Origin of the sequence: Ciceribacter azotifigens (assembly GCF_048159625.1) — a bacterium.
GTDB lineage: Bacteria > Pseudomonadota > Alphaproteobacteria > Rhizobiales > Rhizobiaceae > Allorhizobium > Allorhizobium azotifigens.
In genome coordinates, this window is the sequence record NZ_JBLQTA010000001.1 from 385,698 (window position 1) to 592,564 (window position 206,867).

A 206,867-nucleotide genomic window follows, 5' to 3' on the forward strand; every position below is an offset into this window, starting at 1 on the left:
AATTTGTACGCCGTGCCCTTCTCAGACCCCGCCTGCGGGGAAGTGTCGGCAGGCGGATGAGGGGCGGCACGGACGTCATGAGCAAACAATGAAAAAGGCCCGGCTGCGCGAGCAACCGGGCCTCTTTTATGCCGTGACTTGACGATCAGGCCGAGAGCTTGGCCATGACCTCGTCGGAGACTTCGAAGTTCGAGTAGACGTTCTGTACGTCGTCGTCGTCTTCCAGCGTGTCGATGAGCTTCATCAGCGACTGCGCCTTTTCCTCGTCGACTTCGATCGTGTTCTGCGGCTTCCAGATCGCCTTGACGGATTCGGCTTCACCGAGGGCGGATTCCAGCGCCTTCGAGACTTCGTTGATGTCCTCGAAGCCGCAATAGATCGTGTGGCCGTCCTCGTCGGTGACGACGTCTTCGGCACCGGCCTCGATCGCCGCGTCCATCACCTTGTCGGCATTGCCGACGGAAAGCTTGTAGGTGATTTCGCCGACGCGGTCGAAGGAGAAGGAAACCGATCCGGTTTCACCGAGCGCGCCACCGGCCTTCGAGAAGGTCGAGCGGACGGAGGATGCGGTGCGGTTGCGGTTGTCGGTCAGCGCCTCGACGATGACGGCGACGCCGCCCGGGCCATAGCCTTCGTAGCGGACTTCTTCGTAGTTCTCGCTGTCGGCTCCGGATGCCTTCTTGATGGCGCGCTCGATGTTGTCCTTCGGCATCGACTGCGCCTTGGCGTTCTGCACGGCGAGGCGAAGACGCGCATTCATCGTCACGTCCGGCAGGCCGGTCTTGGCCGCGACGGTGATTTCACGCGCAAGCTTGGAGAACATTTTCGACCGCACGGCATCCTGACGGCCCTTGCGGTGCATGATGTTTTTAAACTGTGAATGGCCAGCCATGGCACCCCTGATCACACTTATTGTTGGGAATGGCGCCTTATAAGAGCGAAAACCGCCCTGTTCAAGAGCAGCGGGGGTATTTCCGCCGCCGCGGCTCCCCACGGCGGACGGCAATGACGGAGCCGCCCGGCGGCGGCCCCGAAGGATCAGGCGGCAGACGACAACGCCTCTCCCTGCACGATGCCGCGGATCGCCTGCTCCTCCGCCGTAAAGGCGGGGTCGGTGACGGCGCCGAACGCCGCGGCGGCACCTTGCACTCGTGCGACCGCGTCGGGGAGCGCATCCGCGCCGTCGAGGCGGAAGGAGACGGCCGAAAGCGGGCCGAAGAGCAGCGCCCGTTCCAGATCCGGCCGTGCTGAGAGATCCGGATCGACCCCGGCATTGCGCGCGAAGCCGAGGGCGGCGACATGCATCGGCACCGCCGGCGGCCCGGCGCGCATGGCCTTCGCCCGCGCGACGCCTTCTACCATCTCCGCCTGCGCCGGGATCGGCGCGACCCCGGCGAAGCAATAGCTGATCCAGCGGGCCTGCAGCTCCAGCACCGGCAGGTAGGGACCGACGAGATCGTAGAGGCCGAGGAAGGCCAGTCCCGGCAGGTCAGGGTGGAAGGTGTGGTCATGGAGGTCCATGTGGACATCGTCGAGGCCGAGCGTCGCCGTCGTCGCCGCATCGAGGAAGGGCAGCGACAGGCGGTAGCCGGTCCCGAGGATGATGCCGTCGAACTCGCCGCGGCGGCCGCCGCGGAAGAGGACACGGTTTCCGTCGATCTCCTCGATCCACGGCATGACCGCGATGCGCCCCTCCGCCACCGCCGGCAGGAACTGCTGCGACTGGGTGACACCGGCGGCGAAGATATCGTCGTCGGGTGCGGGTGCGCCGAACTGCGCCGGATTGCCGGCGACGGCGAGCACCTTGGCCCGCAGCCCCGCGGCAAGTTCCGGCGGCGGCAACACGCCGCCGAGAAGCGCTGCGGCACGGTTGAACATCACGTGCTCGGTGGGTACGCCGGAGATCAGTTTCGGCAAGACGTAGCGCTGGCGGCGATTGGCGACCGTGACCCGCGCGCCGCCATAGGCGAGCTCCGAGGCGATTTCGAGCGCGCTGATCGAGCAGCCGGCGACGAGCACATGGCGGCCGCGATAGCGCTCGACGCCGTTGTACTGGGCGGCGTGGATGGCGCCGAGCGATCCGGAAAAGCCCGAGAGGCCCGATATTTCCGGGACCGACGGCGTACCGCAGCGGCCGGTCGCCACGACGACCCGCCGGAAGACTTCCGAGCGCTCGCGCCCGCCACTCGCCGAGCGGATGCGCCAGCCGCCGCCGGCCGCGGGTTCGAGGCTCTCGACCCGCGTCGACAGCCGCAGCTTCGGCAACAGTCCCGAGACGAAGGCGTAACGCTCGAGATAGTCGAGCATCTCGTCCTGGGTGAGATAGGTCGCGCTGCCGGGTGCGTGGTCGAGATCGGAAAAGGCCGTCATGATCCGGCTCGTGTTCGTGCGCATGCCCGGCCAGACGGTGCTCGTCGCGCAGGCCGAGTTCCACTGGCCGCCCAACCGGGCAGACGCCTCGAAGACGACCGGATCGAGCCCGTGGGCCGCGAGCCATTTCGCCGCGGCGAGTCCGCCCGGCCCGGCGCCGATCACGGCGACACAATTGTCGGGCATTACTGTCGCTTGCTGTTGCACTTTGCTCTCCTTCATTCGCTGGGAGCCTTGCTCATAGGCGCTTCGACAGCGGTCGTTTCCTTAAAGCTTGCTAAGCCGGGCGGCGGGAATCCTAAAACTTCGCGGGCTGCGCTATGCATGTCGAAAGAGGAGAGATTCCATGCTGGATCACGAACTGGCGGCCTTCATAGAAAGCCCGGTGATGCAGATCATCGGGACGGCTGATGCCGACAACCGTCCGGAGGTCGGCCGCGGTGTCGGCGCATGGCCGCTCGACGGCCGCCGGATCGCGATCGTCGTCTCCGCCTGGCAGTGGCCGGGCACGATCGCCAACCTGCGGGACAACGGCATGATCACCGCGACCTTCTCGCGCCCCTCCGACTACGTGACCTACCAGATCAAGGGCAAGGCGGAGGTAGGTGATGCCGCAGCAGGCGAGATCGAGCGTTCGGAACGCTATATGGTCGCCATGGTTTCCGCGCTGATGCGCCTCGGAATTGCGCCGGAGATCATCGCCCCCTGGCTCAGCCACCGCGACGCGCGGCTGGTGACGATCGACGTCGCCTCGGTCTTCGTGCAGACGCCGGGTGCGAAGGCCGGCTCGAAGCTCTGGAGTGCGACGACATGACGATTGCCCTCCGTGACCTCGAGGCGTGTTTCGAGGGTGTCATTCCCTCGATCATCGCCACCGCCGACGCCGAAGGCGTGCCGAACATTTCCTATCTCTCCCACGTGTCGATGGTGGATGACCAGCACGTGGCGCTCTCCAACCAGTTCTTCGCCAAGACCGCCGCCAATATCCGCCTCAACCCGAAGGCCACCCTCGTCGTGGTCGACGGCCTGACGGGGGCGCAGTTCCGCCTGCAGCTCGCCTTTGCCTACACGCTGGAGGAAGGATCCCTCTTCGACCGGCTCGCGCAGGAGGTCGCCGCCGGCGGCGCACAGGTGGGCTTAAGCGACGTCATGCGGCTGCGCTGCGTCGACGTCTTCCGTGTCATCACCATTGAAGCCGTCCCCTCGCCGGTCGAGGCGGCAGCCGCTTCCACGCGTCCGCGGCCGGACCAGCTCGTCGCAGCCGAAAGAATTGTCGCGGCCATCGCCGCAGCGACGGATGCGGGTGGCATCGTCGACGCCCTGCTCGGCGGGATTGCCGGGCATCTCGGCTTCGGCCATGCGCTCCTTTTCCAAAGCTATGGCGAGAAGGCGCAGATCACCGCGATCGGCAGCACTGGTTATGTCCCCTCGGGCATCGGCGCCGAGGTGCCGTTCGGCGAGGGCCTGATCGGATCGGCGGCGGCAAGCGGCAGGACCGTCAAGGTGAGCGACATGAGCCGCATCCGCCGCTTCGGATCGGCGGTGCGCCACTCCTCGCCGGACGAGAACCGGACCCGGGAGATCGTGCTGCCGGGCATGGCCGACGCCATGAGCCAGATCGCCGTGCCGCTCGTCGTCCAGGGACATGTCGAGGGCGTCCTCTTCGTCGAGAGCGAGAGGCGTCTCGCCTTCACCCATGAGGACGAGGCAGCGCTCTCGATCGTTGCCCGGCAGGCGGCGGTCTCGCTCGCGCTTTGCGAACGCATGTCCTTCGATCCGGAAGCCGCCTCCCCGGACCATACGACACCCGCCGGCGGCAACAGCCGGATCGATGTGGCTCATCACCTCTTCGACGACAGCGTCTTCATCGACGGCGACTATGTGATCAAGGGCGTGGCCGGGCGGCTGCTGGCGCACATGCTCAGCCACTATCTGGACAGCGGTCGGCGGGAATTCACCAACCGCGAGATCCGGCTCGATACGAGCCTCCGCCTGCCCGACTACAAGGACAACCTCGAGACCCGCCTCCTGCTGCTGCGGCGACGGCTCGACGAGAAGCACCTGCCGATCCGGCTCCTGCAGCTCGGCCGCGGCAAGATCGGGCTCGCCGTCGAGGGCGAAGTCCGCCTCACCCGCCGGTAGGCGGATCTCAGACGCCCCTCAGCACGAGGATCAGCGGCTTTTGCGGCAGCGTGGCGATGGAGACGGTGACGGCGGCGCTGTCGGACATCTTCCAGTCGAAGCCCTGGTCGAACATCGCGAGGAAATCGGAGATCGGCGGACCGCGGCGATGCATCGGCAGGATCAGCGCCGAGCGGAGCCGCTTCACCGTGCGGCTCATGCTGTCGGCACCCATGGTCAGCCCGCCGTCGACGGGAACCATGACGACGTCGAGCCGCCCGATCTCGGCGAAGTGCGCGTCCGTCAGTTCATGGTGCAGGTGCCCGAGATGGCCGATGCAGAGCCCCGCAACCTCGAAGATGAAGATCGAATTGCCGTTCGCCTCGAAGCCGCCGAAGCTGCGGATATCGGTCGTGACATTGCGGATATAGGCATCGCCGACGACGACCCGATGCACGACCTTCTCGCCGGGCGTGTCGCTCCACCCGTGCAGGACATTGGCGATCGCCGGGTCCGGCGCGAGCGTGTAATGGCTCGAATGCGCCTTGTTCATCGTCACCACGTCCGGCATGCGCGGCGAGCGCAGCCATCCGTTATAGTCCGTCGCAATCGAGATGCCGCCGGGGGTCTCGATCAGGAAGGTCGAATGGCCGAGATAGGTGATCGTTACCGTGCGGTCGGCGGCGGCGAGCCGAAGCGGCTGAACGGAGGGGGAATCGTCGAAGCGTACGAATTTCGCCTTCGGCAGGGTCTCGGCGACGAGCTGGCATTCGCTGACCGGCGGGCGCTCTTCCTGGGCGCCGGCGGCGCCCGCGGCAAGGATCAGGGAAATGAACGCTATGGCAAGTCGCAGCATCATGCCCGCCCCGCACCATTCATCCGATGGCGCAGGATGGGACAGGACGGCGGCGAGGTAAAGCCGCAGAGGCTCACATTTGCGTTAGACTGGCCGCCGCGGGCTTAGCGCCAGAAGTCCGGAAGCGTCTCGGTGAGCCGCGGCCCGATCCGGAGCGGCGCAATCTTCTCGGCGAGACCCGTGCGGTCGGAAATCTCGACGCCGACGCCGCAGATCGTCGCCGGCCCGTGCGCCGCCTCGAACCGCCCCTTCGGCATCTTCGAGATAAAACGGTTGAGCGGCTCTTCCTTGTCCATGCCGAGGGAGGAGTCGTAATCGCCGCACATGCCGGCATCCGACATGTATGCCGTGCCGCCGTTCAGGATCTGGTGGTCGGCAGTCGGCACATGCGTATGGGTGCCGACGACGAAGCTCGCGCGACCGTCGACGAAATGGCCGAAGCATTGCTTCTCGCTGGTCGCCTCGGCGTGGAAATCGAAGACGATGGCGTCGGCCTGCTCCTTGAGCGGGCAGGCCGAAAGGATCGCCTCCGCGGAAGTAAAGGGATCGTCGAGTTCCGGGTGCATGAAGACCCGGCCCATGATGTTGGCGACGAGCACGCGCGCGCCATTACGGGCATAGAAGACGCCGGAGCCCTTGCCCGGCGTTCCCGACGGATAGTTGGCCGGCCGCAGGAACTGGTCGTGGCGCTCGCAGAAGGAGACGGCCTCCTTCTGGTCCCAGACATGGTTGCCGGTGGTCACGACATCGGCGCCGGCATTGATGGTTTCGAGATAGATGTCCTCGGTGATGCCGAAGCCGCCGGCGGCGTTCTCGCCGTTGACGACGACGAAATCGAGTTGGAGGTCGGAAATCAGGCCGGGAAGCCGCTCCCACACCGCCGTCCGTCCGGTCTTGCCGACCATGTCACCGAGAAAAAGCAACCGCATTCGCGTATCCAGTCATCATCATCCAAAAGTCCGCATGCCATTCTCCGTCACCACGGCTTCCAGCCGGACGTCGTGCGGTTCGAAGGGGACATGTGCCACTTCCTGGCAGGCGAATGCAATGCCGATCAGCCGGGGATCACGCCCTTTTTGCCGCAATCGGGCGATCGCACGATCGTAATGGCCGGCGCCGTAGCCGATGCGGTGGCCGCGGCCGTCAAAGGCTGCGAGCGGCACCAGCAGGATGTCCGGATCGAGCTCCGCCGCCTCCGGCCCCGGCCCGCGGGTGCCGAAACCGGTGGAGACGAACTCGGCGCCGGGGAGGAGTTCACGGAAGACGATGGTCTCGCGGTCGAGCACCACCGGCAGGCAGAGGCGTGCACCGCGCTCGCGCAGCCGCGCCATCAGCGGACGGATGTCGGCCTCCGAGCGGATCGGCAGGAAACCGGAGACGACCGCTCCGGGTTCGAACGCCAATCCCTCGCCGAAGGCGGCGATCGCCAGGCTGTATTCGATCCGCGTATCGGCAGGGATCGCGTCCCGCCGCTCGAGCCGTTCCTTGCGCAACTGCGCCTTCATCGCTGCTTGTCCCGTCATTGCGTCCCCTGCCTTGCCGTGGCGGCGCATTAAACCAAAATCGTCCGGCGTAATCGGTTCATATCATCGAGACTTGGTATTAGCCGGCGCGCGTGCCTTTGCAAGCCGTCGCGGCGCCACTAACGGTCTCGACAATTGCCGCTCGCAACGGTTGAGGAATACGCTAACATGCAGTCCGTTTCGGCCAGCGCGCGAGGTCTGCATGTTCCTGCTTTCCCATATGCTGAAGTCATTCATCAAGAAGGGCCGCCTGACGGTCATCGATGCCGAGGGCAAACGGCACGTCTTCGGCGGATCGCAGGACGGCCCGCAGGTGACGATGCGGCTTACCGATCCGAAGCTCTACCGCAGCCTCGTCTTCAAGGCCGAGCTCGTCGCCGGCGAAGCCTATATGGACGGCACCATGCGCTTCGAGGAAGGCTCGAGCCTGCGCGACTTCCTGATGCTGTTTTCGATCAACCGGCTGTCGCTCGGCTCCTACCCGATCCAGAAGGCCATCCGCGCCGTGCGGATGCGGTTCCGCAAGCGCGAACAGTCGAACCGCAAGGGCCAGGCACAACAGAACGTCGCCCACCACTACGATCTCGGCAACGATTTCTACAAACTTTTCCTCGACGAGAACATGCTCTATTCCTGTGCCTACTTCCGCGAACCGGAGGAGACGCTGGAACAGGCGCAACGCAACAAGCTGAGGCTGCTTGCGGCCAAGCTCGACCTGAAGCCCGGCATGAAGGTGCTCGACATCGGCTGCGGCTGGGGCGATCTGGCGCTCTATCTTGCCCGGCTGGAAGACGTCTCGGTCGTCGGCGTAACGCTGTCGAAGGAGCAGCATGCGCTCGCGACGAAGCGGGCGGCCGATGCCGGCCTTGCGGGCCGCGTCCGCTTCGAACTCAAAGACTACCGCGACGTGGAGGAAAAGTTCGACCGCATCGTCTCGGTCGGCATGTTCGAGCATGTCGGCGTGCAGCACTACGACGAGTTCTTCAAGAAGCTGAACGCGCTGATGCCGGACGACGGCGTCGCCCTCATCCACTCGATCGGCCACATGAGCCCGCCCGGCACGACGAGCCCGTGGCTGCGCAAATACATCTTCCCCGGCGGCTATTCGCCGGCCCTGTCGGAAGTGGTCTCCGTCACCGAGAGGAACAGCCTGTGGGTGACCGACATCGAGGTGCTGCGCGTGCATTACGCGACCACGCTCGCCCACTGGTGCCGGCGCTTCGAGGCCAATCGCGACAAGGTCGTCGCCATGTATGACGAGCGCTTCGCCCGCATGTGGGAATTCTATCTGATCAGTTGCGAGATGATGTTCCGCGCCGGCAGCCAGATGGTCTTCCACTTGCAGCTGTCGCGGACTCGCGACGCGGTCCCGATCGTCCGCGATTACGTCACCGATCTGCAGCGCAGCTACATCGAGCGGGAGAAGCAATTACATCTTCAGGTGTGAGCGCTCAGAGGCCGCCCCACTCGCGCACCATGGCGGCCATTGCCCCGGCCGCGTCACTTGCCTCCGCGCCGAGACCTTCGGCAACGCCGCGGCGGTCGGCCTCGTTGCGGTTCTGGCTGACCTTCCACTTGCCTTCGATGGCGGTGATCGGCACCTCGATGCCGACGATGCCCCTGAGCTGCGCGGTGATGAAGTCGTCCGGCGCATCGTCGACGGCCCACGGGATCATCCGCCTGCTCTCGTGGCTGTCGGTCAGCCGGTTCACCTGCGCGCGGAGCCACTGGCTGTCCTCGATCACCCGGACCGTCCCCCGCACCTGGACGATCGCGTAGTTCCAGGTGGGCACGACCTTGCCGGTCTCGCGCTTCGTCTCGTACCAGGCCGGGGTGACGTAGTGATCGGCGCCCTGGAAGACGACGAGAACCTCCGCACCGGCGGCAAGCGCCCGCCATTGCGGATTGGCTCTCGCCATATGCGCCTGAAGCGTCCCCATCCCCAGATCCGTGTTCACCAGCCGGAAGGGGATCGGATTGGCGAGAAGCCCGCCTTCGCCGGACGAAATCAAGAGCCCGAGCGGATGGCTCCGGATAAGGGCATGCTGGACCTCGCGACGGTCCTCACGATGATGCGGCGGCTGGTACATGGGCACTCTCCGGGGGCAGACGGAACGGCCCAATTAGGCAGCCGGGTCATCGCGGGTCAATACCACTTTCTGTTGCGAAGCCACGGCGCGCAACAGGGGATCGAAGACCTCTCCGCCCTCTTGCGCCCCCTTGATCGAGAAGGAACTCGCGCACGTCGCTTTTTTTGCATCCGTCAAATTCCATCCTCGATTTGCCCGGAGAACCAAGGGTTAACCCCAAGGCCTTAGACTGACGTGAAAGCCAATGTCCAAGGGGCACGCCTACATGAATATCTTTTCGCGCTTCGGCATCACCAAAACGATTACCGTGACTACGGTGATCATCCTAGTCGCGGCGCTCGGCGCGGTCTCCTGGGTTATCTCCAACAGCATCGAGACCCGCATCCAGAAACAGGCCATTGCCAGCCAGAACGCCAGCCTACGGACGGCGGCCACCTTCATCGAACGCGATCTCCCCGGAACCAAGGTGACCTGGGGGACGGATGGCAATGTCGCGCGGATCGAGATGGAATCGATCCCGACGGAATTCACGGATCACACCATGATCGACACGATCGGCCGCATGACCGGCCAGACCGCGACGATCTTCGCCTGGGATCCGCAGAGCAAGGACTTCTGGCGCCGTACCACCAACATCATCAAGCCGGACGGAAACCGTGCCGTCGGCACGGCACTCGGCCAGAAGGGCGCCGTCTATCCCTTCGTGACAAAGGGGCAGGTCTATCGCGGCGAGGCCGTGATCCTGGAAACGTCCTACTACACCATCTACCAGCCGATCTTCTCGCCGACCGGCGACGTTCTCGGCATCCTCTATGCCGGTGTCCGCAAGGCTGAGATCAACAGCATCGCGGCCGAGATGACCTATGCAATCGGGATCACTGCACTGATGGTGCTGGTGTTCGCAGCTAGTATCGTCGCCCTGCTGGTCCGCCGTATCGTCGGTGCCCTGCCTCGCCTCACCGCGGTTGCCGACAGCCTGGCCTCAGGGCATCTCGACACCGCAGTGCCGGATCAGGATCTCAAGAACGAGATCGGCGCCCTTGCGCGTGCGATCGACGTCTTCCGCGAAAGCGCGATCCACAAGATCGAGATCGAACACCAGGCTGCCGATGCGGCAGCCCGCGGCGAGCGCGAACGCCAGGAACGCGAACTGGCCAAGGCCGAAGACGCCCGCGCCGTTCAGGACGCCGTCGAAGTTCTCGCCGATTCTCTTCAGAAACTGAGTGACGGCGATTTGACGGTCCGCATCGAACGCTCCTTCGCCGGCAACCTTGACAAGCTTCGCGTCGATTTCAACAACTCGGTCGCAAAGCTCGCCGGTACCATGGCGGAACTGCGGACCGAGACCGCTGGCATCGAGGCGAGCTCCGCGGAGATGCACTCCGCGACCGATGACCTGTCAAAGCGAACCGAACAGCAGGCGGCATCGCTCGAAGAAACTTCGGCCGCGCTGGAGGAGATCACCTCGACCGTCCGCGGCTCTTCGGCCAAGGCCGACGACGCGGCAAACATGGCGATCAAGGCGCGCCAGAGCACCGAAAGCTCCAGCAAGGTCGTCTCCGATGCAATCGATGCCATGGGCCGCATCGAGCAGGCGTCGAGCGAAATCTCCAAGATCATCAACGTCATCGACGAGATCGCTTTCCAGACGAACCTGCTGGCGCTCAACGCCGGTGTCGAGGCGGCCCGTGCAGGTGAAGCCGGCAAGGGGTTTGCCGTCGTCGCGCAGGAGGTCCGCGAACTGGCTCAGCGTTCCGCCAACGCCGCGAAGGACATCAAGGTCCTGATCAACAAATCCGGCGAAGCAGTCGCCGGTGGCGTGTCGCTCGTGCAGCAGACGGGTGCGGCGCTCGGCGAGATATCGAACCAGGTGGCGGTGATCAACGAGCATATCTCCGCGATCGCCTCCGCGTCCCGCGAGCAATCGACCGCGCTCAACGAGATCAACAGCTCCGTCAACCATATGGACCAGTTCACACAGAAGAATGCGGCAATGGTCGAGGAGGCTACGGCAGTCACGCACCGTCTCGCCGACAGCGCACGCAGTCTCGCCGGCCTCGTCTCGCAGTTCCGCATGAGCGATCGCGGCGTGAGCGCTCCCGCCTATCAGTCCGCGGGGCAGGTGCCGCGCGCCGCGACCCCACGTCCGGCGTCGGCCCAGGCGCGACCGGTCGCCTCTCCGGCGCGCAAGATGGTCGGAAGCCTCGCCAACGCTTTCGGTGGCGGCAACACCGCGCCGGCGACATCGCAGGACAGCTGGGAAGAATTCTGACCGGCTCGGGCATCCACAAGCACAAAGCCGTCGCGAGCGATCGCGGCGGCTTTTTTCATCGAGAACCAACATTTTCGAAGAAAGTGCGATCCACGGCAACCGATGGAGTTTTTACGATCCTGGGCGCCTACAAAAGTAGGTGGGCGCCGTGTGTCCAAGCCCACGGGCCTGGCCAGGGACAGCTCCCTCTGGATCGAGTATGGCCCCAGGGATTGTGGTTTCCTGTCGTGAGGCGCAGACCGCGATCCCTGATATAGGGCCAAATGCCCCGCCGCGCCAGAGGCCACCTCGTCAAAAAGGGTCCGAAGATCAGCTTTCCTGCGCGGCAGCGCCCGCAGGGCGAGCCGTGAGCTTGCGGGTGATCGCATTCAGCCGCTCGGCGAGCTCGGCGATCGTCGCGGCGAGCAGCTCTTCCTTGCGCTGGTTTCCGGCGGCCGCTGTGTCGCGGCCCTCGCGGAGCCCGGCAAGCTCGCGCTCCATCTCGGCGATCTTGCGGTTCATCTCGGAAAGCTCGTCCATCACCATGATGCCGGCCATGACGGTGATCCGCAGATCGCCGATCTCGCCGAACTGCGACTTCAGATGCGAGACGTAGTTGTCGAACCGGGTCGCAAGATCGACGAGATGCGCCTCCTGGCCCTCCTCGCAGGCCATGCGGTAGGCTTTCCCGTCGATCGTCACCGTTACCTGTGCCATACGCCCTTCCGCATATCGAGACCACGCACCCGCCGACGTCAGCGGTCGAGCACCGCCCGTATCGTTTCCATCGCCGTCACCAGCCGCCGCGAGACCTCGCGATTGACCTCCTCGAGCCGGTTGGCGCGAAACTCCGACTGGTCGAGTTCCTGGGCGAGCCGCGCGCGGTCGGCGTGGACGCGCTTGACCTCGCTTTCAACCTCGGCGTTCTCGCGCTGGGCCTCGAAGCGCATGTCGACGGCGTTCTCCAGGCCCGAAATCGCCTGCCGCAGGGCGCCGAGCGCCGCCTCAACCGTGTTGTCCGTCGACATTGCTTGTCCCGGCCTTCCGAAAAAAGTCCACCGAATCGGACACCGAAGCCCGCCATCGTGTTTCTTCGACAGTATTCGCTTGTGTTGCCACCCGTCAATAAAACCGGAGAGGCGCGGATTTGCCTATCCTGTGGACGACGGCCGAACCCGCATGTCGAGGCGCTCCGGCGAGGCGAAATCTCGGCGGATCGGAACCGCAAACCCAGCGGATTTGTTGACTCGCGCGTCTCACCTGCTATGGATCAGCCGCCTTCAGGCGGTCCGCGGCAGGTGCGGACATCCCCAGTGACTCGGAACAAGCGGAAAAATGATGATTTCTCCCGAAAAACACAACCGGATGGCAAATGCGATCCGATTTCTCGCCATGGACGCCGTCGAGAAGGCCAATTCCGGCCATCCCGGCATGCCGATGGGAACCGCCGATGTCGCGACCGTACTCTTTAGCCGTTTCCTGAAGTTCGATCCGAAGAACCCGCTCTGGCCGGACCGCGACCGCTTCGTGCTCTCCGCCGGCCACGGCTCCATGCTCCTTTATAGCCTCCTCTATCTCACCGGCTACGAGGACATGACGATCGAGGACATCAAGCAGTTCCGCCAACTGGGCGCAAAGACCGCCGGCCACCCGGAATACGGCCACGCTTCCGGCATCGAGACGACGACCGGGCCTCTCGGCCAGGGGATCGCCAACGCCGTCGGCATGGCGATCGCCGAAAAGAAGCTCACCAACGAGTTCGGCGCCGAGCTGATGGATCACTACACCTATGTGATCGCCGGCGACGGCTGCCTCATGGAAGGCATCAGCCAGGAAGCGATCTCGCTCGCCGGTCACCTGAAGCTCAACAAGCTCATCGTTCTCTGGGACGACAACGGCATCTCGATCGACGGCGCGATTTCGCTGTCCGACTCGACCGACCAGCACGCGCGCTTCCGCGCCTCGGGCTGGAACACGCTCTCCGTCGACGGCCATGATCCGGAAGCGATCGCCGCCGCGATCGAGGAAGCCCGCAAGTCCGACAAGCCGACGATGATCGCCTGCAAGACCGTGATCGGCTTCGGCGCACCGACCAAGGCCGGCACCCACAAGGTTCACGGCTCGCCGCTCGGCGCCGACGAGATCGCCGCCACCCGCAAGGCGCTCGGCTGGGGCGAGGATGCCTTCACCGTTCCCGCCGACGTGCTCGACGCCTGGCGTCTCGCCGGCCTGCGCTCCACCAAGGCCCGCAAGGACTGGGAAGGACGTCTCGCAGCCGCCGACGCCGACAAGCGCGCGGAATTCACCCGGCGCTTCGCCGGCGACCTGCCGGGCAATTTCGACGCCACGATCGACGCCTACAAGAAGAAGCTCGCCGAAACGAAGCCGACGGTCGCAACCCGCAAGGCCTCCGAGGATGCGCTCGAAGTCATCAACGGCGTGCTCTCCGAAACGCTCGGCGGCTCCGCCGACCTGACCGGCTCGAACAACACCAAGACCAGCCAAACGAAGTCGATCACCCCGACCGACTTCTCCGGCCGCTACATCCACTACGGCATCCGCGAGCACGGCATGGCCGCCGCCATGAACGGCATCGCGCTGCACGGCGGCCTGATCCCCTATTCCGGCGGCTTCCTGATCTTCTCGGACTACTGCCGTCCGTCGATCCGTCTTGCCGCCCTCATGGGCATCCGGGTGATCCACGTGCTGACCCACGACTCGATCGGCCTCGGCGAAGACGGCCCGACCCACCAGCCGGTCGAACACATGGCCGCGCTGCGCGCCATTCCGAACCTTTTGATGTTCCGTCCGGCGGACGCGACCGAAACGGCGGAATGCTGGCAGATCGCGCTCGAGCAGAAGCACCGCCCCTCGGGTCTCGCGCTGACGCGCCAGAACCTCGTCGCGGCGCGCACCGAATATGAAGAGAAGAACCTCTGCGCCAGCGGCGCCTACGAACTCGTCTCGGCAAGCGACGCGAAGGTCTCGATCTTCGCTTCCGGCTCGGAAGTCGAGATCGCGCTGAAGGCCCAGGCCGAACTGACCGGCAAGGGCATTCCCGCCCGCGTCGTCTCGGTTCCCTGCTTCGAGCTCTTCGCCGAACAGCCGGAAGACTATCGCCAGGCGATCATCGGCAGCGCGCCGGTGAAGATCGGCGTCGAAGCCGGCATCCGCCAGGGCTGGGACAGCATCATCGGCTCTGACGGCATTTTCATCGGCATGTCCTCCTTCGGCGCCTCCGGCCCCTACAAGGAGCTCTACAAGCACTTCGGCATCACCGCCGAGGCCGTGGTTGCCGCCGCCGAAGCAAAGCTTGGCTAACGTCAAATTGTCGCAGGGCGATTGCCAACGCCCTGCGATCCATTAGTTTCGAATTCTTTTCTACACGGGAGTGAACGCCATGACTCTTAAAGTTGCCATCAACGGCTTCGGCCGCATCGGCCGCAACGTGCTGCGCGCCATCGTCGAGTCCGGTCGCACGGACATCGAAGTGGTCGCGATCAACGACCTCGGCCCGGTCGAAACCAACGCCCACCTGCTGCGCTACGACTCGATCCACGGCAAGTTCCCGGCCGATGTGAAGGTCGAAGGCGACACGATCATCGTCGGCGGCGGCAAGCCGATCAAGGTCACGGCGATCAAGGATCCGGCAACGCTCCCGCACAAGGAACTCGGCGTCGACATCGCGATGGAATGCACCGGCATCTTCACCTCGCGCGACAAGGCCGCCCTGCATCTCCAGGCCGGCGCAAAGCGCGTCATCGTCTCGGCTCCGGCCGATGGTGCCGACCTGACCGTCGTCTTCGGCGTCAACCACGACAAGCTGACCAAGGATCACCTGGTCATCTCCAACGCGTCCTGCACCACCAACTGCCTGGTGCCGGTCGTCAAGACGCTGGACGACGCCGTCGGCATCGACCACGGCTTCATGACCACGATCCACTCCTACACCGGTGACCAGCCGACGCTCGACACCATGCACAAGGACCTGTACCGCGCCCGCGCGGCAGCGCTCTCCATGATCCCGACCTCGACGGGCGCCGCAAAGGCTGTCGGCCTGGTCCTGCCGCACCTCAAGGGCAAGCTGGACGGCACCTCGATCCGCGTGCCGACCCCGAACGTCTCGGTCGTCGACTTCAAGTTCGTCGCCAAGAAGAACACCACCGCCCAGGAAATCAACGAGGCCATCAAGGCCGCATCGAACGGCGCCCTGAAGGGCATTCTCGGCTACACCGAGGAGCCGCTGGTCTCGCGCGACTTCAACCACGACAGCCACTCGTCGATCTTCGCGATCGACCAGACCAAGGTGCTCGAAGGCAACTTCGTCCGCATCCTGACCTGGTACGACAACGAGTGGGGCTTCTCCAACCGCATGTCCGACACGGCGGTCGCGCTCGGCAAGCTCATCTGAGCGATCGACCCAATTTTTGTCCTCGAAGAGGCGGGCCGGGATACCGGTCCGCCTTTCATTTTTCCCGCTCGCGCCCTACTCTGATCACGATTGCGGGCGACAAGTACGACTCTCGTCTTTCGGCAGTCCTGCCAGATCGTTCCCGACCCTGTACCGACCCCTTCATCGGGGCGGAGCGCGTTGCCGTCGCCTTCGTGCTGCGGGTCCGGTATGATCGGTAGCTGCGGGACGACACGGTGGGCGCGGTAACGAAGGGGATGAGCGGGTGGACGAATTCTATGCGATGACGCTGGTGGGTACGGCGCTGGTCCTCCTGGCGGCGTTTTCGAGCCTGCTCGCCTTCCGCTTCGGCGCTCCGCTCCTCCTGCTCTTCCTGCTGATCGGGCTCGTGACCGGTGTCGACGGCCTCGGCATCGACTTTTCCAACAATTCGCTCGCCTATGCGCTCGGTTCCGTGGCGCTCGCGATCATCCTGTTCGATTCGGGCTACGGCACCTCGCTGCAGTCATTCCGGTTGTCGGCGATCCCGGCATTGATGCTGTCGACGGTCGGCGTGCTGCTCACCGCCTGCCTCTTCGGCGCACTCGCCCATCTGCTGCTCGACTTCTCCTTCCTGGAAGGGGCACTGCTCGGCTCGATCGTCGCCTCCACCGATGCGGCGGCGGTGTTCTTCCTCCTGCGCATCGGGGGGATCAACATCCGCGACCGCGTCCGCTCGACGCTCGAGGTCGAGTCCGGCACCAACGACCCGATGGCGATCTTCCTCACCATGGCGCTGGTTCAGCTCCTGTCCACCGGCAAGGGCTATGCCGGCATCGACATGGCGCTGCTGCGCCTCTTCGTCGAGCAGATGGGGCTCGGCCTCGGCCTCGGGCTGATCGGGGGCGCGGCCATCGTCTTCGTCCTGAAGCGGATATCGGTGGAGCGGGGGCTCGCCCCGATCTTCATGCTGGCGATGGCCATGCTCGTATTCTCCTATACCGGCGCGGTCGGCGGCAGCGGCTTCCTCGCGGTCTACGTGGCCGGCATCTATGCCGGCAGCCAGAAAATTCCGGCCCGCGGCTCGATCACCCGCTTCCAGGACGGCATGACCTGGCTCGCGCAGATCGTCATGTTCCTCGTGCTCGGCCTACTGGCTACCCCTTCACAGTTTCCGCAGATCCTCCTGCCGGCGGTCATCCTCGGCCTGTTCCTGGTGTTCATCGCCCGTCCGCTCGCCGTCTGGCTCTGCCTGCTGCCGTTCGACTATACCCAGCGCGAGACCGCTTTCATCGCCTGGGTCGGCCTGCGCGGCGCGGTATCGATCCTGCTTGCCATCCTGCCGATCCTCGGCGACCTGAAAGACGGGCAGGTGTATTTCAACACCGCCTTCATCGTCGTGATGATCTCGCTTCTCCTGCAGGGCTGGACGATCAAGCCGGTGGCGCGCAGGCTCGGGCTCATCATTCCCCCGCGCATCGGCGCCATCGACAAGCTGGAACTCGACCTGCCCGGCGTCGCCCGCCACGAACTGCTCGCCTACCGTGTCGTTGCCGACAGCCCCGTGCTGCGCGGCGAACGCATTCCCCGTTGGGCGATGCCCTCGCTCGTCATCCGCGACGGCAAGTCGATGCGCTACCAGTATGCCGGCCGGCTCAGGGAGAACGACCAGGTCTATCTCTTCATAGCGCCCGGCTATTCGCGCCTCCTCGACCGCTTGTTCGCCAGCAAGGCGCCGGTGGACGAGAACGACAGCGAGTTCTTCGGCATGTTCGCGATCGCCCCGTCGACCCGTGTCGACAATCTCGACCAAGCCTACGGACCGCTCTCGGTAAACGAGGCAGAGCGCGCGATGTCCGTCGCCGAGCTGATTGAGCAGCGCCTCGGCGGGAGGGCGGACTATGCCGATCGCGTCCGCCTCGGCACGATCGTCCTCATCGTCCGTGACATCGACGAGACGGGACATATGGCCTCGGTCGGCGTGTCGCTCGAACCGGTGGCACCAGCCACCAAGCTGCCGATCTTCCTCAATCTGCGGGAAATTGCCCACGCGCTGCGCGACTATCTCCGCAAGGTCCGCAAGGCGTCCGAGTGAAATTTGCCCCGTCCTCGCCTTGCGTCACGAGGCAGGCGTAGTAATGTCCGGCCCTCACGTTTTAGAACCCCAAAGAGACTGGAGGGACGAGTATCACCATGGCGGCTTTCAAGACACTCGACGATCTGACCGACATCGCCGGCAAGCGCGTACTGGTCCGCGTGGACCTCAACGTTCCGGTGACGGACGGCAAGGTCAGCGACACCACCCGCATCGAGCGCGTGACGCCCACCATTCGCGAACTTTCGCAGAAGGGTGCGAAGGTCATCCTGCTCGCCCATTTCGGCCGGCCGAAGGGTGAACCGGTCGCCGACATGTCGCTCTCGCTGATCGCGCCGGCGGTCGAGGAAGTGCTGGACCAGAGCGTTGCCTTCGCCTCCGACTGCATCGGCGCACCGGCCGCCGACGCCATCGCGAAGATGAACAACGGCGACATCCTGCTCCTCGAAAACACCCGCTTCCACAAGGGCGAGGAAAAGAACACGCCGGAATTCGTGGCCGAGCTCGCAAAGAACGGCGACATCTACGTCAACGACGCCTTCTCCGCCGCCCATCGCGCCCATGCCTCGACGGAGGGCCTCGCCCACCACCTGCCCGCCTATGCCGGCCGCACCATGCAGGCCGAACTCGAAGCGCTCGAAAAGGGCCTCGGCAACCCTGCCCGTCCGGTGGTGGCAATCGTCGGCGGCGCCAAGGTCTCGACCAAGATCGACCTCCTGATGAATCTCGTGAAGAAGGTCGACGCGCTCGTCATCGGCGGCGGCATGGCCAATACCTTCCTCGCCGCGAACGGCACCAATGTCGGCAAGTCGCTCTGCGAGCACGATCTCGCCGAAACCGCAAAGCAGATCATGCTCGAAGCCGCGACCGCCGGCTGCGCCATCGTCCTTCCTTCGGACGGCGTGGTCGCCCGCGAATTCAAGGCCGGCGCCGACAACGAGACGGTCGACATCAATGCGATCCCCGCCGACGCCATGGTCCTCGACGTCGGGCCGAAGTCGGTCGAAGCGGTCAATGCCTGGATCGGCCGTGCAGCGACGCTTGTCTGGAACGGCCCGCTCGGCGCCTTCGAGATCGCGCCCTTCGACAAGGCGACCGTCGCGGCCGCCCGTCATGCGGCCGACTGCACCCGCGAGGGCAAGCTGGTCTCCGTCGCCGGCGGCGGCGACACCGTCTCGGCGCTGAACCATGCCGGCGTCGCCGACGACTTCACCTATGTCTCGACGGCCGGCGGCGCCTTCCTCGAATGGATGGAAGGCAAGGAACTGCCGGGCGTCGCCGTCCTGTCCAGGACGGCCTGACCGCCTTATATGCCACGAGGCGGCGCGGACTTTCCGCATTCCGCGCCGCCGTCGCACCCGGTCCAAAGATTTCAGCCATTTTAAACGATTGAAATAATTTCAATCGTTTCAATCAATTAGACCGGGATTTGCCTTTGGGAAAACTTCTGTTATCGGCCAGTTGCAACCCCGGAAGGAAGGCGAAATAGCCGAACATCCAAGCGATATCGATCCGGGCAATGATCAATTCGGCGTCGCCGATTGGTCGTAACATCAACGAACTACGTGCGCGCGTATCGCGCCATCGTAGGGATAGGAGTGAGATATGGTAGACGCGAAGATGTTGAACAAGATCACCTCTGCACCCGGCTTCATTGCGGCGCTGGATCAAAGCGGTGGTTCAACACCCAAAGCGTTGAGCCTCTACGGCATTTCCGAGTCCGACTATCAGGGTGACGAGGAAATGTTCCGCCTGATGCATGCCATGCGCGTCCGCATCATGACCGCCCCCGCCTTCACCGGCGACAAGGTCATCGGCGCCATCCTGTTCGAGCGGACCATGGACGGCGACGTCGACGGTCAGCCTGTTCCGTCCTATCTGTGGGAAAAGCGCGGCGTCGTGCCCTTCCTCAAGGTCGACAAGGGCCTCGAAGCCGAGCAGAACGGCGTTCAGATGATGAAGGCCATGCCCGATCTCGACGCCCTCCTCATCCGCGGTCGCGACAAGGGCATGTTCGGCACCAAGATGCGCTCGGTGATCGCCCAGGCCGACAAGGCCGGGATTGCCGCCGTCGTCAAGCAGCAGTTCGAGGTCGCACGCCAGATCATCGGCCAGGGCCTCGTCCCGATCGTCGAGCCCGAAGTCTCCATCAAGAGCCCGACCAAGGTCGAGGCTGAGGCCATTCTTCGCGACGAGATCGCCGCACAGCTCGACAAGCTTCCGGCAGGTGAAGCCGTCATGCTGAAGCTGACGATCCCGACGGTCGCCGATTTCTACGCGCCCCTGGTCGCCCACAAGTCGGTCGTCCGCGTCGTCGCCCTTTCCGGCGGCTACACCACGGCGGACGCCTGCGAAAAGCTCAGCCACAACCACGGCATGATCGCGAGCTTCTCGCGCGCGCTGACGGAAAAGCTGCGTGTCACGATGAGCGACGCAGAATTCAACGCGAGCGTGGCCGAAACGATCGATCAGATCTACAACGCAAGCGTCAACAAGGCCTGATACGGCCCGCCTCTTTGTCACGATGACACAAAAGCCCGGCCCGCGCCGGGCTTTTTCGTTATAGGTACGGATGTGGATCGCTGCCAGGGAGTATCAGCCATGCGGGAATGTCCGTTCGTCACCGTCGACGTCTTCACCGAGCACCGCTTTCGCGGCAATCCGCTTGCCGTCGTTCTCTGCGGCAGCAGGCTGACGGCGGAGGAGATGCAGGGCATCGCCGCCGAGTTCGGTTATTCCGAGACGACCTTCCTGCTGCCGGCAGACGACATCGGCAATACCGCGCGGGTGCGGATCTTCACGCCGACCACCGAGGTTCCCTTCGCCGGCCATCCGAATGTCGGCACCGCCTTCGTCGTCGGGCGGCTGGGCCGGATCTTCGGCCAGTCCGTCGGAGAAGCGCTGCGCTTCGAGGAAGAGGCGGGCCTCGTCACCGTCACGCTCCGCAAGGCGGGCGATACCGTGCGCGGGGCGACGATCCGGGCACCGCAGCCGCTTTCGCTCGGCGCGCAGGTTCCGGTGCCGCTTCTCGCCCGCGCCGCAAGCCTCTCCCCGCACGACGTCGTTGCAGACCGCCACGTGCCCCTGTTCGCCTCGGTCGGCCTCAAGTTCGTCGTCGCTGGACTTTCCGATCTCGATGCACTCGGCCGTGCCAAGCCGAACGTCGAGACGCTGGAAGAGATGTGCGCCACCTTTGCCGCGGAGGAGAGCGATTGCCCGCTCTTCCTCTACACCCGTCTCGACGGCGGACATATCCGCGCACGCATGTTCGCGCCGCTCGACAACGTTCCCGAAGACCCGGCGACAGGCAGCGCGTCGGCCGCCCTCGCCGCGCTCCTGACCTCGCTGGAGCCGGCGCCGCACGGTCATTTCAGTTATCTGGTGGAGCAGGGCGTGGAGATGGGACGCACAAGCCACATCCATGTCGCGGCGGAAAAACGCGACGGCCACGTCCACACCGTCGACATCTCCGGCGACTGCGTCGAGGTGATGCGCGGCACGATCTCGGTCTGAGCCGTTACGGGCGGATCAGAAGCACGACGGACCAGATCGCGAAGGCGACGACGGCCAGCTTCCAGAAATCGCTTCGTCTGCGCAGCCCGGGAACCCCGAGCGGCTTGATGAGTTGCACGACCATGGCGAGGATCAGGAACGCGGCGATCGCTTTGGTCATTGCAGGTCCTTGCGGAAGAATCGGAGAAGCGTCATACGGCGGACACTTTTGCTTCTCAAGGACGCCGCGGCAAGACTGATCTTTGACAGGCTGATCTTGCAATCTGTGACGTTTCAGTCGACCACTAGGGCCGACCGACCCTCATGAGCTTCGAACAGAAGGCCGCGAATCGCACCCATGCGCCGTAACTTGCTGCCCGTCCTCGCCCTCCTCCTGGGCACCCTGTTCCTCTTTCTCGGCAATGGTCTGCACGGGCTGCTTCTGCCCGTGCGCGGGTCCGCGGAGGGCTATTCGAACGAGATCCTCGGCCTGCTCGGCACCTCCTGGGCGACCGGCTTCGTGCTCGGCTGCTTCTTCGCGCCGAAGCTGGTCATGCGCGTCGGCCACGTGCGCGCCTTCTCGAGCTTCATCTCGCTGATCGCCATCATCGCGCTTTTGACCGGCATCCAGGTCGACCAGTACTGGTGGGTGCTGCTGAGGGCCGTGACCGGCTTCTGTACGGCCGGCACCTCGATGATCATCGAGAGCTGGCTGAACGAACGGGCGACCAACGAGAGCCGCGGCATGATCTTCTCCTTCTACATCTCGATCACGCTGATCGGGGTGGTCGGAGGGCAGATGCTGATACCGCTCGGCGATCCGTCGACCACCATCCTCTTCATGTTCTGCGGCATCTTCTACTGCCTCGCAATGCTGCCGACGACGCTGTCGACGGCGGCGACGCCGCAGCCGCTGAAATCGGTCAGCCTTGATCTCCGCAGCCTCTACCGCAATTCGCCGATCTCCTTCGTCGGCATTCTGCTGATCGGCATCGCCAACGGCGCCTACGGCACGCTCGGTGCCGTCTTCGGTGCGCGCGCCGGTCTTTCGCCGACAACGATCGCGGTGATGATGAGTCTCACCATCTTCGTCGGCGCGGTGATGCAGTTTCCGGCGGGCAAGCTCTCCGACAGCACCGACCGCCGCTACGTGCTGGCGGCGCTGTCGGGTGTCGCCGCCCTCGCCGCCGTGATCCTGGCGGTCGTCCAGCCGCATGATGCCTATGTGCTGATCGGCTTCGTCGCGCTGTACGGTGCCGCCGCCAACGCGCTCTACCCGATCGCCGTCGCGCATGCGAACGACTTCGCCCGCGCCGATGACTTCGTGAAGGTCTCCGGCGGCCTTCTGCTGCTCTTCGGCATCGGCACGATCATCGGCCCGACGCTCGGCGGACCCGTGATGACGCAACTCGGCCCCTACGCGCTCTTTGCCGTCACCGCGGTGTCGCACGGGCTGCTGACCGCCTACGCCCTATACCGGAGCCGCCTGCGTCCGGCCGTGCCGGCGGAAGAGCGCGATTACGTGCCGAAGATCCCGGTGGGGGCCGCACCGACCAGCACGCCGGAAAGTCTCAATCTCGATCCCCGTGCGGCTCCGCTCGCCGATATCGCGGAGACCGAACCCGCCAGCCAGGAGAGTTAAGCCATGAGCATCAGCGACGACGAGCGTCCGAAGAAGAAGACGGTTCACGAGATCGGTTCCGATCTCTCGATGCTTTCCGCAGACGAGCTGACGGCGCGGATCGCCCTCCTCAAAGAGGAGATCGCCCGGCTCGATGCCGAACGGCAGCGCAAGGAGGCCGGCAAGCTTGCCGCCGAAAGCCTGTTTCGCCCGAAGGTATAGAGGCCGCCTCCCCGGCGTATCGCCGACTGTCGCAAGGAACAACACTTCCGGGAGAAGCGGTTAACTGTTCATTAACTCTTTTTGGTTAATGTAATTACCATCCAGAGCTTCTGGATTCAGGCAGTTTCTCCTCATGGCGAATAGGTCTGATTTTCTCCCTGTTTTACCTTGAGAGCCGCTTTCGCGGCTCTTTTTTTGACCTTATGTCGGGCAATCCGCAAAACTGTGGGAATTAACCTTTTCTTAATATTTGACTTGCGCGTTTAAGCTATTGATAGCATCGTGACGTCATAAGAGCCGGCGGGCATTCTTCGGGAATGCAACAAGATGCGGCCACAAGAGTTATGCGTAAAACAGGGGTGATGACCATGTCGGAAGTCGGTTTGAATACGATCAGCTTTGCCGGTCGCGCTGCCTCTTCGAGCCAGTTCAAGGCGATCTATTCGGAAGGCATGGGGCTGGTCGAGGAGACCGCCGCCTATCTCGACGGTCCCGGACGCTCCGCCGCCAAGGTTCTGCCCCGCATGGCCTCCGTTCTCTACGCAGCCGAATCGATGCGACTGACCACCCGGCTGATGCAGATGGCCTCGTGGTTGCTGCTGCAGCGCGCCGTCAACAACGGCGAGATGAGCCGCGACCAGGTCCTGTCGGAAAAGAGCAAGGTCCGCCTGGACGGCTTCAACGTCGACAAGTCGGCGCCCGGCTGGAACGACCTGCCGGAAGCCTTCCGCGATCTCGTGGAGCGCTCGCTGCGCCTGCAGAACCGCATCGCCCTCCTCGACCGCGAAATCTACCGCCCGGCGGAAGCAGCGGTCGTCCCGGACAACGAGAACAGCGTCAAGGCGCAGCTCGACCTCCTGCGGACTGTCTTCACCACCAACTGAGCGAAGGCAACCGGCACTCCAGACCGTCCCGGCAGGCATCGCCTCGCCGGGATTTTTCGTTTTAGGCGGATAGCCGAGAAGCGCCCCTGCTGCACCAAACCAAACGCAAAAAGCCCGGCGCGAGGCCGGGCTTTGGAAACTGAAGCGGAAGCTTCGAAGCGATCAGAGGCCGAGGCCGCCGAAACGCTTGTTGAACTTCGAAAGGCGGCCGCCGCGGTCCATGAGCTGCTGGTTGCCGCCCGTCCAGGCCGGATGCGACTTCGGGTCGATTTCGAGGTTCATGACAGCGCCTTCCGAACCCCAGGTCGAACGGGTTTCGTATTCGGTGCCGTCGGTCATGACCACCTTGATCATGTGGTATTCGGGATGGATGTCAGCCTTCATAACGATCTTCCTGCTTGTGGCGGAGGAACCGAAAAGCCGCGTTTGCATCTTCGGAACCTATTTAATAAATGAAGCCGTAGTCCCGATCAGGCCACGGCTTCCCAATTCGATGCCGTGCCTATACATGAAGGGCGCAAGGATAACAAGAGCCCCAAGCGCAGGAGCGCGAACGGCGAACGGGAGAAATGCCAAGGTGTCCGACGTGACCGAGCCCGAGTCGAAAAGAAGACGTTCGCTGAAGCCGCTCGGCGGGCTCCTGCCCTACCTGATGCGCTATCGGAGCATGGTCGCCGCCGCCCTTTTCTTCCTGGCGCTCGCCGCGGGAACGACGCTCGCGCTGCCGCTCGCCGTCCGGCGGATGATCGACCACGGCTTCAGCGGTGCCGATCGCGGCTTCATCAACAGCTATTTCGGCATGCTGGTGGTCATGGCGGTGCTGCTCGCCCTCGCCAGCGCCATGCGCTACTATTACGTCATCTCGATCGGCGAACGGGTCGTCTCCGACCTCCGGCGCGCCGTCTTCGAGCACGTGACGCGGCTTTCGCCCTCCTTCTTCGACGTCAACCAGTCCGGCGAGATCGTCTCGCGGCTGACCGCCGACACCACGCAGATCAAGTCGGCGGTCGGTGCAAGCGCGTCTCTGGCGCTTCGAAACTCCATCCTCTGTCTCGGCGCCGTGGGCATGATGATCTACACCAGCCCGCGGCTTTCGGTTCTCGTCCTCATCGCCATACCGGTGATCGTCTTCCCGCTGGTCGGTTTCGGCCGGTCGGTGCGCAAACGCTCCCGCGCGGCACAGGACACGCTTGCCGCGGCGACCGCCTATGCAAGCGAGACGATCGGCGCGACGCGCACGCTGCAGGCCTTCAACGGCGAGGCGATCGCGACCGCCCGCTACGGCGATGCGGTGGAAAGCGCCTACGATGCCGCCCGCACCGCGATTCGCTCCCGCGCCTTCCTGACCGGCTTTGCGATCACCCTCGTCTTCGGCAGTGTCGTCGCGGTCCTCTGGTACGGGGCGCAGAGCGTGCTCGCCGGAACGCTGAGCGCGGGCACGCTCGGCCAGTTTCTGCTCTATTCGGTGATTGCCGCCGGCGCGCTCGGATCTCTCTCGGAAGTCTGGGGCGAACTCGCCCAGGCCGGCGGTGCCGCCGAACGGCTGATGGAACTGCTGCACGAGGAACCGGCGATCGCCGCCCCTGCCTCGCCCAAGACGCTTCCCGAACCGGCGATCGGCCGGGTAGAATTCGACAACATCCATTTCTCCTATCCGAGCCATCCGGACCGTTCGGCGCTGAAAGGCCTGAGCTTCAAGGTCGAGCCGGGGGAGACCGTGGCGATCGTCGGCCCGTCCGGCGCCGGCAAGAGCACCGTCTTCTCGCTGATGCTGCGCTTCTACGATCCGGTGAGCGGCGCAGTCAGGCTCGACGGGCTCGATGTTCGCGAGGTCGCGCCCGACGCGCTGCGCGCCCGTATCGCCATCGTCCCGCAGGACGTCACGATCTTCGCCTCCACGATCCACGACAACATCGCCTTCGGATCACCGAACGCAAGCCGCGCCGAGGTGATCGCCGCGACGGAGGCCGCGCAGGCGCGGGAGTTCATCGACCGCCTGGAGAAGGGTTTCGATACCCAGGTCGGCGAACGCGGCATCACGCTTTCCGGCGGCCAGCGGCAGCGGATCGCGATCGCCCGTGCCCTGCTGAAGAACGCGCCGCTGCTGCTGCTCGACGAAGCGACCTCGGCGCTCGACGCCGAAAGCGAGACGCTGGTCCAGAAGGCGCTCGACGGGCTGATGCAGAACCGGACGACGATCGTCATCGCCCACCGGCTCGCGACCGTGCTCAAGGCCGACCGCATCCTCGTGCTCGACGACGGCCGCATCGCCGAGGAAGGCACGCACCAGAGCCTCATCCGCGAGGGCGGGCTCTATGCAAAGCTCGCCCGCCTGCAGTTCGAGACCGGGGCGCAGGACCTCGGCGCCGCCGCCAAGTAGCGACGCCTCGTCTTCTCGCGTCAGGCCCCGACCGAGCGGCCGGCGACGCGCCCGGAAAACAGGCAGCCGCCGAGGAAAGTGCCCTCGAGCGCATTGTAGCCGTGCATGCCGCCGCCACCGAAACCGGAAACCTCACCGGCGGCATAGAGGCCGGGGATCGCCTCGTCGTTTGCGCCGAGCACCCGCGCATGGAGATCCGTGTGCAGGCCGCCGAGCGTCTTGCGCGTCAGCACGTGCAGCCGAACGCCGATCAGCGGTCCGGCTTTCGGGTCGAGGAGCCGGTGCGGCTTCGCGGTGCGCATGAACCTGTCACCGAGATATTTGCGGGCGCCGTGGATCGCGGTGATCTGGGCATCCTTGTTGAAGGGATTGTCGAGTTCCCGGTCGCGGGCCTCGATCTGCGCGCGGACGTGCTGCACGCCGAGGCGGTGTTCGCCGGTCAGCTCGTTCATGCCGGCGACGAGGTCCTCGAGGTTGTCGCGGACGACGAAATCCTCGCCCTTGTCCATGAAGGCCTGCACCGGCCCCGGCGGATTGCGACCAAGGCGCGAGAGAAGAAGACGGATGTCCTTGCCGGTCAAATCCGGGTTCTGCTCCGAGCCGGAGAGCGCGAACTCACGCTTGATGATCGCCTTGGTGAGGATGAACCAGCTGTATTCGTGACCGCGCGCACGGATCGCCCTCAGCGTCGCCAGTGTATCGAAGCCCGGCATCGCCGGCGCCTGGAAGCGATTGCCGTCGGCATCGCACCAGAAGGAGGACGGCCCCGGCAGGATGCGGATGCCGTGGTTCGGCCAGATCGGATCGTAGTTCCGGAGGCCTTCGGTGTAGTGCCACATGCGGTCGCCGTTGACGATCCGTCCGCCGGCGCTCTGGGCGATCGCCAGCATGCGGCCGTCGACATAGGCCGGCACGCCGGCGACCATGGATTTCGGCGCCGGGCCGAGCCGGTCGACCGGCCAGCTCTTGCGCACGAGGTCGTGATTACCGCCGATGCCGCCTGAGGCGACGATCACCGCACCTGCGCTGATCTCGAACTCGCCGACGGGATGGCGTGAACTCGCGCCGCCGCGCTGAATGGTATCCGCCTTGAGGATCGTACCCTGCGCGCCCGTGACGGCGCCGTTGGTGACGATCAGGCGGTCGACCTGATGACGGAAACGGAAGACGATGCGGCCGGCAGCCTCGGCGGCGCGGGCGCGGCGGATGAAGGGCTCGATGACCGCCGGCCCGGTTCCCCAGGTGACGTGGAAGCGCGGCACAGAATTGCCGTGGCCAGCGGCAAGCGAGCCCCCGCGCTCTGCCCATCCGACAACCGGAAACCAGCGCATCCCTTGCCTGTGCAGCCATTCGCGCTTTTCGCCGGCAGCAAATTGCAGGTAGGCCTCCGCCCACAGCCGCGGCCAGTGGTCCTCCGGACGGTCGAAGCCGGCCGAGCCGAGCCAATCCTGCCGTGCGAGCTCATAGCTGTCGCGGATGCGCATCCGGCGCTGTTCGGGACTGTCGACGAAGAAGAGGCCCCCGAGCGACCAGAAGGCCTGGCCTCCGAGGTTCTGCTCGCCCTCCTGGTCGAGGATGCAGGTCCTGAGCCCGCGATCCGCCGCCTCCGTCGCGGCGACGAGCCCGGCAAGTCCGCCCCCGATCACCAATACGTCGAAATCCATCGTCTGCCCCTCCCCGCGCACGTTCTTACTTTTACGAACACGTAAAGGTTTGACAACCCCGCCCCCGTGGAGGCAAGCGGCTTATCGCTCGGTGAGCTTCAGCTCGATGCGCCGGTTCTGGGAGCGTGCGTCGGGGCTGTCGCCCTCGGCGATCGGCTGGAATTCGCCGAAGCCGGCAGCGACCAGCCGGTTGGCCGGCACGCCGCGGGAGATCAGGAATTTGACGACGGCGATGGCGCGCGCCGAAGAAAGCTCCCAGTTGTCGGCATAGCGGCCGGTGCCGAGCAGCGGCACGTTGTCGGTATGGCCGTCGACGCGCAGCACCCAATTGATCTCCGCCGGGATTTCCTTGGCGAGATCGATGAGCGCGGCCGCGAGCTTCGCCATCTCGACTTCGCCTTCGGGGTTGAGGTTGCTGCTGCCGGACGGGAAGAGCACCTCCGACTGGAAGACGAAGCGGTCGCCGACGATGCGGATGTTCTCGCGGTCGGAGAGAATTTCGCGCAGCCGGCCGAAAAAGTCGGACCGATAGCGATTGAGCTCCTGCACGCGCTGGGCGAGAGCGACGTTGAGGCGGCGCCCGAGATCGGCAATCTTCGCCTGCGACGTCTGGTCCTTGGCCTCGGAGGCCTGCAGCGCCTGTTCGACGGCGGCGATCTGCGCCCGAAGCGCGGCGATCTGCTGGTTCAGCAGTTCCACCTGGCTCAGCGCCCGGGCGCTGACTTCCTTCTCCTGATCGAGTTGCTGGTTGAGCGTGCCGATGCGGCTGTTGGCGGCCTCCGCCGAACCGGCGCCGCTCGCGAGAAGCTGCTGCAGGCGGCTGCGCTCGCTCTCGGACGTGGCGAGCGACGACTGGAGGGTCGCGAGCGTGTCTTCGAGATCCTGCTTGCCGCTCTTTTCGAGCGCCAGCAGTTCGGTGAGCTCGGCAATCTGGCTGTTCAGCCGGTTGAGCACCTCGTCCTTGCCGGAAATCTCACGACTCAGGATGAACTGCGCCAGCACGAAGACGGTAAGCAGGAACATGATGGCGAGAAGCAGCGTCGAGAGCGCATCGACGAAGCCCGGCCAGTAGTCGACGCCGCGTTCCCGGCGGCGGTTGCGCGCAAGGGCCATCGGTTACTCGTCCCCGCCCATCTTGTCGTTCAAGCGCTCGAGGACCTTGCGCATGGCGCGGGCGTCTTCCTGCTGCTGTTCGATCCAATCGCGCAGCATCTGCTGCTCGTTGCGCATGTTCTTCACGAGGCCCTGGATGCCCTCGGCGAGGTTTGCGACGGCGGCGACGGACCGCTCGTTGCTGGCGCCGGCCTGCTGGGTCATCAGCTTGTGCATCTGACCGATCAGCCGTTTCATGTCGTCGGAGGAGACGGCCGGCGTTTCGGCGATCATGAGGTCGGAGCCGACATCCGTCACCGAGGAGAGCCAGTTCTCGAGCTCGGTGTAGAAACGGTTCTGCGCGCGCCCCGCCTGCAGGTCGAGGAAGCCGAGGATGAGCGAACCGGAAAGCCCGAGCAGCGAGGACGAAAACGCCGTGCCCATGCCGCTCAGCGGCCCGGTGAGCCCGTTCTTCAGCGCTTGCAGGACGTCGGCGCTGTCGCCGGACGTCGGGTCGAGAGACTGGATGACCGCGGTGATCGAGCTGATGGTGCCGAGCAGGCCCCAGAAGGTGCCGAGCAGGCCGAGGAAGACGAGGAGCCCGATCAGGTAGCGGGACGTGTCCCGCGACTCGTCGAGCCGCGTGGCGATCGAATCGAGGATGGAGCGCAGCGAGGCCGTCGAGATCGCAAGGTCGCGCCGGCTGCCGATCAGCGAACGCACCGGCGCAAGCAGGCGCGGCTCACGCCCGACCTTGTCGGCGCTGCCGGCGGCGAGGAAGGAATTGAACCAGCGCACTTCCGGCCGCAGCGCCAGGACATGATTGAAGACGAGGATGACCCCCACGGCGAGAACGCCGAGGATGAGCCCGTTCAGCCCAGGATTGGTGACGAAGGCCGCATGGGCCTGCCGGTAGAGAATAGCGGTGATGAAGCCCACGATGATCAGGAAGATCAGCATGGTGGTGAAGAAGGGCATCGGGCTCGAGAGCTTGTGCTCGTAGTTCCCAGTCCCCGTCTCGGCCACTTCCAGGTCCGCCAGCTTCACTTTCACCATATTGTCCTCAGCCTCCCGGGATCGTGCTGCGGGAGGCTAGTGGAAAATTGAGACGAATTGAAGGGGAAAGCGCCCGCCGACCACAGCCGGCGACACGGTGTCAGGCTTTCGGCACCGGACGGCCGATGACCTCGAGGAGCGCCTTCTGGATGTACTCGTTGCCGGCGACGACGGTGCCGGTCGTCAGCATGTCGGTGCCGCCGTCGGTATCGCTGCTGAAACCGCCCGCCTCGCGGATGAGGATGAGGCCGGCCGCGATGTCCCAGGCGTTGAGGTGGGTTTCCCAGAAACCGTCGAAGCGGCCCGCCGCGACATAGGCAAGGTCGAGGGCGGCCGCTCCGATGCGGCGCACGCCCGAGACTTCGCCCATCACGTGGCGCAGCTCCAGCAGGAACTTGCCGTGATTCGACTTGCCGAGGTGCGGGATGCCGCAGCCGATGACGCAGTCGGAGAGCGTCTTGCGGGCCGCGACCCGGATGCGGCGGTCGTTGAGGAAAGCGCCGCCGCCGCGCTCGGCGGTGAAGAGCTCGTCAGTCGCCGGATTGAAGACGACGCCGGCGACGACCTCGCCATTGCGTTCGAGCGCGATCGAGACGGCGAACTGCGGAATGCCGTGGAGGAAGTTGGTGGTGCCGTCCAGCGGATCGACGAGCCAGCGGTGGGAGCCGTCGGTGCCGATGATCTCCTCGCCTTCCTCGCCGAGGAAGCCGTAGGTCGGACGCGCCTTCATGAGCTCTTCCTTGACGATCTTCTCCGCACGGAAATCGGCCTGAGAGACGAAGTCACCGGGCCCCTTGACGGAGACCTGCAGGTTCTGGACCTCGCCGAAATCGCGCGCCAGCGACTTGCCGGCCTTGAGCGCGGCCTGAACCATGACATTGAGAAGAGCTGAACGGGCCATTTCGGTGTTTTTCCTTGAAATTTGCGGCGAGGCGCGCGGCTTCGGTGAGCGGCAGCGCCTGAAGGATCGCGGAGCCGGTTCAAGACCACAAAAATCGCCGGAATTCAAGGGGCTTTGGGCCACCATCGCGGTCAAGCGGCGGCCTTCAGGATGCCAATGGCGCGAGGAGGACGGCCGAAGCGGCGAGCGAGGCGAGGATCGAGGCTGTCCAGAGATGGCGGCTGAAGGCGCCGCCGGCAAGCGCCGAGGCATAGACCGCCTTGGCTGCGATGTTGGCGAGCACGGCGACGCCGATCGCCTCGACGGCTGTTTCCCGGTCGAGCGTCGGAAGCATCCCGGCGACGGCAACCGTCGTGGCGTCGATATCGGCGAGCCCCGTCAGACCCGCCGCGAGGATGAGGCCGGTCGCACCGAAATAAGTGGCGGCGGCGCGCGCGAGGAAGGCGACGGCGACGAGGAGGACTGCCATCTTGGCGACCGCCGAGAGTTCGAAAGGGTTCTGTGGCATCCGTGCGCCGTCCCCTGACGGAACGCGCGCGGCAAGCACGAGCGCGTAAACCGTCATCACGGCGCCGCCGACGCCGAGCGGCGGCAGGAGCGAAGGCAGCAGCGACGGTGCGAGCGTTCCGACGAGAAAGGCGGTGCGGGCGAGCGACACCGCACCCGCCGCGATCACCCCGGCGGCAAGCGTGCGGCTCGTCTCTCCCTCCGCCGCCCGCCGGGCGAAGGCGATGGTGGTGCCGGTCGAGGAGACGAGCCCGCCGACCGCACCGGCGAGCAGGTCGCCCCGCGACGGCCCGAGGATGCGGACGGCGACATAGCCGGCGAAGGAGATGGAGGCGAGCGTGATGGCGACCAGCACGAGGCTCGCCGGAGAGACGCCGCCGAAGGGGCCGACCGGCTCTTTGGGGATGACCGGCAGAAGCACGAAGGTCATGGCGAGCAGGATGACGGCGGAGCGCAATTCCACCCATTGCAGGCGCTGGATCGCCTCGTGGAGAAACTGCCTGGCCGCGAGGATCGCAAGCAGCGCGACGCCACCGGCCGAGGCGAGCGTCATGTCGCCGAGCACGGCCACGACGCCGAGGCCGAAGGTGAGCATGGCGGCGACAACGGAGGTCACACTGAAGGTTTTGGAGGCGATCGCCTCGCGCAACTCGAAAACGGCGACCACCAGCGTCATGGCGACGAGGAAGCCGATGACGGCGAGCCCCGATCCCGCGCCCCCGGAAGGAAGGTACTTTTCCACGAGGCCGGCGACGCCGCCGGTCATACCGATCATCGTGAAGGTGCGGATGCCGGCGGACCGGGCGCCTTCGGGCTCGTCCTTCGCGCGCCAGTGGCGCTCGACGCCGACGGCCGCCCCGATCGCGATCGCCAGTCCAAGCCGCTGATAGAGTTCGATCTCGTCCATCCCGCCCCCTGGCACCGGCGACCTGCCCGTTCGATTCGGAACATGGCATTCCGCCGCCGCGGCCGCCAGCTGAAATATCGGGTTTCCGAGTCGGCCGGACGGGGCGTTCAGCCGCGGCGGAAGTTGTTCGCGGCTTCGATCGCCTTCTTCTGCTGTTCGTCGGTCAGTCCGAGATAGAAGTCCTCGAGCGCCGGGTCCTTGAGCCCCGCGCGGCGCGAAAGGACGTACCACTTCGCCGCCTCGACGGGATCGGGGCGCGTGCCGAGCGCATTGACGTAGAGATGTGCAAGACGGTTCTGCGCGACGACGTTGCCGTGTCTGGCGGCGATGCCCAGCCAAGTGAAGCCTTCGTCGTAGTTCCGCTCGCCGCCGATGCCGTTCACCAGCCAGATTCCCATGTCGAGCTGGGCGGTGTCGAAGCCGGCGCGCGCGGCCCTTTGCAGCCAGTAGCGGGCCTTCGACTTCTTCTCCTCTGGAAGATCCTTGAGCGCGTTATAGACCTGCGCGACAGCGTACTGCGCGTCGGCGATCCCCTGCTCGGCAGATTTCTCGTAGAAGGGCAGCGCAAGCTTCAGGCCCTTGTCACCCGGATTGTCGGAGACGAGCGTCTGTGCCCAGTTGAACTGCGCGGAGGCGTTGCCGGCCTCCGCGGCCTTGCGCATGTATTCGTCGGCCTTGGCTTTGTCGCGCGGGACATCGCGTCCCTCCATGAGGAGAAGCGCATACTTGAACATCGCCGCCGGATCGCCGCCCGCCGCCGCCTGCCCATACCAGAAGGCTGCGGCCTTCTCGTCGCGCTTCACCCCGAAGCCGCGCGAGGTCATCTCGGCGATCAGCGTCTGCGCCGCCGGATCGCCGAGCTGCGCGCGCGGCAGCGCCTTGTCGATCGCAGTGAGATAGAGCCCGCGCTGGAAGGCGCCGTAGGCCTCGTCGACAGGTCCCTTGTATTCGGGCTCGGGCGGCAGATCGGGAAGCGGCGCTCCCATGCGTTCGAAAAGGGTGAGCCCCTTCGATGACGATTCGGTTTCGCCCTGGGCTGTCCCTTTGCCGGAGGTCGGACGGTCGCCACGCTCCAGCTTGCCCGCGTCCGCCGGCAGCGGGCGGGTGAGCGCCTCATCCTTGCCCTGCGCCCGGACGGGCGCGGCATAACCGCTCCAGAGCGCAATGGAGACCGACGAGATCAGGATGCCGAGAGAATGTCGAATGAACCGCATGACGAGGTTCAATCTTCAAACCGTGGCGCTTTTTCGTCAAGAACGGCGTTGACCGATGCAACCACGCTCGCGGCCTGCACCGGGTCGGCAAAGACCGCCTTGCCGAGCGCCACGAATTCGACGCCGGTTTCGGCGACCGCGAGCGCCGAGGCGGGATCGTTGCCGCCCATCACCAGGGCCGGGATTTCCACCATGGCCGCCCACCACTCGCCGAGCGCAAGGTTCTTGGAATGCGCCTCCGGCTTGATGTCGCCGTCGAGCCGGCCGAAGAAGATGTAGTCCGGCTGGACCTCGCCGATTTCGAGCGCATGATGGCGGTCCATCGCGTTGCCGCCGCCGACGATCAGCTTCGGCGCATGTTTCTCCACCGCCTCGGCGAGCGCGGCCGCATTGCCGGTGATATGCAGGCCGTCGGCCTTCACGCGTCCGGCGACGCGGCTGTTGTCGACGATGAGTGCTGCAGCACCCGCCGCCTGGATGACGGGCACCAGCTTCTCCGCGTGCTTCTGGAAGGCGGTGTCGTCGAGATCGTATTGCGGCACGATGACCGAGGCGACGTCTCCGCCCCTCAGCGCGTCACCGACGATGCGGGCCTTTTCCTCCGCATCGGCAATGTCGGGCACGATCAGCACAAGGCGGCAGCGGTCTTCAGGTCCGGTCATCGGTCAATCCATTTTTGGCGAAATCTGCGGGGCCGCAGGATTCCAACCTCGTTTTGTTCAAGTGAATCCGATAGACCGGTCTCGTCCAAGGATCAATGGAAACAAATGCTGCCCGACATACAGTTCTTCGCCGCCGCGATACCGGCCGTCGCTCTCGTCGGCCTTTCGAAGGGAGGTCTCGGCGGCGCGCTCGCCCTGATCGGCGTCCCGTTGATGGCGCTGGTCGTGCCGCCGCTGCAGGCGGCGGCGATCTTCCTGCCTATCCTGCTCGTCATGGATGCCGTGGCGCTCTGGGCCTGGCGCAAGCACAACAATCGTACGACGCTCCTCGCCATGCTGCCGGGCGCGATCCTCGGCATCGCTGTCGCCTGGGCGACGTCCGCCTATGTCTCGGCAAACGCCATGCGGCTCATCCTCGGAGGCATCGCACTTCTCTTCGCCGTCCGCTACTTCGTCGAGACCTTCGGTCCGAGACGGCACGAGGAGCGGCCGGCCGCCCCCGAACGCCCCGTCGCCGGCACCGTCTGGGGCAGTCTTTCCGGCTATGCGAGCTTCGTCGCCCATGCCGGAGGTCCGCCCTTCCAGATCTATGTGCTGCCCCTGAAACTCGACCCGCTGACCTATACCGGCACCAGCACGCGCTTCTTTGCCATCGTCAACGCGATCAAGGTCATCCCCTATTTCGCGCTCGGCAGCCTCGACAGCGCCAATCTCACCATCTCGGCCAGCCTGCTGCCGGTCGCGCTCGTCTCGACCCTGGTCGGCGCGCGCCTCGTCCGCTACCTGAAACCCGCGGTCTTCTATCCGCTGATGTACGGGATGGTGCTCGTCGCCGCGGCGAAACTCATCTGGGACGGCCTCCAGTTCTAGGCCGGCGGCGCACCGGAGGGCTTGCTGCACTGCACATCGCGTCTTGCCGGACGGCTCCGCTTGCCGTAGGCTGAGGCGATGTCGAACTCGGATCCCTTTGCAGCGATTGCCGACCCGAACCGGCGCCATCTCCTGGAGGAGCTTCGCCGGGCCCCCAGGACCGTCAACGATCTTGCCAAGGGCCTGCCGATCAGCCGGCCGGCCGTTTCCCAGCACCTCAAGGCGCTCCTCGACTGCAACCTCGTGACCGTCACCACCTCCGGCACGAAGCGCATCTACTCGGTGAACACGCCGGGCTTCAACCGGATGAACCTCTGGCTTGACCAGTTCTGGATCTGAGATCCCGGTCCCTGTCCTTCGCAGACGCTTGCCCTCCCCCCGCGTGTGTCGCCTCCCGGCAATACCTCTGGCAACGAAAAGCCCCGAAAACCGCTTTGGTTTCCGGGGCCTATAAGGATGATCGGAAGATTGTCTCTCAGCCGGGGCGGGTCCGACGGCCCGCCCGGCGGGAACGAGAAGATGTCAGTGTCGGGTGGACGACCTCAGACGTTCGATCTGGTCCTTGATGCGCAGCTTGTGGCGCTTGATTTCTGCGATTTCCTTGTCATCGACGGAGGGAGATGTAAGAGCAGTGTGAAGCCTTTCTTCAAGGGCTACGTGCTTCTTCTCGAGCGATTCAAGATGAGCCTGAATGGTCATTTGATGCGTCCTTCCTTTCGCCTGCCTCCAGCCATCCACCGCTGGGGCCTCAGGCATTACGACAGTAGTGTGACATGAAGAATGTGTTTTGTCGAAGGCCAAAGCAGCGACTTCTCGCCGCAAATTCGGGATCAAGGATAACTTCCCGTTACCCGCATTTGGTGATAGGAGCTTGCGCGAATCTTCGGCGCATTCGACAAAGATGCGAAGACGACATGGGGACACGAACATGCCCGATCAGGAACAGGCGGACATCAGGCTTCAGCTGGCAAGACTCCGCCAGGAGCACGAGGATTACGACGTCGCGATCAACGCGATGACGACGACCGGATGCGACGTCCTGCGCATCCAGCGCATGAAGAAGAAGAAGCTTGTGATCAAGGACCGGATGAGCAAGCTCGAAGACCAGATCATTCCCGATATCATCGCCTGAGAGAAAGGGCCACGACGATGACCGAGGAGCGCCCTCCCGTCGCCATCATCATGGGAAGCCAGTCCGACTGGGAAACCATGAAGAATGCCGCTGACACGCTGGACGCGCTCGGCGTCAGCTACGAGGCCCGCATCATCTCCGCCCATCGAACGCCGGACCGGCTGGTCGCCTTCTCGAAGGGCGCGCGTGACGAAGGCTTCAAGGTGATCATCGCCGGTGCCGGCGGCGCCGCCCATCTGCCCGGCATGACCGCGGCGATGACGCCGCTGCCCGTCTTCGGCGTTCCGGTGCAGTCGCGGGCGCTTTCCGGTCAGGACAGCCTCTTGTCGATCGTCCAGATGCCAGCGGGCATTCCGGTCGGCACGCTCGCGATCGGCAAGGCCGGCGCGGTGAATGCCGCGCTGCTCGCCGCCGCCGTTCTGGCACTCTCCGACGAGGACCTCGCAGACCGGCTCGACGAGTGGCGGGAACGCCAGACCGCCACCGTCGCCGAATACCCCATGGACGAAGCATGAGCGCCCGCACCATCGGCATCATCGGCGGCGGCCAGCTCGGCCGCATGCTCGCGATCGCCGCCTCCCGCCTGAATTTCCGCACGATCATTCTCGAACCGCAGGCCGATTGTCCGGCCGCGCAGCTGGCGAACCGCCAGATCACGGCCGCCTATGCCGATCCGGTGGCGCTTGCCGAGCTTGCCGCCGATTGCGACATCGTCACCTACGAATTCGAGAACGTTCCGGTCGAGGCAGCCGAGATGCTCGCCCGCAACGTTCCGGTCTATCCGCCGCCGAAGGCGCTCGAAGTGGCGCAGGACCGGTTGGCGGAAAAGCGGTTCCTCAACGGCTGCGGCATTCCGACCGCGCGTTTCCATGCCGTCGACGACCAGGCGCAACTCGAGGCGGCGCTTGCCGATTTCGGCGGATGCGGTGTCCTGAAGACTCGCCGCCTCGGCTATGACGGCAAGGGCCAGCGTGTCTTCCGCTCGGCGGACGAAAGCCCGGCCGGCGCCTTCGAGGCGCTGGGCGGCGTGCCGCTGATCCTCGAGAGCTTCGTTCCTTTCGAGCGTGAAATCTCGATCATCGCCGCCCGCGGGACCGACGGTGCCGTCGCCTGCCACGATCCGGCGGAGAACGTCCACCGCGACGGCATTCTCGACACATCGACGCTGCCTGCCCGCATCACGGACGCGACGGCAGAGGCCGCCCGCGACGCGGCGAAGAAGCTCCTCGACGCGCTGAACTATGTCGGCGTGGTCGGGATCGAATTCTTCGTCCTGCCGGACGGCAGCCTCGTCGCCAACGAGATCGCGCCCCGGGTGCACAATTCCGGCCACTGGACCGAGGCGGCCTGCGTCGTCTCGCAGTTCGAGCAGCATATCCGGGCGATCGCCTCGTTGCCGCTCGGCGATCCCCGCCGCCATTCCGACTGCGTGATGACCAACCTCATCGGCGACGACATCGGCAAGGTGCCCGACTGGCTTTCGCGCCCCAACGTCCTCGTCCATCTCTACGGCAAGACCGAGTCGCGTCCCGGCCGGAAGATGGGACACGTCACCGAGCTCACGGCAGGACGCCGCTGATAAGGCAGGAAAATCCGGCGCAGAGCGCTGGAAAACCGGTCCAACCGGTTGACACGAAGGGCTTTGTCGGGCTATTGGCGACCAACCCTAAAGGAGCGCGCCCCGCGGCGCGCTTTTGATTGTTGAAGACAACGGGCGAATCGAAAGTTCCCCGGCAACCGTTGCGGATCAGGAAAATGAAGATCAAGAATTCGCTGAAAGCGCTCAAGGCCCGTCATCGCGATAACCGTCTGGTTCGCCGCAAGGGTCGCGTTTACATCATCAACAAGCAGAACCCGCGCTTCAAGGCCCGCCAGGGCTGATCTGCGGGACGCGCCGCCGTCGCACGCCATCGGCCGGATTTTTCCGGAGCGAATGGAGAGAAGCGACAGCCGCGCCCTCTCTTGATTTTGAGTTTGAAACATAGCGCAGGCGGTCTATCATAACCGCATGCGCTATTTTCGTTGCACGCTCATGATCGCGGGCCTCCTTGTAACCTGCGATCCCGCCCTCTCCCAGGACGCCGGCCCCACCTCCACGGAGAACGCGGCGACCGAGGCGCAGACGCTCGGCGACGAATCGGTCAAGGACGTCCAGGCCCTTCTGACGGACCTGAAGAGAGAACGCGACCCGGAAGCGGCAAGCGAAATCGCCGCAGAGATCACCACCCACTGGAACACCTCCGGCAGCCCGACCGTCGACCTCCTGATGCAGTGGGCGGCCGAGGCGATCAAGGAGAGGCGCAATCCTGCCGCGCTCGACTTCCTCGACCAGGCGATCACGCTGAGACCGGATTTCGCCGGCGCATGGAACCAGCGCGCCACGCTACATTACACGATGAACGACTACGGCAAGGCGATGTCCGACATCGAACATGTGCTGGCGATCGAGCCACGTCACTTCGGTGCGCTCGCCGGCATGGCGGCGATCCTCGCGGAGCGCGGCCGGGAGGAAATGTCGCTGAAGGCGTGGGAACGTTACCTCGAGATCTACCCTGCCGACCGCGAGGCACAGGACCTGGTGACGAAGCTCTCGGAGAAGCTCGCCGGCAGCCGCACCTGACCGGTCCGCGCCCCCTCCGGACATAAAAAAATCGCCGCAGAAGCGGCGATTTCATTTTGAAGACGAGAGTAAGGCTCAGACGCCGCTCAGGCCATCCGAGCCGATATAGGCGATCCGCAGCATGTTCGTGGAGCCCGGCGTGCCGAGCGGAACACCGGCGGAGATGATGACCCGGTCGCCGGGCTTGCCGAAGCCTTCCTGCACGACGATGCGGCAGGCGCGGTTGACCATGTCGTCGAGGTCGGTCGGCTCTTCCGAAACGACGCAATGCAGGCCCCACACCACCGAGAGACGGCGTGCCGTCTGGATGACCGGCGACAGCGCAATGATCGGCACTTCCGGGCGCTCGCGCGAGGCGCGCAGGCCGGTCGTGCCGGAGGAGGTGTAGCAGACGATGGTCGAGAGCTTCAGCGTCTCGGCGATCTGCCGGGCGGCAAGCGAGATGGCATCCGCCCCGGTCGCTTCCGGCTGGGCGCGCTGTGCATAAATGATGCCCGGATAGTGCGGCTCGCGCTCCACGGTGAAGGCGATCGACGCCATGGTCGAGACCGCTTCCACCGGATACTGGCCGGACGCCGATTCGGCCGAAAGCATGATCGCGTCCGCACCTTCGAAGACGGCAGTGGCGACGTCGGAGACTTCCGCGCGGGTCGGCACCGGCGCGGAGATCATCGATTCCAGCATCTGGGTCGCGACGACGACCGGCTTGCCGGCCTTGCGGCAGGCGCGGATCAGCTGCTTCTGCAGGCCCGGAACCGCTTCGAGCGGCATCTCGACGCCGAGGTCGCCACGCGCCACCATCAGCGCGTCGGAGAGCTCGATGATCTCGTCGATGCGCTCGATCGCCTGGGGCTTCTCGATCTTGGACATCAGGCCGACGCGGCCGCGCGCCACCTTGCGGACGTCCGCGAGGTCTTCCGGACGCTGGATGAAGGAAAGCGCGACCCAGTCCACTTCGCCGGTCGCAAGCACCGCGTCGAGGTCGGCACGGTCCTTGTCGGTGAGCGCGCCGACGCCGAGCAACGTGTCGGGCAGGCTCACGCCCTTGCGGTCGGAAATCTTGGTGCCGGAGACGACCGTCGTGACGATGCTCTTGCCGTCACATTTTTCCGCACGCAGATGCAGCTTGCCGTCGTCGATCAAGAGCCGGTGGCCGGGCTTTACGGCCTCGAGGATTTCCGGATGCGGCAGGTAGACACGGGTGTTGTCGCCGGGCTCGTCGTGATTGTCGAGCGTGAAGGTCTGGCCCGGAACGAGCTCGACCGTGGTCGCCGCGAACTTGCCGACGCGGAGCTTCGGCCCCTGCAGGTCGGCGAGAATGCCGATCGGCCGCCCGCAGGCCGCCTCGACGCTGCGGATGCGCGCGATCAGCGTGCGCATCACGTCATGGCTGGCATGGCTCATGTTGATGCGGAAGAGATCTGCACCCGCCTCGTGCAGCTTTCGGATCATGGATTCTTCGGAGGATGCGGGGCCGAGGGTGGCGAGGATCTTGACCTTGCGGTTACGCTTCATCAATTCTGGCTTTCTTGCGTGCCGGGCGTATCGGAAAGCTGGACCATCCAGCTGCCCTGGCGGCCGGTGTCATATTCCTTGAAGCCCATCTGCTGATAGCCGCGCGCGTAGCAATCCTGTACACCGACGATCTTGAACTCGTTCTCGGCGACGCACATCTTGATGTCGCCGGCCCAGCGGCCGCCGCGTGCGGCGTCTTCAGCATAGAGATAATAATAACGTGACTGCAGCTCGCCCTCGATCAGGGTCGCACACGTCGTGGCCGGCACTTGCCACCAGCCCTCCGTGATCCACCCCTCCGCGGCGCGGTATCCGATGGCGACACCGACCAGGTTCTGCGTACCGTTGCAGACCCTGAATTCGGCATGTGCTGCACCAGCCGTCACCAGGGGAGCAAGCAAGGCTCCGGCAATGATCAGGCACTTCATATTACGCACGTTTCCGCGCGCGCTCTTGGTCGAATTTCGGTTCGGCACGATTTCCGATCGAACTCCATTCTGGTGCATCGGTTGCTTTCTTGCGATGACGAGGCGGGAATGTCAACTTAAGTCTAATCGATTAAATTTCAGACCTGAAGCATCGACCGCGATCTTGGCACAAACGTGACGCATGGGAAAGCTTGCGCTCCGCTTTCCCCCATGTCATCAAACCGCAAAGCCAAACGGGCACCCCCTCACCCATGCAAGACTTCTCTGCATTCGAAATCATACCCGGCCACTATGACAGCGGCATGGTGCTGCTTGCCGACCACGCGATGAACCGGCTGCCCGAAGAGTACGGCCGGCTCGGCCTGCCCGAGGAAGCCTTCTGCCGCCACATCGCCTACGACATCGGGATCGAAGGCTTGACCCGCCGCCTTGCGGAGCGACTCGGCGTGCCCGCCGTGCTCAGTTGCTTCTCTCGTCTGCTGATCGATCCCAACCGCGGCGAGGAGGACCCGACGCTCGTCATGAAGATCTCCGACGGCGCGATCATTCCGGGCAACCATCCGATCACCGCCGATGAATGGCAGGGCCGCATCGAGCGGTTTCACCGGCCGTATCACCGCGCCGTCTCCGAGACGATCTCCGCGGTTGCCGAAAGCTCCGGCAGGGCGCCGCTGGTGCTCTCGCTGCATTCTTTCACGCCGGCCTGGAAGGGCGTTCCCCGCCCCTGGCATGCCGCCGTCCTGTGGGACACCGACGACCGTGCGGTACGCCCGCTTCTTGCCGGTCTACGGGCCGACGGCGATCTTGTGATTGGCGACAACGAGCCCTACGACGGCGCGCTGAAGGGCGATACGATGTACCGCCACTGCATGACGAAGGGCATACCCCATGCGCTGCTCGAGGTGCGCCAGGACCTGATCGCGGGAGACGCCGGCATCGACGCCTGGGCCGACCGGCTGGCGCCGATCTTCGCCGCCCTCAACGCCGATCCGGCGTTGCATGCCTACCGGCGCTTCGCCTCGCGCACCGGTGCCTACGAAACCTGAGGAGGAGGCAAACCATGACGGATCTCACACCCGAACAGCAGAGGGATTTCGAGGCCGCAGCCTTCCGCCGGCTCGTCGCCCACCTGCGCAAGCGCACCGATGTCCAGAACATCGACCTCATGAACTTTGCCGGCTTCTGCCGCAACTGCCTCGCCAACTGGTATCACGACGCGGCGCGCGAGGCGGGCGCCGACCTTTCCAAGGACGAGGCCCGCGAACACGTCTACGGCATGCCCTACGAGGAATGGAAAGCGCTTCACCAGAGCGAGGCGAGCGAGGAACAGAAGGCCGCGTTCGAGCGCAACAGACCGAAGGAATGAGGGCACAGGCGTCGAACCGGTCTTGACGCGGGCCGCACTTCGCGGCAGGTCAGCACCCATCCGAATTCGTTTCCAGAGATACAGGAGAACTTCATGTCTGATGCCCACGGCGTCGCCCGCGACCAGCTTCGCGCCTTTGTCGAAAGGATCGAGCGGCTGGAAGAAGAAAAGAAGACCATCGCCGACGACATCAAGGATGTCTACGGCGAAGCCAAGGGCATGGGCTTCGATACCAAGATCCTGAAGAAGGTCATCGCGCTGCGCAAGAAGGACGAGCAGGAGCGGATGGAAGAGGATCTGATCCTCGACACCTACCTGCACGCGCTCGGCATGATCGAAAGCCCGCCGGACGCGCAGTAAACGCAAGTCTCACGGACCATCAACGAGAAAACCCGCCGGCGATACCGGCGGGTTTTTCGTTGGTTCACATCGCTGCCAAACCTTTTGGGTCCGTCAGGGCGTCACCGGACCGAAGCGGCCGGAATCAACCGGCTGGGCATCGCCCTTGAAGCCGACCGGGTAGATCTTCGCCGGCTCGGCGCTCAGCGCGCGGCTGACGACCCGCGGCGCCTTGACCGGCTTCGCCACGGTTTCGAACTTGTTCTGGCTGATCGCCCATTGCGACAGCATGGTCTGGGTGAGTGCCGTGCCGCCGGTCATCGCGACGCGCGCGGCCTCGGCATCGGCGCGGCTCGGACGCCCGCCCTTGGCCGGCAGGCCGGCCTCGATGCCCGACGTCGCCGGCTTCTTCGCCGCCGGAGCGTCGAAGACGTCGCCGAAATCGACGGCCTGGGACGACGGCTCGGCCTGCGGATGAAGGGCGGCGACCTCGACCGGCGCTTCCTTCGTCTCCGCGGCAGCCGCATCGGCCCGACGGCTTTCCTCGAGCGCCGCGGCAGCTTCAGGCGACAGGATCGCCTGTTCGACCTCGTCGGCTTCCGCCTCCTCCTGGCCGTCGGCCTGTGCGAGCAGAGCCTCGGCGACGGCCGGACGGCCGATCGGAACGGGAACGGCAAAGTCTGCCGCCTGTTCGCCGGCTTGGGCGGGATCGACCGACGCGGTCATGATCTCGCCCTCGGCGTCGCCCTTCATGCCGCGCTGGCCGAGAAGGGTCGGAACCGGGATCTTGTAAGTCTCGAGATCGGCGAAGTTTTCGCTGCCCTGCGGCGTGGCGGAAGCCACCTGTGACAGCGCCTCTTCAGCCGGATTGCGGGCAGGAGAATAGAGCGCGACGGCAAGGCTGGTATCGCCGGTCTGCGGCCGGAGCGAGGGACGCGACAGCGGCACCGGAGCGTTGTCGACCGACGTCGTCGGTGCTGCCTCGGCGGGCGCGGCCTCGACGACGGGCGCAGCGGCGGTTTCCACGCCCGGAGGCGGTGCGGCCGAGGCCATCATCACCGGCTCGGAATTCGTCAGGACGGGCTGCTGCCGGGTGGCCGGGCGCTCGCTCGGGACGACGACGTCTTCTTCCTCGTCCTCGTCGCCGGTTCCGAACAGGAAGGCGAGAAGGTTCTTGCGCTTGCCCGGCGTCTTGTTGTCGGCAACGATGATATCATTGGAACCGAGCCGCTGCTTGTACTCGGCCATCGCCTGCTGGTAGCCGGGCAGCGGCCGGCCGTCGCTCGGAATGTGCAGCGTCTTGCCGTTCGGGAAGAGCCGGACGAGCTCGTTGCGCGACATGCGCGGCCATGAGCGGACCCCCGCGACGTCCATGTGGACGAAGGGAGAGCCGGAATTCGGATAATAGCCGACACCGCCTGCCTGCATTTTCATGCCGACCTCGCGCAGCGTCTTCAGCGAAACGCCCGGGATATAGAAGTCCATCGCCGTGCCGCGCATGTGCTGGCTTTCCTTGGCGACACCCTTGGAGCGCTTGCGCAGCATCGAGTTCGTCTCGGGCGAGCGATAGCCGGACACGACGTTGATGTAGCCGCTGGCGCCCGCCTGCCGATAGACCTGCCAGACGAGGTCGAAGAGACGCGGGTTCATCTTCGTCGGCTCGTTGCGGCGCCAGTCGCGGAGAATGTAATTGAGCTGCTTCAGGCCGCTCGCATCGTAGCGGCCGTTGCGCTTGAAGGTGATGGACGCCTTCTCGCCGGTATGGACGAAATGAATCTTCAACGTGCGGGTCTCCGCCGCGGCCTCGGAGGCCGAACCGACGAAGGCGGCAAGCGAAAGAGCGACGAACACGAAGGTCAGGATGAGATGCCTGACAGCAGAAATCGCGTTTGCAGCTTTTCCGTTGCGCCCGGCACAGCCGCAAGGCGCGATCGTTGCATCCGTAATCTGCAATTCAATCCCCGTCCGAAAGACTGCGTCCCACGCTAATCAGATGAATGCCAAATGCGGTAACACCATGGCAAAACTGCCACAGATTTGCACTCAATCCATATATAGTGAACGCTTGCCTAACAAGTGATTTACTGCTGGTAACGGAATATATTTACCCGAGCGTTAACGGACCTGCATTGACCTTGCTCAAGCTGCATCCTTCTGCGGATTGTCCGGATCGATTCCATAATCCTTGAGCTTGCGGTAGAGCGTCGAGCGCCCGATTCCGAGCTTTCGCGCCACCTGGCTCATCTGTCCGCGGTAGAATTTGAGCGCGAAACGAATCAGTTCCTCCTCGACCTCGGCGAGCTTTCGCACATTGCCGCTCTCGTCCGTACTGACGATCACGTTCGCGCTCGCCGCCACATTTGCGAACGGGGCAGGCGCCGCCACGGTCGAGGAATGCCCTGATTCGGCCACCAACGGGGTGCCTGCGGTCTTGCTCGCGAGTTCGTCCACCGCGCCGGCGGGGGTGCGGGACGCAACGGTCGTAAGCGGCCCGCCGCGGCCCGGAAGCTGCGCGGCGACCTGCGGGAAATCCCGCTCGGTCAGTTCATCGCCCTCGGCGAGAACCACTGCGCGGAACACGGCGTTTTCGAGCTGCCGGACATTGCCCGGCCAGTCATAGGCGGTCAGCAGCGCGAGCGCCCCCGAGCCGATGCCGAGCGGCCGCTGGAGACGCTGCTCGGCGGAAAACCGTTCGGCAAACGCGCGTGCCAGGTGGACGATGTCCTCCTTCCGGCGGCGCAGCGCCGGGACGGTGATCGGAAAGACGCTGAGGCGGTAGTAGAGATCCTCGCGGAAGCGGTTCGCCTTGACCTCCTCGATGAGGTCCTTGCTGGTCGAGGCGATGATCCGGACGTCGACCTTATGGGGATTGTGGCTGCCGGCGGCGATGATCTCGCCTTTCTGAACGGCTTCCAGAAGCTTTGCCTGGGTGTGCAGCGGAAGGTCGCCGATCTCCTCGATGAACAGGGTGCCGCCGTCGGCTTCCTTGAACTTTCCGATGAGACCCTCGTCGACGCCGTCCTGCTCGGGACGCCCGAACAGCACGGCTTCGATGGTCGCGTGCGGGATCGCCGCACAGTTGACGGCGACGAACGGCCGGCCGGACCTTTCGCTGGCGGAATGGATGGCGCGAGCGAGCATCTCCTTGCCGACGCCTGCCTCGCCCTCGACCATGATCGGGAGGTGCGACTGGACCGCACGACGCCCGAGTTCGAGCACGCGGGCCATGCCGGCGCTCGCTGCGATGATGTCGCTGAAGGAGACCGAGGCAGAACGTCCGCGCTTGAGCGGACGCCCGGAGCCATCGCTCTCATGCAGTTTCAGGGCGTTGGATACGGCGGTCGCGATTCGTTCGAGCGAGGTCGGCTTGACGACGAAGTCGAACGCACCGGCACGCATCGCCTCCACCGCCAGATCGGTGCCGCTTTCGGCCGTCTGGACGATGACCGGTACGTCGGCCCGCAGGCGGTCGAGGAAGGAGAGCACCGAAAGGCGGTTTCCCTCTCCCGACTTGAGGTCGAGCAGGACGGCATCGATCTCGCCGCGCATCTTCCTGAACACTTCGAGCCCCGCCTGATCGCTTTCGGCCACGTGCACGGCATGGCCGCGGCTTTCGATTACGGCCTTCAGCGAGCGACGCTCTTGCGGGTCGTCGTCAATAACGAGAATGTGTGCAGTCACTTTTCGAGCTCCCCGGAATCATTCCGACGCATCATGCGTGAGTGAACCTTCGAGCCCCGAGGCTGCCGGAGAGGCTTGAAAATCCGGTTTTCGAAAACATTCGCATTTTAGCGAATCGCGTTTTTGCACAGTCCTCCCCGCGAAATCAGGTCCGGCGCGTGCCTTATGCGGGAAAATTTCCGTCGCGATGTACGGTTTTCATCGGACGCCGACTGCTCTAAACCTGACCGCCAATCGCCTTTGAAACGGAAGGACTGCCCCATGCGCCCACACCGGAACCCCGCCATCGTGCTCGCCGCCGAACCTGCCGTGGCCGCCGAGAGCGCGCCCGCACTCGGAGCGCTGCCGGTCTGGAAGCTCGAAGACCTCTATCCGTCGCCGACATCCGCTGAATTCACGCGCGACCTCGAAAAGGCGGAGAAGGACACGCTCGCCTTCGAGGCGAAATGGAAGGGCAAGCTCGCAGACGCAGCCGGCGCCACCGGCGAACAGGGGATCGGTGCGGCGCTCGGCGAGTACGAGGCGCTCGACGACCTGTTGGGCCGCCTCGCCTCCTATGCCGGCCTCACCTACTATTCGGACATGACGAACACCGCGAACGGCAAGTTCTTCGGCGACGTTCAGGCAAAGCTGACCGACCTTTCCGCGCATCTCCTCTTCTTCACGCTCGAACTCAACCGTATCGACGATGCAGTCATGAACGCCTGCATGGACCGTGACCCGGCCGCCGGACACTACCGGCCGTGGATCGTCGACCTTCGCAAGGACAAGCCTTTCCAGCTCGAGGACCGGATCGAACAGCTCTTCCTCGAAAAGTCGATGACAGGCGCCGGCGCCTTCAACCGGCTCTTCGACGAGACACTGGCAAGCCTCCGCTTCACCATCGACGGCGAGGCGCTGCCGCTCGAAGCGACGCTGAACCTTCTGCAGGATGCCGATCCGGAACGCCGCAGGGTAGCGGCGCTCGCGCTTTCGGCGACCTTCAAGGAGAACATCCGCATCTTCGTTCTGGTGACGAACACGCTCGCCAAGGACAAGGATATCTCCGACCGCTGGCGCGGGTTCGAGGACATCGCCGACAGCCGCCATCTTTCCAACCGCGTCGAGCGGGAGGTGGTCGATGCGCTCGCAAGCGCGGTCAAGGCCGCCTACCCGCGGCTCTCGCACCGCTACTACGCGATGAAGGCGAAGTGGCTCGGCATGGACAAGCTCAACTTCTGGGACCGCAACGCCCCGCTTCCGGAAAGCTCCGACCGCGTCATCCCCTGGGACGAGGCGAAGGAGACCGTGCTTTCCGCCTATGGCCGGTTCGCGCCGGAAATGGCGGCGATCGCCGGACGTTTCTTCGACGGCGGCTGGATCGATGCGCCGGCGCGTCCCGGCAAGGCGCCGGGCGCCTTCGCCCATCCGACGGTGCCCTCGGCCCACCCCTACGTTCTGGTCAACTATCTCGGCAAGCCGCGGGACGTCATGACGCTCGCCCACGAGCTCGGCCACGGCGTCCACCAGGTGCTGGCCGGGGCGCAGGGCGCGCTGATGTGCCAGACGCCGCTGACGCTCGCCGAGACGGCTTCCGTCTTCGGGGAAATGCTGACATTCCGCGCCCTTCTCGATCAGACGAAGGACCGGCGCGAGCGCAAGGCGATGCTGGCCCAGAAGGTCGAGGACATGATCAACACGGTCGTCCGCCAGATCGCCTTCTACGAGTTCGAACGCAAGGTGCACACCGCCCGCAAGGAGGGCGAGCTGACGGCCGAGACCATCGGCGAACTCTGGCTGTCGGTGCAGGCGGAAAGCCTCGGACCTGCGATCGGCATCTCGGAAGGCTACGAGACCTGGTGGGCCTATATCCCGCACTTCATCCATTCGCCCTTCTACGTCTACGCCTACGCCTTCGGCGACTGTCTGGTGAATTCGCTCTACGCCGTCTACCGGCAGGCGGAGGCGGGCTTCCAGGACAAGTATTTCGAGCTCCTGAAGGCCGGCGGCACCCAGCACCATTCCGAACTCCTGAAGCCGTTCGGTCTTGACGCCACCGATCCGTCCTTCTGGGCCAAGGGCCTGTCGATGATCGAAAGCCTCATCGACGAACTGGAAGCGCTCGACGACACTCCATGACGACGCCCGCCGCATCGCCGGCCGATGCCGGCCGTTATGTTCTCTTTCGCGACGATACGCGCGGCGAATGCACGGTCTTTGCCGCGCCATCGGAAGTTATCGTCGCCCATGACGCCGACCACTTCTTCCCCGCACTTACGCGCCTCGACGAAGCGCATCGCTCGGGAAAGTGGCTCGCCGGCTTTTTCTCCTACGAGGCGGGATACCTCTTCGAGAAGAAGCTCGCGCCGCTCGCCGCCGAGAATCGCGAGACGCCGCTCGTCTGCTTCGGCGTCTTCGATGCGCCGGCCGGTAACGATCACCCTCTCGCGGCACCCCGGCAGCGGAAGGAGAATGCGCCCTTCATCACCGAGCCGCACGCGGCCTGGGATTTTCCGTCCTATCAGCGCCGCTTCGACCGGCTGCACCGGCACCTGCGTGAGGGCGACTGCTACCAGGCGAACCTGACGATGCCGATCCGCGCCCGCTGGGACGGCGATCCGCTCGCAGCCTTCTGGTCGCTGATCGAGCGCCAGCCGGTACGCTACGGCGCGCTCGTCGATCTCGAGGGGCCGGTCATCCTCTCGCGCTCGCCGGAACTCTTCTTCGCCGTCGACGAGGACGGCTTCATCGAGACCCATCCGATGAAGGGCACAGCCGCCCGCGGGAAGACGCCGGCCGAGGACCACGAGATCATCGCCGCCATGCTGGCCGACGAGAAGACCCAGGCCGAGAACCGGATGATCGTCGATCTGCTGCGCAACGACATTTCCCGCATCAGCGAGGTCGGAACGCTCTCGGTGCCGAAGCTCTTCGAGATCGAGACCTATCCGACGCTGCACCAGATGGTGAGCCATGTTCGCGCGAAGCTCTCGCCCGGCATCACCATTGCCGACATCTTCGCCGCGCTCTTTCCGTGCGGCTCGATCACCGGCGCGCCGAAGATGCGCGCCATGGAAATCCTGCACGACCTGGAAGTCGGGCCGCGCGACGTCTATTGCGGCGCCATCGGCTATATCGACCCGGCGGGGCCGATGCGTTTTTCGGTTGCCATCCGCACGCTTTCGCTTTTCAAGAACGGAGAGGCCGTCTTCAATGTCGGCGGCGGCATCGTCTTTGATTCGAACGCCGCGGCGGAATACGAGGAGTGCCTGCTGAAGGCGCGATTCGCGGTAGGGGACCAATGGATTTCTCGCTGATCGAAACCATGCGGTGGCAGCCGGGCGAAGGCTTTCGGCGGCTCGACCAGCACCTGCGGCGGCTGGCGCGCTCCGCCGACGCGCTGGGATTTCGCCAGCCGCAGAATGCCGAAGCCAAGCTCAAGGCCCTGAAGACGGGAGACGCGCCGCTGCGCGTCCGGCTCACCATGAACTTCCGCGGACAGGTCGAAGTGACGGCAACGCCGTTCGAGCCGCAGGCGCCCGACACTGTGTGGAAGGTGCGTATCGCCAGGACCAGAATGGATTCCGAGGATGCCCTTTTCCGCCACAAAACGACGCGCCGGGAACCCTACGAGGCCGCGAGAGCAGAATTCACGCCCGAAGAAGCAGACGAGGTACTTCTGCTCAACGAGCGTGGCGAGGTCTGCGAAGGCACGATCGCCAATGTCTTCGTCGAGGATATCGGCGGGCAATTCATCACGCCGCCGCTGTCGAGCGGGCTGCTGCCGGGCATCCTCCGGGCGGAACTGATCCGCGAGCGCAAGGCCCGCAGCTCGGTATTGCGGCCGCAAGATCTCAAGGACCAGCCGTTCTTCGTCGGCAATTCCCTGCGCGGCCTGATCCGGGCCGAACTGATCGAAAGCGACATCTGAATGCTGATACTCTCCCTCACCTACAAGAAAAGCCTCGAAGAAGCAGACCGCTTCATGGACCAGCATCTCGCCTGGCTCCAGCAAGGCTACGAGCGCGGCTGGTTTCTCGCCTCCGGGCGCAAGGTGCCGCGGACCGGCGGCGTCATTCTTGCCAACGGCAACCGCGCCGAAATCGAGGCCTTTGCCGCGACCGATCCCTTCGTGGTCAACGGCATCGCCGATTGCGAGGTCACCGAAACGCTGCTGACGACGGCGGCGCCCGGTTTCGAAATCCTGAAATCCTGAGGGAGCGGCGGCCATGGAGGTAACCACCACGACATCCGCCAGGCCGCCCCGCACTCCCTATGACGGCTCGTCGGCGCCCTTCACTATCGGCCTGCGCCCGCTCGAACTCCGCCGCTGGATCGAGCCGGACGAGCAGCTCGCAGGCGAGCTTGCCGAGAAACGGCGCCTCTTCGGGCTCTACGCCGATGACATCTTCATGGACGCGCCAGACACCCGCGCCGGCCAGCAGGAATGTCTCAACCTTCTCTCCGACTACCTGCCGCGGGAACATGGAGAGATTTATCGCCGTTCCGGCAATGTGATGCACGTCGCAGGCCATACGGTCGACCTTTCCGACGCGGCGATGCCGCCACTCCTGCGGGCGGGATTCCTGGTCCAGGACGATCTGGTCCTGATGCGCCGGCGCGAGGACGGCTGGCAGATCGCCGCCGCCCATCTCTCCTTCCCTTCCTCATGGTCGCTGAAGGAGAAGTTCGGCCGGCCGATGGAGGAGGTCCACGCGGCCGTTCCCGGCTTTGCGGCCGGAACGCGCAATGCCACGCTCGTCAACCGCATCTTCGACAGTCTCCATCCCGACCAGCCGGCCGAGAGGTTCAACTGGTCGATCAACTGGCGTCACGCCCTTTTCCATCCGCAAACGGCGAAGCTTCCCGTCGAACCTTCGTCGACGGCGGTGGCGGCGGACAGGGCGATCGTCAGGGTCGAGCGGCAGACGCTGCGCAAGCTCCCGGTCTCCGGCGACATCGTCTTCACGATCCGCATCTATCTCGATCCCATCCGCGCCTTCGCCACCCACCCGGCCGGCGCCGAGCTTGCCGAAAGGCTGGCCGGGCAGCTGGAGACGCTCACCGAGGCACAGGTGAACTACAAGGGGCTCGCCGAAAAGCGCGACCAACTCGTCTCCTGCCTGCGGGACGGTCTGTTCGCCGGAAATCCGGGCGAGAACGGCGCCGCCTGAGGCCCCTTTATTGTGTCAGGAATTTATGATCTAGAGCGTTCCGAGAACCGGAAAGGCCGTTGCAGCGACGTTGTATACAGGCCCGCGCGGTGGACTGCGCATCTGAAGGAGAGTGGAATGAGCAAGCAAGATTATCCGGTTCACGCAGAGATCACAGGCCCGATCGTCATGATCGGCTTCGGCTCCATCGGCCGCGGCACGTTGCCTCTGATCGAGCGCCACTTCAAGTTCGACAAGAGCCGGATGGTCGTCATCGACCCGCGCAACGACGAAGCTCCTCTGCTCGCCGAGCACGGCGTCCGCCACATCCAGGCGCACGTTACCAAGGAAAACTACAAGACGTTGCTGACGCCGCTGCTCACCGACGGCTCCGGCCAGGGCTTCTGCGTCAACCTTTCCGTCGACACCGGCTCGCTGGACCTGATGAAGCTCTGCCGCAAGCTTGACGTTCTCTATGTCGACACCGTCATCGAGCCGTGGCTCGGCTTCTACTTCGACAAGAGCATGAAGAATGCCGATCGGACCAACTATGCGCTGCGCGAGACCCTGCGCGCCGAGAAGAACAAGAACCCGGGCGGCGCCACCGCCGTTTCCACCTGTGGCGCAAACCCCGGCATGGTCTCCTGGTTCGTCAAGCAGGCGCTCGTCAATCTCGCCAACGAGACGGGGCTGAAGTACGACGAGCCGGCAGCCGACGACCGCGAAGGCTGGGCCAAGCTGATGAAGAAGCTGGGCGTCAAGGGTGTCCACATCGCCGAGCGCGACACCCAGCGCACCAAGAACCCGAAGCCGCTCAACGTGTTCTGGAACACCTGGTCGGTCGAAGGCTTCATCTCGGAAGGCCTGCAGCCCGCCGAACTCGGTTGGGGCACTCATGAAAAGTGGATGCCGAAGAACGCCAAGAAGCACAAGAAGGGCTGCAAGGCCGGGATCTACCTCGAGCAGCCGGGCGCCAACACCCGCGTGCGCACCTGGTGCCCGACGCCCGGTCCGCAGTACGGCTTCCTCGTCACCCATAACGAGTCGATCTCGATCGCCGACTATTACACGGTCCGCGACAAGGACGGCGAAGTGACCTACCGCCCGACCTGCCACTATGCCTACCACCCGGCCAACGACGCGGTTCTTTCGCTGCACGAGATGTTCGGCAACGGCGGCAACGCACAGCCGGTGCTGCACGTGCTCAACGAGGACGAACTTGTCGACGGCATCGACGAACTCGGCGTGCTGCTCTACGGCCACGAGAAGAACGCCTACTGGTACGGCTCGCGCCTGTCGGTCGAAGAAACGCGCCGCATCGCGCCCTACCAGAACGCCACCGGCCTGCAGGTCAGTTCGGCCGTTCTGGCCGGCATGGTCTGGGCGCTGGAAAACCCCAAGGCCGGCATCGTTGAAGCTGACGAAGTCGACTACAAGCGCTGCCTGGAAGTCCAGTCGCCCTATCTCGGACCGGTCGAGGGCCACTTCACCGACTGGACGCCGCTCGACGGTCGCCCCGGCCTCTTCCCGGAAGACATCGACACCAAGGATCCGTGGCAGTTCAAGAACGTCCTCGTTCGCTGAACCGGGAACGCCGGACAGCCGCTCCTTAGCCCGCCGCCCCGTGCGGCGGGTTTTCTCTTGCCAATGGTCGAGCGCCGCCGCTCGACATTGGAAAACCGCGCAAAGGCGGATACTTGGCCTTGCTTTCACCATTTGTTGGCGGCATGGTTCCGGGTCACAGGCTGGCCCGGACTATGTGGGGAATGAGGAATGAAAATCAGGAATCTCGGTGTTCTGCTGGTATGCGCATCGGCGCTGTCGGCATGTTACTCCAGTGGCCCGCGCCCGATGCCGCCGGTTCGTCAGGCGACGAGCGTCGAAGGCACGTGGGTCGATCCGAACGGAATCATCTCCACCTTCTCCGGCGGCACGTTCAACACACGCACGACCGATACGAACCAACTCCTTGCCTCCGGCACCTACACCAATGTTTCGGATCGTCTGGTCGAGATCAACATGACCTCGCTCGTCCGCAACACGCAGTCTAAGGTCAATTGCGCACTGGTGACGCCAAACCAGCTGAACTGCACCTCCGACAGCGGTGGACAGTTCTCGCTCGCCCGCCGGTCCTGATCGCGTTCCATTCCCGCAGATGACACGCCCGGGCCGCCGGCCCGGCGGCGTTGTCATGCGCCGTCAACCGCGCCGCGGACCTGAAGACGGACCTCCTTCGCGCAACTGTAGTCTTGTCGGTTTACCACGTCTGTGCTGAGCGGCGGGGACTAAGCTTATTTGCTCTTGCGGTCGCAGGCACTTGGTGGAAACATCGCCGCACAATTCTTTGAATACCGAGCAGAAATACGAACGTCGGCCAAAGAAAACGGCCGTAGATATCAGGAGAAAGCCGATGTTGAAACAATTTCGATTGGGCCTGTTGAGTGTCTCCGCGCTTACCCTCTCGGCGGGCGCAGCCTTTGCGGATTTCGAGCTGAACATCCTGCACATCAACGACTTCCACTCGCGCATCGAGGCGATCAACAAGTATGATTCGACCTGCTCGGAGGAAGAGGCCGGCAAGAACGAGTGCTTCGGCGGCATCGCCCGCATGAAGACGGCGATCGACACGCGCCGCAACGAGCTTCCGGGCGGAAACGTGCTCGTCCTCGACGCCGGCGACGAGTTCCAGGGCTCGCTCTTCTACACGACCTACAAGAGCGCCCCGATCGCCGACTTCATGAACGGCATCGGCTTCGACGCCATGGCGATCGGCAACCACGAATTCGACGACGGCCCGGAAGAGCTCGCCCGCTTCATCGCGGCGCTCAAGTTCCCGATGATTTCCGGCAACACGCTCGCCGGCCTCAACACGCCGATCGCCGACAAGTACAAGCCCTATATCATCAAGGAATTCGGCGGTGAGAAGGTTGCGATCGTCTCCGTGCTTGCAAGCGACACCGACGAGACCTCCTCGCCCGGCAAGGACGTGCTCTTCGCCGACGAGATCGGCTACCTGAAGGATGCGGTGAAGGAAATCCAGGCCGCAGGCGTCAACAAGATCGTGCTGCTCTCGCATGTCGGCTACGTCAAGGACCAGGAGATCGCCAAAGTCGTCGACGGCATCGACGTGATCGTCGGCGGGCACAGCCACACCCTCTTGTCGAGCACCGACGAGAAGGCGGCCGGCCCCTACCCGACGCTGGTCAAGTCGCCGTCGGGCGTCGACGTGCCGATCGTGACCGCCTACGCCTATTCGAAGTATCTCGGCGACCTGAAGGTCGTCTTCGACGATGCCGGCGTGGTCAAGTCGGCCGAAGGCGCGCCGAAGCTCCTCGACGCCTCGGTCAAGCCGGACGAAGGCTATACCGCAAAGGTCGCGGAACTGGCAGGCCCGATCGACGAACTGAAGAAGAAGGAAATCGGCCAGTCGGCCGATGTCATCGACGGCTCGCGTGAGGTCTGCCGCGTCCAGGAATGCTCGATGGGCAATCTCGTCGCCGACGCCATGGTCGACCGCGTCAAGGATCAGGGCGTGACGATCGCCATCCAGAACGGCGGGGGCCTGCGCGCCTCGATCGACGGCGGCGTCGTCACCATGGGTGAAGTGCTGAGCGTGCTGCCGTTCCAGAACACGCTCGCCACCTTCCACCTGAAAGGCGCCGACATCGTCGCGGCGCTCGAGAACGGCCTCGGCCAGATCGAGGAAGGCGCAGGCCGCTTCCCGCAGGTCTCCGGCCTGAAATACACTTTCGACAAGTCGAAGCCGGCCGGCAGCCGCGTGATCTCCGTCGAGGTCAAGGAGGGTGATGCTTTCGTCCCGCTCGACCCGGCAAAGACCTATGGTGTCGCGACCAACAACTACATGCGTGCGGGCGGCGACGGCTACAACATCTTCGCGACCGCCGGGACGAACGCTTACGACTACGGTCCGGGTCTCGAAACGGTGGTGGCCGAGTACATCGCCAAGAACAGCCCGTACAAGCCATATACCGACGGCCGCGTTGCGGAAGTCGCCGGCGCCGCCCAGACCCCGGCAGCCGCCGCCCCAGCGACGGAAACCCCGGCACCGGCAGCCGCCGATGCTGCCGTTGCGACCGTCAAGACCTATTCGGTGACAGCCGGCGACAGCCTCTGGAAGATCGCCAAGGAACTCTTCGGCGACGGCATGATGTGGTCGAAGATCGCCGAAGCCAACAAGCTGAAGAACCCCGACTTCCTGATGGTCGGCCAGAAACTCGAGGTTCCCGCGAAATAGGCTTGCTTTCCTGCGGACATCTGGCCGGCCCGGGCTTCCCCGGACCGGCTTTTCTTTTTAGAAAAGGCTCACGCGCGCCGCGCTCACCCATCTGCCAGACGGCGATACAGGATCAGGACGAGCATAGACAATGACAGCCGATCTCACCCACCTGCCAACCAACCACCCGCCCGTTCGCTTCGGAAAGGTCGGCGTTCTCCTGGTCAATCTCGGCACGCCGGACGGCACCGACTACACCTCGATGCGGCGCTACCTGAAGGAATTCCTGACCGACAAACGCGTCATCGAATGGTCGCCGTGGAAATGGTACCCGATCCTCTTCGGCATCGTACTCAACACCCGCCCCCAGAAGGTCGGCAAGGCCTATGCTGAAATCTGGAACAAGGAGAGGGACGAGAGCTATCTGCGCACCTATACCCGCAGCCAGTCGGACCTGCTGACCGAGGCACTCCGGGACCTTCCGGACGTCGTCGTCGACTGGGCGATGCGCTACGGCCAGCCGTCGATCGCAACGAAGATCGACGCACTGCAGGCGGCGGGCTGCGACAGGATCCTGCTCTTCCCCCTCTACCCACAATATGCCGCCTCGACGACCGCGACCGTCAACGACAAGGCCTTCGAGAAGCTGATGGCGATGCGCTGGCAGCCGGCGCTGCGCACCGTGCCGCAATACCATGACGACCCGGAATACATCGATGCGCTGGCGGTCTCGGTGGAAAAGACGCTCGCCGGCCTCGACTGGCAGCCGGAAATGCTGCTCGCCTCCTTCCACGGTATCCCGCAATCCTACTTCAAGCAGGGCGATCCCTATCACTGCTTCTGCCAGAAGACCGGACGGCTGCTGCGCGAGCGTCTCGGCCTGCCGAAGGACAGGTTCATGGTGACCTTCCAGTCGCGGTTCGGGCCCGAGGAATGGCTGCAGCCCTACACCGACAAGACCGTCGAGAAACTTGCTGCGGAAGGCGTGAAGCGGATCGCCGTCATCAATCCGGGCTTCGTTTCCGACTGTCTGGAGACGCTGGAGGAAATCGCCGGCGAGGCCGCCGAGAGCTTCCACGAGCATGGCGGCGAAAAGTTCGTCCACATCCCCTGCCTCAACGACAGCCCCGAAGGCATGCGCGTCCTCGAAAAGGTTGTCCGCAGGGAACTGCAGGGCTGGGTCTGACAACCCGGCCTCGACGAAATCCCGCTGTTGTTTCTTGCGCTTAATGTGCCGAAGTGATCAATTGACCCTGCACCGTATAGAGGAGGGCAGAGATGGGTTTCGCCGGCTCGGATATCGTCGTCATTGCGCTCGTGGCGCTCGTCATCCTGGTCCTGTTCGCCGGGATCAAGACGGTGCCGCAGGGCTTCCGCTACACCATCGAGCGTTTCGGCCGCTACACCCGCACGCTGGAACCCGGCCTCAACCTCATCGTCCCGTTCATCGAGCGGATCGGCGCCAAGCTGAACGTCATGGAACAGGTGCTGGACGTTCCGACGCAGGAGGTCATCACCAAGGACAATGCCAGCGTCTCCGCCGACGCGGTGGCCTTCTACCAGGTGCTGAACGCCGCCCAGGCGGCCTATCAGGTCGCCAATCTCGAAAATGCGATCCTCAACCTCACCATGACCAACATCCGTTCGGTCATGGGTTCGATGGATCTCGACGAACTGCTCTCGAACCGCGAGGCGATCAACGACCGCCTGCTCAGGGTCGTCGACGAGGCGGTCGGCCCGTGGGGCATCAAGGTCACCCGCGTCGAGATCAAGGATATCCGTCCGCCGGCCGATCTCGTCGACGCGATGGCGCGGCAGATGAAGGCCGAACGCGAGAAGCGTGCGCAGGTGCTCGAAGCCGAAGGCTACCGCAACGCGCAGATCCTGCGCGCCGAGGGCGCCAAGCAATCCGCCATCCTCGAAGCGGAAGGCCAGCGCGAGGCCGCCTATCGCGAGGCCGAAGCCCGCGAACGTCTGGCCGAGGCGGAAGCCAAGGCGACGCAGATGGTGTCGCAGGCGATCGCCGCCGGAGACATCAATGCGATCAACTACTTCGTGGCGCAGAAATATACCGAGGCGATGACCTCGATCGGCACGGCCTCCAATTCGAAAGTGGTGCTGATGCCAATGGAAGCCTCGAGCCTCATCGGCACGCTCGGCGGCATCGGCGCCATCGCCCGCGAGGTCTTCGGCGACGCCGGCCCCCAACCCTCTCGCCCGCGCACGCCCCCTGCCCGCTCGACACCGGTGGTGAACCCCTTCGCGGCAGACCGGCCGAGCGAGGAGAACTGAGCCATGCTGATGCGATTGATCAGCGAACTCGGCCCCTGGAGCTGGTGGCTCCTCGGCTTTGTTTTGCTGGCAGCCGAGCTGGCCCTGCCCGGCGTCTTCCTCGTCTGGATCGGGATTGCCGCACTCCTGACGGGCCTCCTGTCCATCCTGTTCTGGACGATGGGCTTCTGGGTCTGGCAGCTGCAGTTTCTGGTCTTTGCCGCGCTTGCCGTGGTCGCGACCTTTGCCGGTCGGCGCTTCCTGTCCTCAAGCGAGCAGGCGACCGACGAACCGCTGCTCAACCAGCGGGGCGCAAGCCTCGTCGGACGGACGGCGACCCTCCCCGAACCGATCGTCAACGGGCGCGGACGCATCCGTCTCGACGACACCTACTGGCCGGTCATGGGGCCGGACCTGCCGGCAGGCACCAGGGTTAAAGTGGTTTCCGGTACGGGACGGGACTTGGTCGTGGAGGCAGCCTGATCGGCGATCAGGCGACGCCGATCCGCAGCAGGTCGTGGAAATGCACGATGCCGAGCGGCATGCGGTCCTCGTCGGCGACGAAGAGCGCCGAAATGTTGTGCTGGTTGAGCAGACCCATCGCGCTCGTCGCAAGCGTCGAGGGTGCGACGATCTTCGGATTGCGAGTCATGACCTCATCCACGGTCAGCTCCGCGAGGTTACGGTCGAGACGACGGGCGATGTCGCCGTCGGTGACGATGCCGCAGAGTGTACCCTGCCCGTCAACGACGCCGACACAACCGAAACGCTTCATCGACAGCATGGTGATCGCATCCGGCATCGAGGTGCCGAGCGGAACCAGCGGGATGCTGTCGCCGGTATGCATGATGTCGGTCACGTGCGTCAGCATCGCACCGAGCTTGCCGCCCGGATGGAAGGTGCGGAAATCGAGCGCCGTGAAGCCGCGTGCTTCGAGCAGTGCGACAGCGAGCGCGTCGCCCATGGCGAGCTGCATCATCGTCGAGGTCGTCGGGGCGAGACCATGCGGGCAGGCTTCCTGCTCCTTCGGCAGCAGGAGCACGATGTCTGCCTCGCGCGCGAGTGTCGAGGTCTCGCCGGCCGTCATGGCGATCAGCGGAATGGAGAAGCGCCGCGAATAGGAGAGGATGCCGTGCAGCTCGGTGCTCTCGCCGCTCCACGACATCGCCAGGATCACGTCGTCGCGAGCGATCATGCCGAGGTCGCCGTGATTGGCTTCCACCGGATGGACGAAGAAGGACGGCGTGCCCGTCGACGCAAACGTCGCGGCGATCTTGGAGCCGATATGGCCGCTCTTGCCGACGCCGCTGACGACGACGCGGCCGGAAATGCTGCCGATCACCTTGATCGCGTTGCAGAAGGGACCTGCGAGATAACCGGTCAGGGCATCCTGCAGGGCGTCCAGACCACTCTTTTCGGTTGCAACGGTGCGCAGGGCGGATTCGATAGCCCCGGCTTCGACGAGTTTGACAGCGCGCTTGATCATGGGCGACCCATACTGCTTTTGCCTTTTCTTGTCCACTTTTCCGTGCCCGCTGCGGCTTTCGGTCCACATATCTTGCACAACCTGGTGGCGTTGCAGTCACAGCGGCCGGTTCGGCACCTTTGCGCGGCAGGAGCACACGCAACCAAACGTTAACCACATGGCTTTACGTTTGGGTAAGCATTTTCAAGCGATCGCCGAGCCTGGACCCCATGAATTCAATCGCAAGAAGCGGAGCCGGAGGAAGACGCCCGCAGGCGCCACGCCTGCTGGCCGCCTGCCTGACCGCCGGCAGCCTCGTCGGCGCCGTCTCGCCGGCGTCCGCGCAGGCCGCCTGGCAACCGCTGCCGGCACCGGCCGCCGGTCAGGGTCAGGGCACGCTTGCGACAGGCGCAGCCACCGACGGAACGGCGACGGGGACAACCGCGCCTGCCGCCACCGCCAGCAAGGCCGCCCAGCCGACGGAGCCTGATGCGCCTGCCAACACCGTAACCGGCTCGGTCCCGGCCGAGGATCCGGAAGCGGCCGACATGGGACGGCTGAACCTCCGCGAGGGCCCCGTCCAGTACGCCCCGGAACGCGCAACGGCGGACGACGCCGAGGCGCCCGGCATCCGGGTCGGCACCATGACGTTGCGTCCCGCCTTCATCCAGAGACTCGGCGTCGAATCGAACCGGACCGGCGATGACAAGCAGCAGCGGACCTTCTGGGAGTCCGGCCTCAAGGGGTCGCTCACATCCGACTGGTCCCGCCATCAGTTGACGATCACCGGCGAAGGCTACTGGCAGCGCAATCTTTCCGGCGACGGCGCGACCGATCCGCGCGCCAATGTCGACGCCGACCTGCGCCTCGACCTTTCCGACAGCACGACCGCCCATCTGCGCGCCGGCTACGGCTTCAGCCGCGAGGACACCAGCGACCCGAACGCAATCGCGGGTGCCTCCGTCCAGTCCGGCATCCACCATTTCACCGGCGGCACCTCCGTCGAGCACGATTTCGGACGGCTGCGGGGAACGCTCGGCGCGGACGTCGAACGCTGGCTCTATTCGGATGCCGAGCTCTCCGACGGCACCAAGGTCTCGCTCTCCGAACGAGACCGGACAGCCGGCACCCTTCGTGCACGCCTCGGCTACGAGATCTCGCCGGCGCTCATTCCCTTCGTGGAAGCGTCGATCGGGCGCGTCCTCTACGACGAGAAAACGGATTCGAACGGATATGCCCGATCGGCGGACGTCTATGCGGCAAAGGCCGGCATCACTTCGGATTTCGGCGAGAAACTGAGAGGCGAACTCTCGCTCGGCTACCGCATCCAGGATTTCGACGACAGCCGCCTCGACGACATCGCAGCCGTGACGATCGACGGCAACATCGCATGGTCGCCGCATCGGGGCACTGATGTCGATCTCGGGCTTTCCACAACGATCGACCCGTCGACGACGGCGGGCGTCAGCGGCGCCGTCATCTATGCGCTCGACGCCACGGTCACCCATCAGTTGCGCAGCAATCTGGTCGCCCGCCTCACCGGCGGCACGGCCTGGACCGACTACCCGTCGGATGCCGGCGCTTCCGACAGCGTCAAGTACACCGCCGGTGCCGGCTTGAGCTATAGCCTCAACCGCTACGTCGACCTGACGGCCGATGTCGGTTACGAATACACCGACCGGCGATCCGCAACCGACTCCGAAACGTGGAATGCGATGGTCGGCCTGACGACCAAGCGCTGAACCGCCCTACTTGAGCGCGGCGAGAAGAGCCTTGAGCGGCTCCTCGATCATCGGCCGGATATCGGACCGCTCGATGGCGAAGCTGACATTGGCGAGAATGAAGCCGTCCTTGGCGCCGCAGTCGAAGGTCTGGCCCTTGAAGTGGTAGCCGGCGAACTGCTGGGTCTTTGCGAGCTTCAGCATACCGTCGGTGAGCTGGATCTCGTTGCCGGCGCCGCGCTCCTGGGTCTCGAGGATCGCGAAGATTTCCGGCTGCAGGATATAGCGGCCGTTGATGAAAAAGTTCGACGGCGCGGTGCCTTTGGCCGGCTTCTCGACCATCTCGGTGATGCGGAAGCCGCCTTCGAGCTGGTCGCCAACGCCGACAATGCCGTATTTGTGCGCCTGGTCGGGCGCACATTCCTCAACGGCGATGACGTTGCCGCCGGTCTTCTCGTAAAGCTCGACCATGCCCTTGAGGCAGCCCTTTTCGGCCCGCATGATCATGTCAGGCAGCAGCAGCGCGAAGGGCTCGTCACCGACGATGTCGCGGGCGCACCAGACGGCATGTCCCAGTCCGAGCGGCTCCTGCTGGCGGGTGAAACTCGCCGAGCCCGCCTTCGGCAGCAGGCCCGAGAGCAAGGTCAGTTCGGCATTCTTGTTTCTGGCCTTCAGCGTCTGTTCCAGCTCGAACTGGATGTCGAAATAGTCCTCGATGACACCCTTGCCGCGCCCCGTAACGAAAACGAAATGCTCGATCCCGGCTTCCGCCGCCTCGTCGACCACGTACTGGATGACGGGCTTGTCGACGACCGTCAGCATCTCCTTCGGAACCGCCTTGGTGGCGGGAAGGAAGCGCGTGCCGAGGCCCGCGACGGGGAAGACAGCTTTACGGAGCTTGTTATGTTGAACCACTCGTCCCTCCTTGAGGACATGCCGGCAGACGCCTCGTTCTCACGCCTGCGAACTCTTATATATTTGCCGCCATTTCGCAAAGGCCTGTGCTGGCCCGACGCACCATGGTAAAGAATTTGTTGACGCAATTGCCTTAACCTGAGGTGAACAGCCCTCACAATGGCTGGAAAATGAACCGTCCGATAACGGGGAAGTTCCAATGACCAGACAGAACCGCAAGCTTCTCGGAGCCCTTGGCATTTCGCTGGCCACCCTCATGCCGCCGAGCGTCGCGATGGCGGACGCCGGCTTCAAGAAATGGGTCAACGGCTTTTACGCCACCGCAGCCCAAAGCGGCATCAGCGAGCGTACCTACAATGCCGCCTTCGGAGGCGTCTCCTCACCTGATCCGGATGTCCTGGAGAAGGCTCGCTATCAACCGGAATTCAAGTCGCAGATCTGGGACTATCTCGATTCGCGCGTCAATCCGTACACCGTCAAGATCGGTCGCGAGATGGCTGCGAAGTACGGCTCGACGCTCGCCGCGCTGGAACGGCATTTCGGCGTCGACCGGAACATCCTGCTCGCCATCTGGTCGATGGAATCGAACTACGGCGCAGCCCTCGAGACGCCGGAACGCCTGCACCACGTGCCGACCGCGCTGGCGACGCTCGCCTACGCCGACCCCAAGCGTTCGAAATACGCCAAAAAGCAGCTGATCGCCGCACTCCGGATGCTGCAGAACGGCGACGTCGCCTCGAAGAACCTGATGGGCTCCTGGGCCGGTGCCATGGGCCACACGCAGTTCATCCCGTCGAGTTACCTGCTCTATGCGGTCGACGCCGACGGCAACGGCCGCAAGGACATCTGGCATTCGGTGAGCGACGCGCTCGCGACCTCGGCGAACCTGCTCGACAAGAACGGCTGGCAACCGGGCAAGACCTGGGGCTACGAGATCGCCGTGCCGAAGGGTGGCGCTGCCTACGAGGGCAAGACCAAGACGCTCGCCGAGTGGGTGAAGCTCGGCTTCGTCCGGCCGAACGGCAAGAGCTTTAAGAACGGAAGCGACCGCGCGGTGCTGAAGATGCCGGGCGGACCGGCCGGACCGGGCTTCCTGATGACCAAGAACTTCTTCGTCATCAAGCGCTACAATGCGGCCGACAGCTACGCGCTGGCGGTCGGCCTGCTCGCCGACGAAATCGCCGGTTACGGCGGAATGCGGCAGACATGGCCGCGGCCGAACGGAACACTCGACATCAAGGAAAAGTTCGAGTTGCAGACGCGTCTGCAGGCACTCGGCTATTATGAGGGCGAGATCGACGGCAATTTCGGCTCCGGATCGAAGGCTGCCATCACCGCGCTGCAATCGCGGCTCGGGATGGAGGTCGACGGCGAGCCTTCCCGCCGCCTTCTCGACGCCCTGCGCAACTGACGTTGTCCGAGCCCCGGCGTCCGGAATAGTGTGACCCGCGGGTGCGGGACGGAAACTGACCAGACGGTGGAACGTGATGCGGCAGAAGAGTGGACATAGGCATTGGCGCGGCGGACTCTGGCTCGCCGTGCTCGCGCTTGTTCTCCCGCTGTTTGCGTCGCCGGACACCGCGCACGCACAATACCGCGAACGGAGAACGCTGCTCGACCTGCTTTTCGGTGGCCCGCGCTACATCGAACCGGTCGAGCCGGTCCCCACCCGGCGCAAGATCACCACACCGCGCGCGCCGAAAAAGACACCGAAAGCCGCGGCGAGTCCGGCCGCTCCGCCGCCACCGCCGCCGATCGTCAAGCTGGAGAATGCACGCAAGGTGCTCGTCGTCGGCGACTTCATCGCCGGCGGCCTTGCGGAGGGACTCGACGAAGCCTTCGCGAACTCGGCGGGCGTCGTCGTCATCGAGAAGAGCAACGGCTCGTCGGGCCTGGTCCGCGAAGACTACTACAACTGGCAAACGGAACTTCCGACGATCCTGGAAGAAGTGAAGCCCGATCTGGTCGTCGTGGAGATCGGCGCCAATGACCGCCAGCAGATGGTGACGGCAGCCGGCAGGCAAGATTTCCGAACCGAGAACTGGCTCAAGGAATACGAGGGCAGGATCATCACGCTGGCGAAGACCGTCACCGACCGCAAGCTTCCGCTGCTCTGGGTCGGCATGCCGCCGTTCCGGCCGCAGAACATGACCTCCGACGCCCTGATGCTGAACGGCATCTACCAAAAGACGGTGGAGGCGCACGGCGGCGAATTCATCGATGTCTGGGAAGGCTTCGTCGATGCGGACGGACGCTTCATTCTCACCGGCTCGGACATCAACGGCCAGCAGGTCCGGCTGCGCGGGTCGGACGGCATCAATCTCACAGCGGCCGGCAAGCGCAAGATGGCCTTCTATGTCGAGAAGCCCGCACGACGGCATCTCGGCGACATGGCGAGCCCCGACCTCGTGACGCCCGGCGGCGACAATCTGCCGGAGTCGAAGAGCGTGACGCCGTCGCAGATGCAGAACATCGTTTCCACCCAGCCGATCAATCTGACCGATCCGGACCTCGACGGCGCGGCAAAGCTGCTCGGCGATGAACAGCCGCCAGCCGCGGCATTCCCCTCCCCGCGCGAGAGCCTCGTGCAGAAAGGGCAGCTTCCGCCGCCGCCCCGCGGCCGCGTCGACGATTACGCGCTGCCGCAGGCAAGCACCACCCTGCAATGAAAAACGGGCCGCGTCGCCGCGGCCCGTCGATCCTTCTGCGGTCCTTGCCGATCAGCGCGGCAGGACGCTTTCACCCATCAGGGCCTCGTCGATGGCGCGGGCCGCCTGCCGGCCTTCGCGGATCGCCCAGACTACCAGCGACTGGCCGCGACGCACGTCGCCGGCCGCCCAGAGCTTCGGCAGCGAGGTCCTGTAGTCCTTGTCATTGGCGACGACGTTGGTCGAGCCGCGACGGTCGGTGTTGAGCGTCAGCTTGCCCTCGAGCTCCTTCACCACGCCTTCGGCGAAGGGACCGCGGAAGCCGATCGCGATGAAGGCGAGATCGGCCTTGATGATGAATTCCGAACCGGCGATCGGCTTGCGCTTTTCGTCGACCTGGCAGCACTTGACGCCCGTCAGCACCCCGTCCTCTCCGACGAAGGCGAGCGTGCCGACCTGGAACTCCCGCACGGCACCTTCCGCCTGGCTGGATGAGGTGCGCATCTTCGTTGCCCAGAAGGGCCAGACCGCCAGCTTGTCCTCGGTTTCCGGCGGACGCGGACGGATGTCGAGCTGGGTCACCTTCACGGCGCCCTGGCGAAAAGCCGTTCCGACGCAGTCCGACGCAGTGTCGCCACCGCCGACGACGACGACGTGCTTGCCGCCGGCGAGGATCGGATCCGACGGCCAGCCGACGCTGTCGATGTTCTCACGGCCGACGCGGCGGTTCTGCTGGACGAGATAGGGCATCGCGTCGTGGACGCCGTGCAGGTCCGCGCCTGGAATGCCGGCCTCGCGCGGCGTTTCCGAGCCGCCGCAATAGAGAACCGCGTCATAGTCGGCGAGAAGCTTCTCGACGGCCACGTCGACGCCGACGTTGACGCCGCAGTGGAAGGTGACGTTCTCGCCCTTCATCTGCTCGACGCGGCGGTCGATGAAGTTCTTCTCCATCTTGAAGTCCGGAATGCCGTATCGCAGGAGCCCGCCGGGCTTGGTCTCGCGCTCGTAGACATGCACCTCGTGACCGGCGCGGCCGAGCTGCTGGGCGGCGGCGAGGCCGGACGGGCCCGAGCCGATGATCGCGACCTTCTTGCCGGTATGGACGGTCGCGGGCTGCGGCACGATGAAGCCGAGCTCGTAGGCCTTGTCGGCCAGCGCCTGCTCGACGGTCTTGATGGCGACCGGCGTGTCCTCGAGGTTGAGCGTGCAGGCCTCCTCGCACGGTGCCGGGCAGACACGGCCGGTGAATTCCGGGAAGTTGTTGGTCGAATGCAGGTTGCGGATCGCCTCTTCCCACTTGCCGTTGTAGACGAGGTCGTTCCAGTCCGGGATCTGGTTGTGCACCGGACACCCCGTCGGGCCGTGGCAATAGGGAATGCCGCAATCCATGCAGCGCGCCGCCTGCTTGGTGACTTCAGCGTCCGACATGGGGATCGTGAATTCGCGGAAGTGGCGGATACGGTCGGAGGCCGGCTGATACTTCGCCACCTGCCGGTCGATCTCCATGAAGCCTGTTACCTTGCCCATCTTGCTATCCTGCTCAGTAAATCCTGTGACTGCACGTCTGTCGTGCGCGAAGTGCGTCCCGCCGGTCTTCCGCCGGGACACCTGCTTCGATGCCGAGACATCACTCGGCGGCGACGCCCATCCGCATCCGTTCCATCTCTTCCAGCGCGCGGCGGTACTCGACCGGCATCACCTTGCGGAACTTCGGACGGAATTCGGCCCAGCGGTCGAGGACGTCCTTTGCCCGCGTCGAACCCGTGTAGTGCAGGTGGTTCGAGATCAGCTGGTAGAGGCGTTCCTCGTCGTGGCGCGTCATGTCGCCGGAGACGTCGACGCGCCCCTTGTGCATGAGGTCACCGCCGTGGTGGTGCAGCTTCTCCAGCATGTCGTCCTCTTCCGGCACCGGCTCCAGCTCGACCATCGCCATGTTGCAGCGGGAGGCGAAGTCGCCCTCCTCGTCGAGAACATAGGCGACGCCGCCGGACATGCCGGCCGCGAAGTTGCGGCCCGTCTGGCCGAGGACGACGACGACACCGCCGGTCATGTACTCGCAACCGTGGTCGCCCACGCCTTCGACGACAGCGACCGCACCGGAGTTACGCACGGCAAAGCGTTCGCCGGCAACCCCGCGGAAGTAGCACTCGCCCTCGATGGCCCCGTAAAGCACGGTGTTGCCGACGATGATCGAGTTCTCGGCGACGATGCGCGCGTTTTCCGGCGGACGGACGATGATGCGTCCACCCGAGAGACCCTTGCCGACATAGTCGTTGCCGTCACCAACGAGATCGAAGGTAATGCCGCGCGCGAGGAAGGCACCGAAGGACTGCCCCGCCGTGCCCCGAAGGGTGACGTGGATGGTGTCGTCCTTGAGGCCCTTGTAGCCGTGGCGCTTGGCAACTTCGCCCGAAAGCATGGCGCCCGCCGAACGGTCAACGTTCTTGATGTCGACGTCGAAGACCACCGGCTGCTTGCTTTCGAGAGCCGGCATCGCCTTCTCGATCAGCTTGCGGTCGAGCACATCGTCGATCGGGTGCTTCTGCCGCTCGGTCCAGTAGGTCGCTTCCTTCGGCGCTTCCACCTTGTGGAAGATCCTGGTGAAGTCGAGCCCCTTCGCCTTCCAGTGAGCGAGCATCTCTTCCTTCTCGAGATATTCCGAGGCGCCGATGATCTCGTCGAGCCTGCGCACGCCGAGCGAGGCCAGGATTTCGCGAACCTCCTCCGCGACGAAGAAGAAGAAGTTGACGACGTGTTCCGGCGTACCCTTGAAGCGCTTGCGGAGAACCGGATCCTGGGTGGCGACGCCGACCGGGCAGGTATTCAGGTGGCACTTGCGCATCATCACACAGCCCGCCGCGATCAGCGGAGCGGTGGCGAAGCCGAACTCGTCGGCGCCGAGCATCGCCCCGATGATGACGTCACGGCCGGTCTTCAGGCCGCCGTCCACCTGTAGCGCGACACGCGAGCGCAGGCCGTTGAGCACGAGCGTCTGCTGGGTCTCGGCAAGGCCGATCTCCCACGGAGAGCCGGCATGCTTCAACGAGGTGAGCGGCGAAGCGCCGGTCCCGCCGTCGAAGCCGGAGATGGTGATGTGGTCGGCGCGCGCCTTGGCGACACCAGCGGCAACCGTGCCGACGCCCACTTCCGACACCAGCTTCACCGAGATATCGGCGACCGGGTTGACGTTCTTCAGGTCGAAGATCAGCTGCGCCAGATCCTCGATCGAATAGATGTCGTGGTGCGGCGGCGGCGAGATGAGGCCGACGCCCGGGGTCGAATGGCGGGTCTTGGCGATCGTCGCATCGACCTTGTGGCCGGGCAGCTGGCCGCCTTCGCCGGGCTTTGCGCCCTGCGCCACCTTGATCTGCAGCACGTCGGCATTGACGAGGTATTCGGTCGTCACGCCGAAGCGGCCGGACGCGATCTGTTTGATCGCCGAGCGTTCGGGATTGGCCGATCCGTCGAGCAGCGGCATGTAGCGGTCGGCTTCCTCGCCGCCCTCGCCGGTGTTCGACTTTCCGCCGATACGGTTCATCGCGATCGCGAGCGTCGTGTGCGCCTCACGGCTGATCGAGCCGAAGGACATCGCACCGGTCGAGAAACGCTTGACGATCTCGACGGCCGGTTCGACCTCGTCGAGCGACACCGGCTTGCGCCCGAGCGCCTCCGCCGACTTGATGGTGAAGAGGCCGCGGATCGAGTTCAGCCGGAGCGAGGTCTCGTTGACCATCTGGGCGAACTCGCGGTAGCGGTCGCGCGAATTGCCGCGCACCGCATGCTGGAGCGCGGCAATCGAATCCGGGCTCCAGGCGTGGTTTTCACCGCGCATGCGGAAGGCGTATTCCCCGCCGATGTCGAGCGTGTTGGCAAGAACCGGGTCCTTGCCGAAGGCGGCGCGGTGGCGGTTCACGGTCTCTTCGGCGATTTCCTTGAGGCCGATGCCCTCGATGGTCGTGGCGGTGCCGAAGAAATACTGGTTGACCAGCTCCGACGACAGTCCGACGGCGTCGAAGATCTGCGCACCGCAATAGGACTGGTAGGTCGAGATGCCCATCTTGGACATGACCTTGAGGATGCCCTTACCGACGGCCTTGATGTAGCGATAGACGACCTCGCTGGCGTCGACTTCCTTCGGGAACTCGCCGTGCTTGTGCATGTCGTTGAGCGTGTCGAAGGCGAGATAGGGGTTGATCGCCTCCGCGCCGTAGCCGGCAAGACAGCAGAAGTGATGCACTTCGCGCGGTTCGCCGGACTCGACGACGAGACCGACGGATGTCCTGAGCCCCTTGCGGATCAGGTGGTGATGCACCGCCGCGGTCGCAAGCAGCGCCGGGATCGCAACGCGGTCCGGTCCAATCTGGCGGTCGGAAAGAACGATGATGTTGTAGCCACCGCGAACGGCGGCCTCGGCTCGCTCGCAGAGACGGTCGAGCATTTCCGGCATGCCTTCGGCACCACGGTCTGCGTCATAGGTGAAGTCGAGCGTCTTGGTGTCGAAACGGTCTTCGGTGTGGCCGATCGAGCGGATCTTCTCCAGATCGCCGTTGGTGAGGATCGGCTGGCGCACTTCCAGGCGCTTGGCATGGGCCATGCCGGCATGGTCGAGAATGTTCGGCCGCGGGCCGATGAACGACACGAGGCTCATGACCAGCTCCTCGCGGATCGGGTCGATCGGCGGATTGGTGACCTGCGCGAAGTTCTGCTTGAAATAGGTATAGAGCAGCTTCGACTTCTGCGACATCGCCGAGATCGGCGTGTCGGTGCCCATCGAGCCGATCGCTTCCTGGCCGGTGGTGGCCATCGGCGACATCAGGAGCTTGGTATCCTCGGTCGTGTAGCCGAAGGCCTGCTGGCGGTCGAGCAGCGACACGTCGCGACGCAGCGCCCGCGGTTCGACCGGCTTCAGCTCTTCGAGGATCAACTGCGTGCGGTCGAGCCACTCGCGATAGGGATGGGTCTTGGCGAGTTCGGATTTCACCTCCTCGTCGGAAATGATCCGCCCCTTCTCCATGTCGATGAGCAGCATCTTGCCCGGCTGCAGGCGCCACTTCTTGACGATCAGCTCTTCCGGAACCGGCAGCGTGCCCGCTTCCGAGGCCATGATGACCCGGTCGTCGCTGGTAACGATATAGCGGGCCGGACGCAGGCCGTTACGATCGAGCGTCGCGCCGATCTGCTTGCCGTCGGTGAAGGCGACCGCCGCCGGGCCGTCCCACGGCTCCATCAGCGCGGCGTGGTATTCGTAGAAAGCCTTGCGCTCGGGCGACATCAGCTGATTGCCGGCCCAGGCTTCCGGGATCAGCATCATCACCGCCTGCGCCATCGGATAACCGCCGCGCATCAGGAATTCGAGCGCGTTGTCGAAGCAGGCAGTGTCCGACTGCCCCTCGTAGGAGATCGGCCAGAGCTTGGAGATGTCGGCGCCGAAGAGCGGCGAGGAGACCGAGGCCTGGCGTGCGGCCATCCAGTTGACGTTGCCGCGCAGCGTGTTGATCTCGCCGTTGTGGGCAACCATGCGATAGGGGTGCGCGAGCTTCCACGACGGGAAGGTGTTGGTCGAGAAGCGCTGGTGGACGAGCGCCACGGCCGAGACGAAGCGCGGGTCGCGCAGGTCCTGGTAGTAGGCGCCGACCTGATAGGCGAGGAACATGCCCTTGTAGACGATCGTCGAGGACGACAGCGAAACCGGGTAGAAGCCGGTCTCCTCTCCGCCGTACTGGTCGTAGATGCGGTTGGAGATGACCTTGCGCAGCAGGAAAAGCCGACGCTCGAAGGTGTCCTGGGTCGCAGCGTCCCGGCCGGCGCCAATGAAGACCTGGATGTGGCGGGGCTCGGTCGCGGCAATCTCCGGCGCCTTGGAAAGCGAGGAATTGTCGACCGGAACATCGCGGTAGCCGATCAGGTGCTGCCCCTCGTCGTGGCAGACCTCGGCGATGACCTTCTTGAAGTGGGCGATCTGCTCTTCATCCGGAGGGAAGAAGAAATGTCCGACGGCATATTCCCCCGCCTTCGGCAGGGTGATGCCCTGCTTGGCCATTTCCTCACGGAAGAAGCGGTCCGGGATCTGTACGAGAATGCCCGCGCCGTCACCCATCAGCGGATCGGCACCGACGGCGCCGCGGTGGGTCATGTTCTCGAGGATGAACAGGCCATCCTTGATGATCTGGTGCGACTTCTCTCCCTTCATGTGGGCGATGAAGCCGACGCCGCAGGCATCATGCTCGTTGGACGGGTCATAGAGTCCCTGCCTGGCGGGAAGGCCGGCGCGCTTGATCGCCGCCCCGGCACGCGCCTCGTCCGCGCGCGCATGAGCCATCATCGATCCTTCAGACGGAGCCATCTTCGTCATCGCCTTCCCTCCTGTTGGGCCACGCAAGATCCGCTCCGGCAAATCCCGAAACCGACCCGCGTGACAGGTCCGCCTGCCCCGCAAGCGGCCAATCTATCGCAAATCTAGCCCGAGGTCATGACAGACGCATTGCGCAACGGCTGCCTAAAACCTCAAATTAGGTCAACTCATCTGACCTAATTCTCGCGCTTCTATGACAGAAAGCCCGCCCCACTTCAAGAGTGAACCCGAAAATTTCGGCAGGAGGTCGACCGATGATTGCCAAATTTGCGTTACGACAGAAATTTTCTTTCGCCGAACCAAAGGGAGCGTTGCATTTCTTGCAAGTCGCCGTCCGGTCGATCGGTCCGACTTGGAAGACGTTGATCCGGGGCCGGAAATCCCTAATCTCCGGGAAACGGCACTCCACGCAAACACAGGACTGATCCATGTTCTTTGCCTCCGACAACTGGGCCGGCGCCCATCCGCTCATCGCTGAAAGCCTGGTCAGGGAGGCCTCCGGCGCTGCCGCTGCCTACGGCACCAGCGACCTCGACAGGCGGATCGAGGAACGCTTCAACCAGATCTTTCAGCGCGAGGTGGCGGTCTTCTTCGTCGGCACCGGGACGGCTGCGAACTCGCTGGCGCTTGCAAGCGTCGCCCGCCCCGGCGGCGTGACCTTCTGCCATTCCGAGGCCCACGTGACGGCGGACGAATGCGGGGCGCCCGAATTCCTGACCGGCGGCTGCCGGCTCGTGCCGGTCGAGGGACCGGGCGGCAAGCTCGATCCCGCAGCCCTCGCCGCGGCGATCAACCGCTATCCGCCGGGCGCCGTGCATCAGGGCCGCCCGATGGCCGTCACCCTCACCCAGGCGACCGAGAGCGGCACCGTCTATTCGCTCGCTGAGATCGAGGCGATCGGCGAGGTCGCGCGCGCCAACGGCCTGCCGCTTCACATGGACGGCGCCCGCTTCGCCAATGCGCTGGTGGCGCTCGACGCGACCCCCGCCGACATGACGTGGAAGCGCGGCGTCGACATTCTCTCCTTCGGCGGAACCAAGAACGGCTGCTGGTGCGCTGAGGCCGTCGTCTTCATGAAGCCGGACATGGCCGTAGACATGCCATTCATCCGCAAGCGCTCGGCGCAGCTCTTTTCCAAGACGCGGTTCATCTCCGCACAGCTCGAAGCCTATTTCGAAGGGGGGCTGTGGCTCGACCTCGCCCGCCACTCCAACGCCATGGCGACACGGCTCAGGACCGGCATCGCCGCGTCGAACCGCGGGCGGCTGGCCTGGAGCACCGAGACCAACGAAGTCTTCGCGGTCCTCTCAAAGGATGCGGCCGCGCTCGCCGAAGGCCGTGGCGCGCGGTTCTATGACTGGCCGGTGCCGCAGGAACTACCGAACCTGCTCGGTGAAAACGACAAGCTGATCCGGCTGGTGACGAGCTTCGCCACGACCGAAGACGAGGTCGATCGCTTCGTCGAGGCGCTGGGCTGAGCCGAGGTTTCGGCAGACACCGGACACGAAAAAGGCGGCGTCCGCACGGAAGCCGCCTTTTCTGCAAAGAGATTGCAGGATTAGTTGACGTGGGCCTCGATCGCCTTAGGCGCGTTCACGGCTTCGGCCGCGATCGCGATCTTGCGCGGCTTCATGGCTTCCGGAATGTTGCGGAGAAGGTCGATGTGCAGCAGGCCGTTCTTCAGGGAAGCGCTCGTCACTTCCACATGGTCGGCGAGCTGGAAGCGGCGCTCGAAGGCGCGCTTGGCAATGCCGCGATAGAGATATTCGGTCTGCTGGGTCTTTTCGTCTTCGGACTTCTCGCCCTTGACGGTCAGGACATGGGCATGGGCTTCGATCGTCAGCTCGGTTTCATCGAAACCGGCGACGGCCATGGTGATCCGGTAGGTGTTCTCGCCCGTGCGTTCGATATTATAGGGCGGATAGGTCTGGGCCTGCTCGGGCTGGCCGAGGCCGTCGAGCATGGTGAACAGCCGGTCGAAGCCGACCGTCGAACGGTAGAGCGGGGAAAAATCAACGTGACGCATGGTGTCCTCCTGGTGAAGCGACGGGTTGCGATAGCCGGTTCCAGAGCCCCTTCCAGGCGGCGCCGGAACCACTCGACGGCCCCTTCTGGCGACCGCATCAACAACATGGGAAGGCGATCAGACGAATTCAAGGGAGCCCGCAGGACCGGATGAACACCCGATGAATGACCGGTTCAAACCCCGTTCAGTGGGCGTTCAATACAACGAAATCATCGGGGCCACCCCCGACGGCCGAAGCAGTCGTCCCTTCGCCTTCGGTCCAGATTGGCCGGAACCTCCAACCTCTTCCCGTGCGCGGTGGTTCCGGCTTTTTTCTTTGACCTCTCCCGGGCTTCATCCTATCTCGAAAGCGTTCGGGCAATCCCGCTCGGGGGCATGATTCGGGGCGCGGCGGAATGGACGTTGTCCTTCACGAGACAGACGGAAATCCGGTTCCGGGAAATCACATCGCCGGCTTTTTCCAGGGACACCGCGGCGTAAAGCTGCGTTACGCGATATTTCGCGCACCGGACCCCGTGGCCAAGGGCACCGTCGTCCTGCTGCACGGGCGCAACGAGTCGATCGAGAAATATTACGAGACGATCAACGACCTGACTGCCCGTGGCTTGTGGGTCGCAACCTTCGACTTTCGCGGACAGGGCGGCTCGCAACGATTGCTCAAGAACCCGCGCCTCGGACACGTCGCACGGTTCTCCGATTACGTGCGCGATCTCGAGCTCTTTCTCGAGCACATCGTGCTTCCGGATACCCGCCTTCCCTTCTATCTCGTCGCCCATTCGACCGGCGGGCTGATCGCGCTTGCCGCGGCGCCGAGACTTGCCAACCGCATCGACCGGATGGTGCTGCTTTCGCCCTTCATCGACCTCGGCGGCCAGAAGCTTTCCGCCGGCAAGATCTATCTCCTGTCGGCACTCTTGCGCTGGACCGGGCTCGGCCGGCTGCGGCTTACCTCCGACTCGCCGCTCGCCCCCTTCGAAGGCAATCCGGTCACCTCGGATCCCGAACGCTACCGCCGCAACCAGGACATCCTGCGCGCCTATCCGGAACTGGCGCTCGGCCCGCCGACGGCGCGCTGGCTGTACGAGGCACAGACAGCAATGCGGAAGGTCTCGAACCCGGCCCACCTCGCATCAATCATGGTGCCGACGGTGATGATTTCCCCGGGAAATGACGAGCTGGTACCCTTCGCCAGCCAGGGGCGGCTTTCACACTATTTCCGGGCGGCCCAGTTCGTGCCCGTTCCGGGCGCCCGCCACGAACTGCTGCAGGAGCGCGACCGCTACCGCGCCCAGGCGCTCGCGGCGATCGAGGCCTTTATTCCGGGAAGCGACGAGGGTCCGGCCGTTCCCTGAGGACCGGCCGGGGGCTCACTTGCCGGAAAGGATGGCGAGTGCCTGCGCGTGCAGCGCCTCGCTGCCGGCAGCGACGATCGCTCCGCCCGCCTCCGGCCGGCCGCCGGTCCAGGTGGTGATCTTTCCGCCCGCCTGCTCGATGATCGGGATCAGGGCGCCGACGTCATAGGGTTTCAGCACCGTCTCGATGACGAGATCGATATGGCCGGCGGCAAGGAGCACATAGGCGTAGCAGTCAATGCCGTAGCGGAAGAGACGGACTTTCTCCTGCACTGCCTCGAAGCGCTTGGCTTCAGTTCCCTTGAAGAGATGCGGGGATGTGGTGAAGAGGATGGCGTCCTCCAGACGTTCGCAATCGCGGGTGTTGATCCGCTGTTCGCCGTCCGGTCCGCTGTACCAGGCGTGCTCGCCGTCGGCGAAGTAGCGTTCGCCGGTAAAGGGCTGGTCCATCATCCCCATGACGGCCCGCCCCTTCTCCTGAAAACCGATCAGCGTGCCCCAGACCGGCACGCCGGAGATGAAGGCGCGCGTTCCGTCGATCGGATCGATGACCCAGACCTGCTCCCGGTCGATGCCGACATTGTCGTGCTCCTCCCCGAGAATGCCGTGCTCAGGATATTCCGACGCGATGATGGCGCGGATGGCCGCTTCCGCGGCGCGGTCTCCTTCCGTCACCGGGTCAAAGCCCAGCACCTCCTTGTTCACCACGTTGAGGGGCGAGCGGAAACGCGGCAGGGTTTCCGCCCTGGCTGCCTCGGCGAGGCGGTCGAAGAAAGCGCGGTCGGGACGCATGAGGACTTTCCGTTTCTGGAATGTGACAGACGGACTGTCTTATCCGACCTGTCTCATTTTGCAATGTTCATACATCGACCGGAGAATGCCGAAAAAGACGCCACGCACAACAATATGCCAAACTCTGCTTGACTCTTGTGCGGTGCAATATTAGCATAACAACACAGTCTTCGGACTGTAAATACCCTCCTTGGGTGTTTCCTCCCTAGATTTGGCCGCGCCCATGGCGCGGTTTTTTTTGGCTTTTTGTATCGGAATTACTCGGCGGCGAGCGCGCTATCGCCCGTGTAGCCGGCGACGAATTCGGCCATCCCTTCCATGAAGACGGAGAGCGACCCGGCGAGGGCGGCGAAGTCCGGCCGCTTCGCAAGGCTCGTCTCGTCGACGTAGAGCGCCCGGTTCACCTCGATCTGCAGGGCGTGCAGCCCCTTCACCGGGCGGCCGTAATGCTCGGTGATGAAGCCGCCGGCATAGGGCTTGTTGCGCACCGCATTGAAACCGAGGTCTTCGAGAAGCGCGATGGCGGCATTGGAAAGGTCCGCCGAGGCGCTGGTGCCGTAGCGGTCGCCGACGATGAAGTCCGGACGGACGCCGGTGCCGGCAACCCGGATATTGCCCGGCATGGAATGGCAGTCGATCAGCACGCCGAAGCCGAAGCGCGCATGGGTGCGGGCGATCAGCTTGCGGAGGCATGCGTGATACGGCTTGTAGATCGTCTCGATCCGGGAGAGCGCTTCGGCGACCGGAAAGCGGCGTTGGTAGATCTCGACATTCTCCGCCACGATTCGCGGAATGGTTCCGAGCCCGCCCGCCACGCGAACCGAATTGCTGTTGGCATAGGGCGGCAGCGCGTCGAGGAACATGCGCGGGTCGAGCTCGTAGGGCTCGCGGTTCACGTCGACATAGGCGCGGGGGAAGTGGGCGAGCAGCAGGGGCGCCCCGAGAGCGGGCGCGGCGGAAAACAGCTCGTCGACGAAGTGATCTTCCGAGCGGCGGATGCCGAGTGCATCCAGTCGCGAGCTCTCGAGAAAAGCCCGATTGTAGCGACGACCGCTGTGGGGCGAATTATAGACGAAGGGGATTGTTTGCGTCGCGGGCTCGCGCACCTCGAACAGCTCCGGATCCCAGTACGTCTCGTCCATCGCGCCCCTTCTTTACCAAATCAACAACTTGCAACAATCGATATGTTGCCAGCTAGCCCTGGTGAAGTCCATAGTATAGCAAGCGGCAGGACGGCCCGAATGCGTGAGTTCACCGGATGTTTACCCCGGCGGCAGTAGCGTTGCAGGCTGAAATCCATCCTTCTATCAGTACGAGTAGCGGTCCATAAATGACTCAGAAAATCCTTCTCGCCGAAGACGACAACGACATGCGCCGGTTCCTGGTGAAGGCCCTGGAAAAGGCCGGATACAGGGTCGCCTCCTACGACAACGGCGCCAGCGCCTACGATCATCTTCGCGAGGAGCCCTTCTCCCTGCTGTTGACCGATATCGTCATGCCGGAGATGGACGGCATCGAACTGGCGCGCCGTGCGACCGAGCTCGATCCGGACCTCAAGGTCATGTTCATCACCGGCTTTGCCGCCGTCGCGCTGAACGCCGATTCGAAGGCTCCGAAGGACGCGAAGGTGCTCTCCAAGCCCTTCCACCTGCGTGACCTCGTCAACGAGGTCAACAAACTCCTTGCGGCGTAAGGGGTTTGAAAAACTCGTCACAAAACCGAAAAAACCCTATTGACGGGACAGAGGGTTTTGTGGTCTTAAGCCGCCATCGGATGGGCGTGTAGCTCAGCGGGAGAGCACTACGTTGACATCGTAGGGGTCACAAGTTCGATCCTTGTCACGCCCACCATCCCTATTCAGATCAAGGGCTTGCCGAAATACCGGCGAGCCCTTTTTCGTTTCTCCGGGCGCCGCGGAAGAGGCGCGAATCACTCGGTCTTCCCCGCCTCACTCCACCTGCGGAAGCAGCTCCAGGAACTTGAGGAGGGCAGCACCGCCGGCACCGTCGGAGGACTTCGCCGGCGAGGCGACGACCAGCTCCCAGCAAATTTCCGCATCCGCGATCTCCGCGACGTGGATATCCCCCTGCCACGCGGCGGCGACGGTGTCCGGCACCAGCGCGATACCGAGCCCGTGGCCGACCAGTTCCATGAGACTGTCGAGGTCGCTGACCTCGAAGGCGGTGCGCCGTTCGAGGCGGCGGGCGGAAAAGGCCTCGTCGATCAGCCGTCGCGTGCCGCGGTCGGCCTCGAAATCGACGAAGGCATGGCCGGCGATGTCGGCGAGCTCGATCGAATTCAGCCGGGCGAGCGGATGGCCCGGCGCGCAGACGACGACGAGATCCTCACACGCGATCATGCGGGTGACGATGTCGGGCGGGGTATCGACGACCGGCAGGAAGGCGAGATCGATGAGGCCGTTCCTCAGCTTGTCGATCAGGTGCGCCAGCCCGCCCTGACAGAGCCGGACCTCGACCTCGGGATAGCGCCGGTGGAAATCGGCGAGCAACGCGGGGAGGTCGAGGAAAGGCGGCAGCCCCTGCACGGTGCCGATGCCGATCTTGCCGTAGCGGGCGTCCAGCACCGCCTTGACGCTGTCGCGTGCTTCCTGCGCCGCATCGAGAACGATCTGCGCCTTTTCGAGCAGCGTGCGGCCCGCCGGCGTCAGCCGGACCTGGCGGGTGCTGCGTACGAAGAGCTTGGCGTCGAGTTCCTCTTCGAGCGCCTTGATCGCGCTCGACAGCGCCGATTGCACGATATTGAGCTGGCGCGCCGCCACCGTGAAATGCTCGACCTTCGCCGCCGTGACGAAATAGTGCAACTGCCGAAGTTCCATGGCGACGCCCTCGATTATGCAATTCTGGAGAATAATCGCATCTATATCTTCTATTGGACGGATCAAACACGAATCTGCATGGTCGGCGCTGGACCGCTCACGGAGGCCCTCGGCGAGCGGCATGGACAATTGCGGGCAGTGCGGAGGCTTTCCGTCCCGCTTGGCAACGGAGACAAGCATCATGACTGCGCCAGCCCTCGTCATCCCCGATCTCGCCGGCAAGGCGGTCCTCATCACCGGAGCATCGACCGGCATCGGCGCGGCACTCGCGCGGGCCTTTGCCGCCCAGGGCGCCATGGTCGGGCTCCACTATCACGCGAGCGTCGATGCGGCCGAGAAGCTCGCCGAGGAGATCGGCGCGTCCGGTGGCAAGGTGAAGCTGCTGCAGGCCGACGCCACTCGTTCGGGCGAGATGGCGCGTATCGTCGATGAGGCCGCCGAAGCCTTCGGGCGGCTGGACGGTCTCGTCAACAATGCCGGCGGCATGGTCGCGCGCCTCAGCTACGAAGAGATGACGGACGACCACTACGACGCGGTGATGGACCTCAACGCCCGCTCCGTGCTCGCCGCGTCCACGGCCGCAATTCCGCACCTGAAGAAGCAGGGCGGCGGCTTCATCATCAACACGACCTCGATTGCCGCCCGCAACGGCGCGAGCGGCGGCGCCGGAATCTACGGCTCGGCCAAGGCCTTCGTCGCCAACGTCACCCGGGGTATGGCGAAGGAACTGATCGCCTACGACATCCGTGTGAATGCCGTCGCGCCGGGTGTCATCCTGACGCCCTTCCACGAGCGTTACTCGACCGCGCAGCAGCTGGAAGCCCAGCTCGCAACCGTCCCGCAGAAGCGCTTCGGCACGCCTGAGGATTGCGTCGGCGCCTACCTGTTCCTCGCCTCGAAGACCCTGTCCGGCTACATGATCGGCCAGACGCTCGAGGTGAACGGCGGACAACTGATGCCCTGAGGGGCCCCTTTCACACTTCGAACTCATCCCGGGAGGAAAACCCATGACGAAACGCATCGTCTTCACCGGCGGCAGCGGCAAGGCCGGCCGACACGTCGTCCCCTATCTCGTCGACAAGGGCCATGAGGTGCTGAACCTCGACCTGGTGCCGCTCGACCATCTGGGCGTGAACACCCTGATCACCGACGTCAACGACGGCAGCCAGGTGTTCAACGCGCTCACCATGCATTTCGGCTTCGAAGGCCTTGAGACCGGCAACGGGCCGGCGCCCGTCGACGCGGTGGTACACTTCGCAGCGGTGCCGCGCATCCTCATGCGACCCGACAACACGACCTTCCTGGTCAACGTCGCCTCCACCTACAACGTCATCGAGGCGGCGGTGAAACTCGGCATCCGCAAGGTCATCATCGCCTCCAGCGAAACCACCTACGGCGTCTGCTTCGCCGAGGGCGACAAGGATTTCCACCAGTTTCCGCTGGAGGAAGACTACGACGTCGATCCGATGGACAGCTACGGCCTCTCCAAGGTGGTCAACGAGAAGACCGCCCGCGCGTTTGCGATGCGTTCCGGCGCCGACATCTACGCGCTGCGGATCGGCAACGTCATCGAGCCGCACGAATACGACCGCTTCCCGGCCTTCATCGCCGATCCGCCGTCACGCAAGCGCAATGCCTGGAGCTATATCGACGCCCGCGACCTCGGCCAGATCGTGCATCTGTGCGTGGAAAAGGACGGACTCGGCTACCAGGTCTTCAACGCCGTCAACGACACGATCACGGCCAACGAGCCGACCGCCGAGTTCCTGAAGCGCTGGGCGCCCGGCACACCCCATTCCCGCAAGATCGAAGGCTTCGAAGCGCCGATCTCCAATCGCAAGATCCGCGAGGTGCTCGGGTTCAGGGAAGAGCACGACTGGCGGAAATACGTCTCCGCCTGACGATATGGCCGGCCGGTTCCGCCGTCGTGCGCAGAACCGGCCGTTGCCTCACTCCGCCGGCCCGATCGACAGTTCGATCGGTTCGAGCCCGTCGATGCCGCCGGTGATCCTGTCGCCGGCGACGACCGGACCGACGCCCGCGGGCGTGCCCGTATAGAGAAGGTCGCCCTGTCTCAGGTGGTAGTACCGCGACAGGTGGCTGATCAGCTCCGGAACGGACCAGGCGAGCTCAGAAAGCCGCGCGTCCTGTCGCATCTCCTCGCCGACCTTGAGCCAGATGCGCTGGTCGCCGATGCCGGCGAACGTGGCCGCCTTGGTGATGGTGCCTATCACCGCCGAATTCTCGAAGGCCTTGCCGATATCCCACGGACGCTGCTTGACGCGGGCCGCCTGCTGCAGGTCACGCCGTGTCATGTCGAGGCCACAGGCATAGCCGTAGATCGCCTTCGCCGCTTCGTCGGTGTTCGCCTTGAACAGCGGCGCGCCGATCGCGACCACCAGTTCCATTTCGTGATGCAGGTTGCTCGTCCCGGGCGGGTAAGGAATGTCAGCACCGGAAAGCACGATCGCGCTCGCCGGCTTGGTGAAGTAGAACGGTTCTTCCCGGTCGACCTCGGCGCCCATCTCTGCGGCATGCGCCGCATAGTTGCGGCCGACACAGAATATCCGGTGGACGGGGTAACCGGCCTCTTCCCCCTCGACCGGCACCAGTGGCGCCGCCGGAATCTCGAACAATGCCTTCATCTGTCTTCGCTCGCTCCTCGAACATAAATCCGCAAACCGGCGGATGCGCGTTTAGGTATGCACCAGCGGCGCCTTCGGCGCAAAAGCAAACTCGAGACAGACCATAGGAGAGAGCGGCAGATCGTCTTCCGACCGGCAAAAACAACTAAAGATGCGCGCACACAAATTTCATTACCTTGCGTGCTACAGAACTGTCAAAAAAGCAATTCCCCGGAAACGTTGCATACGACCTACCGTCAACTCTCACGAGTAGGTCTTTTTTGTTCGCGCAAATGACGCTAGACGAAAGGAATCGAACTGTGGGGGGCACATTTTCGAGATGCTGGAAATCTATGAAATGCCGGGGCACCTGATTCGCCGCTTGAATCAGGTTACTGTGTCGTTGTTTGTCGAAGAAACATCCAAAGAAGGCTTTGATCTGACGCCCGTGCAGTATGCCGCGCTGATCGCCATCAATTCCGCGCCGGGCCTCGACCAGGCATCGGTCGCAAGCCACATCGCCTATGATCGGGTGACGATCGGCGGCGTGATCGACCGTCTGGTGCAGAAAGAGCTGGTTCGTCGCGAAACGAATCCGAACGATCGGCGTGCGCGCAGGCTCTACCTGACAGAAAGTGGCACGGAAACGTTGCAGAAGATCCGCCCGATCGTCTGGCGCCTTCAGGAGGAACTGCTGGGGGCGCTCGAACATGCCGAACGCGAGCAGTTCGTCTCCCTGCTGCGCAAGGTGGCCGATCATACCAACAAAAAAAGCCGAGCGCCGCTGCGGGTCGACTCGCCGCAATAGGCCCGTTGCCTCGCATCTACGGTACGAGCACGGCGGCACCCTGGAACCGGCCGGCACGCAGATCGTCGAGCGCCTCGTTTGCGCGCTCGAGAGGATAGACCGTGGTCGTGGTCCTGACGCCCGCCCGCGGTGCAAGTTCCAGGAACTCGACGGCGTCGCTGCGCGTCAGATTGGCGACCGAGAGGATCTGCCGCTCGCCCCAGAGGATCTCGTAGGGAAATTGCGGGATGTCGCTCATGTGGATACCACCGCAGACGACCCGTCCGCCCTTTGCCACCACCCGGAGCGCCGCCGGCACGAGATCGCCGACCGGGGCGAAGATGATGGCCGCGTCGAGAGGACAGGGCGGAGCCTCGTCCGACCCGCCGGCCCAGACGGCACCGAGCGACAGCGCCATCTGCTGGGCCGCAGTGTCGCCGCTGCGCGTAAACGCATAGACCTCGCGCCCCTGATGGCGGCAGACCTGCGCGATGATGTGTGCGGCGGCGCCGAAACCATAGATGCCGATGCGCCCTCCCTCCCCCGCCATCTTCAGCGAGCGCCAGCCGATCAGGCCGGCGCACATCAGGGGCGCGGCGGCGACGGGATCGTCGAACCCGGCAAGCGGAAAACAGTAGTCCGCGTCGGCCCTGATCTCGGTCGCAAAGCCGCCGTCGCGGGTGTAGCCGGTGAAGCCGGGGCTGTCGCAGAGGTTTTCGCGGCCATCCCGGCAATAGGAGCAGCAGCCGCACGTGTGTCCGAGCCAGGGGATGCCGATCCGCATGCCGACCGAGAGGTTTCGGACGCCCGGGCCGACCTTCGAAACGATGCCGACCACTTCATGGCCCGGAACCAGGGGGAGCTTCGGCTGCTTCAGATCACCGTCGACGACGTGCAGGTCGGTCCGGCAGACGGCACAGGCCTCGACGCTTGCGACGATCTCGCCCTCGCCCGGCTCGAGATCCGGCCGCTCTTCGAGCCGGAGCCGTTCACCCGGCGCATGAAGCACCATCGCTCTCATCCTGCCTACTCCTCTGCCTAGGGCGCGCGGTCGGTCACCGCGGAACGGAACAAACCCGATCCCGAAGACCTTTCCCCACCCGTCGGCGAGGATCAAGTCGGCTCCGAAGGAAAGTGCAAAAGAACCGTTCACCTTTTGGATGTATAGCTCTCCCGCCTCCCCCGGACTTGGACAGGCCGGGAAAAAATGCAACAAACCGGAGGTCGCCGGATCGGCTCGTATGGTCCCGCCAGCCGGCGAGTTCATGCCGGCGCCGGCCGATCAAGAGCCTGTCCGGCAAAAACGTTCGACGTCCGCTCAACCGAAAGGCAATGCAGCAATGACCCACAAGATCGTTCCCGTCGTGATGGCCGGTGGCAAGGGAACCCGCCTCTGGCCGTTGTCCCGGGCGACCGCCGCAAAGCAGTTCATACGGCTGATCGGCGACAAGACCTTGTTCCAAGGGACTCTGGACCGCGTCGCCGGCACGCAGACCTACGAACCGGCCTTGGTCATCACCAATGACGAATTCCGCTTCCTTGTCGCCGAACAGGCCCGCGAGCTCGGCGTGCCGCTCTCCAGCATCGTCCTCGAACCGGAAGCGCGCAACACGGCGGCGGCCATCGCGGTTGCGGCCGTCATCATCGGTCGCGACTTCGGCAACCACGCGGTGATGCAAATCCTGCCGTCCGACCATGAAATCATTGCCGACGAGACCTATACGCGCTGCGTCGAGACCGCGGCGGAAGCAGCGCGCCAGGGCAAGATCGTCACCTTTGGCATCACGCCCACCGAACCCGCAACCGGCTACGGCTATATCGAAATGGGCAAGGCGTTGGCTGGAGGCGCACACACGGTGAAGCGCTTCGTCGAAAAGCCGAAACTCGAAAACGCGAAAGCGATGCTGGAGGCAGGCAGCCATTTTTGGAACTCCGGCATGTTCATGTGCACGGCCGGCCAGATGCTCGCCGAACTGCGTGAGCACGCGCCGGAGGTTCTCGCGGCGGCCGAGGAAGCGGTCGCCGAGGCGGCCACCGACCTCGACTTCGTCCGCCTCGGCTCGGCTGGCTTCGCCAAGAGCCCCAGCATCTCGATCGACTACGCGGTCATGGAGAAGACGCCGAACGTCGCGGTCGTGCCGGCACCGATCACCTGGTCCGACCTCGGCAGCTGGGATGCGATCTGGAAGCTCGGCAATCCCGATGCCGACGGCAACGTCGTCGCCGGCAACGCCACCCTCGTCAACACCCGCAATTCGCTGGTGATGTCGCGCCATGCCCATCTGGCGGTCCAGGGGATGGACGGCGTCGCCGTCATCGCCAGCGAAGACGCCGTCTATGTCGGACGCCTCGACGAAAGCCAGGAGGTCGGCAATCTGGTCAAGATGCTCGCCGCGAAGAAGCAGACGGCGCACCTGACGGAAAACCACCCGACCTCGCTGCGCCCCTGGGGCGGCTACACCTCCGTCCTCAACGGTGAGCGCTTCCAGGTCAAACGGCTCTTCGTGCATCCCGGCAAGAAACTCTCGCTGCAGAAGCATTATCACCGCTCCGAGCACTGGATCTGCGTCAAGGGTACGGCCGAGGTGACGATCGACGACAAGGTGACGATCCTGCATGAGAACGAGTCGATCTACATTCCGCAGGGCGCCGTTCACCGGCTCGGCAATCCGGGCAAGATCCTGCTCGAGATGATCGAAATCCAGACCGGCTCCTATCTCGGCGAAGACGACATCATTCGCATCGTCGACGAATTCGGCCGCAGCTGAGACTGCATACCCGAGACCGCCGCCGTCTACCTTTCCGGCGGCGGCGATCACCCGCCACGAGTTCACGTCTCGCGAAGACTGCGTCGGGCTTTTCCGGCAGGCACTCTCTCCTGCTCGCCTTCATTCCCGGCATCTGCCGCCGGCTTCTGGGCGAGGATCTCACCCTTTCCTCGATCGCGACGTGGTGGTGCGGCCAGACGACGGAGCGCGCGGGCAGCGCCCGGCGTAATCTCGCTTCTGAAAACGCTTTGCGGATCATCGGCTTGTCGTCAACCACTGACGCGGGCGCCCGCGTCTGGGCGTTCCGCGAACGTGAGAGAGCCCCGGAACCCAACCGTCTGAACAGTCGCCTAAAGGAGCTTTCGCTCAAATTTTACCGTTTCGTTTAATTCGAAGGGAATATCTTCCATCTATTAGCTTTCCATCACTCTTCGACGATGGAAGAACATGATGATCGGCCCCGGTGAGAATGCGCGTACCTCCCTGCGTTTCCTGAAGGATCGCAGTGGCAATTTTGGCGTGATGACTGCGCTGCTTCTGCCAGTTTCCCTTGCCGCGGCAGGTGTGGCGATGGACCTGACCAAGATCGTGCAGGTCAAGAGCGCCCTGCAGGATGCGGCGGATTCCGCGGCCCTCGCCGCGGCAGCGGCGATGTCGGGCAAGGGCGTCACGGACGCAGAGGCGATCGCACTCGCCAAACAGTTCATGGCCGCGCAGACGGCCAACAGCATCGCACCGAGTGCAGACGAACTCGGCCTGACGGAAGAGGAGATGCAGGCGAAGCTCGAGGAGGCTGCCGTCGGCACTGTCGAGCGCACGCCGAACGGCTCGGGCGAAATCTACGACGTGACGGTGAACAGCTATTACGATGTGCCGATGACGCCGTTCACCGGTCTCCTCGGTTACAAGACGGTTCGCGTAAGCGTTACCAGTTCGGCGCAGAGCGCCACGGCCGAGACGAAGAACCCGCTTTCGATGTACATGGTCCTCGACCGCTCCGGTTCGATGGGCGAGAACACGAACGAAACCTATACGGGCACGTGCTACTCACGATATGGCTCGGCCTATTCTTGCACCAAATACTACACCAAGATCGAGGCCCTGAAGCTGGCAGTACGGGATCTGGCGACCCAGCTCGACACAGCCGACCCGGACGCCAAATACGTTCGTACGGCCGCCGTCTCCTATAACAGTTCGATGCAGACGCCGATCTCGTTCGCCTGGGGCACGACAAGCGTGGTCAAATATGTCGACGCGCTGACGGCCACCGGGGGTACCGATTCCTCGGCCGCCATGGCGACCGCCAACAAGGCGCTCGCCGGCAGCACCGAGAATACGGCCCATCAGAAGATGAACGGCGAGACGAACCCGAGCAAGTTCATCGTCTTCATGACGGACGGCGACAACAACTATACGAGCGCAGACACCGCGACGAAGAAGACCTGCGACTCGGCGAAGACCGCTGGCATCGAGATCTACACCATTGCCTTCATGGCACCCGATCGGGGACAGGCCCTTCTGCAGTACTGTGCCACCGATACCTCGCACTATTTCGACGCCCAGAACGCGGCCGACCTCGTCGCCGCCTTCAAGGAGATCGGCGAAAAGGCGACCGAGACCATGACGCGGCTCACCAACTAGGCCGCGAACTGACGGAAGCTTCGGGAAACCGCGTCGGAGACGACGCGGTTTTTCGTCTTTTCAGCCATCGCGGAAATGCCTCCGTGAGCCCTCCGGAACAGGATGGTCTTTTACGCGCTTGCGAAATTCGTCTGTTGCACGTGCTTGAGAACGATGCGTAAACTGGCATCGGCAACCTGTTTGGATGCTGTCCCGCGCAACGTTCCAATGCAACGAGAGAAGTGCTGGCGAAGACATGACGAAGCCCAACGGCAATGCCGATCTGCTGCAACCGAAGCCCCGCATATCCAGCCCCGACGTTCTTGCCGCGGAAATTATCGAGCACCTGACCTACGGGATCGGCAAGGATGCCAAGGTTGCCACGCCGCACGACTGGCTGACCGCGACCATTCTGGCTATCCGCGGACGCATCATCGACAAGTGGATGGAATCGACGCGCGAGACCTACAGGACGAACAGAAAGCGGGTCTATTATCTCTCGCTGGAGTTCCTGATCGGCCGCCTGATGCGGGACGCGGTTTCCAATCTCGGACTGATGGACGAAGTCCGCCAGGCGCTCACCTCGCTCGGCGTCGATCTCGACGTCATCGCCGAGCTGGAGCCGGATGCGGCGCTCGGCAATGGCGGCCTCGGGCGGCTCGCCGCCTGCTTCATGGAATCCATGGCGACCGTCGGCATTCCGGCCTACGGCTACGGCATCCGCTACGTTCACGGGCTCTTCCGCCAGCAGATGGCGGACGGCTGGCAGGTCGAGCTTCCCGAGACCTGGCTCGCGCACGGCAACCCGTGGGAATTCGAACGTCGCGAAAGCTCCTATGAAATCGGATTCGGCGGCGCCGTCGAAACGAATGGCGGCCCAGACGAGCCGCGCCGCTATGTCTGGAAACCGGCCGAGCGGGTCATCGCGACCGGCTACGACACGCCTGTCGTCGGCTGGCGCGGCGCCCGCGTCAACACGCTGCGCCTCTGGTCCGCCCAGCCGATCGACCCGATCCTTCTCGACGCCTTCAACGCCGGCGACCACATCGGCGCCCTGCGCGAGAGCAACAAGGCCGAGACGCTGACGCGCGTGCTTTATCCGGCCGACGCGACGCCGGCCGGGCAGGAACTGCGCCTGCGCCAGGAGTATTTCTTCTGCTCCGCTTCGCTGCAGGACATCCTGCGGCGGCATCTACAGCAGGGCAATTCGCTCGCCTCGCTGCCCGACAAGGTGGCGATCCAGCTGAACGACACGCATCCGGCCGTCTCCGTCGCCGAACTGATGCGCCTTCTCTGCGACATGCACGGACTGGACTTCGACCAGGCCTGGGACATTACCTGGCGGACCTTCTCCTATACCAACCACACGCTCCTGCCGGAGGCGCTGGAAAGCTGGCCGGTGCCGCTCTTCGAGCGCCTGCTGCCGCGCCACATGCAACTCGTCTACGAGATCAACGCCAAGGTGCTGCTCGATGCCCGCCGCAGCCGACATTTCGGCGATCAGGAGATTGCCCACATCTCGTTGATCGAAGAGAGCGGCAGCCGCCGGGTGCGCATGGGCAATCTCGCCTTCATGGGCTCGCACAGCGTCAACGGCGTCTCCTCCCTCCATACCGAGCTGATGAAGCAGACGGTATTCGCCGACCTGCACAAGCTCTATCCGGATCGCATCAACAACAAGACGAACGGCATCACGCCGCGCCGCTGGCTGATGCAGTGCAATCCCGGCCTGACCGGCCTCATCACCGAGGCGATCGGTCCCGATTTCAAGGACGACGTCGAGAAGCTCCGCCCGCTCGACGCTTTCGCCGACGACACCGCCTTCCGGGAAAAGTTCGCGGCGATCAAGCGCGCCAACAAGGAGCGGCTTTCCAATCTGGTGCTGAGCCGCATGGGCGTGCGCATCGATCCCTCGGCGCTCTTCGACATCCAGATCAAGCGCATCCACGAATACAAGCGGCAGCTCCTCAACATCATCGAGGCGATCTCGCTGTACGACCAGATCCGCTCCCATCCGGAACGGGACTGGGTGCCACGGGTGAAGCTGCTCGCCGGCAAGGCGGCGCCGAGCTACCACAACGCCAAGCTCATCATCAAACTCGCAAACGACGTCGCCCGCGTGATCAACAACGACCCGTCCGTGCGCGGCCTGCTGAAGGTGGTCTTCATCCCCAACTACAACGTCTCGCTGGCGGAAATCATGGTGCCGGCGGCAGACCTCTCCGAGCAGATCTCGACCGCCGGCATGGAGGCCTCGGGAACCGGAAACATGAAGTTCGCGTTGAACGGCGCGCTCACCATCGGCACGCTCGACGGGGCGAACGTCGAGATGCGCGAACATGTCGGAGAGGAGAACATCGTGATCTTCGGAATGACCGCCGACGAGGTCGCGGCCGCCCGCTCCGACGGGCACAATCCGCGGGCGATCATCGAATCCTCGCCGGAGCTCGCCCAGGCCCTTTCGGCAATCTCGGCCGGGGTCTTTTCCCCCGACGACCGCGACCGTTTCTCCGGGCTCGTGGACGGCCTCCATCAGCATGACTGGTTCATGGTGGCCGCCGACTTCGACGCCTATGCGAAGGCGCAGCGCCAGGTCGACGCGATCTGGACCGATCCTTCCGCCTGGTACGCCAAGACGATCCGCAACACCGCCCGCATGGGCTGGTTCTCCTCAGACCGCACAATCAGAGAATACACCGCGGACATCTGGAGAGCCTGATGACGAAAGCGCCCAAGAAGGTCAGCGAGCCCGACAAGGCGGATCAGATCTCCGCCTCCGAAGTCGAGGCCATCGTCATGGGCCGGCACAGGGACCCCTTCGCCTTCCTCGGCGTACAAGAAACCAAATCCGGCTTCCGGGCGCGCTGCTTCGTTCCGGGGGCGGAGACGATCGAGGCTTTTGCGCTCGACGGTACGCCGATCGGAACCCTGGCCTGCCTGCATCCGGCGGGCTTTTTTGACGGCCCTGTTTCCATCACCACGTTCCAGCCCATCCGCTATCGCGCCGCACGTGGCGACGCCGAATGGATGGTCACCGATCCCTACAGCTTCTGGCCGGTGCTCGGGCCCATGGACGACTACCTGCTGAAGGAAGGCTCGCATCTGCGCCTGTTCGACAAGATGGGCGCCCATCCGATGCGCCATCAGGGCGTCGACGGCTTCCATTTCGCCGTCTGGGCGCCGAATGCGCAACGCGTTTCGGTGGTGGGGGACTTCAACGACTGGGACGGACGCCGGCACGTGATGCGGCTGCGCCGCGACACCGGCATCTGGGAAATCTTCGCGCCCGACGTCCGGCCGGGATCGGCCTACAAGTTCGAGATCATCGGCAAGAAGGGCGAGCTTCTGCCGTTGAAGGCCGACCCTTACGCGCGAAAGGCCGAGTTGCGCCCGAAGAATGCTTCGATCACGGCCGCCGAACTCGACCAGACCTGGGAAGACGAACCGCACCGCAAGCACTGGCGCTCGGTGGACAAGCGGCGCCAGCCGATGAGCATCTATGAGGTGCATCCGGGATCATGGCAGCGCCGCGACGACGGCGGCATGCTGAGCTGGGACGAACTCGCCGAGCGGCTGATCCCCTATTGCGTCGATATGGGCTTCACCCACATCGAGTTCCTGCCGGTCTCCGAACATCCCTACGACCCCTCCTGGGGATACCAGACGACAGGGCTCTATGCGCCGACGGCCCGCTTCGGGGAACCGGAAGGCTTCGCCCGCTTCGTCAACGGCTGCCACAAGGTGGGGCTCGGCGTCATCCTCGACTGGGTGCCCGCCCATTTTCCGACCGACGCCCACGGGCTTCGCTGGTTCGATGGCACCGCGCTCTACGAGCACGAGGATCCGCGGCAGGGTTTTCACCCGGACTGGAACACGGCCATCTACAATTTCGGCCGGATCGAGGTTCTCTCCTATCTCGTCAACAACGCCCTCTACTGGGCGGAAAAATTCCATATTGACGGGCTTCGCGTCGATGCCGTCGCCTCGATGCTCTACCTCGACTATTCCCGCAAGGAAGGCGAGTGGATCCCGAACGAATACGGGGGCCGTGAAAACCTCGAGGCGGTGCGCTTCCTGCAGAAGATGAACACCCATCTCTACGGCAGCCATCCCGAGGTCATGACCATCGCGGAAGAGTCCACGTCCTGGCCGAAGGTCTCGCAGCCGGTGCATGAAGGTGGCCTCGGCTTCGGTTTCAAGTGGAACATGGGTTTCATGCACGACACGCTGAGCTATTTCTCGCGCGAGCCGGTGCATCGCAAGTTCCACCATCAGGAGATCACCTTCGGGCTGCTCTACGCCTTCTCGGAGAACTTCGTTCTGCCGATCTCCCATGACGAGGTGGTGCACGGCAAAGGCTCGATGATCGCCAAGATGCCGGGCGACGACTGGCAGAAGTTCGCCAACCTGCGCGCCTACTACGCCTTCATGTGGGGTTATCCCGGCAAGAAGCTCCTCTTCATGGGCCAGGAATTCGCCCAGTGGAGCGAATGGAGCGAGGCGCGCGCCCTCGACTGGAACCTGCTGCAATATGCCCTCCACGAGGGGATGCGGCGGTTGGTCCGCGACCTCAACCTGACCTATCGCGCCAAGCCGGCGCTCCATGCACGCGACTGCGAGGGCGACGGCTTCGAATGGCTGATCGCCGACGATCAGGATCGCTCTGTCTTTGCCTGGCTGCGCAGGGCGCCCGGTGAAAAGCCGGTCGCCGTCATCTCGAACCTGACGCCGGTCTATCATGAACGCTTTTCCGTACCGCTGCCGGTCGCCGGGCGGTGGCGCGAGATCCTGAATACAGACGCCGAGATCTATGGCGGCAGCGACAAGGGGAACGGCGGCAGGGTGGCTGCCGAGCGCAACCCGGACGGACATATAACCGCAACGCTGTCCCTGCCACCGCTCGCCGTCATCATGCTCGAACCGGAAAACTGACGCGGGAGGGGAACCATGCAGGAAAGAAGAACACAGCCTCTGGCGCGTGACGCCATGGCCTATGTCCTTGCGGGCGGACGGGGGAGCCGCCTCAAGGAACTGACCGACCGGCGCGCCAAGCCAGCCGTCTATTTCGGGGGAAAGACCCGCATCATCGATTTCGCGCTCTCCAACGCGCTGAACTCCGGTATCCGTCGCATCGGGGTCGCCACCCAGTACAAGGCGCATTCGCTCATCCGCCATCTGCAGCGGGGCTGGAACTTCTTCCGTCCGGAACGAAACGAGAGCTTCGACATCCTGCCGGCGAGCCAGCGCGTCTCCGAGACGCAGTGGTATGAGGGCACAGCCGACGCGGTCTACCAGAACATCGACATCATCGAGCCCTACGGCCCGGAATACATGGTGATCCTTGCCGGCGACCACATCTACAAGATGGACTACGAGCTGATGCTGCAGCAGCACGTCGATTCCGGCGCCGACGTCACCATCGGCTGCCTGGAAGTGCCGCGCGCCGAGGCCACCGCCTTCGGCGTCATGCACGTCAACGAGAAAGACGAGATCATCGCCTTCATCGAGAAGCCGGCCGACCCGCCGGGCATTCCCGGCAAGGAGGATTTCTCGCTCGCCTCGATGGGCATCTACGTCTTCCACACGCGCTTCCTGATGGAATGCCTGCGGCGCGACGCCGAGGATCCGAAGTCGAGCCGCGACTTCGGCAAGGACATCATCCCCTACATCGTCGAGAACGGTAAGGCAGTTGCCCATCGCTTCGCGCGTTCCTGCGTGCGCTCGGAAGGCGAGCATACGCCTTACTGGCGCGACGTCGGGACGATCGACGCCTACTGGCAGGCGAATATCGACCTGACCGACGTAGTCCCGGAACTCGACATCTACGACAAGTCGTGGCCGATCTGGAGCTATGCCGAGGTGACGCCGCCGGCCAAGTTCGTGCACGACGACGAAGGCCGCCGCGGCTCGGCCATCTCGTCGCTGGTTTCGGGCGACTGCATCATCTCCGGCTCCTCGCTCCACAAGAGCCTTCTCTTCACCGGTGTGCGGGCCAATTCCTATTCGCGGCTCGAAGGAGCGATCGTGCTGCCGCGGGTGGTGATCGGCCGCCATGCGCGACTGACCAACGTCATCATCGACCACGGGGTCGTGATCCCCGAGGGTCTCGTGGTCGGCGAGGACCCGGAGCTTGACGCCCGGCGTTTCCGTCGGTCGGAAAACGGCGTTTGCCTGATCACCCAGACCATGCTGGACAAACTCGAAGCGGGAGCCTGATGAGAGTTCTTTCGGTTACCTCCGAGCTCTACCCTCTGGTCAAGACCGGGGGGCTTGCCGATGTCGCCGGCGCCCTGCCGCTGGCGCTGAAGGCGCATGAGATCGAGATGAAGACGCTGGTGCCGGGATATCCGGCGGTCATGCGCGTCATCGGCAAGGCCGAGGAGCGCCTCGTTCTCCCCGATGCCTTCGGCGTCGAGGCCCGTGTTCTGGAGGTGGAACACCAGGGGCTCGATCTCCTCGTGCTCGATGCCCCGGCCCTGTTCGACCGCACCGGCGGGCCGTATCTCGACCAGAACGGCGCGGACTACGGCGACAACTGGAAACGCTTCGCCCTCCTCTCGAAGATCGGCGCCGACATCGCCGCCGGTGCGATCGAGGGCTGGCAACCCGATCTGGTGCACGTCCACGACTGGCAGGCGGCGCTGACGCCTCTCTACATGCGCCACTCGGCAGCGGCAGGGATGCCGTCGGTGATCACCATCCACAACATGGCCTTCCAGGGCCAGTTCTCCTCCGATCTCTTCGCCCAACTCGGTCTTCCCGGCCCCGCCTACATGGAGTCGCTCGAATATTACGGGCGCGTGAGCTACCTGAAAGGCGGCCTGACCTCTGCCACGGCAGTCACGACGGTGAGCCCTTCCTATGCCGAGGAAATCCTCACGCCGGAATTCGGCATGGGGCTCGAAGGCGTGATCGCGAGCCGCATCGGGCATTTGTACGGCATCGTCAACGGGATCGACGCGAGCGTCTGGAACCCGGCGAGCGATCCGCTACTCGTCGAGAACTACACGGCGGCGTCCCTGCGCAAGCGGGCGGCGAACCGCACGGCGGTGGCAAACCATTTCGGCCTCGATGACGACGACGGCCCGATCTTCTGCGTCGTCTCCCGGCTCACCTGGCAGAAGGGCATGGACCTTCTCGCCGAGGTGGTCGACGACATCGTCGCCGCCGGCGGGAAGCTCGCCGTGCTGGGAACGGGCGATGCTGCGCTCGAAGGCGCCATGCGCGCCGCGGCCGGTCGCCACAACCGGCGCGTCGGGGTCATCATCGGCTACGACGAGCAGCTTTCCCATCTCATGCAGGGCGGCACAGACGCGATCCTCGTCCCTTCCCGTTTCGAGCCCTGCGGGCTCACCCAGCTCTATGGGCTTCGTTACGGCTGCGTGCCCGTCGTCGCGCGGACCGGCGGCCTCGCAGACACTGTCATCGATGCCAACGAGGCAGCCCTCGCTGCGCGCGCCGCCACCGGCGTGCAGTTTTCTCCGATCACCGCCGACGGGCTGCGGCAGGGTCTCCGGCGCGCGATCCGCCTTTACGGCGACGCCAAACTTTGGACCCAGATTCAGAAGCAGGGTATGAAAGCCGACGTATCCTGGGGCAAGAGCGCCGAGCGGTATGCGGACCTCTACCAACGCCTCGTTCAGAAAGGCCATTGATTATATGATTAAAACCGTTGCGACAAAACCTTACGGCGACCAGAAGCCCGGCACCTCCGGCCTGCGCAAGAAGGTTCCTGTTTTCCAGCAGGAGAATTACGCGCAGAACTTCATCCAGTCGATCTTCGACTCGCTCGAGGATTTCGCGGGCAAGACGCTGGTGATCGGCGGCGACGGGCGCTACTTCAATCGCGAGGTCATCCAGATCGCAATCAAGATGGCCGCGGCCAACGGCTTCGGCAAGGTGATGGTCGGCAAGGGCGGCATCCTTTCGACGCCCGCCGCCTCGAACCTCATCCGCAAGTACAAGGCCTTCGGCGGCATCATCCTTTCGGCCAGCCACAATCCCGGCGGCCCGACCGAAGACTTCGGCATCAAGTACAATACCGGCAACGGTGGACCGGCGCCGGAGAAGATGACCGACGCGATCTATGAGCGCTCCAAGGTCATCGACAGCTACAAGATCGTCGAGGCTCCCGATCTGGACCTCGACGCTGTCGCCACGCTGACACTCGGCGAGATGACCGTCGAGATCATCGACCCGGTGACCGATTATGCCGAACTGATGGAGGAACTCTTCGACTTCCCGGCGATCCGCAATCTCTTCAGCCTCGGCTTCCAGATGGTTTTCGACGCGATGAGCGCTGTGACTGGCCCCTACGCCAAGGAGATCATCGAGCGGCGACTCGGCGCACCGGAAGGCACGGTTCGCAACTTCACGCCGCTGCCGGACTTCGGCGGCCACCATCCCGACCCGAATCTCGTCCACGCGAAGGATCTCTACGACGAGATGATGAGCGGTGATGACGCCCCCGATTTTGGCGCCGCCTCCGACGGCGACGGCGACCGCAACCTGATCATCGGTCGCGGCATCTTCGTCACGCCTTCCGACAGCCTCGCGGTGCTTGCCGCCAACGCCCAGCTCGCCCCCGGCTATTCCGGCGGCATCGCCGGCATCGCCCGTTCGATGCCGACCAGCACCGCCGCCGACAAGGTCGCAGAAAAGCGCGGCATCGGCATCTACGAGACGCCGACCGGCTGGAAGTTCTTCGGCAATCTGCTCGACGCCGGCAAGGTGACGATCTGCGGCGAGGAGAGCGCCGGCACCGGTTCCGATCACGTGCGGGAGAAGGACGGCCTCTGGGCCGTGCTGTTGTGGCTCAACATCCTCGCAGTGCGCGGCGAGAGCGTCGAGGATATCGTCAACCAGCATTGGGCGACCTACGGCCGCAACTACTATTCCCGCCATGACTATGAAGGCGTTGATTCCGATGCCGCCAATGGCCTGATGGCCGCACTGCGCGAGAAACTGCCCTCGCTTGCCGGAACGAAAATCGGCGATCTCGTCGTGGCGACGGCCGACGACTTCGCCTACCACGACCCGGTCGACCAGTCGGTCTCCAGGAACCAGGGCATCCGCGTGCTGTTCGAAGGCGGCTCGCGCGTCGTCTTCCGCCTCTCGGGTACCGGCACCTCGGGCGCCACGCTGCGCGTCTACATCGAGCGCTACGAGCCGGATGCCAATCGGCATCATCTGGAAACCCAGGCGGCGCTGTCCGACCTCATCGCTGCGGCCGAAACGCTCGCCGACATCCGTGCACGCACCGGACGCGACGCACCGACCGTCATCACCTGAGGCGAGGACCGATGACCAGTTTTCCGTCCGGTGGCGTGGCGCTGACGGCGAAGGGATGCGATTTCGCCGTGTGGTCGCAGCACGCGGAACTCGTGGAGCTTTGCCTTTTCGACTCGGCGGGAGACGTGGAGATCTGCCGCCTGCCGATGACGCGCGATCCGAACGGGCATCATCGCCTGCATGTCGAGGGTGTCCGGCCGGGCGCCCGCTACGGTTATCGCGCCCATGGGCGCTATGTTCCCGATCAGGGCGACTGGTTCGACCCGTCGAAGCTTTTGGTCGATCCCTATACAAAGGAGATCGACCGCCCGTTCCGGCAGGATCCCCGCCTCGGGGTCTTCGGGGAGAACACCGATTCGCTCGTCCCGAAGGCGATCGTGACCGAAGACGTGGCCGTTATGCGCAAGCCTCCGCTCTTCGCGCCCGGCGGGCTGATCTACGAGGTTCCGGTCAAGGCCTTCACCATCCTTCATCCGGAGGTGCCGGAGCACCAGCGCGGCACGATCGCAGCCCTTGCGCACCCCGCCGTACTCTCGCATCTGAAGAAGCTGAAGGTCGATGCGGTCGAGCTGATGCCGATCGTCGCCTGGCTCGACGAGCGTCATCTCGGGCCGCTCGGGCTCGTCAACGGCTGGGGCTACAATCCCGTAGCCCTGATGGCGATCGATCCACGGCTCGCGCCGGGCGGCGTGGCGGAGCTCCGCGATACCATCGCGGCGCTCCATGCCGAAGGGATCGGCGTGATCCTCGACGTCGTCTTCAACCACACGGGAGAAGGCGACCGCAATGGCGGTACGCTCTCGCTGCGGGGCCTCGACAATCTCTCCTGCTATCGCCACCTGCCGGACAATCCTGGCGTCCTCGTCAACGACACCGGCTGCGGCAATACGCTTGCTTGCGATCACGTCTACGTTCGCCGGCTGATCCTCGACAGCCTTCGCCACTTCGTGCTCCATGCCGGCGTCGACGGCTTCCGCTTCGACCTCGCACCCATCCTCGGCCGCACCGCGCGCGGTTTTCACGCGACGGCCCGCACGCTGCACGCCATCGCCTGCGACGACGTGCTTGCCGACCGGGTTCTGATCGCCGAGCCCTGGGACGTCGGGCCGGGCGGCTACCAGCTCGGCAATTTTCCGCAATCCTTCCTCGAATGGAACGACCGGGCGCGCGACACCGTCCGGCGATTTTGGCGGGGAGACGACCATATGCGCGGCGCCTTTGCGACTGCCCTCGCCGGCTCGCAGGACGTGCTCGCCCGCCATGGGGAGACGACCTCACGGACGGTCAACTTCGTCGCCGCCCATGACGGCTTCACGCTTCTCGATCTCGTCTCCCACACCCACAAGCGCAACGGCCGCAACGGCGAGAACAACCACGACGGCCACGACGAGAACTTTTCCTGGAACAACGGTGCCGAAGGGGCGACCGACGATCCGGAGATCGTCCAACGCCGGCGCCACGACGTCGCCGCGCTCATTTCGACGCTGTTCTCCATGCGCGGCACGATCATGCTGACGGCCGGCGACGAGGGCGGACGAACCCAGCACGGCAACAACAATGCCTATTGCCAGGACAACGAAATCACCTGGATCGACTGGCAGACGATGGACCGCGGTCTCGTCAACCACACGGCCGTCGCCTCCGCTCTGCGCAAACGCTTCGACGTATTCTCCGGCACCGGCTTCTTCACCGGCGAGAACGGCGATGTCGAGTGGATGAATGCCGCCGGCGAGCCGAACACCATCCCCGACTGGGAGGAAGCGGAAGGTGCGACGCTCACCATGATCCTGAAGACCGGCGACCGGGAGACCGGGCGCGACGTCCGCATCGCCATCCTCTTCAACCGGGCGCAACGGCCGCGCCATTTCGTGCTGCCGCAGACGTCCGGCCTTGCCTGGCACAATCCCTTCTCGGGCGAGAAACTCGCCTCTATCATCCTGCAACCACGGACGGTGGCCTTGTTCATCGAGTACTAAATCAGATTGCCCGGCATTGGTCCGGTGCCCGCTACACGCTATGAAAGAAGAAATACTGTGGCTCGCGGTATCGCTCTGCGAAACGCCGGCATCCAAACAACAAAGGCATTTCAGACAATGAAAAATTCAGCGAGGACCCATGCCGCGTGAGATTTCGCTTTCGGATGTCGCGGGGCTCGTCGGGCAGGAGATCGGCCTGTCGGACTGGATCACCGTCGATCAGTCGATGATCGACGCCTTCGCCGGTGCGACGAACGACCACCAGTTCATCCACGTCGACCCGGTGCGCGCCGCCGCCGAGTCGCCCTTCGGCGGAACGATCGCCCACGGTTTCCTGACACTCTCCCTGCTGTCGGCCATGAACTACGACTGCCTGCCGGTGATCCGCGAGCAGACCATGGGCATCAACTACGGCTTCGACCGCATCCGCTTCATGTCGCCGGTGAAATGCGGCAAGCGGATCCGTGGCCACTTCGTCCTGACCGACGCGCGCTTCCGCGGCGCCGGCATGATGATGACGACCTACGAGATCAGCATCGAGATCGAAAACGAGCGCAAGCCGGCACTGACTGCCACCTGGATCACCATCGTGCAGTTCGATCCGAAGGACCGGCCCGAAGGAGTTTGACGATGGAGAAGCCGGAAATCGTCAGGCAATCCTTCCTGCGGCAGGCGCAATCCTGCGACGATCTCGGCTCCCCCTTTACGGCGCGGCTTTGCAAACTCGCCGCCGCGCGGTTGGAGGATGACACTGCAGTCGGAAAGTACGTCCTCAGATGGACAGGAGATCCGGCCGGCACCGGCGACGCACTCGCGCTGCGTCTTGCCGGCTCCCTGCACGCACTGGTGCTCTCCGGCCGGGCTCCCTCCCTCGCCGCAGCTTACCCGCCCCACACTATCGATGACGACGCGCTGTGGGCCGCCTGCGAGGCGGCATTCCGCGAACACGAAGGGTTCATACTGGAGCGGTTGAAATCTGCGCCGCAGACGAACGAAGTTCGCCGCTCCGCTGCCCTGTTGCCGGGCTTCCTGACCATCGCTGCCCTGACCGGCAAGCCGCTCGTGCTCTCGGAAATCGGGGTGAGCGCCGGGTTGAACCTGCAATGGGACCGTTACCGCTACCGTCTCGGCAATTCCCTCTGGGGGCCAGACTCGACGGTCGTGCTCGAACCGGACTGGCAGGGTGACGCGCCGCCGGCGGCCGATCTTTCCGTCCTCGACCGCGCGGGCTGCGATCTCAATCCGCTCGACCCCTCCGCTGCCGCGGACCGCCTGCGGCTCGAGTCCTACATCTGGGCAGACCAGAAGGACCGGTTGGAGCGCATCCGCAACGCCCTCGAAATAGCCCGAAGCAACAGCCTCACGGTCGAGCGCGCAGACGCCATCGACTGGTTGCGGCGACGACTCGCCAGCCGGTTCCGCGGCGCCGTGCATGTCATCTATCACACCATTGCCTGGCAGTACCTGTCGGACGCTTTGAAGGAAGAAGGCGAAACACTGATCCGCAAGGCGGGGCGGGAAGCATCGAACGATGCCCCGATCGCCCGCCTGCAACTCGAGGCTGACGGCAAGCCCGACGGAGCGGCGTTGACGCTTGAAATCTGGCCGTCAGGCGAGCGCCAGGAGATTGGCCGTGCCGACTTCCACGGCCGCTGGATCAAATGGCAGGGCTGGGCAGGCCTCTGAGCGGCCTGCCCCGTTTTCGTCAAGCGGCAGCGTCTTCCGCCGCTTCAGCAAGAAGCCCGAACGCATATTCCGCAAAAGACCGCCAGCACTCGACGCGGAAGGTTTCCTCGTCGACGCGGTAGAGCACGATCTCGATCTTGCCGAGCACCGTGCGCGCGACAGCCCCGACCGGAAAAATCGCGAGAGACAGGTCGAGCGGGCAGCCGGCATTCAGCGTGTTTTCCGCGCCCGGCCCCGAGACGACGATCGCCGTGTTGCGGTTGGAAACGTCGGTTGCGGCATGCACCACGCCCGCCTCGGCACAGGCGGCCATCAGGTCGCCGCCCTGCTCATCGATCACCAGCCATTCGTCCGGCCCGAGCCAGAGGGCCCTGCGGCCCTTGGCCGAGGCCGAGGTCTTCGGCTTGACCGGGAGCTTGACGCCGAGTGCCTTCGACAGGCCGGCCACGGCATCCGCTCCCGCCCGCAGCGAGATGCGCTCCGCCGGAACCGCCGGCGTCAGCCGGACGACCGTCGATCCGCCATGGGCGCCTTCCAGCACCGATTTCCGAGAAGCCGCCATGAGATCAGCCATGGATGCGTACCCCTTCCTTGTCAAAGAACACCATGTCCGTCACCTCGACGGCGATGGTCTTGTCGGCCATCGGGACATAGAGCGTTTCACCCATGCGGCTGCGCCCGCCTGCCACCATCGCGATCGCGATCGACCGGCCGGCATTCGGCGACCAGTAGGAGGAGGTGACATGGCCGAGCATGGTCATCGGCTTCGGCTGGTTCGGATCGGCGACGATCTGCGCACCCTCCTCCAGCACGGTGTTCGGGTCCTTCGTCAGAAGACCGACCAGTTGCTTGCGGCCTTCCTTGACGAGATCCGGGCGCTTCAGGCCACGTATGCCGACGAAGTCCGCCTTCTTTTTGGAGACGGCCCAGGCGAGGCCGGCGTCGTCGGGGGTGAGCGTCCCGTCGGTGTCCTGACCGACGATGATGTAGCCCTTTTCGGCGCGCAGGACGTGCATGGTCTCGGTGCCGTAGAGGCACGCACCCATGCTTTCCGCCCGGCTCCACACGGCCTCGAGGACCGAAGCGCCGTAATCCGCCGGCACGTTGATTTCGAAGCCGAGCTCGCCCGTGAAGGAGACGCGGAAGAGACGGGTCGGCACGCCACAGAACTTGCCTTCGGCAACGCTCATGTGCGGGAAGGCCTCGTTCGAGATGTCGATGCCTTCGACGAACGGGGCGATGATGTCACGCGCCTTCGGTCCCTGCACCGCGATCACCGCCCACTGTTCGGTGGTCGAGGTGAGCCAGACCTTCAGGTTCGGGAACTCCGTTTGCAGGTAGTCCTCCATGTGCTGGAGGACGCGCGGCGCGCCGCCGGTGGTCGTCGTGACGTGGAAGCGATCCTCGGCGATGCGGCCGACGACGCCGTCGTCATAAACGAAACCGTCCTCGCGGGTCATGATGCCGTAGCGGGCCTTGCCCGGCTTCAGCGTGTCCCACGCATTCGTGTAGAGAAGGTTGAGGAAGGTCGCGGCATCCGGACCGACCACCTCGATCTTGCCGAGGGTGGAGGCATCGAAGACACCCGCGACATCACGAACCGTCTTGCACTCGCGGCTGACGGCCTGATGCATGTCCTCGCCCGCCCGGGGGTAGTACCAGGCGCGCTTCCAGTTGCCGACATCCTCGAACTCGGCGCCCTGCGCCGCTTCGAAGAAATGCATCGGGGTCTTGCGGGTCGGATCGAAGAGATCGCCACGCGAGTGGTTGATCAGCGTGCCGAAGGTCACGGGCGTGTAGGGCGCACGGAAGGTCGTGAGGCCCACCTGCGGGATCGGCCTGCCGAGCATTTCGGCCGCGATCGCCAGGCCGTGCATGTTGGAAAGCTTGCCCTGGTCGGACGCCATGCCGTTGGTGGTAAAGCGCTTGATGTGCTCGATCGAGTGCATGCCCTCGCGGACCGCAAGGCGGATATCCTTGGCACAGACGTCGTGCTGGAAATCGATGAAGGCCTTGACGGTGGTGTCAGGCCCCGCCCCTTCCGCAGCGCCGATCATGCCGCCGGTCCAGTCGAAGGCGTTGCTGCCGGAAAGCTGCACCGGCGCAGCACCGGCGGCACCTGCCGCCGCAGCCATCGCCGCACCGGCCGAGGATGCCTCGTCGAGGATCGCCTGCAGGTCGTCGGTGCCGTTGCAGGTGCCGACCGAGACGCAGTCCTGCGCGTAGACATCCGGCAGGAACCGGTCGTTCACGGCGTCGAACCTCAGCTTGCCGCGAGACTGCGAGAACAGGTGCACCGACGGCGTCCAGCCGGCGGAGACGAGAAGCGCATCGACCTCGATCTTGCGCGACGCACCGCCACCGTTGCGACGGACGGTCATCGACTTGATCCGGAGACGACCGGCGGTATCCACCACGCCATGGCCGACCAGCACGTCGATGCCGAGCGAACGGGCTTCCGCGAGCACCTTTTCGCCGGGCTTTTCGCGGCAATCGACGATCGCGACGACGGAAACGCCGGCGCGCTTCAGGTCGAAGGCGGCTTCGTAGGCGGAATCATGGGCGGTGTAGACGCCGACCTTGGCACCGACGGCAACGCCGAAGTGGTTCAAGTAGGTGCGCCCCGCAGCCGCCAGCATGATGCCCGGACGGTCGTTGTTGGCGAACACCATGTGCCGCTCGATCGAGCCGGTGGCGAGCACGACGCGCTTGGCGCGGACCTGCCACAGTCGCTCGCGCGGCAGGCCCTTGGCGGGCTTTGCCAGGTGGTCGGTCACGCGCTCGGCGAGCGCCACGAAATTGTGATTGTAATAACCGAAGGCGGTGGTGCGGGTGAGAAGGCGCACGTTCGGCATCGAGGCGAGCTTCGCCGCGACGGACTGCGCCCAGTCGTAGCCGTTCTGGCCGTCAACGGTTGCCGAGGTGTCGTAGTGGAAAGCACCGCCGACTTCCGACTGCTCGTCGCAGACGATCACCTTGGCGCCGGCTTCAGCCGCCGAGAGGGCGGCCGCGAGACCGGCCACGCCGCCACCGACCACGAGGACGTCGCAGTGGGCGTAACGGTTGGAATAGTGATCCGGATCGGCCTCCTTCGGCGCGACGCCGAGACCGGCGGCACGGCGGATAAAGGGCTCGTAGACCGAATGCCAGAAGCTCTTCGGCCACATGAACGTCTTGTAGTAGAAGCCGGCGGCGAAGAACGGCGAGGCGAAGTCGTTGATCTCGCCGATGTCGAAGGCGAGGCTCGGCCAGCGGTTCTGCGTGCCGATCTTCATGCCGTCGAAGACTTCCTGCACCGTCGCACGCACGTTCGGCTGGCGGCGTGCCGCGTCGCGGCTGACGTCGAGCAGCGCGTTCGGCTCTTCCGGGCCGGCGGTCAGGATGCCGCGCGGACGGTGGTACTTGAAGGAACGGCCGGCGAGATGCATGCCGTTGGCGAGCATCGCCGAGGCGACGGTGTCGCCTTCGATCGCCGTCAAGCTTCGGCCGTCGATGGTGAAGCGCGCGGTTCTGGCCGGCGTGAGTCGGCCCTTTCCGGGAATACGGTTGGCGCCGCTCATTTGGCAGCTCCCTTGTCTTGGCTGTTGAGAACGGCGGCGACGTCGGGCTTCGGTTCGCCGGCCTTGTAGGTCATGAGGAACTTGTCGCTCACGGTATCGCGCACCGCGTTGAAGAAGCGGCCGCATCCATGGATGTGGCGCCAGCGTTCGAAGATGAGGCCCTTCGGGTTGTCGCGCAGGAAGAAATAGTCGGCGAATTCCTCGTCGGAGATTTCGGCGATGTTGGCGGGGCGCACGATGTGGGCCTCGCCGGCGCCGCGGAATTCGAGCTCGGAGCGCTCTTCTTCACAATGGGGGCATTTGATCAGCAGCATGATGAGCGGTCCTCGATATCAGTGCGCCACGGCAGCGGCGGCCGCCTCGTCGATCAGGCGACCGGTGCGGAACCGGTCGAGCGTCAGGCCGGCGGCGAGACGGTGCGGCTCGCCCCGCGCGATCAGATGCGCGAAGAGATTGGCCGAACCCGGCGTCGCCTTGAAGCCGCCCGTTCCCCAGCCGGCGTTGACGAAGAGGTTCGGCACCGGCGTCACGCTCTGGATCGGCGAACGGTCGGCGGTGTTGTCGGTGATGCCGCCCCACTGGCGCATCATCTTGACCCGGCGGAACATCGGGAAGAGCTCGCAGATCGCATCGAGCGTATGGGTGATGATCTGCAGGCCGCCGGTCTGGGAGTAGGAGTTGTACTGGTCGGTGCCGGCACCGATCACGAACTCGCCCTTGTCCGACTGCGAGATATAGGCATGCACCGTGTTCGACATGACGACGCAGGGGAAAATCGGCTTCATCGGCTCTGAAACGAGCGCCTGCAGCGGCGTCGAATGGACCGGAAGCTTGATTCCGGCCATCGCCATGACGACCGAGGAATGGCCGGCGGCGGAAACGCCGATCTTCTTGGCACCGATGAAGCCGCGGCTCGTATCGACCCCCGTCACCTCACCGTTCGGGCCACGCCGGATGCCGGTCACTTCGCAGTTCTGGATGATGTGGACGCCGCGGTCGGATGCCGCACGTGCGAAGCCCCAGGCGACGGCGTCGTGACGGGCCGTACCCCCACGCCGCTGCAAGGCCGCGCCGTTGATCGGGTAACGGGCGGTCTTCGAAATATCGAGAACCGGAACGAAGGCCTTGGCCTGCTCTGGCGTCAGCCACTCGTTGTCGATGCCGTAGAGCGTGTTGGCATGCACATGGCGCTTGAACGACTGCATGTCGTGGATGTTGTGCGACAGCATCATCACGCCGCGTGGCGAGTACATGACGTTGTAGTTGAGATCCTGGCTCAGCCCTTCCCAGAGCTTCAGCGAATGCTCGTAGATGTCCATGCTCTCTTCATAGAGATAGTTGGACCGGATGATCGTGGTATTGCGCCCGGTATTGCCGCCACCGATCCAGCCGCGCTCGAGCACGGCGACATTGGTGATTCCATGCTCCTTGGCGAGATAATAGGCCGCGCCCAAGCCATGACCGCCGCCGCCGATGATGATCACATCATAGGACGACCGGGGCTCCGGAGAGGTCCACTGGGCGTCCCAGCCCTTGTGACCGCGCAGCGCCTCGCGTGCCACGGCAAAAACCGAATACTTGCGCATTTCGCCTCAAACTCCTGTGGTTCAGGCAATTGGGTAGGGCCTTACAAGTCGCAAATCAATATGCCTTGCGAGCGCCCTTTTGCGACGCATTGCCGTCCGGCTTTTGACATGGGCCGACAAGACGGCGTTTCGCGGGATTTTTCTGCCCGCCGCATCTTCCCAGTCTGGACTTTCCAAGCCCGATCTGCTATTCGACCGCCAAATCGTCAGGCCTCCGCCTCACGAAGCGATAGATTTTTCGCCGGCGATCTGCTCCGGCGAGACCACAACTCTAAACCAAAGGAACGGGATAAACGTGCAGGTACTAGTCCGCGACAACAATGTTGACCAAGCGCTTCGCGCTCTGAAGAAGAAGATGCAGCGCGAGGGTATCTTCCGTGAAATGAAGATGCGCGACTATTATGAAAAGCCGTCGCAGAAGCGCGCTCGCGAGAAGGCCGAAGCCGTTCGCCGCGTCCGCAAGCTGGCCCGCAAGCGCATGCAGCGCGAAGGCCTGATCTCCGCCGGTCGTCCGGGCCGCTGATCCGTCGTTTTTTCGACGTTTTCCGATGTTCTAAGGGCGGGGGCGACGGGTCGCCACCGCTCTTTACATTTGTGAAGTCAAACACCTGCCCTCGTTACGGAAAGCATACCGGAAAATGGTCGTCACTTCTGTTTCCCCTCATGCCCTGGCACACAAGGTCGAGGAGCGCCGCCCTGCGCGCGTCGGTTTCATGCTCGGAACAGCGGCGGTGATTGCAGCCCTCGGGCTTTCTGGCTGTCAGTCGACGTCGACGACGAGCGACATGATCCGAATCGACCGGGCACAGGGGTCGGAAGAGAACATCGCCTCGCTCTCCGCCGTGATCGCGGCCAATCCGCAGGATCCGGAAGGCTATAACGTCCGCGGCTCCGCCTATGGCCGCGCCGGTGAATTCCGCAGGGCCGTCGACGACTTCAACACCGCGCTCAAGCTCAACCCGAATTTCTACCAGGCCTATGCCAACCGCGCGCTCGTGCTGCGCAACATGGGCAAGCCGGTGGAAGCGGCGAACGACTACAGCGCCGCGCTGCGCATCAACCCGAGCTACGACGTCGCCTATATCGGCCGCGGCAACATCTACCGGCAGGCGGGCCGAATCGACGAGGCCTTCAGCGATTTCAACCGGGCCATCGAACTCGACACCACCGACGGGCGGGCCTATCACAACCGCGGGCTGATCTACCAACTGCGCAATCAGCACGACAAGGCGATCGACGACTTCTCGAAGGCCATCTCGCTGTCGCCGAGCTCACCCGAGCCGCACAACGGCCGTGGCATCTCCTATCTGGCGCTGAACAACGACGACAACGCGTTCGCCGACTTCAACCACGCCATCGAGCTCAACCCGAAGGTTGCCGAATCCTGGGCCAACCAGGCGCTGGTCTACGAGCGGCGGGGCGACAAGGCTCGCGCGGCCAAGTCCTTCGCACACGCGCTGGCGCTCGATCCGAAGTACAAGCCGGCCGCCGACGGCCTCGCCCGCACGCGCGGCGCATCGAGCTGAGCAATCGGGGCCTGTGTGCCCCTTCCCCATTCTCGGTCATAGAGTGAGCCATCCACCGGCAGGTTCGACAGCGTCGCCATGCCGGCCGGTACGATCGTGCTCCTCGAAAAGAAAAGGCCCCGCCGGAGCGGGGCCTCGAAAGCTGTGACTGCAGCCGGTCCGGTATCAGCGCAGCAGGTAGATGCCGGCGATCGTAAGAACGACGAAAAGGACCAGCCCGCCGAGGAAGCCGCCGGCAGTGAAGAAGCCGGCCGCCATCGCGATCATCAGGGCAGCGAGAACGACCGTGCCGTATTTCGCACCGGCGATGAAGAGATCATAGGTCTTCTCATGCTCGGCATAGTTCATCGATGCGCCGGTTTCGACGGGTCCGGTGTGGTGTTCGCTCATGATCTGTCTCCCCTTGAGGCGGCCGCGATTGCTGATCGATGAAACTGTCGGCCGGAAACTCGGTTCCCGAGGCGGCAATCCATCGCTCTTCCCTTTCGTCCGACTTATACCAAGCGCGTGGGAAGTGCAATCGGCTCGCAACTGGCGTTCCGGTCAAAAATGAATGCCGTTGACGGCTCCCTGGATCTGACCCTCCGCCACGAGCCGCGCGGACGGGCGGATGGTAAGCGACGGCAACCGCGCCTCGCCGTGCCGACCGAACATCAGGCGGCGCTCGTGCTCCCCGGAATCGAAGAAGGGGTAGCGCTGGAGCAGCTTCGCACCCGTCTTGTGGGTGTCGGTCGCGAGCAGGTTCAGCTCGAGGCCGTAGATCTCCGTCATGCGTCGCTCGATGATGGTGTCCGCGTAGAACACGCGCCTGTAGAAGGCCGAATGCGCGGGACGCACGTGCTGCAGCACCCGGTCGGCCTTGAAATAGGCGGCGGCGACGATGCTCGGACGCAGCGTGATGTAGGGGATGACCGGGAGTTCCGCGGCCACCTGCGGATCGGCAGCGAACCGCGCGGGATCGATGAGCGTCAGTCCCGCATCGAGGAAGTCGTCGATCGCATCCGGGAACACGCCGGAGGACTGGCACACCGGATGGTCGGGCGTGACGTAGTGCAGCCGGATCGTGCTTACCAGTTCCTCGAAGTAGTACACGCCGAAGACGTAGGCGTGGTCGTCGAAGTCGATGTCGTCCAGCAGCCTTGCGCCGCCGACTGGCAGGACATCGGCCGCCTTGTAGGCGCGATAGCGCAGCCGTTCGATATCCCTGAAATCCTCCGCGCATTCGATCCGCCGGTATTCGACGTGGTCGAGAAGCTGGATAAGTCGTCCGGCAAAACTTTCCTCGACGGAAACATGTACATTCATCTGAAAAACTCTCGGTTAACGCTTCATTAACCAAAGAATAGCAGTCGCCGGCAACTTTCACAGTCTCATCGGCGGAATGGCGTGCATTTTAACGAGATTTATGGTTAATAGAGGGCCGAAGAGCGTATCATGCGACGCAATCTGACTCGAAAACCCCTAAAATTATACTGGATTGCACTTAAGTACTTACTTGTCGGCGTCAGGCGGAACCGGCGGTCCGTGCCATCTTGGCACTCGTCTCCGCTCTCTCCGCCAGCAGGCCGATGGTCTCGGAGGCGACGGGCACCGAATAGACATAGCCCTGGATCAGGTCGGCGCATTCATACTTCCGCAACAGCGCGAGCTGATCCTCCGTCTCGACTCCTTCGATGACGATTTGGAGGTCGAGCTGGCGCGACATCGTCACGATGCCGCGAAGCAGCCGGAAGCGGCGGGCGTCCTCGGAGATGTCGCGGACGAAGGAGCGGTCGATCTTCACGATGTCGACCGGCAGCGTGTCGAGATAGCTGAGGCTCGAGAAGCCGGTGCCGAAGTCGTCGATCGCGATGGTGATTCCCTGCGCGCGCAACTGCTCCAGAATGAGGCGCACATTGGCGACTTCCTCGACGAGACTTCCCTCGGTGACCTCGAGATGAAGTCTCGCGGGCGCAAGACCGGTCTCCTTCACCGCATCCATGACCACCTGGATGATCGCGTCGTTGCGCAGGTCGTGCTCGGAGAGATTGACCGAGACGCTGACATGCTCCGGCCATGTCGTGCAATCGCGACATGCCCGCGTGATCATGAAGCGGGTGATCTCGGAGACGATGCCCATCTCCTCGGCGATATGGATGAACACGTCGGGCGGGATCGCTCCGCGTTCCGGATGGGTCCAGCGTGACAGCGCCTCGCAACAGTCGAGGCTCGAACCGTCGAGCCTGTACATGGGCTGGTAGACGACATCGAGCGAGCCGGCAGCCACCGCCGCGGCGAGGTCCGTCTTCAACCGCTGCCTCTCGACGTAGCGGGCGTCCATCTCCTGCGCGAAGACGGTGAACACGCCCCTGCCACGGGATTTCGACTCGTAGAGCGCCAGATCGGCCTTGATCTGCCACTCCTCCATGCGCAGGTCGGCGCTGTCCACGATCACCGCGCCGGCGCTGAACGAAACCGGAGTCATCGTTCCCTCGACCTCGTAGTCGGCACTTGCCGCCGCGTGGAGGTCCCGCATCCTCGATTCCAGGTCGGCGTCTCGCGCCACATTCGGGAAGAACAGGGCAAAATGATCCCCGACGAGATGGCCGACCAGCGCCTCGCGACCGGCGAGCGCCCGGAGCCGGCCTGCGATCGCCACCAGCAGCCGGTCTCCGGCAAGGTGCCCGCGCATGTCGTTGACGTGCTTGAGATCCGCGACATCGAGAACCAGGAAGCCCACCTCGCCCGACTCCCGGCGTCTGGCGAGTTCGTCCTTCACCAGTTCGGAAAAGTAGCTGCGATGGGGCAGGCCCGTCAGGGCGTCGAAACGGACCATATGCAGGATCTTCCGGTCGGCACGCACCCTAGCGGTGACGTCCTCGAAGATCAGCACCACGCCGCCTTCCGGCCGGCGGGTCGCGGAAAACTCGAGGATCATGTCCTCGGAAAACTGCATGACGGCGCGGGAGATCGTCCCGTCCGTCAACTGGGAGAGCTGCTTCTGGATCAACGCCGGCATCGAGCCGTCGATGAAGGCGTGGCGCGTGCCGTAGCGCAGAACGACGTCGAGGTCGCAGTTCTTGAGTTGGTTGCGGTCTCCGAGGTGAAGGAGTTCACAAGCCTTGCGGTTGATGACCTCGATCCGGTTGTCGGGATCGAGCATCAGGAGCCCGTGCGTCATGTTGTTGAGCGCCGTGTCGAAACTGCCGGCGATCTTCTTCATCTCCTGGGAGGCGACCACGTTCTCGTAGAGGAACTCCCGCACGCCGGTCGCCATGGACTGGGTCGTGAGCATGAACGGGATCAGCATGATCGACAGCAGCAGCTTGTAGGGGTCGCCGGAGAACATCGCGCCGACGATGATCGGCAGGCAGGCGGCCATGGTCTGCAGGCTGACGGCCAGCCGCGATCCGTAGTTGCGCCCCACCACAGAAACCATGGAAGCCATAGTGACGGCGACGCAGGCCAGCTCCACGAAGGTATCGTTGAAAAAAAGGATGGCGTATCCGCAGCCGATACCGAGGATCGCCGCCGTCGACGCCGCTCCGATGACGTAGCGAAGCTCCCAGCGGGCGATCTCCTGGCGGCTCCATAACGTCTTGTCGGCCTTGCTGAAGCGGACGAAAAGCCGGATCCGATGCGCGAAAACGACGAGGAAGGCGATCGACAGGCCGATATAGAAGAAGTCCCGCGTCTTATGGTAGACGGCCAGATAGGTGAGGATGTGGGCGCCCATCCCGACGAAGAGCGTCTGGCGGTTGCCGAACAGGGACGCGACGAAGGACAGGTAGACGTCCGTCGGCACAGCTGCACTTCGAGCCTTCATCCAGGGAGCCTCCTCCGCGACGGGCACGGTATAAAGAAGAAATTAAGATTTGATTGCGCAAGTATGAACGAATCTCCGCAGTCCCATGCCCGCCGGCCCTCGCCCCGGTAACGGTTCAGCCGGACGCGACGTCCGGTGCGCCCCGGCAAAAAGGTCGCCAATCCACGGCGGCCCCTCAAATTTCGCCAAAAACGCTTTAGCCTTTAGTCTAGTTTCAAAACGGAACCGCGAACTGCGGCCGCAATACATCAATAATCGCTAATTAATTACCGAATTTCATGATCTACATCGCCGACTGTGCCATATCGGCCCGAAACTGTATAGATCGCCAGCGTTCCCAGCCGTTTGACGCCTATCAATGTCCGGACCGGGCGAAGGCGTCGACCCAGCTGCGGTTGCAGGCGAGTCGCGTACCCGGCGCCATGTTGCCGGCTCCGCCGGCGGGCACCAGCCCTCCTTCGCAAAAGCCAGTCGATGGTGCGGTTGCGCCATCTCCACCCTTGTTCTATGGGAAATTACAGGTTTCAGGGAGAAGAACCGACATGTCATTACTATTGGCGATCAGCCGCTTGATCGATGCGATCAACGGCGCAATCGGACGCTGGGTGTCGTGGCTGTTGCTTGCCGCCGTCCTCATCAGCGCGGGTAACGCAATCGTCCGCAAGATGTTCGACATCTCGTCGAACGCCTGGCTCGAATTGCAGTGGTATCTATACGGCACGGTGTTCATGCTCGCGGCGGCTTACGCGCTGCTCAAGAACGAGCACATCCGCATCGACATCGTTTCCAGCGGCTGGAGTCGCCGGACCCGCAACTGGATCGACCTGATCCTGCATATCGTCTTCCTCGTTCCCTTCTCCTTCCTGATGACCTGGCTCGCCTGGCCGTGGTTCTGGAATTCCTACCGGATCGGAGAAATCTCATCGAGTGCAGGCGGTCTGATCGTCTGGCCGGCGAAAGCCGCCATCCTCGTCGGCTTCCTCCTTCTGAGTGCCCAGGCGGTGTCGGAGATCATCAAGCGCGCGGCGATCGTGTTCGGCTATCTCAAGGAAGAGTCCGAAGACAGCCAGGAAGTGACGGGACACTGACATGATCGATTTCATCGCCCACAATCTCGCCCCGATCATGTTCACCACGGTGATGCTGATGCTGCTGCTCGGCTATCCCGTGGCCTTCACCCTCGCTGCCGGCGGCCTGATCTACTTCGCCCTCGGCGTCGAACTTTCTGCCATCTCCCCCGAAATCAGGCTGTTCTGGCCTCTCCTGCAGTCTCACCCGGACCGCATCTACGGCGTGATGTACAACGACACGCTGCTCGCCATTCCGTTCTTCACCTTCATGGGTCTGATCCTCGAACGATCACGGATGGCGGAGGACCTGCTCGACACCATCGGACAGCTGTTCGGACCGATCCGCGGCGGTCTCGCCTACGCGGTCATCCTGGTCGGCGCGCTGCTCGGCGCCACGACCGGCGTCGTCGCCGCCTCGGTCATGGCAATGGGCCTGATCTCCCTTCCGATCATGCTGCGATACAACTACAACCGCCCGCTGGTCGCCGGCACGATCGCGGCTTCGGGCACGCTCGCGCAGATCGTCCCCCCGTCACTGGTCCTGATCGTCATGGCCGACCAGCTCGGCCGCTCCGTCGGCGACATGTATGTCGGCGCCCTCTATCCGGCGATCCTGATCGTCGCAGTCTACTGCGCCTACATCTTCGTGGTCTCGCTCGTCCGGCCGCAATGGGCTCCCGCTCTGCCGCTCGAAGCCCGCACCCTCGGCGGCGGTGTCACCTCGCTGCTCGCCATGATGGCTGCGGCGGCTGCACTTTACTTCGTCGGGCACAAATACCTGTTCACCGGTATCGCCAGTCCCGAATGGCGGGTCGTTTCCGCCCTCGCCTTCGGCGTGGTTGCCGTCTATCTCGTCGCCCTCGCCAACCGGCAGTTCAGTCTCAACATCATCTCCCGGCTCGCACAGCAGGTCATCATCGTGTTGATCCCGCCGCTGGCGCTGATCTTCCTTGTGCTCGGCACGATCTTTCTCGGGATCGCGACGCCAACGGAAGGCGGCGCCATGGGCGCCACCGGCGCGCTGATCATGGCCGCCCTCAAGGGACGCCTCTCGCTTGCGACGCTCAAGCACTCCCTCGATGCGACGACGAAGCTCTCGGCCTTCGTCATGATGATCCTCATCGGCGCCCGCGTCTTCGGCCTTACCTTCTACGGCATCAACGGCAATGTCTGGATCGAGGATCTGCTGACGGCGCTCCCGGGCGGCGAGTACGGCTTCCTGATCGTGGTCACGATCATCGTCTTCATTCTTGGCTGCTTCATCGACTTCTTCGAGATCGCCTTCATCATGGTACCGCTCCTGGCGCCGGTCGCGGAGAAGCTCGGCATCGACCTCGTCTGGTTCGGCGTGATCCTCGGCATCAACCTGCAGACGTCGTTCCTCACGCCACCCTTCGGCTTCTCTCTCTTCTACCTGCGCTCCATCGCTCCCGCCGGACGCTGGAAGGATGAGGTGACGGGCAAGATGATGGACGGCATGAAGACGCTGGATATCTACAAGGGTGTGCTGCCGTATATCGTGATCCAGTTCGTGATGATCATGGTGGTCATCGCCTTCCCGAGCCTCGTCATGCGCTACAAGGCGGGTGTGGAGGCGATCAACCCGGACGACGTCAAGATCGAGGTTCCAGGCTTCGGCCAGGGCGGGGGCATGTCGCTGCCTCCCCTCGGCCAGGACGGCGGAACCGACACTCCGAACCTGGGCCTGCCGCCGCTCAATCTCGGCGGCGAGCAGCCGGCACCCGCGCCGGCTCCCGCACCCGGCGCCGGCAGCCCCAACATGGACCTGAGTCAGCCGCCGGTCATCAAGTAAACGAACGAGCAACGGCGCCCAAGCGGCGCCGTTTCTCTTTCTGCGCCTTCCCTTTGCACATGTCGCGAAAAAGAAGAGCCCCGGGATCGCTCCCGGGGCTCGGACCTGTGACCGTGCGGACCGAAGCTTAGAGCTTGCCGGCGCGCTGCTGGATCATCATGAACGTGTCGAAGGTGTATTCGCCGAGCTGAGCCCAGAGATAGGCATCCTTCTTGAACGCCAGTTGGTCTTCATAGACCTTCTTGAAGTGCGGGCTCTGAGCGCTGAGCTCGGCATAGATCTCGATGGCGGCCTGGTAGCAGGCTTCCATGATCTCCTGACTGAACGGACGAAGCACCGTGCCTTCGGATACAAGCTGTTTCAACGCATGCGGGTTCTTGACGTCGTACTTCGCCATCATGTTGGTGTTGGCGAATGCGCAGGCATCCTGGAGCACCGCCTGGTAGTTCTTCGGCAGGCTGTTGAACTTCTCCAGGTTGAAGAAGCCATGGACGACCGGGCCGGCTTCCCAGAAGCCCGGGTAGTAGTAGTACTTGGCGACCTTGTGGAAGCCGAGCTTGGCATCGTCGTAGGGACCGACGAATTCGGCCGCGTCGATCGTGCCCTTTTCGAGCGCCGGATAGATGTCGCCGCCGGCGAGCTGCTGCGGTACGACGCCGACCTTTTCCAGCACCTTACCGGCGAGGCCGGCGATGCGCATCTTCAGGCCCTTGAGGTCATCGACGGTATTGATTTCCTTGCGGAACCAGCCGCCCATCTGGACGCCCGTGTTGCCCGCCGGAAGACCGTAGAGGCCCTGGGTCGCATAGAACTCGTTCATCAGCGTGTTGCCGTTGCCCTGGTAGAACCAGGCGTTGGACATGCGCGCGTTGAGACCGAAGGGAATGGCGGTACCGAAGGCGAAGGTCGGTTCCTTGCCCCAGAAGTAATAGGACGTGGTATGCGCGGCTTCGACGGTGCCGGCGGCAACGGCGTCAACGGCCTGCAGACCGGGAACGATTTCGCCCGCGGCGAAGACCTGGATCTGGAAATTGCCATCGGTTGCCGCAGCAACGCGTTCGGCGATATCAGTTGCACCACCGTAAATGGTGTCGAGCGACTTGGGGAAAGAAGATGTCAGGCGCCATGTGATCTTTGGATTTTCCTGAGCGATGGCCGGTGCGGCCAGGACGGTAGAAGCGGCAACACCCGCACCCGTGGCCCCGGCCTTTTTGATGAATGAACGACGATCCATAAAAGTAAAACCTCCCTTTAGATCTGCCCCGACAGGAAAGCTCCCCTACCTGTCCAGCAGCAGTCCCCGCGAGATAACCATTTTGGGTGAACCCTTTCAAGCGCTTGGGCAATATTCTTTCGGCCTATAACGATTGCCTGTTCGAACAATTTCACGCGACCTCGGAAATGCTGGCATTTCCTGCGTCCACCCGCCTTTTTTGCCGGGTTCCTGCCTCGCGGCGACGGTGGAAAGACTATTGACTTCCCTCGCCCGAGCACGGCAGAACTCGCACATCCCGCCGCATCTTACGGAGACCATGATGCCGAAGCCGATTATCGCCATTCCCGCCGACATCCGGGAGTTCGACGGCACCGTGTGGCATGCGGCGCAGAACCAGTATGTCCGCGCGGCACTGAAGGTCGCCGACGTGATGTCGTTCATCATTCCGGCCTTCGAGGAGGGTAACGACACGGACGCATTGCTCGACCGTGTGGACGGCCTGCTCGTCTCCGGCTCCGCGACGAACGTGCATCCCTCGCTCTATGGCGCCGAGGCAAAGGAGAGTGACGGCCCCTTCGACCCGGCACGCGATGCGACGACACTGCCCCTCATTCGCCGGGCACTCGAGCGCGGCATTCCGCTTCTGGCGATCTGTCGCGGCATCCAGGAGCTCAACGTGGCGCTCGGCGGCACGCTCGCGACCGAGATCCACGAGCAGCCCGGCATATGGGACCACCGAAAGCCGGCCGACGTCGAACGCGACGTCGCCTTCTCGATCCGCCAGGACGTGATCGTCGCCGAGGGCTCCTGCATCGCCCGCTATCTCGGCGCCGGCAAGGTCAAGGTCAACTCGCTGCATCGCCAGGCAATCTCGAAGACTGCGCCCGGGCTGCAGGTGGAAGCCGTGGCGGAAGACGGAACGATCGAGGCCGTTTCCGTGATCGGCGCCCGAGGATTTGCCGTCGGCGTGCAATGGCATCCGGAATACTGGGCCGAAACCGACCGGCCCTCCCGCGCCCTCTTCGAGGCCTTCGGAGAGGCCGTGCGCACCTATGCGAGTGCGCGGGCGCTCACCGCGTGAGGCGGTAGAGGCCGCTACTTCACGGGCTTCTGCGGCGTCTCCGGCACCGGCGTCAGAACCCGGCCGGTCTCGAACCAGGCAATCAGGTTATCGACCACCAGATCCGCCATGGCGTTGCGCGTCGGCACCGAGGCAGACGCGACATGCGGCAACAGCGAGACATTCGGGAAGGTGAGCAGTTCCTCCGGCACGCGCGGTTCGTCCTGAAAGACGTCGAGCCCGGCGCCGGCGATGGCACCGTCACGAAGGGCTTCGATCAACGCCTCCTCATCGACCGTCCACCCGCGGCCGACATTGATCAGGACGCCGTTCGGGCCGAGAGCCGAGAGCACTTCCGCATTAATCGCCTTGAAGGTTTCCGGCGTCTTCGGAACGATCGAGATCAGCGTGTCGACAGCCCCGGCAAGCGCCGTCAAAGACGGAAAATAACCGTATCCGAGGTCGGCTCGCGGGCGGCGGGTGTGATAGCTGATCCTGACCTTGAAGGGTTCGAGCCTGCGCGCGATTTCGAGCCCGATGCGACCGAGGCCGTGAATGCCGACATGCCGCCCCTTGAGCGAGAGCGGCGAAAGCGGAAACGGCCCTTCACGTTCCCATCGACCCTCGCGCAGCCAGGTTTCCGCCTGCGGCAACTGGCGGACGGTGTTGATGAGCAGTGCGACGGCAGTGTCGGCAACCTCGTCATTCAACACGTCCGGCGTGTTGGTGACGATAATCCCGCGCTCCACTGCCGCCGCGACATCGACGGCGTCATAGCCGACGCCGAAGCTCGATATCACCCGGAGATTGGGAAGCCGCGCAATCCAGCGCCCTGGCAACGCACCGGAAACGGCGACGCCGCGGACGCGTGCCGCTTCGGTCTCGCCGAGTTCCAGTTCCGGCCCGTGCGGCACGCGCAGGACCTCGAAACGCTCTGCGAGCCTGTCGGTGACCCTCGGATTGATACGGCCGGGCACGAGGATGGTCGGGCGCGGCTGTATCGCCATGGTCTGCTCCTTATCGCTTGATGGGGCCGGTCGACTGGCGGATGCGCATTTCCGGCTTGATGAGATGGATGCCGTCCGGCTCGTGACTGCCCGCCAGTTTATCGAGAAGCGCGCGGGCCGCAAGCCTTCCGACCTCCGCCTGTCCGTTCCAGACCGTCGTCAATGCCGGCGTCGCGATCGACGCCTCCTCGAGGTCGTCGTAACCGGTGACCGAAATATCCTTGCCGGGGACGAGGCCGGCACGGGCGATGCCGTTCATCAGGCCGATCGCCACGAGATCGTTCCAGCACACGGCCGCCGTCGGCTTCTGCGGCAGGGACAGGAAGTGCACAGCCGCCTCGAAACCGCCTTGCTTGGTGCGGGGACCGGGAATGCGCAGCGCCGGATCGACCTCGATGCCGGCCTTGCGGAGCGCGTTCACGTAACCCTGGTAGCGGTCGCGCCCGGTCGACGTCTGGTCCGTGCCGCCAATCATCGCGATTGTCCGGTGGCCGAGTCCGATCAGGTGGTTGGTGGCGAGCGAGATGCCGTAACTGTCGTCGCCGCGATAGGTCGGCAGGTCGAGGCCTTCCATCGAACGGGCGATCAGGATGGCCGGCATGCCGTTCTCCTCCGCCAGCATGACATCTTCCTCCGGCGTGCCGATGGCCGGCGACATGATCACCCCGTCGCCCCCGAGCTGCAGCAGCGTCTCGATGAAGGTCCGCTGCTTTTCGACGGAATCGTAGTGATTGGAGAGAATGAAGGTATGGCGGCTTCGGTCGAGCTCGCTTTCGATGGCTTTGAGGATTTCGCCGTAGAACGGGTTCATGATGTCGTGCACGACGACACCGATGATGCCGGAACGGGATGTCCTGAGGCTGGCGGCACGGCGGTTGTAGATATAGCCCAGATGACGGGCCTGTTCCTTGATCTTTTCGCGCGTATCTGCCGCAACCAGCGGGCTGTCGCGCAGGGCCAGCGATACGGTAGCGGTCGACAGACCGAGAGACTCGGCTATCGTGGAGAGCTTCACTTTTTGAGCCACGTGTCCTCCCGGGGCAATCGCGTTCGCTCGCGGTGGAAAGCCTTCTCCCGCGATTAAACGTTTTAATTAAACAATTTAATTGCGGATTTCAATTGCTGTTTTCAGCTAGGAAAAAGGCCTCGCCGTCGCACACCTTCAACGCATGCCGATGGCCGCCTGCAGGTTCTCCTCCACCGCGAGAAGCAGCCGCAAAAGTGTCTTGGCCTCCTTGCCGGAGAGGCCTTGGAGCGCCTGCCGCTCGCATTCGAAGGCCGCGACGGCAATGCGTTCGAGGCTGGCGCGGCCACCGTCGGTGAGAAAGACCTTGGTGAGACGGTGGTCGAGCGTGTCCGCCCGCCGTTCGACGAAGCCCTGGGCTTCCATGCGGCCGATGGTGCGGGTCATGGTCGGCGCCTTGACACCGAGCCGCTGAGCAAGTGCTCCCGGCGTCAGCCCGTCCTCCTCGGCAAGCGCCTGGACGACCCCGTCCTGGCCGGCATAGAGACCGCAATCGGCAAGATTGCGGGATAAAAGTGTCCTGAGCGACCGTGCCGTCTGTGTGACGATGGGCGCGAAGGCGACGTTTGCGGCCTCGCGTACCGCCTCCTTCTTCCGGCCGGCCTTGTCTTTCTTGCCGCCCTTCTTGTCCGACTTGTCTTTCTTCGCCATCTCTATGCTCCGATAGTCCTCGCCGCGTGCGGGCATGATAAGCCGGCTAATCTTTACAACGCATTGAAACGCCGTCCGAAGATCGGATAAGGTCCCGGAATGTCCAGACCTCACCGCAATTTTGCCGACAACGATCCGAACTTTTCTCCGGAAGAACGCCGCGACTGGATCGCCGTCCTGCCGCTGGGCGCGCACGAGCAGCACGGGCCGCACCTCCCCTTCGAGACGGATCGCTTGATCGTCGAGGGGATCGTCGAGAGGCTGATCGCCGCCCTCCCCGCCGACCTGCCCGTCACCTTTTTACCGACGGAGCCGGTCGGCTATTCCATCGAGCACATGGATGTTCCTGGGACACGAAGCCTCGGCTACGGCGAAGCCGTCGAGCGCTGGCTTTCGATCGCGGGTGATCTGGCGCGAGAGGGTATCCGCAGGTTCGTGATGCTGAACGCCCATGGCGGCAACTCACCGCTGATGACGATCGTCGCCACCGAGGCGCGCGTGCGCTTCGACATGCTGGCAGTGGCGACGAGTTGGACCCGGTTCGGCGTACCCGAGGGCGTCGTCACGCCTGAGGAGAAGGCTATGGGCATCCATGGCGGCGACATCGAAACGTCCGTCATGCTGGCCCTTCATCCCGGCAAGGTCGACATGACCCGTGCCGCCGACTTTCCCTCGCGGCAGGCCGACTATGCCCGGCGTTTCACCCATCTGCGCGCCTACGGCCCCCATGCCTTCGGCTGGAAGATGGCGGACCTCAACCCGCAAGGGGTGACCGGCAATGCGGCGGCCGCAACGGCAGAAAAGGGTGAACGACTGATCGCCCACGCCATCCGCGGCCTCGTCGAACTGCTGCAGGATGTCCACACCTTCGACGTCGACGCGCTACGCTAGAGACGCGAGGGCAGGCTCCGCCAACAAAGCCTTTGAACTGTCGCACGCCGCGGCCTATATGAACTCAACCGCACCGGGGGCGCCTGTCCGCCCAGTTCACCCATCGAGGTTCCTATGTCCGAAGTTGCAGCGAAACCCATTCCCGTCACCGTGCTCACCGGCTATCTCGGCGCCGGCAAGACGACCTTGCTGAACCGCATCCTCTCGGAAAATCACGGCAAGAAATACGCCGTCATCGTCAACGAGTTCGGTGAGATCGGCATCGACAACGACCTCATCGTCGAGTCCGACGAGGAAATTTACGAAATGAACAACGGCTGCGTCTGCTGCACGGTGCGCGGCGACCTGATCCGTGTCGTCGAGGGGCTGATGCGCCGTCCCGGCCGCTTCGACGGCATCATCGTCGAGACGACCGGCCTTGCCGATCCGGTGCCGGTCGCCCAGACCTTCTTCATGGACGACGATGTCCGTTCGAAGACGGAACTCGACGCCGTCGTGACGCTCGTCGACGCCAAGCACCTGCCGCTCCGGCTGAAGGACAGCCGCGAGGCCGAGGACCAGATCGCCTTTGCCGACGTCGTCGTCGTCAACAAGGCCGATCTCGTGAGCCACGACGAGCTTCATCGCATCGAGGACATCGTCCATGCGATCAACCCGTCCGCCCGCGTCTACACGACCACCCGCTCGGGCGTCGATCTCGCCAAGGTGCTGAACCAGGGCGCCTTCAATCTCGAGCGCGCGCTGGAGAACGATCCGAGCTTCCTCGACCATGACGATCCGGACCATGTCTGCGGCCCGGAATGCAATCACGACCATGGCCATCACCATCATCACGACCATGATCACGACCATCACCACCATGGGCACGATCACCACCACCACGACCACGGCCCGTCCGCCATCCACGACGTGACCGTCACCTCGATCTCGCTGCGCGGCGGCGAGATGAATCCGGATCGCTTCTTCCCGTGGATCCAGAAGGTGACCCAGACCGACGGTCCGAACATTCTCCGCCTCAAGGGCATCATCGCCTTCAACGGCGACGAGGAGCGCTATGTCGTCCAGGGCGTGCACATGATCATCGAGGGCGATCACCAGCGCCCATGGAAGGACGGCGAGAAGCGCGAGACGCGTCTCGTCTTCATCGGCCGCAATCTCGACCGCGAAAAGCTGGAAAAGAGCTTCCACGCCTGCGAGGCCGCGGCATGAGCCTGAAGACGTTAAAGCGCTTTTTGGACATGGTCGTGGAAACGGGAAAGCAAGCCTGATGCCGACGGTCGCCCCTCTCGATATCGAAGGCCACGTCGTCGCTGCTGCCTTTCTCGGAGACATCCCCTTCTTCGCCGCCGCCTCCGGCGCCATCCACCGGCTGGACGGCGGCGACAAGGTGACGGAGGCCCACAAGGGGCTTCTCACCTGCGTCAAGGACCACGCCAGCCAGACGCTGGTCACCGGCGGCGAGGACGGCAAGGTCCTGAGGATTGCCCATGACGGCAGCGTCAGCGAACTCGCCGAAGCGCCGCGCAAATGGATTTCCGTCGTCGCTGCGGGGCCGCAGGGTGCGGTCGCCTATGCGCACGGCAAATCCGCCTTCGTGCTGCTCGCCGACGGTACGGTGAAGGAGTTCACCGAACAGCGCACGGTGGAAGGCATCGACTTCGCACCGAAAGGGCTCCGGATCGCGCTTGCCCGCTACAACGGCGTCTCCCTTCACTGGGTCGGCACCGCCGGCACGCCGGTCGATCTCGAATGGAAGGGCGCCCACACCGACGTCACCTTCTCGCCGGACGGCCGCTTCGTCGTCACCACCATGCAGGAAAGCGCGCTGCACGGATGGAAGCTCGACGGCAAGCCCAACGAGAGCCGCCATATGCGCATGACCGGCTATCCGGCCAAGGTCAAGTCGCTCTCCTGGTCGCCCAAGGGCAAGTGGCTCGCCTCCTCCGGCGCACCGGCGGCAATCGTCTGGCCCTTCGCCGGCAAGGACGGCCCGATGGGCAAAGCGCCGCTCGAACTCGGCACGCGCGCCAACATCCTGGTGACCAATGTCGCCTTCCACCCCGCAGACGAGGTCCTCGCCATCGGTTTCATCGACGGCATGATTCTCGCGGTCCGGATCGCTGACGGCAAGGAGGCACTGCTGCGCCGTCCCGGCAAGGGCGCCATCACCTCGATGGCCTGGAGCGCCAACGGCAAGCTGCTCGCCTTCGGCTCGGAAGCCGGCGACTGCGGCGTGGTGGATATCTCGGGTTAGGGCCGCCGCTTGAATTGAGACCGCCGCTGGGCTATCGCTGGCCCATGGCGACACAATCACCCAAACCCCGGAAGAAGACCCTGCGGTACAAGATCCTCCGCGCCCTGCGTCTCATCGAAGAGGCCGAGCGCGAGGACCTGATCTACTATCGCACCGGCGGCGAAAAGCGCCGTGCGCACGCCACCTGGTATCGCGGCGAGACCACGAACTTCTTCCCCGACAAGAAGGCGATCGCCAAGCCAGGCGCCGTCGATGAGTACGTCGGCAAGGGATGGTTTCCCGATGCCCCATTCATCTCCAAAGACCACTATATCACCGCCTTCGGCAGCTGCTTTGCGGCAGAAGTCACCCGCTTTCTCTATCGCGAGGGCTACCAGGTCTTCGGCCGCGACATGAAGCTCAATTCCTACGTCGTCAGAAGCGGCGAAGGTATCGTCAACTCCGCAGCGATCCGCCAGCAGTTCGAGTGGGCCTTCGAGGGGAAGGCGCCGAAGATCGAGCTCTGGCACGACAAGGACGGAATTCCGGGCGACTATTCGGACGACGTGCGCAAGGCAACGCAGGAGATTTTCGAAAAGTCGGACATCTTCATTCTTACGCTCGGGCTTTCCGAAGTCTGGTACGACAAGCCGACCGGCGAGATCTTCTGGCGCGCCATTCCCAAGCGTGACTTCGACCCGAACCGCCACGGTTTCCGGGTGCTCGGCGCGGCGGAAAATCTCGACAATCTGCGGCGCACCTATGAACTCATCCGGGCACATCGGCCGAACGCGACCGTGATCGTGACGCTCTCTCCGGTGCCGCTTGCCGCGACCTTCCGGCCAGTATCCTGCATTACCGCGAATTCGGTCTCGAAGGCGTCGCTGCGCGTCGCGATCGACGAACTCATGCGCGAGGTCGGCCCCCCGTCGCAGAGCGGGCTCTATTACTTCCCGTCCTACGAGATGGTGACGTCTTTCCTGCCCGACCCGATGAAGGACGATTTCCGGCACCCGACCGATGCGACGGTCGAGTTCATCATGCAGACCTTCAAGAGGCGTTTCCTCAGCTAGCGGCAAGCGCCGCCGCGATCCGGCCTTTGATATCCGCCTTGATGCGGTTCTTGGTGGCGGCGATATCGATCGGCGCCGGCCATTCGTCCATCTTCGCCACGAACGGGCGCCGGAACCAGTGCTGCCGGCCATTGCGGGTGAGGCCAATCTCCTCGACGATTTCGGTCCTGTAGCTCTTCGGCCCGATGAAGACGGTCGGGATCCCCATGGCGACACACGGCATGGCACAGTGAATGCGGGACGTCACGACGAGTGCAGCCTTCCGGCCGTAGGTCTGCACGACCTCGCGGGCATATTGCATGCGCGTCTCCTCCGAGACGTCGATGAAGCGGTGGCTGGCGTGCTTTACCGTCAGGCCCTTGCGGAACATCTTGGGCGACAGATAGCGATCCTCCACCTCGACCATGTAGATGGAATCGGGAGCGCGGTCAGCGGGCGCGTCGAAGGTCAGCGTCGAACAGAGCGATAGGTAGGCATTGACGCCGAGAGAACGGATGAAATCGACGGTGCCTTGATCGCGGCAGCCGATCGGCTCGTGCTTCTTCAGGTAGTCGACGTGGCGCGCGATGGTCGGCTTGGCATGTTTCTGGACGTGAAAGCCGAAGAAGATCGGCTTGATCGACGGGCTCGGCGGCCAGTTCTCCATCTTCGACAGAAACCAGCCGTTGGTGACCAGCAACGTCTCGGGGCCGTCATAGTTCTTCAGGTGGTCCCGGTTGAGAAAGACGTCGACCGGCGGCAGATGCTGCATCACGGCCACACTCTGGATATCGTCGCCGATATTGTTTCCTTCCCACTTCAACGCCGCGATTTTCATGCCGTCGCGTCCCCTTCATGAGCCACCACCTAGGATAGTACGCGGCAGGAGGGCTTTTGTGTGGCGTCGCGCCTGTAGCGGCAGGTGCATCGCAAATACGAACGGCAGCAGGGGGCCGACGCCCCTGGCTGCCGCGCGAAGTCTGAGAACGGATCAGAAGCGGTAAGTCACGCCACCGCCGATGAGCCACGGATCGAGCTTGGCGTTGCCGGTCAGGTCTGCACCGCCGACCGTCACGTCGAAGTCCGGACGCAAGAAGATCTTCTTGACGTCGAAGTTGACGCCCCAGTGTTCGTTGATCATGTAATCGAAACCGGCCTGCAGCGCGAAGCCGAAGCTATCCTTGACATGCAGGTCGGTCGCGCTGTCGGCATCCTGGTTGTAAAAGATCGTGTAGTTCACGCCGGCGCCGACATAGGGCTTGAAGGCGCCGAAATCCGTGAAGTGATACTGCAGGGTGAGCGTCGGGGGCAGAATCCAGGTGCTGCCGATGCGGTCGAGGCCGGCGAGCGAACCTTCGCCGTAAATGCCGGCCCAGGTCGTGCCGAGGATCAGTTCGGCAGCCAGGTTGTCGGTGAAGTAATAGGTAATGTCGAGTTCGGGGATGACCGAGTCGCTGTAGGAGAGATCCGAGCCGGCGACGCCGTCGACCGAGCCTTCGTCATTGGTAATGACGCCAAGCCCGCGCACGCGGATCTGCCACGGGCTGACAGCGCCGATGTCCTCGGCTGTCGGGGTAGGTTCAACCGCGGGGGTCAAATCCGCCGCGCCGGCCGCCTGGGCGAACAACAGGATTGCAGTGGTTGCGGCAAGAGCGCTGATCCGCCTTGTGCAAGTGGTGGTCATGGGGTCTCTCCTTGGTCAGTCGTTTGGCCTGAAGCCATGGCGCCGACTATCCCCCACGCTCACCGTCACCGGTTGCGCCAGATCAATATTTAACATGTTAATCAAATGCCGAAAATCGATCGATCAGGATTGTGACATTTTTACAATGCTAAATTTGACGAAAGGCATATTACCCTGAAAAATCTGCGACTTAACGACGCGTCACACGAACCCCGCCGAACTGCAATTCGGGCTCCCACTCCGCTGCTCCCGAGCCGGAAATCTGCACGCAGGCCGCGAATCGGCCCGCAAAGAAGCGCGAATGGAGCGCCCGGCGGCAGCGTCCGATCAGTCCCTCTGGCGCCGCCCCGTTCGCGAAAGCTTGCGACCGCTGCCGACGACCATGCCGACAGCCTCGTCGAGCCAGCCGGATTTCAGCTCCAGCGCCAGGAAACGCTCGCGCGCAAACGGCCCCGGCATGACCAGATGCTGGGTCTTCTCGGCGAAAAAGCCAAAACGCCGGTAGTATGGCGCGTCGCCGACCAGGAGGATCGCACCGTGGTCCCGCGCCTTTGCCGCCGCGATCGCAGCCCGCATCAGCCCCGAGCCGACGCCCTTGCCCTCGTGGGCGCCGTCGACGGCGAGCGGCCCGAGCAGAAGCGCGTCCACTGGGCGACCGTTGTTGTCGACGCCGGCCTCGACGTTCCACAGCCGCACGGTGCCGATCACGTGACCGGCCGCATCGCGGGCGACGAACGCTAGCCCTTCGGCCGGCACGCGGCCGCGACGAATCTTCTCCGACGATTTCTTGCGCCGGTCGGCACCCATCGCGCGGTCGAGCAGCATCTCGCGCGCCACGACGTCAGCGGGCGTTTCGTTTTCGACGACGAAGGTCAGTGGAGGCGCGAAGAAGGCGCGCACCGTGTCAAGAACAGTGGCCATTTAGACCTCCCATCCCGAGAGTGTTTCCGATGATCTTTGTGATTGCCGCGCCGGAAATGCCGGCGCGGTCGTCCTCGAGTGAGGTTTGGCCTTAGATCACGTAAGACTTCAGCGGTTCGAAGCCGTTGAAGGCAACCGCCGAATAAGTCGTGGTGTAGGCGCCAGTGCCTTCGATCAGGACCTCGTCGCCGATCGTCAGCGAGACCGGCAGCGGATACATGTTCTTCTCGTAGAGCACGTCCGCCGAATCGCAGGTGGGGCCGGCGAGCACGCAGGGCTCGATCTCGTCCATGTCGCGCTCCGTGCGGATCGGGTAGCGGATCGCCTCGTCCATGGTTTCGGCAAGGCCGCCGAACTTGCCGATGTCGAGAAAGACCCAGCGATGCGCATCGTTGTCCGACTTCTTCGAGACGAGCACGACCTCGGCCTTGATCACACCGGCATTGCCGACCATGCCGCGGCCCGGCTCGATGATCGTTTTCGGGATGTGATTGCCGAAGTGCTTCTTCAGCGCACCGGCGATCGCCAGCCCATAGGCCTCCGCCGACGGAATGTCACGCAGGTACTTGGTCGGGAAACCGCCGCCCATGTTGACCATCTGCAGGTGGATGCCCTGCTTGGTGAGCGAGGCGAACACACGCTTGGCGTCGGCGAGGGCCGCGTCCCACGCATCGACCTTGGTCATCTGCGAGCCGACGTGGAAGGAAACGCCGTAGGACTCCAGACCAAGCTGGTGGGCGTAGACGAGCACGTCGACGGCCATCTGCGGGACGCAGCCGAACTTGCGGGAAAGCGGCCATTCAGCGCCATCGCCGTCCGTCAGGACGCGGCAGAACACGCGGGCGCCGGGAGCTGCACGGGCGATCTTTTCGACTTCCTCGTGGCTGTCGACCGCAAAGAGGCTGATGCCGAGCGCGTGGGCGCGCGCGACGTCACGTTCCTTCTTGATGGTGTTGCCGTAGGAGATGCGGTCCGCGGTCGCGCCGGCGTCGAGCGCCATCTGGATCTCGGCGACGGAGGCGCAGTCGAAGCTCGAGCCGAGCGCGGCGAGCAGCGACAAAATTTCCGGAGCCGGGTTGGCCTTGACGGCATAGTAGATCGCGCTGTCCGGCAGGGCATGACGGAAGGCGGAATAGTTGTCGCGCACGACGTCGAGATCGACCACGAGGCAAGGACCTTCCGGTCGTCGGGACTTGATGAAATCGAGGATGCGGGCAGTGGTCATCGGTCTATCCCTTCCATATTCCAAAGAGCCCGGAACCACGAAAGTTCCGGAATGACAAAGGGCGACGAGAGATCGCTCGAAACCAGCCGGTGGAGACTCTGGTACCGTACGAACGCTCAGCGCGTAAACGATGGATAGACGCACCCGATTACCGAGCGCATGAATCCGCTTTGTCTGCCATGGATTGGTTGGGGAACCCGACCGCACTTCCGGCAATGATGGTGTGCCTCTTCAGTGACCCCGGCTGATGGAAAGCCGGAAGAGAACCAGAAAGGCCCGCACCGTCGTTGCTTCAAGGTGTCCTCGCATTTCCCGGTTGGCCGGAATAGCGACTGGAGGGGTTAGTTCCAGGTACCTTACCGATGACCTCACCTTAGGGATTTCTCCCAGTTCGAGGGTCGGCGGACACCCACAGGCACGTGCGACTTTGGGCAAGCGAGCAAATAAGAATATTCGCAGTCATAATCAAGCGTTTTTTGTCGCGTTCCCCGAAAATGGGATTGAACGATCTTTCGCTTGTGTTCACAATTCGGTGCAATTCGCGAAGGAGCCGGCATTATGGATACTCTGACCCGCATGCGCGCCTTCATCGACGTCGTCGAGGCCGAGGGTTTTTCGGCCGCCGCCCGCAAGACCGGTCGCTCGAAAGCCCTGCTTTCCAAGTATGTCCGCGAACTGGAGGACGAGCTCGGCGCGCTACTTCTCAACCGCACCACGCGCCAATTCTCCCTGACGGAGGCGGGTCACACATACTACCGGACGGCCTCCGATATCCTGAAGGAGATCGACAATCTTGCGGACCTGGTGCGCGAAAATAACGCCGATATCCGCGGCAAGCTGAAGGTCTCGCTGCCGCGCACCTTCATCGATGCCGATGTCGGCCAGTCGCTGATCGACTTCGTCAAGGAGCATCCCGATCTCTCGCTCGAGATCGTCGCCGAGGACCGGTTCGTCGATCTCATCGAGGAAGGATTCGATCTTGCGATCCGCATTACCAAACTCGATGATTCGGGCCTGATCGCCCGCAAGCTCTCCGATTTCCGCGTCTATGCCTGCGCCACGCCCGCCTTCGTCGAAAAGCACGGGCCGCTCACCCATCCGCAAGACCTGTCGCGGGTGCCCTTCCTGATCGACACGAATTCGCGGACCCACAACACGCTTCGCTTCCACGAGCCGAAGGACGGAAGCTTTTCCGTGAACGTCAGCGGCCCGATCGAGGTCAACAGCCCGCAGGCGACGCTTCGGGCTGCACGTGCCGGGCTCGGCGTCGCAATGATCCCCGATTTCATCGCGAGGCCCTACCTGCAATCGGGAGAACTCGTTTCGCTCTTCGACGACTACCTGCCGTCCGATCGCGGCATCTATGCCGTCTATCCGCACCGCCGCTACCTGCCGGCGAAGGTTCGCGCCTTCGTCGACTATCTCCACGGCTGGTTCCGCAAGAACGCCTAAGGCGTGCCCGGCCGGCACAGGAGAAGCAGTCCAACTTCCGTCCCAATTCTGGTAAAGGGAACGGTGAAGGATCGCCGAATCCCGTGACGCGAGCAACAACAGGGCATCATGAAGAAGACTTTCACGCCGGCAGCCGCAGCGATCGCCCTCGCCCTGCAGCCGCTACCCGCGCTCGCCCATCCGCATATCTTCGCGGAGGCGCGGCTGGAGGTGGTCGCGGACGCCGGAAATATCACGGAAGTCCGCAATGTCTGGCGCTTTGACGACGTGTTCTCCTCCAGCGTGCTGCTCGATTTCGACAAGAACACCAACCTGAAGCTCGATCCCGACGAGCTGAAGGAAATCGCCGACACGATCCGCACCTCGACCGGCGACTACGACTACTTCACCTTCATCACCGACAACGGTAACCCGGTGAAACTTGCGACGCCCGAGGTCTTCAACGTCGACTTCAAGGACAACCAGCTCCTCGTCTTCTTCATCGTGAAGCCGCAGACCGCCGTGCCGCTCAAGGGCAAGCTTTCCTTCGGCATCTACGACCCGACCTTCTATACGTCGATCGACTTCGCGAAGGATGAAGACCTCGCGACCGAGGGCGACGGCTTCGAGGCCTGCAAGCGGCAAGTCATTCGTCCGGATCCGGACGCAGTGACGGCGCAGAACCAGAACATGATGACGGAAGCCTTCTTCAACAATCCCGGCGGCTCGGACATGGGCAAGCTGTTTGCGACCCGCCTCGAGGTGTCGTGCTGAACGCCCGCCTCGGCAAGTACGCCGCCCTCGTCGCAGTTGCCGCTGCAATCGTGGCGCCGTCCGCTTTCGCGGGGTCGCCGCTCGGCATCGGCACCGCCGAGCCGTCGTTCCCGATGACCGGCATGTTCGGCGGATTTCTCGCCTGGGTGAACGAGCACCAGCAAGCCTTCTATCGCGCCCTGACCGAATCGCTGAAGGCGATGCGGGAAGACCCGAGCCGCCTTGCAACGCTCGTCGGACTTTCGTTCGCCTACGGCGTGTTCCATGCTGCCGGCCCGGGGCACGGCAAAGCCGTGATCTCTTCCTACATGATCGCCAACGAGACCGAGCTGAAGCGCGGCGTCGGCATCTCCTTCGTCTCTTCGGCGCTGCAGGCGCTGGTCGCGATCGCCGTCGTCGGGGTCGCCTATCTCGTCCTCAGGGGCACGGGAATCACGCTGACGAACGCGACCGACGCGATGGAGCTTGCAAGCTACGGGCTCATCATCGCCTTCGGTCTCTGGCTTCTCGTGCGCAAGCTGCGGTCGATTTTCACCGTCCAGCCGGCGAGCGCACCGCTGTTCGCCGGAACGCCTTCGGCTCCGGCATCCCGCACGACGACCGGTCTTCGTTTCGAAGCCGTCGCCGCCGAACACAGCCATTCGGGGCTTGCGCCGGGTGCCGTCTGCCCGGATTGCGGGATGAGCCATATCGCCGATCCGCGGCTCCTTTCTGCAAAGGAGTTCCGGCTGCGCGAGGCCTGGTCGGCGATCGTCGCCGTCGGCCTGCGGCCATGTTCCGGCGCTCTTTTGGTGATGACCTTCTCGATCCTGAACGGGCTCTATATCGGCGGGGTGCTCTCGGTCTTCGCCATGGCCCTCGGGACCGCGATCACCGTCTCCCTCCTCGCGACGCTTGCCGTCTCGGCCAAGACCTTTGCCGTCCGCCTCTCCGGCCCCGGATCGCCGGCAGCACGAAAGGTGACGAGCGCCATCGAGATCGGCGGCGCTCTTCTCGTCATCGTGATGGGGGTGGTGCTGCTTGCGGCGGCGCTTCAGTCCTGATCGCCGCGGTGGCGCTGATAGCGCGCGCGCAGCCAGAAAATCAGGAAGAAGGACAGAATCACCAGCGTGCCGAGAGCGGCGGCGAGCACCGGCGAGTAGCCGCCGACCCACAGCACGACCTTCGGCATGATCAGGAGCGCAAGGGCGATCCCGAGCAGGATGACGAAGGCGGCGATCGCCGAAGAGCGGGTTTCCTTGTCGCCCCCGGCCATCACGCCACCGCCCGTGCGAGTTCGGCGCGAATGTCTTCGAGCTTGCGCTTCTGCCGGCCTTCGGCATCGAAGTTGTCGGGGTGCAGCCAGGCTTCGAACGCCGCCTTCACCAGCGGCCAGTCGCCATCGATGATCGAGAACCAGGCGGTGTCGCGGTTCTTGCCCTTCGACAGCATGTGCTGGCGGAACACGCCCTCAAAGGTGAAGCCGTAGCGGCGCGCGGTCGTCTTGCTCGCCTCGTTCTCGTTGTGGCACTTCCACTCGTAGCGGCGATAGCCGAGATCCTCGAAGACGTGCTTCGCCATGAGGTAATGGGCCTCGGTCGCAAGCGGCGTGCGGCTCATCGCCGGACCGTGGGCGACGCCTCCCACCTCGACGACGCCGTTGGCCGGGTCGGCGCGCATATAGTTTGCCATGCCGACGATCTTGCCGGAGGCATTGTCCCGGAAGACGTGCGTGAGCCAGCCGCCCTTGGTGCGGACGCCGTCGAGCCAGCTCTCGAAATCGGCGATGCCGCCGAAGTCCGGCTGGGTGAAATAGGTGAGCAGCGGATTGATGCCCATCCCGCCGAGGCCGTCCCAGAGAGCCTGGAGGTGCTTGTCCTTGTCATAGGGCTCGACCGTCACAAAACGGCCCTCGAGCCTTACCGGCGCCGGCGCCGGACAGCCTTTGAATGTCGATAGATCGCGCATGCCTGCCTCACGGAATGTTCCGGCAAAGCAGTAGGCCAGCCGCCTGCCAAAGGCAACTGGCCATTGGGCAGCATCATGACCTCAGACGGTGGCGCCTGCGACCGTCGCCTCGATATGGTCGACCAGACCGTCGGCGAGGCCAAGCCGTCCGGCGAGCATGTCGAGATAGCCGCGTTCGGCCCGGCTGTCCGGATCGATCGCAAGCCGCGACGCCGTGAAGAGCTCCACTTTCTGGGCGTCGGTCTTTGCCGCCGCCACCAGCGCCTCGACATCCGTCGGCCGGGTGAGCTCCTCGGCGATGAAGGCCTCGGCCTCCGCGTTGAGGGCAGAGGAGTGGATCTTGTCCAGGATGCGGGCACGCTCGGCGTCATCGATATGGCCATCGGACTTGGCGGCCGCGATCATCGCCCGGACCAGCATCAGCGCAAACTCGTTCCCAGCGGCCGCCGCGTCGGGGCTGAACGGCGAATCGGACGGCGGGGGAAGAAGAACGGGCTCGGAGGTGGCAGGTGCCGTCTGCGGCGCCTTGCCGGCCTGGTAATTCTTGTAGGCCTGGTAGCCGAGGCCGGCGATCGCGGCGATGCCGCCGATGGTCGCGACATTGCCGGCGAGCTTGCGGCCGGTCTTGGTGCCGAGAACGGCGGCGAGGATCGCGCCGGTCGCGAGCGGATTGTCCTTGGCGAGCTGGGCGATACCGCCCGCTTTCTCCTTCACCGTCCCGGTGGTTCCGGGAACCTGTGAACCGAGGAACTGGTCCAGAAGCTTCTTCGCGTCGAACATCGCCATCTCCGTGTTGTGCACTCGTTCAACGCTACATAGGTAGCCGATCGCGACAATACAAAGACGGCGATGCCGACTGCCCGGTCAGCCCTTCAGGGCCGCCGCCTCGGAAGCGAGCCTGGTGATGCCTTCCCAGTCGCCGGCCGCGACCATTTCCTTCGGCGCCACCCACGAGCCGCCGACGCAGACGACGTTCGGTAGCGAGAGATAGTCGCGCGCGTTCTTGAGCGAAATTCCGCCGGTCGGGCAGAAGAGCGTGCCGGCGAGCGGCGACGACAGAGCCTTGAGGTAGGCGGCGCCACCGGCCTGCTCGGCGGGGAAGAACTTCAGCACCTGATAGCCTTCCTCGCGCAGCTGCATGACTTCGCTCGCGGTCGCCGCGCCGGGAAGCAGCGGGACCTCCGAGGCACGGGCGGCGTGGACGAGTTCGCGCGTCGTTCCGGGGCTGACGATGAACTGCGAGCCGGCCTTGACGGCCGCGTCGAAATGCACGGGATTGAGGATCGTCCCGGCGCCGACGACGGCACCTTCGACTTCGGCCGCGACGCGGCGCACGGCTTCCAGGGCGGCATCGGTTCGCATGGTGATCTCGATCGCCTTCAGTCCGCCGGCCACGAGCGCACGGGCGAGCGGCACGGCCGTCCCGGCATCCTCGACGATCAGCACCGGCACGACCGGCTGCAATTTCAGGGTCGAAAGAAGCTTTTCGGTTTTGGCGCCCATGGTCCGGCTCCCTTTCTTAAAACGATTGAAATTGACAGACGGATATAGCGACATGCCCGCATTGTCGAGACAAATGCGCACGCTCGCTCCGCCTCCGTTTGACGGATTTCAGACTTCCTGTACGGTAACCCCGCAGGGCGGCAAGCGGAATGGGTCCATGGCCAAGGAGATAGAGCGGAAGTTCCTCGTGGCAAACGACGATTGGCGGGCGCTCGCGACGTCTGCGACGCCGATGCGCCAGGCCTATGTCGTCCTGATGCACGACCGCTCCGTGCGCGTGCGGACGAAGAACGGCACCTCGGCCCAGCTGACGGTCAAGATCGGCCAGAATTCGCTGGTCCGCGACGAGTTCGAATACCCGATCGCGCTCGATGACGCCGAAGAAATGATCGCGCTCGCCGTCGGCAACGTCATCGAGAAGGTGCGCTACACCGTCGAGCATCACGGCTTCGTCTGGGAGATCGACGTCTACGAAGGTGCCTATCATGGGCTGGTGATCGCCGAGGTCGAACTGCGGGATGAAAGCGACACCCCGTCCCTGCCCCACTGGATCGGCCGGGAAGTGACGGGCGACCGGCGCTATTCCAATCAGGCACTGGCGACCGAGAAGCTGCAGCAGGACGCACTTTATGGCCTACCGAATTAGGCCGGACCGTCCCTTCACCGGGGAGCTGCGCAAAGCAGCGGCCGGGGAACTCGAGCGGGCAATCGCCCTCATCACGGAGCAGCCCGAGGGCCTGCACGAAGCCATCCATCAGGCCCGCCGGAAGCTGAAGCGCGTGCGCGCGCTCTACCGTCTGGTGGCAGAGGACGCGAAGGATTTCCAGAAGCACGAGAACGCGCGCCTGCGGGAAACCGCCCATGCCCTCTCGCTGGTGCGCGATGCGACCGCGCTGATCGAGACCGCGGCCTATCTCGAAGACCACGCGCTCAACGCCGAGGAGCGGGAGGCGCTCGCCCATGCCCGGACGGCCCTCACGGTGCGGAGGGACACCATGGCTGCCGACGAGGCTGACTTGCCGCAGAAGGCCAGCGCCGCCGTCGAGGCATGCCGGGAGGCGATCCATGCGCTCGACGAGCTTTCCTTCGACGACCGGCGGCAGGCGACGGCGAAGCGCATCGCCAGGGGATGGCGGAGCAATCTTGCACGCGCGAGGGAAGCCGTCGAGGCCTGCCGAACGGATGCCCACGAAGAAGTCTTCCACGAACTGCGCAAATGCGCCCAGGACTATTCCATGCACCTCGCGCTTCTCCGCGACCTCTGGCCTTCGGCCATGGTGGCGAAGCTCGCCGGGGCCAAGGCGCTGGTCACGGTCCTCGGTCACGAGCACGATCTGGCGCTTCTGGTCGCCCTCCTCGACCGCGAGCCTGACGTCCTGAACGGCGGTGCCGAACTCGCGCATCTGCTGGGTGCCGTGATCCGCCAGCAACAAGCGCTGCGGCGCGAGGCGCTGGAGATCGCCGAACACCTCTTCGCCGATCCGCCGAAGGCCGAAGCCCGCATCATCGAGACACTCTGGCTCGAGGCCGGCCGCTGAGCCGAGCCTCTCCTCCGGCTCATGGACTGGCCAAGTGCGCGGAGTTGTCCTAATCCTGCTGACAAAATCTGCCAGCATGGACACCGATGAGCCGTTCCGAACGCCTCCTGCAACTGCTTCAGGTTCTGCGCCAGCATCGCCGGCCGGTGAGCGGGCGCGTGCTTGCGGAAACGCTCGGCATATCGCTGCGCACGCTCTACCGCGACATCGCCTCGCTGCAGGCGCAGGGCGCCGACATCGACGGGGAAGCCGGCATCGGCTACATGCTGCGCCCCGGCTACATGCTGCCGCCCCTGATGTTCTCGCCGGAGGAGATCGAAGCGCTCGTGCTCGGCTTTCGCTGGGTGGCGAGCCGCGGCGACGGCGGACTTAACGACGCGGCGCACAATGCCCTTGCCAAGATAGAAGCCGTGCTGCCGGCCGATCTCCGGCAGCATCTCTCGACCTCCGGCCTGATGGTCGGCCCCGGCGGCAAGACGAACGACGGTATCGTCGACGTCGCTCAGATACGGCAGGCGATCCGCGCCGAGCACAAGCTGCGGATCGGCTATCGCGACGCCGACGGCAGTTCGACCGAGCGGGATATCTGGCCGATCGCACTCGGCTATTTCGACAGCCAGCGGATCATCGTCGCCTGGTGCGAGATGCGGGACGGCTTCCGCCACTTCCGCACGGACCGGCTGACTGCGCTGGAAAACGTCGCCGTGCGTTATCCGAGACGGAGGCTTCAGCTCGTCCGCGAGTGGCGGCAACTGCAGGGAATAAACCCGCCATCGTTCTGATGCTGACAAAAATTGGCAGCAACATCCCGTAGTATCCGGTCATTCCGAAACAAGAACCGGAGAAACAAAAATGACTGCACGAGCCTATGCCCTCCTCTATGTCGCCGACCCGATGAAAAGTGCCGAGTTCTACGGCCGCCTGCTCGGCAGGGCGCCCTTCGAGGCACACCCGACCTTCGTCAGCTTCGAAATCAACGACGGGCTGCTGCTTGGCCTCTGGTCGACATCGAGCGCCGACATCTCGGCGCCGACACCCGTCGGCGGCAGCGAGGTCGGCCTTGTCGTGGCGACACGCGCGGATGTCGACCGCCGCTTCCAGGAATGGAAGAGCGCCGGCGCGACGATCCTCAAGGAACCGGCGGACATGGTGTTCGGACGCACCTTCCTCGCCGCCGATCCGGACGGTCATCGCCTCAGGGTGTTCAATGAAAGTGACGCAGGCTGATGGCGTAATCGCCATTCGCCGAAACGAAAAACCCCCTCCGCGAGGAGGGGGTTCTGTCGTTTGTCGAACGTGGAGACGGCTCAGAACGCCGGGATGAGCGCGCCCTTGAACTCGTCGTTGATGAAGGCCTTGATGCTGTCGTCGTGGTAGGATTCGACCAGCGTCTTGACCCAGGGGGCATCCTTGTCGGCCGAGCGCACGGCGATGACGTTCGCATAAGGGGACTTGTCGCCCTCGATGGCGATGGCGTCCTTGCGCGGATTGAGGCCGGCTTCCATGGCGTAGTTGGTGTTGATGACAGCGGCATCAACGTCATCAAGCGAGCGCGGCAGCTGGGCAGCGTCGAGCTCGGCGAACTGGATGTTCTTCGGGTTTTCGGTCACGTCGGCCGGACCGACCTTCAGGCCCTTGGCAGCATCGACCTTGATCAGGCCCTTGGAAGCCAGAACGAGAAGCGCGCGACCGCCATTGGTCGGGTCGTTCGGGATGGCAACAGTTGCACCGTCCTCCAGTTCGTCGAGGCTCTTCACCTTCTTCGAATAGACGCCCATCGGGGTGGTGATGGTCGTACCGACGCTGACGATGTCGAAGCCGCGGTCGGCAATCTGGTTATCGAGATAGGGCTGGTGCTGGAACGAGTTCGCGTTGAGATCGCCGTCGGCTAGCGCCTGGTTCGGCACGACATAGTCGGAGAACTCGACGATATCGATGTTCAGACCCTTCTTCGCCGCGATCTCCTTGACCTTTTCCATGATCTGGGCGTGCTCGCCGGCGGTCACGCCGACCTTGATGTCTTCAGCCAGCGTAGGGCCGGCGGCAAACAGGGCTGCGACAGCTGCAGCGATGATCAGTTTCTTCATTGTCTTTTCTCCTTGGGTTTCCTGAAAGGGAGGGTTTCAATTGTTTCGGCTACGCTTGTCGAAGCGCCGGGCGAGCGCATCCCCGGCGCTCTGCACGGCCTGGACAAGCAGGATGAGCACGACGACGACGGCGAGCATCACCTCAGGCATGAAGCGCTGGTAGCCGTAACGGATGCCGAGATCGCCGAGCCCGCCGCCACCGACCGCGCCGACCATGGCAGAATAGCCGATGAGACTGACGACGGTCAGCGTCAGCGCGAGCGTGATTCCCGGTTTGGCCTCGGCGAGCAGCACCTTGGCGACGATCTGGAAAGGCGTCGCGCCCATCGCACGCGCCGCCTCGATGAGACCCTTGTCGACCTCGCGGATCGCCGCCTCGATCAGGCGGGCAATGAACGGGATGGTCGAGATCGTGAGCGGGACGATCGCGGCGATCGTGCCGATCGAGGTGCCCGTGATGAGGCGCGTCAATGGAATGATCGCGACCACCAGGATGATGAAGGGCGTCGAGCGCAGGGCATTGACGACCAGTCCAACGATGCGGTTGGTGAGCGGCGCCTCGAAGAGTTCTCCCCTTCCGCTGGTCGCGAGAAAGATCCCCATCGGCAAGCCGACGAGCGTGCCGATGACGCCGGCGGCGGCGACCATCTGCAATGTCTGCAACAATGCCTTGACGAGAAGGCCGGCGAGCATGTCAGGCGCCATATCCGAGCACCTCCGTGGTGAGACCGGTTTCACGGTAGAAGCGCCCTGCCCGCTCCAGCGTTGCAGCGTCGGCAGGATAGGAAACGACGAGCGAGCCGAACGGCTCGCCGGCAATCTCGTCGATCGCACCGGCAAGAATATTGAGGTCGGCGCCGATCTCGGCGGCGAGCCGCGCGGTCAGCGGCTGGAAGGCCGTCTCCCCGAAGAAGATCAGCCGCACGAAGGCCCGGTCGCCCGGGGTCGGCGCGCTGGCGAGGTCGCTGCTGATCCACTCCGGCAGTTTCACGCCGACCGCTGCCGAGAGCAGTGCCCTCGTGGTCTCGTGCTGCGGGCGGGTGAAGACGTCGAAGGTCCGTCCCTGCTCGACGATGAGGCCCCGATCGATCACCGCGACGTCGGAGGCAATGGTCTTCACGACCTCCATTTCATGGGTGATCAGCAGAACGGTAAGTCCGAGCTCGCGGTTGATCCGCTTCAGGAGATCGAGGATGGATTGCGTGGTCTCGGGATCGAGCGCCGACGTCGCCTCATCCGACAGCAGCAGCTTCGGCTCGGTGGCAAGCGCGCGGGCAATGCCGACGCGCTGCTTCTGCCCGCCGGAGAGTTCAGCCGGATAACGCCCTGCCTTGTCGGAGAGCCCGACCAGGTCCATCAGCGGCTTGACCCGCGCATCGATCGTCTTGCGGTCAACGCCGGCAATCTCCAGCGGCAAGGCGATATTGTCCTGCACCGTGCGCGAGGACAGCAGGTTGAAATGCTGGAAAATCATGCCGACTTCACGGCGCAGCGCGCGAAGCGCAGCGTCATCCAGTGCGCCGACGTCGACGCCGTCGACCAGGACCCTGCCGGATGAGGGAGTCTCCAGGCCGTTGACCAGTCGTATGAGGGTCGACTTGCCGGCCCCCGAGCGGCCGATAATGCCGGTGATTGAACCTTTCGGCACAATGTAGTCGACGCCTGCCAGCGCTGTGAAGGCGGGCTGGCCGTTGGTGCCGCCAAAATGTTTGGTCACGCCCTCGAAGGCGACCATCGGATTCTGCACAGGCGGGGAATTGTCAACAGACGCGGTCATCGGGAGCCTCCCGTTGAAGCGTCGCGCGGATTTGGTCGGTTCGTCATGGAAGTCTCTTCGGTGATCACCGCGGACAGCGGCAAAGATGGCAGGAGCCGGATCGTCTATCGCAACATACACATTTGGACGGTTCGGCGCCGCTCTAGCATCTCTGGTTTCACCTTTTCAAACCCCCCGGGCGCAGATCAGCCATGCGCCGCAGAAATCTGATCCGCTTATGCCACTCGCCACCCCACAAGAATAGAGATGTTTTTCCGCGGCGTGCATCATCAGGCAGAAAATTCGTCCAAACTGGAACCGGTGTGCCACGCACGGAGCTGGCCCTTGGGTGCGGTGCCGCTCCTTCTTCTCTGCCTCAACGTCGCGATGGACTGACGGAGAAGAGCCGGGTGCTTGCCCGCCGGACGGCCGCAGCATCCGCCGAGACCGGCTGAACGCGGCTCCGGGCACTTGACCATCGGCGTGCCGGGCGGCAACCCGACACGCCCGATCGCTTACTTGACTACGGTGATGAAGCTTTCCTTCGAGCGGCGGACCTTCTTGAGGTTCACCAGCCAATCGCTTTCCGCCTCACGGTAGCCGAGCGGCATGATGGTCACCGAACGAAGGCCGCGCTCGCGCAGGCCAAGGAGTTCGTCGAGCTTGTCCGCCTCGAATCCTTCCATCGGCGTCGCATCGACGCCCTCGAATGCGGCGGCGGTCAGGGCAAGGCCGAATCCGATATAGGCCTGCCGGGCGGCATGCTGGAAATTCACGTCCGGATCGCGCGGCACATAGGTGCTGAGCAGCATCTGCCGGTAGTTCTCCCAGCCTTCGTTGGTGAAGCCGCGCTCCTTGTTCACCAGGTCGAACATCATGTTGATGCGGTCGGTCGTGTAGTTGTCCCAGGCCGCGAACACGAGCAGGTGCGAGCCGTCGGTGACCTGCGCCTGGTTCCGGGCCACCTCGCGAATGCGCGCGCGCACCTCCGGATTGGTGACCAAGATCACTTCATAGGGCTGCAGGCCGCTGGACGTCGGTGCCAGCCGTGCCGCTTCGAGTATCCGCTCGACCTTGTCGTCGGGGACGACCCTCGTCGAGTCCATCTTCTTGGTCGCGTAACGCCAGTTGAGCTTGTCGAGGAGCATGAGAGTACCTTTCTGGTCTGGTGGTTTCCGAGGCGCCATTCTGGAAAGGCACTTTCTGAAACCAAGTAACTAAACGTAACCAGACCTAAATATGTAACTCTGCACGAGACACAAGAAGGCACATGAGTTATACCAAGTCACATGGAGGTAAGTGTGATGTGCTCGAGCTTTGACCCAGCCAAGTGTCCGACCGTCAGCGAAATGCTGTCACGGCTCGGCGACAAGTGGACTGTTCTCATCATCATGGTGCTCAGAAACGGACCGCAACGCTTCAGCGACATCAAGCGAACGGTCGTCGGCGTATCGCAACGCATGCTGACGCTGACGCTGCGCGCGCTCGAGCGCGACGGCATGGTGCGTCGAACCGTCTATGCGACAGTGCCGCCACGCGTCGAATACGAATTGACCGAACTCGGCCAATCCTTTTCCGAGCCGATCCAGGCGTTCGGCGGCTGGGTTTTCGAGAACTACACCCAGATCCGCGCCGCCCGCGCCGTATTCGATGCCCGCAGCGAGGCGGAACGCGGCAACGACAAGCTGATCAAGATCGGCTGAACGGAGTTCGTCGCCCGGCCTTGAAGCTGCCCTTTGGAAACAGCGAGGCAAGCGCAGCGCCCTTAGGGAGTGCCCGAATTCCTTAGCGTGACGCCGGGTGCTTCCCGGCAACACCGCCCACGAAGCGCACGAGGGCCGAGCGAATAACGTGTTCGGTCTCCGGCGCTCCGAGGATCGCCGCGATTTCGTCCTCCGACTTGCCGAGCAACGGCACGCGCAGGAAGGCCTCGGGCCTGAGATCGGTCCCGATCGTCTTCAGCACTTCAGTCAGCGCTTCGAGTGCGAAATCGCCCCGATGCGAGGCATGCACAAGCATGACGGGCTTGCCGGGAATTTCGAAGCGCGACACCAGCCAGTCAAGGGCGTTCTTCAGGCCGCCCGGAATTCCGTGGGCATATTCCGGCGCACTGACGATCAGGCCGTCCGCCGTCGCAATCTCTCGCGCAAAGGCCAGCACCGGCTCCGGCGTGAGATCGCCTTCGAGGTCGGGATTGAAGATCGGCAGTCGGTCGATCAGGCCGGAGATTTCGACCTCCACGCCGTGCGGGACAAGACGCCGGATCGCCTCGAGCAGAGCGCGGTTGGTGGAGCGTGCCCGCAAGGAGCCGCAGAGCGCGTAGAGGCGTTTGGCCGGGACCGACATGATGGCGTGCCTTTCGGGAGAATCAGAGCGTCATCATGTCATGTCGGTCGGCCGTGTCACCCCGCCTTGAAGTTGCCCTTCGGAAACTGCGAGGCGAGCGCGCTGTACCATCTGCCGCTCTTCTTGATGATGCGTTCCTGCGTCTCGTAGTCGACGTAGACGAGGCCGAAACGCATGCGGTAGCCCTCCGCCCATTCGAAATTGTCCATCAGGCTCCAGGCGAAATAGCCGCGCATCGGAAAACCTTCGCGAATCAGATCGGCGACCACGCCGAGGTGCTCGGCGTAGTAGTCGAGGCGCGGCTGGTCGTCGACCTCGCCGTTCTCCACCTCCGTGTTGTAGCAGGCGCCGTTTTCCGTGATGTAGCAGGCGGGCAGGTCGTACCGATCGTAGAGCGTCTCCACCAACGACTTGAGCGCCGGCGCGCAGACCTCCCAGCCAATGTCGGTCTTGACCTTGGAGACCGGCGGCGCATCCACGGTCGCGGGGAATTCCGCTCCCGACGTCGGATCGTCGGCGACCCGCATCGGCGTGTAATAGTTGAGGCCCCACCAGTCGAGCTTCTGGCTGATGACCTCCATGTCGCCGTCCTTGATGTCCGGCATGCGCTCGCCAAGCGCCGAGAGGAAGTCGGCCGGATATTCGCCCTTGAACACCGGACCGAAGAAGACGCCGTTATGGAACTGGAAGGCCCGTTCGGCCGCCGCACAGTCGGCCTCGCTTTCTGATCCCGGGATTATCTCATGGGCGTTGAGCACAAGCCCGACCGGCACCTGCGGCGCCGCCTGGCGGATGGCATCGACGCCGAGACCGTGGGCGAGATTGGTGTAATGGAGCGCGTGGAGCGCTGCATCCATGTTGCGCTCCCCCGGCGCATGCACGCCGTAGAGGTGGGAGAGCCAGACCGAGCACCACGGCTCGTTGAAGGTCGCGACCGCATCGAGCCGGTCGCCGAGCCGCGCCATCACCACCTTGGCATAGCGCTGGAAGGCGTAAGTCGTGGAGCGCGCGGTCCAGCCGCCGTCGCCCATCAGGGCCAGCGGCAGGTCCCAGTGGTAGAGCGTGGCGAACGCCTTGATGCCGCGGTCCTTCAGTCCGTCGATCAGCTTGTCGTAGAAATCGAGACCCTTCTCGTTGATCCGGCCCGTACCCTCGGGGATGATCCGCGGCCAGGCGATCGAGAAGCGGTACGCCGAGACACCCATCTCCTTGATGAGGTCGAGGTCCTGTTCCCAGCGGTGATAATGGTCGCAGGCGACATCGCCGTTCTGCCGGCCAAACACCCGCCCCGGCATGTTGGAAAACGCATCCCAGATCGACGGCTTTCGGCCGTCGGCCTTGGAGGCGCCTTCGATCTGGAACGAGGCGGTAGCAACGCCGAAAACGAAATCGCCGGGGAACCGCTCGGCAAGCCTCTTCGGATCGATCATGGAAAACACCCCGCCGTTTGGATCGCAACACGCGCGGCCGGAAGGGCTGGCGCACCGGCCCGCGCGAAACATCGAAAGCGGTTTAGACCAATCCGCAACAGGGAAAAAGGCCGACGGATGAAAAAACTGCAACGTTGCAGTTAAACGACACTCTCCCCTCGAGGGGAGGGTCGGACCACAGGTCCGGGGTGGGGTGAAGACATCGACGGAGGTCACCCCACCTGCGCGCTCCGCACGACCTCCCTCGCAAGGGGGAGGGGCGAACAGTCACACCTTCACCCAGGACCCGTTCTGCTTCGACGAGGCGATGCAGGCCTCGACGAAAGCGACGCCCTTCACCCCGTCGTCGATCGTCGGATAGACGACGGCGGGATCGACGGCCGTGCCGGAGCGGGCAACCCTGATGGCGGCAGCGGCCTCCGAGTAGATCGTCGCGAAGGCTTCGAGGTAGCCTTCCGGGTGACCGCTCGGAATGCGGGTGACGCGCGCGGCTGCCGAACCGGCGCCAGCGCCCGCGCGGGTAATGAGCTGCTTCGGCTCGCCGAGCCGGGTGAACCAGAGATAGTTCGGATCGGCCTGCGTCCATTCGATGCCGCCGCGGCTGCCGTAGACGCGCAGTTTCAGCCCGTTTTCCTGGCCGGTCGCCACCTGGCTGCACCAGAGCATACCCTTCGCGGGCATTTCTCCCCCCTTGGCCTTGAAGCGCAGCATCACGTGGGCGTTGTCATCGAGCTTGCGCCCGGAAACGAAGGTGTGGACGTCGGCGGCCAGTTCATCGAGCTCCAGCCCCGAGACGAAGCAGCCGAGATTGTAGGCGTGCGTGCCGATGTCGCCGGTGGAACCGCCCGCCCCCGACTGCTTCGGGTCGGTGCGCCACGCCGCCTGCTTCTGGCCGGTCTGCTCGATCGGCTCGGCCAGCCAGTCCTGCGGATACTCCATCTGCACGACGCGGATTTCGCCGAGTTCGCCATTGAGTGCGAGTTCCCGCGCGTGGCGAACCATGGGATAGCCGGTGTAGTTGTGCGTGAGGATAAAGAGCGCGCTGCTCTTGTCCGCCACCGCCTTCAGCTTCTTCGCATCCTCCAGGTTGGAGGTGAGCGGCTTGTCGCAGATGACGTGGATGCCACGTTCGAGAAAAGCCCTGGCGGCCGGATAGTGCACGTGGTTCGGGGTGACGATCGACACGGCCTCGATGCCGTCCGGCCTTGCGGCCTCCTCTTCCGCCATCTCCTCGAAGGAACCGTAGCAGCGCGCCGGATCGAGACCGAGTTCGCGGCCGGAGGCCAAAGATTTCTCCGCCGTCGAAGAGAGCGCGCCGGCGACGAGATCGAAATGATCGTCGAGACGGGCGGCCATCCGGTGGACGCCGCCGATGAAGGCGCCCTGCCCACCGCCGACCATGCCGAGCCTGATCTTCTCAGCCCGCATTCCCTCGTCCTTGCCTTCGATTGCCATGGTGTTGTTCTCCTAAAAATGAGTGAAAGCCCCCTCTGGCTGCCGCCATCTCCCCCACAAGGGGGGAGAGCGATCGCCGCCAGGGTCCCGCTCGTAGTGGTAAGGTCACCGTAGAGCTCAAACGTTGGCGGCAAAGCCCCTCCCCCTTGTGGGGAGGGGTTGGGGAGGGGAATAAGCGTCTGTTACAGCCCCAGCATCCGGCGGTTGGCCGCCTCGTCGGTGCCGCCGGAGGCGAAGTCGTCGAAGGCCTTCTCCGTCACGCGGATGATATGATGCTTGACGAATTCTGCGCCTTCACGCGTACCGTCTTCCGGATGCTTCAGCGCGCATTCCCATTCGACAACGGCCCAGCCGTCGAAATCGTTCGCCGCCATCTTCGAGAAGATCGCACCGAAATCGACCTGGCCGTCGCCGAGCGAACGGAAGCGACCGGCCCGCTCGACCCAGCCCTGATAGCCGCCATAAACGCCCTGCCGGCCGGTCGGATTGAACTCCGCGTCCTTGACGTGGAACATCTTGATCCGGTCCTTGTAGATGTCGATGTTGTCCAAGTAATCGAGGCACTGCAGCACATAGTGTGACGGGTCGTAGAGCATGTTGGCGCGCTTGTGATTCGTCACCCGTTCGAGGAACATCTCGAAGGTCACGCCGTCATGCAGGTCTTCGCCCGGATGGATTTCGTAGCAGACGTCGACGCCCTGCTCCTCGGCATAGTCGAGGATCGGCAGCCAGCGCTTGGCGAGTTCGTCGAACGCGGTCTCGATGAGCCCGGCCGGCCGCTGCGGCCACGGATAGATGAACGGCCAGGCGAGAGCGCCGGAAAAGGTGGCGTGCGCCTTGATGCCGAGATTGCGGGAGGCCTTCAGCGCGTACTTGACCTGCTGCACGGCCCATTCCTGCCGCGCCTTCGGATTGCCGCGCACTTCCGGCGCCGCGAACCCGTCGAAGGCCTCGTCATAGGCCGGATGCACGGCGACAAGCTGACCCTGCAGATGGGTGGAAAGCTCGGTCACCTCGACGCCGTTCTGCCGCGCGACACCGGCAAACTCGTCGCAATAGTCCTTCGATTCGGCGGCTTTTTTCAGATCGATCAATTGTCCCGCCCAGGTCGGAACCTGCACGCCGGCATAGCCCTTCTCGGCGGCCCATTTCGTGATTCCGTCCCAGGAATTGAAAGGCGCCGCATCGCCGGCGAACTGCCCGAGAAAGATGCCGGGGCCCTTGATCGTCTTCATGAATACTCCTCCACATCTGCAACGTTGCCGTTAACAATTACAGCATTATACGCCGGAGACAACCGGCTAGATTTCGCGATTGGCCCGCCCGGAATGTCCGGGCAGGCGCGGTCTCTTGTGCACGCGCTCAGAACGGAGAGTCCGGGAAGTAGTACTGTTCGGCGTTCTCCTTCGTCACCAGCGTCGCGTCCAGCGTATAGGTGCCGTGGACGGGAACCTGGTCGTAGATGGCGGCCGCCGTCAGCTCCATCGCGGTGCCGACCATCGCCGGCGGATAGAGCACGTCGACCGGGATCATCTTGTCGCCGTCCATGACCTTCTTGATCATGTCCTTCGAACCGGCGCCGGCGACGATGTACTGGATATCGGTGCGCTTGGCCTGCTCGATCGCCTGCAGTACGCCGACGGCCATGTCGTCGTCCTGGCACCAGACGACATCGATCTTCGGATATTTGGTCAGGTAGTCCTGCATGACCTTGAAGGCGTCGTCGCGGTTCCAGTTGCCGAACTGGCGGTCGAGGATCTTCACGTTGGAGCCCTTGATGCCTTCGTCGAAACCGTCCTGGCGCTGCTGATCGATCGGGATCGGCAGGCCGCGGATGACGACGACTTCTGCGTCGGGCGTGTTCTTGGCGATGTACTCGCCGGCGACGCGGCCGAGCGCCGGGTTATTGCCGGCGACGTAGAGATCGCGGACGGTGGCGTCGTTGACCGACGGCGCGCGGTCGACGATCGACACGAATGTGCCTTTGCCCTTCACTTCCTTGATCGCATTGACGAGCGGATCCGGATCAGTCGGCAGGATCACCAGCGCGTCGATCCCCTGCGTTTCGAGGTCCTGCAAGGCATTCGCTTGGCTCGCCGGGTCGGGCGAGGTCTTGACGATGACGTTGAGGCCGGGGTGCTCCTTCATGAGAAGCTCGGCCACACGGTTCGCGTGGTAAACGACGCCCGCCGTCCAGCCGTGGTCGGCCGCCGGAATGGAAACGCCGATCGTCTTTGCATCCTGGGCGTGGGCGGCGCCGAAGATCGCCGTCATGGCGACGGCAAGGCCCAAGAGTCTCTTGTGCATGTCTTTCCTCCCGATAGTCACTGGGGTGTCGGTTTGCGAGCGGGCCACCCCGTTCAGCCCGGCCCTTTCACGGTCTGCGCGTCAGCGAGCGCTGGACGAGCATCGCGATGATGATGATCGCGCCCTGGATGGCCCCGATCAGGTATTCGCTGATGAAGTTGGAGAGCAGCATGATGTTGCCCACCAGTTCGAGGATGAAGGCGCCGCAGATGGTGCCCCAGACACGTCCGACGCCGCCCTTCAGCGCCGTGCCGCCGATGACGACGGCGGTGATCGCCTGGAGTTCCCACAGAATGCCGGTGGTCGCCGACGTCGAGCCGAGGCGAGGCACGTAAAGCAGCACCGCGATCGCCACGCAGATCCCCTGGATCACGAAGGCGAGCGTGCGCACCCTGTCGACGCCGATACCGGAATAGCGCGCCACCTCGCGGTTCGAGCCGACGGCCACGACGTGCCGGCCGTAGCGCGTACGATAGAGGATGAAGGCGGCGATCGCCGTCACCGCCAGAATGACGAGGATCGGAACCGGCACCCCGAGGATCGAGCCGAAATAGGCCGGCCGGTAGATTTCCTGGATCTCCGGCGAACGCAGCGTGATCGCGCCTCCCTGCGAAAGCCAGGTGGTGAGGCCGCGATAGATGCCCATGGTGCCGAGGGTGGCTATGAAAGGCTCGATGCGGCCGACCGTGGTTATGAGGCCGTTCGCCAGTCCGCAGAGCGCTCCTATGACGACGGCGAGCGCCACGGCGGCGGCGAGCAGCAGCGACGGATCGGCAATCGCCCCGGAATTCAGGAAGAGGATCATCAGGCTCGCCACGAAGGCGACCATTGAGCCAACCGAAAGGTCGAGGTCACCAGACGAGATCACGAAGGTCGCTCCGACCGCGATGATCGCGATGAAGGCGCTGCGCGTCGCGACATTCGCGAGGTTGTTGATGCCGATGAAGTTCGGATTGACCAGTGCACCGACGACCAGCAGCAGAGCCAGCGCCGCAAACGGCGCGACCGCCCTCAGATCGAGGCTCTTGCGTCCCTTGCGGACGGAGGCGGCTGCTCCGCCCTGTTCACTCGTCGACATCGTCACCCTCGTCCTCCCCGCCGGCGCATCCCGCAGCCGGCATCCTCTCTTGTCCGATCCCGGTCAGCCCGCCAGTTTCCGTTTCAGTCCGGCGGCGTAGCGCATGATCACCTGTTCGGAGACCTCCTCGCCTTCCAGCATTCCGACGATCCGCCCCTCACGCATCACCGCGACGCGGGTGCAGAGCCCGATCACCTCCTGCATTCCCGAGGAGACGACGATGATCGAGCGCCCCTCACGGGCAAGCGCGGCGATGAAATGGTAGATCTGCTGCTTGGTGCCGACGTCGATGCCTCGCGTCGGCTCGTCGATGATGACGACGTCCGGCTCGGTCTCCATGATCTTGGCGAGAAGCAGCTTCTGCTGGTTGCCGCCAGACATCCGCCCGACCATGATGTGATCGTCGCGCACGCGGATATCGAAGCGGCGCCGCGCACGCGCGAGTGCGTCGGCCTCGCTCGACGGGTCGAGATAGCCATGCCGGACATGCCGGTCGAGCGACTGCAGCGTGAGATTGGTCGCCATGCCCTCGCCGAGCAGCAAGCCGCGGCCCTTGCGGTCCTTGGTCATGTAGGCGAGGCCGTTCGCCTTCGCCGACAGGAAATCGCCGGAGCCGATTGCATGCCCCTTGAGTACCACCTCGCCGGACAGGCGCGGCCTGAGGCCCGCGACCGCCTCCATGAGTTCGGTGCGGCCGGACCCGATCAGCCCGGAAAAGCCGAGCACCTCGCCCTTGCGCAGGTCGAAACTCGCGTCCGTCACATATCCGGTGCTCAGCGAACGCACCGAGAGCGTGACCTCCTCGTCCACATCCGGCTCATGCCTGGCGGGATAGAGGCTCGCGAGCTCGCGCCCGACCATCAGCTGCGCCATCGACTCGGCATCAAGCAGCGCGGTCGGCGCCGTCTTGATCCACTGGCCATCGCGCAGCACCGTCACCCGGTCGGTCAGTTCGATGACCTCGTCCAGTTTGTGGGAAATGAAGACGAAACTCGTGCCCTTGGCGCGGAGCTTGCGCACCTGATCGAAGAGGATGTCCGTCTCGTCGCGTGACAGCACAGCCGTCGGCTCGTCCATGAAGACGACCCGCGCATCACGGCTGATCGCCTTGGCAATCTCCACCATCTGCTTGTCGGCGACCGAGAGCGACGAGATCGTCGCATCCTCGTCGATCGACGAGCCGAGGATATCGAGAACGCGCCGCGTCTCCTCGCGCATGAACCGGCGGTCGAGTATGCCGAATCGGGCCACCTCGCGGCCGAGGAAGAGGCTCTCCGTCACCGTGAGGTGCTCGGCGAGATTGAATTCCTGGTGGATGAGCACGATGCCGAGCGCTTCGGCCCGGCCGTTCGAAGGAAGGGTGACCGGCTGCCTGTCGAGAAGGATCTGCCCGGAACTCGCCTGCTCGAACCCGGTGAGGATTTTCGCAAGCGTCGACTTGCCCGCCCCGTTTTCGCCGATCAGCGCATGGACCTCGCCCGGAAGCACGTCGAAATCAACGCTGAAGAGCACCTGCACCTCGCCGAAGATCTTAGAGATGCGTTCGGCGGCAAGCACCGGCACGACAACGCCGCCCTCATGGCTGTTCATGCTGTCCTCCCTGCGGCTCCTCAACCGCTTATGCTGCTTTCTGTAAACCTTTACACTCGACATGTAAAGGTTTACATCTTTCGAAATGTGGGGATGACCACCACCGGGCCGGCTTTCGCCGCCATGGCGCCGGGGATAATGTCGCGAGCGATTCCGGAAGGATAAGGGGGCTCCGCCCGTGTCGAACATCACGCCCGCAACGATCGAGGACGTCGCGCGTCTCGCCGAGGTTTCGATCGCGACCGTCAGCCGGGCGATCCACACGCCGGAGAAGGTCGCGAAATCTACGCGCCAGCGGGTCAACCAGGCGATCGCGATCACCGGCTACACGACGAACGCCATGGCCCGCTCGCTGCGCATGGGCCGCTCCAACATGATCCTGGTGCTGGCCCCGGACATCGGCGACCCGAACTTTTCGAGCATTCTGGTGGGGCTCGAGAACGAGGCGCGCGCCCATGGCTACGGCGTGCTGATCGGCCATACCCAGAACGACCCGGAACGCGGGCTCGAATACCTGAAATTCCTGAGTTCCGGACAGGCCGCCGGCCTCGTGCTCTTCACCGGCCACGAACCATTCGGCCATCAGGCGCTCGGCCAGCGGCTGCCTCCGACCGTCGCCGTGTTCGAGCCGGTCTTCGGCGCGCGGACCTCGTATGTGGGTGTGGATGACGTGGCCGGTGCCCGCAAGGCCGCCGAATACCTGCTTTCGGCCGGCCATCGCTCGATCGCCTTCATCGGCGATTCGAAAACGCGCCTCGGCCAGGCACGCCGCCGCGAGGGCTACGACGTCGCGCTCAATGCGGCCCGCATTCCGGCCGACAAGCGGATCATCGTCGAGGGCGACGGCACGACGGAGAGCGGTCGCCTCGGCCTCGAACAGCTCTTCATGCGCGACACGCTGCCGACCGCCTTCATGTGCGTCAACGACGCGACCGCGGTCGGCGTGATGAACGGGCTCGCCGCCCGCGGCTACGACCTGCCGCGCGACTTCTCCGTCATCGGCTTCGACGACGTGCCGCAAGCGACCTACCTGAACCCGGCACTCACCACGATCCGCCAGCCGCGCACGGCAATCGGCCGACAGGCGATGGCGCTCCTTCTCGAAACGCTCGCCACGCCGCTTTCCGAACCGAAGGAAATCCTGATCATGCCGGACCTCGTCGTCCGCGGGTCGGTGACGGCGCCTGCGAGGCGGTGAGGCCAGAAGCCGTCCGCATGAAGATGGACCTTGGACGATCCATGTTCCTGTGCCAGTGCTTGCGCCGTCGTGGTTTTACCGGCGCCGGGTGGGCCGGCCAGGATGAGTATTTCGCCTGCGTGATTCATGAAGGTATTCTGGCATTCCCACGGAAGGGCCGACAGCGCCCCCGCGATTTGCCCGCGCGCCGTCACCTGTCGTATAGACTGTCTGTTCGCCCCGAGCGCAGCATTGTCCCTGAGAGAAACGGAACGGAGATCGAGTTTGAGTGTCGCTTTCGTCAAGGAAGAGAGTGCCGAGGCGGCCTCCGAAACCCTTTTGCCCGACCGGCCGATATCGCCGCATCCGAACCTCGTGACGGAGGCAGGCCTGAAGGCGCTGGAAGCACAGTTGCAACAGGCCCGCGAGGCCTATGAGGTGGCCAACGCGATCGAAGACGTGAACGAACGCCGCCGGCAGTCGGCGAGCCCCTTGCGGGATCTTCGCTATTTTTCCGAGCGGGTGCGCACCGCCCAGCTCGTTCCGCCGCCCGCCTCGACTGAGACGGTCGCCTTCGGAAGCCGCGTCACCTTCGAGCGCGACGACGGCCGCGTACAGACCTACCGTATCGCCGGCGAGGACGAGGCCGACCCGAAGGCCGGATCGATTTCCTACGTCTCTCCGGTCGCGGCGCTGCTTCTCGGCAAGGCTGTCGGAGACGTCGTCACCGTCAACGGCCAGGAGCTGGAGATCACGGCGATCGGATGAAGACGTTGGCGCTGGCCCGGGGCGAGCCGACGCCCCCGTCATGCTCGGGCTTGACCCGAGCATCCACTGGCGCCTGCGCGGCATGCGACTTTCTGAAAGAACGAACCGTCAGCGAGGACAGCCGAATACTCGCGGCACGTCCCGTCCTGCAGCCACCATTGATGGATGCTCGGGGCAAGCCCGAGCATGACGTTCGTTGACGAAGGCCGGGGCGCATACACGCCCCGCCCCTCCTTTCGCTCTGGTCTCCCGCCTCAGACGTAGCGGTTGACGACGTTTTCCAGATATTCCTGACGGCCGGACTTCGGCTCGGGATTGATGTTTTCCCGCTCCACCATGCCGGCGATCTCGTCGAGGGAATATTCGCCGCGCAGCATCTTCTGCGCTTCCGGGCTTTCCCACTTGGCGTAGCGCTCCGCGAGCGGCTTCGACAGTGCCCGGTCCTCGATCATCTTCGCCGCCGCCTTCACGCCGCGGGCGCAGCAGTCCATGCCGCCGATATGGCCGATCAGCAGGTCCTGCGGATCGAGCGACTGGCGTCGCAGCTTGGCGTCGAAGTTCGTGCCGCCGGTCTTGAAGCCGCCGCCCGCGAGGATGTGGTAATAGGCGAGCGCCATTTCCGGGACGTTGTTCGGGAACTGGTCGGTATCCCAGCCGGACTGGTAGTCGTTGCGGTTCATGTCGATCGAACCGAAGATGCCGAAGGCGTTCGCCATGGCGATCTCGTGCTCGAAGGAGTGGCCGGCGAGGATCGCGTGGCCCTGCTCGATGTTGACCTTCACCTCGTTTTCCAGTCCGTTCTTCTGCAGGAAGGCATAGACGGTGGCGACATCGTAATCATACTGGTGCTTGGTCGGCTCCTGCGGCTTCGGCTCGATCAGGATCGTGCCCTTGAAGCCGGTCTTGTACTTGTACTCGACGACGAGGTTGAGGAAGCGGCCGAGCTGGTTCAGCTCGCGCTTCAGGTCGGTATTGAGCAGCGTCTCGTAACCTTCGCGCCCGCCCCAGAGCACGTAGTTCTCACCGCCGAGCCTCCGGGTCGCATCCATGCAGGTCTTCACGGTCGCCGCCGAGAAGGCGAAGACGTCCGGATCGGGATTGGTGGCGGCACCCGACATGAAACGACGGTTGGAGAAGAGGTTCGCCGTGCCCCAGAGCAGCTTGACGCCGGTCTCGGCCTGCTTCTTCTCGAAATAGTCGACGATCTCGTTGAGATTGCGAGTGTTTTCCGCGAAGTTCGTGCCTTCCGGCCGGACGTCCGCGTCATGGAAGCAGTAGTAGGGCACGCCGAGGAGCTGGAAGAATTCGAAGGCGACATCCGCCTTGAGCTTCGCCGCGTCCATCGTGTCGGAGAACCACGGACGCTCGAAGGTCTGCCCGCCGAAGGGATCGCCGCCCGGCCAGGTGAAGGTGTGCCAGTAGGCGATCGCGAAGCGCAGATGGTCCTCCATCCGCTTACCGGCGACGATCTCGTCGGGATTGTAGTGGCGGAAGGCGAGCGGATTGGTGCTCTCCGGGCCTTCGTATTTCACCTTGGCGATATCGCCGAAAAAGCCTGTGCTCATGAGTAGTCCTCCTTTGTGCGTGTTCGAATGCCGTGAAAGTCGCGTTTCTGGCTCCCCCTCACCCTGCCCTCTCCCCGCTGGGGAGAGGAGGGTCCCGGCGCTTGCCGCAGATCTCTTCTCCCCAGCGGGGAGAAGGTGCCGGCAGGCGGATGAGGGGGCGCCCCTGTCAATGAGCCAGCGATTTGATCGCCGGATAGAGCGCCCGGTAGCGCCGGTAGGCGTCCTCGTAGGCACCCGCCAGACCGGAGACCGGTTCGATTATTTCGGCCGTCTTCGGCGCCGTGCAGACGGCAAGCGGGTCGGCCTTTGTCGCTGCAATGAGGCCGAGGCGGGCGGCGCCGAAAGCCGCACCGAAGTCGCCCTCGGCCGGAACGTCGACCGGAATGCCGAGCGCCGTCGCGATCGAGGCAAGCCAGTAGCGCGAGCGCGAGCCGCCGCCGATCGCCGTCACCCGTCCGATCGTCGTTCCGGCCGATTTCAGCGCCTCGAGATTGTCGCGGATCGCGAACGTCACGCCTTCGAGCACGGCCTGGGTCAGCACTGCACGCCCGCTCTCGTGACCAAGGCCAATGAAGGCACCGCGGATCTTCGCGTCGTTGTGCGGCGTGCGTTCGCCGGAAAGGTAAGGCAGGAAGGTGACGCTGCCCGGCGCCTTCAGCGTCTCGCCGAGTTCGGCCGTCAGCTCGCCTGCCGACTTGCCGGTGACGCCCGAATGCCAGTTCAGCGCATCGGTTGCCGAGAGAATGACGCCCATCTGGTGCCAGGTGTTCGGCAAGGCGTGGCAGAAGGCGTGCACGGCGCTCTCGGGTTTCGGCAGGTAACTGCCGTTCGCCGCGAAGAGCACCCCGGAGGTGCCGAGCGAGACGAAGGCATGACCTTCCGCGACCGTGCCCATGCCGCAGGCGGAAGCCGCATTGTCGCCGGCCCCGCCGGCGACGACGACGCCCGCCGTCATACCCCATTCGCCGGCAAGCTCCCTGCGAAGCGTGCCCGCCTGTTCGGTCCCCTCCACGAGGCCCGGCATCTGATCTTCGGTCAAGCCCGTTGCATCGAGCAGTTCCGAAGACCAGCGCCGCCTGCCCGTATCGAGCCAGGAAGTACCAGCCGAATCAGACATGTCGGAGACGTATTCGCCGGTGAGCCAGAGCCGCAGATAGTCCTTCGGCAGCAACACCTTCGCCACTTTCGCGAAGACTTCCGGCTCGTTCTTCGCGACCCAGGCGAGCTTCGGCGCGGTGAAGCCGGGGAAGACGATGTTGCCCGTGATCGCACGGAAGCGCGGATCGGCGTCCAGCGCTGCCGCCTCCAGATGGCTGCGGGTATCGTTCCAGAGAATGCACGGCCGCAGGACCCGGTCCTCGGTATCGATCAGCGTCGCGCCGTGCATGTGGCCGGAGAGCCCGACGCCCTTCACCGCCGCGAGTTCGGCCGGATGCTTCGCCTTGAGCCCGGCGACCGCTTCCCTGGTCGCTCGGATCCAGTCGGCCGGATCCTGTTCCGACCAGCCGGGATGCGGCCGCGACACATCGAGCGCGCCATTCGCCGAGCCGACAACACGCTGGTCGCCGTCGATCAGCATCGCCTTGACACCCGAGGTTCCCAAATCGAGGCCGAGATACATGTGTCACTCCATTCTTTGGCCGTTACGGCAGATTGTCCCGCAGAAATATGTCGAGACGGATGCGCTCCTGCGCCTCGACGACCGATTGTCCGTCCGCCCTCGCCTTCAAGACGCGGATCGCACTTCTGACCTCGTGGCCGGCATCCTGGTTGAGCACCGCGTCGATCAGGCCTTCCGTCAGCGCCGCCCGCGTCGTTTCGGTGAGCTCGTGGGCGATCACCGCCGGCCGGCGGTCTCGACGCACCTCCTTCAGGAGGCGTACAAGACCGCGATTGCCGGCACCGAGGCTGTAGATGCCGGCGATGTCCGGATGCGCGGCAAGCTCGTCGCGCAACACCCGTTCGGCAGTTGCGGGGTCGTCGCGGCCTTCCAGAACAGGCAGCAGATGCAGATGGCCGAACTCCGTCGCCATCACCGCGCGGAACCCCTCGAACCGCTCCCGATGGTCGCGCACCACCAGCGAACCGGCAAGGACGGCGACGCTGCCCGGTTCGGGCCCGAGGAACCGCCCCATGAGGCTCGCCGCCGTGCGGCCGGCCGCGATGTTGTCGATCCCCGCATAGTGCTGCCGTCTCGATCCCGGCAGGTCGGAGACCAGCGTGACGACGGGGATGCCCTCCTGCACCAGCTCGTCGACCGCGGCGCGCACCTCCGGCGCATCGACCGCGACCAGCGCGACGCCGGCCGGCCTTTCCCGGCCCGCCTCCTTCAACGCGGCGACAAGGGCCTGAGGATCGAAGGCGGGAACCTCTATGATGCGGATCGCCAGCCGTTCGACCGCAGCCCGGGTGACGGCATCACCGACGGCCGCCACGAGCCCACGCATGAAGGAATTGTCGTTGGAAGGCAGGATAAAGGTCAGCAGATAGACGCGCCCCTTCGCGAGATTGGCCGCGGCCATGTCGCGGACGAAGCCCAGTGCCGCAACAGCGGCATCGACCTTCGCGCGCGTCTCCTGCCGCACGCCGGGCCGGTTGTTGAGCACCCGGTCGACGGTTGCTAGGCTCACGCCCGCATGGATGGCGATGTCGTGGACGGTCGGCTTCATGTCTCCTCCGGCGCGACTCTCTACCGGAGTTCTTGAGGTACGTAAATCACATTCTGAGATACGTACCTCATATCGTTAAAAGCGTCCCGCAAAAAAGAAGGACCGTCGTTTTGAGGCGACGGTCCGAGGCGCTGCGGTGGATCTGGGAGGTGGGAGGGATCAGTGCCCGCTGCCGGCAGGTGCCGCGGCGGCCGGGCGCTTGATCAGCAAGGTGAGGAAAATCAGTGAGAAAAACAGGAGCGTCAGCCCCGTGAAGACGTCGATGAAGGAGAGAAGCCACGACTGCTGGGTCACGACGCCTGCGAGCTTCTTCACCGCCGCCGAAGCGCCGTCGAGGCCATAGCTGTCGTAATTGCCGCCGACATTATTGAGCCAGTTGAGTGCCGCCGGATTGCTCCAGGTGATGTGCTCGGAAAGACGGGCATAGTGCTCGTCCGAACGCTGGGTCAGCATGGTATTGATGATTGCCAAGCCCACCGCACCGCCGAGATTGCGCGTCAGGTTGAAGAGGCCCGAGGCATTTCTGATCCGTTCCGGCGGCAGTGTTCCAAGCGCGATGTTGTTGATCGGCACCATGCAGAGCATCAGCGAACAGCCGCGCAGGATCTGCGGCAACAGAAGCTCGTAGAAGTCCCAGTCCGCGGTCATTCCGGTCATCAGCAGCGTACCGACGGAAAAGCCGCCGAAGCCGATCATCATCATCACACGCGGATCGAGCCGGCTCGACAGCGCTCCGGCCACGGGTGCAGTCAGGAACATCGCCGCACCGGACACGAACATCGTCTCGCCGATCATCAGCGAATCGTAGCCGCGGATACGCCCGAGATAGAGCGGATAGAGGTAGGTGAGACCGTAGAGCCCGACCCCCATCACGAAGGAAAAGAGCGAGCCGAACGCGAAGTTGCGGTTGGTGAAAGCCCTCAAATCGACGACCGGGAAGTCCACCCTGAACACCCTGTAGAAGAACACGACCGCCCCGATCAGCATCGCAATCGTGCCGAGCACGATGTGCTCGTCGTTGAACCAGTCCTTGGCGTTGCCTTCTTCCAGTACGTATTCGAGCGTGCCGAGGAAGAGCGCCATGGAGGCGAGCCCCCACCAGTCGAACTTCTTGAACAGGCTGAGCTCGGGCTCGTCGAAGTCGATGAGACTCCATGTTACGGCGGTGACCAGGATGCCCGGAATGACGTTGATGAGGAACAGCCAGTGCCACGACATCGCATGGCTGATATAACCGCCGATGGTCGGGCCGATCGTCGGCGCGAGCGTTGCGACGAGGCCGATGATGGGCGAAACGATGTTTCGCTTGGAGGGCGGAAAGATCGTGAAGGCCGCGGCGAAGACGGACGGTATCATGCCGCCGCCGATGAAGCCCTGGATCGCCCGGTAGACGATCATCTGCTCGATGTTCGTGGCGGTTGCGGCAAGCGCGCTCGCCATCGTGAAGCCGGCGGCCGACAGCGCGAACAGAACCCGCGTCGAGAGGATACGCGCCAGCACGCCCGAGAGCGGGATCATGATGACTTCGGCGATCAGGTAGGAGGTCTGCACCCACGCGATCTCGTCCGCGCCGGCGCCGAGACCGGCCTGGATTTCGGCAAGCGACGCCGAAACGATCTGGATGTCCAGGATCGACATGAACATCCCGAACACCATCGCGAAGAACGCGATGACGCGCTTCGGGTCCATCGGCTGGTCCGCGGCGGGCACTGCCCCGCCCGCATTCCTCATTGTCGCAGTCGCAGCCATGCTCCTACCTCGACATCCGTCACTTGGCCGCGAGCGAGGCGCCGGCCGGCGCAGTGCGCGTGTCGACGTCGACGACGACGCTCAGGCCCGCCCGGAGCTTGCCGGTGTCGAGAGCCTCCTTGGGCAAGGAGATGCGCACCGGCACACGCTGGACAACCTTGGTGAAGTTGCCGGTCGCGTTCTCCGCCGGCAGCATCGAGAAGACCGAACCGGAGGCCGGCGCGATCGACGTGACAGTCCCGACGAGCGGCTCCTCGTCGAAGGCGTCGACGTGGATGTTGACTTTCGATCCGGGCGCGAGATGGGCGATCTGCGTCTCCTTGAAGTTCGCGTCGATGAAGAGATCACTCACCGGAACCAGTGCGGCGAGCCGCTTGCCGGCGGAGACGAGGTCCCCCGTCTGGACCGCGAGATTGCCGACCACGCCGTCGTAGGGCGCCTTGAGGACCGTGAAGTCCAGGTCGCGCCTCGCCTTTTCGAGCGCCAGTTCGGCGGAACGGATGCCGGCCTCCGCTTCGGCGCGCTGCGCCTTGAGGACAGCGATCTGTGCCTCGGCCGCAGCGATGTTCGCGTCGGCGGCGCTCACGTTAGCCTGCGCCTGTTCGAGCTGCGTCTTCGCGCTGTCGAGGTCCGCGGTCGAGACGACCTTCTGCGCCTGCAGCCCACTCGCCCGCTTGTAGGAAAGCTGCGCGAGGTCGAGGCTGGCGACGGCCGCCTGGCTCTGGGCCTTCGCCTGCAGCAGGCTCGCCTCGGCGCCCTTGATCTGCGCGTCGACCCGGTCGAGTGTCAGATGCTGGCTCTTCACCTGCGCCTCGGCTTGTTCGGCGGCAATGCGATAGTCACCGTTGTCGAGGGTCACGAGCGGATCGCCCGCCTTGACGATCTGGTTGTTCGTGACGTTCACCTTCTCAACATAGCCGCCGACCTTCGGCGAGATGATGGCGATGTCGCCTCCGATGTAGGCATCGTCCGTAGACACCATGAAGCGGCCTTCGGTCCACCAATTGTAGCCGTACCAGGCCGCACCGGCGAGAAGCGCAAGTGCCACGATCGGCAGAACAGGACTGCGCCGCTTCTTCGCCTTCACCGGTGCCTGGACCTGCGAAGGAGCAGAAGTTTCGTCCTGGCGGCCTTCGACTGTCTCCGGGGCCGTCGTCTCGACGACGACTGGCTCATGGCCGGTGTCGACCGAGCGGATTGCATTGCTTCTCTGGGAGCCGGACATTGTCGTTTCCATCTTGAACTGGCAGGTTTCGTTTCGGGTCAGATATGCAAAAGCGCATATATATTGAACTGAACCGTTCGGTTCGGTTGACTTAGAGCGTTTCATCCCACATATCAAGAGTGATCGAACCGTCGAGTTCGATTTCGTTAGTTTTGAGTACCCGAAAGAGACGCGTGAGCAAGATAATGTCCGAAACGCCGAACCCGGCCCCGGAGACCAGCCTCTGTCCCGTAGGGCGCTTCGCCGCCGGCGAAGACCCCGTGAAGCGCGAGCAGATTCTTGACGGCGCCCGCTCCGTCTTCATGAGGATGGGCTTCGACGCGGCGAGCATGAACGACGTGACGCGGGAGGCCGGCGTCTCCAAAGGAACGATCTACGTCTATTTCGACAGCAAGGAAGAACTGTTCGGCGCGCTGATCGAAAGAGAGAAAGGCCGTTTCACGGAGTTCCTCCGCGACATCCTGGCTGAGAGCAACGATGTCCGCGACGGGTTGCACCGTTTCGGCATCGCCTTCGCCCGGCACATCATCAAGTCGGACATGATCCTTGCAATGCGCATCCTGCTCGGCGTCGTCGACCGCATGCCGGGTCTCTGCAAGCGCTTCCTCGCCACCGGCCCGGCCAACGCCCGCACCGTCCTGCGGACCTTCATCGAGCAGCAGGTCGAGGCCGGAGCGCTGAAGGTGGAGGACACCGATCTTGCCGCCCGCCAGTACATCGAGCTTGCGACCGGCCAGTTTTTCCGCCAGCGCCTGTTCGGCGAAATGACCGTGCCGCCGGAAGAGACTGAGATCGAGTATGTCGTGGACAGCGGCCTCAAGGTCTTCATGGCTGCCTACGGCACCGAAGTCCGGGCAGACGGCTAACCGACGAAATCGGCGTAATTTTCCGGAGCGGGCCCATGTCCGGGCCTTGTCGTTTGGTGACACTTGGGCCATTTGTGCTTCCACGAACCACCAACCGGAAGAAGTTCATGCAGGATCTCGCTCTTCTCGTCCAGGACCCCGCCGCCTGGGTCGCCCTGATCACACTGATCGTCATGGAGATCGTTCTCGGGATCGACAACCTGGTGTTCATCTCGATCCTCACCAACAAGCTGCCCGCTGCCCAGCGCGTACCGGCACGCCGCATCGGCATCGGCCTGGCGCTCGTCATGCGCCTCGTCCTGCTCGGCACGGTGGCCTGGATCGTCCAGCTCACCACCCCCCTCTTTGAACTCTTCGGCCACGGCTTCTCCTGGAAGGACCTGATCCTCATCGGCGGCGGCCTGTTCCTCGTCTGGAAGGCCACGAAGGAAATCCACCACAGCGTCGATCCAGTAGACCATGACGAGGATTTCATCGCCTCGTCCGCGACAGGCACGCTCGCCGCCGCCATCGGCCAGATCCTCCTGCTCGACCTCGTCTTTTCCGTCGACAGCATCATCACAGCCGTCGGCATGACCGATCACCTGCCGGTCATGATCATCGCCGTCATCGTGGCCGTCACGGTCATGCTGCTTGCCTCGAACCCGCTGGCGAACTTCATCGAGAAGAACCCGACCATCGTCATGCTGGCGCTCGGCTTCCTGCTGATGATCGGCATGACGCTGATCGCCGACGGCATGGGCTTCCATGTTCCGAAGGGCTACGTCTACGCCGCAATGGCCTTCTCGGCGCTGGTCGAGGGCCTCAACATGCTGGCGCGCCGCAAACGCCGCGCCGAGGCCGGAAAGAAGACGCTGCACTAAGGGGCGAGCACCCGGATCGATCGGCCCGCGCGGCAACCCCGCGCGGGCCGATCGCATTTCAAGGCTCCTGCGTCTTGGTTCGGAACAAAGCAGACCACCCTGCATTGGAGGGATTGATCGGTACCGCCTGATCCGGAATACTCAAGGTCAAACGGCAGCGGAGTCTCATGTCAACCGAGCAGATTCTGGCTTTCGCGGTAATCGGCACCATGATGGGTTTCTTCATCTGGGATCGCTTCCGCTATGATGTGGTGGCCTGCACTGCGCTCATCGTCACCGTCGCTCTCGGGCTCGTACCGGCCGACAAGGCCTTCTCCGGCTTTTCCAACGACATCGTGGTCATCGTCGGCAGCGCCCTCGTCGTCAGCGCCGGCGTCGCCCGCTCGGGCATCGTCGATGCGGCGATCAAGCGCTTCTTCCCGAAGCTCGAGTCCGTCCGCGCGCAGATGGTCCTGCTGCTCCTGACCGTGGCCGTGCTCTCGGCCTTCATCAAGAATATCGGCGCGCTGGCGATCATGATGCCGGTCGCCTTTCAGTTCTCCCGTCGCTCTGGCACGTCTCCGTCGATCTTCCTGATGCCGATGGCGTTCGCTGCCCTCCTGGGCGGCCTGATGACCCAGATCGGCACTTCGCCGAACATCGTGGTCTCGCAGCTTCGCCACGATATCACCGGCGAGAGCTTCAGCATGTTCGATTTCACACCGGTCGGAGCGGTGCTCGCCCTCACCGGCGTCCTCTTTCTGATCTTCTTCTTCCGGCTGGTGCCGGAGAGGGAGAACCAGGCTTCGTCCCTGCAGGAAACGCTGGAGAACTCGAGCTACGCGACCGAGGCCAGAGTCACAAAGCAATCGTCCGTCGGGGGCAAGAGGCTGAGCGACCTGCTGACGCTCTCAGGCGGCGAAGTGATCGCGACCGGCATCCTGCGCGGCCATGTCCGCATCTCTCCCTTTCCCGACGTGCAGATCCGGGAAAACGACATTCTTCTTCTCGAAGGCCCGTCCGAGGCGCTCGACCGGATCGTCTCCCAGGCGTCGCTGGCGCTTTCCGGAAGGCCGCTCGTCCACGACGGCGAGAAGAACAGCGAGATCGGCGCGATCGAGGCGGTCATTGCCCACGATTCCTTCCTGGTCGGCATGACCGCACGCGAGCTCTCGATCTTTCACAGCTACGGCGTCAACGTCATTGCCGTGAGCCGCCCCGGAAAGCGAACGGGCGAAAGCATGGGCGAGATGACCCTGCGCGCCGGCGACGTCGTCGTCCTCCAGGGCAGGAGGAACACGCTGCCTGGCCTGCTGCAGGAACTCGGCTGCCTTCCGCTTGCCGAACGCGAGATCCTGCTCGGTACTCCGCGCAACGCCGCCGTTCCGCTCGCCATCCTGGTCGCCGCGATGGGCGCGACCGCGCTCGGTCTTGCCCCCGTCGGCATCGCCTTCTTCGCGGCGGCACTCGGCATGGTGATCCTGCGCGCCATACCGCTCAGCGAGATCTACCGGGCGGTGGACGGTCCCATCCTCGTGATGCTCGCGGCACTCATTCCGGTGAGCGACACCTTGCGCACGACCGGAGCGAGCGACGTCGTTGCCGTCTGGCTCGGACATGTGGCGGTCAACCTTCCCACCTACGGGGCGCTGGCGCTGATCCTCGTGACGGCCATGCTGGTCACACCGTTCCTCAACAATGCCGCAACCGTGCTCGTCATGGCGCCGATCGCGGCGAGTTTCGCGGGGAACCTCCACTACAGACCGGAGGCTTTCCTGATGGCGGTTGCGATCGGCGCCGGTTGCGACTTCCTGACGCCGATAGGCCATCAGTGCAACACGCTCGTGTTCGGCCCGGGCGGGTACCGCTTCAGCGACTACCCGCGGCTCGGTTTGCCGCTCTCGGGTTTGATCGTACTGGTCAGCGTGCCGACCCTGCTCCTGGTTTGGCCAGTCACGTGACGGCGGCAGGAAAGAAGGCAAAAAGGAAGAGCCAGCATTGGCGGAATGCGGCTCTTCAGGGCGGGGACTAGGGATGAGGAACGCGGGCCGGACGGGTCAGAGCTCGTCTGCCGTTTCGTTGGCCACGGAGAGAAACCGGAAAAATCACCGTGTTCTCGTTCCCGTCGCGTCCGGTTGGCACGGCCCGTGTTCTGAAGGATCAAACGCGACCGGCAGGTGAAGGTTCCCGACGACCCGATTTTTTCATCGGTTTCCTCTTCGCCGCCGTCATGGCATCCCCGCCCTGCCGCAGTTTGTCTTGACGCCCGCGGCCGAATGTGGCCTAAGGCCACGGAATGAAAAATCGCGGGATTTCCCGCCTTGGGCGGTTTTCGGCGCGGTTTTTCGCTTTTCGACACCCCGTCCGTGACCACGCGGTTTTCCGCCGGTCACTCGCACGTCACCAGAGCAAGAATCCGATGACCACTTCCGGCGTCCGCGTCCGTATTGCACCTTCCCCGACCGGCGAGCCCCATGTCGGTACCGCCTATATCGCGCTGTTCAACTATCTCTTCGCCAAGAAGAACGGCGGCGAGTTCATCCTCCGCATCGAGGATACCGACGCCACCCGCTCGACGGCGGAGTTCGAGGAGAAGGTTCTCGACGCGCTGAAATGGACCGGCCTCAAGTGGTCGGAAGGCCCCGATGTCGGTGGGCCTTACGGCCCTTACCGCCAGTCGGAGCGCAAGGACATCTATCGTCCCTTCGTCGAGCAGCTCGTTCGCGACGGCCACGCCTTCCGCTGCTTCTGCACGCCCGAACGCCTCGAAATGATGCGCGACGCGCAGCGGGCGAAGGGCATGGCGCCGAAGTATGACGGCCTCTGCCTCCACCTGACCGCCGAGGAAGTGACCGAGCGCATGGAAGCGGGCGAACCTTCCGTCGTGCGCATGAAGATCCCGACTGAAGGCTCGTGCAAGTTCCACGACGGCGTCTACGGCGACGTCGAGATCCCGTGGGATAGCGTCGACATGCAGGTGCTCCTGAAGGCCGACGGCATGCCGACCTATCACATGGCGAACGTCGTCGACGACCACCTGATGAAGATCACCCACGTCGCCCGCGGCGAGGAGTGGCTGGCATCGGTACCGAAGCACATCCTGCTCTACCAATATCTCGGCCTCGAACCGCCGAAGTTCATGCACCTGTCGCTGATGCGCAATGCCGACAAGTCGAAGCTGTCGAAGCGCAAGAACCCGACCTCGATCTCCTACTATTCGGCGCTCGGCTACCTGCCGGAAGCGCTGATGAACTTCCTCGGCCTGTTCTTCGTCCAGATCGCCGAAGGCGAGGAGCTTCTGACGATGGACGAACTCGCCGAAAAGTTCGATCCGGAGAACCTCTCGAAGGCCGGCGCGATCTTCGACGTGCAGAAGCTCGACTGGCTGAACGGTCGCTGGATCCGCGAGAAGCTTACGCCGGAGGATTTCCTCTCCCGCATCTTAGACTGGGCGTCCGAAAACGACCGCCTGACCGAAGGGCTGAAGCTCGCCCAGAGTCGCATCTCGAAGCTCGGCGAACTGCCGCCGCTCGCCGGCTTCCTGCTGGCGAACGACGTCGGCCTCACGCCTGCCTCCTTCGCGGGTCTGAAGACCTCGCCGGCCGAAACGCTGGAGATCGTCAACACGGTCCAGTTCGACCTCGAAAAGATCGTCGAATGGAACGTCGCCACGATCGAAGAGGAACTGAGGGCGATTTCCGACCGCCTCGGGAAGAAGCTGCGCGTCGTCACGCCGCCGCTCTTCGTCGCCGTCTCGGGAAGCCAGCGCTCGCTACCGCTCTTCGATTCCATGGCGCTGCTCGGCCGGTCGGTCGTGCGCCAGCGGCTGAAGGTGGCAAGCCAGGTGCTGGCCTCGATGGCAGGTGCCGCCGGCTGACGATGCAGCGTCGCCTCAATCGGCGGCGCCCTTGAACTACCTCCTCTGCCCTGCCGGGGTAACCGAAACGAAAAAAAGCCCCTGAAGGCGATTGAACGATGACCGAACAGAAGACCGAAACCGCCCTCTCCTCCGACGCGACGGAAGTCCGTCGCCAGAAGCTCGCGCTGCTGCGCGAGAAGGTGGGCGACGTCTATCCCGCACACTTCCACCGCACGATGACCAACGAGGAACTGGCGGAGAAATATGCCCATCTCGAGCCGGACACCGAGTCCGGCGACGTGGTGACGGTGGCCGGTCGCGTCTACTCCTCGCGCAATTCGGGCATGTTCATGGACATCCATGACGCCTCGGGCAAAATCCAGATCTTCTCCCACAAGGACACGACCCCGGAAGAGGCCCGCAGCCTGCTGCCGCTCATCGACCTCGGCGACATCATCGGCGTGACCGGCGCGGTGCGCCGCACCAAGCGCGGAGAACTGACGATCAACGCCCACGAGATCGTCATGCTGACCAAGACGCTGCTGCCGATGCCGGAGAAGTATCACGGCCTCGCCGACATCGAGACGCGCTACCGCAAGCGCTATCTCGACATCATGGTCAACGAGGAATCCAAGCTGCGCTTCCAGCAGCGTTCGCGAATTCTGTCCGCTCTGCGCCGCTTCCTCGAGGGCGAAGGCTTCATGGAAGTCGAGACCCCGATGCTGCAGGTGATCTACGGCGGTGCCGCGGCAGAACCCTTCAAGACCCACCACAACACGCTGAAGCTCGATATGTACCTGCGCATCGCGCCGGAGCTCTACCTGAAGCGCGTTCTCGTGTCGGGCCTCACCGACAAGGTCTTCGAAGTCAACCGCAACTTCCGCAACGAAGGCGTCTCGACAAGGCACAATCCCGAGTTCACCATGATGGAGTGCTACTGGGCCTATGCCGACTACGAGGACATGATGAGTCTCGTCGAACGGCTGTTCGAAAGCCTGGCGCTCGCCGTCCACGGCAAGACCGAATTCGCCTTCACCGACAAGGAGCTCTCCTTCAAGGGTCCGTTCCGCCGGGTTTCGATGCCCGAAGCGGTCAAGGAAGCGACCGGCATCGACTTCCTGTCGATCAAGACCGACAAGGAGGCACGCGCTGCCGCCTATGGCGCCGGCTTCGAGGTCGAGAAGGACGCGACCTGGGGCGAATGCCTCGCCTATGTCTTCGAGGAAAAGGTCGAAGCGACCCTGATCCAGCCGACCCATGTCATCAACTTCCCGAAGGACATCTCGCCCTTCGCCAAGGAAGTGCCGGGCGAACCGCGCCTCGTCGAACGCTTCGAGAGCTACTGCAACGGCTGGGAAATCGGCAATGCCTTCTCCGAGCTCAACGACCCGGTCGAGCAGCGCAACCGCATGGTCGAGCAGCTGAAGCAAGCGCACGAGCGCGGCGAGACGGACAAGGAACTGGACGAGGACTTCCTCGAAGCCATGGACCAGGGCATGCCGCCGGCAGGCGGCCTCGGCATCGGCGTCGATCGCCTGATCATGCTTCTGACGGACTCACCGTCGATCCGCGACATCATCCTGTTCCCGGCCCGCCGCCACAAGGGCGACTGAGCCGGTCGACCTGCCGATAGACGAAGCCCCGGGATACGCCGTATCCCGGGGCTTTCGTTTTCTGGTATGTCATGCGGCGGTCAGCCGTGGCCGCCGCCCTCCGTCGGCGCGGCATGGGTATCGGCGCCGTGGGCGCCGGCAGCCGCCGTCTCGGGGGCACCATCCGGTTTCGCGCAGTCGAACTTGTCGTCCATCAACGCCGCGATGCGTTCGACGTCCTCGCTCGGCACGACGATCTTCTCACCGTAGAAGAGACCGCTCTCGTTCGCCGGGCGGTCTATGTAGCGCGCAGTGAAGACGGCGGCGTTATCGACCTCCGGCACGCGCGACGGATCGGGGATGTAGACGACGTCCGCGCCAATCGCATGACCGCGCATGTTCGCGCGATCCTTCGGCCCCAGATCATCGATCACCACCACCTGCACGAGGTCAGGCTTTTTCTCCTGGAACGTCTTCTCCGCGACCCGCAGCGCCGTCTTCATGCGGGCAAGACCGTCTCCCCCACTCGTCGCCACGTATTTGCGGATCCACTCACGATCCTTTTTCTTGATGAGGACAGTATCCACTTCGGTGCACTTCTGCCCGTTCGTCCCACGGAAGGTCGATCCGAGCAGCTTTTCAGCACCGATATAGACCGCAGCGGAGCCCGTCGCTCCGCAGAAGACCAGAAGCCCGCCGAAGACGAGCGCCAGCTTTCGGGACGGGCGAAATATGTTCAACAGTCCCTTCAAGCCCACGAGACCACCATCGGACCACTCCCGGTTACGCAATACCAACGGCCTTTGCTAGCACGCCGACCTTGAGGAAGTTTTAATCGCAGGACGTCTGATTGCGCGGACATTGCGAATGATTTGCAGTTGCATTGACATTCGCAAATGTGTGGCTACGTTAAAATGCGAATGACTTGCAAAAGGAGTCGCCTGCGTGGGACGAAAGATCATCGACCTGCTCGCCGCCATCGTATTCGTCAGCCTGCCTGCGGTGGCGGCCGCGGCGGAGAAGCCGAAGGTCATTACAACCTTCACCGTCATCGCAGACATTGCACGCAACGTCGCGGGCGACGCCGCCGAAGTAGACAGCATCACCAAACCGGGCGCCGAGATCCATAACTACCAGCCCACCCCGCGCGACATCCTGAAGGCGAGCGACGCCGATCTCGTATTGTGGAACGGGCTCAACCTCGAACGCTGGTTCGAGAAGTTCCTCGCCAATCTCGGGAACGTGCCCGAAGCCGTGGTCAGCGAAGGGGTCGAGCCGCTCAGCATCTCCGGTGGCGCCTATGACGGAAAGCCCAATCCCCACGCCTGGATGTCACCGGACAATGCCCTGATTTACGTGGAGAACATCCGCAAGGCGCTCGCCGCGATCGATCCTGATCACGCCGATGTCTATGCCGCCAACGCCAAGGCCTATGCCGAAAAGATCAGGGCCGGGATCGAACCGATGAAGGCCGAGATCGCCGCCCTCCCCGAAGACGAACGCTGGCTCGCAACGAGCGAAGGCGCATTCTCCTATCTCGCCCGCGATCTGGGCCTGAAGGAAGTCTTTCTCTGGCCGATCAATGCCGACAGCCAGGGCTCGCCGCAACAGGTCCGCGCCGTCATCGATGCGATGCGCGCGCACAAGATCAAGGCGATCTTCAGCGAAAGCACGGTTTCCGACAAGCCGGCCCGCCAGGTGGCGGCGGAAACCGGCGCACTCTACGGCGGCGTTCTCTACGTCGATTCTCTCAGCGAAGCCGACGGCCCGGTTCCGACCTATCTCGATCTTCTGAAGGTCACCGTCGCGACGATTGCGAAAGGACTTGCGGGATGATCATGGGCAGCAGTTCACGCAGCCGCTCTTCGGGGCTCCTTGTCGACCATGTCTCCGTCACCTACCGCAACGGGCTGACGGCGCTGAAGGCCGCGAGCTTCGATATCCCCAAAGGCACCATAACCGCCCTCGTCGGCGTGAACGGTGCCGGAAAGTCGACGCTCTTCAAGGCGATCATGGGATTTGTCCCGCTCTCCTGCGGCAGCATCTCGATCCTCGGCCTGCCGGCGCGGGAGGCGCTTCGCCGCAACCTCGTCGCCTACGTGCCGCAGAGCGAGGAGGTCGACTGGAACTTTCCCGTCCTCGTCGAGGACGTGGTGATGATGGGCCGTTACGGCCACATGTCGATGCTACGCATCCCCTCGCGCCGTGACCACATCATGGTCGCCGACGCGCTCGCCCGCGTCGGCATGGCGGATTACCGCAAGCGCCAGATCGGCGAACTCTCCGGCGGCCAGCGCAAGCGCGTCTTTCTTGCCCGTGCGCTCGCCCAGGAGGGCCAGGTGATCCTGCTCGACGAGCCGTTCACCGGGGTTGATGTCACGACCGAGGAGCAGATCGTAGGCCTCATGCAGGACCTGCGGGCCGAGGGCCGCGTCATGCTGGTATCGACCCACAATCTCGGCAGCGTGCCCGACTATTGCGACCGCACGATCTTCGTCAAGGGAACGGTGCTGGCGGCTGGGCGGACGGCAGAAGTTTTCAACGAGGACAACCTGAAGCGCGCCTTCGGGGGCGCACTGCGCCACTTCGTGCTCGCCGGGCCCGACCTGCACGAGGACGCGGACGCCCGCGAGGTGAAGGTCATCACCGACGACGAGCGGCCCTTCGTCATCTACGGCGCTCCACGCGAACCGGAGGTATCCGATGAACGTGCTCCTTGAGCCCTTCTCCTATGGTTACATGGTCAACGCGATCTGGGTGAGCGGCCTGGTCGGCGGCGTCTGCGGCTTCCTCTCCGCTTATCTGATGCTCAAGGGCTGGTCGCTGATCGGCGACGCACTCTCGCACGCGATCGTGCCTGGCGTCGCCGGCGCCTACATGCTCGGTCTGCCCTTCGCCTTCGGTGCGTTCCTCTCGGGCGCACTCGCAGCCGGCGCGATGCTCCTTCTCAACCAGCGCACCCGGCTGAGGGAAGATGCCGTCATCGGCCTCATCTTCACCTCCTTCTTCGGGCTCGGGCTGTTCATGGTCTCGCTGTCGCCGGTTTCGGTGAACATCCAGACCATCGTGCTCGGCAACATCCTCGCCATCACGCCCGAGGACACGCTGCAGCTCGTCATCATCGGCAGCGTCAGCCTGCTGATCCTCGCCCTGAAATGGAAGGACCTGATGGTCACCTTCTTCGACGAGAACCACGCCCGCTCGATCGGCCTGCGTCCCGGTTTCCTGAAGCTACTGTTCTTCACCCTGCTCGCCGCCTCGACAGTGGCCGCACTGCAGACGGTCGGCGCCTTCCTCGTGATCGCCATGGTGGTGACCCCCGGCGCGACGGCCTATCTCCTGACCGACCGTTTCCAGCGGCTGATCGCGCTCGCCTTCGCGATCGGCGCGGCGACGAGCCTCGTCGGCGCCTATCTGAGCTATTTCCTCGACGGCGCCACGGGCGGCATCATCGTGGTGCTGCAGACGGCACTTTTCCTCGCGGCCTTCGTCTTTGCCCCGAAGCACGGCCGCCTCGCCGCACGCCGCCGCGCCCGCCTCGCACTGGAGGCAGCACCGTGAACGATTTCCTCGACCTCGCACTCCTGCCTTTCCAGCTGCCCTTCATGCAGTCGGCCTTCGCCGTGACGCTGATGATCGCGGTGCCGATGGCGCTGCTCTCCTGTCTTCTAGTGCTCAAGGGCTGGTCGTTGATGGGCGACGCGGTCTCCCATGCCGTTCTGCCCGGCGTCGTGATCGCCTATGTCGTCGGCCTGCCATTCGCCGTCGGAGCCTTCGCCGCCGGGCTCGTCTGCGCGCTGCTGACGGGCTACCTCAAGGAAAACAGCCGCGTGAAGGAGGATACCGTCCTCGGCATCGTCTTCTCCGGCATGTTCGGCCTCGGACTGGTGCTCTACGTGAAGATCGAGAGTGACGTGCACCTCGACCACATCCTCTTCGGCGACATGCTGGGCATCCTGCCCGCCGATCTCGTCGAGACGGGCCTCATCGCCCTTGCGGCGACGGCCTTCCTCGTCCTCCTGCGCAAGGATCTGTTGCTGCACGCCTTCGATCCGATGCATGCCCGCGCCATCGGCCTGCCCGTCCGCCTGCTGCATTACGGCCTTCTGGTCGTGCTGTCGCTGACCGTCGTCGGCGCCCTGAAGGCCGTCGGCATCATCCTTTCCGTTGCGCTTCTCGTCGCACCGGGCGCGATCGCCTTCCTCGTCACCCGACGCTTCCAGACGATGCTCCTCGTGGCGCTCGCCGTCACCCTCGTCTCGTCCTTTGCCGGCATCTATCTGAGCTTCCTCATCGACAGCGCCCCGGCACCGACGATCGTGCTGCTGATGAGCGGCATCTTTGTTCTGGCCTTCATTCGGACCGCCTGGCAGGCGCCCCGAAGCCCCAGCATGCGCAAACCCGCCCCGCGCTAGATCCCTCGCTAGACTTGCTGGAGATCAAGCCTCAGATTGTCCATACTAGATATGGAAGTACAATCGAGTTCCCCTCTCCGGAAGGCGTTCATGTCCCCGTTCAGCGCACTGAAAAACCCCAGCCGCTTTCTCTTCTTCACCGGCAAGGGCGGGGTCGGAAAGACGTCACTCAGCTGCGCGAGCGCCATAGCGCTCGCCGACCGCGGCCTTCGTATTCTCCTCGTCAGCACCGACCCGGCATCCAACCTCGACGAGATGCTGGGCGTCAGCCTGTCGGATACTCCGACGCCCATTCCCGGCGTTCCGGGGCTCTCGGCGATGAACATCGACCCGGAACAGGCGGCGGAGGATTACCGCAAGCGCGTCATCGAACAGCTCGGACCGGAGGCCGACAGCAAGGAGGTGTCGACGGTCCGGGAGCAGCTTTCCGGCGCCTGCACAACCGAGATTGCGGCTTTCGACGAGTTCGTCGGCTTGCTCGCCGACGACACCCCCGAATTCGACCACATCATCTTCGACACGGCGCCGACGGGACACACATTGCGCCTCCTCAGCCTGCCGAAGGCATGGACCGGCTTCCTGGAGACCAACGAGCGCGGCGCCTCGTGCCTCGGCCCGCATTCCGGACTGAAGATGCAGGAAGATCGTTTCCGCGCCGCCCTGCGCTGCCTCGGCGATCCGGCGCGCACGACGATCGTGCTCGTGACCCGCCCCGACAAGGGCGCGATCCGCGAGGCGGCACGCACCTCGGACGAACTCGCCGAGCTCGGCCTGTCTAACCAGTTGCTCGCGGTCAACGGTCGCTTCAGGCCGAGCGACCCCGCCGATCCGGTGGCTGCGGCCCTCCTGCGGGAGCAGGACGAAGCGCTCGCCGGAATGCCTGCACCGCTCGCGGCCCGCCCGCGCGACGAATTTCCGCTGCTCGGCTTCGACATGGTCGGCATTCCGGCGTTGCGGGCGCTGTTGTCCGCGCCGTCCGCGGCTCCGGCGCAGGTGGAGGACGTGCCAAATGCTGCGGGCGACTTGCCGGGGATCGGCGAACTGGTCGATGAGATCGCCGCCGGCGAAAAGGGCCTCGTGATGGTCATGGGCAAGGGCGGCGTCGGCAAGACGACGGTGGCCGCGGCGATTGCCGTCGGGCTGGCGAAGCGCGGCCACGCCGTGCACCTCACAACCACCGATCCGGCCGCCCACCTCTCCTTCGTGGTCGCGGGCGAGATGCCGGGCCTCACGGTCGACCGCATCGATCCCGTCGCCGAAACGGAGCGCTACATCGAAAAGATCATGGCGACCCGCGGTCGCGACCTCGACGACGAGGGCAAAGCGCTCCTGCGCGAGGATCTCGCCTCCCCGTGCACCGAGGAGGTCGCCGTGTTTCACGCCTTTTCGCGCGTGGTCGCCGAGGCGCGTAGCGCCTTCGTCGTCATCGATACGGCACCGACCGGACACACATTGCTGCTCCTCGACGCCACCGGCGCTTACCACAGGCAGATGACCCGCCACCTCGATGCGGATGCACCGGGACGGCTCGTCACGCCGCTGATGCGCCTGCAGGACGAAAACTACACGCGGGTGATCCTGGTGACCCTTCCGGAGACGACACCGGTGTCCGAAGCGGCGGCGTTGCAGGGCGACCTGAAGCGTGCGGGCATCGAACCCTATGGCTGGGTGATCAACAAGAGCATGGCCGCGAGCGGAACCCGCGATCCACTGCTGCGCTCGCGCCTGAAAGGCGAGCACGAGCAGGTCGACCGCGTGCGGGAGAAGTGTGCCAAGCGCGTCTACGCTCTCGAATTCCGCCCGGAACCGCCGGTCGGTCTGGACGAACTCCGCAGCCTGACCTGAGCCGCGCGGGGTTTCAACGCCTCACGCCGCCGGCCCGCCCTGAGCCGCCTGTGCGGCCCTGCGGGCGAGCACGTTCTCGCGCCAGACGGTGAAGAGGCCGGCGCCGACCACAATCAGAGAGCCGATGATCATGTTCGGCCTCAGCGTCTCGCCGAAGACGCTGACGGCCAGGATCGAGCCCAGGACGAGCTGGAGATAGGAGATCGGCTGCACGGCGACGGCGGTGAGATTGTCGTAGGCCTTGATGAGCAGGAAATGCGCCGTGATGCCGGTGAGGCAGAGGACCAGCATCCATTTCCAGTCGGAGGCGGAGATTTCCGTCCAGAAGAACGGTCCGGCGATCGTCAGGACCACGGCACCGACGACGCCGATGTAGAAGAAACTGGTCGTCGGCCCGTCCACCCGGCTGACGAGCCGGGTGCAGAGCCCGTAGAGCGCGCCGATCAGGGCAACGAGAAGCGGCAGGACGACGAGCGCGTTGAACCCGGACGTGCTCGGCCCGAGGATCAGGATGACGCCGCAGAGCCCGACGACGATCGCCGTCCAGCGCCGCCAGCCGACTTTCTCGCCGAGGATCGGCACGGAGAGCAAAGCGACGATCAGCGGGCCGGACGCGAAGATCGCTTGCGACTGAGCAAGCCCAACCAGCGTGAAGGCGGTGATCGCGATCGGGATTTGCACGGCGAGCAGGACGCCGCGCAGGACCTGCAGCCATGGACGTTGCGTGCGGATCGCCGCCGGAAGCCCGCCGCGGCTGCGCACCGCGAGAAGCACGGCAAAGAGCGCGAAGGCCCAGTAGCGGATCATCGCCACCAGAACCGGCGGATAAGCGCTGCCGAGATGTTTGGAAACCCCGTCCTGCACCGAGAAGATCGCGAAAGCGAGCAGCGCAAAGAGGTAGCCGAGAGCAGTGGATTTCATGGAGCGACTGACGGGAGGAGCCCGCCGCGCGTCGCGAGGGCGTAGAGAAATCGAAACATTAATAGTATACGTCTCTTGACGTTTGCAAAGGGCATGTCTGCGCAGGCCTGCCTTGCAGGGGACGCGGGGCAAAGGTCCCGGAATGCCGCAGCGGCTCTGCTGCTTGCTCCCGCACCCGCAGTCATGCTCTAAACGGCCATGGCATTCACCCTTCGGCAGTTACAGTATTTCGTCGCCGTCGCCGAGCAGGGCTCGGTGACGCGCGCAGCGCAGAACCTTTCGATCTCGCAGTCCTCCGTCACCGAGGCGATCAAGGAACTGGAGGGCGACCTCGGCGTCGAGCTGTTCGAGCGCCATCCGCGCGGCCTGTCGATCACCCATAACGGCCACCAGTTCCTCCGCCATGCGACCAAGATCCTGGCGACCGTCTCCGACGCCCGCAACGCCTTTTCCGAAACCCAGGAGAACACCGGCGGCACGCTCAACATCGGCGTCACATCACTGGTCGCCGGTTACGTGCTCTCGGACCTGCTTGCCCGCTATCGCCGCGCCTGCCCCGGGGTCGAGGTTTCGGCCATCGAGGACAACGGCTCCTATCTCGAACACCTGCTGATCGGCGGCGAACTCGATGTGGCCGTCATGGTCATCTCCAACCTGCGCGACCGCATGGCGCTGCAGGCCGAGATCCTCGAAACCTCGCCCTATCGCCTGTGGTTGCCGATGGGCCATCCGCTCGTCTCCGCCGACATCATCTCGATTGCCGACATCGCCCGCGAACCGTTGATCATGCTCACCGTCGATGAAATCGAGGAGAACACCGGCAAGCTGCTCTCGGCCCTTGGCGCCCGCCCTCATGTAGCCTTCCGCACGCGCTCGGTGGAGGCGGTCCGCAGCCTGGTTGCGACCGGGGCCGGTGTGGCGCTGCTGCCCGACCTCGTCTACCGCCCCTGGTCGCTCGAAGGCGACCGCATCGAAAGCCGCGACGTCTCCGGCGCCCTTCCCGTGGTCCAGGTCGGCATGGTCTGGCGCAAGGGCTCCAGCCTGCCCCAATCGGCGAGAGACTTCGTCGGCATCGCCGAGGCGTTGAGAAGCGGGCGGGGACGGTAAATCTCGGAGGGTCTTCATCCCTCATCATTCGGAAAAACCGATAGCGCCGTTCTGACAAATGAATTTGCGAATGCGGCAATTTCACGTCACGTTCACGACCGGGAACAAACGCCGCGACAAGGCGGCCCCCAACCGGGAGAAATCGCTATGAAAAAACTATTGCAGTCGTGCACCGCAATCATTGCCGTTGCCAGCTTCGCCACCAATGCCGTCGCCCAGGAACCGCTGAAGGAACTCGGCAAGGGTGAAGGCGCGCTCTCCATCGTCGCCTGGGCCGGCTATATCGAGCGCGGCGAAACCGACAAGAATTACGACTGGGTCACCAAGTTCGAACAGGAGACCGGCTGCAAGGTGACGGTGAAGACCGCCGCCACCTCCGACGAAATGGTGGCGCTGATGAACGAAGGCGGCTTCGACCTCGTCACCGCCTCGGGCGACGCATCGCTGCGCCTCGTCGCGGGCAAGCGCGTCCAGCCGATCAACACCGATCTCATCCCGAGCTGGAAGACCATCGACGAGCGCCTGCAGAATGCCCCTTGGCACACCGTCGGCGGCACCCATTACGGCACGCCCTATGTGTGGGGCCCGAACGTGCTGATGTACAACACCGAGGCTTTCAAGGATCAGCCGCCGAAGAGCTGGAACGTCGTCTTCGAAGAGATGACGCTTCCCGACGGCAAGTCCAACAAGGGCCGCGTGCAGGCCTATGACGGTCCGATCTACATCGCCGACGCCGCCCTCTACCTGATGGCCCACAAGCCGGACCTCGGCATCAAGAACCCCTATGAACTGAACGAGGACCAGTACAAGGCCGCCCTCGACCTGCTGCGCGGCCAGCGCCAGCTCGTCGGCCGCTACTGGCACGACGCGATGATCCAGATCGACGACTTCAAGAACGAAGGCGTGGTCGCGTCCGGCTCCTGGCCCTTCCAGGTGAACCTGATGAAGGCCGAGGGCGCCAAGATCGACTCGACCTTCCCCGAGGAAGGCACGACCGGCTGGGCCGATACCACCATGCTGCATGTCGACAGCGAGCATCCGAACTGCGCCTACATGTGGATGGAGCACTCGCTCTCGCCGAAGGTGCAGGGCGACGTCTCTGCCTGGTTCGGCGCGGTTCCCTCGGTTCCCGCCGCCTGCAAGGGCAACGAACTCCTGACCGACGAAGGCTGCGCGACCAACGGCTTCGACAACTTCGAGAAGATCAGCTTCTGGCGGACCCCGGTCAGCAAATGTGAAAGCCAGGGCGAGTGCGTCCCCTATCACCGCTGGGTCTCCGACTATATCGGCGTCATCGGCGGACGTTAAGATCCCCTTCTCCCCAACGGGGAGAAGGTGCCCGAAGGGCGGATGAGGGGGCCGTGCGTGCCGCCCCCTCATCGCCTCGCATACGCTCGGCACTTCTCCCCGCCGGGGAGAAGAGGGCGTCACGTCGAGGCCAACCAAAACCATCCGGAGTACCCATGACCGCAGCCGTTTCCTTCTCGCAGGTGTCGCGCCATTTCGGCCCGGTGAAAGCCGTCGACGCGGTCGACCTGAAGATCGCGCCCGGCGAGTTCTTCGCCATGCTCGGACCGTCCGGCTCCGGCAAGACGACCTGCCTCAGGCTGATCGCTGGCTTCGAGCAGCCGACCTCCGGCCATATCGAAATCTTCGGCGAAACGGCCGAAGGCGTTCCGCCCTATCGCCGCCAGGTCAACACGGTTTTCCAGGACTACGCGCTCTTTCCGCATCTCAGCATTCTCGACAACGTCGCCTACGGGCTGATGGTCAAGGGTGTCGCGAAGGCGGAGCGCCATCGCCTCGCCGAACAGGCGCTCGAACTCGTAAAACTCCCCGGCTACGGCGCCCGCAAGCCCGGCCAGCTTTCCGGCGGCCAGCGCCAGCGCGTCGCGCTCGCCCGCGCGCTGGTCAACAAGCCGAAGGTGCTCCTTCTCGACGAGCCGCTCGGCGCCCTCGACCTCAAGCTGCGCGAACAGATGCAGGAAGAACTGAAGAGCCTGCAGCGCTCGCTCGGCATCACCTTCGTGTTCGTCACCCACGACCAGGGCGAGGCGCTCTCGATGGCCGACCGGGTCGCCGTCTTCAACAACGGCGGCATCGTCCAGGCGGGGACACCGCAGGAGATCTACAATCGCCCGCGGACCCGTTTCGTCGCAGATTTCGTCGGCTCCTCCAACGTCATCGCACCGGCCGACATGCAGCGGCTCGGCGGCGAGGCGAAATGGGCGAGCCTGCGGCCCGAGGCGATCCGCCTCGTTTCCGAAGGCGGTATCGCCGCAACCGTGGTGTCGGAGAGCTTCCTCGGAAGTACGACCCGCCTCCATCTGCGCGCCGGAGAGACCGCACTCAACGTCATGGTGCCGGCGGGCCAGGCCACGCCGAAGCCCGGCGAAGAAGCGAGGATCTCGTGGCTCGCTTCCGATCTCCACTACATGGACGGCGAGGCATGAGCGACGTATCGACCGCCTCCATCCTGCCCGGCAGGTCCGGCGCCTTCGGCCGCCTCTCCGACGTCTTCTGGCGCCGCCCGGCGCTGCTGCTCGCGGTGATGCTCATCCCGCCGCTTCTCTGGCTCGGCATCATCTATGTCGGCTCGCTCATCGCGCTGCTCTTGCAGAGCTTCTTCTCGATCGACGATTTCTCCGGCCTCATCAGCTACGAACTGACCCTTTCCACCTATCGTCAGCTCCTGGTGCCGACCAATTTCGACATCATCGTGCGAACGATTCTGATGGCCGCGGCGGTAACGCTCGCCTCGGCGGTGCTTGCCTTCCCGATCGCCTACTATGCCGCCCGCTACGCGACCGGCCGCTGGAAGGCCTTCTTCTATCTCGGCGTCATGCTGCCGCTCTGGTCGAGCTATCTGGTCAAAGTCTATGCGTGGAAACTGATCCTCGCCAAGGAAGGCATCCTCACCTGGGCCTTCGACCGTCTCGGCCTTTCCTGGCTCCTCGACGGCATCCTTGCGCTTCCGGTGATCGGTGGAAACTCGCTGTCGATCAGCTACATCGGCACCTTCCTCGTCTTCGTCTACGTGTGGCTGCCCTTTATGATCCTGCCGATCCAGGCCGCACTTGAGCGTGTCCCGGGCAACCTTATCGAGGCCTCCTCCGACCTCGGCGCCCATCCCGGCCAGACCTTCCGCAACGTGCTGCTTCCGCTCGCCATGCCCGGCATCGTCGCCGGCTCGATCTTCACTTTCTCGCTCACGCTCGGCGACTACATCATTCCGCAGATCGTTGGCTCCTCGCGCCTCTTCATCGGCCAGGCCGTCTACGCCCAGCAGGGAACGGCCGGCAACGTGCCGCTCGCCGCCGCCTTCTCGGTCGTGCCGATCGCGATCATGGGCGTCTATCTGTGGGCTGCCAAACGCATGGGGGCCTTCGATGCGCTCTGACCGCTCCTCGGCCGGATGGCCGCTCAAGATCGCCGCGGCCGGCGGGCTCCTCTTCCTGCACCTGCCGATCCTCCTGATCTTTGTCTACGCCTTCACGACGGAGGAGAAGAGCTTCCAGTGGCCGCCACCGGGCTTCACCACCCAGTGGTTCGCCATCGCCTGGAACCGTCCCGACGTCTGGGAAGCACTGACGCTCTCGGTCAAGGTCGCGAGCATCGCCACGGTGATCGCGCTCGTGCTGGGTACGCTCGCCGCAGCCGCCGTGGCGCGCTCGGCCTTCTTCGGTCGCGAGGCGATCTCGCTTCTCGTCATCCTGCCGATCGCGCTCCCCGGCATCGTCACCGGCATCGCGCTCCGCTCGGCCTTTTCGCTGGCGGAGATCCCCTATTCGATGTGGACGATCATCCTCGGCCACGGCACCTTCTGCATCGTCGTCGTCTACAACAACGCCGTCGCCCGCTTCCGCCGCACCTCGGGATCGCTGATCGAGGCGTCGATGGATCTCGGCGCCGACGGTTTCCAGACCTTCCGTCACGTGGTGCTGCCGAACATCGCGACCGCGCTGCTTGCGGGCGGCATGCTCGCCTTCGCGCTCTCGTTCGATGAGGTCATCGTCACCACCTTCACCGGCGGCCAGCAGGCGACATTGCCGATCTGGATGCTCGAGGAACTCATTCGCCCGCGCCAGCGGCCGGTCACCAACGTCGTCGCCATGCTGGTGGTGATGGTGACCTTCCTGCCGATCCTGGCGGCCTATTATCTCACCCGCGACACCGACCGGATTTCGGGAAGCGGCAAATAACCCGACAAACCAGATGAGGGAGAACGACATGGACACCCAGATGCTGATCGACGGCCGCTTCGAAAAGGGCACAGAGATCGAGGAGAAGATCCTCAATCCGAAGACCGGCGAGACCATTCTGGAGCTTCCCGAGGCTTCGCTCGCCCAGGTCGACGCCGCCGTCGACGCTGCGGAAAAAGCGTTCGACAGCTGGTCGGCGACGACGCCCTCGCAGCGCGCCGGCTATCTGCTCGCGATCGCAGACGCCATCGAGAAGGACGCGGCCGGCTTTGCGGCGCTGGAATCGCTCAACTGCGGCAAGCCGATCAACGCCGTCATCAACGATGAAATTCCGGCGATCGTCGACTGCTGGCGCTTCTTCGCAGGCGCCGTCCGCTCACTGCACGCGCCCGTCGCCGGAGAATACCTGCCCGGCCACACCTCGATGATCCGTCGCGACCCGGTCGGCATCGTCGGCTCGATCGCGCCGTGGAACTATCCGCTGATGATGATGGCCTGGAAGCTGGCGCCCGCGATCGCGGGCGGCAACACCGTCGTCTTCAAGCCGTCGGAACAGACGCCGCTCACCGCGCTGAAGATGGCGAAGCTGCTCGCCGATATCCTGCCGGAGGGCGTGGTCAACGTCGTGCTCGGCCGTGGCGAAAGTGTCGGCAATGCGCTGATCAACAATCCGAAGATCGGCATGGTATCGATCACCGGCGATATCGCCACCGGCAAGAAGGTGCTCGCCGCCGCCGCGAAGACGGTGAAGCGCACCCATCTCGAACTCGGCGGCAAGGCGCCGGTCATCGTCTATGACGATGCCGATCTCGAAGCGGTCGTCGCCGGCATCCGCACCTTCGGCTTCTACAATGCCGGCCAGGACTGCACCGCCGCCTGCCGCATCTATGCCTCCGACAAGATCTACGAAAACTTCGTCGCCGACCTCGCCTCGGCCGTCTCGACGCTGAAGTTCAATCAGGCCGACGACACCGAGAACGAGATCGGGCCGCTGATCTCCAAGCGCCAGCGCGACCGCGTCGAAAGCTTTGTCACCCGCGCCTCCGAGCACAAGCACATGGAGATCGTCACCGGCGGCAAGGTCGCGGGCGAAAAGGGCTTCTTCTATACGCCGACCGTTGTCGCCGGCGCGCTGCAGGACGACGAGATCGTCCGCCGCGAAGTCTTCGGACCCGTCGTCTCGGTTACCCGCTTCTCGGAGACCGACGATGCGATCGCATGGGCGAACGACAGCGATTACGGCCTCGCCTCCTCCGTCTGGACGAAGGACATTTCCCGCGCCATGAAGACCGCGGCACGGCTCCGCTACGGCTGCACCTGGATCAACACCCACTTCATGCTGTGCAACGAGATGCCTCATGGCGGCCTGAAACAGTCGGGCTACGGCAAGGATATGTCGGTTTACGCGCTCGAAGACTATACCGCCGTCCGCCACGTCATGATCGCGCACTGAATGTTATCGCCCCGGCACCTATCGCGCCGGGGCGATACCGACTCTTAGCATTTTACGGCTGTGTTGCAGTAGGGGTGCGTGATTTGGCCGTTGCCGGAGCTACCGCCACCCCCGTCCTCCACCCGAACTACATGGTCATAGGATCCAGATTTAGACGCATCAACATAGCCATGGCATATAGGACACCGAATCGCTGAAGATAGAGCTTGCCGAATAAAGATCGCAGACTTTGCATCTGTTGAGAACTTTGTGCTCGTCGGCTTTTCCGCTATCGCCAATATCTTTGCTACAGAATTTGGAGATATAACTTTAATTAGATCTTCATGACTAAATTCTTTTTTATCATAAAATGCATCGATCAAATATTCAAACATCTCTGAAACGCGAATAAAACGAACCGCGCTACGCGATAGCTGCAAGCTTTGGGTAATCAGACTTTTATTTTCAACAAGATAATCCTCCAGAATAGCACGTGAATCTGTGAACTTCCGGAAAAACTCCTTGTCGTTTTCTTGAAGCTTTTTTCTGATTAACAGCAACATTCCGAGTAGAAGATCAGGTATGTGCCTGCCTCTCTCAGAATAGAAATAGACCGCCGGATGAAGGCCAAGGCTGCCGGGGAGCGTATCAGATGCGCGTCCAACAACTCTGGCGCAATCAATCAGCACCTGCACTGTTCCGCTCCCGTCTTCATCCTCTGAAAATTCTTCGAGCGACTTTTGAAATTTCCCTTGGGGAGCATTGGTTATACATATAAGCCCCATTAACATTTCCAAAGCTGAAATTGGCGACTTTGCCCCGCCGACAGGTAAATCCAATGTCTTTATTGGCGTATCAACCTCTGGATTAAATAGCGCATGGTGTATTAGTACGGCATTTTTCTCTATTTTATCCTTAACATCAAGTTCAAATTTAGACCAATACTTATGTCCCGTTGCGGCACGGACAATTGACCGCGCAGCGATAGCAACTGACCTATATCTATTTTTGAGGATCGTTTCCTCCGTCTTATCCAACGGAGTACCTTGAGTGTTGATCTTGAAGAATGAGCTCTCGGCCTTTGCAGCATCTCCATTCACCCATTGAAGAGATAATGAGCGTGTCGCCATATTACGAGACCTCTGCACCTTGTCTTCCGTGTATACATCAGGATTGACAAGGGCATCCTTAATATCTCGATAGCTACCAATTCTGGAATTTACGAGCTCTCTCGTCTTTTTCGCTATACCGAGCTGTGAGCGGCTTATCTCATTCCCGAAGTATTTGCGCGATATGGCTCCATCTCCATAATCATCTTCGATCCAAGCCCTCAGTGCGCTCAGTCGGTGTCCTCCATCAATAACAAACACATATGATTGCGATTGCCAAAGTATAAGCGACGGAATTAGCTCGTTATCTAAAAAACTTTCCAGGAATGTTACAACTTGATAAGGGGACCAGTGATTTGTTTCCCTCTGAAAATCAGGTTTTCTAAGAAGGGGCACAAGCATACCACTACTTGTTACATTCTCGATTGAAAGAGTCCGTATGGGTTCAGCCGAATTTAGCGGTGGCCCTATTACAGCAAAATCATCACGATGTATCATGGCGTCCAGTGTGACAGCATCTGCCATAGACTCAAACCTCCGTGTAGTGTCCAAGCAGAAATAGCCGGCGCAATCCCACATTGCAATTGTGGCCAGTCGCGTAGCCAACATGTCACTGCGTTTACCATTTGCCGGCGATAGTCGGCGGGCGTTCAAGACGGATCGACTTTGTTCGATGCGATTAAGGGAGTTTCGATGCGCTTTCTCGTCATGCTGACGCTAGTTATAGCCACACTTGCCGCCTTTGCGGCCGGCGCGGCCGACACAACCCTCGCCCAGACATTGCCGCCGAACGGCGATCCACGTCTCTATCCCGCGCCGCAGCCCGGCTACAACGACCCGGACGATCCCTATGTCTGGCATGTCTACGGCCTGCCGCCGGGCGGTCTCCTCGCGATCCGTTCCGGCGCCGGCCTGAATTTCCGCGTGATCGCCGAGCTGGCGGAGGGCATGCCGGTGAAGAACCTCGGCTGCCTCGAACAGGAGAGCGGCTACTGGTGCCGCATCGCCACCACGGACCGGCCGCGCGTGAGCGGCTGGGTGAACGGCCGCTTCCTGGTCGAGGACTGGGGCTCAAACCCGCCGCCCTATCCGGATGACGGCTATCTGCTGCCCGGCCATCCTTACGACGCCACCGGCAGACTTCGCTGCCGGCTGCCGGGATTCGACGGCTTCGCTTCCTGCGACTACGGCATCGTCCGCAAGGGACCCATGGCGACGATCGAGATCACCGCACCCGACGGTTCGCGCCGCCGTCTCGACTACCGCGCCGGCCGCTTCACCGGCATCGAGGGCTCCGACATCCGCAGCCGCAAGCAGGGTGGTGACGCTGTGGTCACCGTGGACGGAGCCGAGACCTACTATGTCCCCGATGCGGTGGTGATGGGCGACGACTGACGCTCTACGAAAAAGGCGCCCCGTTTCCGGAGCGCCTTTCATTTGTCCGGCAGGATTGCCGTCTTATTCGGCGAGCGCCTTGGCGACCTTCTCGCGCAGGGCGACGAGATCCTTGTAGAAGCTGCGGATGCCCTCGGCGAGCTTTTCGGTCGCCATGGCGTCCTCGTTGAGCATCCAGCGGAAGGCCTTCTCGTCGAGCGAGATCCGCGGCTCCGGAACGGTCGCCTCGGGGGCGAGCTTGCGTTCGAGTGTCCCCTTGTCGGCGTCGAGTTCATCGAGCAGTGCGGGCGCGATCGTCAGCCGGTCGCAGCCGGCGAGCGCTTCGATTTCGCCTGCATTGCGGAAGGAGGCGCCCATGACGACCGTCTTGATGCCGTTCGCCTTATAGTAATTGTAGATCGAGCGGACCGACAGAACGCCCGGATCGGTCTCCGAGGTGTAGGTGTCACCGGTCGACTTCTTGTACCAGTCGAGGATACGGCCGACGAAGGGCGAGATGAGGAAGGCGTTGGCCTCGGCGCAGGCGATGGCCTGGGCCTTGGAGAAGAGCAGCGTCAGGTTGCAGTCGATGCCTTCGCTCTGCAGGACTTCCGCCGCGCGGATGCCTTCCCAGGTGGAAGCGAGCTTGATCAGCACGCGCTCGCGCTCAATGCCGAGTTCCTTGTAACCAGCGATGATCTCGTGCGCCTTGGCGATCGAGCCCTGCATGTCGAAGGAAAGATCGGCATCGACCTCGGTGGAGACACGGCCCGGTACGATCTTCGCGAGCGCTGCGCCGACGGCGACGGCCAATCTGTCCGCGACGGCCGCGGCCGCGGCCTCGCTGGAACCGCCCTTCGACTTGCCCCAGGCGATCGCCTCCTTGAAGGTGTCGTCGAACATGTGGGTGCCGAGCGCCTTCAGGACGATGGTCGGGTTGGTCGTGCAGTCCACCGGTTTCAGACGGGCCACAGCCTCGATGTCACCGGTGTCGGCGACGACGGTGGTCATGGAACGAAGCTGCTCGAGTTTGGAAGTCATGGTCCTATTCCCTGTTCTATCCGGGCCTCCGGAAATGTGCCCGACTATCACCAGCCGAAGATGGCAAAGTCAAGAACGGGACGGTCACGATTTCAATCGATTTACGGAATGGATTTTTCCGCTGGCCTCACCCGCTCAGCTGACCGGCCTCCCAGCCGAGCATGGCCCGCTTGCGCGTCAGTCCCCAATGGTAGCCGGTGAGCGCGCCGCCCTTTCCGAGCGCGCGGTGGCAGGGCACCACGAAGGAGATCGGATTGCGACCGACCGCCGCCCCGACGGCGCGGCTCGCCGCCGGCTGGCCGATGTCGCGGGCAATGTCGGAATAGGTCACGGCCTTGCCGAGCGGGATGCGCAACAGGCTCTGCCAGACGCGGAGCTGGAAATCCGAGCCGATGAGCACCACCCTCAGCGGCTGCTCGTTGCTCCAGCGGCCCGGATCGAATATCCGCGCGGCATAGGGCGCCGTCGCCGCCTGGTCGGCCACGTAGCGCGCATTCGGCCAGCGCGACGCCATGTCCTCGAAGCAGGCGATTTCGTTGCCGCTCTCGGCAAAGGCGAGCCCGGAAAGACCTCTTTCCGTCGCCATCACCAGTGCCAGCCCGAAGGGCGACGGGTGAAAGCCGTAGCGGATCGTCAGTCCCTCGCCCTTCTGCTTCCACTCGCCGGGCGACATCGCCTCGTGAGTGACGAAGAGATCGTGCAACCGGCCGGGACCGGAAAGCCCGAGCTCGAGCGAGGTTTCGAGGATCGGCATCTCTTCCTCGCGCAACAGCCGCTTGGCGTGGTCGAGGGTCACGGCCTGCAAGAAGGCCTTGGGCGAAAGCCCCGCCCAGCGGCTGAAAGTCTTCTGCAACTGCGTCGGCGACTGGTTGAGCCGCGCGGCGATCGTCTCCAGCGACGGCTGGTCACGATAGTCGAGCGTCAGCATCTCTATGACCCGGCGTACCGTCTCATAGTCGCCACCTTCGGGCGTGACATCGACAGGCGCGAGCTCACCGGCGGAGCGGGAAATCATCTGTGCAATGGTCATGGCGAACTCCTTTTCGGATGACATCACCATATCGGGCGGGCGCGAACCACCCGTTTCTTGCCCCACGGCTCAAAGCCTCTGCTTGACCGTCGCCAGCGCCGCATTGAAGGCCCTGGCAAAGCTCTCACGGTCCTCCGGGTTGAGGAACGAGCCGATGTCGGTCCGCCTGCCCTCCCCCGATACCTGCATCGAGACGATGCCGATCTCGCTGTGCCGACGGACGAAGAACCGCGCCCAGAACGGATTGAAACGGTGTTCCGTCATCCGCCCCGAGGGCGTGAACTTGCGGATCGCGAGCGCGGTGCGCGACACCAGCACCTCCTCGCGGGCCCGTCCGGAGCGATAGTTGAGCAGGAACGCACCGTAGAGAAGCAGGAAGTCGAGGCCGAAGAAGAAACCGATGGGCCAGGCGCCTGTGGCGACGAAGAACACCGCGTGAACCGCACAGACGGCACCGGTCAACACCAGAAGGACGCGAAAGCCCCGCCGGCCGAGAGAACGGTACGGCGTCAGTTCCGCCGCGAAAACCGGGGGTTCCTTCATGCCCACATTGCCTTTCGTCATGGCGCCCGACTATAGATTGACAATGACCGATCCGAAGAAAAAATCCAGCGCCCAAACTTCGCAAAAGTCAAACCAGAACGGTGCGCGACGCAAGGTCGCGCCGAGGTCTGCCTATACCAGGGCGGAGCTTCAGGAGATGTTCCGTCGCTTCTCGGTGCAGCGTCCCGAACCGAAGGGCGAACTCGAACACGTCAACGCTTTTACCCTTGTCGTCGCCGTGGCGCTCTCGGCGCAGGCGACCGATGCCGGCGTGAACAAGGCGACGCGGGCGCTGTTCAAGGTCGCCGACACGCCGCAGAAGATGCTCGACCTCGGCGAGGAGCGGCTGCGCGACCACATCAAGACGATCGGGCTTTATCGCAACAAGGCGAAGAACGTCATCGCCCTTTCGAGAAAGCTGATCGAGGATTTCGACGGCGAAGTGCCGCGCACGCGCGAGGAACTGGTGACCTTGCCCGGCGTCGGACGCAAGACCGCCAACGTCGTCATGTCCATGGCCTTCGGCATCCCGACCATCGCCGTCGACACCCATATCTTCCGCATCGCCAACCGGATCAGGCTTGCGCCCGGAAAGAGCCCGGACGAAGTCGAGGAAAGGCTGCTGCGGGTCATCCCGGAGGAGTACCTCTTCCACGCCCATCACTGGCTGATCCTGCACGGCCGTTATGTCTGCAAGGCACGCCGGCCCGAATGCGAACGCTGCGTCATCGCCGACCTCTGCAAGTCGCCGGAGAAGAGCTGCGACGTGCCCGCCCCGCTCGTCGAACTGCCGCCGCAGGTCATCGGGATGGCCGAGTAACGAGCCCGTCGATCAGGCGGATGATCGCCTGCTCGTAGGTCTCGCGGCTCTCTCCCGCCGCAATCGCCAGAACCGCGCGGTCGAAGGCGGCAGAAAGCACACGTGTCAGGGGATCGAGCCCGGCGAGATCCGAACCGGTTTCGCGAAGATAGGCTTCGAGCCCGTCGCGGAGACTCGCCTCGGCGTGATCGCAATCGGTGGCGCGACCGCCTTCGATCCCCATCACCGCAGGACCGTCGAGCAACAGCAGGCGGCTGCGGCCCGGTACAGCCATCGCGGAAAAATAGGTGGCGATGCCTCGGACGAGCGCGTCGCGTGCCGAAACCGCCTCGCCGGCGGCCCCCGCAATCTCGGCGGCGACCCGCTCCGCCTCCCGGTCGATGACGGCGAGGAACAGGTCCCTTTTGTCCGCGAAATGGTGATAGAGGGCGCCGCGCGTCACGCCGGCGGCCGCGACGATGTCGGGCGTCGCCGTCTCGTTGTAGCCGCGCTCCACAAAGAGTTCACGGGCGTGGTCCATAAGGGTTTGCCGTGTGGCTTCGGTGCGATCCTTGTTTGAGCGACGCATGCAGTCCTCGTTTACATACAATCTGTATGCATGTTATAGATACATGCAGATTGTATGTGAAACACAGGAGGAAGTGAAGCATGCGCAGCAGCAGCTATTATCCCGTCATCATGAGCGAACGCCTGGCGGAAACCCGGGACTTCTATTGCCGCCACTTCGCTTTCGAACCGCTCTTCGAAAGTGACTGGTACATCCACCTGCAGTCACGCGAGGACGAGAGGGTGACGCTCGCGATCCTCAAACCCGATCACGAGACCGTGCCGCCCGTCGCCCGGAAGCCGGTGAGCGGCCTCATCCTCAATTTTGAAGTCGATGATCCGGACCGCGTCCACGACGCCTGCCTGAAGGCCGGCCTGCCGATCCTCAGATCGCTGCGTGACGAGGACTTCGGTCAGCGGCACTTCATCACCGCAGATCCGAACGGCGTCCTGATCGACGTCATCAAGCCTATCCCGCCGAGCGCCGAATACGCGGCCCTCTATGCGGAAACCGCGCTGCCGACCTGACCGTCACGCCCGGAAAAGGGGATCGCGGGCGCTCAGCAGCTTGTGCAGGTGAACCATCATGCCGGCTGCAAAGAGCGGCGTCAGCAGATTGAGGATCGGCACCGCCAGGAAGGCCGCGATCACCAGTCCGCCCATGAACACCGTCCCGCCGTGGCGCGAGCGAAAGGCCCGCGCTTCGCTCGGGCTGCGGAAGCGCATGGCGGCGAACTCGAAGAATTCACGCCCGAGCAGGTAGCCGTTGACGAGGAAGAAGGCGGCGATGTTGATGCCCGGAACGAAGAGCAGCACCAGCGCTACGATGTTGCCGAGCACGACGACGCCGAAGAATTTCAGCGACGCGACCAGCGCCTCGCCGAGCGGCATGGCCGAACCGGGCGTATCCTTCGGATAGTCCCGTCGTTCGACCACTTCCGCGACATCGTCGAGGAAGAGACCGGCGATGATCGCGGTGACGGAGGACAACAGAAGCGCGAGCGCAAGCGCAAGACCGATGCTGGCAAGAACGCCGAGCACGAAGGTGAGCCAGCCCGCCCAATCCGGCATTCCGGGAAAGAACGCATCGAACCATGGCAGGACATAGGCGATGAAGGCGCCGCGAAGTGCAAGCCACAGGCCTACGAGAACGAGGATCGTCAGCCCGAGCACCTTCCAGAACACCGCGCGGGTTTCCGGGGCGAAGAGATTGCGAAGTGCAAGTCGGGCAGCATCGAAGATCATCCGGGTCTCCTTGAACGGGCCGCTCAGGCGGCCGATCGCATGTAGGCGCTCGTCGGTAGACGCACAAGGCCGCCTCCCGCCCCATCGGTCGATCGGCTCTAGCCGATACGGTAGAGGTCCGGCCGCCTGTCGGTGAGATACGGATTCTGACGACGGCAATCGTCATAGGCGGCCGGATCGAGTTTTGCGACCAGCAGTGCCTCGTGCGTGCCCGCACGGGCGAGTTCGTCACCATCGGGACCGACGATCGCCGAGCGACCGCCATAGGTGAACCTGCCCTCCTCTCCGCAGAGATCGGCGTAGACCAGGAAGACGCCATTCTCGAAAGCGCGGGTCGGCACCACCAGATCGGCGACCCGCCGGCTGATCTCACCGCGCGGAAGCGCCGTCGGCACCAGCACCAGTTCGGCGCCGGCGAGCGCCAGCGTGCGCACATACTCCGGGAACTCGACATCGTAGCAGATCAGCATGCCGGTGCGGACACCGAAGAGATCAAAGACCTGCGGCACGTCTCCGCCGGGCGTGAACGACGCGCGCTCGCCGTCGCCGTAGAGATGGCCTTTCCGGTAGAATTCGCAGTGTCCGTCCGGCCGCACCAGCACCGCGGAATTGTAAACGACAGATCCGTCACGTTCGGGAAACCCAGCGCAAATCGCCAGTTCGAACTCGGCGGCGATGTCGCAGAGCGCGCCGATGATCTCGCCGTCCCGTTCCTCGGCGATTTCCGCGAAGCGCTCCGGTGTCAGCCCGTAGCCACTCACCGCGAGTTCGGGCGCGACCAGGAGCACGGCACCCATGCCGGACGCGGCTTCGGCGGCCTCGGCGATCTTGGCGAGATTGGCCGCGGCATCCCCCGAAACCGGTTGCATCTGGTAAAGCGAAATCAGCATGATATGCCCTGTGCTGGAGATCTGATGCCTGACGATAGGACGAGGCAACGTACTTTGCAAAGCTCTTCGCACGTTGGAAAACGCGTTGGTATGTCAGAAAAGTGTCGCCTGGACGAGCAGGAGGAAGCCCTTGACGAGGGCGTAGACCACACCGGCGACGACGACGCCGGCGATCCCCGCAACGACCGTTCCGATCAGCACGCAGATGCCGTCGCGCTCGAGAATGCCAAAAGAAAAGAAGCAGATCGCGATCGCCGGCAGGATGTTGCCGAGGGGAACCGGAAGCGCGAGGACCACCGCAAGGACGAGGCAGACGAAACCGATCAGGTACTCCGCCGGTGGATAGACGAGGAAGCCGAGCCGCGGCCGCAGCATCCGCTCGGCCCTGGCGAGCCAGGGCGTGACGCGGGTGACGATGCTCGCGAAATCCTGCCGCGTCATCGATCGGTCGGCGATGATCCTTGGCAGCCATGGCTTCTGCCCGAGCATCAGTTGTGCGGCGAGAAAGACCAGCGGCGTGCCGGTGAGCGCCGACGTGCCGGGCGGCGTCGGCACGATGTTCGGCAGCGCGAAGATGAGGATCAGGGCGCCGAAGGCGCGGTCGCCCATCGCCTGGAAGATGTCGGCGACGGAAATCCGCAGCCGTCCCTCGTCCGCGGCAAGCCCGGAGAGTATCTCGGAGAGCCTGCCACCGTGTCGGCGCGACCTGCCGGCCCCATGCCTCTCCTGATCGGCTTCTGATTCGCCTGTCATCGCTGCTCCATGATGGTCGTGGCACTGATGTAATGCCGTTCGACCGCCGGACAATGACACGTCTTTGATTAAGTCGGCGTGACCCTCGGCAAGCTCCGCCGATCCGCCGAAAGTTTCACACCTGTACGAGGTGGCCGGAGAAAACCTCCCGGTACTGGCGGGGCGGCGGCTCGTAACCGGGCGGGCGGATGGGGCTATTGACCTCATCCATCGAGATCGCGCGCGTGATGCTTCGGCGCGCCGCTGGCCGCGAAATCAGGCCGCGAGCGCCGTCTCCGCAAGCGTGACCCAGTAGCTGATGCCATAGGGGATAGCCTCGTCGTTGAAGTCGTAGGCCGAATGGTGAAGATTGGCGCTGTCACCGTTGCCGATGAAGACGAAGCTGCCGGGACGGGCCTCCAGCATGTAGGAAAAGTCTTCTGCCCCCATCTTCGGCGGTAGGTCGCCCTCCACCGCCCGTTCGCCGGCAATCCGCCGCATGACATCGAGGGCGAATTCCGTCTCTTCGGCATGGTTGAACGTCACTGGATAGCTGCGCCGATATTGCACGTCGGCGCTGGCGCCGAAGCTTGCGGCAATGCCGTTTGCCACTTCGCTCAGACGTCGCTCGGCATAGTCGCGCGTCTCGGGCAGAAGCGTGCGAACCGTGCCGGTCAGCTTGACGGTATTGGCGATAACGTTGGGGGCCTCACCGCCATGGACGGTCGCAACCGTCACCACCACGGATTTCAGCGGATCGACCTCGCGCGAGGCGATCGCCTGGAGTGCAATGACGATGTGGGAGGAGACCAGCACCGGGTCGATGGTCTTGTGCGGTTGGGCCGCATGGCCGCCGCGGCCGTGCACCATGATCTCGAACCCGTCGGCCGCGGCCATCACCGAGCCCTTGCGGGTGCCGAAATGACCGACCGGAATGCCAGGATAATTGTGCATGCCGTAGACCTGGGAAATCCCGAATGTCTCCATCATGCCGTCCTCGATCATCTCCCGGCCACCGCCGCCACCCTCTTCGGCCGGCTGGAAGATCAGCGCGACGGAGCCGCGGAAATTGCGGGTTTCGGCGAGATATTTGGCAGCGCCCAGCAGCATGGCGGTGTGCCCGTCATGGCCGCAGGCATGCATCTTGCCCGGCGTCTTCGATGCCCACTCCTTGCCGCTCGTCTCATAGATCGGCAGGGCATCCATGTCGGCACGAAAACCGATGACCGGCCCCTCGCCGCGATTGCCCTTGATGACGGCGACGACGCCGGTCCGACCGATGCCGGTCTTGACGACATCACAACCAAAGGATGTCAGCTTCTCGGCGACGAATTCGGCCGTCTCGTAGACATCGAACAGCAGCTCCGGGTTCTCATGAAGGTGGCGGCGCCAGGCGGCTACCTCGGCCTGCAATTCGCTGGCACGGTTCAACACAGGCATGCGTTCCGTCCTCGACTATTCTTGTGGTTCCCACTCTTGTGCGGCCATACTGCGCTGCCTCAAAGTGCCTTTGCAAGCCGCAATTTTCCGCTCCGAATGGAAAATGGGCCTATGCCTGGATGGCCCAAATTTTGACCAGGCCTGCATTTCACGGATGTCTTTTTCAAGCGGGCGGTGACTGTTGCCGGGGCCAGAGAATCAAAATCACGAAACAAGGTCAGCGAGATAACCAGGCTGACCTTGATTGCCGGGAGAGCGGGAACTCTTCATCGGCCGCATTGACGATCACAACTCTAACGGTGAAGCCAATACCAATTATCGCGACCCGGCCAAGCCGTCGCGCGTCCTCTGGCCGGGTCTCGCCATCTCACTCACCGTGCTCAGCGTCAACTAAATCGGCGACGCTGTCCGCGATGCGCTCGATCCGAGGATGATGAAGCGCTGAGCCGCCCTTCTCCCCATTGGGAGAAGGTCCCCTCAGACCCCGCTGATCACCTCGATCTTCGAGCCGTCGAAGAAGCGCGACAGGCGGAAGGCCGTCGGGTCGACGCAAGGGCTATGGCCGGTGACGAGGTCCGCCATCAACCGCCCCGCCCCCGGCCCGATGCCGAAACCGTGGCCGGAGAAGCCTGTGGCGATGAAGAAGCCGGGAACCTTCTCGACCGGCGAGATGATCGGCACGGCATCCGGCGACACGTCGATATAGCCGGCCCAGCGCTGCGCGATCTCGGCCTTGGCGAAGACCGGGTAATCCTTCTTGAGTTGCGCCAGCGCGTAATTGGTCCACTTGTCCGATGGTTTCGGGTCGAGCACGCGGCAGCGTTCGAACGGCGTCTCCTCGTCCATGCGCCAGCGCTGCGCCATGCGGCCTTCCTCAAGGAAGCGGCCGGAGACGCGGAAGCGCAGCGAACGCCACTCGCTCTTCAGCGCGGGGAGGAATTTCAGCATGAAGCGGAAGCTGTCCGGCACGATCTCGACGATGTTGTCATAGCGCGAGGCGATGGTGTAGCCACCGTCCTGGCGCTTGCGGAACGCGAAGTCCTTGCCATAGAGCGTGTGCTCCGGCCCGCCCTCGATCGGCTTGGTGCGGATGACGGTGTTCATCACTTTCAGCTGCGGCAGGTCGATGCCGGCATTGCGCGCAAAGAGGCTCGACCAGGCGCCGCCGGCGAGCACCACCGACGAGCAGGCGATCGTTCCGCGCTCGGTGACGACGCCGGAAATCTTGCCGCCCGAGGTCTCGATGCCGCGCACCGCGCACTTCGTCAGGATATGCGCACCCTTGTCACGCGCCGCCTCGGCGATCGCTGGTGCCGCCTTCTGCGGTTCGGCGCGGCCGTCGGCCGGCGTGAACAGCGCGCTCTTGAAGTGGTGCTTCATACCCGGATAGAGCCCGCTGAATTCCGCTCGGTCGATCATCCGCGACTTCATCTGGTAGTCGCTCAGAATGTCCGGCCATTCGGCATTCTTCGCTTCATACGTGTCGTTGATAGAAGCAAAGACGATGCCGCACTGCTTGTAGCCGGTGTCGCGACCGGTGCGCTGGTCAAGCCCGTTCCAGATGCGGATGGCTTCGGCCATCAGCGGCACTTCGCGCGGATCGCGCCAGGAAATGCGCACCCAGCCCCAGTTGCGGCTCGACTGTTCCTCGCCGATGCCGCCCTTTTCACAAAGCGCCACCGAAACGCCGCGCTCGGCAAGTTCGAGCGCCGTCGAGGCGCCGATGATTCCGCCGCCGATGACGACCACGTCAACGTGTTTCGGCAGTTGCAGATCTCCCTCGACGGGGACCACCTGAGGACCGGGCATGCGAATAACTCCAGGCTTGAGAAAAGATGTCGCCCGCGCGAACGGCGGGCCGGAAAGGACGTATCCTGCTCATACCAGATCGCGGTCGCATCGTCATCGCAGATGTCAGGCTGTATCGACAGGAAAGGAACCCCTTATCCCTGCTGTGCCGCGATGAAACTGCGGAACCGCGCCATGCTGAACAGGAAGAAGAAGAGCCCGATCACCCCGGTCGCGAGGAACTGCGGCCAGACGACGTCGAAGCCGGCCCCGCGGAAGAGGATCGCCTGCGCGAAAGAGACGAAATGGGTGGTGGGAGAAATCTGCACGCCCGTCTGCAGCCAGTCCGGCATGCTTTCGAGCGGCGTCATGCCACCCGAGAGGATCGTCATCGGCAGGACCGTCAGGATGAAGAGCAGCGCCATCTGCGGCATCGATCGCGAGATTGTGCCGAGGAAAAGACCGAAGGAGGTCGCAAAGAAAAGATACAGAACCACGCCGGCGGCGAAGAGCGTGAGCGAGCCCGAGATATGCATGCCGATCCAGAGGTCGAGCACGAAGACGACCGACAGCAGCGTCAGGACGAGCGTCACCAGCCCGTTTGCCAGAAGCTTGCTCAGCATGATCTCCGTTGCACGGACCGGCATGACGAGCAGATGTTCGAGCGTGCCATGCTCGCGTTCCCTCACGAGCGCGGCCCCGGCGAGCAGGACGGCGAGCATGGTGACGTTGTTGATGAGCCCGGACGTGCCGGTGAACCACGCCGTGGTCAGCGTCTGGTTGAAGGCCATGCGCACCTCGATTGCGACCGGAAGGCTGGTCGTCTTCTCGGTCCGGGTGACGAAGCGCGACACCTCCTGACTGACGACCGACTGGATGTGACCCGCCCCGATCCCCGCCTGCATCAGCGCCGTCGCATCGATCAGCAGTTGCACCGAAGGACTGCGGCCGGCAAGCACGTCGGCCTCGAAATTCGGAGGGATGTCGAGCACGAAGGTAAAACGAGCCTGATCCATCACCCGATCGACATCGCCCGGAGAGAGCGAAACGGGCGCCTGAAACTGCGGCGGGCGCAGACCGTCGAGGATCGCCGCGGAAAGCTGCGAGACGTCGTGGTCGACAACCCCGACGGTGGCGCGGTTGAGCTCGTGGTTGAGCCCCGTCGCCTGCATGTAGATTGCAAGTGTGAAGGCATAGATCACGAACCCCATCAGCACCGTATCCCGGCGAATACCGATCAGTTCCTTGACGAAAAGGGCACCTATGTTGCGGAAATCGAGCATGGTCAGACCTCCTGCTTGCGCAGGAGCAGCCAGGCCATGGCGATCAGTACCGGCCAGAACAGCGCAAGCGGCAGGATGAAGGGAACGAGGTCGGCAAAGCCGAGTGCCTTGGTGAAGGCGCCGACACTGGCGCGCAGGAAGTAAGTGGTCGGGAACAGCGTTCCGATGAACCTGCCCGCGCCTTCGAGCGTTGCGACCGGCTGCAACAATCCGGCAAACTGCGTCGCCGGCATCATCGTCCCGATCGCTGTCGCGAACATGGCCGCGACCTGGGTCCGGGTCATGGTCGAGCTCAGGATGCCAATCGCCGTCGTTGCGAGGAGATAGAGGAACGCCGCGAGCGTGAGACCGAGGAAACTGCCTCTGATCGGCACGCCGAAGAGCAGGACCGCCATCAAAACGAGAACGACGTAGTTGACGCAGCCGACAAGGACATAGGGCACCTGCTTGCCGAGCAGGAATTCGAGCTTGGTCACCGGCGTCACGTAGAGATTGCTGATCGAGCCGAGCTCCTTTTCGGAGACGACACCGAGCGCCGTCAGGATCGACGGGATGAAGAGCAGCAGGATCGCAACCACCGCCGGCACCATAGCGTCGAGGCTGCGGAAGGCCTGATTGTAGCGATAGCGCATCTCGACGTTCGCCGCCGGGCTCGTCGCGACGCCGGCCGCCCTTGCCGCTTCCGTGAGGAAGTGCGCGTGTGCGCCGGAGATGTAGCCGAGCATCGTCTGCGCACGGAAGGGCATCGCCCCGTCAAGCGTCGCCAGGACCGTGGTCTTGTGACCGCTTCGCAGATCCGCTCCGAAGCGCTCCGGGATTTCGAGGGCGATGGCGATGGCGTTCGCCTCGAGTTTCTGCTCGAGTTCCCGCTGATCGTCCAGGGGCCCTTCGTAACGGAAGGCCGTCGAGGCTGCGAAACTGTCGATATACGCCCGGCTCTCGGCGGTCTGGTCGCGGTCGAGCACGCCGAGCCGAAGGTCGTTGACGTCGAGCGTGATTCCGTAACCGAGGATCAGCATCAGGATCGCCGTCCCGAGAAGAGAGAAGCCGAGACGGATCGGATCTCGCACGAGCTCCATCATCTCGCGCCGGGCATAGGCGATCGCTCGCCGCAGCGAGAAGGTCCGCATCACGGGCGCAGTCGCCCCGGTCGCCGCCGGCAGGGCCGCGTCGAAGGACGCCATCTCCTCGCGCCCGCCCTGCTTCATGTAGGCGATGAAAGCCTCGTCGAGCGTGGCCGATTGCGTCTCCGCCTTGAGTTTTTCCGGGACGCCGCTCGCGATCACCTTGCCCGCATGCATGAAGGCGATGCGGTCGCACCGCTCCGCCTCGGACATGAAGTGGGTGGAGATGAAGATCGTCACGCCGTCCTCGCGCGAGACCCGCTGCAGATCGCCCCAGAAGGCATCCCGCGCGATCGGATCGACGCCGGAGGTCGGCTCATCGAGAATGAGGATTTCCGGACGGTGCAGAAGCGCCACCGCGAGCTGGAGACGCTGGCGCACACCGCGCGGCAGGCGTTCCGACGCGGTGTCGTGGTAGTCCTGAAGCCCGAACTGCTCCGAGAGCTCAGTCACACGCGCCGTGGCGGCATCTCCTTTGAGATCGAAGATCGCCGCATGCAGCCGGAGGTTCTGGAGCACGGTGAGCTCACCGTAGAGCGAAAAGCCCTGCGACATGTAACCGACGCGCCTTCGCGCGGGAATATCGGAGGCATCGACCGGCTCGCCGAACAGGAAGGCCTCCCCTTCGGTTGCCGGAAGCAGGCCCGTCAGCATCTTCATCGTCGTCGACTTGCCGCAGCCGTTCGAACCCAGGAAGCCGAAGATCTCCCCGCGCGGAATGCGGAAGCTGACATGATCGACGGCGGTGAAGGAGCCGAAGCGCCGTGTCAGCCCCTTGGCCTCGATAGCGACATCCTCGCTCCCGACCGGCTGCGTCACGGCGACCTTGTCCTTGCCCGCCGCGGCACCGTGTCCGTTCTCGTTGAGCAAGCTCACGAACGCCCGCTCCAGCGTGCTTGCACCCGTGCGGACAAGCAGTTCCGCCGGTGTCCCGTCGGCCAGGATGCGGCCGTCGTTCAGCATCGCCACCCGATCGAACTGCGTCGCCTCGTCGATGTCGGAGGTGGCCGTCAGGATGGTGAGGCGCGGACGTGCCTTGCGGATGCTCTCCACCAGTTGCCAGAACTGTTGTCGAGACAGGGGATCGACCCCGGTGGTCGGCTCGTCGAGAAGCAGGAGATCCGGATCGTGCACGAGTGCGCAGCAGAGCCCGAGCTTCTGCTTCATCCCGCCGGAGAGCTTGCCCATCAGGCGGTCGCCGAACGGATCGAGACCCGTTGCCTTCAGGAGCGCGGCGATACGCCGCCGCCGCTCGGCCTCGCCGTGTCCGAAAAGCCGGGCAAAGAAATCAACGTTCTCGATCACGGAAAGGCTCGGATAGAGGTTGCGCCCGAGGCCCTGCGGCATATAGGCGATCCGTGGCAGCACGCCGGCGCGGGAGCGCTGCCCGCCCATATCGCTTCCGAGCGAACGAACATTGCCGGCCTGGATGCGCTTGGCGCCGGCGACGAGCGCGAGCAGGGTCGACTTGCCGACGCCGTCAGGGCCGACGATCGCCATCTTCGAGCCGGCGGCGACGGTGAGGTCGATGCCGTCGAGCGCGACGACACGGCCGTAGCGATGGGAGACCCCGCGAAGCTCGACGCCGGGCTCCTGATGGTCGGCCTCAGGGTTTGGCATCGGTCGCGGCACCGGTGGTCAGGTCAGACTCCAGCCAGCTCGGCCAAGTGACCGCGGGATCGAGCTTCACGTATCCAACGCCGGTGACACCCGTCTTCACCTGCTGCAGATACTGCGCCACCAGCGGCTTCGGTGCGCTGATCTTCACACGGAACATCAGGCGATCCCGCTCGCTGCGGGTCTCGACCTGCTTCGGCGTGTACTGGGCCTGCGGCGACACGAACGAAACCGTGCCCGGCACCGCCCGGTCCGGGAGGACGTCGAGAAGAATGCGCCCCTCGGCGCCGATCGCCGTGCGGGCCGCATCCGCAGACGGCAGGAAGATCGTCATATAGACGTCGGAGAGATCGAGCAGGGTCAACACCTTGCCGCCGGCACCGAGAACCTCGCCCGGCTCGGCGAGCCGGTAGAGCACCCGACCGTCCTTGGGAGCCAGGAGCGTTGCGTTGCTGAGCATGTCCGTGATCTGGTCACGCGCGGCAGTGGCGCTCTCGATCGCCGCCTCGGCACTGCGCAGGCCGCTCTCGGCAGCCGAAAGCGCCGCCCGGGCGCTGTCTCTTACGAGCCGCTGCGAATCGACCCGCTGGTCGGAGACGAACCCCTTGCCGAGCAGGACGAGCTGGCGCTCGAGGTCCTTCTCGGCCAGCGCAAGCTCGCTCTGCCGCTGCGACAGGCCGAAGTTGGCGGAATCGCGGGCCTGTTCGGCCTCCTTGATCTGGGCCTCGGCAGCGCGCAGCTGCGCCTCCACCTGAGCGGTGTCGATGCGGGCAAGCATCTGCCCCTCGGTGACGTAATCACCCTCCGCCACCTCGACCGAGGCCAGCTTGCCGGCGAACTTCGTCGCGATGTCGATTTCCGTCGCCTCTATGCGGCCATTGCCCGCGGCGATCCCCGCCGGCAGGGCATCGCGCTGAGCCCATTGGAGATAGGCGTAGCCGGCCGCACCGACGACGACCAGCAGAGCGGTGAGAGCCGCGACAAACTTTGCAGTCTTCTTCATTGGATGCTCTTCTGCAGAAAAACGGAAAGACGAGAAATCGGAAACGTGTCGATGCCGGCCGGAGACGCATCGCGCGGGACGCCATGCCAGCCAATCTGGCGGTGAAATTCGCTCCCTCCCTTGATCCATATCAAGAACGTCGGCACATTCCCACCGCAGATTTGACGCTGGGTCAGGCCGTCGCGCGAAGGTCACGGCCACCACGAACAGGAGAGAGCGCATGGCAGATGCCATCGAAAACCTGCTCACCGACATCGAAGGCATATCCGTCGGCCATTCGACCGACCTCGAGCTCGGCTCCGGCGTCACCGTGATCGTCTTTGACGAGCCCGCGGTCGCTTCCGGCAGCGTACTCGGCGGTGCGCCCGGCGGACGCGAAACGAGCCTCCTCGACCCCTCGATGACGGTGGAGGTGGTCGACGCTCTCGTGCTCTCCGGCGGGTCGGCCTTCGGCCTCGACGCCGCAGGCGGCGTGCAGGCGGGCCTGCGGGAGATCGGCCGCGGCTTTCCCGTCGGCGACGTGCGCGTGCCGATTGTCCCCCAGGCGATCCTCATGGATCTCCTGAACGGCGGCAACAAGGATTGGGGCATCCAGTCGCCCTATCGCGACATGGGCTATACCGCCTTCAAGGCGGCCACCAAGGGTGCCTTCGCACTTGGAAGCGTCGGTGCCGGCACCGGCGCGACCACGGCGACCCTCAAGGGAGGGCTCGGCTCGGCGAGCGCCATGACCACCGGCGGCCACAAGGTGGCGGCGCTCGTCGCCGTCAACGCCATGGGGTCCGCGACCATCGGCGACGGACCCTTTTTCTGGTCCGCCCCGTTCGAGCTGGACGACGAATTCGGCGGCATCGGCTTGCCGGCCAACTTTTCCGCGCCCGACACCGTGCTCAGGGCGAAGGGGATCAATCTCACCGCCACGACCATCGGCGCAGTCGTCACCGACGCAGCACTCACCAAGGCACAGGCGCACCGGTTGTCGATCATGGGCCAGAACGGCATCGGCCGTGCCGTCCTGCCGGCGCATCTACCGGCCGACGGCGACACGGTCTTCGCGGCCGCGACCAATGCGCGGCCGCTCGCAAGTTCGGTGGATTTCATGGAACTCTGCCACCTTGCGGCGCTGGTCATGGCCCGCGCTGTCGCCCGCGGTGTCTATGAAGCGACTTCCTTGCCGGTCGAAGGGGCGCAGCTCTCATGGCGCGATCGCTTCGGCTGAGAGAGGGCAAGATTTTGGTTTGCGGACATTGGGCTATACTGTCGATACGATGTCGAGCCCGGCATCACGCACCGGAGCTGTAATGGCTCCCGGGTGCAACGAGGAGAATCGCGTGTCGAAAGAGAGCATGATCAAGGCGGCGGAGCCTTTCCCGGTCGATCTCGACGCGACGCTCTCGGCGCTCGGCGCCGACGAGGCTTCGGAGGCCGAAGCCTTCGACGCGCTCAACCGGATGACGGAGGCGCTGATGGCGCCGATGACGGGCGGGCTTTCGCCGGCGGCACTTTCGCTTGCCGTCTTCGACTGGGCGATGCATCTCGCCATGGCGCCTGGAAAGCGGCTGGAACTCCTCGACAAGGCATTGCGCAAGTCGAACCGGCTCGCCGTTCATCTCGCCGCCTGCGCCACCGACCCGCAAACTCCCCCCTGCATAGAGCCGCTGCCCGGCGACGACCGCTTCGCCAGCGAAGGCTGGAAGCACTTTCCCTTCAACGTGCTTTCGCAGGCCTTCCTGCTGAATCAGCAATGGTGGCACAACGTCACCAACGACGTCCCCGGTGTGACGCCTCACCATGAGGACGTGATCTCCTTCGCCGCCCGCCAGATGCTCGACGTCTTCTCCCCTTCGAACTTCGCCTGGAGCAATCCCGAAGTCCTGAAGAGAACCGCCGAGACGGGAGGGATGAACCTCGTCGACGGCCTGCGCAATCTCGTCGACGACACCAACCGCAGGCTCACGAGCCGGCCGCCTGCCGGAACGGAGGAGTACGTCCCCGGCGAGACGGTCGCCGTCACTCCGGGGCGCGTGGTCTACCGCAACCGGCTGATCGAACTCATCCAGTACGCGCCGACGACCGCGGCGGTCCATGCCGAGCCGATCCTGATCGTGCCGGCCTGGATCATGAAATACTACATCCTCGATCTGTCGCCGCAGAACTCGCTCATCCGCTACCTGGTCGATCGCGGCCACACCGTTTTCTGCATCTCCTGGCACAATCCGACCGCCGCCGATCGGGATCTCGGGCTCGACGACTACCGACAGCATGGCGTGATGGCAGCGCTCGATGCCATCGAGACGATCCTCCCCGACCGCAAGATCCATGCGACCGGCTATTGCCTCGGCGGCACCCTCCTCTCGATCGCGGCCTCGGCCATGGCACGCGCTGACGATGACCGCCTTGCCTCCGTGACCCTGCTCGCCGCCCAGATCGACTTTACCGAACCCGGCGAGCTCGCGCTCTTCATCGACCACAGCCAGCTGCATTTCCTCGAAAGCATGATGTGGAACCGCGGCTATCTTTCCGCCGACCAGATGGCCGGTGCCTTCCAGCTTCTGAAGTCGAACGACCTCGTCTGGTCGCGGATCGTCCGTGACTACATGATGGGCGAACGCCAGCCGCTGAACGACCTCATGGGGTGGAACGCCGATTCGACGCGCATGCCCTTCCGCATGCATTCGGAATACCTGCAGCGTCTCTATCTCGACAACGACTTCGCCGCCGGCCGCTACATGGTCGGCGACCATCCGGCCGCTCCGCAGAACATCCGCGTGCCGATCTTCGCCGTCGGCACCGAGCGCGACCACGTGGCGCCATGGCGATCGGTCTTCAAGATCCATGCCCTCGCTGACACAGAAGTGACCTTCGTGCTGACGAGCGGCGGCCACAATGCCGGCATCGTCAGCGAGCCCGGCCACCCGCACCGGCATTTCCGCATGACGACGAAATCCGCAGCGCCCCCGTGCATCGGGGCGGAGGAATGGCTGCGCGACACGGCGGCCGAGGACGGGTCATGGTGGCCACGCTGGGCGGACTGGCTCGCCGCCCGCTCTTCGCCGTCAAAGGTCGCACCGCCGACGATCGGAGCGCCGGAGCGCGGCTACCCGCCGCTCGAGACAGCTCCCGGAACCTATGTCTTCGAACGATGAGGCCGCGATGAACAGCCCCCTCCTGACAAACCGGACCTTCGACGAAATCGCGGTCGGCGACAGCGCCACCGTTGAGCGCGTGGTCGAAACCGGTGATCTCACCTCTGCAGCCGACAGCGCCTTTTCGCCACGCGATTTCATCGGCGAGGTCGTCGCCCGGGCGATCTGGTCCGCTGCCTCGGCGGCCGATGGTGCGCGCCCGCCGGCCGGCGCCACGATCTATCTCGGACAGGAGCTGAAATTCCAGAAACCCGTCGCGCCCGGCGACACGATCACGGCGACGGTGAGCGTGATCGAGAAGCGGCCGGACAAGCAGATCGTCGTCCTCGACACCCGCTGCCTGAACCAGAGGGGCGAGGAGGTGCTGACCGGCCTTGCCACCGTCATCACCCGTTTCGAGCGGGTCGAGTGGCCGCAGGCCGTGTTGCCCTCCCTCATCGCGGCAGCAGCGCAGCATCAGGACCAGTTCGACACGATCGTCGCCGATGCCAAGCGATCCCCGCCGCTCAAGGTGGCGGTCGTCCATCCCTGTTCGCCGGAGGCGATCCAGGCGGCCGCCGAAATCCGCGAGGAAGGTCTTCTCGATCCGGTGCTGGTTGGACCGGAGACGAAGATCCGCGCCGCCGCGGCGGAGGCGGGCATTGCGCTCGACGGCTTCGAGATCGTCTGCGCCGAGCACAGCCATGCGGCGGCCGAACTGGCAGTCGAGCTGGCAGTCGCGGGCAAGGTCGCGATCCTGATGAAGGGGAGCCTTCACAGCGACGAGCTCATGGGCGCCGTCGTCGCACCGTCGTCCGGGCTTCGCACCGAGCGGCGGATCAGCCATGCCTACGTGATGGACGTGCCGGCCTATCCGAAGCTGCTCGTCGTCACGGATGCCGCGATCAACATCGCGCCGACGCTCGAACAGAAACGCGACATCTGCCAGAACGCCGTCGATCTCCTGCATCTCCTCGGCAATCCGGAGCCGAGGGTCGCGGTGCTCGCCGCGGTCGAGACCGTCAACGGCAAGATGCCGGCGACGCTGGACGCGGCGGCCCTGACCGTGATGGCGGCGCGCGGCCAGATCACTGGCGCCCGCGTCGACGGACCGCTTGCCTTCGACAATGCGATCAGCCTCGACGCCGCCCGCACCAAGGGCATCGTCTCCCCCGTCGCCGGGCAGGCCGACATTCTGCTGGTGCCGGACCTCGAAGCCGGCAACATGCTCGCCAAGCAGCTCCTCTATTTCGCCGGCGCGGATGCCGCCGGCCTCGTCCTCGGCGCCCGCGTGCCGATCATCCTGACCAGCCGCTCCGACAGTCTGAAGGTGCGGATCGCCTCGGCGGCACTCGCCAAGCTGACGGCGGCCCGCCGGTCGGCACAGGGGCTGCCCTGCCAATGACGGGAAGGCTGCTGCTCACCTTCAACGCCGGCTCCTCGACGGTGAAGATCGGCCTCTTCCTGCGCGAGGACGGCAAGGCGCGCCGCATCGGCAAAGGGATGATCGACTTCCGCCACAAGCCGTTGACCTTCCATCTCGTTGAAGGACCGGAGACCTTCGACGTTCCGTTGGAGGCCGAAGGTGGCGATGTCCTGCACGAGGTGCTCGACGAAACCTTCGGCTGGCTGGCAAAGCACTTCGACCTGGATGCCGTGTCGGCGGTCGGCCACCGCGTCGTCCACGGCGGCGACCGCTTCCGCGGTCCGGTCCTGCTTGACGCTCCGACGATCGAAGCGATTGACGCGCTCTCTCCGCTTGCCCCCCTGCACCAGCCGCAGAACGTGCGACTGATCCGTGCGGTCGGCGACCTGAGACCGGGCCTTCCGCAGACGGCATCCTTCGACACCGCCTTCCATGCCGGCCAGGCGCCGGCGGTCCGGCGTTTCGCCATACCCCGGAACTTATATGACGAGGGGATCAAGCGCTACGGCTTCCACGGCCTCTCCTACGCCTTCGTCTCCGCCGAGCTCGCCCGCCGCCGGCCCGACCTAGCCGGCGCCCCAACGGTGATCGCCCATCTCGGCAGTGGCGCGAGTCTCTGCGCCGTCAGCGGTGGCGAGAGTCACGACAGCTCGATGAGCTTCTCGACGATCGACGGCATCCCGATGGCGACCCGCAGCGGAGCGATCGACCCGGGCGTCCTCTTCCACCTGATGCGGACGAAGGGCATGGGCCGCGAAGAGGTCGAAGACCTCCTCTACAACAAATCCGGCCTGCTCGGCCTTTCCGGGATCAGCGCCGACAGCCGGGTCCTGCTCGAAAGCGACCGGCCGGAGGCTGGCGAGGCGCTCGACGTCTTCACCTTCCGCATCGCCGGCGAAGTCGCCCGGCTTTCCGCCTCCATCGGTGGGCTCGACGCGCTCGTCTTCACCGCCGGGATCGGCGAGCACCAGCCGGCAATCCGGCGAGCGGTCTGCGAGCGGCTTGCCTTCCTCGGCGTCGCGCTCGATGACGGGGCCAACGCCGCCAACGCGCAGATGGTCAGCACGCCGGAAAGCCGCACGAAAGTCTTCGTCATCGCGACCGACGAGGAACAGATGATCGCCGACGAGACGCTTGCGGTCCTCGGGAGCTAGAGCGGTTCCGGCGAATTCGGGGTCGGTTCTGTTTCTCGATTGGCGTGTGCGATCCGGTGGTGAGCCGGTCGGAGGCAGTTCTGAAATCTACGCCTCGCGACGAAAGCCCTCGCTCGCCGTCAAGAGCTGGCGGGTGTAGTCCGCGCCGATGGCGCGCTGCCTCAGGTCTTCGACCGAAACCTCCTCGACCACGCCGCCCTCGCGCATGACGGCGAGCCGTTCGCACATGTGGCTGATGACCGCGAGGTCGTGGCTCACCATCACGAAGGTCAGGTTCCGGTCCCGTCGGGTTTGCTCCAGCAGATTGAGGATTTCCGCCTGGATCGAGGCGTCGAGCGCCGACGTCGGCTCGTCGAGCAGCAGTACCTTCGGCTCGACGATCAGCGCGCGGGCGATCGCGACCCGCTGCCGCTGGCCACCGGAAAGTTGGTGCGAGAAGCGGAAGCGAAAGCCTGAACCGAGCCCGACTTCGTCGAGCGCTCGGGCGATCCGCGCTTCCGTATCGGCGAAGCCGTGGATCGCCAGCGGCTCGAGCAGCAACCGGTCGACGGTCTGGCGCGGATGCAGCGAACCATAGGGGTCCTGGAAGACCATCTGAACGGTACGGTAGAATTCGGGGTCGCGGCGCCGGCCGGTATAACGCTGGCCGTGGACCTCGAGCGAGCCGCCGTCGAAACGGTTGAGGCCGGCGATTGCCCGCAGAAGCGTCGATTTCCCCGAACCGGATTCGCCGACGATGCCGAAGGATTCGCCCGGTGCGACGTCGATGCTGACGCCGGCGAGCGCCCGGTATCCCTCGAAGGTGACGGTCATGTCCTTGATCGAAAGAGCAGCGGTCATAGCGCCCACTCCGCCTTGCGTTCGAGGGTCGGCAGCGGATGTCGGTCGCGGTCGATCTGCGGCAGGCAGTTGAGCAACCCTCGCGTATAGGGGTGCTGCGCCTCGGAGAGCCGCGAGGCCTGCAATTCCTCGACAACCCGCCCGGCATACATGACCACGACACGATCGCAGAAGGACGACACGAGGCGCAGGTCATGCGAGATGAAGATCAGGCCCATGCCGCGCTCGGAGACCAGCTTGTCCAGGATTTCCAGCACGTCGAGCTGTACGGTCACGTCGAGCGCAGAGGTCGGCTCGTCGGCGATCAGCAGTTCCGGGCCGCAGACGAGCATCATGGCGATCATCGCCCGCTGCCCCATGCCGCCCGAAATCTCGTGCGGATAGAGGTCGAAGACGCGGCTCGGATCGTGGATCTGCACCGCCTCCAGCATGGCGAGCGCCCGCTCGCGTGCCTCGGCCTTCGAAACCGGTTCATGCGTCCGCAGGGTCTCGACGATCTGGCGGCCGATCGTCATCACGGGGTTCAGCGAGTATTTCGGGTCCTGCAGGATCATCGCGATCTTCTTGCCGCGCAGGGCCCGCCGTTGCCGGGAGGGGACGGAAAGGAGGTCCATGTCGCCAAAACGCAGCCTCTCGGCCGAGAGGCGCGCGTGCCGGGGCGTCAGCCCCATGATCGCGCGACCCGTCTGCGACTTGCCCGACCCGGACTCGCCGACGATGCCGAGACGCTCGCGGCCGAGCGAGAAGGTCACGCCGCGCACCGCCTCCACGAGGCCGTTGCGTGTCGGATAGCCAACCTTGAGGTTACGGATTTCAAGAAGCGGCGTCATTGGCCGGCCTCCCTCGGATCGAGCGCATCGCGCAATCCGTCGCCGAGCAGGTTGAAGCCGAGGCTGACGATGAGGATCGCCGCACCGGGCATGGCCGCCACCCACCATTGATCGAGGATGAAGCGTCGACCGGAAGCGATCATCGCGCCCCATTCGGGAAGCGGCGGTTGCGCACCGAGTCCGAGGAAGCCGAGGCCGGCCGCCGTCAGGATGATCCCGGCCATGTCGAGCGTCACGCGCACGATGAGCGAGGAGAGACAGAGCGGCATGATGTGAAGGGTAACGATGCGCGCCGGAGAGGCCCCCATCAGCCGGACCGCCGAAATATAGTCGGAATTCCGGAAGGTCATGGTTTCCGCCCGCGCGATGCGCGCATAGGGCGGCCAGGAGGTGACGGCGATCGCCAGCACCGCATTCTCGATCCCCGGCCCGAGAGCCGCGACCAGCGCCAGCGCCAGCACGAGTTTCGGGAAGGCGAGGAAAATGTCGGTGATCCGCATCAACACGCCGTCGACGAAGCCACCGGCGTAGCCCGAGATCGTGCCGACGAGGAGGCCGACCGGCGCGGCGATGACCGCCACGAGCACGACGACGAAGAGAGTGAGCCGCGATCCGTAGATCAGACGTGAGAGAATGTCCCGCCCCTGGTCGTCGGTGCCGAGCAGGTAGCCGGCCGAGCCCGGCGGCAGGAGGCGCGCCCCACGCAAATCGCCCTGTACCGGTGAATGCGGCGCGAGCACGTCCGCGAAGGCCGCAACGAACAAAAGGCCGAAGAGGATCAGGAGCCCCGCCACGGCAAGCCGGTTCTCGGTGAAGCGGCTCCAGATGACGTAAAGGCGACCGAGCCGCGCCTGCCGGCGCGATCGCGGCCTGTCGGAGAGCAGCCATTCGCGGAGCGTCGGCTTCAGGGGCGCTTCGTTCGTGTTCATCGGCTGCGAGTCCTCGGATCGAGTACGTGGTAGAGTACGTCCGACAGGACGTTGATCCCGATGAAGACGGAACCGATGACGATCGTGCCGCCCAGCACCGCATTCATGTCGGCGTTCTGCAGCGAATTGGTGATGTAGAGGCCGAGTCCGGGCCAGGAGAAGATCGTCTCAGTGAGCACGGAGCCTTCGAGCAGCCCCGCATAGGAAAGCGCGATCACGGTAATCAGCGGCACGGCGGCATTGCGCAGCGCATGGAACCAGATGATCCGGGTCTCCGAAAGCCCCTTCGCCCGCGCCGCGACGACATATTCCTGGGAGAGCTCGTTCAGCATGAAGCTGCGGGTCATGCGGCTGATGTAGGCGAGCGAGAAATGGCCGAGCAGCGCACCGGGCAGGATGATGTGGCGGAAGAGATCCCACAGCACGTCCCATTGCCGCTGCATGGCCGCATCGAGGAGGAAGAAGCCTGTTACCGGCGTGAAGCTGTATTCGTAGACGACGTCGATGCGGCCCGGATAGGCGACCCAGCCGAGCTTGGCATAGAAAAGGACGAGCGCGAGGAGGCCGAGCCAAAAGATCGGCACCGAATAGCCGATGAGACCGATGACCCGGACGATCTGGTCCGCAATCGATCCGCGCCGGACGGCGGCGAGCACGCCGAGTGGCACCCCGAGCACGGCACCGATGATGGTGCCGATGGTCGCAAGCTCGATCGTGGCCGGAAAGACGCGCGCAATGTCGGTCATCACCGGATTGGTGGTCAGCACGGACGTGCCGAAATCACCCGTCACGGCCTGCCTGACATAGATGACGAACTGCTGATAGAGCGGCAGGTTGAGCCCGAGCTCCTCGCGAACGCGCTCCACCACGTGCGCCGGCGCCCGGTCGCCGACGATGGCGAGCGCCGGATCGATCGGCACGACGCGGCCGATGAAGAAGGTGACGGCGAGAAGACCGAGGAAGGTCGTCGCGACCGTCAGCACGAACTTCAGGAACGAAAGGGCAAGGACCGAGGCGCCTGCCCTTGCGCGCCGCGCCTCGGTTCTGTTTTCCACTGCGGCCAAGGCCGTTTATTCCTTGGAGATCGTGTAGACGAAGTTGGTGTCGAAGCTCGGTCCGAGCCTGAGGCCCTTCAGCTTGTCCGAATAACCGGCGACCTCGATCTGCTGGAAGACCATCACGAAGGGACCACGGGCGAGAACTTCCTTCTGCAGCTCTTCATAGACGGCAGCGCGCTTGGCGGAATCTTTCTCGAGGAGAGCAGCCTGCGTCTTGGCGGAAAGATCCTTGGGATCCCACGCATTGCGCCATGCCAGCGTCTTGTTCTTGCCCTCGTCGGAATTATCCGGATTGAAGGTGAAGGTCTCGGCGTTCGAGTTCGGGTCGAAGTAGTCGGAGCCCCACTGGCCGATATAGATGTCGTGCTGACGGGCGCGATACTTGGTGAGCGTCTGCTTGCCGTCGCCCGGAATAATCTCGAGCTTGATGCCGGCCTGCGCCAACGTCTGCTGGACGTTTTCGGCAATCCCGGTCACCGGCTGTGTGTTGCGAACATCCATGGTCACGGAGAAGCCGTCCGGCACGCCGGCCTTGGCGAGCAGTTCCTTGGCCTTGGCGACGTCGAGCGTGTAGGGCTTGTCGTCGAGCGCGCCGAGCTGGCCCGCCGGGAGGAAGGTCTGGTGGATCTGGCCGATCCCCTTGATGAGGGTCTCGCCGATCGCATCATAGTCGACGAGGTACTTGAACGCCTCGATGACCTCGGGCTTTGCCAGCGTCTCGTTCTTCTGGTTGAGGCTGAAGTAATAGAGCGTTCCCTTCGGCGCCGACGTGATCGCAATGCCTTCCTTCTTGGAAACGGCATCGACGTCGCCGGGCTCGAGGTTGCGGGCGACGTCGATGTCACCGTTTTCGAGCGCCAGGCGCTGGCCGGCGCTTTCCTTCATGTGGCGATAGATGACGCGGGCAAGCGGCGGCTTCTCGCCGAAGAAGTTGTCGTTGCGCTCCAGCACCACGACTTCGTTGGCGCGCCATTCGCGGAGTTTGAAGGGGCCAGAGCCGGCATAGCCGGTCTTGAGGAACTCGTTGCCGAAATCGGTATCGTACTTGTACTCGTCCGTCGGCGTCATCGCCTTGGCGTGTTCCATCACCACTTTCTTGTCGACGACCGAAGCGACGGTGGAGGTCAGCACGTTCAAGACGAAGCTCGGCGCATAGGCCTTGTCGACGGTCAGCACGAACGTGGTCTCGTCGGCGGCCTTCGCCTTTTCTGTGACATTGTCTCCGGTGAGCCCGAACTGGGTCAGCAGGAAGGCCGGCGACTTGTCGAGCTTGACGGCACGCTCGAAGGAAAAAGCGACGTCCTCCGCGGTCACCGGGTTGCCGGAGGCGAATTTCGCTCCCGGCTTCAGCTTGAACGTATAGGTGAGGCCGTCATCGGAGATCGTCCAGCTGTCGGCCAGTTCGCCGACGACCTTGGAGGTATCATCGAGGTCGAGATTGACCAGCTTGCTGTAGGTGTTGGCGGTGACTTCCGCCGTCGAGATCTCGAAGGCCTCGCCCGGATCGAGCGTGATGATGTCGTCGATGGCCCAGCCTTCGACCAGCGTATCCGCCGGCGTTGCGGCGAAAGCCTGCGGCGCCCCGGCCAGAAGTAGGGCGAGAGCGGCAGTGGTCGTCATTACGCGCATGCGCTTGTTCAGCATTCCGGACATGTCTGTTCCCCTGTTTTTCTGTACTTTGCCTACCAGTGCTTCCCGCCTATTCGTGCCAGGCGGAAGCCAATACTCTCAGCCAGTTCTCCCGGCATATCTTGGACAGTTCCTCGTCACCGTAACCGGCGCCCTTGAGCGCGGCAACGAGTTTCTGGGTACCGCCTGCGTCGCCGATCTCGGCCGGAATTGTCGCACCGTCATAATCCGACCCGAGCGCGACGCAATCGATGCCCATCCGCTCGACGAGATGGTCGACGTGCCGCACCATGTCGGAGAGCGGCGTCTCGGCATCGTCGCGCCCGTCGGCCCGCAGCATGGTAACGGCGTAGTTCAGCCCGACAAGACCGCGGCTCTCCCGGATCGCATCGAGCTGGCGGTCCGTGAGGTTGCGCGCGACCGGCGTCAGCGCATGGGCGTTGGAGTGGCTGGCGACGAGCGGCTGGTCGGTCGTCTTCGCCACATCCCAGAAACCCTGCTCGGTGATGTGAGCAAGATCGATCAGGATGCCCAAGCGATTGCAGGTGCGCACGAGCTCGAAACCGGCGTCGGTGAGCCCCGGACCGGTGTCCGGTGTCATCGGGTAGGCGAAGGGCACACCGTGGCCGAAGATGTTGTTGCGGCTCCAGACGGGCCCGAGCGAGCGCAGCCCCGCGGCGTGAAAAACATCGAGGGCGGCAAGATCCTCCCCGATCGCCTCGCAACCCTCCATGTGCATGACGGCGGCGAAGATCCCCGCGTCGAGGGCGGCACGGATCTCGGCCGTCGAGCGGCAGAGCCGCCAGGCACCCGCACGATCGAGATTGACGGCGATCGAAGCCATGGCGAGCGCCACGTCGAGGGAAGGCGCCCGCTCCAGCGGTTCTGCAAGTGGCGTCGCATAATGACCGTTGGCGTCCGGCGCCTTCAGCGCGAAGTCGGAGGTGTTGGGAATGTAGATCGCGCAGAGCCCGCCGGCGAGCCCACCCACCTTTGCGCGCGGCCCGTCGATATGCCCGTGGCTGGTCCCGTCGACGAATTCCGCAATCGGGTCCGTTCCGGCCGCCTTAGCCCTCCAGAGTCTCAAGAGGACATCGTTGTGACCGTCGAACACCAGTTCCATGAAGCAAAATTCCCATTGGAAAGCAAAGCGATGGCATAGTTGTCGCGTACACAGGTGACCACCTGTCGCCGGAGTGCGACAGGTCCATCCGGCGCGGTGATTTGGATCGTAGGACCAAATCCGGCGACGGTTCAAGCCCCAAAATAACTATTAGAACAGATGGGTTCTTCGCCGCATCGTCCGGCCATGAACGTTGCGGCACGGGCGTCTCCCGCAAAGCCCGGCGAGCCGCGCGAAGCGTACCGCCGGAACCTTTCCCGGTCTTGACGGAGAAAGCGTCAGGTGGTCTGACAATGCCACACCAACGATGGAGACCTCGACATGACGCTTCTCGACGGCAAGCGGGTTCTTGTGACGGCTTCGGGCCAGGGGATCGGGCGTGCGAGTGCGCTGGCCTTTGCGCGGGCGGGTGCGAGCGTGGTCGCGACCGACATCAATGAGGGGGCGCTCGACAGCCTCGCCGCAGAGGCGAAGGCGGAAGGGCTCGCCCTCGAGACCCGCGTACTCGACGTGCTGAAGGACGAGGCCGTCGAGGCGATCGTTTCCGAAACAGGCCCCTTCGACGTGCTGTTCAACTGCGCCGGCTTCGTCCATTCCGGCACCGTCCTCGACATGGCCGACAA

At 64.1% G+C, this 206,867-nt stretch carries 185 protein-coding genes, 1 tRNA gene, 1 other RNA gene and 3 pseudogenes; 100 read left to right on the forward strand and 90 right to left on the reverse strand.

The genetic code is table 11. The features are described 5' to 3' along the window. Positions 1 to 145 precede the first annotated feature (145 nt). Positions 146 to 892 carry a YebC/PmpR family DNA-binding transcriptional regulator gene (locus tag ACM6UT_RS01955; RefSeq protein ID WP_416795686.1) on the reverse strand — a complete coding sequence of 249 codons (747 nt, stop codon included), beginning with the start codon at positions 890 to 892 and terminating at the stop codon, positions 146 to 148. Between the two features lie 146 nt (positions 893 to 1,038). Beyond that, positions 1,039 to 2,577, reverse strand: a complete 1,539-nt coding sequence (locus tag ACM6UT_RS01960; RefSeq protein WP_416795687.1) for a flavin-containing monooxygenase — start codon at positions 2,575 to 2,577, stop codon at positions 1,039 to 1,041. A gap of 139 nt (positions 2,578 to 2,716) precedes the next feature. On the opposite strand from ACM6UT_RS01960, the gene ACM6UT_RS01965 reads away from it, so the two are divergent. Further along, positions 2,717 to 3,184 (forward strand): pyridoxamine 5'-phosphate oxidase family protein, encoded by a 468-nt coding sequence (locus ACM6UT_RS01965; RefSeq protein ID WP_416795688.1) that lies wholly within the window; start codon positions 2,717 to 2,719, stop codon positions 3,182 to 3,184. After that, positions 3,181 to 4,512, forward strand: coding sequence for a GAF domain-containing protein (locus tag ACM6UT_RS01970; protein ID WP_416795689.1), 1,332 nt, complete (start codon positions 3,181 to 3,183; stop codon positions 4,510 to 4,512). Before ACM6UT_RS01965 ends, ACM6UT_RS01970 begins: the two co-directional genes overlap by 4 nt. Positions 4,513 to 4,519: 7 nt before the next feature. Here ACM6UT_RS01970 and ACM6UT_RS01975 read toward each other — a convergent pair whose 3' ends face one another. From ACM6UT_RS01975 to ACM6UT_RS01985, 3 genes are all read right to left on the reverse strand, one after another. Further along, the gene (locus ACM6UT_RS01975) at positions 4,520 to 5,350 is read right to left on the reverse strand and encodes an MBL fold metallo-hydrolase (RefSeq protein WP_416795690.1); all 831 of its coding nucleotides are present in this window, start codon (positions 5,348 to 5,350) and stop codon (positions 4,520 to 4,522) included. 101 nt (positions 5,351 to 5,451) lie between these two features. Beyond that, positions 5,452 to 6,276 carry a TIGR00282 family metallophosphoesterase gene (locus ACM6UT_RS01980; protein WP_416795691.1) on the reverse strand — a complete coding sequence of 275 codons (825 nt, stop codon included), beginning with the start codon at positions 6,274 to 6,276 and terminating at the stop codon, positions 5,452 to 5,454. An 18-nt stretch (positions 6,277 to 6,294) separates the two neighbouring features. After that, a complete protein-coding gene (locus ACM6UT_RS01985) occupies positions 6,295 to 6,870 on the reverse strand; it encodes a 5-formyltetrahydrofolate cyclo-ligase (RefSeq protein ID WP_416795692.1) in 576 nt (191 codons plus the stop codon). Between the two features lie 202 nt (positions 6,871 to 7,072). Here ACM6UT_RS01985 and ACM6UT_RS01990 point away from each other — a divergent pair, with 202 nt between their 5' ends. Next, positions 7,073 to 8,317, forward strand: coding sequence for a class I SAM-dependent methyltransferase (locus ACM6UT_RS01990; protein ID WP_416795693.1), 1,245 nt, complete (start codon positions 7,073 to 7,075; stop codon positions 8,315 to 8,317). 4 nt (positions 8,318 to 8,321) lie between these two features. On the opposite strand, the gene ACM6UT_RS01995 is transcribed toward ACM6UT_RS01990, so the two are convergent. Next, positions 8,322 to 8,960 (reverse strand): FMN-binding negative transcriptional regulator, encoded by a 639-nt coding sequence (locus ACM6UT_RS01995; protein ID WP_416795694.1) that lies wholly within the window; start codon positions 8,958 to 8,960, stop codon positions 8,322 to 8,324. 265 nt (positions 8,961 to 9,225) lie between these two features. Here ACM6UT_RS01995 and ACM6UT_RS02000 point away from each other — a divergent pair, with 265 nt between their 5' ends. Continuing rightward, the gene (locus ACM6UT_RS02000) at positions 9,226 to 11,232 is read left to right on the forward strand and encodes a methyl-accepting chemotaxis protein (RefSeq protein ID WP_416795695.1); all 2,007 of its coding nucleotides are present in this window, start codon (positions 9,226 to 9,228) and stop codon (positions 11,230 to 11,232) included. An 83-nt stretch (positions 11,233 to 11,315) separates the two neighbouring features. Here the strand turns inward: ACM6UT_RS02000 and ssrS are convergent. From ssrS to ACM6UT_RS02015, 3 genes are all read right to left on the reverse strand, one after another. Continuing rightward, positions 11,316 to 11,476: non-coding RNA, 6S RNA (gene ssrS / locus ACM6UT_RS02005), on the reverse strand. Between the two features lie 65 nt (positions 11,477 to 11,541). Continuing rightward, the gene (locus ACM6UT_RS02010) at positions 11,542 to 11,928 is read right to left on the reverse strand and encodes a cell division protein ZapA (RefSeq protein WP_416795696.1); all 387 of its coding nucleotides are present in this window, start codon (positions 11,926 to 11,928) and stop codon (positions 11,542 to 11,544) included. 38 nt (positions 11,929 to 11,966) lie between these two features. Then, positions 11,967 to 12,239, reverse strand: coding sequence for a DUF4164 domain-containing protein (locus ACM6UT_RS02015; RefSeq protein ID WP_114364204.1), 273 nt, complete (start codon positions 12,237 to 12,239; stop codon positions 11,967 to 11,969). Between the two features lie 310 nt (positions 12,240 to 12,549). Between ACM6UT_RS02015 and tkt the strand changes: the two genes are divergently transcribed. The 6 genes from tkt to ACM6UT_RS02045 all read left to right on the forward strand — a co-directional run bounded on the left by tkt (position 12,550) and on the right by ACM6UT_RS02045 (position 21,209). Further along, the gene (tkt, locus tag ACM6UT_RS02020) at positions 12,550 to 14,532 is read left to right on the forward strand and encodes a transketolase (protein ID WP_416795697.1); all 1,983 of its coding nucleotides are present in this window, start codon (positions 12,550 to 12,552) and stop codon (positions 14,530 to 14,532) included. Positions 14,533 to 14,611: 79 nt separating this feature from the next. Further along, entirely contained in the window at positions 14,612 to 15,622 is a 1,011-nt protein-coding gene (gene gap / locus ACM6UT_RS02025) for a type I glyceraldehyde-3-phosphate dehydrogenase (RefSeq protein WP_416795698.1), read from the forward strand. Between the two features lie 265 nt (positions 15,623 to 15,887). Further along, a complete protein-coding gene (locus ACM6UT_RS02030; RefSeq protein WP_416795699.1) occupies positions 15,888 to 17,696 on the forward strand; it encodes a potassium/proton antiporter in 1,809 nt (602 codons plus the stop codon). A gap of 98 nt (positions 17,697 to 17,794) precedes the next feature. Next, a complete protein-coding gene (locus tag ACM6UT_RS02035) occupies positions 17,795 to 18,997 on the forward strand; it encodes a phosphoglycerate kinase (protein WP_416795700.1) in 1,203 nt (400 codons plus the stop codon). Between the two features lie 304 nt (positions 18,998 to 19,301). Beyond that, the gene (locus ACM6UT_RS02040; RefSeq protein ID WP_416795701.1) at positions 19,302 to 20,198 is read left to right on the forward strand and encodes a fructose bisphosphate aldolase; all 897 of its coding nucleotides are present in this window, start codon (positions 19,302 to 19,304) and stop codon (positions 20,196 to 20,198) included. 99 nt (positions 20,199 to 20,297) lie between these two features. Further along, positions 20,298 to 21,209 (forward strand): PhzF family phenazine biosynthesis protein, encoded by a 912-nt coding sequence (locus tag ACM6UT_RS02045; RefSeq protein WP_416795702.1) that lies wholly within the window; start codon positions 20,298 to 20,300, stop codon positions 21,207 to 21,209. A 4-nt stretch (positions 21,210 to 21,213) separates the two neighbouring features. On the opposite strand, the gene ACM6UT_RS02050 is transcribed toward ACM6UT_RS02045, so the two are convergent. Further along, complete coding sequence (locus ACM6UT_RS02050; RefSeq protein ID WP_416795703.1) at positions 21,214 to 21,369, reverse strand: hypothetical protein; 156 nt, start codon at positions 21,367 to 21,369, stop codon at positions 21,214 to 21,216. A gap of 177 nt (positions 21,370 to 21,546) precedes the next feature. Here ACM6UT_RS02050 and ACM6UT_RS02055 point away from each other — a divergent pair, with 177 nt between their 5' ends. From ACM6UT_RS02055 to rcdA, 3 genes are all read left to right on the forward strand, one after another. Continuing rightward, positions 21,547 to 22,830 carry an MFS transporter gene (locus ACM6UT_RS02055; protein ID WP_416795704.1) on the forward strand — a complete coding sequence of 428 codons (1,284 nt, stop codon included), beginning with the start codon at positions 21,547 to 21,549 and terminating at the stop codon, positions 22,828 to 22,830. 3 nt (positions 22,831 to 22,833) lie between these two features. Beyond that, positions 22,834 to 23,031, forward strand: a complete 198-nt coding sequence (locus tag ACM6UT_RS02060) for a DUF1192 domain-containing protein (protein ID WP_416795705.1) — start codon at positions 22,834 to 22,836, stop codon at positions 23,029 to 23,031. 368 nt (positions 23,032 to 23,399) lie between these two features. Next, entirely contained in the window at positions 23,400 to 23,915 is a 516-nt protein-coding gene (rcdA, locus tag ACM6UT_RS02065; protein WP_416795706.1) for a protease adaptor protein RcdA, read from the forward strand. Positions 23,916 to 24,077: 162 nt separating this feature from the next. Here rcdA and rpmE read toward each other — a convergent pair whose 3' ends face one another. Then, a complete protein-coding gene (gene rpmE, locus ACM6UT_RS02070; protein ID WP_112689852.1) occupies positions 24,078 to 24,299 on the reverse strand; it encodes a 50S ribosomal protein L31 in 222 nt (73 codons plus the stop codon). Between the two features lie 109 nt (positions 24,300 to 24,408). On the opposite strand from rpmE, the gene ACM6UT_RS02075 reads away from it, so the two are divergent. After that, positions 24,409 to 26,295, forward strand: coding sequence for an ABC transporter transmembrane domain-containing protein (locus tag ACM6UT_RS02075; RefSeq protein ID WP_416795707.1), 1,887 nt, complete (start codon positions 24,409 to 24,411; stop codon positions 26,293 to 26,295). A gap of 20 nt (positions 26,296 to 26,315) precedes the next feature. Here the strand turns inward: ACM6UT_RS02075 and ACM6UT_RS02080 are convergent, their stop codons facing one another. The 7 genes from ACM6UT_RS02080 to ACM6UT_RS02110 all read right to left on the reverse strand — a co-directional run bounded on the left by ACM6UT_RS02080 (position 26,316) and on the right by ACM6UT_RS02110 (position 34,298). Continuing rightward, positions 26,316 to 27,959, reverse strand: a complete 1,644-nt coding sequence (locus tag ACM6UT_RS02080) for an FAD-binding dehydrogenase (RefSeq protein ID WP_416795708.1) — start codon at positions 27,957 to 27,959, stop codon at positions 26,316 to 26,318. Positions 27,960 to 28,040: 81 nt separating this feature from the next. Further along, the gene (locus ACM6UT_RS02085; RefSeq protein WP_416795709.1) at positions 28,041 to 29,072 is read right to left on the reverse strand and encodes a peptidoglycan -binding protein; all 1,032 of its coding nucleotides are present in this window, start codon (positions 29,070 to 29,072) and stop codon (positions 28,041 to 28,043) included. Positions 29,073 to 29,075: 3 nt separating this feature from the next. Continuing rightward, positions 29,076 to 30,107 (reverse strand): flagellar motor protein MotA, encoded by a 1,032-nt coding sequence (locus tag ACM6UT_RS02090; RefSeq protein WP_416795710.1) that lies wholly within the window; start codon positions 30,105 to 30,107, stop codon positions 29,076 to 29,078. Positions 30,108 to 30,207: 100 nt separating this feature from the next. After that, positions 30,208 to 31,008, reverse strand: a complete 801-nt coding sequence (locus ACM6UT_RS02095) for an inositol monophosphatase family protein (RefSeq protein ID WP_416795711.1) — start codon at positions 31,006 to 31,008, stop codon at positions 30,208 to 30,210. 145 nt (positions 31,009 to 31,153) lie between these two features. Next, on the reverse strand, positions 31,154 to 32,422 hold the full coding sequence (locus ACM6UT_RS02100; protein ID WP_416795712.1) for an MgtC/SapB family protein: 1,269 nt from the start codon (positions 32,420 to 32,422) through the stop codon (positions 31,154 to 31,156). A 107-nt stretch (positions 32,423 to 32,529) separates the two neighbouring features. Continuing rightward, complete coding sequence (locus ACM6UT_RS02105) at positions 32,530 to 33,636, reverse strand: tetratricopeptide repeat protein (RefSeq protein WP_416795713.1); 1,107 nt, start codon at positions 33,634 to 33,636, stop codon at positions 32,530 to 32,532. A gap of 8 nt (positions 33,637 to 33,644) precedes the next feature. Then, complete coding sequence (locus ACM6UT_RS02110) at positions 33,645 to 34,298, reverse strand: thiamine phosphate synthase (protein ID WP_416795714.1); 654 nt, start codon at positions 34,296 to 34,298, stop codon at positions 33,645 to 33,647. Between the two features lie 105 nt (positions 34,299 to 34,403). On the opposite strand from ACM6UT_RS02110, the gene ACM6UT_RS02115 reads away from it, so the two are divergent. Further along, positions 34,404 to 35,168, forward strand: coding sequence for a sulfite exporter TauE/SafE family protein (locus tag ACM6UT_RS02115; protein WP_416795715.1), 765 nt, complete (start codon positions 34,404 to 34,406; stop codon positions 35,166 to 35,168). Between the two features lie 78 nt (positions 35,169 to 35,246). Continuing rightward, complete coding sequence (locus tag ACM6UT_RS02120) at positions 35,247 to 35,507, forward strand: ArsR/SmtB family transcription factor (RefSeq protein ID WP_416795716.1); 261 nt, start codon at positions 35,247 to 35,249, stop codon at positions 35,505 to 35,507. A gap of 183 nt (positions 35,508 to 35,690) precedes the next feature. On the opposite strand, the gene ACM6UT_RS02125 is transcribed toward ACM6UT_RS02120, so the two are convergent. Continuing rightward, on the reverse strand, positions 35,691 to 35,867 hold the full coding sequence (locus tag ACM6UT_RS02125; protein WP_416795717.1) for a YdcH family protein: 177 nt from the start codon (positions 35,865 to 35,867) through the stop codon (positions 35,691 to 35,693). Positions 35,868 to 36,096: 229 nt separating this feature from the next. Here ACM6UT_RS02125 and ACM6UT_RS02130 point away from each other — a divergent pair, with 229 nt between their 5' ends. The 5 genes from ACM6UT_RS02130 to ACM6UT_RS02150 all read left to right on the forward strand — a co-directional run bounded on the left by ACM6UT_RS02130 (position 36,097) and on the right by ACM6UT_RS02150 (position 38,920). Further along, the gene (locus tag ACM6UT_RS02130) at positions 36,097 to 36,300 is read left to right on the forward strand and encodes a YdcH family protein (protein WP_416795718.1); all 204 of its coding nucleotides are present in this window, start codon (positions 36,097 to 36,099) and stop codon (positions 36,298 to 36,300) included. Positions 36,301 to 36,317: 17 nt separating this feature from the next. Then, positions 36,318 to 36,815 carry a 5-(carboxyamino)imidazole ribonucleotide mutase gene (purE, locus tag ACM6UT_RS02135; RefSeq protein ID WP_129332053.1) on the forward strand — a complete coding sequence of 166 codons (498 nt, stop codon included), beginning with the start codon at positions 36,318 to 36,320 and terminating at the stop codon, positions 36,813 to 36,815. After that, the gene (locus tag ACM6UT_RS02140; RefSeq protein ID WP_416795719.1) at positions 36,812 to 37,879 is read left to right on the forward strand and encodes a 5-(carboxyamino)imidazole ribonucleotide synthase; all 1,068 of its coding nucleotides are present in this window, start codon (positions 36,812 to 36,814) and stop codon (positions 37,877 to 37,879) included. Before purE ends, ACM6UT_RS02140 begins: the two co-directional genes overlap by 4 nt. Positions 37,880 to 38,055: 176 nt before the next feature. Next, positions 38,056 to 38,181, forward strand: a complete 126-nt coding sequence (gene ykgO / locus ACM6UT_RS02145; RefSeq protein WP_003497670.1) for a type B 50S ribosomal protein L36 — start codon at positions 38,056 to 38,058, stop codon at positions 38,179 to 38,181. A 127-nt stretch (positions 38,182 to 38,308) separates the two neighbouring features. Further along, positions 38,309 to 38,920, forward strand: coding sequence for a tetratricopeptide repeat protein (locus ACM6UT_RS02150; RefSeq protein ID WP_416795720.1), 612 nt, complete (start codon positions 38,309 to 38,311; stop codon positions 38,918 to 38,920). Positions 38,921 to 38,995: 75 nt separating this feature from the next. On the opposite strand, the gene pyk is transcribed toward ACM6UT_RS02150, so the two are convergent. Together pyk and ACM6UT_RS02160 are read right to left on the reverse strand one after the other, a co-directional pair. After that, positions 38,996 to 40,435, reverse strand: coding sequence for a pyruvate kinase (pyk, locus tag ACM6UT_RS02155; RefSeq protein WP_416795721.1), 1,440 nt, complete (start codon positions 40,433 to 40,435; stop codon positions 38,996 to 38,998). After that, a complete protein-coding gene (locus ACM6UT_RS02160) occupies positions 40,435 to 40,863 on the reverse strand; it encodes a DUF1036 domain-containing protein (protein WP_416795722.1) in 429 nt (142 codons plus the stop codon). The genes pyk and ACM6UT_RS02160 overlap by 1 nt, the downstream gene beginning before the upstream one ends. A 251-nt stretch (positions 40,864 to 41,114) precedes the next feature. Between ACM6UT_RS02160 and ACM6UT_RS02165 the strand changes: the two genes are divergently transcribed. From ACM6UT_RS02165 to ACM6UT_RS02175, 3 genes are all read left to right on the forward strand, one after another. Beyond that, entirely contained in the window at positions 41,115 to 41,909 is a 795-nt protein-coding gene (locus ACM6UT_RS02165; protein WP_416795723.1) for an N-formylglutamate amidohydrolase, read from the forward strand. A gap of 14 nt (positions 41,910 to 41,923) precedes the next feature. Continuing rightward, on the forward strand, positions 41,924 to 42,229 hold the full coding sequence (locus tag ACM6UT_RS02170) for a DUF1244 domain-containing protein (protein WP_416795724.1): 306 nt from the start codon (positions 41,924 to 41,926) through the stop codon (positions 42,227 to 42,229). A 93-nt stretch (positions 42,230 to 42,322) separates the two neighbouring features. Continuing rightward, positions 42,323 to 42,589 (forward strand): DUF2312 domain-containing protein, encoded by a 267-nt coding sequence (locus ACM6UT_RS02175; protein ID WP_416795725.1) that lies wholly within the window; start codon positions 42,323 to 42,325, stop codon positions 42,587 to 42,589. A 93-nt stretch (positions 42,590 to 42,682) separates the two neighbouring features. On the opposite strand, the gene ACM6UT_RS02180 is transcribed toward ACM6UT_RS02175, so the two are convergent. Then, positions 42,683 to 44,521: a peptidoglycan L,D-endopeptidase MepK gene (locus tag ACM6UT_RS02180; RefSeq protein WP_416795726.1), complete on the reverse strand. Its 1,839-nt coding sequence runs from the start codon at positions 44,519 to 44,521 to the stop codon at positions 42,683 to 42,685. Positions 44,522 to 44,707: 186 nt separating this feature from the next. Then, positions 44,708 to 46,249, reverse strand: coding sequence for a sigma-54-dependent transcriptional regulator (locus ACM6UT_RS02185; protein ID WP_416795727.1), 1,542 nt, complete (start codon positions 46,247 to 46,249; stop codon positions 44,708 to 44,710). A gap of 261 nt (positions 46,250 to 46,510) precedes the next feature. On the opposite strand from ACM6UT_RS02185, the gene ACM6UT_RS02190 reads away from it, so the two are divergent. From ACM6UT_RS02190 to ACM6UT_RS02240, 11 genes are all read left to right on the forward strand, one after another. After that, positions 46,511 to 48,367 carry a M3 family oligoendopeptidase gene (locus ACM6UT_RS02190; protein WP_416795728.1) on the forward strand — a complete coding sequence of 619 codons (1,857 nt, stop codon included), beginning with the start codon at positions 46,511 to 46,513 and terminating at the stop codon, positions 48,365 to 48,367. Next, positions 48,364 to 49,545 (forward strand): aminodeoxychorismate synthase component I, encoded by a 1,182-nt coding sequence (locus ACM6UT_RS02195; RefSeq protein ID WP_416795729.1) that lies wholly within the window; start codon positions 48,364 to 48,366, stop codon positions 49,543 to 49,545. Before ACM6UT_RS02190 ends, ACM6UT_RS02195 begins: the two co-directional genes overlap by 4 nt. Continuing rightward, the gene (locus ACM6UT_RS02200) at positions 49,530 to 50,159 is read left to right on the forward strand and encodes an aminotransferase class IV family protein (protein WP_416795730.1); all 630 of its coding nucleotides are present in this window, start codon (positions 49,530 to 49,532) and stop codon (positions 50,157 to 50,159) included. Before ACM6UT_RS02195 ends, ACM6UT_RS02200 begins: the two co-directional genes overlap by 16 nt. Further along, positions 50,160 to 50,444: a YciI family protein gene (locus tag ACM6UT_RS02205; RefSeq protein WP_416795731.1), complete on the forward strand. Its 285-nt coding sequence runs from the start codon at positions 50,160 to 50,162 to the stop codon at positions 50,442 to 50,444. 13 nt (positions 50,445 to 50,457) lie between these two features. Then, entirely contained in the window at positions 50,458 to 51,402 is a 945-nt protein-coding gene (locus ACM6UT_RS02210) for a heme-dependent oxidative N-demethylase family protein (RefSeq protein ID WP_416795732.1), read from the forward strand. A 117-nt stretch (positions 51,403 to 51,519) separates the two neighbouring features. Then, entirely contained in the window at positions 51,520 to 52,965 is a 1,446-nt protein-coding gene (locus tag ACM6UT_RS02215) for a homospermidine synthase (RefSeq protein ID WP_416795733.1), read from the forward strand. A 189-nt stretch (positions 52,966 to 53,154) separates the two neighbouring features. Next, positions 53,155 to 53,517, forward strand: a complete 363-nt coding sequence (omp10, locus tag ACM6UT_RS02220) for an outer membrane lipoprotein Omp10 (protein ID WP_416795734.1) — start codon at positions 53,155 to 53,157, stop codon at positions 53,515 to 53,517. 274 nt (positions 53,518 to 53,791) lie between these two features. Then, positions 53,792 to 55,636 (forward strand): 5'-nucleotidase C-terminal domain-containing protein, encoded by a 1,845-nt coding sequence (locus ACM6UT_RS02225; protein WP_416795735.1) that lies wholly within the window; start codon positions 53,792 to 53,794, stop codon positions 55,634 to 55,636. A gap of 130 nt (positions 55,637 to 55,766) precedes the next feature. Continuing rightward, positions 55,767 to 56,801: a ferrochelatase gene (gene hemH / locus ACM6UT_RS02230; protein WP_416795736.1), complete on the forward strand. Its 1,035-nt coding sequence runs from the start codon at positions 55,767 to 55,769 to the stop codon at positions 56,799 to 56,801. 92 nt (positions 56,802 to 56,893) lie between these two features. Next, positions 56,894 to 57,907, forward strand: coding sequence for an SPFH domain-containing protein (locus ACM6UT_RS02235; RefSeq protein ID WP_416795737.1), 1,014 nt, complete (start codon positions 56,894 to 56,896; stop codon positions 57,905 to 57,907). 3 nt (positions 57,908 to 57,910) lie between these two features. Next, positions 57,911 to 58,369 (forward strand): NfeD family protein, encoded by a 459-nt coding sequence (locus ACM6UT_RS02240; RefSeq protein ID WP_416795738.1) that lies wholly within the window; start codon positions 57,911 to 57,913, stop codon positions 58,367 to 58,369. 7 nt (positions 58,370 to 58,376) lie between these two features. Here the strand turns inward: ACM6UT_RS02240 and ACM6UT_RS02245 are convergent, their stop codons facing one another. Further along, positions 58,377 to 59,372 carry a KpsF/GutQ family sugar-phosphate isomerase gene (locus ACM6UT_RS02245; protein ID WP_416795739.1) on the reverse strand — a complete coding sequence of 332 codons (996 nt, stop codon included), beginning with the start codon at positions 59,370 to 59,372 and terminating at the stop codon, positions 58,377 to 58,379. Positions 59,373 to 59,581: 209 nt separating this feature from the next. Here ACM6UT_RS02245 and ACM6UT_RS02250 point away from each other — a divergent pair, with 209 nt between their 5' ends. Beyond that, the gene (locus tag ACM6UT_RS02250) at positions 59,582 to 61,093 is read left to right on the forward strand and encodes an outer membrane beta-barrel protein (protein ID WP_416795740.1); all 1,512 of its coding nucleotides are present in this window, start codon (positions 59,582 to 59,584) and stop codon (positions 61,091 to 61,093) included. A 6-nt stretch (positions 61,094 to 61,099) separates the two neighbouring features. Here ACM6UT_RS02250 and galU read toward each other — a convergent pair whose 3' ends face one another. Further along, positions 61,100 to 61,987, reverse strand: a complete 888-nt coding sequence (galU, locus tag ACM6UT_RS02255) for a UTP--glucose-1-phosphate uridylyltransferase GalU (protein ID WP_416795741.1) — start codon at positions 61,985 to 61,987, stop codon at positions 61,100 to 61,102. A gap of 199 nt (positions 61,988 to 62,186) precedes the next feature. Between galU and ACM6UT_RS02260 the strand changes: the two genes are divergently transcribed. Both ACM6UT_RS02260 and ACM6UT_RS02265 read left to right on the forward strand, forming a co-directional pair. Further along, positions 62,187 to 63,398, forward strand: coding sequence for a lytic murein transglycosylase (locus ACM6UT_RS02260; protein WP_416795742.1), 1,212 nt, complete (start codon positions 62,187 to 62,189; stop codon positions 63,396 to 63,398). A 76-nt stretch (positions 63,399 to 63,474) separates the two neighbouring features. Next, entirely contained in the window at positions 63,475 to 64,656 is a 1,182-nt protein-coding gene (locus tag ACM6UT_RS02265) for an SGNH/GDSL hydrolase family protein (protein ID WP_416795743.1), read from the forward strand. A 51-nt stretch (positions 64,657 to 64,707) separates the two neighbouring features. Here ACM6UT_RS02265 and ACM6UT_RS02270 read toward each other — a convergent pair whose 3' ends face one another. Both ACM6UT_RS02270 and gltB read right to left on the reverse strand, forming a co-directional pair. Further along, positions 64,708 to 66,162 carry a glutamate synthase subunit beta gene (locus ACM6UT_RS02270; protein ID WP_416795744.1) on the reverse strand — a complete coding sequence of 485 codons (1,455 nt, stop codon included), beginning with the start codon at positions 66,160 to 66,162 and terminating at the stop codon, positions 64,708 to 64,710. Positions 66,163 to 66,262: 100 nt separating this feature from the next. After that, positions 66,263 to 70,903 (reverse strand): annotated as a pseudogene (gene gltB / locus ACM6UT_RS02275) (glutamate synthase large subunit); the annotation flags it as partial. A 512-nt stretch (positions 70,904 to 71,415) separates the two neighbouring features. Between gltB and ACM6UT_RS02280 the strand changes: the two are divergent. Then, complete coding sequence (locus ACM6UT_RS02280; protein WP_416795745.1) at positions 71,416 to 72,465, forward strand: threonine aldolase family protein; 1,050 nt, start codon at positions 71,416 to 71,418, stop codon at positions 72,463 to 72,465. A gap of 80 nt (positions 72,466 to 72,545) precedes the next feature. Here ACM6UT_RS02280 and ACM6UT_RS02285 read toward each other — a convergent pair whose 3' ends face one another. Continuing rightward, a complete protein-coding gene (locus ACM6UT_RS02285; protein ID WP_416795746.1) occupies positions 72,546 to 73,013 on the reverse strand; it encodes an Hsp20 family protein in 468 nt (155 codons plus the stop codon). A gap of 395 nt (positions 73,014 to 73,408) precedes the next feature. Between ACM6UT_RS02285 and ACM6UT_RS02290 the strand changes: the two genes are divergently transcribed. After that, positions 73,409 to 74,365, forward strand: coding sequence for an alpha/beta fold hydrolase (locus ACM6UT_RS02290; RefSeq protein ID WP_416795747.1), 957 nt, complete (start codon positions 73,409 to 73,411; stop codon positions 74,363 to 74,365). A gap of 15 nt (positions 74,366 to 74,380) precedes the next feature. Here ACM6UT_RS02290 and hisN read toward each other — a convergent pair whose 3' ends face one another. Further along, positions 74,381 to 75,157, reverse strand: coding sequence for a histidinol-phosphatase (hisN, locus tag ACM6UT_RS02295; RefSeq protein WP_416795748.1), 777 nt, complete (start codon positions 75,155 to 75,157; stop codon positions 74,381 to 74,383). A 257-nt stretch (positions 75,158 to 75,414) separates the two neighbouring features. Further along, complete coding sequence (locus ACM6UT_RS02300; protein WP_416795749.1) at positions 75,415 to 76,299, reverse strand: N-formylglutamate amidohydrolase; 885 nt, start codon at positions 76,297 to 76,299, stop codon at positions 75,415 to 75,417. 188 nt (positions 76,300 to 76,487) lie between these two features. On the opposite strand from ACM6UT_RS02300, the gene cpdR1 reads away from it, so the two are divergent. Together cpdR1 and ACM6UT_RS02310 are read left to right on the forward strand one after the other, a co-directional pair. Further along, the gene (gene cpdR1, locus ACM6UT_RS02305; protein ID WP_416795750.1) at positions 76,488 to 76,850 is read left to right on the forward strand and encodes a response regulator CpdR1; all 363 of its coding nucleotides are present in this window, start codon (positions 76,488 to 76,490) and stop codon (positions 76,848 to 76,850) included. Positions 76,851 to 76,932: 82 nt separating this feature from the next. Next, positions 76,933 to 77,007: transfer RNA gene (locus ACM6UT_RS02310), tRNA-Val, on the forward strand. Positions 77,008 to 77,105: 98 nt separating this feature from the next. On the opposite strand, the gene ACM6UT_RS02315 is transcribed toward ACM6UT_RS02310, so the two are convergent. After that, positions 77,106 to 77,993 (reverse strand): LysR family transcriptional regulator, encoded by an 888-nt coding sequence (locus ACM6UT_RS02315; protein WP_416795751.1) that lies wholly within the window; start codon positions 77,991 to 77,993, stop codon positions 77,106 to 77,108. Positions 77,994 to 78,174: 181 nt separating this feature from the next. Here ACM6UT_RS02315 and ACM6UT_RS02320 point away from each other — a divergent pair, with 181 nt between their 5' ends. Both ACM6UT_RS02320 and ACM6UT_RS02325 read left to right on the forward strand, forming a co-directional pair. Beyond that, positions 78,175 to 78,957, forward strand: a complete 783-nt coding sequence (locus ACM6UT_RS02320) for an SDR family NAD(P)-dependent oxidoreductase (RefSeq protein ID WP_416795752.1) — start codon at positions 78,175 to 78,177, stop codon at positions 78,955 to 78,957. Between the two features lie 43 nt (positions 78,958 to 79,000). Further along, positions 79,001 to 79,894 (forward strand): NAD-dependent epimerase/dehydratase family protein, encoded by an 894-nt coding sequence (locus ACM6UT_RS02325; protein WP_416795753.1) that lies wholly within the window; start codon positions 79,001 to 79,003, stop codon positions 79,892 to 79,894. Between the two features lie 48 nt (positions 79,895 to 79,942). On the opposite strand, the gene ACM6UT_RS02330 is transcribed toward ACM6UT_RS02325, so the two are convergent. Then, positions 79,943 to 80,638 (reverse strand): fumarylacetoacetate hydrolase family protein, encoded by a 696-nt coding sequence (locus tag ACM6UT_RS02330; RefSeq protein WP_416795754.1) that lies wholly within the window; start codon positions 80,636 to 80,638, stop codon positions 79,943 to 79,945. Positions 80,639 to 80,957: 319 nt separating this feature from the next. Here ACM6UT_RS02330 and ACM6UT_RS02335 point away from each other — a divergent pair, with 319 nt between their 5' ends. After that, entirely contained in the window at positions 80,958 to 81,425 is a 468-nt protein-coding gene (locus ACM6UT_RS02335; RefSeq protein WP_416795755.1) for a MarR family winged helix-turn-helix transcriptional regulator, read from the forward strand. Positions 81,426 to 81,441: 16 nt separating this feature from the next. Here the strand turns inward: ACM6UT_RS02335 and ACM6UT_RS02340 are convergent, their stop codons facing one another. Further along, the gene (locus tag ACM6UT_RS02340; RefSeq protein ID WP_416795756.1) at positions 81,442 to 82,425 is read right to left on the reverse strand and encodes a zinc-dependent alcohol dehydrogenase family protein; all 984 of its coding nucleotides are present in this window, start codon (positions 82,423 to 82,425) and stop codon (positions 81,442 to 81,444) included. 319 nt (positions 82,426 to 82,744) lie between these two features. Between ACM6UT_RS02340 and ACM6UT_RS02345 the strand changes: the two genes are divergently transcribed. From ACM6UT_RS02345 to ACM6UT_RS02395, 11 genes and pseudogenes are all read left to right on the forward strand, one after another. Continuing rightward, positions 82,745 to 84,172: a mannose-1-phosphate guanylyltransferase/mannose-6-phosphate isomerase gene (locus ACM6UT_RS02345; protein WP_416795757.1), complete on the forward strand. Its 1,428-nt coding sequence runs from the start codon at positions 82,745 to 82,747 to the stop codon at positions 84,170 to 84,172. A gap of 110 nt (positions 84,173 to 84,282) precedes the next feature. After that, positions 84,283 to 84,396, forward strand: a pseudogene (locus tag ACM6UT_RS02350) (circularly permuted type 2 ATP-grasp protein); the annotation flags it as partial. Positions 84,397 to 84,622: 226 nt separating this feature from the next. Next, a complete protein-coding gene (locus ACM6UT_RS02355) occupies positions 84,623 to 85,813 on the forward strand; it encodes a vWA domain-containing protein (RefSeq protein WP_416795758.1) in 1,191 nt (396 codons plus the stop codon). 235 nt (positions 85,814 to 86,048) lie between these two features. Continuing rightward, positions 86,049 to 88,511, forward strand: a complete 2,463-nt coding sequence (locus ACM6UT_RS02360) for a glycogen/starch/alpha-glucan phosphorylase (RefSeq protein WP_416795759.1) — start codon at positions 86,049 to 86,051, stop codon at positions 88,509 to 88,511. After that, a complete protein-coding gene (glgB, locus tag ACM6UT_RS02365; protein ID WP_416795760.1) occupies positions 88,511 to 90,724 on the forward strand; it encodes a 1,4-alpha-glucan branching protein GlgB in 2,214 nt (737 codons plus the stop codon). Before ACM6UT_RS02360 ends, glgB begins: the two co-directional genes overlap by 1 nt. 15 nt (positions 90,725 to 90,739) lie before the next feature. After that, entirely contained in the window at positions 90,740 to 92,008 is a 1,269-nt protein-coding gene (gene glgC / locus ACM6UT_RS02370) for a glucose-1-phosphate adenylyltransferase (RefSeq protein WP_416795761.1), read from the forward strand. Then, a complete protein-coding gene (gene glgA / locus ACM6UT_RS02375) occupies positions 92,008 to 93,447 on the forward strand; it encodes a glycogen synthase GlgA (protein WP_416795762.1) in 1,440 nt (479 codons plus the stop codon). Before glgC ends, glgA begins: the two co-directional genes overlap by 1 nt. A gap of 4 nt (positions 93,448 to 93,451) precedes the next feature. After that, on the forward strand, positions 93,452 to 95,083 hold the full coding sequence (locus tag ACM6UT_RS02380) for an alpha-D-glucose phosphate-specific phosphoglucomutase (protein ID WP_416795763.1): 1,632 nt from the start codon (positions 93,452 to 93,454) through the stop codon (positions 95,081 to 95,083). 11 nt (positions 95,084 to 95,094) lie between these two features. Next, positions 95,095 to 97,059, forward strand: a complete 1,965-nt coding sequence (gene glgX / locus ACM6UT_RS02385; protein ID WP_416795764.1) for a glycogen debranching protein GlgX — start codon at positions 95,095 to 95,097, stop codon at positions 97,057 to 97,059. Between the two features lie 139 nt (positions 97,060 to 97,198). Then, positions 97,199 to 97,687, forward strand: coding sequence for a MaoC family dehydratase (locus ACM6UT_RS02390; protein ID WP_416795765.1), 489 nt, complete (start codon positions 97,199 to 97,201; stop codon positions 97,685 to 97,687). Positions 97,688 to 97,689: 2 nt separating this feature from the next. Continuing rightward, positions 97,690 to 98,745, forward strand: coding sequence for a DUF2332 domain-containing protein (locus ACM6UT_RS02395; RefSeq protein ID WP_416795766.1), 1,056 nt, complete (start codon positions 97,690 to 97,692; stop codon positions 98,743 to 98,745). A gap of 19 nt (positions 98,746 to 98,764) precedes the next feature. Here ACM6UT_RS02395 and ACM6UT_RS02400 read toward each other — a convergent pair whose 3' ends face one another. From ACM6UT_RS02400 to ACM6UT_RS02415, 4 genes are read right to left on the reverse strand one after another with little or no spacing between them, the layout of a single operon-like run. Then, a complete protein-coding gene (locus tag ACM6UT_RS02400) occupies positions 98,765 to 99,319 on the reverse strand; it encodes a sarcosine oxidase subunit gamma (protein WP_416795767.1) in 555 nt (184 codons plus the stop codon). Beyond that, entirely contained in the window at positions 99,312 to 102,305 is a 2,994-nt protein-coding gene (locus tag ACM6UT_RS02405; RefSeq protein WP_416795768.1) for a sarcosine oxidase subunit alpha, read from the reverse strand. Before ACM6UT_RS02405 ends, ACM6UT_RS02400 begins: the two co-directional genes overlap by 8 nt. Further along, entirely contained in the window at positions 102,302 to 102,619 is a 318-nt protein-coding gene (locus ACM6UT_RS02410) for a sarcosine oxidase subunit delta (RefSeq protein WP_416795769.1), read from the reverse strand. Before ACM6UT_RS02410 ends, ACM6UT_RS02405 begins: the two co-directional genes overlap by 4 nt. An 18-nt stretch (positions 102,620 to 102,637) precedes the next feature. Beyond that, positions 102,638 to 103,891: a sarcosine oxidase subunit beta family protein gene (locus tag ACM6UT_RS02415; protein ID WP_416795770.1), complete on the reverse strand. Its 1,254-nt coding sequence runs from the start codon at positions 103,889 to 103,891 to the stop codon at positions 102,638 to 102,640. Between the two features lie 295 nt (positions 103,892 to 104,186). Here ACM6UT_RS02415 and rpsU point away from each other — a divergent pair, with 295 nt between their 5' ends. Both rpsU and ACM6UT_RS02425 read left to right on the forward strand, forming a co-directional pair. After that, positions 104,187 to 104,414 (forward strand): 30S ribosomal protein S21, encoded by a 228-nt coding sequence (gene rpsU / locus ACM6UT_RS02420; protein ID WP_112689917.1) that lies wholly within the window; start codon positions 104,187 to 104,189, stop codon positions 104,412 to 104,414. A gap of 190 nt (positions 104,415 to 104,604) precedes the next feature. Continuing rightward, positions 104,605 to 105,417, forward strand: coding sequence for a tetratricopeptide repeat protein (locus ACM6UT_RS02425; RefSeq protein WP_416795869.1), 813 nt, complete (start codon positions 104,605 to 104,607; stop codon positions 105,415 to 105,417). Between the two features lie 165 nt (positions 105,418 to 105,582). Here ACM6UT_RS02425 and ACM6UT_RS02430 read toward each other — a convergent pair whose 3' ends face one another. The 3 genes from ACM6UT_RS02430 to ACM6UT_RS02440 all read right to left on the reverse strand — a co-directional run bounded on the left by ACM6UT_RS02430 (position 105,583) and on the right by ACM6UT_RS02440 (position 109,222). Then, complete coding sequence (locus ACM6UT_RS02430; RefSeq protein WP_416795771.1) at positions 105,583 to 105,807, reverse strand: aa3-type cytochrome c oxidase subunit IV; 225 nt, start codon at positions 105,805 to 105,807, stop codon at positions 105,583 to 105,585. 153 nt (positions 105,808 to 105,960) lie between these two features. Then, entirely contained in the window at positions 105,961 to 106,722 is a 762-nt protein-coding gene (locus tag ACM6UT_RS02435) for an N-acyl amino acid synthase FeeM domain-containing protein (protein ID WP_416795772.1), read from the reverse strand. Between the two features lie 199 nt (positions 106,723 to 106,921). After that, the gene (locus ACM6UT_RS02440; RefSeq protein ID WP_416795773.1) at positions 106,922 to 109,222 is read right to left on the reverse strand and encodes an EAL domain-containing protein; all 2,301 of its coding nucleotides are present in this window, start codon (positions 109,220 to 109,222) and stop codon (positions 106,922 to 106,924) included. A 542-nt stretch (positions 109,223 to 109,764) separates the two neighbouring features. On the opposite strand from ACM6UT_RS02440, the gene ACM6UT_RS02445 reads away from it, so the two are divergent. Both ACM6UT_RS02445 and ACM6UT_RS02450 read left to right on the forward strand, forming a co-directional pair. Further along, the gene (locus ACM6UT_RS02445; RefSeq protein ID WP_416795774.1) at positions 109,765 to 110,310 is read left to right on the forward strand and encodes a TRAP transporter small permease subunit; all 546 of its coding nucleotides are present in this window, start codon (positions 109,765 to 109,767) and stop codon (positions 110,308 to 110,310) included. Position 110,311: 1 nt separating this feature from the next. Continuing rightward, the gene (locus ACM6UT_RS02450; protein ID WP_416795775.1) at positions 110,312 to 112,105 is read left to right on the forward strand and encodes a TRAP transporter large permease; all 1,794 of its coding nucleotides are present in this window, start codon (positions 110,312 to 110,314) and stop codon (positions 112,103 to 112,105) included. Between the two features lie 127 nt (positions 112,106 to 112,232). Here ACM6UT_RS02450 and ACM6UT_RS02455 read toward each other — a convergent pair whose 3' ends face one another. Further along, on the reverse strand, positions 112,233 to 113,339 hold the full coding sequence (locus ACM6UT_RS02455) for a TRAP transporter substrate-binding protein (RefSeq protein ID WP_416795776.1): 1,107 nt from the start codon (positions 113,337 to 113,339) through the stop codon (positions 112,233 to 112,235). A gap of 301 nt (positions 113,340 to 113,640) precedes the next feature. Between ACM6UT_RS02455 and ACM6UT_RS02460 the strand changes: the two genes are divergently transcribed. Continuing rightward, positions 113,641 to 114,402, forward strand: a complete 762-nt coding sequence (locus tag ACM6UT_RS02460) for a gamma-glutamyl-gamma-aminobutyrate hydrolase family protein (RefSeq protein ID WP_416795777.1) — start codon at positions 113,641 to 113,643, stop codon at positions 114,400 to 114,402. A gap of 14 nt (positions 114,403 to 114,416) precedes the next feature. Here the strand turns inward: ACM6UT_RS02460 and ACM6UT_RS02465 are convergent, their stop codons facing one another. From ACM6UT_RS02465 to ACM6UT_RS02475, 3 genes are all read right to left on the reverse strand, one after another. Further along, positions 114,417 to 115,388, reverse strand: a complete 972-nt coding sequence (locus ACM6UT_RS02465) for a 2-hydroxyacid dehydrogenase (RefSeq protein ID WP_416795778.1) — start codon at positions 115,386 to 115,388, stop codon at positions 114,417 to 114,419. 10 nt (positions 115,389 to 115,398) lie between these two features. Continuing rightward, on the reverse strand, positions 115,399 to 116,415 hold the full coding sequence (locus ACM6UT_RS02470; protein WP_416795779.1) for a LacI family DNA-binding transcriptional regulator: 1,017 nt from the start codon (positions 116,413 to 116,415) through the stop codon (positions 115,399 to 115,401). Between the two features lie 135 nt (positions 116,416 to 116,550). Continuing rightward, positions 116,551 to 117,063, reverse strand: coding sequence for a MarR family winged helix-turn-helix transcriptional regulator (locus ACM6UT_RS02475; protein WP_416795780.1), 513 nt, complete (start codon positions 117,061 to 117,063; stop codon positions 116,551 to 116,553). 99 nt (positions 117,064 to 117,162) lie between these two features. On the opposite strand from ACM6UT_RS02475, the gene ACM6UT_RS02480 reads away from it, so the two are divergent. From ACM6UT_RS02480 to ACM6UT_RS02495, 4 genes are all read left to right on the forward strand, one after another. Next, the gene (locus ACM6UT_RS02480; RefSeq protein ID WP_416795781.1) at positions 117,163 to 117,954 is read left to right on the forward strand and encodes a creatininase family protein; all 792 of its coding nucleotides are present in this window, start codon (positions 117,163 to 117,165) and stop codon (positions 117,952 to 117,954) included. Between the two features lie 114 nt (positions 117,955 to 118,068). Beyond that, positions 118,069 to 119,163 (forward strand): CobW family GTP-binding protein, encoded by a 1,095-nt coding sequence (locus ACM6UT_RS02485; RefSeq protein ID WP_416795782.1) that lies wholly within the window; start codon positions 118,069 to 118,071, stop codon positions 119,161 to 119,163. Between the two features lie 58 nt (positions 119,164 to 119,221). Further along, entirely contained in the window at positions 119,222 to 120,208 is a 987-nt protein-coding gene (locus ACM6UT_RS02490; RefSeq protein ID WP_416795783.1) for a WD40 repeat domain-containing protein, read from the forward strand. A gap of 44 nt (positions 120,209 to 120,252) precedes the next feature. Continuing rightward, positions 120,253 to 121,260: a GSCFA domain-containing protein gene (locus ACM6UT_RS02495; protein WP_416795784.1), complete on the forward strand. Its 1,008-nt coding sequence runs from the start codon at positions 120,253 to 120,255 to the stop codon at positions 121,258 to 121,260. Here ACM6UT_RS02495 and ACM6UT_RS02500 read toward each other — a convergent pair. From ACM6UT_RS02500 to odc2, 4 genes are all read right to left on the reverse strand, one after another. After that, positions 121,253 to 122,077: a polysaccharide pyruvyl transferase family protein gene (locus ACM6UT_RS02500; protein ID WP_416795785.1), complete on the reverse strand. Its 825-nt coding sequence runs from the start codon at positions 122,075 to 122,077 to the stop codon at positions 121,253 to 121,255. The genes ACM6UT_RS02495 and ACM6UT_RS02500 overlap by 8 nt on opposite strands. A 153-nt stretch (positions 122,078 to 122,230) precedes the next feature. Continuing rightward, positions 122,231 to 122,923 carry an OmpW/AlkL family protein gene (locus ACM6UT_RS02505; RefSeq protein ID WP_416795786.1) on the reverse strand — a complete coding sequence of 231 codons (693 nt, stop codon included), beginning with the start codon at positions 122,921 to 122,923 and terminating at the stop codon, positions 122,231 to 122,233. Between the two features lie 327 nt (positions 122,924 to 123,250). After that, positions 123,251 to 123,844, reverse strand: a complete 594-nt coding sequence (locus ACM6UT_RS02510; protein ID WP_416795787.1) for a GNAT family N-acetyltransferase — start codon at positions 123,842 to 123,844, stop codon at positions 123,251 to 123,253. A gap of 91 nt (positions 123,845 to 123,935) precedes the next feature. Then, the gene (odc2, locus tag ACM6UT_RS02515) at positions 123,936 to 125,069 is read right to left on the reverse strand and encodes an ornithine/lysine decarboxylase (RefSeq protein ID WP_416795788.1); all 1,134 of its coding nucleotides are present in this window, start codon (positions 125,067 to 125,069) and stop codon (positions 123,936 to 123,938) included. A gap of 558 nt (positions 125,070 to 125,627) precedes the next feature. Between odc2 and ACM6UT_RS02520 the strand changes: the two genes are divergently transcribed. The 3 genes from ACM6UT_RS02520 (at position 125,628) to ACM6UT_RS02530 (ending at position 128,317) form a co-directional block, all read left to right on the forward strand. Continuing rightward, complete coding sequence (locus ACM6UT_RS02520) at positions 125,628 to 126,521, forward strand: LysR family transcriptional regulator (protein ID WP_416795789.1); 894 nt, start codon at positions 125,628 to 125,630, stop codon at positions 126,519 to 126,521. A 108-nt stretch (positions 126,522 to 126,629) separates the two neighbouring features. After that, entirely contained in the window at positions 126,630 to 127,274 is a 645-nt protein-coding gene (locus ACM6UT_RS02525) for a DUF1007 family protein (protein ID WP_416795790.1), read from the forward strand. Further along, positions 127,268 to 128,317, forward strand: a complete 1,050-nt coding sequence (locus tag ACM6UT_RS02530) for a nickel/cobalt transporter (protein ID WP_416795791.1) — start codon at positions 127,268 to 127,270, stop codon at positions 128,315 to 128,317. Before ACM6UT_RS02525 ends, ACM6UT_RS02530 begins: the two co-directional genes overlap by 7 nt. Here the strand turns inward: ACM6UT_RS02530 and ACM6UT_RS02535 are convergent. The 4 genes from ACM6UT_RS02535 to ACM6UT_RS02550 form a co-directional block, all read right to left on the reverse strand. Then, a complete protein-coding gene (locus tag ACM6UT_RS02535) occupies positions 128,308 to 128,529 on the reverse strand; it encodes a hypothetical protein (protein WP_416795792.1) in 222 nt (73 codons plus the stop codon). The two genes, ACM6UT_RS02530 and ACM6UT_RS02535, sit on opposite strands and share 10 nt — an antisense overlap. Continuing rightward, complete coding sequence (locus ACM6UT_RS02540; RefSeq protein WP_416795793.1) at positions 128,529 to 129,221, reverse strand: GNAT family N-acetyltransferase; 693 nt, start codon at positions 129,219 to 129,221, stop codon at positions 128,529 to 128,531. Before ACM6UT_RS02540 ends, ACM6UT_RS02535 begins: the two co-directional genes overlap by 1 nt. An 81-nt stretch (positions 129,222 to 129,302) precedes the next feature. After that, positions 129,303 to 130,001, reverse strand: coding sequence for a tellurite resistance TerB family protein (locus ACM6UT_RS02545; RefSeq protein ID WP_416795794.1), 699 nt, complete (start codon positions 129,999 to 130,001; stop codon positions 129,303 to 129,305). Positions 130,002 to 130,085: 84 nt separating this feature from the next. Further along, complete coding sequence (locus tag ACM6UT_RS02550; RefSeq protein WP_416795795.1) at positions 130,086 to 130,724, reverse strand: 2-dehydro-3-deoxy-phosphogluconate aldolase; 639 nt, start codon at positions 130,722 to 130,724, stop codon at positions 130,086 to 130,088. Positions 130,725 to 130,881: 157 nt separating this feature from the next. On the opposite strand from ACM6UT_RS02550, the gene ACM6UT_RS02555 reads away from it, so the two are divergent. The 4 genes from ACM6UT_RS02555 to ACM6UT_RS02570 all read left to right on the forward strand — a co-directional run bounded on the left by ACM6UT_RS02555 (position 130,882) and on the right by ACM6UT_RS02570 (position 133,489). After that, a complete protein-coding gene (locus tag ACM6UT_RS02555; RefSeq protein WP_416795796.1) occupies positions 130,882 to 131,370 on the forward strand; it encodes a CYTH domain-containing protein in 489 nt (162 codons plus the stop codon). Continuing rightward, positions 131,354 to 132,262, forward strand: coding sequence for a CHAD domain-containing protein (locus tag ACM6UT_RS02560; protein ID WP_416795797.1), 909 nt, complete (start codon positions 131,354 to 131,356; stop codon positions 132,260 to 132,262). Before ACM6UT_RS02555 ends, ACM6UT_RS02560 begins: the two co-directional genes overlap by 17 nt. Positions 132,263 to 132,348: 86 nt before the next feature. Then, the gene (locus tag ACM6UT_RS02565; protein WP_416795798.1) at positions 132,349 to 133,044 is read left to right on the forward strand and encodes a helix-turn-helix transcriptional regulator; all 696 of its coding nucleotides are present in this window, start codon (positions 132,349 to 132,351) and stop codon (positions 133,042 to 133,044) included. Between the two features lie 70 nt (positions 133,045 to 133,114). Next, on the forward strand, positions 133,115 to 133,489 hold the full coding sequence (locus tag ACM6UT_RS02570; RefSeq protein WP_416795799.1) for a VOC family protein: 375 nt from the start codon (positions 133,115 to 133,117) through the stop codon (positions 133,487 to 133,489). Positions 133,490 to 133,569: 80 nt separating this feature from the next. On the opposite strand, the gene ACM6UT_RS02575 is transcribed toward ACM6UT_RS02570, so the two are convergent. The 4 genes from ACM6UT_RS02575 to ACM6UT_RS02590 all read right to left on the reverse strand — a co-directional run bounded on the left by ACM6UT_RS02575 (position 133,570) and on the right by ACM6UT_RS02590 (position 137,253). Continuing rightward, the gene (locus ACM6UT_RS02575) at positions 133,570 to 134,349 is read right to left on the reverse strand and encodes a MetQ/NlpA family ABC transporter substrate-binding protein (RefSeq protein ID WP_416795800.1); all 780 of its coding nucleotides are present in this window, start codon (positions 134,347 to 134,349) and stop codon (positions 133,570 to 133,572) included. Between the two features lie 36 nt (positions 134,350 to 134,385). Then, on the reverse strand, positions 134,386 to 135,054 hold the full coding sequence (locus ACM6UT_RS02580) for a methionine ABC transporter permease (RefSeq protein WP_416795801.1): 669 nt from the start codon (positions 135,052 to 135,054) through the stop codon (positions 134,386 to 134,388). Beyond that, entirely contained in the window at positions 135,044 to 136,084 is a 1,041-nt protein-coding gene (locus ACM6UT_RS02585; protein ID WP_416795870.1) for a methionine ABC transporter ATP-binding protein, read from the reverse strand. The genes ACM6UT_RS02580 and ACM6UT_RS02585 overlap by 11 nt, the downstream gene beginning before the upstream one ends. Before the next feature lie 536 nt (positions 136,085 to 136,620). Beyond that, positions 136,621 to 137,253 carry an NAD(P)H-dependent oxidoreductase gene (locus tag ACM6UT_RS02590; RefSeq protein ID WP_416795802.1) on the reverse strand — a complete coding sequence of 211 codons (633 nt, stop codon included), beginning with the start codon at positions 137,251 to 137,253 and terminating at the stop codon, positions 136,621 to 136,623. 156 nt (positions 137,254 to 137,409) lie between these two features. Between ACM6UT_RS02590 and ACM6UT_RS02595 the strand changes: the two genes are divergently transcribed. Next, entirely contained in the window at positions 137,410 to 137,808 is a 399-nt protein-coding gene (locus ACM6UT_RS02595; RefSeq protein ID WP_416795803.1) for a winged helix-turn-helix transcriptional regulator, read from the forward strand. Positions 137,809 to 137,890: 82 nt separating this feature from the next. On the opposite strand, the gene ACM6UT_RS02600 is transcribed toward ACM6UT_RS02595, so the two are convergent. From ACM6UT_RS02600 to ACM6UT_RS02630, 7 genes are all read right to left on the reverse strand, one after another. Continuing rightward, the gene (locus ACM6UT_RS02600) at positions 137,891 to 138,451 is read right to left on the reverse strand and encodes an NADPH-dependent FMN reductase (protein WP_416795804.1); all 561 of its coding nucleotides are present in this window, start codon (positions 138,449 to 138,451) and stop codon (positions 137,891 to 137,893) included. A 56-nt stretch (positions 138,452 to 138,507) separates the two neighbouring features. Further along, on the reverse strand, positions 138,508 to 139,881 hold the full coding sequence (locus ACM6UT_RS02605; RefSeq protein ID WP_416795805.1) for a GH1 family beta-glucosidase: 1,374 nt from the start codon (positions 139,879 to 139,881) through the stop codon (positions 138,508 to 138,510). A 267-nt stretch (positions 139,882 to 140,148) separates the two neighbouring features. Next, a complete protein-coding gene (locus ACM6UT_RS02610; RefSeq protein ID WP_416795806.1) occupies positions 140,149 to 141,336 on the reverse strand; it encodes a Gfo/Idh/MocA family protein in 1,188 nt (395 codons plus the stop codon). A 182-nt stretch (positions 141,337 to 141,518) separates the two neighbouring features. After that, a complete protein-coding gene (locus ACM6UT_RS02615; RefSeq protein ID WP_416795807.1) occupies positions 141,519 to 142,571 on the reverse strand; it encodes a sugar phosphate isomerase/epimerase family protein in 1,053 nt (350 codons plus the stop codon). 127 nt (positions 142,572 to 142,698) lie between these two features. Next, the gene (locus tag ACM6UT_RS02620) at positions 142,699 to 143,643 is read right to left on the reverse strand and encodes a substrate-binding domain-containing protein (protein ID WP_416795808.1); all 945 of its coding nucleotides are present in this window, start codon (positions 143,641 to 143,643) and stop codon (positions 142,699 to 142,701) included. A gap of 67 nt (positions 143,644 to 143,710) precedes the next feature. Then, a complete protein-coding gene (locus ACM6UT_RS02625) occupies positions 143,711 to 144,721 on the reverse strand; it encodes an ABC transporter permease (protein WP_416795809.1) in 1,011 nt (336 codons plus the stop codon). A 63-nt stretch (positions 144,722 to 144,784) separates the two neighbouring features. Next, positions 144,785 to 146,311 carry a sugar ABC transporter ATP-binding protein gene (locus tag ACM6UT_RS02630; RefSeq protein ID WP_416795810.1) on the reverse strand — a complete coding sequence of 509 codons (1,527 nt, stop codon included), beginning with the start codon at positions 146,309 to 146,311 and terminating at the stop codon, positions 144,785 to 144,787. A gap of 178 nt (positions 146,312 to 146,489) precedes the next feature. Between ACM6UT_RS02630 and ACM6UT_RS02635 the strand changes: the two genes are divergently transcribed. Then, complete coding sequence (locus ACM6UT_RS02635) at positions 146,490 to 147,509, forward strand: LacI family DNA-binding transcriptional regulator (protein WP_148156150.1); 1,020 nt, start codon at positions 146,490 to 146,492, stop codon at positions 147,507 to 147,509. Here the strand turns inward: ACM6UT_RS02635 and ACM6UT_RS02640 are convergent. Next, positions 147,488 to 147,637, reverse strand: a pseudogene (locus ACM6UT_RS02640) (AAA family ATPase); the annotation flags it as partial. The gene ACM6UT_RS02635 and the pseudogene ACM6UT_RS02640 overlap by 22 nt on opposite strands. A gap of 136 nt (positions 147,638 to 147,773) precedes the next feature. Here ACM6UT_RS02640 and greA point away from each other — a divergent pair. Then, the gene (gene greA / locus ACM6UT_RS02645; protein ID WP_416795811.1) at positions 147,774 to 148,256 is read left to right on the forward strand and encodes a transcription elongation factor GreA; all 483 of its coding nucleotides are present in this window, start codon (positions 147,774 to 147,776) and stop codon (positions 148,254 to 148,256) included. Positions 148,257 to 148,510: 254 nt separating this feature from the next. On the opposite strand, the gene xylA is transcribed toward greA, so the two are convergent. The 5 genes from xylA to ACM6UT_RS02670 all read right to left on the reverse strand — a co-directional run bounded on the left by xylA (position 148,511) and on the right by ACM6UT_RS02670 (position 155,464). Next, complete coding sequence (gene xylA / locus ACM6UT_RS02650) at positions 148,511 to 149,821, reverse strand: xylose isomerase (protein ID WP_416795812.1); 1,311 nt, start codon at positions 149,819 to 149,821, stop codon at positions 148,511 to 148,513. A 166-nt stretch (positions 149,822 to 149,987) separates the two neighbouring features. Continuing rightward, positions 149,988 to 151,442, reverse strand: coding sequence for a xylulokinase (gene xylB, locus ACM6UT_RS02655; RefSeq protein WP_416795813.1), 1,455 nt, complete (start codon positions 151,440 to 151,442; stop codon positions 149,988 to 149,990). 22 nt (positions 151,443 to 151,464) lie between these two features. Continuing rightward, the gene (locus tag ACM6UT_RS02660; RefSeq protein ID WP_416795814.1) at positions 151,465 to 152,490 is read right to left on the reverse strand and encodes a LacI family DNA-binding transcriptional regulator; all 1,026 of its coding nucleotides are present in this window, start codon (positions 152,488 to 152,490) and stop codon (positions 151,465 to 151,467) included. 159 nt (positions 152,491 to 152,649) lie between these two features. Then, positions 152,650 to 154,239 (reverse strand): DHA2 family efflux MFS transporter permease subunit, encoded by a 1,590-nt coding sequence (locus tag ACM6UT_RS02665; RefSeq protein ID WP_416795815.1) that lies wholly within the window; start codon positions 154,237 to 154,239, stop codon positions 152,650 to 152,652. 19 nt (positions 154,240 to 154,258) lie between these two features. Then, on the reverse strand, positions 154,259 to 155,464 hold the full coding sequence (locus tag ACM6UT_RS02670) for an HlyD family secretion protein (protein ID WP_416795816.1): 1,206 nt from the start codon (positions 155,462 to 155,464) through the stop codon (positions 154,259 to 154,261). A 185-nt stretch (positions 155,465 to 155,649) separates the two neighbouring features. On the opposite strand from ACM6UT_RS02670, the gene ACM6UT_RS02675 reads away from it, so the two are divergent. The 5 genes from ACM6UT_RS02675 to lysS all read left to right on the forward strand — a co-directional run bounded on the left by ACM6UT_RS02675 (position 155,650) and on the right by lysS (position 162,644). Then, positions 155,650 to 156,330, forward strand: coding sequence for a TetR/AcrR family transcriptional regulator (locus tag ACM6UT_RS02675; protein ID WP_416795871.1), 681 nt, complete (start codon positions 155,650 to 155,652; stop codon positions 156,328 to 156,330). Positions 156,331 to 156,437: 107 nt separating this feature from the next. Further along, positions 156,438 to 157,193: a TerC family protein gene (locus ACM6UT_RS02680; RefSeq protein ID WP_416795817.1), complete on the forward strand. Its 756-nt coding sequence runs from the start codon at positions 156,438 to 156,440 to the stop codon at positions 157,191 to 157,193. A gap of 167 nt (positions 157,194 to 157,360) precedes the next feature. Further along, the gene (locus ACM6UT_RS02685; protein WP_416795818.1) at positions 157,361 to 159,133 is read left to right on the forward strand and encodes an SLC13 family permease; all 1,773 of its coding nucleotides are present in this window, start codon (positions 157,361 to 157,363) and stop codon (positions 159,131 to 159,133) included. 458 nt (positions 159,134 to 159,591) lie between these two features. Continuing rightward, the gene (gene gltX, locus ACM6UT_RS02690; protein WP_416795819.1) at positions 159,592 to 161,049 is read left to right on the forward strand and encodes a glutamate--tRNA ligase; all 1,458 of its coding nucleotides are present in this window, start codon (positions 159,592 to 159,594) and stop codon (positions 161,047 to 161,049) included. Positions 161,050 to 161,147: 98 nt separating this feature from the next. Next, entirely contained in the window at positions 161,148 to 162,644 is a 1,497-nt protein-coding gene (gene lysS / locus ACM6UT_RS02695; protein ID WP_416795820.1) for a lysine--tRNA ligase, read from the forward strand. Between the two features lie 80 nt (positions 162,645 to 162,724). On the opposite strand, the gene ACM6UT_RS02700 is transcribed toward lysS, so the two are convergent. After that, positions 162,725 to 163,363 carry a hypothetical protein gene (locus ACM6UT_RS02700; RefSeq protein WP_416795821.1) on the reverse strand — a complete coding sequence of 213 codons (639 nt, stop codon included), beginning with the start codon at positions 163,361 to 163,363 and terminating at the stop codon, positions 162,725 to 162,727. A 205-nt stretch (positions 163,364 to 163,568) separates the two neighbouring features. On the opposite strand from ACM6UT_RS02700, the gene ACM6UT_RS02705 reads away from it, so the two are divergent. The 5 genes from ACM6UT_RS02705 (at position 163,569) to arsA (ending at position 168,883) form a co-directional block, all read left to right on the forward strand. Beyond that, positions 163,569 to 164,459 carry a metal ABC transporter substrate-binding protein gene (locus ACM6UT_RS02705; RefSeq protein WP_416795822.1) on the forward strand — a complete coding sequence of 297 codons (891 nt, stop codon included), beginning with the start codon at positions 163,569 to 163,571 and terminating at the stop codon, positions 164,457 to 164,459. Between the two features lie 2 nt (positions 164,460 to 164,461). Continuing rightward, a complete protein-coding gene (locus ACM6UT_RS02710; protein WP_416795872.1) occupies positions 164,462 to 165,343 on the forward strand; it encodes a manganese/iron ABC transporter ATP-binding protein in 882 nt (293 codons plus the stop codon). Further along, the gene (locus ACM6UT_RS02715) at positions 165,327 to 166,184 is read left to right on the forward strand and encodes a metal ABC transporter permease (protein ID WP_416795823.1); all 858 of its coding nucleotides are present in this window, start codon (positions 165,327 to 165,329) and stop codon (positions 166,182 to 166,184) included. The genes ACM6UT_RS02710 and ACM6UT_RS02715 overlap by 17 nt, the downstream gene beginning before the upstream one ends. Further along, complete coding sequence (locus ACM6UT_RS02720) at positions 166,181 to 167,038, forward strand: metal ABC transporter permease (protein WP_416795824.1); 858 nt, start codon at positions 166,181 to 166,183, stop codon at positions 167,036 to 167,038. Before ACM6UT_RS02715 ends, ACM6UT_RS02720 begins: the two co-directional genes overlap by 4 nt. A 90-nt stretch (positions 167,039 to 167,128) precedes the next feature. After that, positions 167,129 to 168,883, forward strand: a complete 1,755-nt coding sequence (gene arsA / locus ACM6UT_RS02725) for an arsenical pump-driving ATPase (RefSeq protein ID WP_416795825.1) — start codon at positions 167,129 to 167,131, stop codon at positions 168,881 to 168,883. A gap of 21 nt (positions 168,884 to 168,904) precedes the next feature. Here arsA and ACM6UT_RS02730 read toward each other — a convergent pair whose 3' ends face one another. Further along, positions 168,905 to 169,804, reverse strand: a complete 900-nt coding sequence (locus tag ACM6UT_RS02730) for a DMT family transporter (protein ID WP_416795826.1) — start codon at positions 169,802 to 169,804, stop codon at positions 168,905 to 168,907. A 198-nt stretch (positions 169,805 to 170,002) separates the two neighbouring features. On the opposite strand from ACM6UT_RS02730, the gene ACM6UT_RS02735 reads away from it, so the two are divergent. The 6 genes from ACM6UT_RS02735 to ACM6UT_RS02760 all read left to right on the forward strand — a co-directional run bounded on the left by ACM6UT_RS02735 (position 170,003) and on the right by ACM6UT_RS02760 (position 176,566). Continuing rightward, positions 170,003 to 170,911: a LysR family transcriptional regulator gene (locus ACM6UT_RS02735; RefSeq protein ID WP_416795827.1), complete on the forward strand. Its 909-nt coding sequence runs from the start codon at positions 170,003 to 170,005 to the stop codon at positions 170,909 to 170,911. A gap of 147 nt (positions 170,912 to 171,058) precedes the next feature. Continuing rightward, positions 171,059 to 172,219, forward strand: a complete 1,161-nt coding sequence (locus tag ACM6UT_RS02740) for an ABC transporter substrate-binding protein (RefSeq protein ID WP_416795828.1) — start codon at positions 171,059 to 171,061, stop codon at positions 172,217 to 172,219. Between the two features lie 155 nt (positions 172,220 to 172,374). Beyond that, entirely contained in the window at positions 172,375 to 173,364 is a 990-nt protein-coding gene (locus ACM6UT_RS02745) for an ABC transporter ATP-binding protein (RefSeq protein ID WP_416795829.1), read from the forward strand. Next, positions 173,361 to 174,311 (forward strand): ABC transporter permease, encoded by a 951-nt coding sequence (locus ACM6UT_RS02750; protein WP_416795830.1) that lies wholly within the window; start codon positions 173,361 to 173,363, stop codon positions 174,309 to 174,311. Before ACM6UT_RS02745 ends, ACM6UT_RS02750 begins: the two co-directional genes overlap by 4 nt. Then, a complete protein-coding gene (locus tag ACM6UT_RS02755; RefSeq protein ID WP_416795831.1) occupies positions 174,301 to 175,113 on the forward strand; it encodes an ABC transporter permease in 813 nt (270 codons plus the stop codon). The genes ACM6UT_RS02750 and ACM6UT_RS02755 overlap by 11 nt, the downstream gene beginning before the upstream one ends. A 28-nt stretch (positions 175,114 to 175,141) precedes the next feature. After that, complete coding sequence (locus ACM6UT_RS02760; protein ID WP_416795832.1) at positions 175,142 to 176,566, forward strand: gamma-aminobutyraldehyde dehydrogenase; 1,425 nt, start codon at positions 175,142 to 175,144, stop codon at positions 176,564 to 176,566. Between the two features lie 44 nt (positions 176,567 to 176,610). Here the strand turns inward: ACM6UT_RS02760 and ACM6UT_RS02765 are convergent, their stop codons facing one another. Further along, complete coding sequence (locus tag ACM6UT_RS02765) at positions 176,611 to 178,179, reverse strand: DUF262 domain-containing protein (RefSeq protein WP_416795833.1); 1,569 nt, start codon at positions 178,177 to 178,179, stop codon at positions 176,611 to 176,613. A 168-nt stretch (positions 178,180 to 178,347) separates the two neighbouring features. Between ACM6UT_RS02765 and ACM6UT_RS02770 the strand changes: the two genes are divergently transcribed. Then, positions 178,348 to 179,049, forward strand: a complete 702-nt coding sequence (locus ACM6UT_RS02770; RefSeq protein ID WP_416795834.1) for an SH3 domain-containing protein — start codon at positions 178,348 to 178,350, stop codon at positions 179,047 to 179,049. Between the two features lie 63 nt (positions 179,050 to 179,112). Here ACM6UT_RS02770 and tal read toward each other — a convergent pair whose 3' ends face one another. The 3 genes from tal to ACM6UT_RS02785 all read right to left on the reverse strand — a co-directional run bounded on the left by tal (position 179,113) and on the right by ACM6UT_RS02785 (position 181,642). Further along, entirely contained in the window at positions 179,113 to 180,069 is a 957-nt protein-coding gene (gene tal, locus ACM6UT_RS02775) for a transaldolase (RefSeq protein ID WP_416795835.1), read from the reverse strand. A gap of 127 nt (positions 180,070 to 180,196) precedes the next feature. Next, positions 180,197 to 181,099, reverse strand: coding sequence for a methylated-DNA--[protein]-cysteine S-methyltransferase (locus ACM6UT_RS02780; protein ID WP_416795836.1), 903 nt, complete (start codon positions 181,097 to 181,099; stop codon positions 180,197 to 180,199). 69 nt (positions 181,100 to 181,168) lie between these two features. Beyond that, positions 181,169 to 181,642 (reverse strand): DUF2244 domain-containing protein, encoded by a 474-nt coding sequence (locus ACM6UT_RS02785; protein ID WP_416795837.1) that lies wholly within the window; start codon positions 181,640 to 181,642, stop codon positions 181,169 to 181,171. A gap of 43 nt (positions 181,643 to 181,685) precedes the next feature. Between ACM6UT_RS02785 and nth the strand changes: the two genes are divergently transcribed. Beyond that, positions 181,686 to 182,462 (forward strand): endonuclease III, encoded by a 777-nt coding sequence (nth, locus tag ACM6UT_RS02790; protein WP_416795873.1) that lies wholly within the window; start codon positions 181,686 to 181,688, stop codon positions 182,460 to 182,462. Here nth and ACM6UT_RS02795 read toward each other — a convergent pair. After that, positions 182,443 to 183,030: a TetR/AcrR family transcriptional regulator gene (locus ACM6UT_RS02795; RefSeq protein WP_416795838.1), complete on the reverse strand. Its 588-nt coding sequence runs from the start codon at positions 183,028 to 183,030 to the stop codon at positions 182,443 to 182,445. The genes nth and ACM6UT_RS02795 overlap by 20 nt on opposite strands. An 80-nt stretch (positions 183,031 to 183,110) precedes the next feature. Between ACM6UT_RS02795 and ACM6UT_RS02800 the strand changes: the two genes are divergently transcribed. Beyond that, a complete protein-coding gene (locus tag ACM6UT_RS02800) occupies positions 183,111 to 183,536 on the forward strand; it encodes a VOC family protein (RefSeq protein ID WP_416795839.1) in 426 nt (141 codons plus the stop codon). Positions 183,537 to 183,539: 3 nt separating this feature from the next. On the opposite strand, the gene ACM6UT_RS02805 is transcribed toward ACM6UT_RS02800, so the two are convergent. The 4 genes from ACM6UT_RS02805 to ACM6UT_RS02820 form a co-directional block, all read right to left on the reverse strand. Then, positions 183,540 to 184,253, reverse strand: coding sequence for a sulfate transporter family protein (locus tag ACM6UT_RS02805; protein WP_416795840.1), 714 nt, complete (start codon positions 184,251 to 184,253; stop codon positions 183,540 to 183,542). A gap of 98 nt (positions 184,254 to 184,351) precedes the next feature. Next, entirely contained in the window at positions 184,352 to 185,143 is a 792-nt protein-coding gene (locus tag ACM6UT_RS02810) for a carbon-nitrogen hydrolase family protein (protein WP_416795841.1), read from the reverse strand. Positions 185,144 to 185,236: 93 nt separating this feature from the next. Then, positions 185,237 to 185,896, reverse strand: a complete 660-nt coding sequence (locus tag ACM6UT_RS02815; RefSeq protein WP_416795842.1) for an exopolysaccharide biosynthesis protein — start codon at positions 185,894 to 185,896, stop codon at positions 185,237 to 185,239. Positions 185,897 to 186,151: 255 nt separating this feature from the next. Next, a complete protein-coding gene (locus tag ACM6UT_RS02820) occupies positions 186,152 to 187,315 on the reverse strand; it encodes a M20 aminoacylase family protein (RefSeq protein WP_416795843.1) in 1,164 nt (387 codons plus the stop codon). 244 nt (positions 187,316 to 187,559) lie between these two features. On the opposite strand from ACM6UT_RS02820, the gene ACM6UT_RS02825 reads away from it, so the two are divergent. Continuing rightward, on the forward strand, positions 187,560 to 187,709 hold the full coding sequence (locus tag ACM6UT_RS02825; RefSeq protein ID WP_416795876.1) for a hypothetical protein: 150 nt from the start codon (positions 187,560 to 187,562) through the stop codon (positions 187,707 to 187,709). Positions 187,710 to 187,792: 83 nt separating this feature from the next. Here the strand turns inward: ACM6UT_RS02825 and ACM6UT_RS02830 are convergent, their stop codons facing one another. The 4 genes from ACM6UT_RS02830 to ACM6UT_RS02845 form a co-directional block, all read right to left on the reverse strand. Next, complete coding sequence (locus ACM6UT_RS02830) at positions 187,793 to 189,124, reverse strand: NAD(P)/FAD-dependent oxidoreductase (RefSeq protein WP_416795844.1); 1,332 nt, start codon at positions 189,122 to 189,124, stop codon at positions 187,793 to 187,795. Between the two features lie 134 nt (positions 189,125 to 189,258). Further along, on the reverse strand, positions 189,259 to 190,386 hold the full coding sequence (locus ACM6UT_RS02835) for an ABC transporter permease (protein ID WP_416795845.1): 1,128 nt from the start codon (positions 190,384 to 190,386) through the stop codon (positions 189,259 to 189,261). A gap of 2 nt (positions 190,387 to 190,388) precedes the next feature. Next, positions 190,389 to 193,130, reverse strand: a complete 2,742-nt coding sequence (rbbA, locus tag ACM6UT_RS02840) for a ribosome-associated ATPase/putative transporter RbbA (protein ID WP_416795846.1) — start codon at positions 193,128 to 193,130, stop codon at positions 190,389 to 190,391. Then, on the reverse strand, positions 193,117 to 194,130 hold the full coding sequence (locus ACM6UT_RS02845; RefSeq protein WP_416795847.1) for an HlyD family secretion protein: 1,014 nt from the start codon (positions 194,128 to 194,130) through the stop codon (positions 193,117 to 193,119). Before ACM6UT_RS02845 ends, rbbA begins: the two co-directional genes overlap by 14 nt. 220 nt (positions 194,131 to 194,350) lie before the next feature. Between ACM6UT_RS02845 and ACM6UT_RS02850 the strand changes: the two genes are divergently transcribed. The 4 genes from ACM6UT_RS02850 to ACM6UT_RS02865 all read left to right on the forward strand — a co-directional run bounded on the left by ACM6UT_RS02850 (position 194,351) and on the right by ACM6UT_RS02865 (position 199,835). Continuing rightward, positions 194,351 to 195,349: a P1 family peptidase gene (locus ACM6UT_RS02850; RefSeq protein WP_416795848.1), complete on the forward strand. Its 999-nt coding sequence runs from the start codon at positions 194,351 to 194,353 to the stop codon at positions 195,347 to 195,349. A 127-nt stretch (positions 195,350 to 195,476) separates the two neighbouring features. Next, entirely contained in the window at positions 195,477 to 197,276 is a 1,800-nt protein-coding gene (locus tag ACM6UT_RS02855; RefSeq protein ID WP_416795874.1) for a PHA/PHB synthase family protein, read from the forward strand. Positions 197,277 to 197,283: 7 nt separating this feature from the next. Then, a complete protein-coding gene (locus ACM6UT_RS02860; protein WP_416795849.1) occupies positions 197,284 to 198,660 on the forward strand; it encodes a bifunctional enoyl-CoA hydratase/phosphate acetyltransferase in 1,377 nt (458 codons plus the stop codon). Then, a complete protein-coding gene (locus tag ACM6UT_RS02865) occupies positions 198,657 to 199,835 on the forward strand; it encodes an acetate/propionate family kinase (protein WP_416795850.1) in 1,179 nt (392 codons plus the stop codon). Before ACM6UT_RS02860 ends, ACM6UT_RS02865 begins: the two co-directional genes overlap by 4 nt. 87 nt (positions 199,836 to 199,922) lie before the next feature. On the opposite strand, the gene ACM6UT_RS02870 is transcribed toward ACM6UT_RS02865, so the two are convergent. The 6 genes from ACM6UT_RS02870 to ACM6UT_RS02895 all read right to left on the reverse strand — a co-directional run bounded on the left by ACM6UT_RS02870 (position 199,923) and on the right by ACM6UT_RS02895 (position 206,244). After that, positions 199,923 to 200,675 carry an ABC transporter ATP-binding protein gene (locus tag ACM6UT_RS02870; RefSeq protein ID WP_416795851.1) on the reverse strand — a complete coding sequence of 251 codons (753 nt, stop codon included), beginning with the start codon at positions 200,673 to 200,675 and terminating at the stop codon, positions 199,923 to 199,925. Then, positions 200,672 to 201,505: an ABC transporter ATP-binding protein gene (locus ACM6UT_RS02875; protein ID WP_416795852.1), complete on the reverse strand. Its 834-nt coding sequence runs from the start codon at positions 201,503 to 201,505 to the stop codon at positions 200,672 to 200,674. Before ACM6UT_RS02875 ends, ACM6UT_RS02870 begins: the two co-directional genes overlap by 4 nt. Then, complete coding sequence (locus tag ACM6UT_RS02880) at positions 201,502 to 202,434, reverse strand: ABC transporter permease (protein WP_416795853.1); 933 nt, start codon at positions 202,432 to 202,434, stop codon at positions 201,502 to 201,504. The genes ACM6UT_RS02875 and ACM6UT_RS02880 overlap by 4 nt, the downstream gene beginning before the upstream one ends. Beyond that, positions 202,431 to 203,426: an ABC transporter permease gene (locus ACM6UT_RS02885; RefSeq protein ID WP_416795875.1), complete on the reverse strand. Its 996-nt coding sequence runs from the start codon at positions 203,424 to 203,426 to the stop codon at positions 202,431 to 202,433. Before ACM6UT_RS02885 ends, ACM6UT_RS02880 begins: the two co-directional genes overlap by 4 nt. Before the next feature lie 78 nt (positions 203,427 to 203,504). After that, complete coding sequence (locus ACM6UT_RS02890) at positions 203,505 to 205,145, reverse strand: ABC transporter substrate-binding protein (protein WP_416795854.1); 1,641 nt, start codon at positions 205,143 to 205,145, stop codon at positions 203,505 to 203,507. A gap of 46 nt (positions 205,146 to 205,191) precedes the next feature. Next, positions 205,192 to 206,244 (reverse strand): dipeptidase, encoded by a 1,053-nt coding sequence (locus ACM6UT_RS02895; RefSeq protein WP_416795855.1) that lies wholly within the window; start codon positions 206,242 to 206,244, stop codon positions 205,192 to 205,194. A 321-nt stretch (positions 206,245 to 206,565) separates the two neighbouring features. On the opposite strand from ACM6UT_RS02895, the gene ACM6UT_RS02900 reads away from it, so the two are divergent. Next, positions 206,566 to 206,867: SDR family NAD(P)-dependent oxidoreductase (locus ACM6UT_RS02900; protein WP_416795856.1), on the forward strand; the 302-nt coding region annotated here is incomplete at its 3' end.

Excerpts from the sequence above, each read along its gene's own strand:
- ACM6UT_RS01955 (WP_416795686.1), bottom strand. The coding sequence starts at position 892 with ATGGCTGGCCATTCACAGTTTAAAAACATCATGCACCGCAAGGGCCGT.
- ACM6UT_RS01965 (WP_416795688.1), top strand. The coding sequence starts at position 2,717 with ATGCTGGATCACGAACTGGCGGCCTTCATAGAAAGCCCGGTGATGCAG.
- ACM6UT_RS01970 (WP_416795689.1), top strand. The coding sequence starts at position 3,181 with ATGACGATTGCCCTCCGTGACCTCGAGGCGTGTTTCGAGGGTGTCATT.
- ACM6UT_RS01975 (WP_416795690.1), bottom strand. The coding sequence starts at position 5,350 with ATGATGCTGCGACTTGCCATAGCGTTCATTTCCCTGATCCTTGCCGCG.
- ACM6UT_RS01980 (WP_416795691.1), bottom strand. The coding sequence starts at position 6,276 with ATGCGGTTGCTTTTTCTCGGTGACATGGTCGGCAAGACCGGACGGACG.
- ACM6UT_RS01985 (WP_416795692.1), bottom strand. The coding sequence starts at position 6,870 with ATGACGGGACAAGCAGCGATGAAGGCGCAGTTGCGCAAGGAACGGCTC.
- ACM6UT_RS01990 (WP_416795693.1), top strand. The coding sequence starts at position 7,073 with ATGTTCCTGCTTTCCCATATGCTGAAGTCATTCATCAAGAAGGGCCGC.
- ACM6UT_RS01995 (WP_416795694.1), bottom strand. The coding sequence starts at position 8,960 with ATGTACCAGCCGCCGCATCATCGTGAGGACCGTCGCGAGGTCCAGCAT.
- ACM6UT_RS02000 (WP_416795695.1), top strand. The coding sequence starts at position 9,226 with ATGAATATCTTTTCGCGCTTCGGCATCACCAAAACGATTACCGTGACT.
- ACM6UT_RS02010 (WP_416795696.1), bottom strand. The coding sequence starts at position 11,928 with ATGGCACAGGTAACGGTGACGATCGACGGGAAAGCCTACCGCATGGCC.
- ACM6UT_RS02015 (WP_114364204.1), bottom strand. The coding sequence starts at position 12,239 with ATGTCGACGGACAACACGGTTGAGGCGGCGCTCGGCGCCCTGCGGCAG.
- tkt (WP_416795697.1), top strand. The coding sequence starts at position 12,550 with ATGATTTCTCCCGAAAAACACAACCGGATGGCAAATGCGATCCGATTT.
- gap (WP_416795698.1), top strand. The coding sequence starts at position 14,612 with ATGACTCTTAAAGTTGCCATCAACGGCTTCGGCCGCATCGGCCGCAAC.
- ACM6UT_RS02035 (WP_416795700.1), top strand. The coding sequence starts at position 17,795 with ATGGCGGCTTTCAAGACACTCGACGATCTGACCGACATCGCCGGCAAG.
- ACM6UT_RS02040 (WP_416795701.1), top strand. The coding sequence starts at position 19,302 with ATGGTAGACGCGAAGATGTTGAACAAGATCACCTCTGCACCCGGCTTC.
- ACM6UT_RS02045 (WP_416795702.1), top strand. The coding sequence starts at position 20,298 with ATGCGGGAATGTCCGTTCGTCACCGTCGACGTCTTCACCGAGCACCGC.
- ACM6UT_RS02050 (WP_416795703.1), bottom strand. The coding sequence starts at position 21,369 with ATGACCAAAGCGATCGCCGCGTTCCTGATCCTCGCCATGGTCGTGCAA.
- ACM6UT_RS02055 (WP_416795704.1), top strand. The coding sequence starts at position 21,547 with ATGCGCCGTAACTTGCTGCCCGTCCTCGCCCTCCTCCTGGGCACCCTG.
- ACM6UT_RS02060 (WP_416795705.1), top strand. The coding sequence starts at position 22,834 with ATGAGCATCAGCGACGACGAGCGTCCGAAGAAGAAGACGGTTCACGAG.
- rcdA (WP_416795706.1), top strand. The coding sequence starts at position 23,400 with ATGTCGGAAGTCGGTTTGAATACGATCAGCTTTGCCGGTCGCGCTGCC.
- rpmE (WP_112689852.1), bottom strand. The coding sequence starts at position 24,299 with ATGAAGGCTGACATCCATCCCGAATACCACATGATCAAGGTGGTCATG.
- ACM6UT_RS02075 (WP_416795707.1), top strand. The coding sequence starts at position 24,409 with ATGCCGTGCCTATACATGAAGGGCGCAAGGATAACAAGAGCCCCAAGC.
- ACM6UT_RS02080 (WP_416795708.1), bottom strand. The coding sequence starts at position 27,959 with ATGGATTTCGACGTATTGGTGATCGGGGGCGGACTTGCCGGGCTCGTC.
- ACM6UT_RS02085 (WP_416795709.1), bottom strand. The coding sequence starts at position 29,072 with ATGGCCCTTGCGCGCAACCGCCGCCGGGAACGCGGCGTCGACTACTGG.
- ACM6UT_RS02090 (WP_416795710.1), bottom strand. The coding sequence starts at position 30,107 with ATGGTGAAAGTGAAGCTGGCGGACCTGGAAGTGGCCGAGACGGGGACT.
- ACM6UT_RS02095 (WP_416795711.1), bottom strand. The coding sequence starts at position 31,008 with ATGGCCCGTTCAGCTCTTCTCAATGTCATGGTTCAGGCCGCGCTCAAG.
- ACM6UT_RS02100 (WP_416795712.1), bottom strand. The coding sequence starts at position 32,422 with ATGGACGAGATCGAACTCTATCAGCGGCTTGGACTGGCGATCGCGATC.
- ACM6UT_RS02105 (WP_416795713.1), bottom strand. The coding sequence starts at position 33,636 with ATGCGGTTCATTCGACATTCTCTCGGCATCCTGATCTCGTCGGTCTCC.
- ACM6UT_RS02110 (WP_416795714.1), bottom strand. The coding sequence starts at position 34,298 with ATGACCGGACCTGAAGACCGCTGCCGCCTTGTGCTGATCGTGCCCGAC.
- ACM6UT_RS02115 (WP_416795715.1), top strand. The coding sequence starts at position 34,404 with ATGCTGCCCGACATACAGTTCTTCGCCGCCGCGATACCGGCCGTCGCT.
- ACM6UT_RS02120 (WP_416795716.1), top strand. The coding sequence starts at position 35,247 with ATGTCGAACTCGGATCCCTTTGCAGCGATTGCCGACCCGAACCGGCGC.
- ACM6UT_RS02125 (WP_416795717.1), bottom strand. The coding sequence starts at position 35,867 with ATGACCATTCAGGCTCATCTTGAATCGCTCGAGAAGAAGCACGTAGCC.
- ACM6UT_RS02130 (WP_416795718.1), top strand. The coding sequence starts at position 36,097 with ATGCCCGATCAGGAACAGGCGGACATCAGGCTTCAGCTGGCAAGACTC.
- purE (WP_129332053.1), top strand. The coding sequence starts at position 36,318 with ATGACCGAGGAGCGCCCTCCCGTCGCCATCATCATGGGAAGCCAGTCC.
- ACM6UT_RS02140 (WP_416795719.1), top strand. The coding sequence starts at position 36,812 with ATGAGCGCCCGCACCATCGGCATCATCGGCGGCGGCCAGCTCGGCCGC.
- ykgO (WP_003497670.1), top strand. The coding sequence starts at position 38,056 with ATGAAGATCAAGAATTCGCTGAAAGCGCTCAAGGCCCGTCATCGCGAT.
- ACM6UT_RS02150 (WP_416795720.1), top strand. The coding sequence starts at position 38,309 with ATGCGCTATTTTCGTTGCACGCTCATGATCGCGGGCCTCCTTGTAACC.
- pyk (WP_416795721.1), bottom strand. The coding sequence starts at position 40,435 with ATGAAGCGTAACCGCAAGGTCAAGATCCTCGCCACCCTCGGCCCCGCA.
- ACM6UT_RS02160 (WP_416795722.1), bottom strand. The coding sequence starts at position 40,863 with ATGAAGTGCCTGATCATTGCCGGAGCCTTGCTTGCTCCCCTGGTGACG.
- ACM6UT_RS02165 (WP_416795723.1), top strand. The coding sequence starts at position 41,115 with ATGCAAGACTTCTCTGCATTCGAAATCATACCCGGCCACTATGACAGC.
- ACM6UT_RS02170 (WP_416795724.1), top strand. The coding sequence starts at position 41,924 with ATGACGGATCTCACACCCGAACAGCAGAGGGATTTCGAGGCCGCAGCC.
- ACM6UT_RS02175 (WP_416795725.1), top strand. The coding sequence starts at position 42,323 with ATGTCTGATGCCCACGGCGTCGCCCGCGACCAGCTTCGCGCCTTTGTC.
- ACM6UT_RS02190 (WP_416795728.1), top strand. The coding sequence starts at position 46,511 with ATGCGCCCACACCGGAACCCCGCCATCGTGCTCGCCGCCGAACCTGCC.
- ACM6UT_RS02195 (WP_416795729.1), top strand. The coding sequence starts at position 48,364 with ATGACGACGCCCGCCGCATCGCCGGCCGATGCCGGCCGTTATGTTCTC.
- ACM6UT_RS02200 (WP_416795730.1), top strand. The coding sequence starts at position 49,530 with ATGGATTTCTCGCTGATCGAAACCATGCGGTGGCAGCCGGGCGAAGGC.
- ACM6UT_RS02205 (WP_416795731.1), top strand. The coding sequence starts at position 50,160 with ATGCTGATACTCTCCCTCACCTACAAGAAAAGCCTCGAAGAAGCAGAC.
- ACM6UT_RS02210 (WP_416795732.1), top strand. The coding sequence starts at position 50,458 with ATGGAGGTAACCACCACGACATCCGCCAGGCCGCCCCGCACTCCCTAT.
- ACM6UT_RS02215 (WP_416795733.1), top strand. The coding sequence starts at position 51,520 with ATGAGCAAGCAAGATTATCCGGTTCACGCAGAGATCACAGGCCCGATC.
- omp10 (WP_416795734.1), top strand. The coding sequence starts at position 53,155 with ATGAAAATCAGGAATCTCGGTGTTCTGCTGGTATGCGCATCGGCGCTG.
- ACM6UT_RS02225 (WP_416795735.1), top strand. The coding sequence starts at position 53,792 with ATGTTGAAACAATTTCGATTGGGCCTGTTGAGTGTCTCCGCGCTTACC.
- hemH (WP_416795736.1), top strand. The coding sequence starts at position 55,767 with ATGACAGCCGATCTCACCCACCTGCCAACCAACCACCCGCCCGTTCGC.
- ACM6UT_RS02235 (WP_416795737.1), top strand. The coding sequence starts at position 56,894 with ATGGGTTTCGCCGGCTCGGATATCGTCGTCATTGCGCTCGTGGCGCTC.
- ACM6UT_RS02240 (WP_416795738.1), top strand. The coding sequence starts at position 57,911 with ATGCTGATGCGATTGATCAGCGAACTCGGCCCCTGGAGCTGGTGGCTC.
- ACM6UT_RS02245 (WP_416795739.1), bottom strand. The coding sequence starts at position 59,372 with ATGATCAAGCGCGCTGTCAAACTCGTCGAAGCCGGGGCTATCGAATCC.
- ACM6UT_RS02250 (WP_416795740.1), top strand. The coding sequence starts at position 59,582 with ATGAATTCAATCGCAAGAAGCGGAGCCGGAGGAAGACGCCCGCAGGCG.
- ACM6UT_RS02260 (WP_416795742.1), top strand. The coding sequence starts at position 62,187 with ATGACCAGACAGAACCGCAAGCTTCTCGGAGCCCTTGGCATTTCGCTG.
- ACM6UT_RS02265 (WP_416795743.1), top strand. The coding sequence starts at position 63,475 with ATGCGGCAGAAGAGTGGACATAGGCATTGGCGCGGCGGACTCTGGCTC.
- ACM6UT_RS02270 (WP_416795744.1), bottom strand. The coding sequence starts at position 66,162 with ATGGGCAAGGTAACAGGCTTCATGGAGATCGACCGGCAGGTGGCGAAG.
- ACM6UT_RS02280 (WP_416795745.1), top strand. The coding sequence starts at position 71,416 with ATGTTCTTTGCCTCCGACAACTGGGCCGGCGCCCATCCGCTCATCGCT.
- ACM6UT_RS02285 (WP_416795746.1), bottom strand. The coding sequence starts at position 73,013 with ATGCGTCACGTTGATTTTTCCCCGCTCTACCGTTCGACGGTCGGCTTC.
- ACM6UT_RS02290 (WP_416795747.1), top strand. The coding sequence starts at position 73,409 with ATGGACGTTGTCCTTCACGAGACAGACGGAAATCCGGTTCCGGGAAAT.
- hisN (WP_416795748.1), bottom strand. The coding sequence starts at position 75,157 with ATGCGTCCCGACCGCGCTTTCTTCGACCGCCTCGCCGAGGCAGCCAGG.
- ACM6UT_RS02300 (WP_416795749.1), bottom strand. The coding sequence starts at position 76,299 with ATGGACGAGACGTACTGGGATCCGGAGCTGTTCGAGGTGCGCGAGCCC.
- cpdR1 (WP_416795750.1), top strand. The coding sequence starts at position 76,488 with ATGACTCAGAAAATCCTTCTCGCCGAAGACGACAACGACATGCGCCGG.
- ACM6UT_RS02315 (WP_416795751.1), bottom strand. The coding sequence starts at position 77,993 with ATGGAACTTCGGCAGTTGCACTATTTCGTCACGGCGGCGAAGGTCGAG.
- ACM6UT_RS02320 (WP_416795752.1), top strand. The coding sequence starts at position 78,175 with ATGACTGCGCCAGCCCTCGTCATCCCCGATCTCGCCGGCAAGGCGGTC.
- ACM6UT_RS02325 (WP_416795753.1), top strand. The coding sequence starts at position 79,001 with ATGACGAAACGCATCGTCTTCACCGGCGGCAGCGGCAAGGCCGGCCGA.
- ACM6UT_RS02330 (WP_416795754.1), bottom strand. The coding sequence starts at position 80,638 with ATGAAGGCATTGTTCGAGATTCCGGCGGCGCCACTGGTGCCGGTCGAG.
- ACM6UT_RS02335 (WP_416795755.1), top strand. The coding sequence starts at position 80,958 with ATGCTGGAAATCTATGAAATGCCGGGGCACCTGATTCGCCGCTTGAAT.
- ACM6UT_RS02340 (WP_416795756.1), bottom strand. The coding sequence starts at position 82,425 with ATGAGAGCGATGGTGCTTCATGCGCCGGGTGAACGGCTCCGGCTCGAA.
- ACM6UT_RS02345 (WP_416795757.1), top strand. The coding sequence starts at position 82,745 with ATGACCCACAAGATCGTTCCCGTCGTGATGGCCGGTGGCAAGGGAACC.
- ACM6UT_RS02355 (WP_416795758.1), top strand. The coding sequence starts at position 84,623 with ATGATCGGCCCCGGTGAGAATGCGCGTACCTCCCTGCGTTTCCTGAAG.
- ACM6UT_RS02360 (WP_416795759.1), top strand. The coding sequence starts at position 86,049 with ATGACGAAGCCCAACGGCAATGCCGATCTGCTGCAACCGAAGCCCCGC.
- glgB (WP_416795760.1), top strand. The coding sequence starts at position 88,511 with ATGACGAAAGCGCCCAAGAAGGTCAGCGAGCCCGACAAGGCGGATCAG.
- glgC (WP_416795761.1), top strand. The coding sequence starts at position 90,740 with ATGCAGGAAAGAAGAACACAGCCTCTGGCGCGTGACGCCATGGCCTAT.
- glgA (WP_416795762.1), top strand. The coding sequence starts at position 92,008 with ATGAGAGTTCTTTCGGTTACCTCCGAGCTCTACCCTCTGGTCAAGACC.
- ACM6UT_RS02380 (WP_416795763.1), top strand. The coding sequence starts at position 93,452 with ATGATTAAAACCGTTGCGACAAAACCTTACGGCGACCAGAAGCCCGGC.
- glgX (WP_416795764.1), top strand. The coding sequence starts at position 95,095 with ATGACCAGTTTTCCGTCCGGTGGCGTGGCGCTGACGGCGAAGGGATGC.
- ACM6UT_RS02390 (WP_416795765.1), top strand. The coding sequence starts at position 97,199 with ATGCCGCGTGAGATTTCGCTTTCGGATGTCGCGGGGCTCGTCGGGCAG.
- ACM6UT_RS02395 (WP_416795766.1), top strand. The coding sequence starts at position 97,690 with ATGGAGAAGCCGGAAATCGTCAGGCAATCCTTCCTGCGGCAGGCGCAA.
- ACM6UT_RS02400 (WP_416795767.1), bottom strand. The coding sequence starts at position 99,319 with ATGGCTGATCTCATGGCGGCTTCTCGGAAATCGGTGCTGGAAGGCGCC.
- ACM6UT_RS02405 (WP_416795768.1), bottom strand. The coding sequence starts at position 102,305 with ATGAGCGGCGCCAACCGTATTCCCGGAAAGGGCCGACTCACGCCGGCC.
- ACM6UT_RS02410 (WP_416795769.1), bottom strand. The coding sequence starts at position 102,619 with ATGCTGCTGATCAAATGCCCCCATTGTGAAGAAGAGCGCTCCGAGCTC.
- ACM6UT_RS02415 (WP_416795770.1), bottom strand. The coding sequence starts at position 103,891 with ATGCGCAAGTATTCGGTTTTTGCCGTGGCACGCGAGGCGCTGCGCGGT.
- ACM6UT_RS02425 (WP_416795869.1), top strand. The coding sequence starts at position 104,605 with ATGCTCGGAACAGCGGCGGTGATTGCAGCCCTCGGGCTTTCTGGCTGT.
- ACM6UT_RS02430 (WP_416795771.1), bottom strand. The coding sequence starts at position 105,807 with ATGAGCGAACACCACACCGGACCCGTCGAAACCGGCGCATCGATGAAC.
- ACM6UT_RS02435 (WP_416795772.1), bottom strand. The coding sequence starts at position 106,722 with ATGAATGTACATGTTTCCGTCGAGGAAAGTTTTGCCGGACGACTTATC.
- ACM6UT_RS02440 (WP_416795773.1), bottom strand. The coding sequence starts at position 109,222 with ATGAAGGCTCGAAGTGCAGCTGTGCCGACGGACGTCTACCTGTCCTTC.
- ACM6UT_RS02445 (WP_416795774.1), top strand. The coding sequence starts at position 109,765 with ATGTCATTACTATTGGCGATCAGCCGCTTGATCGATGCGATCAACGGC.
- ACM6UT_RS02450 (WP_416795775.1), top strand. The coding sequence starts at position 110,312 with ATGATCGATTTCATCGCCCACAATCTCGCCCCGATCATGTTCACCACG.
- ACM6UT_RS02455 (WP_416795776.1), bottom strand. The coding sequence starts at position 113,339 with ATGGATCGTCGTTCATTCATCAAAAAGGCCGGGGCCACGGGTGCGGGT.
- ACM6UT_RS02460 (WP_416795777.1), top strand. The coding sequence starts at position 113,641 with ATGCCGAAGCCGATTATCGCCATTCCCGCCGACATCCGGGAGTTCGAC.
- ACM6UT_RS02465 (WP_416795778.1), bottom strand. The coding sequence starts at position 115,388 with ATGGCGATACAGCCGCGCCCGACCATCCTCGTGCCCGGCCGTATCAAT.
- ACM6UT_RS02475 (WP_416795780.1), bottom strand. The coding sequence starts at position 117,063 with ATGGCGAAGAAAGACAAGTCGGACAAGAAGGGCGGCAAGAAAGACAAG.
- ACM6UT_RS02480 (WP_416795781.1), top strand. The coding sequence starts at position 117,163 with ATGTCCAGACCTCACCGCAATTTTGCCGACAACGATCCGAACTTTTCT.
- ACM6UT_RS02485 (WP_416795782.1), top strand. The coding sequence starts at position 118,069 with ATGTCCGAAGTTGCAGCGAAACCCATTCCCGTCACCGTGCTCACCGGC.
- ACM6UT_RS02490 (WP_416795783.1), top strand. The coding sequence starts at position 119,222 with ATGCCGACGGTCGCCCCTCTCGATATCGAAGGCCACGTCGTCGCTGCT.
- ACM6UT_RS02495 (WP_416795784.1), top strand. The coding sequence starts at position 120,253 with ATGGCGACACAATCACCCAAACCCCGGAAGAAGACCCTGCGGTACAAG.
- ACM6UT_RS02500 (WP_416795785.1), bottom strand. The coding sequence starts at position 122,077 with ATGAAAATCGCGGCGTTGAAGTGGGAAGGAAACAATATCGGCGACGAT.
- ACM6UT_RS02505 (WP_416795786.1), bottom strand. The coding sequence starts at position 122,923 with ATGACCACCACTTGCACAAGGCGGATCAGCGCTCTTGCCGCAACCACT.
- ACM6UT_RS02510 (WP_416795787.1), bottom strand. The coding sequence starts at position 123,844 with ATGGCCACTGTTCTTGACACGGTGCGCGCCTTCTTCGCGCCTCCACTG.
- odc2 (WP_416795788.1), bottom strand. The coding sequence starts at position 125,069 with ATGACCACTGCCCGCATCCTCGATTTCATCAAGTCCCGACGACCGGAA.
- ACM6UT_RS02520 (WP_416795789.1), top strand. The coding sequence starts at position 125,628 with ATGGATACTCTGACCCGCATGCGCGCCTTCATCGACGTCGTCGAGGCC.
- ACM6UT_RS02525 (WP_416795790.1), top strand. The coding sequence starts at position 126,630 with ATGAAGAAGACTTTCACGCCGGCAGCCGCAGCGATCGCCCTCGCCCTG.
- ACM6UT_RS02535 (WP_416795792.1), bottom strand. The coding sequence starts at position 128,529 with ATGGCCGGGGGCGACAAGGAAACCCGCTCTTCGGCGATCGCCGCCTTC.
- ACM6UT_RS02540 (WP_416795793.1), bottom strand. The coding sequence starts at position 129,221 with ATGCGCGATCTATCGACATTCAAAGGCTGTCCGGCGCCGGCGCCGGTA.
- ACM6UT_RS02545 (WP_416795794.1), bottom strand. The coding sequence starts at position 130,001 with ATGTTCGACGCGAAGAAGCTTCTGGACCAGTTCCTCGGTTCACAGGTT.
- ACM6UT_RS02550 (WP_416795795.1), bottom strand. The coding sequence starts at position 130,724 with ATGGGCGCCAAAACCGAAAAGCTTCTTTCGACCCTGAAATTGCAGCCG.
- ACM6UT_RS02555 (WP_416795796.1), top strand. The coding sequence starts at position 130,882 with ATGGCCAAGGAGATAGAGCGGAAGTTCCTCGTGGCAAACGACGATTGG.
- ACM6UT_RS02560 (WP_416795797.1), top strand. The coding sequence starts at position 131,354 with ATGGCCTACCGAATTAGGCCGGACCGTCCCTTCACCGGGGAGCTGCGC.
- ACM6UT_RS02565 (WP_416795798.1), top strand. The coding sequence starts at position 132,349 with ATGAGCCGTTCCGAACGCCTCCTGCAACTGCTTCAGGTTCTGCGCCAG.
- ACM6UT_RS02570 (WP_416795799.1), top strand. The coding sequence starts at position 133,115 with ATGACTGCACGAGCCTATGCCCTCCTCTATGTCGCCGACCCGATGAAA.
- ACM6UT_RS02575 (WP_416795800.1), bottom strand. The coding sequence starts at position 134,349 with ATGAAGAAACTGATCATCGCTGCAGCTGTCGCAGCCCTGTTTGCCGCC.
- ACM6UT_RS02580 (WP_416795801.1), bottom strand. The coding sequence starts at position 135,054 with ATGGCGCCTGACATGCTCGCCGGCCTTCTCGTCAAGGCATTGTTGCAG.
- ACM6UT_RS02585 (WP_416795870.1), bottom strand. The coding sequence starts at position 136,084 with ATGGTCGCCTTCGAGGGCGTGACCAAACATTTTGGCGGCACCAACGGC.
- ACM6UT_RS02590 (WP_416795802.1), bottom strand. The coding sequence starts at position 137,253 with ATGCTCCTCGACAAGCTCAACTGGCGTTACGCGACCAAGAAGATGGAC.
- ACM6UT_RS02595 (WP_416795803.1), top strand. The coding sequence starts at position 137,410 with ATGTGCTCGAGCTTTGACCCAGCCAAGTGTCCGACCGTCAGCGAAATG.
- ACM6UT_RS02600 (WP_416795804.1), bottom strand. The coding sequence starts at position 138,451 with ATGTCGGTCCCGGCCAAACGCCTCTACGCGCTCTGCGGCTCCTTGCGG.
- ACM6UT_RS02605 (WP_416795805.1), bottom strand. The coding sequence starts at position 139,881 with ATGATCGATCCGAAGAGGCTTGCCGAGCGGTTCCCCGGCGATTTCGTT.
- ACM6UT_RS02610 (WP_416795806.1), bottom strand. The coding sequence starts at position 141,336 with ATGGCAATCGAAGGCAAGGACGAGGGAATGCGGGCTGAGAAGATCAGG.
- ACM6UT_RS02615 (WP_416795807.1), bottom strand. The coding sequence starts at position 142,571 with ATGAAGACGATCAAGGGCCCCGGCATCTTTCTCGGGCAGTTCGCCGGC.
- ACM6UT_RS02620 (WP_416795808.1), bottom strand. The coding sequence starts at position 143,643 with ATGCACAAGAGACTCTTGGGCCTTGCCGTCGCCATGACGGCGATCTTC.
- ACM6UT_RS02625 (WP_416795809.1), bottom strand. The coding sequence starts at position 144,721 with ATGTCGACGAGTGAACAGGGCGGAGCAGCCGCCTCCGTCCGCAAGGGA.
- ACM6UT_RS02630 (WP_416795810.1), bottom strand. The coding sequence starts at position 146,311 with ATGAACAGCCATGAGGGCGGCGTTGTCGTGCCGGTGCTTGCCGCCGAA.
- xylA (WP_416795812.1), bottom strand. The coding sequence starts at position 149,821 with ATGAGCACAGGCTTTTTCGGCGATATCGCCAAGGTGAAATACGAAGGC.
- xylB (WP_416795813.1), bottom strand. The coding sequence starts at position 151,442 with ATGTATCTCGGCCTCGATTTGGGAACCTCGGGTGTCAAGGCGATGCTG.
- ACM6UT_RS02660 (WP_416795814.1), bottom strand. The coding sequence starts at position 152,490 with ATGAAGCCGACCGTCCACGACATCGCCATCCATGCGGGCGTGAGCCTA.
- ACM6UT_RS02665 (WP_416795815.1), bottom strand. The coding sequence starts at position 154,239 with ATGGCTGCGACTGCGACAATGAGGAATGCGGGCGGGGCAGTGCCCGCC.
- ACM6UT_RS02670 (WP_416795816.1), bottom strand. The coding sequence starts at position 155,464 with ATGTCCGGCTCCCAGAGAAGCAATGCAATCCGCTCGGTCGACACCGGC.
- ACM6UT_RS02675 (WP_416795871.1), top strand. The coding sequence starts at position 155,650 with ATGTCCGAAACGCCGAACCCGGCCCCGGAGACCAGCCTCTGTCCCGTA.
- ACM6UT_RS02680 (WP_416795817.1), top strand. The coding sequence starts at position 156,438 with ATGCAGGATCTCGCTCTTCTCGTCCAGGACCCCGCCGCCTGGGTCGCC.
- ACM6UT_RS02685 (WP_416795818.1), top strand. The coding sequence starts at position 157,361 with ATGTCAACCGAGCAGATTCTGGCTTTCGCGGTAATCGGCACCATGATG.
- gltX (WP_416795819.1), top strand. The coding sequence starts at position 159,592 with ATGACCACTTCCGGCGTCCGCGTCCGTATTGCACCTTCCCCGACCGGC.
- lysS (WP_416795820.1), top strand. The coding sequence starts at position 161,148 with ATGACCGAACAGAAGACCGAAACCGCCCTCTCCTCCGACGCGACGGAA.
- ACM6UT_RS02710 (WP_416795872.1), top strand. The coding sequence starts at position 164,462 with ATGGGCAGCAGTTCACGCAGCCGCTCTTCGGGGCTCCTTGTCGACCAT.
- ACM6UT_RS02715 (WP_416795823.1), top strand. The coding sequence starts at position 165,327 with ATGAACGTGCTCCTTGAGCCCTTCTCCTATGGTTACATGGTCAACGCG.
- arsA (WP_416795825.1), top strand. The coding sequence starts at position 167,129 with ATGTCCCCGTTCAGCGCACTGAAAAACCCCAGCCGCTTTCTCTTCTTC.
- ACM6UT_RS02730 (WP_416795826.1), bottom strand. The coding sequence starts at position 169,804 with ATGAAATCCACTGCTCTCGGCTACCTCTTTGCGCTGCTCGCTTTCGCG.
- ACM6UT_RS02735 (WP_416795827.1), top strand. The coding sequence starts at position 170,003 with ATGGCATTCACCCTTCGGCAGTTACAGTATTTCGTCGCCGTCGCCGAG.
- ACM6UT_RS02740 (WP_416795828.1), top strand. The coding sequence starts at position 171,059 with ATGAAAAAACTATTGCAGTCGTGCACCGCAATCATTGCCGTTGCCAGC.
- ACM6UT_RS02745 (WP_416795829.1), top strand. The coding sequence starts at position 172,375 with ATGACCGCAGCCGTTTCCTTCTCGCAGGTGTCGCGCCATTTCGGCCCG.
- ACM6UT_RS02750 (WP_416795830.1), top strand. The coding sequence starts at position 173,361 with ATGAGCGACGTATCGACCGCCTCCATCCTGCCCGGCAGGTCCGGCGCC.
- ACM6UT_RS02755 (WP_416795831.1), top strand. The coding sequence starts at position 174,301 with ATGCGCTCTGACCGCTCCTCGGCCGGATGGCCGCTCAAGATCGCCGCG.
- ACM6UT_RS02760 (WP_416795832.1), top strand. The coding sequence starts at position 175,142 with ATGGACACCCAGATGCTGATCGACGGCCGCTTCGAAAAGGGCACAGAG.
- ACM6UT_RS02765 (WP_416795833.1), bottom strand. The coding sequence starts at position 178,179 with ATGGCAGATGCTGTCACACTGGACGCCATGATACATCGTGATGATTTT.
- ACM6UT_RS02770 (WP_416795834.1), top strand. The coding sequence starts at position 178,348 with ATGCGCTTTCTCGTCATGCTGACGCTAGTTATAGCCACACTTGCCGCC.
- tal (WP_416795835.1), bottom strand. The coding sequence starts at position 180,069 with ATGACTTCCAAACTCGAGCAGCTTCGTTCCATGACCACCGTCGTCGCC.
- ACM6UT_RS02780 (WP_416795836.1), bottom strand. The coding sequence starts at position 181,099 with ATGACCATTGCACAGATGATTTCCCGCTCCGCCGGTGAGCTCGCGCCT.
- ACM6UT_RS02785 (WP_416795837.1), bottom strand. The coding sequence starts at position 181,642 with ATGAAGGAACCCCCGGTTTTCGCGGCGGAACTGACGCCGTACCGTTCT.
- nth (WP_416795873.1), top strand. The coding sequence starts at position 181,686 with ATGACCGATCCGAAGAAAAAATCCAGCGCCCAAACTTCGCAAAAGTCA.
- ACM6UT_RS02795 (WP_416795838.1), bottom strand. The coding sequence starts at position 183,030 with ATGCGTCGCTCAAACAAGGATCGCACCGAAGCCACACGGCAAACCCTT.
- ACM6UT_RS02800 (WP_416795839.1), top strand. The coding sequence starts at position 183,111 with ATGCGCAGCAGCAGCTATTATCCCGTCATCATGAGCGAACGCCTGGCG.
- ACM6UT_RS02805 (WP_416795840.1), bottom strand. The coding sequence starts at position 184,253 with ATGATCTTCGATGCTGCCCGACTTGCACTTCGCAATCTCTTCGCCCCG.
- ACM6UT_RS02810 (WP_416795841.1), bottom strand. The coding sequence starts at position 185,143 with ATGCTGATTTCGCTTTACCAGATGCAACCGGTTTCGGGGGATGCCGCG.
- ACM6UT_RS02815 (WP_416795842.1), bottom strand. The coding sequence starts at position 185,896 with ATGACAGGCGAATCAGAAGCCGATCAGGAGAGGCATGGGGCCGGCAGG.
- ACM6UT_RS02820 (WP_416795843.1), bottom strand. The coding sequence starts at position 187,315 with ATGCCTGTGTTGAACCGTGCCAGCGAATTGCAGGCCGAGGTAGCCGCC.
- ACM6UT_RS02830 (WP_416795844.1), bottom strand. The coding sequence starts at position 189,124 with ATGCCCGGTCCTCAGGTGGTCCCCGTCGAGGGAGATCTGCAACTGCCG.
- ACM6UT_RS02835 (WP_416795845.1), bottom strand. The coding sequence starts at position 190,386 with ATGCTCGATTTCCGCAACATAGGTGCCCTTTTCGTCAAGGAACTGATC.
- rbbA (WP_416795846.1), bottom strand. The coding sequence starts at position 193,130 with ATGCCAAACCCTGAGGCCGACCATCAGGAGCCCGGCGTCGAGCTTCGC.
- ACM6UT_RS02845 (WP_416795847.1), bottom strand. The coding sequence starts at position 194,130 with ATGAAGAAGACTGCAAAGTTTGTCGCGGCTCTCACCGCTCTGCTGGTC.
- ACM6UT_RS02850 (WP_416795848.1), top strand. The coding sequence starts at position 194,351 with ATGGCAGATGCCATCGAAAACCTGCTCACCGACATCGAAGGCATATCC.
- ACM6UT_RS02855 (WP_416795874.1), top strand. The coding sequence starts at position 195,477 with ATGATCAAGGCGGCGGAGCCTTTCCCGGTCGATCTCGACGCGACGCTC.
- ACM6UT_RS02860 (WP_416795849.1), top strand. The coding sequence starts at position 197,284 with ATGAACAGCCCCCTCCTGACAAACCGGACCTTCGACGAAATCGCGGTC.
- ACM6UT_RS02865 (WP_416795850.1), top strand. The coding sequence starts at position 198,657 with ATGACGGGAAGGCTGCTGCTCACCTTCAACGCCGGCTCCTCGACGGTG.
- ACM6UT_RS02870 (WP_416795851.1), bottom strand. The coding sequence starts at position 200,675 with ATGACCGCTGCTCTTTCGATCAAGGACATGACCGTCACCTTCGAGGGA.
- ACM6UT_RS02875 (WP_416795852.1), bottom strand. The coding sequence starts at position 201,505 with ATGACGCCGCTTCTTGAAATCCGTAACCTCAAGGTTGGCTATCCGACA.
- ACM6UT_RS02880 (WP_416795853.1), bottom strand. The coding sequence starts at position 202,434 with ATGAACACGAACGAAGCGCCCCTGAAGCCGACGCTCCGCGAATGGCTG.
- ACM6UT_RS02890 (WP_416795854.1), bottom strand. The coding sequence starts at position 205,145 with ATGTCCGGAATGCTGAACAAGCGCATGCGCGTAATGACGACCACTGCC.
- ACM6UT_RS02895 (WP_416795855.1), bottom strand. The coding sequence starts at position 206,244 with ATGGAACTGGTGTTCGACGGTCACAACGATGTCCTCTTGAGACTCTGG.